The following is a 226,233-nucleotide window of genomic DNA, read 5'->3' on the forward strand; positions in this document are numbered from 1 at the left end:
CCGCCGCACCTTCTTGACGCGCCTGCCATTCGAGACACGAACACTGCAGTTCTACTTTCCTGAAGAGTTTCGATGTCGGCAGGCGTACGAAAGTCTTGGAGGCCCAAACCCGTGGGCCACAGGCGATGCGCTATGAGGTTTTCAGTTTCCGACCTGCTGCGGTGACCAGCGACATCGCGGATGCGGGCACGGACTTGGATGCGGGCCGTCCGGATTCGGATTGGCACGTTGGTTTCGCCGGTGAAGATAGCCCGCCCTACTAGATATGGTTGGCGTCGGACAGCGATCGGCGCATGTGGCATCGGCTCCGCAAGTATCGGTGCTGCGAGACATGGCGGGGCCGTGCCGCGCCGTGCCGGGTCACGACGCCTGCGTCCCGGATAGTAGTGTACGCGCCGGTGGTACGCGGGGCTGGCGCTGACGTTCGAAGGTCTCCACGACGACCATGCGCCCTCCACAGCATGGGCATGGTGGCCGGATCTCGTCCGGTTCGGTTGGCATATCGGCCGCGGCCGGCGGCGCCACCCCGAGTAGCTGGCGGACGTAGTCGAGATGGACCTTACGAGCTGCACCGGCGAGCAGGCCGTAGGGACGAATGCGGTGGAAGCCCTGTGGGAGAACGTGGAGAAGGAAGCTGCGGATGTGCGGCCCGACCCGCTTGCCAATGCCCGCCGCCACGCTCGCATCGACGACGATGCGGTGTAGCTGCCGCGTGCTGAGCGGCTTGAGATAGTGCTGGCCGGGGAACAGCCAGCCGTCGACGTGCAGCACGCCCTCTTGCTGTCCAACCTTCCACCACTCGCGCAGCAGCGCCGATGGGAGCATGGCGTTGCGATAGCGGCCGCCTTTGCCGCGCTCGACCCTGAGCAGCATGCGCTCGCTGTCCACGTCATGCACCTTAAGAAGTGAAAGTGCTCATGGCAGGACTCCTTCTCATGAACCCCCGATGCTCTGCCCGCCTCCCGCAGCGCTCAAATCAAGCGCGACGCTCGCCCGTTCACCTCAACAGTGCTGCGAGCACCCCTCCCGCGCAGCGGGTTCGTGCTTCCACCACCTTAAGCCATTCCGGGATGGCTCTTAAACCCATAAAGCCGGAGGTTTTTAGCAACATGAACGGGCAACCGGAGTTGGAAGCCGAAAACGCGTTGCGGACGGCCGGGATCAAGTCTTTTGGCCAGCAACAGTCGTTCCCAATAGTTCACAAGACCGGTCGCGACCCAACTATCGTCAAAGCGCGATGGCCGCTGCTGGTGCAGCGTGGAGCCGTTCGATGTCGGTACGTGGAGGCGCCCCAAACAATCGCCTGTATTCGCGGCTGAATTGCGATGTGCTCTCATACCCGACGGCGAACCCTGCCGTGGTCGCCGTGGCACCGCCCACAAGCATCAGGCGTCTGGCCTCCTGCAACCGCAGCTGTTTCTGATATTCCAGCGGCGTCATGCGGGTGATCGCCTTGAAGTGCGCGTGGAGCGAGGAGGGGCTCATGCCAGCCTCAGCTGCGACTTCGTCGATGCGGATCGGCGCATCGAAACGCCGGCGGATAGCAGCGATCGCGCGGCTGACCTGATTGAGGTGACTGCCAGCGGTCGCGACGTGACGAAGCATCGGACCATGCGGGCCGATGAGCAGACGGTAGAGGATCTCGCGCTCGATAAGCGGTGCCAGCGCGCCGATCGTGTCGGGGCGGTCGAGCAGCTTGAGCAGCCGGCATGCCGCGTCGATAAGGTCGGGATCGCCGGGGTAGACGCCGAGCACCGGCAGATCTGTACGGGCCACCCCGCCGCCCTCGCTCGCGATCAGATCGGCCAGCATCGCGGAATCGAGATCGATCTTGCAGCAGAGATAGGGTCGCTCAGCGCTCGCATCGAGCACATGACCGACCAGCGGTAGGTCAACCGAGACCAGGAGGTAACGGGCGGCATCATAGACGACGCTGTGCTCGCCGATAGACACGCGCTTCGACCCTTGGGCGATCAGGCATAGCGAGGCCTCGTAGACGGCAGGCGTGGGGGTGCTCGGCGCGTCGGCCCGGATCAGCGACACATGCGGCATCGCCGTGCTGCAAACGCCTGTGTTCGCGACGTGCCGATCAATGACAGCGGCGAGTTCGGCGATCCGGTCCATGCCGACGATCCTTCCCCACTTTCGCGTCGCGGGCAAGCACCCGGCCTCGATTCTGGAGGATCGTGCAAGCTATTAGGATGATCGCTCTACCGCCCGACACAGGCCATGGCCCATCTGCGTCCCGTCACTGCAACGGAAGGACTGCATCATGGCAGGAAGTATCGACAAGGTTGTCCTCATTACTGGCGCGTCGAGCGGGATCGGCGAGGCAACTGCGCGTGAACTGGCCGAGGCTGGTGCCCGGCTGTTCATCGGCGCGCGTCGCGGCGATCGCCTGAAGGCACTCGCCGATGAGCTGGGCGAAAGCGTCGCCTGGCAACCACTCGACGTCATCAACAGCGCCGTTTTCGACGCGTTCGTGGCGGCCGCCGAAGCGCGCTTCGGGCGTATCGATGTGCTGGTCAACAATGCGGGCGTGATGCCGCTGTCCCCGCTCGCTCAGCTGAAGCGCGACGAGTGGAAGCGGATGGTCGACGTCAACATCCACGGCGTCCTTAACGGCATCGCCGCGGTCCTGCCGCGGTTCGTGGCGCAGCGAAGCGGCCATGTCGTTAACGTCGCCTCGGTCGCCGCGCACATGGTGATGCCGACCGCAACGGTTTATTGCGCCACCAAACATGCCGTGCGCGCCATCACCGAGGGGTTGCGGCAGGAGCATGACGAGGTCCGCTCGACGTTGATCTCTCCGGGCGTGGTCGCCACCGAGTTGGGCCATGACATCACCGATCCTGAGATTGCGGCGGCACTGACCGGATGGCGGAAGAAGGCGCTGACGCCGGACGCGATCGCGCGAGCCGTTCGCTACGCCATTGAGCAGCCGGAGGGAGTCGACATCAACGAGGTGATCGTACGCCCGACCGCAGCGGACATGTGAGTGCGTGGCGTGCCGGTGTCGTACCCCGGCACGCCCAAACGATCGGTTCGTCCACATCAACGCGCGGCAAGTATCAGGTAGCTAGAAGGGCTCGGGAACGGCCGGATGTGGGTCACCGCAATCGTTGTGCGTTGACATGCCGTCGACAGTCGAGGCGACGTGACGCGTCGGTTGCAAGCAAATACCCGCACATGCTGAACGTCAGCATTCGCAACGATGCTCTAAGGCATGTATTCACGCCGCCGAACATCCCTCTTCGATGGCGAGATCTCGCAGGATCGCGTGCAACCGATCGCCGCTGAAGCGGGAGGGGTCGAACTCACTTGCCCTGCTGATGTCGGCAAAGCGCGAAGCGTCAGCATCCGAGAGGCCGACAAAGCCCATCGCCCAGTTCGGAAAGGTTCTTCCTGCGATCGGCTCCCGTGCGAGCAGAGATACCTCGCCGTAGCGTTCATCCTGCTGGATGCGCTCGACCGCGGCTTCTACGCTGTCGAGCGGACCTTCCAAGACCTGAGCAAAGCAACCGGCATTGAACATCAAGGCGCCGGTGATATCATCGCGAGCATTGTTGCTGCGGCTAATCGCTAAAATGGCATGTAGCTCGGCAGCGAGCGTGTCTGGAACTCGATGCGCATCAACGCACTGGCGGACACAGCATTCAGATTCCGAATAACAACTCGTCTGCCCTGCACGCTCTTTCTCTTGAACTCGTGGGTTTGGCGGTTTGAAATACGGAGCAGGAATCGAGCGCGAATCACCGGGTATGCTCCGCCTCGCCGTTGCGCGGCAGCAACCCGATCCGGGCCGGGTGCTTCTGCGTCCATCGACAAGGAGAGCCGTGCCCCGCTAGGACGGTTAATGTCCAAAAGGGGGCGCGACCAAGGTGAACTAAACGGCCGGATGTGGGTCGTAGCCTCGCAGACTTTCTCGCCTAATGTACGACAGCCAGGGCTTTGGCGTGGTGTAGGCGAGCAAGCTGGGGCGTTTCCGTCTCAGTCTGCGAAGCGTCAGCAGGTAAGGGGGGCACAGGACGCCCGTACAGGAAGCCTTGACCAAGCTGGCACCCCAGCTGTCTCAGCTGCACCGCCTGAGTTTCGGTTTCGATACCTTCCGCCACGACAACTTTTCCCAAGCCGCGCCCCAGGCCGAGGATGGCGCGCACGATGGGCAGCGTTCCCCCATCTGATTGGCCGATACCGGCGACGAAAGAGCAATCGATCTTGATCCGGTCAATCGGCAACTTGCGTAGATGGACAAGCGAGGCATACCCCGTCCCGAAATCATCAAGCGCGATACACACGCCGGCGTCATGCAACATGCGCAGGTTGGCGAGGATGCTGTCCGCCGCCCGGTCGAGCATCACGCCCTCCGTCACTTCGACGCACAGGCAGGATGGCGCGATGCCATGATAGGCGAGCCGATTGAGCACGCTCTTGGCAGCCTGCGGCCCGGATAGCTGCGCGGAGGTGAAATTCACGCTTAATACGCCAAGCCGCGCACCATGTTCGCGCAATTGGGCAAGCGCGAGTTCGAAGACATGCTCCTGGACGAGCAGACCGATCCTTTCTGCCACCAGCACATCGGCGAAACGATCCGGCGTCAGCAGACCATGGCGTGGGTGGTTCCACCGCAGCAACGCCTCGTAGCCGCAGACTGTTTCGGTGGCGAGCGACACGATCGGCTGCATGTACAGCTCGAACTCCTCCCGTTTCAGCGCCGCTTCGGCGTCGCCGATCAACTCGACCTCTAAGTCGCGCAAGCTGCGCTGCAGGAGATCGTAGCGGGAGTAGCGCGCCCGGCCGAGCCGCTTTGCAGTGTAGAGTGCGAGATCGGCATTCTGATACAGCAGGTCCAGCGCCTGAGCGTCATCGGGATAGCGCGCCGATCCGACGCTGAGCGATAACGTGCGCTGCTGCTCCGTCTCGCACCAGGCGTCTCCCTGCAGCCTGCTTATCGCGTCGGCGAGTGCGACCTCCGCCAGCGGGGCGCCTTGACACAGGATCGCGAACTCGTCGCCGCCGATGCGCGCGATATCAGTGTCCGGCAGGAACCCCGTGGCGGCCGAAAGAGCCGATGCAACATACCGCAGCAGCACGTCGCCAGCGGCGTGGCCCAACCTGTCGTTGACGTCCTTCAGATAATCCACGTCCATCAAGAACAGGCTGAAGGGCGTGCCGGCGGCGATGAGCGTGTGTCCTCTCTCCTGGAACGCAGCGCGATTGCCAAGCCCTGTGAGGAAGTCGGTGTGCGCCGCCAGACGAAGCGTCTTTGCTTCGGCAAGATCGATTTCGCGTCGCTGGCGCGCCCGTTCAAGTTCCTGCCGGATTAACCGGAACCGATCGGCAATTGCTAGCGACAGCACAAGCGCCTCAAACGCGAGCGCCGCAAACGTTGCCATGTCGACGCCGTCGTTCTGCGGTGCAAGCCCGAGGTTGCGGGCCAGCCGCGCCAGAAAGACGCAAATCACCGGTCCCCAGCCGATCATGTAGAACCAGATCACGCGGCTGCCCCGACGCACCGCGATGCAACATGACGCCGCAACCACTGTGGCCGTGCCCGCGATCGCATAGTTCAGCAGCCGATCGGTGGCGGTCGCCGGCAGCCACATGTCGGCTGCCGCCATGAGGCCCAGCACGGCTCCAGCAGCCGCCAGCAAACGACCCGCCACGGCCAAACCGCCCGGCAGGATACCCTCCTCGACGACCGCAAAGAAGAACATGTTCCCCGCCGCCACCATCAGCCCGACGAGCACGAAGTCGATCCGGACCGCAACTGGTCCGACGAGGCTGGGCAACAGGAAGGTGGCCATGTTTGTCCAGACCAGACCATAGCAGAGCGCGACGGTGACCCACAGCAGGTACCAGCGCTGGAACGCGTACCGCTGGCCTGTGTGGATCACTAGATTGTAGAGCAACGCCGACAGCAAGGTCCCGACAAAGAGCCCCATCAACAGCAACCACCTTGTGTCGCCTGCCGTCATTTCAGAGCTGGAGATCGCGACGATCTTCCGCATAAGAGTCAGATCATCGATGTGCCGGAACCCGAGGTAAAGGCTTTGGACCTCCCGGCCGGGCGGCGCGATGGTGAACTTCAACAAGCCGCCAGGCGCCGCGTGGTCGTCGAGGTGAGAGTAGGCATCGGCGTGACGGATCATGCGGTCGCGACCGGCCACAAGCACCGCGATCCGGTCAAATCGCGTTTGGTCGACGAGGAGGTGCCACTGAGGCGGCAGATCGCGCAGGCGAGATGTGTCGAGACGCAGCCAAAGCCAAGTCTTGCTGCTGGTCGGCGCTCCGGTGCCGCAGCGGTAATGGGCTGCGGCTACCGCTGCGTTCGTCGCGGTGTCGGGGAGCGTGATGGTACAAGCCGTCCGGCGCAGATCGACGCTCCTGGCCGACGCAGCGTGCGGCGTCATGCTCAGAGCAAGCAACAGCAATGTGAGCCAGAGCTCTTTATATCTCGATATCACTATTGCGGCCCCCACCGCGGATCGTCTCGCCTCCCGCTACGGTAGATTTCCTAACAAAGAGGCAACCATCCGCCGGGTCGGCGGCAGCAGGCAGCAGATGTTCTCGCAGCGCTCCCCGGGAGCACCCGCGCCAGTTAGTTGGCCTGCTGCAAACTCCAGTAAGGCTCGACCGAAGGGAGGTATACTACTGGAACCTCACCGACGAACGTCTGGATCCAGTCGGCGCAGTACAGCATGCCGCCATCGACCGACTTCGCCTCGCCGAGCAGGATCAGCCCCTTCTTTGCTCCGCTCGCGACCATGTCCTGGGCGTACTCGACCGCCTCCCATTCATGGCTGTAGCCACACACGACAACGTCGGCCGGCCCGTTGAGCAGCGCGATCGTCGGTAGCTGGCGGGCGTTCCCCCAGCTTGCCGCGACACGGGTGACCGGCAGCGCGGGATCACCGACGACACGCAACGTGCGATCGTCGAGCACGGCGTGAAGCGATTGTGCCAGCGCGAGCAGCGTCGTCCGCGGTAAGGCGTACAGCGGCACGCCAGGCGTCTGCCGATGCGCTTCCCATCCAAGCGTCCGCGCCATGCCTGTGTCGATGCCGTTCTGCCATCGGTCGTGCAGGTCGAGGACGACTAGGCCGTGCGCACGGATGAACTCACGCTTCGCGGCGAACAGGCGGTTGCCGGCGACGTGATTGAGTTGGTCGCCTTCGGACCAGAATGTTGGATCATAGCTGACGATGAGGTTGCAGCCTTTGGTGGTCGCCACCTGCAACGCGTCGATCGACGCCATCGCGACCGTCGCTATGCCGGTCACCACGGTCGTTGGGTCGCCCGCGACGATGCGGTCAACTGCGGACATTACCGCGCCATCCGTCGCCGCGGCGGCAAGGATGCGGTCGGCGAGCTGGAGCGCGGTGACGGGCTCACGCGGCGGCGGTGCGGGTTTGGTCACGCCGACCATCCCTTCGTGTCGATCTCAAGCGTGGGGTGATCGAGGTTCCAATAGGGCTCGACGATCGGCACGTATCGCACCGGCACCTCGGGCACGAAGCCTTTCAGCCAGTCGGCGCAGTAGCGCATCCCCCATTGCTCCGACTTGACGTGGCCGAGGATGATCAGCGCCTTCTTCCCACCCATCGCGACCAAGTCCTGCACATAGGCGATCAGGTCCCAGTCCTGCGCCTCGCCAATCACGAGCACATCGGCATGATCGAGCAAGGTGATGCCGGGGAACGCGCTGCAATAGCCCCAGCTTTCGTAGACGGTCCGGACGGGCAGCGCGGGATCGCCGACGACGCGCATCGTCCGCGCGTGCATCTTCCGGCCGAAATCCGCGGCGAGCGCGCCCAGGGTCGTCGGCGGCAGCGTGAACAGCCGCTGGTCCTCCGGGTGCATGTACGCCGTCCACCCCATCAGCTGCTGCGTGCCGTGATTGATGCCGTCGACGGGCTTGAGCGCATGCCAATTGTCGTGGAAGTGGAACGAGACCATGTTGTGCGCACGCAGGAAGGCGAGCTTCTTCCGGTAAAGCGGATCGTCCTGCAACTGCGTCAGCGTGTCGGGGTGCGACCAATAGGTCGGCTCGTGCGTGACAACCATGTTGAGGCCCTGTCGCGCCGCGGATTTCAGGGCATCGAACGTCGCCATCATGGTGGTGCCGATGCCGCGCACAGCCGTCTCGGGTGCGCCCGCCTTGAAACCGTCCACGCCCTGCGCCTTCCAGGTTGCGCCGATGTGCTGCTGCATCCGTGCGATCACCTCGCCTGCGGTCAACGGCTTTGCCGCCAGCGCCGGCGAGCCCAGACCTGCCCCGACGGCAGCCGCTGCGATCCCGCCAGCGATCACGTCACGGCGCAACGGCGCATTCCGGTCCATCCACCTCTCCTTTGACTACCCGGCATCCTACAACTGCCATTCCCGACTGCAAGGCCACGGGCCGACGCGCCGCGTGCAACGCATCGCGCTGCATGATAGCTGGAGTGCAGGAGAAGGTTCAGCATGCGCATTGTCGCCCTCATGATCGCGTCATTCCTGTCGCTCGGCGTGGCCGCTGCAGAACCGCCGCGCTCCCCGGACTACGCCGCCGTGCAGGCGCGTCTCCAGCGCGGGTGGAACAGCTGGGACACCAATACGGTCACCGGGCAGGTGCTGCTTCCCTACGGCCTGCAGATCCGGCTCGGCTTGAAAAAGGATAGCGCAGAGAACACGAACGCGTTCCTGCCAACGGCGCTGATCGGCCGGAAGGCGGCGGGCGAGGAGACGGTGTTCCCGGGTCCGCACGCTTACGATGGCTCTTACACCGAACTCCGTGTCAAATGGCGCGGGATAGAAGTACGGTTGGAAACCGCGCATGTCGGAGACGATCTCGTCATGCTGGTGACGCCGCTCTCGGCGTCCGCACGGTCGCCGGATACGCTGGGAAACGCCGCGACCCGCGCGAACACGACGTTCCGGTCGGATGCGGAAGCGACCAGCCAGCCGCCGGTCGCGATCCTGTCGGCCGCGATGATCTGGAACCGGCCCGGCAACGTCGCGCGCGAGGGCGCCAACATCGTGGCGCGACTGCCCGGCGCCGTCGTCACGATCCATGCCGCCGGACCGGAGATCGACGAGGTTCAGGTGCCCGTGACCGGCCCGTACTTCGCCTTTCGCCTGGATCGCCCGGCCGCGGTCAGCACCGGCAAGCCGAGGAACCTGGGCGAGATCACCACGCTGGTCGCGACAGCCCGCGCCGCGTTCGCTGCCCGCACCTCGGCGGCCGGCGCGTCCGCCGAGGTGCGCGGCGCGATCGAGACCGTACTCGGCTGGGACACGATCTACGATCCGGCTGGCGGCCGCGTCATGTCACCCGTCAGCCGGATATGGAATCAGAACTGGGGCGGATACGTCCTGTTCGATTGGGACACGTTTTTTGCCGCTACCATGGCCTCGCTCGGAAACCGTGATCTCGCCTACGCCAATGCGCTGGAGGTGCTGAACGAGGTATCCCCTGCCGGTTTCGTACCCAATTTCGCGCGCGGCGGCGGCTGGAAAAGCTGGGACCGATCCGAGCCGCCCGTCGGCGCCATCACCATATTGGGTCTCTATCGCCGCTTCCACGATCGGTGGTTGCTTGAGGACAGTTACGACAGGCTGCTGAAATGGAATTCGTGGTGGCCCGACAACCGGGGCGCCGGCGAATATCTGACCTGGGGTAGCGATGCGACCCGGCCGCCGATCAACCCCGACGATCCCAGCGCCGGCACTCTGCAAGGGGCGAGATACGAGTCCGGGCTCGACAATAGCCCGATGTACGATGGGGTCGGCTTCGACGGCCGCCAAATGCAGCTCGCCGATGTCGGATTGATGAGCCTTTACATCGCAGACTGCGACGCGCTCGCCACCATCGCCGGCGAGCTTGGCCGAACCCGCGATGCTGTCGATCTTCGCGCCCGATCCGATCGCTATCGCCGCAGCCTTGCGACGCTGTGGGATCCCGTCGATCATATCTACCGCAACAAGGACTTGCGGACGGGCAGGTTGAGCGAGCACCTGTCGCCAACCAATTTCTACCCTCTGCTCGCCAACGTCCCGTCGCCGCGCGCGGCGGATCAGATGATCCGCGGGCATCTGCTCAACCCGGCCGAGTTCTGGGGCGATCGCGTCATTCCGTCGATCGCGCGCAGCAACCCGGCGTTCAAAGATCAGGATTACTGGCGAGGTCGCATTTGGGGGCCGATGAATTATCTCGTTTGGAAAGGGCTCGGCAACTACCACACCGATCTGGCGCTCGCTGCCCGCCGGCAGCTGGCCGACCGATCGCTGGCGCTTTTCATGGGGGAGTGGCGCTCAAAGGGGCATGTCCACGAGAACTATAGCGCGGTGTCAGCCGACAGCGACACAGTCGCGACGACGGACTGGTTCTACCACTGGGGTGCGCTCCTCGGCTTCATCGGATCAGGCGTCGAGCAGGGGAACCCGATCGCACCTAAGCAGCCGTCGCATCGATAGGCCGCCACCGTGGCCGATCAGTCGCGTCGAAACTGACTAGCCCGTCACGGCGGCGCTCGCCCGTCCTTCCCGCCTTGTGATGCGCAGATAGCGTGCGATCTTGGTAGGGTTGCTGATCGTATTTCGCGATCGTCGGAGAGTATTACCGCCGGACGTCCGGTGGCGCTTGTCACCTTTGCTACCAGTGAGATCGGCTCCAGCCCTACGGTGCGGCAGGAGCATGCACAGAAATTACGGTGAGGTTGCAGCCTCAGAAGCAGGTGAACAGATGGCCGCTTTCGAGGGCTGACCAAGCCGCACTCAAAGAGGCAAGCTCAAGCAATGGCGAGGATACTGCGTGACCAGAGGCATCCGAGCCTGAGCCGAACCTCTCATGCCTTATTCGCCTCAGCCCGATCAACTAATGCCGCGGTATCACCGAACTGAAGTGTAAACCTTCAACCCGCGATGGTGAAGACAGACCCGGAGTCCACCCGGATGCCGGCGCCGTTGATGAAGCTCGCACGTTCCGAGCACAGGAACGCGACCGCTGCGGCGACTTCCTCGGCCCGGCCACGGCGCTTCAATACCATGCCCGGCCGTTCCTCCTCGAGGAAACTGTCGATCGCCGCATCGAAACTTTCGCCGCGTTCGTCAGCGCGCTTGCGCATCATCTTGTCGGTCATCGGCGTCGCGATGAACGCGGGCGAGACGGTGTTGACCAGCACGTTGTCGCCGCCATAGGCCTTGGATAGTCCCTTCGCGAGGGCCAGGATACCCGCCTTCGACGCGCAATAGGCCAGCTCATCGACATAGGGCTGAACCGCATCTTCGGAGGCGAACAATACGATCCTGCCCCAGCCGCTCGCGCGCATTGCCGGGATCGCTTCACGGCACATCCGCACCGCGCCAAACAAATTGATATCGAGCGTCTGTTGCCAGCCGGCATCGTCGACTTCGAGAAAATCGCCGGTCGCACCCGTCACGCCCGCGGCGTTGACGTAGATATCGGGATTGCCAAGCCGGTCGCGAACCTCTGCCCAGATCGAACGAACGTCGTCGGGCTTGGTGACGTCACCGGCTACCGCGACAACGTCGCCAAGCGGCGCGAGCTCCGCGATCGCCTCGTTCAGCGTCCCGCCGGGCTGATCGGTGATCGCGACGCGCACACCCGCCTCGAGCAACAACCGTGCGGTCTCCTTGCCCATGCCGGAATCCGCCCCGCTGATCAGCGCGATACGGTTCTTGATGCCCAGATCCATGATGAACTCCTCAGTGCCTTGATGCGAGAAAACGGTCGGCAGTGCGCAGCGACAGTGCCATGATCGTCAGCGCGGGGTTGGCCGCGAGCGCGCTGGGAAAGACAGAATTGTCGCAGATCAGCAGGTTCGGGACGTCGAAGCTGCGACCGTCGGGGTCGACCACTGCGGCGTTACCAGCCGTTCCCATACGGCACGTGCCGACCGTATGGGCGGAGCGGTCGACCGCGACGATGTCGCTCGCGCCGGCCGCCGTCCAGATGTCGGTGAGCGTGCGTCGGGCGTGACGGTCGATCGCCTGTTCGTTGGCATGATAGCTGAAGTCGATCCGCGCCTTACGGTGACCGAACCGATCGGTTTCGTCGGCGAGCGTCAGGCGATTTTCGGCATGTGGCAGGCATTCGCCGTTGATCCCGATCCCAGCCAAGCGGTTGTAGCTCCTCAGGAAGGTCTCAAGTCGTTCGCCCCACATGCCAGCCCCTCGTGTGAGCCCGTTGGCGAGATTGACAGGAAGTACGCCGAGACTCTGAATTAGATAACCACCCGCACAGTCCGCGTCGCCGGGCCGCAGCATGTCCTCGCTGATCAGCGAGGAGGGGTAACCCCTGTTCATCCGCATGTCAGCGTCAAACCGGCCCCAAATCTGCGTCGCGACATGCGCCATGAAGTTACGGCCGACCTGCCCGCTTGAGTTGGCGATGCCGAGGTTGAGCAGCAGGCGTGGCGTCTCCACGCCGCCCGCGCACAGGAAAACGGCCGAGCATCGTTGCCGATGCTCCGCGTCGTCCTGCCGATACACGACCGCGCTGATCCGGCCGCTGCGATTGAACTCGAACGACACCACGCGCGCTTCGGCGCGGATCTCGGCGCCATGCGCGTGCGCAAGCGGCAGGTAGGTCGTATCCATGCTGGTCTTTGCAGCGGTGCGACAGCCCTGATGGCAAGTGCCACAATTGACGCAGGCCTGACGCTGCCCCCAATGCGGCTGTTCGCGATCGCGCGAGACCAAGGCTGCCGGCGCGTCGGTGGCGACGATGCCGATCGCCGCACAGCCACGCGCCATAGCGTCGGCTGCGGCATTGCGCGCGACGGGCGGATAGGCATAGCGGCGGGACGTGTCCCAAGGATACTCAGTTGGCCCTGATATGCCGGTAAACTGCTCCACTTCCACGATGTAGCGGATCAGCTCTGCATGATCGATTGGCCAGTCGGCGCCCTTGCCGCTGAGCGTCTTCAGTTTCAGGTCGCGAGGATCCGGTCGTGGGCAGAAAGCGCCCCAGTGCAGTGTCGATCCGCCGACGCCCATGCCGGAGTTGTTCGAGCCGAACGCGGTGGGCGTCGTCCCGCCGCTCAGCCGTTCCTCCATCCAGTAGATGTCGGCCGCAAGCTCGTCGGCAACGTGGTCGTCTGGGCGGAACATTCGGCCCGCCTCCAGCGCAACCACCGACAGGCCCGCCTGCGCAAGCCGTGCGGCAAGGGGAGCGCCGCCCGCGCCGGTACCGATCACCACCGCGTCAACGACATCGGCCGGGGCGTAACGCTTCGCGCTCACGACATCCGCTCCGGTGACGGCTGCCACGTCTCCAGATCGTCGGCGGCGGTACGGGTATAGCCCTGTTTGCGGCGGCCATCGCCGCCGACTGCAAAGCCGTCATAGCCGATTGCCACCATCGTCGCTGGCAGCGACATCCAGACGCGAACGGTTTCGGCGCGAACGTCCTCGAACCACAAGGCCATCTGTTCGGGTGAAAGCTGCGCCGCGTCCTCGCTGCTGCCGATCGCGCCATCGGCAACACGTTCCAGCAAGCGGGTTTGCGCATCCCCTCCCAGCGTGGCGAAACCCCCCGTCGCCAGCGTCGCGAGCCCGCGCTGCCACGCTTCACGATCAGGCGGTAGCGCCGCGAACCGCCAGCCGTCGCCCGCACCGTCAGCGATGCTGGCGAGGATGCGGTCCGCCAAGACGGCAATTTCGCCGGCATCGGGCAGGATCTGCGCGACAGTAGCCGTGGCCGTCGCGCGGTCTTCAGCCGTCCAGAGTGATGTTTCAGGCGGCGGGCGCATACGATCCATAAGCGCGACGCGCGTCCTACGACTGACGCGATCAGAGGCAAGCAATCTTGCGAAGGCCGGGGGTAGTTCGGCCTGAGCGACGCGTGCGACATGGCCTTCGAGCAGCGACGCGAGCACCTCAGGCTGTTCGTACGGAATGAGATGTGCCGCCCCCTGAACAACCTGAACATCGGCAGTGATGTAATGCGGTAGGTTGAGCCGACGCTGGGCATCTTCGCCAAGATCGCCATCGTCCGCGCCAGCGATAATCCGCGCCGGGATCGTGATACGCCCGGCAGCAGCGCTCCAGTCTTCACGACTTCCGCGTTCCAGCCACCCAAGCCAGGCTTCCCGGCTGGAGCGCTGAACGTCTTCGATTGCAGCGGTTCGCAGCGCGTCCGCCAATCGGGTTGCGGTATTCGCGTCGACGAACGTCGCGGCTTCGTCCCACGACGCCTGATTGTCCGCAAACCACCCGATCATTTCAGCGCGGCGATCCTCATCCATCGGTTCGGGCGAGGGGGGAGATGCCGCGACCAGTACGACGCCGAGCACACCTGACAGGCCGATTTCGCCGCGTGCCGCGCGGGCGGCAACGAGCGTGACGATCTTGCCCCCCATGCTGTGTCCGACGAGCACGCAGGAGACCAGCGCGCGCGAGCGAATCTCGTCCGCGAGCCAGTCTGCCATCGCCCCGACATCGAGGTAACCGCGTCGTGCCGCCGCACCGTAGCCAGGCAGATCAAGCGCCACGCAATCGCGCGTCGGCAGATGATCAAGGACAAGCTTCCACTGTTCCGCGCTGGCGCCAAGTGCGTGCAGAAACACCAACGTCGGTCCGGTCATGCAGCCTCGCAAATTCAACTTGATGCCTGACGTTGCAGCTAAGCGTCAGTTCCGGTTGGACGTGCCGATCGCATAAATATCCTTGAAAACATCGCCGAGCGATCACCCCCGTTGCGCCGTTTTTGCCGTCAGAGATCTCTGGCCATCCCGCATGCACGGAAGCGTGTGCCGCCTGTCGCTACACCGGATCGCATCGAAATTCGCGTTTTTATCGGACCTGACGCGGACCTTTAGAGCCATGTTCCCTGTTGTATGCCCGCACGATCCCCAACACCGAGATGGAGTTGAAGCTCATGGCGAAGAAGCCTGACAAACAGACCGCCCCTTCCACTGACGAAGCGCAGCCGCGCTATGCCGTCGAATATCGCGAAATCCAGCCGTACGGAACGTTGAAGAATCTACCGATCGCGCTTGAGGATAACGCCCGTGCGCAAAGCGTGGAGATCCTCAATCAGGTTCTGGTCGATACGATGACCCTGCGCGACATGTACAAGAAGCATCATTGGCAGATGTCTGGTGCGACCTTCTATCAGCTTCACCTGCTGCTCGATAAGCACTTCGAGGAGCAGTCGGCATTGGTCGACATGATTGCTGAACGTATCATGGCGCTTGGCGGCATCAGCATCGCCATGGCGCCTGATGTCGCGGAAATGACCCGCATCCCCCGTCCGCCCAGAGGTCGGGAGGACGTTCCGTCGCAGCTTGCACGCCTGCTTGAAGCCCATGAGATCATCCTGCGTCAGGCCCATGAGGGCGCGGAAGCCGCGGACGAGTCCGGGGATGACGGCACCAACGATCTGCTGGTCAGCAACATCATCCGTACCGGTGAGCCGCAGGTATGGTTCTTGGCCGAACATCTCGCGGCAACCGAACTGGTTCGCCCGGACGCGTAAACAGACGGATGACGCACACGACTTGGTTGTGTGCGTCACTTCCGACGCCCATCGCGCTGGCAGCGCGCTGGGCGGATACGGCTTGTGCCGTCTAGCAAGCCGGGCAGCTCTTCGTTTCGGACTGCAGTTATAACTCCGGACAAACTCAGCCGGCATAGGCTGATCACGATTATGGACGGTTCTGGACGAGTTCGGATTGCGTTGCGGCAGATCAATCATCGAGCCAGATACAACGCGCGGGCTACTGTTCCGAACGCTCAGGCCGCGAAGCTGGTCGACCGGGAGAGCGTATCCCAGGCATCGCGTTCCGTCTTCATCGCATCCAGCTTCTGATCGACTAAGCCCAGTGCATCGGCGCCAAGAAAAAGCCGGGTAGGCGGGCTTTCGGCTTCGAACAAGGCGAGCAGCGCCTGGGCGGCCTTGGCCGGATCGCCCGGCTGGTTGCCGCTCTTGGCTTGGCGCGCCTCTCGCAACGGATCCATCACCGCGTCATAGTCTGCAATGCTGCGCGGCGTACGGTCCATCGAGCGCCCCGCCCAGTCAGTGCGGAACTGGCCGGGCGCAAGCGCCGTCACCCGGATGCCAAAGGCCGCCACCTCCTTGCCGAGGCTTTCGGAGATACCCTCGAGAGCGAACTTGCTACCGCAGTAGAAGCTGATCCCTGGCATGGTGATGAACCCACCCATCGAGGTCACGTTGACAATGTGGCCGGCCCGGCGCTCCCGCATGCCAGGCAGCACCGCCTTTATCATCGCCACGGGTCCGAAAACGTTGGCGGCGAACTGCCGCTGGAGATCGTTGATCGAAGATTCTTCCAGCACGCCCTCATGGCCGTAGCCGGCGTTGTTCACCAGCACGTCGATTGGCCCGATCTCCTGCTCCGCTTTGTCGACTGCCAAAGGGATGGCGGTATAGTTTGTGACATCGAGCACGAGCGGATGCGCACGGCCGGGCGCGAGGGCAGCGAACGCACCGGCGTCGCCGTCCCGCCGCACGGTACCGATTACCTTGTGTCCGGCTTTCAGCGCGCCTTCGGCAAAGGCGCGTCCCAACCCCGAGCTGACGCCAGTGATCAGGAAGGTTTTGGGCAGAGTGATGGTCATGCGATACCTCCGGGGAAAACCACGTACATATATCATGATATAGGAAGCGTATGCCGGGCAGCAAGACAAGGGTTTCGACTTTCGAGAAAGGCGAGCCCGTTCGCCAGCGGATCCTCGATGCGGCGGAACGGCTGCTCCGCAGCGGCGAGGCCGAGTTCTCGATGCGCGACCTTGCCGCCGAAGCAGGGGTCAGCTTCGCTACGCCCTTCAACCAGTTCGGAAGCAAGGCGGGGATCATGCACGCTCTGTCCGCTCGGCGGATCGAGACCATGGCGGAGCGCTATGCTGCCGTGACGCCTCCAGTAGACGCAACAGGTCGCGTTCGGCTGGCGATTGAGGTGGCAGTTGCCGTCATGCTGGACGAGCCCGACGTGAACCGTGCGGTGATGGGGTCGATCGCCACCGCGGGGCCAGCAAGAGCCGATGCCTTGACCCGCTCCACAGCCTTCTGGACGCTGGCGGTGGGCGCCTCCGAAGGTGAGGCCGCGCCGAACCGGCAACGTTGGCGCGATCTGCCTATCCAACTCGCCTTAGCCTTTCGCGGGGCCTTGTCGTTTTGGTCGGCTGGTGAGCTACCCGATGCAGAGCTTGCTCCGGCGGCCCTCGCAACTGCGAACACCCTGATGCTCGGCTTTGCCAAGCAATAGCAGCCTTTTAGGGTCTGCAAGCGCCAGTCGGGCGGTTATCGTGCTCGAAAGGGCAGCACGGCAACGTGTCGGCTACCCAGGTTGACCTTCAGATTGCTTTACGGCTTTCCCTGATCCCAATCGCATGCTCACCTCTGCCTAGGCTGTCTGCAACCAAGTGATCGCGTCCGCCCCGGCCGGCAGATACGCCGGTGCGCTCATGTCAGTCACTGCGCGCCAGACCGCCGCGGCAACGTCCTCGGACGAGGTGTTCGGGCCAGTGTCCTGCTGCCAGCCCGCCATCACCTGCTCAACCAACGGCATATAGGACTTCGGGACGCCGCCGGTTATCACCGCGTCGGCGTTGTCCCCCTAAGCGCGTCGTCGGCGCGCGGCCCGGTAGCACAACCCGGTCGCGCGCGTTGAACGGCGCGAGTTCGAGATCCACACTGTCTGAAAAGGCATTCACGGCCGCCTTGATGGCTGTGTAAACCGACAGCAGCGGCAGCGGCCGGTAGGTCCGAGGAGGTGACGTTGACGACGACGCCGTTGCGCCGCTCGCGCATCTGCGGCAGCACCGCCTGCATCATCGCGATCGTGCCGAGCGTTTTGGTCTCAAGGATGTGCCGCGCCGCCTCGATCGGCGTGCCCTCTAGTGCGTTGGGGAAGCCGACACCGGCATTGTTCACTAGAGCGTCGATCGGACTCGCATACGCCTGCGGCCACGTGCCAGCAGCTCCTGCAAGATTGCTGGGACGCAGACGGAACCGTTGGAACGTCCGAGATCGATGGAGCTTAGTACTTCCGACAGCCCACCAAGTTGGTGGGCGATCATCGACATCTGTCGATCTTTATCAGGTTCTGTTTAGCCGGTTCGCAGCTGGCGGGCGGCCGTTCGTAAAGCTGCGTGGCGCATGATGGTAGGGCCACATAGCGAGGTTTCACTCTGCCACTCCTGACGCTGACCAAGCGGCTTAAAAAGCAAGGGAGCCATTAGATCAGCAGTTTGTTCATCTCAGACGCCGCCGGATGATCGAGCGGTCCTTAGGAAACAGATGCCGATCAAGCTGAAGCCACTCACCGAGCAGGTCATCGTCGTCACCGGAGCCACGAGCGGCAACGGGCTTGCCATAGTGGAGCAGGCAGTGAAGGCCGGATCTGCTGTCGTGGCTGTCGCGCGAAACGCACACGCGCTTGACGCTTTGCAGGCGCGGCTGCGGGCCAACGGCGCCCGGATCGCCACCTGCATTGCCGATGTCAGTGATATGGCCGCAGTCGAGCGGGTAGCCGTCATTGCCATAGACGCGTTCGGCGGGTTCGACAGCTGGGTGAACAACGCAGGAGTCGGCACATACGGCACGCTGGAACAAGTGCCGGTTGAAGATCATCGGCGCGTGTTCGACGTGAACTATTTTGGTACTCTCAACGGCTCGCTGGTCGCGGCACGGCATCTCCGTGGACGAGGCGGTGCGATCGTCAACGTCGGCTCGATCCTTGGTGACCGCGCGATTGTCCAGCAGGGCGCATATTGCGCAACCAAGCATGCTGTGCAGGCGCTGACCGATACGCTGCGTATGGAGCTTGAGCGTGAAGATGCTGGCATTTCCGTCACGCTGGTGAAGCCCGGTGCGATTGATACGCCCTTTCCTGAGCATGCTCGCAACTTCATGGACAAACCGCCCCGACTGCCACCGCCGCTCTACGCGCCCGAAGTGGTTGCTGACGCCGTGCTGTTCGCCTGCGCTCATGCCAAGCGCACGCTCTATGCGGGCGGCGGCGGACTGCTCTCGTCTGCACTCTCCCAAGCAGCTCCGCGCCTGGCCGACCTGGCGATGGAAGTCGTCAGTACGACTGCCCAGCAGAAACCCGGCGACCCAGGTGATCCGAAGCGCCGGGACAATCTTTATGAGGCGCGTACTGACGCGCTACGCGGCAGCCAGCATGTTCATGCCCGCCGGTCCAGTCTCGCCCTGCAGCTTCAGAAGCTGCCGTTTTCCTCTGTTGCACTCGCGGCCATCGGTGCTTCAGCCGTCGCGCTTACGGCGCGCGCTGTCGCGCGACGGCGTTGATATCTACAAACGCCGCATCAGGTGTTTAGCCGCGGCATCTGGTCGATCAACGTTGTATTGAAGTTGCTCAACGACACGGATCGCTGCTCGCGCCTCTTTGTACAGGGAGAAGTGCAACAGCGATCGTGAAGATCGTACATCCCTAAACCGGAAGCGAGGTCGGCAAAACCTTCACGGTCGGCGGGTCCGATGTTGGCTTCTGCCCTGCTAGCACCTGCCTAATGTAAAACGTCTACACTCATGAAAAAATTAGCGCTCTGCGAAATGTCTTTGGTGTACCAGCCGCCGACAAAAACGGGCGATCGGCACTGCGACGGCACGAACGTCCTGCCAACGTCACACATCGGGGAAAACTACATGCGAATGCGCACGATCATCTGGACAAGTGTTGCGCTGTTCATCGCGGGGCCGGCGATGGCGGACGAAGAACCGCGCTTTTGCCCGACACGCCCGAGCATCGGTGGGTCGAGCTGCACCACCGAGCCGGGGCAGGTGCACGTGGAATATTCGTTCCTCGACTGGCAGCGGGACGATCAGGCCGATCAGCGTAACGACCGGATCGTAACGGCGGATCTTCTGACCCGCGTCGGCATCGGCAAGAACACCGAGCTGCAACTGGGTTGGACCGGGTTCGGGCATGACCGTACGCGCGACAAGACGTCCGGCGCCATCGACACGGTCAATGGCACGGGCGACGTTACGTTCGCGGTCCGCCAGCATCTTGCGGGCGAGGAAGGGAAGCCGTTCTCCACGGGGATTCAGGCGTTTGTCACGGCGCCGACCGGTCGCAATCCGGTCGGTGCGGGAACATGGACGACGGGGGTGATCATTCCCGTTCAATACGATCTTACCGAAAAGGTCGCGGTTTCGTTCACCGGGGAGGCGGACGCCGCCGCAAACGAGTCAGGCGATGGGCGGCACCTTGCCTACAGCGGCATCGCGGGCCTGCGTTATAAATTGACCGACAACATCTCAACCTTCGCGGAGCTGTCGCTCGAGCGTGACGATGATCCGGAAAAGCACGAGACGTTTGCACTCGCGGCGATTTCAACAGCCTGGCGACCGATCAAGACGCTGCAGTTCGACGTGTCGGCGGTGGCAGGGCTCAACCGCGCGTCGCCGGACATCCGGCTCGTCACTGGCGGGGCGGTGCTGTTCTAGCACTGCGCGCGCGAGGCAATGCCCTAGCCGGAGCAGGACCGAGGCATCTCAGTGCACGCCACAGAGTGGCTGGGGCTTCGCGCTTGCCACAGGGCCACCGGACGTGACAGCATGTCCTCCAACGACGATCCGACTGAGGACGTTGGGGGAGGATGATGAATGACGGTACGCCGATTTTTGCTTCTGCTCGGCATGATCGGCACGTCGGCAACGGCGGCGCCGGTGGTGAAGATCGCGCAAGGCAGCTTGAACGGTGGCGAAGCCGCCGGTGTCGCGGTGTTCAAGGGCATCCCCTACGCGGCGCCCCCGGTCGGCACCTTACGCTGGCGGGCGCCCGCAGCGGCCCCGACATGGTCGGGGGTGCGGCAAGCCGCGGCATACGGACCGGTTTGCCCCCAGGCGCACGTCACCTGGGCCGGGCACGACCTCGATCGCACCAGCGAGGATTGTCTCACGCTTAACGTGTGGACGCCGCACGCGGCGGTCGGTGCGCGCCTGCCGGTGCTGGTCTGGTTCCACGGCGGCGGGTACACGGCCGGCGCAGGCTCGCAGCGCACCTATGAGGGCAGCACGCTCGCGCGCCGGGGCGTGGTGATCGTGACGGTGAACTACCGCCTTGGCGTGCTCGGCTACCTCGCCCATCCGGCGCTGAGCAAGGAGGCGAAGGACGGCACCTCCGGCAATTACGGCCTGCTCGATCAGATCGCCGCGCTCCACTGGGTTCAGGCGAATATCGCGCGCTTCGGTGGCGACCCCAAGAATGTCACGGTCGCAGGGCAGTCGGCGGGCGGTGGATCGGCCATGTTGGTGTCGATCGCGCCGCGTGCCCGGGGCCTCTTCCAGAAGGCGATTTTTGAGAGCGGCGCGGCGCTCGGTCTGCCTGGCGCGGGCGAGACTGGGCTTGGTCCGGCAGAGGCGACCGGCGCGGCGTTCGCGAGAACGCTGAAGGTGCAGACCCTTGCTCAGCTTCGCGCGCTGCCGGTGGCGACGCTGTTGGGAGCGGTCACGCCGCGTGTGAGCACCGGCCCGATCCTCGACGGCAAGGTGGTGCCGATGGATATCACCGCCGCCTATCGCAGCGGTCGGGACGCGGGCGTGCCGATCCTGCTCGGCTGGAACAGCAACGAGGCGGCGCGTTTCATCGATCATGCGACGCTGGCGGGGTACGCCGCATCCGCCCGGCAGAGCTATGGGCCGCTCGCGCCCGGCTTGCTCCGCCTGTACCCCGCGACGACCGAGGCTGCCGCCACGCGCGCCGCACAGGATCTGATGAGCGACGCCGGCTTCGGCTGGCGAAGCTGGAGTATCGCCGAGGCGCGAAACAGGGCAGGCGCGGCTCCGGTGTTCCTCTACCAGTTCGACGATCCTCCGCCGGGGCCGGACGGATCGCGAACGAACGGCGCGGTTCACTCCGATGAGCTTGGCTTCGTGTGGGGAAACGACGATCCGCACGGGCGCTGGTCGGCCGCCGATCGCGCGCTGTCCGACGATATGCAGGCTTACTGGGTCGATTTCATGCGCAAGGGCGATCCCAACGGCTCCGGCCTGCCGCGATGGGATGCATATCGCGGCAGAGGGACTGCGGTGTGGCTGCGTCGCGACGGCATAACGGTGGCGCGCCCGCTCCGCGTGGAGAAACTGCGTGACGTGGACGCGTTGCTACCGCGGTAAGGACACGCCGCTCCGGAGATCTTCGCGAGCCTGTTCATACGGCGCGGCGGGTGTAGGTTGCAGCCAATCGCCACAGGCATCTGGAGGGGGCGGCATGCCCGCACGACCACCTAACGCGCGTTGCTATCCACTCGGTCAAACCCGCGACCGGACGATCCAGACCCCGGTTCTCGCGGGCGCGCGCGCGTGATCCCCGCCGTATTGGCTGCGTGTCTGAGTGTTGCGCCGGTTTCGGCCCATCCTCCTCCCGCCGGTGCGGCAGGCGCGCCTGAGCCGTCGTCGCTGGCGCCGTTGCCGCTTGCGACCCTGGACGAGACGCTGGATATCGCGGGCGATCCGCTCAATGCAGCGGAGGTCCGGACCCGCCTGACTTTGCCGGTCGCGGTGAACGGCGTCGGTCCGTTTCGCTTCGTGGTGGATAGCGGAGCGGACCGGTCGGTGGTCGGGTTGCGCCTGGCCGCCCGGCTGCGGCTGCGTCCGGAGGGTTGCCTGCGCCTGCACGGCATGGCCGCGACCACACTGGTACCCGCCGTGCACCTCGACAGCCTCGACTGGGGCGGCGGGCAAATCGAGAACGTGTCGACGCCTGCGCTTCCCGACGAGGCGATCGGAGCGGACGGACTGCTCGGCATAGACGCTCTGGCCGGGCGGCGACTGAAGCTGGATTTCGAAGCGCGAGCGATCACCGTGGAGGATCCGCAGCGGCGTGAGACGACACCGGCAGGGGAGCCGGGCGATATCGTCGTGACGGCGCGGCGGCAGCACGGGCAATTGATCCTCACGGCGGCGACGTCCTCCGGCGTCAAGATGCTCGCTGTCATTGACACGGGGGCGGAGGTCACAGTCGGCAACAGCGCGCTGCGCGCACGTGTGCTGGCGCGCAAACAACCGCTTGAGCCGCATCCGGTCGATCTGATCAGTGTGACCGGGGATCGATTGATCGCCGATCTGGTGACCATACCGGATCTCTCCATCGGGGGCCTGCGGATCAGGGATCTGCCGGTGGCGTTTGTCGACGCGCCGCCGTTCGCGCTCTTCGGGCTGTCCGACAAACCCGCCGTGTTGCTCGGCACCGACGTGCTGCAGGCGTTCAGACGCGTCAGCCTGGACTTTCGCCGCCGCAAGGTGCGCTTTTCGTTACGCGCACCGCGATAGCGCCGATCGCAGCACCCGCAATCCGATCCTTGTCGACGGGCGGGGGCGCGGCTAGCGCTGCGTCACCAATCGTTGGGGGGAAGATGTCGGATGCTTACCAAACGCGCGTTTGTCGGGATGCTGATGGCGGGTACGACCCTGCCGCTGATCGAGCCTGTCATGGCCTGCGCCGCCACCGGCACCGGCGCCGAAGACGCCCGGCTGCTGCACTTCCTCGATGCGGCGTTCGATGCGAGTGTCGCGCTCAGCCCGGAGACGCAGACCAGCCTCGGCCTCAAGACGAACTACGACCGGCTCGACGATTACACCGACGCGGCCGCACAGCGCGCGCAGGCGCTTGAGGATGCGCAACTCGCCGACATGCGGCGCAGTTTCGCGCTCGACCGGCTTGGGCCGGATGCGCAGCTCAGCTACCGTCTGTTCGAGGCGCAGGTCGCCACCGACAAGCGCCAGTCCGCGTTCCGCGATTATGCGTTCCCGGTTTCCACCAACGGCAGCCCGGCCGGCAACATCCCGGTGTTCCTCATCAACCAGCACCGCATCGATACGGTGGCGGATGCGCACGCCTATGTCGCCCGGATACGCGATTCGCTGCGGGTGATGCGGGAGGTCGCCGCGACCATCCGGAAACAGGCGGCGAAGGGTATCGTGCCGCCGAAGATGGTCTTCGCTCCCGCGCGCGGGGACGCTCGCCAGGTCATCACCGGCGCTCCGTTCGATCACGGCGCGGACAGCAGTCTGCTCGCCGACTTCAAGACCAAGGTCGGCAAGCTTTCCGCCCCCGATGCAACCAAGACGGCGCTGATCGCGGAGGCGGTGGCGGCGCTGACGGGGCCGTTCCGGCAGGGCTTCGACGTTCTGTTCGCCGCGCTCGACGAGATCGAGCCGCTTGCCAAGGGCAACGACGGCGCATGGAGCCTGCCGGGTGGCGACGCTTATTACCAGGCGCGGCTCGCCTATTATACCACGACCGACATGACGGCGGAGCAGATCCACCAGCTCGGGCTCAATCAGGTGCAATCGATCCATGCCGAGATGACCGCGGTGATGACGCGTGCGGGGTTTGCCGGATCGTTGCAGGATCTGTTCGCGGCGCTGCGTACCGATCCGAAGTTCAAATATCCCAACACCGACGCGGGCCGCCAGCTTTACCTTGGCGATGCGCGCGCGGCGATCGCGCAGACCATGGCGGCCGCGCCGCGCTTCTTCCGTCGCCTGCCCAAGGCTCCTCTGGAAGTGCGCGCGGTCGAGACATGGCGGCAGGAGACCGCGCCGGTGGCCTTTTACGATCAGCCTGCGCCCGATGGATCGCGGCCGGGCATTTTCTACGTCAACCTGGCCGACATGACGCAGGTGCAGAAGACGCAGGTGGAGGGCATCGCCCACCACGAAGGCGCGCCCGGACACCATTTCCAGATCGCCCGCGCGCAGGAACTGACCGGCGTGCCCAAGTTCCGCCGCTTCGGCTATTACGGCGCGTATACCGAAGGATGGGGGCTCTATTCCGAGCGGCTCGCCAAGGAGATGGGCGCTTACCGCGATCCTTATTCGGAACTGGGAATGCTCGCCCTGCAGGTCTGGCGCGCTTGTCGGCTGGTGCTCGACACGGGCATGCACGCCAAACGCTGGAGCCGTGACCAAGCGATCGCCTATTTCACCCAGAACGCGCCGCTGTCGGCGCGTGACGTGGTTAAGGAGGTCGACCGCTACATCAACAATCCCGGTCAGGCGACGAGCTATATGGTCGGGCAGCAGCGGATCTCCGCCTTGCGGCACAAGGCGGAAGCGGCGCTGGGCGCGCGGTTCGACATTCGCGATTTCCACGAGGTGGTGCTGGCGCATGGCGCGTTGCCGCTCGACGTGCTGACGCAACAGGTCGATGCCTGGATCGCCGCCGGCTGACGATCTGGCGTCGGCTGCGAACTGCCTTCGTTTCGATGGAGGTCATGTTGACTGCCGCCGCGCGCGCCGCGATGGTGGCGTTCTGATGAAGAGGTAGCCGATGTTCATGAACCGCCGCGCCGTCCTCGCCGGAGGGGTGGCGTTGATTGCCAGCCGCCTCGCTGCGCAAGCGCCCACGCCCGCTGTCCCCCGTGTCCGCCGGCTGTCTCCCGCGTTGGATCAAATGGTGCTGCCGGGGGCGCAGCCGGAGGTGATCGCCACCGGCATTCGCTGGGCAGAGGGTCCGTTATGGGTCGAGAAGGGCAAGTATCTGCTCTTCGCGGACCCGCCGGCCAATATCGTCCGACGCTGGCAGCGGGGCCGCCCGGTTGCGGTGTTCCTCGATCCTTCGGGTGCGGCCGGTACTGATTCGAAACTGGTTCGCGAGCCAGGTGCCAACGGGCTGGCGCTGGATGCACATGGCAGGTTGCTGATCGCCAACAGCGGCGGGCGGAGCATCGACCGTGTCGATCTGGCGACCGGGAAACGGGTGGCGCTGGTCGATCGTTACGCCGGCAAGCGTTTCAACAGCCCCAACGACATGCATGTCGCGCGCGACGGCTCGATCTATTTCACCGATCCGCCATATGGGCTGGAGGGGGGCGATGCCTCGACGTTGAAGGAACAGGCGGTCAACGGCGTCTACCGTCTGCGGCCGAACGGCGCCATCGAACTGCTCGACGGCAGCCTGCCGCGGCCTAACGGCATCGCGATGTCGCCGGACGAACGCCGGCTGTACGTGTCGGTGTCCGACGAAAAGGCGCCCCGGATCATGGTGTACGACCTTGACGCCCGGGGCATGCCCCGCAACGCGCGTGTTCTGCTCGACGCGCGGACCTTGCTGGCGGGGGGTGGTCCGGGTCTGCCCGACGGGATGAAGGTCGCGCGCGACGGGACGTTGGTCTGTTCGGTGCCTGGCGGCATGATGTTCATGACGCCGGAAGCGGAGCCGCTTGGCCTCATCGAAGATGGCTCGCCGATCGCGAACTGCGCATTCGGCGAGCGGGGTGCCGCGCTGTTCATGACGTCTGGCACCCGCGTGCTGCGGCTGGCGCTCAAACCTGGCTGGCAGGCGGGCTGATCCCCGCGCGCCTGCGCAGCTCAATTGCGGAGGCTGCCCGTTGAAGGCCATCAGTCCGCCGTCTACCGGCAGGCTCACCCCCGTACACCATACTTGCATCGTCGCCCGGCAGGAACGCCATCATCGCCACGATGTCTTTGGAGGCGAGCCGGTGTTCCGAGCGACATCCGTTCCCTGAACTTGGCCATCAACTCCGGCTCTGCCTGCATGCCTGTCCGTCAGGCTCGGGTTCACCGCCTTGACGCGACGCTGCCCTTGGCCGCACTATGTTGGCCACCACGCCTTTCGACGGGTTGTAGGCGAACATGTCCCATCCGCCCGAGCATGGCTCAGGCGAAGATGTCGGCCAGCCTGTCGGCGTCGGGACCATCCTTCCAGTTGCGCAACTCAATGAACAAAGACGCGCCGACGATCGTGAACCACGTCAGCACGACCGTCGTGACGATCGATCGCAGCAGCGCGACGGCCACCGACGGCGGCATCGGCGCACTGATATGGCCACCGCGGGTGAACGCGCCGAAGGTGCCATAGCCCGCCACGCTCGCTAGGCCGACAGCGATCAGGACGAGCATATAGATGACGAAGGCGAGCAGCATGATGCCGAACACCGGCCAGCGCGCGCCCTTCGTCAGCGCTCGGCTGCGGCCGAATGCGCCGAACACCCCCGTCCGTTCCGCCACGACGGCGGGAAGGCACACCGACCACATGACGGCGAGGAGGATCCCGGGCACCAGCAAGAAGATACTGCCGATCCACACGCCCAGCACGAACAGGAGATAGACCGCGAATAACGGCAGGGCGCGCTGTGCACCGACCTGGAGCATCTCGCGCAGATCGGCCGACCGCCCTTGATCGTGCGCGACGGTCGCCTGAACGAGGGCACCGCTGGCGACGAGCCACAATATCGCGACGACGAGCCCATAGAGGCCGAACGCGGCATAGCCGCCCCCGGTCAGGCTCCGGTTCGGCAGCGCCCATCCGCCGACTTGCCCGATCAGCAGTTGCGGCAGCGCGATCAGCACATAGGTGACGCCCAGCGTAGCGAGCGGATTGGCCTTGATGACATTTACGCTGCGGCCGAACACGCTACCGACGGACAATCCGTGGCGTTGTTCGACGAACGACTGACTTGCCATGCTGCTTCATCCCCCCAAGACCGCCCTTTCGCCGATGGTGACGAAGCGACGTGACGCTGTCCAGCGGGATCGCTCCGGAACATGGCGATAGCGGATTGCGCCGCGCGCGGATCCGGCTAAGTTCTCAGGCGGGGCAGCGCGTCGTCGCTGGGAGGGCACCATCGGCGCATCAGCACAGGTTTCGGCGGCGGATCGACTGGCCGGGGCACATGCCGCGCTGCGTGCCGATCCGTCGGTGCAGTTCACGCTGACGCGCGTACCGGCGCCGCCGCAACTGCCCGAATGGCTCCGCACGCTGGAACACTGGATCGCGAACCCGTTTCGGCCGGTCGGGCGCTTGCTGCGCGGGCTGTCCAGCCTGATGCCGGACGCGCCCTATGCCCGCATCCTGTTGTGGACGCTGCTCGCCGCGATCGCGGCGGCGGTGATCTGGATGATCGTCGATCGCATCCGCTCGGGCGAATGGCGGCTGCCCACGTGGCGGCGCGGCAGCAAGGCGACACCGGAAGCGGACGAGGACGACTGGTCGCCGGGTGCGGAGCCGGCCCGGACATGGTTGCGCGAAGCGGACCTGCTCGCCGCAGAAGGGCGCTTTGCCGAAGCGATCCACTATCTCCTGTTTCATTCGATCGACGATATTGCCCGTCGTCGCCCGGCCTTGAAGCGGCCGTCGCTGACCAGCCGAGAGCTGGCCTCCGCGACACTGCTGCCTGCCGCCGTTCGCCCGCTGTTCGCCCGCATCGCCGGGCTGGTCGAACGCAGCCTGTTCGGCGGGCGGCCGGTCGTGGATGAGGACTGGCAGGCTGCGCGGGCCGCTTATGCCGACCTCGCGCTGCCGCAGCGGTGGCGCGTGTGAGTGAGGTCGCGATCACAGCCGCCGGGGCAGGTGACGGCAAGAACGCCGACAGCATCTTCTCGCCGCTGGCGGTGGCGCTGATGCTGGTGATCGGCATTCTGGGTTTTGCCGGATCGTTGCTGCTCGGTGCGTATGCGCCCGACCTGCGATCGGGCCATAATGCGGGGGCACACGCGCTATCCACCGCCGCGACCGGCTACGCGGGCATCGTCGAACTGGCGCGCGCCACCGGGCGCAATCCGCACATCATCCGTGCGGAAGCAGGGTGGGATGACGAAGATCTGGTCGTCGCCACGCCCGAACACGGCACCGTGAACATGAGCAAGTTCCTGAAGGCACGCCGTGGCCGCCCCACGCTGATCGTCCTGCCGAAATGGGACGCGGTGGCGGACGGCCGGACGAGCGGCTGGGTAAACGTCGCCGGCCTGCTGCCGGCGTTCGACCCTGCCGGCGTCCTCGCACCCGGCGTTGTGATGACAGTCACCCGCCACCGCAGCGGCGCGCGGATGCTGCGCGTGGTCGGCCCGGGAACACCGTCGCTGGTGACATCCGCACCACAGCCGTTGCAGACGGTAACGTCGCCCGCGCTGTTACCGGTGCTGACCGACGATGCCGGTCGGATCGTGCTGGGCTGGGTCAATGGTTCCAGCGTCTACGTCCTCGCCGATCCCGATCTGCTGAACAACCACGGCATCCGCCGGCTCGACCGCGCGCGCGCCGCGCTCGACCTGCTCGATTACGTCAACGCGAACGGTGCGCGGGGTATCGACTTCGACGTGACGCTGAACGGCCTCGGCCGGGGTCGCAGCCCGCTGAAGCTTGCGTTCGAACCGCCGTTTCTCGCGATGACGCTGGCGATCGTCGTCGCGCTCGCGCTGGTCGGGTGGCAGGCGCTGGTCCGCTTCGGGCCGGCGCAACCGCCCACGCGCGCGATTGCCTTCGGCAAGGCCGCGCTGATCGACAACAGCGCGATGATCGTCCGCAAGGCCGGCCGGGAAGGCGGGCTGGGCACACGCTACGCTGCGCTGATCCGCGACCGGGCACGCGCGATGTTCGGTGTGCCGGCGCATCTGCCGGACGATGCGGTCGATCGCTATCTGGATCGTCTGCAAGGGGCGACGACGTTCACCGCGCTTGTTGCCGACGCTGGCAGCGCGAAACATCCCGCCGACATGCTCGCAGCGGCACAGGCGCTGCACCAATGGCAACAGGAGAAGACACGGTGACGGTCAACGAGGTTCAGGCGCTGGGGGCGGCGATCCGTGCCGAAATCAGCAAGGCGGTGGTCGGCCACGACGCCACGGTCGACCTGCTGTTGGTTGCGCTGTTCGCGGGCGGGCATATCCTGCTGGAAGGGCCGCCGGGTACCGCCAAGACATTGCTCGCGCACAGCTTCGCGCAGACGGTCGGGCTGAAGTTCGGGCGGATTCAGTTCACGCCCGATCTGATGCCGGGCGATATCATCGGTGCAAACCTGTTCAACTTCCAGACGTCGGCCTTCACGCTGACGCGCGGGCCGATCTTTACCGAACTGCTGCTCGCGGACGAGATCAATCGCACGTCGCCCAAGACGCAGGCGGCGTTGCTGGAGGCGATGCAGGAACGCACCGTCACCATCGACGGCGAAAGCCTTGCGCTCAGCACGCGCTTCACCGTCGTCGCGACCCAGAACCCGATCGAACAGCAGGGCGTCTACCCGTTGCCCGAGGCGCAGCTCGACCGGTTCCTGTTCAAGCAGACGGTATCCTACCCCACTGCCGAGGAAGAACGCCGGATCGTCGCCGGCCACGGCGCGCGGCAGGCGGCGATGTCGCCCGCCGACTGGGGCGTGGAAACTCGTGCGGATGCCGCGACGATCGATGCGGCGGTGGCTACGGTCGCAGGCGTGCGGCTGGTCGATGCGGTGATCGACTATATCGTCGCGTTGATCCGGGGCACGCGCGGTGTCGCCGATCTCGAAAGCGGCGCCTCGCCGCGCGCCGGTGCGATGCTGGCGGGCGCGGCGCGCGCGCGGGCGGCGCTCGACGGGCGCGACTTCGTCATTCCCGATGACGTGAAGACGCTGGCACCGGCGTTGCTGCGCCACCGGCTGATCCTGTCTCCCGCCGCCGAGATCGGCGGGCGCACGGTCGAGGACGTGGTGGCGCAGATCATCGACGCGATCGAGGCGCCGCGTTGATCTATCCGACCCGCATGGCGGTGCTGGCGGCGGTGATCGGTGCGCCGGTCACGTTGCTGGTCGCCGTGCTGTTTCCGGCCGTCTGGTATGCGGGGCTGGGCTGGCCGCTGGCGGTGCTGATCCTGGTGGTTGTCGATGCGCTGCTGGGGCACGCGCGTGCCGGCGCGACGCTCGCGCTGCCGCAGTCGGCGTCGGTGGGTGTGTCGCTGACGGTGCCGGTCGCGGTAACCATCACCGGCCAGTACGTCCGGGGCGTTGCGCAGGTGGCGATGGCCCGCGATCCGCTGGTCGCGGTCGCCAACGATGGGCGGGTCGACGTGATGCTCGACGACGGTCGCGGCACCGCTGCGCTGCTCCTGACCCCGCTGCGTCGTGGCACCGCGCGTTTCGCGGCGATTTGGGTGCGCTGGGCGGGACCGCTTGGGCTGGTCTGGCAGCAGGCGCGGATCGACGATGCGCATACGCTGCCGATCCTGCCCGATGTCGAGGCGGTTCGTCGCGACGGCGCGCAGGTGTTCCAACGCCACGCCGTGCAGGGTCTGCTCGCGCAAAGCGACCGCGGCGACGGCAATGATTTCGATGCCTTGGTCGAGTTCCGCTCGGGTATGGACCGGCGCGCGATCGACTGGAAGCAGACGGCGCGCCACCGCAGGCTCTACGCCAAGGAATATCGCACCGAACGCAACAGCCAGATCGTTTTCGCGATCGATGCCGGGCGGCAGATGTCGGATCCGATCGGCGGCATCCCGCGTGTCGATCGTGCGGTCTCGGCGGCGTTGCTGACAGGCTGGCTGGCGTTGAAGCTGGGGGATCGCGTCGCGCTCTACGCCTTCGATTCACGCCCGCGCGTCGCCAGTGGCTTCATCAGCGGTGCACCGGCTTTTCCGGAGCTCCAGCAACTCGCGGCGGCGGTGGATTACAGCGGTGACGAGACCAATTACACCTTCGCGCTGACCACGCTCGCCGCGCGGCTGACGCGACGGTCGATGATCGTGCTGTTCACCGAATTCACCGATCCGATTTCGGCGGATTTCCTGGTGCGGGCGGTCGCGCGACTGCTCAAGACCCATCTCGTGCTGATCGTGGTGCTGCGCGACGACGAACTCGAAACCATCGTCGATGCGGCGCCTGTTCAGCCCGCCGACGTGACCCGCGCGGTGACCGCCGCGGCGCTGCTGCGTGACCGCAGGCTGGTGCTGCTGCGGCTGCGTCATCTCGGCGTCCACGTCATCGAAAGCGCCTACGATCAGGTCGCCGAGCGGCTGGTCGAAGGTTATGTCGACCTCAAGCGCAGGAGCCGGTTGTGAGCGCTTTCGTCGATGCCGCCGCGCCGCTGCTCAACGCCAGCCGGTTCCGCGCCGCGCATGAGGCGGAATGGACGCGGCTCGAGGCGCTGCTGAAGCGGATCGAAAAAAAACGCTCGGTCCGCGTGCTGTCCGATGACGATCTGCTGGCGCTGCCGTTGCTGTACCGCGCCACGCTGTCGTCGCTGTCGGTCGCGCGCGAGACCTCGCTCGACCGCGCGCTGATCGCCTATCTGGAGCAATTGTGCGCGCGGGCGTACTTCCAGTTGTACGGCGTATCGGATTCGGCATGGCGCGACCTCGGGCGGTTCTTCACGCAAGGGTGGCCGGGGGCGGTCGCGTCACTCTGGCGCGAGACTTTGGTGATGACCTTCCTCACCCTGGTGGGCGCGGTTGCCGCCTATCTGCTGGTCCGTGCAGACACCTCCTGGTATTTCGGCATCATCCCCGAAGGGCTGGCGGGCGGGCGTGATCCCAGCGCATCGGCGGCGGCACTGCGCGCCACGCTCTACCACAGCAGGGACAGTGGCCTCGGCGTGTTCGCCAGTTTCCTGTTCAACCACAATGCGCAGATCGCGATCTTCGCCTTCGCACTGGGGTTCGCGTTCGTCGTGCCGACCGCGCTGCTGATCCTCTACAACGGGCTGATGCTCGGCGCGATGATCGCGGTGTTCGCGGGCAAGGGGCTGGGGCTGAACTTCGTCGCGTGGCTGGCGATCCACGGCACTACCGAGATGTTCGCGATCATCATCGCAGGCGCGGCGGGCATGCGGATCGGTACCGCCATCGCGTTTCCCGGGCGGGAGGAGCGGATGGTGGCAGTGGTCGCCGCCGGGCGCACCGCCGCGATCTCCATGGCGGGCGTGGTGCTGATGCTGGCGGTGGCGGCGATGCTCGAGGGGGTCGGGCGGCAGGTGGTGACCGGCGACGCGTTACGCGCTGGCATCGGCCTCGCCATGCTGGCGGCGTGGCTGGTCTATTATTACGGCATCGGGAGGCGTTATGCGCAGAACCGGCGCGGCTAAGCCGCCTACCACCCTCCGCCGTCGCTTCGTCACGCCCGAAGGCGTCGATCTCCAGCTCGAACTCGGCGGAGCGGGCACCCGCGCGGCGGCGTTCCTGATCGACGTGGTGTTGATGGTGATCCTGCTCGTCGTGGCGTCGCTTGGCCTGTTCGCGATCGGCACCGCGACGCGGGCGGACCTTGCCAAGATCCTCTGGCTGATCGGTGCATTCTGCCTGCGCAACGGCTGGTTCGTCCTGTTCGAGATGGGCGGACGCGGCGCCACGCCCGGCAAGCGGCTGATGGGGCTGCGGGTCATCGCCCGCGATGGTGCGCGGCTGACCGCTGGCGCGGTGCTGGCGCGCAATGCGATGCGCGAGATCGAGGTGTTCCTGCCGCTTTCCTTCCTTGCCGCGCAGGCGGCGACCGGCACGGCGGATGCTTTCCTGAGCATCTTCGCCTTGTTGTGGAGCGGCATCTTCCTGTTCTTTCCGCTGTTCAACCGCGATCGGTTGCGGATCGGCGATCTCGTCGCGGGCACTTGGGTTGTGCAAACCTCCGCACAGCGTCTCGCCGCGGACCTGTCGACGACGCGCGATCAGCCGCGCCGGGTGTTCAGCGATGCGGCGCTCGCGCTTTATGGTGTGTATGAATTGCAGGCGCTGGAGGAGGTGATCCGCAGTGGGGATGCACCGGCGCGGACCACCGTCGCGGCGACGATCCGGACCAAGGCGGGGCTGCCCGACGATGGCGACGACGACGGCTTTCTGGCCGATTATTACACCGCGCTTTGCGCAAGGCTGGAGCGGGGGCTCCTTGTCGGGCGGCGCCGGCTCGACAAATTCGGCGCGTAAAGGGGAGGCGCTGATGTCGTAGTTGCTTGCTACCATTGCCGCTTGTCGCCATCGGCCGGCGATCACAGTGCCCCCTCCCGGTGTGTGCGGGAAGGGGCGTAGCCTTCACCAGACATGCACCCGCTTGTCGGGTGCCAGGTACAGCTTCTGACCCGGCTGAACCTTGAACGCGGGATACCACGCATCGAGGTTGCGCACGGTCTGCGCGCGAAACCGATCGGGCGCGTGGCCGTCGGTGGCGATCCCCGAGCGTAGCGCCGCGTCGCGCTCCTTCGCACGCCAGTTCTGCGCATAGGCGAGGAACAGGCGCTGGTCGCCGGTCATGCCGTCGATCACAGGTGCGGGCTTGCCGCCAAGCGAGGCGTGATAGGCTTCGTATGCTGCGGTCAGCCCGGCGACATCGGCGATATTCTCGCCCAGCGTCTGGCGACCGTTGACGTGCAACCCCGGCAGCGCCTCGTACGCGTCGTACTGCGCGACCAGCGCCGCACCCTGCTGCTTGAAGTGCGCGAAGTCAGCGGGCGTCCACCAGTTGCGCAGCTTGCCGGTTGCGTCGAACAGCGCGCCGGTATTGTCGAAACTGTGGCTGATCTCGTGGCCGATCACCGCGCCGATCGCACCGTAATTGGCGGCGGCATAGCGATGCGGATCGTAGAACGGCGCCTCCAGGATCGCCGCCGGGAAATTGAGCGCGTTCTGGAGCGGCAGGTTCACCGCGTTGACGGTTTGCGGCGTCATCCACCATTCGCCCTTGTCGGGCGCCTTGCCGAGCTTGCCGAGCTGATGGTGATATTCGGCCAACCGCGCGCGCTGGATATTGCCGACCGGATCGTCCGCCTTGATCTCCAGCGCGCTGTAGTCGCGCCACGTCTCGGGATAGCCGACGCCGACGCGCATCGTCGCGATCTTGCGCCGCGCCTCGGCCTTGGTGGCGGGGGCCATCCAGTCGAGTGCTGCGACGCGCGTGTCGAACGCGGCGAGGATGTTCTTCACCATCCCCTGAATATCCGCCTTGGACGAGGCAGGGAAGAACCGCTTCGCATAGATCTGCCCGACCGCGTCGCCGAGATACGCGTTGACTGCGGCGATGCCGCGTTTGTCGCGCGGGCGCTGCGCCGGCGTGCCCGACAGCGTATGGCCGTTAAACTCGAACGACGCCTGATCGAATGCCTTGGGCAGCACGGACGTGACGGCGTTAATATGGTGGAACGTCAGCCAGTCCTGCCATGCCGCCAGCGGCTCGCTTGCTACCAGCTTTGACAGGCCGGCGGTTGCCGCCGGTTGCCAGACGATGAAGGTCTGCTGCCCACCGAGCCCGGCCGCGCCGAAGAACGCCGCCCAGTCCAGCCCCGGCGCCTTCTTCGCGAAATCCGCTCTGGCCCACGGGTTGTTAGCCTTCTCTGGGTCCTGGCTCGATACGTTGTCGAGGTGCGCGGTGGCGATTTTCGTTTCCAGTGCCATCACCCGCTGCGCGCGGTTCGCAGGGTCGCTCATGCCCGCAAGCGTGAAGATCCGTGTCAGATAGGCGACGTAGGCGGTGCGGATCTTCGCCATCTCGGGCTTGGCTGACAGATAATAGTCCCGCTCGGGCATGCCGAGGCCACCCTGTAGCAGGTACGGCACTTCCATATTGGGGTGGGTGAAATCCTGCGTCACGAACAGGCCGAACAGATGCTCGGTGTGGAAGTTGGAGGCGTTGAGCGGATCGACATCGGCGCGCAGATCGCTGCCGAGCATCTTGGCGAGCGCGGTCTTGTCGCTGATCGCCGCGATCGCGGCGAGTTCGGGCTTGATCGGCGCGAGACCACGCTGCTCGATCGCGTTGGTATCGAGGAACGCGTTGTAGAAGTCGGCGATGCGGCGCTGGTCGCTGCCGGCTGCGGCGTTGGCCTTCGCGGCATCGCCGATCACCTGCGCGTTGCGCCGTTCGGCGATGTTGAACACGTCGAGAAACACGCCGGTCGAGGCGCGGTCGGCCGGGATCGTCGTCTTCGCGCGCCAGGCGCCGTTGGCATATTGATCAAAGTCGTCGCCAGGCTTCACCGACGTGTCGATGCCCGCCGTATCGATGCCGGATGCGGTCGCCTTCGCCTGGGTCGTCGTGTCGGTCCCGGCAGGTTTGGAGCAGGCGGTGGTGGCGAGCAGCAGAGCGATGAACAGGGCGGAACGCTTCATGGGGCAACCTCTTGCGATCGGTATTGGCACGCGCGTACACCGTGCTCTCATCCAGTGCCAGATCGTGAGTGCCCCCGGCCGTCTGCGAAGGCGAGGCATGCGTTGGTCTGATCTTCCGACAGGCCAGTTTGTTCGGACAATGGTTGTACCGAACCCGGAATGCATACCGCTTTGGCGTGCCATGACAGGTCCGATCTGCTGTATTGGCACATCACAACGTGGTGGTGCGGAACCACAGACATAGTCGCTGCTTTACAGGTTGATGTTAGCTGCCTCCCCCATCGGCCCTGCTTCCGGTGGTAAAAGCCTCGATCGCGCTGGGATTCGTCTAAGCTATTGGTGGCGACACGGGCGCCTGCCAAATCTGGACGACCCGCGCCTGTTCACCGAATGGATACAGTACCGCAAGCTTCACGACCGTGATCCGCGTATGCCGATCCTCGCGGACAAGGTGGCGGTGAAGGCGTGGGTGGCGGCCCGGCTCGGCGCGGATTGGGTTATCCCGACGCTCTGGCATGGAGCTATGCTGCCGTCCGCTGCGGTGTGGCCGACGCCCTTCGTGGTCAAGGCGCGGCACGGCTGCAACCAGTCTCGTTTCGTGTTCGACGATGCCGCCGCGTGGCTGGCCGTCCGGCGCGATGCCGCGCGGTGGATGAGGAAGCGGTACGGCGGCTGGCTAAGCGAGTGGTTGTACCACGATATCCCGCGCGGGCTGCTGGTTGAGCCGTTCGTGGGTGTCGATGCAACGCTGCCCGTCGACTACAAGTTCTTCGTTTTCGCCGGGCGGGTCGAATACGTGCAGGTCCATCTCGGGCGTGGGGCGCGACACCGCTGGATCGTTTTTGATCGTGAATGGCGGCGGCTGTCCCGGCGGACCGAAGACCCTGATCCTGCACGTCCGAATGCTCTTGTGCGGATGATGGCGGCTGCCGAAACCCTCGGACAGGGCTTCACCTTTGTGCGGGTGGATCTGTACGATGGTGCTAACGGACCGCTGTTCGGGGAGATGACCTTCTATCCGGGATCGGGGCTGGATCGCTGCGATCCGGTTTCGCTCGACACGCGGATGGGCCGTGACTGGCAGTTGGCATTAGAACATCCCGCAGCGAGGGCGGCCGCATAGGGTTTGCCGGCGTGACCCGCTGGTAGAGCTTTCCCTGTATCATCAGGAGGGCGCATTTTCCCGCCAGCCGCCGCCCACCGCCCGGATCAGCCGAACGCTCGCCTGGAGCCGGCGGGTCTCGAGATCCAGCGCGGCGCGGCGTGCACGCAGCGCCGTCGTCTGGGCGGTAAAGACCTCCAGATACGTGACGGCACCCTTGGTGTAGCGGTGGAGCGTCAGCCTTTCGGTGATCGCCGCCTGCCGTACCGCTTCATTCTCGGCCGCAGCCTCGTCGCCAAGGTGGCGGAGCTGCGCCAAATTGTCCTCCACTTGCTGGAACGCGGTCAGCACCGTCGCGCGATAGTCCGCGCTCGCGCTCGCCCATCGGGCGCGGGCGGCGGCGAGTTCTGCACGGCGGCGCCCGCCGTCGAACAGGTTGAGAACCGCGCTCGGTCCGATCGACCAGATCTCGTTGGGGGCGGAGATCAGGCCGGGCAGACCGGTGTTCTGAAAGCCACCGCTCGCACCGAGCCGGATCGCCGGGAAGAACGCGGCCTTGGCCACGCCGATCCCGGCGTTGGCGGCGGCGACGCGGCGTTCGGCGGCAGCGATATCGGGGCGGCGCTCGATCAGCGTGGAGGGCAGGCCGATCGGTACCGCAGGGACCGCGACGTCAGGAGCGTTCGGCGCGATCGAGAAGTTCGACGCGGGCGTCCCGGTCAGACTGGCGATGGCGTGTTCGGTGACGGCACGCGCGGCGGCGACATCAGCAAGTTGCGCGCGGGCCTCCGCGAGTTGCGCGCCAGACCTGCTCGTCTCGATGCCGCTGGCGATGCCGGCCTGAAAACGCCGCGCGATCAGGTGATCGGCCCTGGCGAAGGCAGCGACCGTCTGGGTGAGCAGCTCGGCCTGCCGGTCATATCCGCGAAGCGCCATATAGTCGCTCGCAAGGTCGGCCTGCAGGCTCAGTCGGATCGCCGCGAGATCGTCGCCGCTCGCCTGCACCGAAGCGTTCCCCGCCGCCACACTGTTGCGCACCCGGCCCCACAGGTCGATCTCGTAGCCGAAGCTCGCCTCGACCGTGTCCGCGCTGTAAACGTCCGGCTGGTTGGCGCCGCGTAGCGGGCGGTTATCGGACTGCCGATTGCGGGTGAGGCTGGTGTCCACGCCAAGCGTCGGCAGCAGCCCAGCTCTGGTTTGGCCAAGTGCCGCGCGCGCACCGTCGTAGCGGGCGAGTGCACCGGCAAGGGTCGGATTGTCGCTGGCGATCTTGGCCTCTAGGTGGTCGAGCGTCGCGTCGTCGAACACCGTCCACCAGTCGCCGGGCAAAGCCGCCGTCGTGGCGGCGGGCTGCCACGGGCCGGCTTCCTTGTAGGCCACGACCGGTGTGGTGACCGGCGGGTGATAGGGCGGCGCGAATGAACAGCCGGCGGTGCCCGCCGCCAGCACCAGCGCAAACAGCGTGCGCTTAGCCATGCGTACCACCTTCGACGCGTACCAATTGCCCCTCCGCGATCGAGTCCGGCGGGTTGTCGACGATCTTTTGCGTGGCAGGCAAGCCGGACGTCACCTCCACCGTCTGGCCGAGGTCGCGGCCGATCGTGATCGGGCGCAGGTGAATGTGATGATGCGCGCCGACGGTCGCGATCTGGGTACCCTGCGCACGAAACAGCAGGGTGCTCGACGGGATCTGCACCGTCCCAGACTGCCCGCGTACATCAAAGCTGACCTGGGCATAGCCACCCGGCCGCAAGGCGCCGTCCCGGTTGTCGGCGATCAATTGGACCTGAAACGTGCCGCTCTGCGTGTTGATCGCGCCCGAACTGCCGACCACGTGCGCGGCGAAGGTGCGGCCCGGATAGTCCGGTACGGTGAGTGTTGCGCTCAGGCCCGGCGTGATTGCAGCCGAGTAGCTTTGCGGCACGTTGACATAGATGCGGATGCGTCCGGTATCCGCGACGGCGAACATCGGTGTCTGCACGCTGGCGCCCGGGCCGACGAGATCGCCGATATCGGCGGATCGCACCGTCACGGTGCCGGCGAACGGCGCGCGCACGGTGGAAAACGCCTTCTGCGCGATCAGCCGGCCGAGATCGGCGCGCGCCGCCATCACGGCCGCGTTGCGTACCGCGAGATCCCCGTTCTTCTCGTCCACCTCCTGCTTGGACACGGAATTGTCGGTCAGCAGGTCGTTCCAGCGCGCCGCCGTCGAGCGCGCCAGGCCGGCGTGCGCCTGCGCGCTGACCAGTGCCGCGCGCGCGGAGACGATCTGCTGATCGAGTTCGGGCGTATCGATCTTGCCGAGCGGCGTGCCCGCGCCGACCTGCGCGCCGATGTCCTTGTACCACGCGCTGACATAGCCGCCGACGCGGGCGTAGAGCTTGGCGGCATTCCAGGCCTGCATCGTGCCGGGCAGGGTTAGCGCGTCGCTTGCCGACGATGCCTTGACCGGCACGAGATGCACCGTCGGCACCGCACGCGCGTCCGACCAGCTTTGCGCGCTGTCGGTATCGTGCGCCCGCACCATGGTACCGGCCGCGATCACGCCGGCGGCGACCAGAGCGGCGACGATGCCGGCGGTCTTTAGACCGTGCGGTGCCTTGGCGGGCGCTTCGGCGGGGGTGGCTTCATCCGGCATGAGCGAGGGATTCCGTGGTCGAAGTTGCAGGGGCAGGGGCTGGGGCAGGGGCGGTGCCACGTGCGCGGCGGTGCGCGATCGAAAAGACCACGGGTACGAAGACGAGCGTGGCAAGCGTCGCGCAGATCAGCCCGCCGATCACGGCGCGGCCCAGCGGCGCGTTCTGCTCGCCGCCTTCGCCCAGGCCGAGCGCCATCGGCGCCATGCCGATGATCATCGCGAGCGCCGTCATCAGCACCGGGCGGAAGCGGGTTGCGCCGGCTTCGGCGGCGGCGCGAAAGGCGTCGCCCGTTTCGGCAAGGCGTTCACGCGCGAAGCTGACCACCAGCACCGAGTTCGCGGTGGCGACGCCCATGCACATGATCGCGCCCGTCAAGGCCGGCACCGAAAGCGGCGTATGCGTGGCGAACAGCATCCACACGATCCCGGCGAGCGCCGCCGGTAGTGCCGACACGATGACGGCCGGGTCGATCCAGCTCTGGAAATTGACGACGAGCAGCAGATAGATCAGCACGATCGCGCCGATCAGGCCGAAGATCAGGCCGGAGAACGCGGTGTTCATCGTCTCGACCTGGCCGCGCAGCTTCACGCTCGCGCCTTTGGGCAATGCCGCCTTGTTGGCGTCCAGCACCCGCTGGATATCGCCCGCCACCGCGCCGAGATCGCGACCCTGCGTGGTTGCGTAGACATCGTAGGATGGCTGTACGGCATAATGTGTCACCACCGCCGGCGATGGCTCACGGTGCAGCGTGCCGAGCCCGCCAAGGATCTGGTAGCTGCCGCCAGCCCCGGTGATCGGCAGGTTCTGGAGCGCGGACAGGGAATCTGTACGGTATTGCGGCGTCTGCACCACGATCGGATAGGACACGCCGTTCTTCGGGTTCAGCCAGAACGCCGGCGCGACTTGGAAGCTGCCGGCGAGGTTCACCGCCATGCTGCGCGTCACGTCGTTTTCGGTGATGCCGACCCGGTTCGCCCGCGCGCGGTTCACGTCGAAGTCGAGTTCTGGATAGGCCTCGGTCTGCTGCACCCGTACATCGGCGATGCCGGGTATGTGGCGCAGTTGCGCCGCCAGTGCATGCGCATAGGCCTTGCTGCCTTTTGTATCGCGGCCCGTCACCATCACGTCGATCGGCGCGGGGGCGCCGAAGTTGAGGATCTGGCTGATGATGTCGGCAGGCAGGAACGAGAAGACGGAGCCAGGGAAACTGTCGGGCAGCGCCTTGCGCAGCGCCCGCACGTAGCCGGCGGTCGGCGCGTGCCCCTCGTTCAGCGTGACGAGGATGTCGCCGTCCTGCGGTCCGACGCCGCCGGTGTTCGAATAGGCGCGGTTGATGCCCGACACCGGCATGCCGATGTTGTCGACGATGGAGCCAAGATCCGCGGGCGGGATGACGCTGCGGATGCGATCCTCGACATGGTCGAACATCGCTGCGGTTTCCTCGATACGCGTGCCGATCGGCGCGCGGACGTGCAGGTTGATCTGGCCCGCGTCGATGGTCGGGAAGAAGTTGCGGCCGAGCATCGGGATCAGCGCGAACGAGAGCAGCACCACCAGCAGGAAGGCGGGCACGAACACCCGCCGCCGCGCCAGCGCGAAGTCTAGGATGGCGACGTAATAGCCGCGCACCCGCTCGAAGCGATGCTCGAACCCGCTCTGGAACCGGCGCAGCACGTTGCGGCTGTTCGGGCGGCCGGCCCTGGCGTCATGGCTGACCATCACCTCGGCGGTGTGTTCGCCGGCATGTTCGCGCAGCAGGTAATTGCTCATCGTCGGGACGAGCGTGCGCGACAGCACGAACGAAGCGATCATCGCGAACACGACCGCCATCGCCATCGGCGCGAACAGGAAACCGGCGACGCCGGGCAGGAAGAACATCGGCAGGAAGGCGATACAGATGCACATCAGCGACACGAACGCCGGTCCGACGATCTGCCGCGCGCCGTCGAGGATCGCGGCGCGTACCGGCTTGCCCTGTTCTAGGTGCCAGTTGATGTTCTCGATCGTGACGGTCGCATCGTCGACCAGAATGCCCACCGCGAGCGCGAGGCCGCCCAATGTCATGATGTTGAGCGTCTGTCCCGCCGCCGCGAGCCCTGCCACGGCGGCGAGGATGGCGAGCGGGATCGAGGCGGCGATGATGACCGTCGAGCGCCAGGAGCCGAGGAACAGCAGGATCATCAACGAGGTGAGCGCGGCGGCGATCACGCCTTCCTTGATGACGCCCGATACGGCGGCTTTCACGAACAGCGACTGGTCCGACAGCGGCTGCACCTTCAGCGACGGCGGCAGCGTTTCGCGGATCTTGGGCAGCAGCGCCTTGGCCTGATCGACGATCGCGACGGTCGAGGTCGCACCCGATTTCAGGATCGTCATCAGCACCGCGCGTCCACCGTTGACGCGGACGATGTTGCGCTGCGGCGGCGATCCGTCGCGGACATGCGCCACGTCGCGCATCGTGACGGTCGCGCCGTCGACCGTCTTGATCGGCAGATCGTTGAGTTGGTCGATCACCTCGGGCGAGTTGTTGAGGCGGACGTTGTATTCGTACTGGCCGATCTTGGCGGTGCCGGCGGGCACGATCTGGTTCTGCGCCGCCAGCGCCGCGCCGACGTCGCTCGCGGACAGATGTCGGGCCTGCAAAGCGGCTGGATCAAGGTCGATCTGGATCTGGCGTTCCTTGCCGCCATAGGGCGAAGGGATCGCCGCGCCCTGTACGGAGGCGAGGGCAGGGCGGATGAAGTTCTGTCCCAGATCAAAGATCTTCTGTTCGGAAAGGTCCGTCGCCGACAGCGCGAGCTGCAGGATCGGCACCGTCGAGGCGTTATAGTTCAGGATCTGCGGTGGGGTGATGCCCGGCGGCATCTGCTTCAGCACGGTCTGCGAGGCGGCGGTCACCTGCGCTGACGCTGTGCGGATGTCGACGCCCGGCTGGAAGAAGATCTTCACCACGCCGATGCCGTTCAGAGACTGGCTTTCGATATGGTCGATGTCGTTGACCGAGTTGGTCAGCTGGCGCTCGTAATAATAGACGACACGGCCGGCCATGTCCTCCGGCGGCAGACCACGATAGGTCCATACCACAGCGATCACCGGGATCTTGATGTCCGGGAAGATATCGGTCGGCGTGCGCACCCATGCGATCGAGCCGCCCAGCACGATCAGGATGGCGAGGACGACGAACGTGTACGGCCTGCTGAGCGCAAGTTTGACGAGATGCAGCACGATAAACCCGATCTTCCGCGTGGGATGACGGGGCTCCCTCTATGCGCGTTGCAGCGCCGCGCACCTTAAATGAAATTCACCTTGCGATGAGGATCCGGACGACGAGCCCCGGCGCGGCGTCGCCGAGGTCGAGCGTGAACCCGTGCAGGTGGACAATTGCGGCAACCACGCTGAGGCCAAGGCCGCTGCCCGGAATCGCCGCCGCATCCACGCCGCGATAGAACCGGCGCAGCGCCGCTTCGCGCTCGCCCGCGGGAAGCCCGGGGCCATCGTCGCGCACGGCGATCTCGACCGTCTCCGCTTCTACCGCCAGCGATAGGACGACGTGGCCGCCCGCACGGGTAAACTTGATGGCATTGTCGGTCAGGTTGCTTACCGCCTCGAACAACAATTGCGGGTCGGCTTTGATCGCCACATCCGCGTCGCCTGCCAGCGTCAGGGTGACGCCGGCATCTTCGGCAAGCGGCTCGTACAGATCGCGCACATCGGCGAGCAGTGGCGCGAGCGACACGGATGCGAAGCCGGCACGGCGGCCACGCGCCTCCAGTTCCGAGATCCGCAACAGCGCTGCGAAGCGTTCCAGGACCAGATCGAGATCGCCGATCGCGGAACGGGCGAGCCCCGCCAGCGTCGAGTCGGCCACGCTGTGTTCGACGACCCGTTGCAACTTGCCGCGCACATGCGCGAGTGGGGTGCGCAGATCGTGCGCGACCGCGTCCGTCACGTCCTTCACCTGCGCGACGACGCGTTCGACCTCCTCGATCATCGTGTTGACGGTCCCGGCGAACAGATCGAGCTCGTCGCCGCGTCGCCCGACCGGCATCCGCAGATCAAGCCGCCCGGCAGCGATACGCCGGCTGGTCTCCTGTAGATCGCGCACGCGCCGAAGCGGGGCGAGGCTGAGCAGGAACCCGGCGCCGAGCACCAATGCGACGATGGCAAGCCCGCTGGCGACGAGGATGATGAGGATGCGGTGGCGCAGATCGACGATCGGCCGGATATCGCGCGCGATCAGGATCCGCTCGCCGGTCGGTGCCTCGATCGCCAGCACGCGCAACGGTCCGTGTTCGCCCGCGCGCGCCGCTATGTTGGCTGGATGATCGAAGCGGAACGTGCCGGCGACGCGCAGGTTGCCCGCGATCAGCTCGCCGCTACGCGCTTGCAGACCGAAATAGGTGAGGCCGCTCGCATTATGGCGGATTTCGCTCGCGATTTGCTCGGGCAGCGACTCGGCCGCAACCTCGCGCAACCGTTCTGCTTCGTGCGAGAGGATATGGTCGGTGCGGACGGTCAGCTCGCGCGCTGACAAGGCGTAGATCAGCCCGAGCAGCGCCACCATGCCGAGCGCGAACACCAGGCCGAGTAGAACGGTCAGCCGGAACGTGCTGGTCTTGCGAATCTCACGCAGATGCAACCGTTCAACCGGCATCGAGACGATATCCCTCGCCCTTGACGGTCACGATCGCGGAGGAGTGGCCGGGCCGATCGAGCTTTTTGCGCAGCCGCGCGATATGGACGTTGATGAGGTTCGCGCCGGGATCGAAGTAATAGCCCCAGACCTGTTCGAAGATGATCCGCCGGCTGAGCGTATCCCCGGCGTGGCGTGCGAGCATCTCCAGCAGGCGAAACTCCATGTGCAGCAGCTTCACCGGTTCGCCCGCAACCGTGACCGTACGACGGATCAGGTCGATGGCGATCGCCCCGACGCTCAGCACCGCCGCCTCCGGCGGTTCCTGTCGACGGCGCAGCAGCACCTCGACGCGCATCGCCATCTCCTCGGGTGCGAACGGCTTGACGAGATAATCGTCACCGCCCGCACGCAGGCCGGCAATCCGCGCGTCAACGTCGCTCAGCGCGCTGATCATCAGCACGGGCAGCCTGATCCGCCGCTCGCGCAGCGCCGCCACCACCGCCAGCCCGTCAAGGCCCGGTAACATACGGTCGAGCGTCGCAATGTCGAACGGCTCGCGCGTCGCCCGTTCCAGCGCGACATGGCCGTCCGCCACGTGCACGACGTCATGGCCATGCGCGACAAGCCCGGTCGTTATCTGGAGTGCGGTGTCGGGATCGTCCTCGATGACCAGGATTCGCGCCATGACGGGTCCCTTGATGTTCGGCCGGCCTCTACCCGATGTTCGTCCGCATCGCGAGGGGCGCCAACACCGGCGAGTTCAACCTCCGGGTCCGAGCGCTGCCACACCCGTCCAAACCGCCATCGCAAGCATCAGCACGTTCTCGGTCAACGACAGGAAGCCGAGCGGCACGTTGCTGGATCCACCCACGCACGCACATTTCAACGCGCGCTTGTCGACATAGACCGCCTTGACGACGGAGATGGCTCCGATACCGCCGATCAGCAATGCCACCGGCGCCGACAACCACGCCAGCACGCCCGCGATCATCAGCACCCCCGCAAACGCCTCCGCGAATGGATAGATATAGGCGTAGCGCACCCATCGTCTCGCCAGCAGATCGTAGTTGAGGAACATCGTGGCGAAACTTTCAATGTTCTGGAGCTTGAGCAGCGCCAGCACCACCATGCTGAAGCTGATGAACCACGCGGCGGCACGCGGCGTGAACGCCGTTGCATAGACGCCATAGCTGACGGCGAGTGCCATCAGCGCGGTCACGGCGAACAGCGCGGCGACCGGCGTGTATGTCGTCGCCTTCGGGTCCGCGACGGTCTTGCCGAGGTGGCGACGAAGGTCGTCGTAACCGCCGATCCGAACCCCTGCGATAAATACTTGCGGCGTCGTCTTCACCCCGTTCTCCAGCTTGAACGCGTCGGTTGCCTCGCGTGAGGTCAGCCACCTGTCATCGACGGTGTAACCCTGGCGCCGCAGCAGGTCCTTTGCCTTCAACCCGTACGGGCAGACGTGCTTGTCCATCACCATGCGGTACAAGGTGGCGGTACGAGGTTCGGCGGTTACAGGCATGAGCGGCTTTCGACGTATATGGATGACCTGTAACCAACATAGGGTCTGTACCATGGTACAGAGTCAAGGCCTGCGACGATCAGCCGGAATCGTCTGCGCTGCCCGCCAAAGCACTGACGATGCCGTTTCCAAGCAAAAGCGGACGTGCCATCAAGGCTTACGAAATAACGATCGGGAGAGTGCGCATGAGGTCCAACGTCTTACGCGTGGCGACACTGGCAGGCCTGTTGATTACTTGAACAGCGGCAGCGCAGAGCAATCCCGTCGTACGCACCACCAATGGTGCCGTACGTGGAATGCGTGAGGGCGGTGTGGTTTCGTTCAAGGGAATACCCTTCGCCGCCCCGCCGGTCGGTCCGTTGCGTTGGCGCGCGCCGCAGCCGGTGAAGCCCTGGGGCGCGGTGCGGGATGCGACGGCGTACGCCGCAGACTGCATGCAACTGCCGTTTCCAAGCGATGCGGCGCCGCTCGGAACTGCGCCGGCGGAGGATTGCCTGTACGCCAATGTCTGGCGACCGGCGGGCGCGGCGAAAAACCTGCCGGTGATGGTGTGGATCTACGGCGGCGGTTTCGTCAACGGCGGATCTTCGCCGCCCACGTACAGCGGCGCGGCGCTGGCCCGTGACGGCATCATGGTGATGAGCTTCAACTACCGGCTGGGCCGGTTCGGCAGCTTCGCGCATCCAGGCCTCAAGCCGGCAGATGCCGATTACGGGCTGCTGGACCAACTCGCCGCCTTGCGGTGGGTGAAGAGCAACATCGCGCGCTTCGGTGGCGATCCTGCCAATGTTACGATCGTCGGGGAGAGTGCGGGCGGCATGTCCGTCCACGCGCTGCTGACGTCGCCGGCAGCGACCGGACTGTTCAGCCGCGCTGTGGTACAGTCGGGTGGCACGGGATCGTCGAACGGCCTGTCGCTGGCGACTGCCGAGGCGGCGGGCATTGCCTTCGCCGCGAGCAAGGGCATCGCCGCCGACGACCCGCGGGCTGCCGCGAAGCTACGCGCGCTGCCCGCTGAACAGGTGGTCGACGGCCTCAACCTCGCCGCGATGAACCGAGGCGGCTATAGCGGCCCTGTCCCCGACGGCCGCACCTTTGTGGATAGCCTCACGGCTTACCGCGCGGGGCGCTTCGCGCACGTGCCGGTGATGATCGGCGCGACCAGTGACGACATCGGTGGCGCGGACGGCGCGATGATTACCGGCGCGCGCGATCTTGCCGGGTTGCTCGCAGGGCAAAAGGTGCCGGTCTATTATTACCGCTTCGATTATGTCGCGACCTCGGCACGGACGCCCCGCACCAAAGGCGCGAGCCATGCCACCGACATCCCGTTCTTCTTCGACACCGCCGATATCAAATATGGTTCTGCGACCAGCGAAGCCGACCATAAGGCGGCGCACGTCATGTCCGGGTACCTGGTCAACTTCGTGAAGACCGGCGATCCCAACGGCGGTGGGGCCCCGACGTGGCGGAGATATGATGCGGCCGATCCGGTGATGCTGACGCTCACGCGCAGCGGCAGCGCCAGCGTCGCCGCGGAATAGTGGCGGTCCTTTGAACCGAAGCCGAATCGATGTCGTCGGTATGAAGCTAGCCGCGATGAGCGGCGCTGCCGACACTGCTCAGCTCAAGACGCGAGAGGATTTCGATGTAATCAGATTGACGTTTCGCCAGATTAATCATCCTTCAACCCGTTTCGGGCACGATCCGACCAGATCCGGGTTGCCAAGCTACATTCCTGAAGCTTGGTCTGGACGACCCAATCCTTGAGAGGTGCGTAATGCGTTTGATTTCATCCAAAGCGTCCGTGGCGGCAGCCATCCTGATCGGTTCGGTCGCCCTCGGCGGCTGCGCTACCAAGGGGTATGTGAACGATCAGATCGCAACCGTGAACTCGCGGATCGACGGCATCGACGGACGGCTCCGCACGACGGAAGGTACGGCAGGTCAGGCGCTCAGCCAGGCGCAGGCGGCAGCCGGCCAGGCACAGCAGAACGGCCAGCGGATCGATCAGCTCAGCGGCCGTGTCGACGGGATGGACCAGCAGGTCCAGCAGCTTCAGCAGCGTGCCCAGCGCCGGCCACGCGGCTGATTGCGACAGCACGTCGCTATTGCATTGGCGGGGCAGCTTTGCTGAACACTATCGTCGTGTCGATGAAGCTGCTCCGTCCTGACCGCCACGCCGCCGTTATCGCGGCGGCGTGGCTTGTGCTAGCGCCGTCGCCCGCCATCCCGGCGACGGTGGCGGTGCCGGCTACCCATGCCAAAGCCAAGCCGAAGGCCGCGCCGCCGGCAGCGCGCCGGGCCGCGACCAAACGCAAGGCCGTCGCCAAACCCACCGCGTCCGTCGCTGTGCCGGAGGTGGTGCCATCCGAAGCCGCCGCGCGCGTGCTGGCTTGGGTGGCGGCGGAACACGACAACGGTTCGTTGCCGTATATCGTCATCGACAAGCAGGCCGCCACCATGTTCCTGTACCGTGCGGACGGGGAGCTTGTCGGCACGGCGCCGGTGCTGCTCGGCATTGGCGTAGGCGACGATTCCTCGCCCGGTGTCGGCGCCAAGAGCCTTGCGGAGATCGGTCCTGCCGAACGGACTACGCCGGCCGGCCGGTTCGTCGCCAGGTTCGGCAAGGCATTCGGTGGCACGCGCGTGCTGTGGGTCGATTATGCCGACTCGGTCGCGTTGCATGCGGTGATTACCACCCACAAAAAGGAACGCCGCGTCGAGCGGCTGCTTTCGCCGACGCCCGACGACAACCGCATCAGCTTCGGCTGCATCAACGTCGGCACCAGCTTCTATACCAAACAATTGCGCCCGCTGTTTCAGAAGAAAGGCGGGATGGTCTACATTCTGCCCGACACCAAACCGCTCGACGACGTGTTCCCGCGCCTGCGCCTGCTGCCTTATATCGCCACCGACCCGCGGCCCGCCGCCACTGGTGCATAGTCCTGCGATCGCTTAACGCTGGACGCGACCGGTCAGCGCAGCGCGCCGCCCCTAGACGATCCTCTCGGGGGAAATGATGTGACCTTGGATACTCGCGCATTCTGGCGCCGCGCCCGCGCAACGCAGATGAGCGTGATCGTCGATGCGGACGATTATTTCCGCAACGCACGAGCGGCGATGCTCAAGGCGCAGCGTCGTATCATGCTGATCGGCTGGGACTTCGATGCGCGCATCGAGCTGACGGATCAGGCGCGCGAAGACGGCGAGCCACGTCGCGTCGGCGATTTCATCTACTGGCTGATCGAGCGCAATCCGCAGTTGGAAGTGTATCTGCTGCGCTGGGACGTCGGCGCGCTGAAGACGCTGATGCGGGGCTCGAACATCGCGATGATCCTGCGCTGGATGCGGCATCCCCGCATCCACACCAGGCTGGACGGCTTCCACCCGCCTGCCGCCTCGCATCACCAGAAGATCGTCGTGATCGACGATTGTCTGGCGTTCTGCGGCGGTATCGACATGACCAGCGAACGCTGGGACACGCGCGCGCATCGCGATGACGAGCCCGGCCGGGTCACGCCGCGCGGCAAGCCCTACAAACCATGGCACGATGCAACGACCGCGCTGCAGGGACCGATCGCGGCCACGCTCGGCGAACTCGCGCGCGATCGCTGGTCGCGCGCCGGTGGCGGCGAAATCGCCCCGATCACGACGCAGGCCGATTGCTGGCCGGACCTGCTGACCCCCGACTTCCGCGATGTCGAGGTAGGCATCGCGCGTACCCGGCCCGACATGCCGGACTGTCCGGAAATCCGGGAGATCGAGGGGTTATTCGTCGCGCAGATCGCGGGCGCGCGCACCAGCATCTACGCGGAGAGCCAGTATTTCGCGGCGCGCCGCATCGCCGAGGCGATCGGCGCCCGGCTGGCCGAGCCCGACTGCCCGGAAATCGTCATCATCAACCCGCGAAGCGCGCAGGGCTGGCTTGAGCCGGTGGCGATGGACACCGCCCGCGCGCGGTTATTCGCTGCGCTCAAGCAACGTGACCGGAACGATCGCCTGCGGCTGTACCACCCCTATACGGCGGGTGGGGAGGCGATCTACGTTCATGCGAAGGTGATGATCGTGGACGGGCAGACGCTTCGGATCGGCTCGGCCAACATGAACAACCGTTCGATGGGCCTCGATACCGAATGCGACGTCATGATCGACGCGGGGGACGAGGGCGCGCAGGCGATCTGCGCCATTCGCGACGGCCTGATTTCCGAACATCTCGGCGTGCCGACCGACCGGATAACCACCGAGATCGCCGCACGCGGCTCGATCATCGCGACGATCGAGGCTCTGCGCGGCGATGGGCGATCACTGCGTCCCTATGAGGTGCCGGATCTCAACGTAGTCGAGACGTGGCTCGCCGATAACGAGGTGCTCGATCCCGAAAGTCCGTCCGAAATGTTCGAGGCGACCAGCAAGCGCGGTCTGTTCCGGCGCCTGCGACATCCGTTCGGCTGACCTCAGCGAGCGTTTGCAGCTTACTTGTCGCTGCCGTGGCCTGTTCGGCCACGGCCACGCAGGTGCGGCTACATTAGCAGTGTTGCGGCCGCGCCACCGGTCGCGATCCGCCGAGGCTTACGCGCTCAGCGCGACGGTTCCGTCGCGAACAGGCGCGATCGGCGGCAGCGCACGAAAGCCGGGCTTTGCGAAAATATAGCCTTGGACATAGCGGACGCCGATCGCTTCCAACGCGCGAAGTTCCGCGACCGTCTCGATGCCCTCGGCAATAACGGTAATCTCCAGCTTCTCGCACAGACGCACCACGCTTTCGACGATCATGCGGCGAGGCAGGCTGGAATCGAGCCCGCGCACCAGATCCATATCAAGTTTGATGACGTCCGGCTGGAACCGTGCGAGCAGGTTCAGCCCGGCATGTCCGGCGCCGAAATCATCGAGTGCGGTGCCGAACCCCATTCGCTGATACGTGGCGACGATATTCGTCACGTGCGCGGGATCGACCATTTCCTCGTTTTCGGTGAACTCGAAGATCAGCCGGTCGATCGGCAGGCCGACCTGCGCTGCTGTCTTCAGCGTTAACTGGATGCAGGCGGCCGGCGAATAGACCGCGTTGGGCAGGAAGTTGATCGACAGCTTGGCGTCGGTGTTGAGGATACCCGCAGCGACAGCGCCCTCGATCGCGGCCACCCGGCAACGCTGATCGAAGGCATAGCGGTTCTCCGGCGTGACACGCGCGAGCACGCTCGCCGCGCTCTCGCCGTCAGCCCCGCGCACCAGCGCCTCGTATGCGAACGGCTTGTCGGTGCGGATGTCGACGATCGGCTGGAATGCCATGGCGATGTCGAAGTCGATCGCGGCTCCATCCCGACAGCCAGTACACGGCGTCAACTTCGTCGTCACATCACGCATCGTTCGCTCCTCGCGCCCGACCGATACCGCGCGAGGTATAAACGATCACTTACCAAACATTGGCTAAGTGACTGGGCTGGGCTTTAAAACGTGATGAAAGGGTGTTTGGGGCAGGCTTGATATCTTCTGAGAAAAGCACGCTGCGCGACCTGCAAGGCACCGTGCTGCGGCAAGCCGGCTATACGCCAATGCTATGCGATAGCATGCAATCGATCTCGAATTGCTACGCACGACACGCCTAATCGGATGCCATCACGAACGGCACCGCACTCCCGCGCCGCCGTCTGGGGCACAACGATGACCAGCAGGAACCCGATCGGCACGCCGCCGAACATCACCGCCGACAGCTCGGCGTACGCGCGCCGGTCGCTCATGCCGAACACGCGCGTTTAAGGATCAGCCGATGCAAGATGTGCTCTGTGTCGCGGGCCTCCTCGGCCTCGTGCTGGCGACGCTCGCCTACATCGGACTTTGCGACAACGCCTGAGGAGGCTTTTTCGATGACGCTCGACCTATGGCTCGCCGCGATCGCCGCCGCGGGCCTGCTCATCTATCTGGTGGCGGTGCTCATCCGCCCCGAACGCTTCTGAAGGGGGAGGCGCCATGACCATCCAGGGCTGGATCCTGATTATCGTCTTCGTGGGCGTGCTGCTCGCGCTGACCAAGCCGGTCGGCACGTGGCTGTTTGCACTGTACGAAGGCCGCCGCACGCCGTTCCACACTGTCCTCGGGCCGGTGGAGCGCGGCTTCTATCGTCTGTCGGGCGTGAACCCGGCGGAGGAGCAGGGCTGGCGGCGTTACGCCGTGCACATGCTGTTGTTCAACGCCGCGCTGATGCTGTTCAGCTACGTGGTGTTGCGTGCGCAAGCGTTCCTGCCGTTCAACCCGCAGGGTCTCGCGGCACCGGTCGGGCACCTGTCGTTCAACACCGCGATCAGCTTCACCACCAACACCAACTGGCAGAGCTACGGCGGCGAATCGACCATGTCGAACCTCAGCCAGATGCTCGCGCTGACCATCCACAACTTCCTGTCGGCGGCGACCGGTATCGCGCTCGCCTTTGCGCTGTTCCGCGGCTTCGCGCGGCGTGAGAGCAAGAGCGTCGGCAACTTCTGGGCGGATGTCACTCGCATCACGCTGTATCTGCTGCTGCCGGTCTGCCTGATTTATGCGGGTGTGCTGATCGCCAACGGCGTGCCGCAGACGCTCGCCGGAACGGTCGACGTCTCGACCCTCGAAGGCGTGAAGCAGACGCTCGCGATCGGCCCGGTGGCGAGCCAGGAAGCGATCAAGATGCTCGGCACCAACGGTGGCGGCTTCTTCAACGCCAACTCGGCGCACCCGTTCGAGAACCCCAACGCCTTGACCGATCTGCTGCAGATGCTGTCGATCTTCGTGATCGGCTTCGGGCTGACCTGGACGTTCGGCAAGGCGGTCGGCGATACGCGGCAGGGCTGGGCGATCCTGTCCGCCATGCTCATCATGTTCCTGATCGGCACCGTCGTCAGCTATTCGGCGGAAAGCGCGGGCAACCCCGTGCTGCATCACCTCGGCGTCGCCGGCGCTAACATGGAGGGCAAGGAGGTGCGCTTTGGCATCGCCGCGTCCTCGCTGTTCTCGGTGGTGACGACGGCGGCGTCGTGCGGCGCGGTCAACGCGATGCACGACAGCTTCACCGCGCTGGGCGGTCTCGTGCCGCTGTTCAACATCCAGCTTGGCGAAGTCGTCGTCGGCGGCGTCGGTGCGGGCATCTACGGTTTCCTGCTATTCGCCATCCTCGCCGTATTCGTCGCGGGGCTGATGGTCGGCCGCACGCCCGAATATGTCGGCAAGAAGATCGAAGCCCGAGAAGTGAAACTGGCGGTGCTGGCGATCGCGGTGCTGCCGCTCGTCATCCTCGGCTTCACCGCCATCTCGTCGGTGCTGCAAGCAGGGCTGGCAGGGCCGCTCAACAAGGGGCCGCATGGCTTCTCGGAGATCCTCTACGCCTTCACCAGCGCGGTCGGCAACAACGGTTCCGCCTTTGCGGGCCTCACCGCCAACACGCCGTATTACGACGGTATGCTCGGCGTGGCGATGTGGATCGGGCGGTTCTTCATCATCGTGCCGATGCTGGCGATCGCCGGCAGCCTTGCCGCCAAGAAGCACACGCCGGCGGGTGCTGGATCATTCCCGACGACCGGCGGCCTGTGGGTCGGGCTGCTGGTCGGCACGGTGCTGATCCTGGGCGGGCTCACCTTCCTGCCGAGCCTCGCGCTCGGTCCGATCGCCGATCATCTCGCGATGATCCGCGCACAACTCTTCTAAGCGGGGACGCCCAAGATGGCACGCGCACAATCAAACACGCTGTTCACGGCGGAGCTGATCCTCCCCGCGATCGGTGACTCCTTCCGGAAACTCTCGCCACGCGAGCTGATCCGCAACCCGGTGATGTTCACCACCGCCGTGGTGGCGACGCTGCTGACGGTCCTGCTGGTCGTCGGGCATGACAGCCTCACCACCGGCTTCAAGCTGCAACTCGTCGTGTGGCTGTGGCTGACGGTGCTGTTCGGCACCTTCGCCGAAGCCTTGGCCGAGGGGCGCGGCAAGGCGCAGGCGGCGAGCCTGCGTGACACCAAGGCGGAACTGCGCGCCAAGCGCCTGATTGGCGTCGAGGGCGCGTGGGAAGCGGTGCCCGCCACGCAACTCTCGGTCGGCGACGTGGTGCTGGTCGAGACGAACGACCTGATCCCGTCCGACGGCGAGGTGATCGAGGGCGTCGCCTCGGTCAACGAAGCCGCCATCACCGGCGAAAGTGCGCCGGTGATCCGCGAGGGCGGCGGCGATCGTTCGGCGGTGACCGCGGGTACGCGCGTCATCTCCGACCAGATCAAGGTGCGCGTCACCGTCGAACCCGGCCAGGGCTTCCTGGATCGCATGATCGCGCTGGTCGAGGGTGCCGAACGCCAGAAGACCCCCAACGAGATCGCACTGACGATCCTGCTGGTCGGCCTGACCATCATCTTCCTGATCGCGGTCGGCACGATCCCAGCGTTCGCACGCTACGCTGGCGGGAGCATCCCGATCGCGATTCTCGCGGCGCTGCTCATCACGCTGATCCCGACCACGATCGCGGCGCTGCTGTCGGCGATCGGCATCGCCGGCATGGACCGTCTGGTCCGCTTCAACGTGCTCGCCAAGTCGGGCCGTGCGGTCGAGGCGGCGGGCGATATCGACGTGCTGCTGCTCGACAAGACCGGCACCATCACCATCGGTGACCGTCAGGCGAGCGAGTTCCGTCCGGTCGGCGGCGCATCGCCCACCGATCTCGCCGAAGCGGCGCTGCTCGCCAGCCTGGCCGACGAAACCCCGGAAGGCCGCTCGATCGTCACGCTGGCGCGCGAACAGTTCGGCATCCGTACTGCGGTGCTGCCCAACGGGGCCGAGGTGATCCCCTTCACCGCGCAGACCCGCATCTCGGGCGTGCAGATCGGCGCCAACCTGATCCAGAAGGGCGCGGTCGAATCGATCCTGCGCGCCAATCCGGGTGTCGGCGAAACTGCGACGGCCACCGAACTGCGCCGCATCACCGATGAGATCGCCCGCGCCGGCGGCACGCCGCTGGCGGTTGCGGTCGACGGCAAGCTGGTCGGCGCGATCTTCCTCAAGGATGTGGTCAAGGCCGGCATCCGCGAACGCTTCGGCGAACTGCGCGCGATGGGCATCCGCACGGTGATGATCACCGGCGACAACCCGCTCACCGCCGCCGCCATCGCCGCCGAGGCGGGCGTGGACGACTTCCTCGCGCAGGCCACGCCCGAGGACAAGCTCGCGCTGATCCGCAAGGAACAGGGGGGTGGCCGCCTCGTCGCGATGTGTGGCGACGGTACCAACGACGCGCCCGCGCTCGCGCAGGCCGACGTGGGTGTCGCGATGAACACCGGCACGCAGGCTGCGCGCGAAGCCGGCAACATGGTCGATCTCGACAGCGATCCGACCAAGCTGATCGAGGTCGTGGGCTTGGGCAAGCAATTGCTGATGACCCGCGGTGCGCTCACCACCTTCTCGGTCGCGAACGACGTGGCGAAGTATTTCGCGATCATTCCGGCGATGTTCGTCGCGCTCTATCCCGGCCTGGGCGTGCTCAACGTGATGGGGCTCAGCACCCCGCAATCCGCGATCCTCAGCGCGATCATCTTCAACGCGCTCATCATCCCGCTGCTCGTGCCGCTCGCGCTAAAGGGCGTGACGTACAAGCCGATGGGGGCCGGGCCGCTGCTCGCGCGCAACCTCGCCGTGTACGGACTGGGCGGCCTGATCGCCCCGTTCATCGGCATCAAGCTGATCGACCTCGCCGTCGGTGGCCTCGGCCTCGCTTAAGGAACCTGGACAATGAACAACGATATCACCTCGGCGATCCGCCCGGCCATCGTAATGACCATCCTGTTCGCACTGCTGCTGGGGCTGGCCTATCCGCTCGCGATGGTCGGCTTCGGGCAGGCGATCTTCCCCGCGCAGGCGAACGGCAGCCTCGTCACCGATGGTGGCAAGGTGATCGGCTCGACCGTGGTCGGGCAGGCCTTCACCGCCCCGCGCTATTTCAACACCCGTCCGTCGGCGGCGGGCAAGGGCTATGACGGCCTTGCCTCCTCCGGCTCGAATTACGGCCCGACGTCGCAGGCTCTCGCAGACCGCGTGAAGACCGACGTCGCCGCCGCCAAGCGTTCCGCACCAGGGATTTCCATCCCCGCCGATCTGGTGACGGCCTCCGCCTCGGGACTGGATCCCGATCTCAGCCCCGAGGCGGCTTTTTTCCAGGTTCCCCGCATCGCACGCGTGCGCGGGTTGTCGGAAGATCGTATCAAGACGCTGGTGACCCAACATATCGACCATCCCATCCTCGGCTTCCTGGGTGAACCGCACGTCAACGTGCTGTCGCTCAACCGCGCGCTTGACGGCTTGCGTTGAGCGAACCCGGCCGACCTTCCCCCGACGCCCTGCTGCGCCACGCGGCGCAGGAGGGCAGGGGTACGCTCAAGATTTTCCTCGGCGCCGCCCCCGGCGTCGGCAAGACCTACGAGATGCTCTCCGACGGCGCGGGCCGGTTGCGCGAGGGTGTCGATACGGTGATCGGCGTGGTCGAGACGCACGGCCGCGCCGAGACCGAGGCGATGACGCGCGGCTACGAAACCGTCGCCCGCCGCAGCGTCCCCTATGAGGGACGCACCCTGCACGAGATGGACATCGACGCGATTCTGGAGCGCGCGCCCCGGCTCGTACTGGTCGACGAACTCGCCCACACCAACGCGCCCGGCAGCCGCCATCCCAAACGCTATCAGGATGTCGAGGAACTGCTCGCCGCCGGGATCGACGTGTATTCCACGCTCAACATCCAGCATATCGAGAGCCTGAACGACGTCGTCGCGAGCTTCACCCGCGTGCGGGTGCGCGAGACGGTGCCGGACAGCATCCTCGAAACCGCCGAGATCGAGGTGGTGGACATCCCACCCGACGAACTGATCGAGCGGCTGAAGGCGGGCAAGGTGTATCTGCCGCAGGAGGCGACGCGCGCGCTGTCGCACTTCTTCTCCAAATCCAATCTGTCCGCCTTGCGCGAACTGGCGCTGCGCCGCGCCGCGCAGGCGGTCGATGCGCAGATGCTCGATCACGTCCGCGCGATGGGGCTGGGCGGCACCTGGGCGGGCAGCGAGCGCGTGGTGGTGGCGATCAGCGAGATGCTCGGCGCCGACAACCTCGTCCGCGCCGCCAAGCGCCTCGCCGATGCGCTGCATGCACCGTGGACGGCGGTGTTCATCGAAACCCCGCGCACGCAAGGCTTCGGCAAGGAGCAGCACCGGCGCCTCGCGGTGGCGATCAATCTCGCCACGCAGCTCGGCGGGCAGATCGCGACGGTGCCCGCCACCAACGTCACCGAGGGGCTGAAGACCTTCCTCGCGGAGTTTCGCGGCACCCACCTGATCGTCGGCAAGTCGCACCGCTCGCGCTGGTTCGAACTGCGCCACGGATCGGTGGTCGACCGGCTGGTGCGCGAGACGCCGGCGGTGGCGGTGCACGTCCTGCCGCTCGATACGGAGCCGTCGCCGCGCCCTGGCCGTGTCACGCGTGCGAGTGCGCGATGGGGCAAGCCGTCCGGCTATGTGTGGGCGAGCCTGATGGTAACGGCGGTAACCGGGGCGGGCATCGCGCTTTTCCACATCCTCAACCTCGGCAACGTGGCGCTGTTGTACCTGCTGCCGGTGATGGTCGCCGCCAGCCTGTTCGGCGTGCGTACCGGACTGTTCGCGGGGCTTGCCTCCAGCCTCGCCTATAATTTCTTCTTCCTGCCGCCGACCGGCACGCTGACGATCAGCAACCCGGAAAACGTCGTCTCGGTGTTCGTGCTGCTCGGCGTGGCGGTCGCCACCAGCCAGTTGACGTCGCGGGTGCGCGCGCAGGCCGATCTCGCCGCCTCCAGCGCGCGGGTGAATGCTGCGCTGGCCGGCTTCCTGCGCCAGTTGACGGTGCTGAGCGACCGTGAGGACGTGCAGCGTGCGATCTGTATCGAGATCGCGCGGCTGTTCGGCCGCAGCGTGGTGTTCCTCGCCCCCGCCGGGGGCCATGGGTTGAGCGTCGAGGCGGCGAGCGACCCGACCTACCGGCTCGATACGATGGATCTGGCGGCGGCGGGCTGGTCGTTCGACACGCGCGCGGCGACGGGCAAGGGATCGGACACGCTTGCCGCCTCCGAATGGCTGTTCCAGCCATTGGTGGCGGGCGACCATGCGCTCGGCGTGCTCGGCCTGTCCGATACCGGCGCGGGCGACCCGGTTCGGCCCGACCAGTTGCCGCTGCTCGCCAACCTGGTCGATCAGGCGGCGCTGGTGCTGGAACGCTTCCGGCTGGAAAGCGAGATGCGCGACGTCGACGTGATCCGCACCCGCGACAAATTGCGTGGCGCGCTCCTCTCATCGGTCAGCCACGATCTGCGTACGCCGCTCACCTCGGTGATGGCCGCCGCCGCCGCGCTTGACCACGGCGCCACGCCCGAGCTGATCGCCACCATCAAGAGCGAAGCGGCGCGGCTCAACCGCTTCGTGTCCAACCTGCTCGACATGGCGCGGGTGGAGGCGGGCGCGCTCAACCTCAAGATCGAGGCGATCGACCTGTCCGATGCGGTGACCGGCGCCGCGCACGACGCGCGCGGCGCGCTACAGGGGCACGACCTTCGCTTGCAGGTTCCCCCGGACCTGCCGTTGGTGCGCGCCGACCCGCAGTTGCTGCACCATTGCCTGCTCAATCTGCTCGATAATGCCGGCCGCTATGGTGATCCCGGTACCCCGATCGTGATCGAGGGCACACACCGGTTCGGTACGATCCGCCTCGCCGTGCTGGACGAAGGGCCGGGGCTCCCGCCCGGCCGCGAGCAGGAGGTGTTCGAAACCTTCCGCCGCTTCGAGGGGTCTGACCGGGTGGTCGGCGGCACCGGTCTCGGGCTTGCCATCGTCAAGGCATTCGCTGAGGCAATGAGCATCGCCGTCGAAGCGTCGAACCGCGAGGAAGGGGGCGCTCGCTTCGGGTTGACGTTCCCCTCGAACCTCGTGGTACGGGCCACCGCACCGGAGAGTATTTGACGATGTCCGCCACCATCCTCGTCATCGACGACGAACAGCCGATCCGCCGCCTGCTCCGCAACACGTTGGAACGCGCCGGGTACCGCGTGGTCGAGGCGATGAACGCGGGCGACGCGCTGCAGGTGTTCCGCGCCGAACGCCCGAGCGCGGTGCTGCTCGATCTCGGCCTGCCTGACCGTGACGGGCTGGAACTGGTGCCGCTGTTGCGCAAGGCAGGGGAGGCCGTCATTCTCGTGATTTCGGCGCGCGACGAAACCGACCAGAAGGTCGCCGCGCTCGATCTCGGCGCGGACGATTATGTCACCAAGCCGTTCGATACAGAGGAACTGCTCGCCCGGCTGCGGGTCGCGTTGCGGCACCGCAGCCTGTCGAGCGTAGCGCCGAAGATCGTCCGTCGCGGCGATCTGGAGATCGACTTCGACGAGCGTACCGTGCGGCGTCGCGGCGAGGATCTTCACCTCACCCGCAAGGAACACGACGTGCTGACGGTGCTGGCCCGCAACATCGGTCGGGTGGTGACACACGACCGCATCCTCGCCGCCGCGTGGAGCCGCGAGGAAGATCCACGCATCGAATACCTGCGCATCGTCGTGCGCAACCTGCGCGGCAAGCTGGAGGCGCCGGAGCCGGTCGGCTCCGTCATCGCCAACGAACTCGGCGTAGGATACCGGCTGCTCGCCGACGGCTGACGGTTAGCGATACGCGTCAGTCGCCAGTGCGCCGGGCCGGCCGGTGGTGGCCAAGACCTGATCGACCCTTTGCAGGCTGGCGTGGCCGTCGAAGCGGTAGCGTTCGATCCGTCGGTCGTCGGCGCATTGCAGGATGATCTGGTGTTCATCGTCGCTCCATGCCGCGCCTTGGCAGAGCCGGCCGGTTCGCGCCTGCGCGACCAGCTGCAGCGTGTCACCGGCGACCGCAAGCACCACGATCGTGCCGGCGTCGTGATGCTGCGGATCGGCGGGCGGCAGGTTGGTTCCGTCGAGCAGCGTCACCTCCAGGAACCGTCCCGATCGCGATAGGGCCAGTCCTTCGGCGGCTGGCGGCAGCGCCGGTCCCGGTGTGACGTGGAGCGTTGCGGTATCGACTGCGGCAACGAAGGTCTCGCTGCCACCGGAGGCGATGCGCGACGCTGCGACATAGGCGGTGCGGCCATCCGGACTGAGCGCGATCCCCGAGGCGCCGCTGCCGACCTCGGCTGTGTCGGGCACGACGACCATCCCGCCCCCACCGATGGCGAGGCGGAAAATCCGGCCGCCGCCACCGACCACCAGCGCACTGGCGCTGTCGGGAAGGAAGCGCGCGGAGACCGGCCGCGACCCTGCCGGGAAGCCGACGGACCCCTGCGCAACGAGGTGACCACCAATGATGGCAAACGCCGACACGCTGTTGGCGCGCGCATTCGCGACCAGCACCCGTTTTCCGTCTGGTGCGACCGCGACGCCGCTCGCGCCCGCGCCGGCATGAACGGTTTCGATCAGTCTGGGCCGTGCTGGTATCGTCAGGTCGACCAGCGACACCGCGTCGCCTGCGGACAGCGGCGGGGCGCCGTCAGGATCGAACGCCTGCGACGCGCTGACGATCGCATAATGTCCGTCCGGCGTCAGCTTCACGCTTTCGGGCGGGCCGGTCATGCTGGCCGGCACCGCGATCGTGGCAAGCGTCCGCAGGCCGCTGGAATCGAGCGCGAGGATACGCAGCAGGTCCGGCGTCACCCCGGCGGATGTGTCGCCCGGCCGTACCGGCTTGCCGTCTTCGGCCGAAACCAGGATTTGCCGCGCGGTGACGGGCATGGTCCCGCACGTCGCGATGAGCAGACCGATGCCGACGACGCTCCTGATCCATCTGCGCTGTGCCATCGCCTGCTCCTTTGGTACGCAGCCTTAGCCGGGTTCCAGCGTTGGCGACAATCACAGGTCGTGACGCCGCGCGCGGGCGAGGCGCGGGCGGGAGAAATGGCCGGCTCGGGTGTTGCACATCGCGCGCAACCCGGCGATGAAGCCTGATTGCCGCGGAACGTCGCGCCTTGCATGGCTGCGGCTTGACGCGGTGCTTCGCTGTCGCTTCGGCGCGCGGGGCCGATTGTAATGGAGTATATAAAATGGCCAAACCGGTGAACGATATCGAGGCCGCCGCCGCCGAAATCGTAGAGTTGCGCACGATGTCGAGCGCACCGACCACTGAGGCGCGGACGCTGGAACGTGCGCTGGGCGCGCAGATCCGGCTGCTCAGGCGGCGGCAGGACCTCTCGGTGTCCGATCTCGCCACGGCGGCGAGCATTTCGCTGGGGATGCTTTCCAAGATCGAGAACGGGCAGATCTCGCCTTCGCTGACGACGGTGCAGTCGCTCGCGCATGCGCTGTCGGTGCCGATTTCCTCGCTGTTCGAGAGTGTCGAGGAACGGCAGGATTGTTCGTTCGTGCCGGCCGGGCGCGGGGTCAGCATCGAACGGCGCGGCACTAAGGCGGGTCACAAGTACCAGTTGCTCGGCCATCTTTCGCGCGGCGACGTGGTGGTCGAGCCGTATCTCATCACGCTGAACGAGGAAGCGACGCCGCACACCAGCTTCAGCCACGCCGGTGTCGAGTTGATCCACATGATCAAGGGAGAGATCAAATATCGCCACGGCAGCGAAACCTACCATTTGCGCCCCGGCGACACGATGATGTTCGACTCGGGCGCGCTGCACGGGCCAGAGGCGTTCATGGGGCTGCCGCTGCAATACCTCTCCATCATCGTCTATCCGCGCAACCACGGCTGAACGCCTAGACTCCGTGGTGCGCGGCACCTATATACCGACCGGTATGGAACACGTTGACACCCTTGCGCCCCCGAAAGGGCGACCGCGCGAATTCGATCTTGATACCGCGCTGGCTGCCGCGCTGCGGGTGTTCTGGCAGAACGGCTACGAAAGCGCGTCGATGGCGGAATTGACCGCCGCGATGGGTATAACAAAGCCGAGCCTGTACGCCGCGTTCGGCAACAAGGAACAGCTGTTCCACAAGGCGCTCGATCTCTACGAACGCGACAAGCTGGCCTATACCGAAAAGGCGCTTGCTGCGCCCACCGCACGCGGCGTGGCCGAGCGTTTCCTGCGTGGCGCGCTCGAAATGCAGACGAGTTCGTGCGATCCGAAGGGTTGCATGGCGATCATGAGCGTCATCTCCTGCGGTGCCGAAGCCGAGTCGATCCGTGCGGATGTGATCGCGCGGCGTGCCTCGTCGGAAGTGGCCTTGGTCGAGCGGTTCCAGCGCGCCAAGGACGAGGGTGAGTTTCCCGAAGGGCTTGAGCCCAAGGCGCTGGCTCGGTTTCTTTATGCGATCATGCAGGGCTTATCGGTTCAGGCGAGCACGGGCACCTGCTGCATGGACCTGACCCAGCTTGTCGAAACGAGCCTGTCGGTGTGGCCGACCAAATAGGACGCCCGCTGGCTCTAAAACTAATTTACCTACCGGTACAGAATGCGGTTGACGCGGTACAGGCACTGATTATATACCGCTTGGTATCGAAGCCGGGAGCGACAAACAGCCCGGTGTAGCGGCGGAAGGGAAACGCCCATGAGAAAACCTACCGGCTGATTTTCAGCGGCCGCATGTACGCGTGCCGCTTTAGCGTTCCACATCATCTGCATCAAAAACACGGCGGAGCGTGACTCCACGGTCGCCGATGTTTGCTCAATTCACCCAAGCCGCCGGTCCTCGCGACGCATCAGCGTCGCGTAACGGTGCCACGCGGCTGCTCAAGGGGACTGACCATGGCCTATCTCGATCTCGAACATCCCTTCGCCGCCCCGGCGACCAGCCGCCAGAGCGCCGATGCGCCGGCTGCCCCCGCTTTCTCTGCGCTCGAATGGAGCGTCATCGCGGTCGCCCGCCGCGACAAGATCAGCAGCCTGAGCGAGCCCGGTCCGGTGTCGCGTGCGTTCGGCGGGCTGTTCGGTCTCGGCAGGACGTCGCGTTTGGCCGAACCAAAGCTGGAAACGCTGCGCCGGCTGGCAGTGCACGCATGGCGGCGTGGTTACGCGCTGCCTGCCTCCGAGGTCGCCGCGTTCCTGACGGCCGGCTTCAGCATGGCGCAGGCGGAGCTGCTGGTGGCGAGCGTCACTGGTGGCACGGTCGGGTCGCTGGCGTGGAAGATAGCGGCATGAACATGGAAACCCACATCGAGACCGCCGAAGCGAGACCGATCTCGCGCGGCTGGTCGAGGATGCCGGGTTGGAAGCGCTCGCCACGATCTTGCTGGCGGTGATCGGCTATGCCGGTGCTAAGCTGGTTGCGCCTGCGCCACGGTGGCGAGCCCGCTGGTGTGCGACGTCAACAAATGGCACGATTACGTCGGCCGCTTCTCGCCTAGCCGCTCGGTAAAGAAACGCCCGCGCGCCGATGGCGAAGTGGCCAGCGGCAACCGCGACGGCGATGTTGCGCGGAAAGGCCAGTTGCTGTTTACCACCAACGCGCGCCCGTATGCGTCACAATTCGGCGAAGCCAGAGCCAATGTCGGCAGCGCGGCCAGTGCGCTGACGCTGTCCAAATCCGTTCTCAGCCACACTATCGGGCTAGCGCGCCAGCGCGAAGGCACGATCGACTTCCTGACGGTATTGGATGCGCAGCGGACCTTCGCCGACGCGGATGCGGACCTTGCGACGGCGGACGTCCGCATCGCGGATGCACAGGTCGATCTGTTCCGGTCCTTGGGAGGCGGGTGGTCGGCGCCGTCGGTCGCGACGACCGGCGCGGGCGATCACGCGGGGCGCTAGCCGCGGACGATGCTGAGGTGGAGCCGGTCAGAACCAGAGGCGGGCGAGGCAGTACAGTCCCACCCACAATGCGAGACTGATCGGCAGCGCCGCCACTATGCCGGCGATCGGCCCGCGCCTGACACTGTTGTCGGCTAGCGTGTCCTGCGTCGCTTGCAGCTCGTAAGCGGCGACGATCGGTCCTTCATACATCTGGCATCTCCTTGATCATAATATAGGAGGCCGGTTAAGAAATCGAAAAGCCGGGGGCTGCCCGTAGCGAATTTGTACGTAAGCCGGCGCTAACCGGATGCAACGCTTGCGACGAACAGCCAGCTACGGATCGCGCTGGCGAGATTTGGTGGGTCGGCGGCGGTGATCCGCACGGCATCGATTTCGGCGATCAGCGCGCTGAGCGGTAGTGCATGGTCGCGCGCCGCAGCTTCGAGCGCCTGCCAGAACACCGGTTCGAGGCTGATCGACGTCGGGTGTCCGGCGATCGTCACCGAACGTTTGACCGGGCCGGTGAACCCGGCCTGCGGCGCGACGATCCGCGTCAATGGACTGAACAGCCGTCGGTGCGGTTCGCCCCGCTGAACCCGACGGGCAGCGGCACGCCGAGCAGGTCGCGCAACGCGAGATCCGCGTTGCAATAGCGCCGTTCGCTGTGCAGCGTTGCGAGTCTGCGGAACTGCAGCGGCGGGCCGATCCCATCACCAGTCTTTACCAGTCTATCGACGCGCACCGACGCGCGTTCATGGTCCGCCAGCGGCCGTCCGGGCGTGGTATCGAGCCGCGCGCTCAGCACCAGGCTGGCTGGCGCTCCGCCGATGGTCGCGCGCGCAAACCGGACGGTGCCGAGGACACGCTCTCCATCGAACGGCGCATCGCGGATGATCTCGCCACCGTCCGCTGTGCTGGCCACGCCGACGGGATTGCCCTCGCTCCGTCCGGTCAACACCATCCAGACGTGATAGCCATGCGCGTTCCCATTGCCGCGCCATGCTTCGATGATCGTTGCAGCACCGCCGCCGGGCAGGAAGCCGGGCACGCGATTGCTGCCGGGACGAAGCGCGATCGGCGCAAGGTGGTCGATCTTCGGTGCAGGTGCAGCCGCCACCGCAAGCAGCGCAAGCGGGAGCAGCGCCCGCATCACGGCGTATCGAACAGCGCCGCAAGCTGTTCGATGATCGTCCCGCCAAGCTGTTCGGCATCCATGATCGTGACGGCGCGCGCATAATAGCGCGTCACGTCGTGCCCGATGCCGATCGCCACCAGTTCGACCGGCGAGCGGGCCTCGATCCAGCCGATCACCTGGCGCAGATGCCGTTCGAGGAAGCTGCCCGAATTGACGCTCAAGGTGGAATCATCGACCGGCGCGCCGTCCGAGATCACCATCAGGATCTTGCGTTCCTCACGCCGCGCGATCAGCCGCGAGTGCGCCCACAGCAACGCTTCGCCGTCGATATTTTCCTTGAGCAGCCCCTCGCGCATCATCAGCCCGAGGTTGGGCTTGGCGCGCCGCCACGGCTCGTCCGCCTGTTTGTAGACGATGTGGCGAATGTCGTTGAGGCGGCCGGGCTGGGCAGGGCGGCCGGCAGCGAGCCACGCCTCCCGGCTTTGCCCGCCCTTCCACGCGCGGGTGGTGAAGCCGAGGATCTCGGTCTTGACGCCGCAGCGTTCCAGCGTGCGGGCGAGGATGTCCGCGCTGATCGCCGCGATCGAGATCGGCCGACCGCGCATCGAACCGCTATTGTCGATCAGCAGCGTGACGACCGTGTCGCGGAACTCGGTCTCGCGCTCGATCTTGTAGCTCAGCGACAGCATCGGGTTGACGACGATCCGCGCCAGCCTCGCTGCGTCGAGGATCCCTTCCTCCTGGTCGAAATCCCAACTGCGGCTCTGCTGCGCCATCAGCCGGCGTTGCAGCCGGTTGGCGAGTTTCGTGACCGCGCCCTGCAAGTGGACGAGTTGCTGGTCGAGATAGGCGCGCAGACGGATCAGCTCGTCGGCGTCGCACAGATCGGTTGCCGCGACCACCTCGTCGAACTTGGTGGTCCACGCCTTGTATTCGAACTGCGGCGGGAAATCGGACGTCGGGCGGTTGGGGCGGGTCGGCAGCATGCCGTCCTCGCCGTCGTCGCCGGGTTCGCCCTCGCCATCGTCAAACTGCTGGTCGTCGCGGTCTTCACCTTCGCCGTCCTGCTCTTCGCTGTCGCTGTCGGAGCCGCGCGCCTCGATCTCGCCTTCGCCCTGCTCGCTTTCGGAATCGCCCTCGTCAGTATCGTCGGTCTGTTCCTGCTCATCAGTGCCTTCCTCCTCCGACCCGCCCTCATCGGTTTCCTCGGGCACCAGTTCGCCCTCGACGAGATCGAGATCCTGAAGCAGCCGCGTGGTGAGGCCAGCGAACGCGCGCTGGTCGTCGATCGCCAGTGCCAGCGCGTCGAGGTTGCCGCCGGCGTTGCGCTCGATCCAGTCGCGCACCAACGCAAGGCCGGGCGCGGCCGCAGCGGGGGACTGCTTCCCGCTCAGCCGCTCGCGTACGATCAGCCCGAGCGCGGTCGACAGCGGCACCTCGTCGCGGTTGCGCGCGCGGGTGATTGGATCGGTGCGCAGCTTGGCGTCGAGCGCTGTCGCGAGATTGTCGGAGATGCCGGCAAACCCGCGTGCACCGATCGCCTCGACCCGCGCGTCCTCGACCGCATCGAATACCGCGCGCGCCACGGCTTCGGCCGGCGCACCCCGGTCGTGCAATTTGGCATCGTGATGCCGCAGACGCAGCGCGAAGCCGTCGGCGAACCCGCGTGCCTCCGCTACCTGCGCGGCGGGCAGGTTGCGCGCCGGCATCGGCACCTTGATGTGCTTGCCGGACTGCACGGGCGCATCGGCGGTGAAGCCAAGCTCCACCTCCGGCTCACGCGACAGCGCGCGCGTCGTGCCGCCGAGCACGGTCTTGAAGCGGTCTAGCGGGGTCTCGGTGGCCATCGGCTGTCCGGTTACGCCTTCGCGACCACGCTCTCGGGCAAGTCCTTGCCGAACACGCGCTGATAATATTCCGCCACCAGCGGCCGCTCGGCCTCGTCGCACTTGTTGAGGAACGACAGGCGGAACGCGAAACCGATATCACCGAAGATCAGCGTGTTCTGCGCCCAGGTGATGACGGTGCGCGGGCTCATCACGGTCGAGATATCGCCGTTCATGAAGCCACGCCGGGTGAGGTCCGCAACCTTGACCATCTGCTCGACGGTCTGCTTGCCCTCCGGCTTGTCGTATTCGCCCGACTTGGCCAGCACGATCTGCGCCTCAACCTTGGCGGGCAGATAGTTGAGCGTGACGACGATGTTCCAGCGGTCCATCTGACCCTGGTTGATCTGCTGCGTGCCATGATACAGCCCGCTGGTATCGCCGAGGCCAATCGTGTTGGCGGTGGCGAACAGACGGAACCACGGGGAGGGGCGGATCACGCGGTTCTGGTCGAGCAGGGTCAGCTTGCCCTCGGTCTCCAGCACGCGCTGGATCACGAACATTACGTCCGGGCGCCCGGCGTCATATTCGTCGAACACCAGCGCGGTCGGCGTCTGGAGCGCCCAGGGCAGCAGCCCCTCGCGGAATTCGGTGACCTGCTGGCCGTCCTTCAGCACGATCGCGTCGCGGCCGACCAGATCGATGCGGCTGATATGCGCGTCGAGGTTGATACGGATGCACGGCCAGTTGAGGCGCGCGGCGACCTGCTCGATATGGCTCGATTTGCCGGTGCCGTGATAGCCCTGCACCATCACGCGGCGGTTGTGCGCGAAACCGGCGCAGATCGCCAGCGTGGTATCCTTGTCGAACACATAGGCCGGGTCGAGATCGGGCACGCGTTCATCCGCTTCGCTGAAGGCGGGGACCTCCATGTCCGAATCGATGCCGAACAGGTCACGGACCTTGGCCATGCGGTCGGGCGCGTCGAGGATCGTCGTCTCGCGGCTGTCGGGCTGGGTGTTGGGAATGTCGGTCATGTCGTCTGCGTACCGTGATAAGAGCTGTCGCGAAGCCCCCTAACGCATCGCGCGCGCAAACGGCACTCCGCTTTGTTCACTGCGAACGATATTGCCTTGCGTCAAGCCGTCGTCGCCAAGCGTAGCGGCGGCATCGTGCGTTACGTTCGATACTCCTGCGTCGCATTCGTCATGCAAGATGAGCCAGGAGACGTTGGCGACGAGCCAGCGGATCTTCTTGAACTTGCCGGTCGACGACGTGACGAATCGATCGCCGCAGGCGGAGGCGCGGGGCTGAACCCGACCGCGCCGCCCGGCGGCGGGCGGGCGCGAACCGGGATCACGCGAAGGCGCGTGCGCTCTTGAGGTGCGTGTAAGCCGCGATGACGTCCTGTAGCTTCTTCTCAAAGCTGCGATCGCCGCCGTTGCGGTCCGGATGATATTTGCGGACGAGCTCGGCATAGCGCTGGCGCAGGCCACGCCGATCGACATCGGTCGACAGCTCCAGCACCTTCAGCGCGCGCCGATCAACGTCGGACAGCGGCTTGCCGTCCTGCCGTGACGCGGCCGCCTGGGTACGCTCGCGGAAACGCGCGCCGATCGCGTCGAGCGGATCGGCGAAGTCGGCCCATTTCGGTGGTCGGTCGGCGCCGCCGTTGCCTGTGAAAGCGCGCGTCTCGCGTTCCCAGCCGGCATAAGGCCGCTGCGCGTCGTGGATCTCGTCCACGCTCATACCCGCGAAAAAGTTGTAGCGGGCGTTGAACGCGCGAACATGGTCGAGGCAGAACCAGCGGTACGGGCGCGGCCCCTCAAAGTCGTTCCTAGGCCCTTCCGCCGGTGCGCGGAACTCGCCGGGCAGGTCGCAGCCGGGTTCGTCGCACACGCGCGCGCTCCCTTCCACCCGCCCATGGAAGCGGACGTTCGGTCGGTCTTTCTTTTCGGTCTGGCGTGCCACGCCGGCTCCCTGAAATGCTGAAACGGACTATATAGGCGCGATGAACACGCTCGCCACCGGCTCCGTCGCGGATCAGATCGCCGCCCGTCTCACCACCGCGCTCGCGCCCTCGCTGCTGGAGGTGGTCAACGACAGCCACCACCACGCCGGCCACATGGGCGACGACAAATCGGGGGAATCGCATTTCACCGTCATCATCGAAAGCGCGGCCTTTGTCGGCATCTCGCGCGTTCAACGGCAGCGGCTCGTCAACCAGGCGCTGGCGGAGCTGCTCGCCGAGCGCATCCACGCGCTGGCGATCAAGGCACGCGCGCCGGGAGAATGAGATGAGCTATTCCTTATGGTACTGGCCCGACCTGCAAGGGCGCGGCGAGTTCGTACGCCTCGCGATGGAGGCGGGCGACATCGCTTACGTTGACCGCGCGCGCGCCGCTGGCGCCGAGGCGTTGCTGGCGGATCTTGAGGGGCTCACCGGGCGCGGGGCGTTTGCGCCGCCGTATCTCGAAACAGAGGACGGCGTGGTGTCGCAGGTCGCCAACATTCTCGCGTACCTTGGTGAAAAGCACGCCATCGCGCCGTCCGGCCGCGCCGATCGCCAGTGGCTGAACGCCGTGCAACTCACCATCGCGGATCTCGTCGCGGAGGTGCACAACGTTCACCATCCCGTCGCGTTGATGGCGTACTACGACGATCAGAGGCCCGAGGCCGCCCGCGCCGCCGCGCAATTCCGCGAGGAACGCCTGCCCAAATTCCTCGGCTATTTCGAGAAAGCGCTGGCCGCCAATCCGGGCGACTGGCTGATGGGGGAGACGTGGAGCTACGGCGACACCTCGTTGTACCAGGTCGTCGCGGGGCTGCGGTATATGTTCCCCAGGCGGATGGCGGCGATTGAAGGCGATTACCCGGCGCTGATCGCGCTGTACGACCGTGTTGCCGCACTTGATGGTATCGCAGCGTATCTCGCCAGCGATCGTCGCATCGGGTTCAACACGGACGGCATCTTTCGCCATTATCCCGAACTCGACGCCGTATGAGCGAACGCAAACAGCGCCCGGCCGCACGCATCCTGCTGCTGGACGGGGAGGGTAAAATCCTGCTGTTCCGCTTCACGCCGCATGATCGGCCGCCGTTCTGGTGCACGCCGGGCGGCGCGGTCGATCCGGGCGAAAGCTACGAAGCGGCGGCGCGGCGCGAACTGTTCGAGGAGACCGGCATCGTCGCGGAACCCGGACCGGAGGTCGCGCGCCGGATCGCCGACTTCATCACGCTGGACGGTGTAGCCGTCACCGGCGACGAACGCTATTTCCTGATCCGCGCCGACACGGTCGAGGTCGATACCAGCGGCCACACCCCGCTCGAACAGCGGGTGATGCAGGAATGGCGTTGGTTCGCCCGCGACGAGATCGCCGGCTTTCCCGAACCGATCTTCCCGGTCGACCTGCTCGACATGCTCGCTACGCTGGAAACGCCATGACAGACGACCTCATCCTCCAGACTTTGCTGCCCGTCACGCACGATCTCGGCGGCTTCAAGGTGCACCGTACCTTGCCGGCGAAACCGCGGACGATGGTGGGGCCATTCATCTTCTTCGACCAGATGGGACCGGCTCATCTCCAAGCGGGTAACGGTATCGACGTGCGCCCGCACCCGCACATCAATCTCGCCACCGTCACCTATCTGTTCGGTGGCGCGATCGGGCATCGCGATTCGATCGGCAGCGACGTGCGGATCGAACCGGGCGCGGTCAATTTGATGACGGCGGGTCACGGCATCGTCCATTCCGAACGCTCGCCCGAGGACGAACGCGGGCGCGGCCCGGAATTGTCCGGTATCCAGACCTGGCTCGCGATGCCCGAGAAGGACGAGGAAATGGACCCGGCGTTCGAGCATCAGTCCGCCGCCGACCTGCCGATGCTGCGCGACGGCGGCGTAGAGGCGCGCGTCATCATGGGCGACCTTTGGGGGCTGAGCGCGCCGACCACCAGCTACGCGCAGACGATCTATGCCGACATCGTGCTCGCCCCCGGCGGCAGCGCTCCGATCGACGCATCCGCCGATGAACGTGCGCTCTACGTCGCCTTGGGCGAGGCGACGCTGGACGGCATGACGCTGGAGCCGATGACGCTGTACGTGCTGCGCCCCGGCACTACGCCGACGCTGCGTTCTGGTGCGGGCGGGCGGGTGATGCTGGCCGGCGGCGAGGCGTTCGCGACACCGCGGCATGTATTCTGGAATTTCGTCTCCTCCAGCCGCGAGCGGATCAACGAGGCCAAGCGCGCATGGAAGGCCGGCGCGTTCCCCAAGGTGCCGGGCGACGACAAGGAGTGGATTCCGCTTCCGGAGGTACCGCTCACGGTCAGCTACCCGTGATCCGCGTTTCGCTCGCCACGGGCGTCGCTCTCGACGTCGCGGTGGCGGGTGATCGGGCGCATCCGGCGATCATCCTGCTGCACGGTTTCCCCGAATCGCACCGGGCGTGGCGGCACCAGATCCCGGAACTGGCGAAAACGCATTTCGTGATCGCGCCCGATCAGCGCGGCTATGCGCGCTCGTCCAAGCCGGCGCCGCTGGAGGCGTATGCACCGGACAGGATCATGGCCGACGTGTTCGCGCTCGCCGACCATTTCGAACGGGACACGTTCACGCTCGTCGGGCATGATTGGGGCGGGGCGATCGCTTGGGGTGCGGCGATGAGCCGGCCCGATCGGGTGATGCGCCTTGCGATCCTCAACGCACCGCACCCGGCGCTGTTCGCGAAAACGCTGGCCGATCCGGCGCAGGCAAAAGCGAGCGGCTATATCGGCGTCATCCGACGTACCCGGCTTGACCGGTCGCGCGCGCTGGCGCGGGTGTTCGGCAGCCGTGTCGTGCAGTGGCTGGCGGCGCTGGCGGTGGGGCGGGAGCGAGCCGCGCATCTTGAGGAATGGAGTCAGCCGGGCGCGATGACCGGCATGCTGAACTGGTACCGCGCAGCGGCGGAGCAGCACGAAAACGCCCGACCGGAGCGGCCGGGGAACAGCTCGGGAGGTCTCGACGATCGTGTCGTCACGCAGCCGACGCTGGTGATCTGGGGGATGCGTGACCGTTATCTGCTGCCGGTCCAGCTTGACGGGCTTGCGTCGCTCGTGCCTGACCTGACGTTGGTGAAGCTCGACGCCGGGCATTTCATCCCTTGGGCGGCGGCCGATGCGGTCAACGCCGCGCTGCGCGGCTGGCTTGATCGCAGCTGACGTGCCCGGCGGCGCGGGTCACTTCCGCCCGATCTCCCGCGTGAGCATCGCCTCCAGCCGCGTCGGGTCGATCGCGCGGATGACCTCCGCCGGTTGCTCGCCAAGCCCCGGCTGATCGCCCGCGCGCCACGACAGCATGTCGCCATAACCCGCCGAAAACACCGTATTATAATCGATGAACAGCGTCTCGCGCTGCGTGACGATCGACGGGTCGAGCCACACCGCTGCGGCGATCTCATCCCACAGCGGCCAGTCGGTGGGCAGTGTGGTGATGAACTTCGCGACCTCGGGCGTGGCGCTTGCAGCGAGCCGCGCCTGCAAGGTAGCGGAAAGCTGCGTCGCGGCGGAAGGATCGACCGGCACCGCTACGATCCTCCGCCACGGCGCGCGCGAGACGATGCTCGCCGCTTCCGGATCAAACCGGGCGTTGAACTCGCGGCGTGGCGTGTTGGTGTAGTCGCGCGCGAACTCGGCCGCGACCGTACCGCGCAGCATCTGCTGCGGGTTTAGGCTGCCAGCCATGTAGACCAATTCCTTTGCCAGCCCTGCAAAAGCCGGGTCGAGCCGCTGCGCCAGCGCGAGATTAGTCAAAGGCCCGGTGGCGAGGATCGTCACTTCGCCCGGATATTTATGCACTATGCGGATCAGGAAATTGGCGGCGATCTCATCCGCCGGCTTCGTGGTCGGGTTGCCGCCGGGCAGATCGACCGGGCTGCTCGGGCCGGGTACGTCGCGTGCTGCCTGCCCGGCGGCCGGCTTGGTCCAAGCGCCGCGCCACGAGAGCTTGCCGTACAGCGCCTCCCACCGGTCGGTCTGCGCTTCGGTGTTGAGGATCGGGTAGGTTGCGCCCTGAACCACCGGCACGTCGCTGCGATGCGCAAGCTCCAGTCCCTTCAGCGCCATCGCCGTCGCACGGTTCGCCCACACGTTGCCGGATACGGTGGTGAGGCCCAGCACCTCCACATCCGGATCGCCCAGAAGCATCAGGTGCATCAGCTGAAAGCCTTCATCGTCGATGATGACCTTCCGCTTTGGTGCCGCGTTGGCCACGCTGATGCTGAGCAGGACCGCGAGGATCAGCGCGGCGAGCCGCATCACCGCGCCGCCATGAAGGCATCGATCTCGGCGAGATGGGCCGCCACCGCCTCGGGGGCGAGAAACGACCCGGTAAAGCTGTTGCGCGCCAGCGTCGCCAGCGCCGCCCGGTCGAGCACGCCTGCGACTGCGCGGTAATTGTCGCCGACATAGCCGCCGAAATAGGCGGGATCGTCCGAATTGACGGTGGCTTTCAGGCCGAGGTCCAGCATCCGGCCGATCGGATGCGCGGCGATGTCGTCGACCACGCACAACTTGAGGTTGGAGAGTGGGCAGACCGTCAGCGTCATCCCCTCCGCCGCCAGCCGGCTGACCAGTGCGTCGTCCTCGAGCGCACGGTTGCCGTGGTCGATGCGGTCGACGTGCAATACATCGAGCGCCTCCCAGACGTAGGCGGCAGGGCCTTCCTCGCCAGCATGGGCGACGAGCTTCAGCCCCTTTTCGCGCGCGGCGGCGAACACACGGGCGAACTTCTCGGGCGGGTGGCCTACCTCCGACGAATCCAGCCCGACGGCGGCGATCCGGTCGAGCCACGGCTCCGCCGCAGCAAGCGTCGCGATGGCGGCATCTTCGCTAAGGTGGCGCAGGAAACTCATGATGAGGCTACTGGAGATGCCGTGCTGCGTCTCCGCCTCGGCCATGCCTGAAAGCAGCCCCTCGATCACCGTCCCGAACGCGACACCGCGATCGGTATGCGTCTGCGGATCGAACATGATCTCGGCATGCCGCACGCCGTCGGCGGCAGCACGATTGAAATAGGCGGCAGCAAGATCGTGGAAGTCTGCCTGCGTGCGCAAGACGTCCGCACCCGCATAATAGATGTCTAGGAAGTCCTGGAGGTTGCCGAACGCATAGGCTGCGCGAACATCCTCCACGCTGGCATAGGGGATCGCCACACCGTTGCGCTGCGCGAGCGCGAACATCAGTTCGGGTTCAAGGCTTCCTTCGATGTGGAGGTGCAGTTCGGCCTTCGGCAGGCCGGTGATGAAGCTGTCGAGATCGGTCATGCGGTAGCTTATCCGCGCGGCTCCACGTCATCAAATGCAATGATGGTGTTGCGGTTTGCGCAGAACGCGCTTGATCGCGCGAATGTTCAGCCGAGGCGGTTCGGTGTCCAGGTGACCAGTACCGACACCGCCATGATGCCGAGGTCAAACGCGGCTTGAACCTGGTGAGGAGCGAAATCGCGCGGATCATTCAACCGGATACGCAGATCCGCCGATGGATGCCGCGCGGCGAGTGTCGCGACCAGTACCAGCGCCAGAACCATAGCCGCCCGTCGATTGCGCATGATTGATCTCCCCGCGTTCATCATACGGGAGGCCGGCGATGGCGGCAAGCGCTGCTCAGGCGGCAAAGCGCTGTAGCGCAGGTGAGCCGCGCGTGCGGTCGCGCCCGGCCGCTTTCGCCTCGTAAAGAGCGGCGTCGGCGGAACGGTACAGCGCCTTCCAGTCGACTTCGCGCATCAGCGGGCCGGTGCAGGTGCCGATGCTGGCCGTAACCTGAATGTCGAATGGCATACGCGCGTTGCGGAGCCGGTCGAGGATTTGGTCGGCCAGCGCACCGGCGTTGGCGCCGGTGACCACCGCAAACTCCTCACCGCCAAGACGCGCGACCAGCGCATCCGCAGGCAGCGACTGGCGTAGTGTCCGTGCAAAGATGCGCAGCACCTCGTCGCCGCCATCATGGCCGATCGTCTCGTTTACGCGCTTGAAGTGGTCGAGATCGATGACCAGCAGCGTGAAATCGCCCTCGCACCCGATCGCGCTGCGCAGGAACGCACGACGGTTGAGCAATCCGGTAAGCGGATCGGTATCGGCCAGCAATCGCGCCGCAATCTCCTGCTCGCGTGCCTCATCCCGCTCGCGCGCGAGCAACAGCACGCGGTGGCCGATCGCGAGGCTCGACAGCAGAGCCTCCAACGTCATCGACAGCACCGAAGAATTGTCGAGCCAGAAACTGTACGGGCCGCCAAACATGCCCCACAGGACCCGCACCACCGCAAGCACGAGCGGTACTGCCCAGGCAAGCGTGAAGAACGGCAGAAACGCGCTGTGCTGCCGCCACGCATTGAAGAGGATCGGTACGACCGAACCCAGCAACAGCAGAAACCCGAGTGCGTAGGCGGTGTCGAGCACGTGCACTTCGATTGGGGCAATCGCCACGATACCAAGCGTCGGCACGCCGACCGCGACACTGGAGATAATGCTGAGCCGCCGTAGCCGCGCGGTCATCACGCCTTGCTCGAAGAAATCGCCCAGAAAGGCGAGGGCGGAAATCCCGGTCAGCGCCAGCAGCGCATAGTTGATCTTCATGCGTGCGGTGTTGGCGAGATCAGGCGTCAACCAGGCCAGCGCGCCGGAGGAACTGATCACATAGGCGATCAGCGAGAGCATCATCACGCAATAAAACCGCAAATAGCGGTGGCGTAACGCATAGGCGAGGCCAAGGTTGAACAGCAGCAGCGCCGTGCACGCGCCAGCGATAGCCGCGTACAGCGCCGCGAGATAAATGTCTGACCGACCGACTTCTCCGCCTGTCGCCACCGTAGGCGCGAGGAGTAGCCCGCGGATGTTCGATACCCCCTCGATGTGCCAGAGCAGCCGCACCAACGGCGCTTGGCGCCGCGGTAACCAACGCTGCGAAATCGCGCCGAGCCGGAGATCGCGCGAAACAGCACGGTCGTCGGAACGGATCGAGACGATCGTGCCATCCGCAAACAGTGCATGTACCGTCGACGCGCGCTGCCAGACCGTGGACGAACGCACCGCAAGGCGGTCGACGCCGGCGGTGACATCGAGCGGCTGGCTCATCAGCCAGAAATCACCGTCACCGAAGCGGACTTGGGGCGTTTTGCAATCGAAGCCGTGCGGATGGCGGAACAGCTTGGCGGCAGTCGTTCCCGGCGCATCGCGTAGTACGCACGTCTTGAGCGGCAGCCCGACCGGGCCAACTTTCGCGACGGCAGACGCAGGCAGCAGGCACACGCCGCAGATGATCGCGAGAAAGGTCGCGAGGCGGCAAACAAGGCTGCGAAGGAGTTCGTGCCGCGACATCGGACGTGTTGCTAAATCGATATGAACAATAATCGGTAAATGCGGATGGCGCAGCGGCATCAGGGCAGTAGGCACGCCTGACACCGCAGCGGCAGAGGCTATCTGAGACCCGCGCAGGTGCCTTTTCCGACCAGTCGGGAGCCGGCTTCGGCGGGCTCCGCTGCAGCCACGACCTTCTTCGGCATCTCAGAAAAGATTTGGTCGCGTGCCGCTGGAGCGGGTCGTTTCCGAAAGGCGCCGCCCCGCCACCGCTGGACGGGAGTGGCCGGCGGGTTGTGGATCACCTCAACCCGCCGGCATTCTCCTTACTTGGCCGGCGTTTCGGCCTTGTCGAGCTTGGTCTTCTTGGGCTTCTTTGGTGCCGCCGGCGTAATTTCGAAGGCGAGGGCATTGTCCTTCATCTTCACCGTCACTTCGCCGCCGTGCACCAGCTTGCCGAACAACAGTTCCTCGGCGAGCGGCTGCTTGATCTTCTCCTGGATCAAACGACCCATCGGACGTGCGCCGTACAGCTTGTCATAGCCCTTGGTGGTGAGCCATGCCTTCGATTCATCGTCCAGGTTGATGTGGACGTTGCGATCAGCAAGCTGAAGCTCGAGCTGGAGGATGAACTTGTCCACCACCCGCGCGACCACTTCGGTCGGCAAGTAGCCGAACGGCACGATCGCATCGAGCCGGTTGCGGAACTCCGGCGTGAACATCTTCTGCACCGCCTGCTCGTCCTCGCCCTCGCGGGTGAGCGTACCGAAGCCGAGCGTCTCCCGCGCCATGTCGGACGCGCCGGCATTGGTCGTCATGATGAGGATGACGTTGCGGAAATCGACCGTCTTGCCGTGCTGATCGGTGAGGCGGCCATTGTCCATCACCTGCAACAGGATGTTGAACAGGTCCGGGTGCGCCTTTTCGATCTCGTCGAGCAACAGCACGCAATGTGGCTGCTGGTCGATCGCATCGGTGAGCAGACCGCCCTGATCGAACCCGACATAGCCCGGAGGCGCACCGATCAGCCGGCTGACCGAGTGCCGCTCCATATATTCCGACATATCGAAGCGCTGGAGCGGGATGCCCATGATCGTGGCAAGTTGCTTGGCGACCTCGGTCTTGCCGACGCCGGTCGGGCCGGTGAACAGATAGTTGCCGATCGGCTTCTCCGGATCGCGCAAGCCCGCACGGCTGAGCTTGATCGCCGAGGCAAGCTTCTCGATCGCGGCGTTCTGGCCGAACACCACGCGCTTGAGATCGGTCTCGAGCGATTCGAGCGCCTTGGTATCGTCGGTCGAAACCGATTTTGGCGGGATGCGCGCCATCGTCGCGATCACCGCTTCGATCTCGCGCGTGGTGATGGTCTTCTTGCGCTTGGGCGCCGGCACAAGCATCTGCATCGCGCCGACCTCGTCGATCACGTCGATCGCCTTGTCAGGCAGCTTGCGGTCGTTGATGTAACGCGCCGACAGTTCGACCGCCGCCTTGATCGCGTCGGGCGTGTATTTCACCGAATGGTGCGTCTCGAACGCGGAGCGCAGGCCCGACAGGATCTTGATCGTGTCCTCGATGGTCGGTTCGTTGACGTCGATCTTCTGGAACCGGCGCAGCAGCGCTCGATCCTTTTCGAAGTGGTTGCGGAACTCCTTGTAGGTGGTCGAACCGATGCAGCGGATCGTGCCACCCGACAGTGCGGGCTTGAGCAGGTTTGAGGCGTCCATCGCCCCGCCGCTGGTCGCGCCGGCGCCGATCACGGTGTGGATTTCATCGATGAACAGCACGGCATGCGGCAGCTTTTCGAGCTCGTTGACGACCGCCTTCAGCCGCTCCTCGAAATCACCGCGATAGCGGGTGCCGGCGAGCAGCGCGCCCATGTCGAGCGAATAGATCACCGCCGGCAGCAGCACCTCCGGCACGTCGCCCTCGACGATTTTCCGCGCGAGACCTTCGGCGATCGCGGTCTTGCCGACGCCGGGGTCACCCACATACAGCGGGTTGTTCTTGGACCGGCGGCACAGGATCTGCACGGTGCGATCGACCTCGGGGCCGCGCCCGATCAGCGGATCGACCTTGCCGTTCTTGGCCTTCTCGTTAAGATCGACGGTGAACTGTTTCAGCGCGCTCTCCGCCTTGCCCTTGGACTCCGCCTTGGGCTTTTCTTCCTCTGCGCCCTTCACGTCGCGCTGCTCCGGGGTGGCGCCACCCTTGCCGACGCCATGCGAGATGAAGCTGACGGCATCGAGACGGCTCATGTCCTGCTGCTGGAGGAAATAGACGGCGTAGCTTTCGCGTTCCGAGAACAAGGCGACGAGCACGTTGGCGCCGGTCACCTCGTCACGACCGGACGACTGGACGTGCAGGATGGCGCGCTGCACCACGCGCTGGAAGCCGCTGGTCGGCGACGGATCGGTCGCGACATCGACCTTCAGCGCTTCGAGTTCGGTATCGAGGTAATGCGCGACCGTGGTCTTCAACTCAGGCAGATCGACCCCGCACGACGCCATCACCTTCGAGGCATGCTCGTCATCGACCAGCGCAAGCAGCAGATGCTCAAGCGTGGCATATTCGTGGCGCCGCGACGACGCGGCTTCGAGCGCCTTGTGGAGGGTGGTTTCCAGCGCTGAGGCGAAAGAGGGCATCAGGTTACTCCATGCGGGCCGCAAGCGAACGCGCGGCCCTTTCCGACTATGTTGGATGGCGGGGGGGTCGCATCAAGCACTTGAAATGCGCCTGCCCGCTTACTGTTGCGTTCGCCGCCCAGGGTGGCGGGTGCGGTCACGCCTTGAACAGGCCGTCCGCGAGATTGCGGTGCTTGGTGGCACGGTCGATCTGTTGCCGGCTGCGCGCCGCCTCCGCCTCAAGCAGCGCGATCCGCGCGGTCAATTCGTCCAGTGAGAGGCGTTCGAGATCCTGCCGCGCCAGTAGCGCCAGCGGATCTTGCGGGTTTTTCGCGAGAATCTCGTCGAAGTCCATGTCCTGATCGTTGACCCGTGGGGCGACGATGTCAATAAGGCCGAATACGGGTCGAAGCCGGCAAAAAACAGGGCGGCGCATACATGGAAATACCGAAGACGATGCGGGCGATCGATCCCGAGGCGCCCGGCGGACCGGAGGTGCTGCAAGTCGTGGAACGCCCGGTGCCCGAACTTCGCGACGGCGAGGTGCTGGTCCGCGTGGCAGCGGCTGGCGTCAATCGGCCAGACGTGCTGCAACGCCAAGGCGGCTATCCGCCGCCGCCCGGTGCATCCTCAATTCCGGGGCTCGAGATCGCAGGCGAGATCGTCGCGGTCGGCGAGGGGGTCGGCGCGGAGATGATCGGCCAGCCGGTCTGCGCGCTGCTCGCCGGTGGCGGTTATGCCGAATATGCGAGCGTGCCCGCCGGGCAGTGTCTGCCGGTGCCTGACGGTCTGTCGATGGCGGAGGCCGCGGCGCTGCCCGAGACGCTGTTCACGGTGTGGACCAACCTGTTCGAGCGCGCCTATGCGATCGAGGGCGATACCGTGCTGGTCCACGGCGGCACCAGCGGCATCGGCACGATGGCGATCAGCCTCGCCCGGATCTTCGGGCTGACCATCATCGTCACCGCCGGATCGGACGCGAAGTGCGCGGCGGCGCTCGGCCTCGGCGCCGACCATGCGATCAATTACGCGAACGAGGATTTCGTCGAGCGCGTCCACGCCATCACCGGCGGGGCGGGCGTGGCGGCGGTGCTCGACATGGTCGGCGGGGATTACCTGCCGCGCAACCTCAAGTGCCTGGCGGACGATGGCCGCCACGTCTCGATCGCGGTCCAGCGCGGCGCGAAGGCGGAGATCCCGATCTTCGAGATCATGCGCCGCCGCCTCACGCTGACCGGATCGACGCTGCGCTCGCGAGACGGCGCGTTCAAGGCGCTGGTCGCGGACGAGCTCCACCGCACCGTCTGGCCGCATGTCGAGGCGGGGCGGTTGCGCCCGGTGATGGACCGCAGCTTTCCACTCGCGCAGGCGCCCGACGCGCACCGCCGCATGGAGGAGGGAAGCCACATCGGCAAGATCGTGCTGACGCTGGAGGATTGAGGGCATGGCCGACGATACCATCGTGATGCGCGATCGGTATCGGCGATGGGGCATCGTCGGCGTGATTCTGCTTTACATGCTGGTCGTGCTGGCGTTGACCGATCGCAGCCTGCCGTTAGGCCGCCGCGCGCTGATCCTGCCGGGAGCAAGCATCGCCACCGCAGCCGCGCCGGCCGGCTATGCCGACGCGCTTGACCAGTACGGCGTGCATCTGTCCAAGCGCGGCGGTGCGGGTCCCGCGCAATCCGCTCCGCTCGCGCCGCCCGATCGGTTGCATTTCGGCTATTCGGTGATGGAGACGAGCATCCTCGGCGCACCCTACTGGGTCGGCAGGGACGATGGCGATGTCGTCTATTACGAAACGCTGCGCGAATTCGTCTACGCGCCCGTGAGCGACGATTACATGCGCAAGGTGCATCTGCCGGGGCCGGTGCCGCTGGCGTCGCAGCACTTCGCATGGTGGGGCCATGTTTGGGGCTGGGTATTGCCGATCGCGCTTGGCGGCTGGGGGTGGTTCGAAATGGGCGCGGCGCGGCGGAAGCGTGACATCGAGGGGGTGATATGATGACCGACCTGATCCTGCACGAATATGCCAATTCGGGGAACTGCTACAAGATCCGCCTCACCGCCGCGCATGTCGGCGCGACGCTCAAGCGGCGTGAGTATGATATCCTGAAGGGCGAAACGCGCACGCCCGGCTTCCTCGCCGGCGTCAACGCCAATGGCCGCATTCCCGTCCTCCAGATCGGCGACACGTTCCTGCCGGAGAGCAACGCCGCCTGCGTCTGGCTCGCGCATGGTTCGGCGTTGATCCCGCAGGATCGCTTCGACCATGCCGACATGCTGCGCTGGATGTTCTGGGAACAGTATAACCACGAACCCAACGTCGCCACGCTGCGCTTCTGGCGCGCTATGGTGGGCGAGGCCAACCTCACCGCCCAGCAGCGTGAGCAGATCCCCGCGCGCGAAACCGCCGCCGCCGCCGCGCTCGCGTTGATGGAGGAGCATTTGGCCGCGCGCGACTGGTTCGCCGCCGGCCGCTTTACGCTCGCCGATATCGCGCTCTATGCCTACACGCACGTCGCGGGCGAGGGCGGGATGGACCTTGCGCGTTATCCGGCGATCACGGCGTGGCTGGCGCGGGTGGCGGCGCAGCCGGGGCATATCGCCATCACCGCGTAACGCAGATGTCATGCCAGCGGACACAAGCTGTAACATTGCACGGGCATAGCCCGGACCAGCCCAGACTGGACCCGGGAGAGACCGTATGGACGCCGTCACCAGAATCGCGATGACCCTGCTGCCCGGCGACGGCGCCGTCACGGACCTTGCCGATTTCGCCAATTCCACGCCATCGATCCCTGAACACACGCGGGCCGAGCGGCAGCGCTTCCGCACGATCTGGATCAGCGATATCCACCTCGGCACGCGCGGCTGCAATGCCGAGATGCTGATCGACTTCCTCGATCACGTCGATAGCGACACGCTATATCTGGTCGGCGACATCATCGACGGCTGGCGGCTGAAGAAGAAGTTCTACTGGCCGGACGCGCACAATGACGTGGTGTGGCGCCTGCTCAAGCGCGCCAAGCGCGGCACCGAGGTGGTCTACATCCCCGGCAACCATGACGAGGTGATGCGCCAATTTTCGGGTCTCAGTTTCGGCGGCATCTCGATCCGGCGGAAAGCGATCCACACCACCGCCGATTGCCGCCGCCTGCTGGTGCTGCACGGCGATGAGTTCGACGCGATCACGCTCGCGCACAGATGGCTGGCGCATGTCGGCGACGTCGCCTATGAAACGCTGATGGCCCTGAACCGGGTGGTGAATGCCTATCGCCGCCGGTTCAACATGCCATATTGGTCGCTGTCCAAACATGCGAAGGCGAAGGTGAAGAACGCGGTCGAATTCATCTCGAACTACGAGCAGGTAATCGCCGAGGCGGCCGGTGCGCGCGGCGTCGACGGCGTGGTGTGCGGCCATATCCACACCGCCGAGATGCGCGACATCAACGGCGTACAATATTATAACGACGGCGACTGGGTGGAGGGCTGCACCGCGCTGGTCGAGCATTTCGACGGCCGCATGGAAGTGCTGCACTGGGCCGACGAGATCGCCGCCCGGACTGCCCGCGAGGCGGAAGCGGCGGCACCCGCGAAGATCGAGATGATGGCGGCCTGACGCAGGTGCGGATCGCGATCGCTACTGATGCGTGGAGCCCGCAGGTCAACGGGGTCGTGCGCACGCTGCAATCGGTCCGCGCCGAGCTGGAACGCCAGGGGCATGAGGTGCTCGTGGTCTCGCCCGATCAATTCTACTCATTGCCGTGCCCGACCTACCCGGAAATCCGCCTCGCGCTCGCCAGCACGTCGGGCGTCGGCAAGATGCTGGCCGACTTCAACCCGCACGCCATCCACCTCGCCACCGAAGGGCCGGTGTGTCTTGCCGCGCGGCGCTGGTGCCTGTCCCAAAAGTTCCCGTTCACCACCGCCTATCACACGCAATTCCCAGATTACGTTTCGGCACGCACCGGCGTGAACCCGGAATGGGTCTGGCGCTACATCCGCTGGTTCCACGCGCCCGCGCAGGCGATCCTCGCCTCGACACCCTCGATCGAGGCGACGCTCAAGAGCCACGATCTCAACAACGTCCGCGAATGGGGGCGCGGTGTCGACCTGTCGCTGTTCTCGCCTGCGACCGCGGCCGATCAGACCATCCGCGCGCTGCCCGGTCCGATCCTGCTCTACGTCGGCCGTGTCGCGGTGGAGAAGAACGTGGAGGCGTTTCTCACCGCCGAGCATCCCGGCACCAAGGTCGTCGTCGGCGACGGTCCGGCGCGGGGCACGCTGGAAGCACGCTTTCCGGAGGCGCATTTCCTCGGCGCCCGCTTCGGCGCGGACCTTGCTGCGGCTTATGCGGCGGCGGACGTGTTCGTCTTCCCCAGCCGCACCGACACATTCGGGCTGGTGATGATCGAGGCGATGGCGTGCGGCACCCCGGTAGCGGCGTACCCCGTCACCGGGCCGCTCGACGTGCTGAGGCCAGGCGTCGGCGTGATGGACGACGACCTGGACGCCGCGATCGCGCAGGCGCTGACGCTCGATCGCGCGGCTTGCGCGGCGTATGGAGGCAGCTTCACCTGGGAGGCAAGCGCGCGCCAATTCTTGAAGGCGCTGGCGCCCGTGGGGCTCGACGACGCAGCCATCGCCGCGTAAGCGCGAGCGATTTTTCGGCCGGCGCTTGCTCCGGCGCGCCAATAGGATTAAGCCATCCTCATTATTGCGGCCGCTCCGAAAGGGGCGGCCCTTTCCGTTTTAAGGAGTGACCCGTGGCCCAGCCGCTCATGCCGCACGCGACCGCGTCCTGGCTCGTCGACAACACCGCGCTTTCGTTCGAGCAGATCGCCGAATTTTGCGGCCTGCACATCCTGGAAATCCAGGCGATCGCCGACGATACCGCCGCGACCAAGCTGACCGGCCGCGATCCGGTGCGCGCGCATGAAGTGACGCAGGACGAGATCGACAAGGGGCAGGCCGATCCCGAGTATCGCCTCGTCATGCTGAAGGGGCCGGAGCAGGTCCGCCGCACCAAGGGGCCGCGCTACACGCCGGTGTCGAAGCGGTCGGACAAGCCCGATGGCATCGCCTGGATCATCCGTAACCACCCGGAAATCTCGGACGGCGCGATCAGCCTGCTGATCGGTACCACCCGCACCACCATCGCCGCGATCCGTGACCGCAGCCACTGGAATATCGCTAACATCACGCCGAAGGACCCGGTGACGCTCGGCCTCACCACGCAGCGCGAGCTGGATGCGGCGGTGGCTAAGGCAGCGAAGGCGGCCGGGATCGAAGCGCCGGTCGACACGCGTCTGGAGGGCGATCGCGAGGCGCTTATCACCGAACTACGCGCTCAGCGCGAGCAGGCCGCGCGCGTTGAGAGCGGCGAGGGCGCCAGCACCACGCCGGCTGAACCGACTGCCGAGACGCTGTTCCGTCGATAAACCACTAGAAATCCGTCGCTGACACCTCCCCCGGCCTGCGCCGGAGGAAGGTGTCAGGACGGCGGCCACGCTTCCGACTGTCGGAGCGCAAAACGACCACTCGACGCACCGCCAGAGCGCTACAGCGATTTTGTACCGCTCGGTCTGGTAAGCCGCCGCCCGTGTGCCTACATCGGGTGCATGACAGCTTATTCCCTTCTCGATCTCGTCCCCGTCGTCGCCGGCGGCACGGTGGCGCAGAGCCTCGCCAACGCCGCCGATCTCGCTCAGGCGGCCGAGCGGCTCGGTTTCACCCGCTACTGGACCGCCGAGCATCACGGCATGCCCGGCATCGCCAGCGCGGCGACGTCGGTCGTGCTCGGCCACGTTGCCGCCGCTACCAAGACGATCCGTATTGGCGCAGGCGGCATCATGCTGCCGAACCACGCGCCGCTTGCCATTGCCGAGCAGTTCGGAACGCTCGATGCGCTGTTCCCCGGGCGTATCGACCTTGGTCTGGGCCGCGCGCCGGGTTCTGACCAGCGCGTCGCCCGTGCGATGCGCCGCACGCTCACCAGCGACGCCAACGCCTTCCCGCGCGACGTGCTCGAACTACAAAGCTATTTTGCGGACGACGGCCAGACCGGCATCACTGCGACACCGGGTGCTGGCGCGGACGTTTCGCTATGGATCCTCGGTTCCAGTACGTTCGGCGCGCAACTCGCCGCCATGCTTGGACTTCCCTACGCGTTCGCTTCGCATTTTGCGCCCGACGCGTTGATGGAGGCAATCGCGATCTATCGCCGTGATTTCAAACCATCCGCCGTGCTCGCCAAACCGCATCTGGTGGCCGGATTCAACGTGATCGCCGCCGACACCGATGCCGAGGCCGAGTATCTCGCCTCCTCGCAGCAGCAGGCGTTCATCGCGTTGCGCACGGGCACACCGGGCCTGTTGCCACGCCCGGTCGAGGGCTATCGCGCTGGTCTCGGCGCGCAGGGCAACGCGATGCTCGACCATGTGCTGCAATGCTCGGCAATCGGCAACGAAGCGACTGTTGCGCGTGGCATCGCGGCGTTTATCGCCCGGACCGGCGTCGACGAGATCATGCTCACCAGCATGATGCACGACCACGGAGCCCGCAAACATAGCCTCGAGATCGCTGCAAGCGCGATGCAGTCGCTCACGCCGGAACGCGTCGCCGCCTGATCCGAGGCTGTCGAAGCGCAAGCCTTTGTGCCAAGCGAAGCGAGGGGGCGGCACCCTGCACTAAGGACTTGCCGCCTCGCCGCCGTTTGGGATGAGTGGCGTTACAGTCAGCCGATCTGGATGCGTATGCCTTCGGCTTCCACCACCGGCGTCAGGGCGGCATAATTCGGCACCGTTACGCAGTCCGTCTGCAGCGGGGTGCCGTGTGTCGCGGTCAACACCAGCACGTGAGCGCCAGCGGCTTGGCCAGCGGCGATCCCTGCGGGTGCGTCCTCCAGCACCAGACATGCCGCTGGATTGACGCCGAGCCGCTCCGCCGCAAGCAGATATCCGTCCGGCGCTGGCTTGCCGTGGGTGATATCCTCCGCCGTTATGAATATGGCGGGCGGCGTCAGTCCGGCGGCGGCGAGCCGGCGTTCGGCAAGCTCACGCGGTGCGGAGGTGACGATCGCCCAGCGGTTCGCCGGCAACGCGGTGGTGAACGCCACCGCACCGGGCAGCGCGACGATGCCGTCGACATCCTCCTTTTCGATCGCGGTCAACCGCGCTGCCTCGCCTTCGGGATCGGCGACGCCCAGCCGCCGCATCGTGTCGACCGCACGGACACCATGCATGATCGCCAGCACGTCCGTCGGGTCTAGTCCGATGTCCCGTGCCCAGCGGCTCCAGCATCGTTCGGCGGAGGCGACGCTGCTCAATAATGTCCCGTCCATGTCGAACAATAGCCCCGCGAACGCGCGGCCGTAGATAACACTCACACCATTCCCCTAGTTCGCTGCCGGCAACCGCAGCCGCACCAGCAGCCCGCCGAGGTCATCGCTTTCCTCCAGCGCGACGGTGCCGCCGTAAATTTCCGCCACATCGCGGACGATCGCCATGCCGAGACCCGTCCCGGGCTTGCCGCTGTCGAGCCGCACGCCGCGATCGAAGATGCGCGCGCGCTGTTCCTCGGGGATGCCCATGCCGTCGTCCTCGATCAGGAATTCGACGAAGCCGGCCTGCGCCTTCACCGTCACGAACACGCTGCCGCCGCCGTACTTCGCGGCGTTCTCGACCAGATTGCCGAGCATCTCGTCGAGGTCCTGCCGTTCGACATGAACCTGCAAATCCTTCGGCCCGTCGGTGTCGATCCGCACATGGCGGTACAGCCGCGCCACTGCACGTTCGACCGATTCGAGGCTGGGCCACACATCCGCGCGGCTGTGCGCAGAGCCGCGCCGGCCAACCGCCCGTGCGCGTGCGAGGTGATGGTCGACCTGCCGCCGCATCGTCCGCGCCTCACGCACTACCGTCTCGCCGAGGTCGTCGGCCTGCGCGGTGGCGGCGTTCATGATGACGGTGAGCGGGGTCTTCAACGCGTGCGCGAGGTTGCCGGCATGACGGCGCGCTTCCTCGGCCTGTTTCTCGTTATGCTCGATCAGCGCGTTCAGCTCCTCGACCATCGGCGCGACCTCGATCGGCATCGCGCGCTCGATCTGACGCGCTTTGCCCGCGCGCATCCGGGCGATCTCCTCGCGTACTTTCCGAAGCGGCCACAGCCCGTAGAAGGTCTGGAGCGCCGCCATAACGATCAACCCGAAGCCGAGCAGTGCGAAGCTCTTGAGCAACGTCGAGCGCAACACCTTGATCTGCGCGTTCAGCCCGGCGCGGCTTTGCGCGACCTGGAAGCGCCATTTTACCGGCGATCCGGGTATCTGCACATCGCGTTCGACAATGCGAAGCTTTTCGTCTGGAAATTGGGCGCTGTCATAGACGTGAACGCTAAGATCTTCGTGCGTACCGCCATAAGCCAGACGTCGGTCCCACAAGGAACGCGAACCGAACGGCTCGTGCCCTTTTGCGCTGACCTGCCAGTACAGACCCGAATAGGGTTCGAGAAAACGCTGGTCGGCGGCCGCCCGATTGAAGATCACCTCGCCATCGGCGATCTCCGACGACACGATCTGCGCGTTGAGCACATATTCGAGCTGATCGTCGAAGTTTTTGGTGACGGCACCGGTCAGCACCCGGTCGAGCGCATAGCCGCCGCCGCACAGCAGCAGCAGGATCCACGCCGCCGCCACGCCGATCATGCGCCGGCTCAGCGAGCCGGTGGTGCGCACGCGCGGGTTGGGCGGCGAGATATCCTGCGGGGCGGCGTTATCGCTCATGCGGCCGGCGCCGCACACGGCAAACGCCGAGGCTGATAAAAGAGAGGACGCCCGACCATGACCCCGGCGTCGCCTTACGCTTTTGGCTCTTCGAGGCTGTAGCCGAGGCCCCGTATCGTGGTGATGACATCCTGTCCGAGTTTCTTGCGGATGCGCGTCACGAAAACTTCGATCGTGTTGGAATCGCGATCGAAGTCCTGATCGTAGATATGCTCGATCAACTCGGTGCGGCTCACCACCTTGCCCTTGTGGTGGAGCAGGTAGCTGAGCAGCTTGTATTCCTGCGCGGTCAGCTTCACCGGTTCACCCGCCAGCGTCACCTTGCCGCTGCGCGTATCGAGTCGCACGTCGCCCGCAATCAGTTCGGACGAGGCGTTGCCCGATGCGCGGCGTATCAGCGCGCGCAACCGTGCGATCAGCTCTTCCGACTGGAACGGCTTGGCGACGTAATCGTCGGCACCCGCGTCCAGCCCGGCCACCTTGTCCGACCAGCTGTCGCGCGCGGTCAGCACCAGCACGGGCATCACCTTGCCCTCCTTGCGCCAGCGGTCGAGCACGGTCAGTCCGTCGATCTCGGGCAGGCCGAGGTCGAGCACCACCGCGTCGTAATTCTCGGTCTGGCCGAGAAACAGCCCTTCCTCGCCGTCTGTGGCGAGGTCGATCGCATAGCCTGCGCCCTCGAGCGTATTCTTGAGCTGCTGGCCGAGATTGGGTTCGTCCTCGACGATCAGAACGCGCATTGCTGTCCCCTTTGGAATGTCAGCGGGTTGAGGCTCAATGGCCGGTGCGGCCGATGATCTGGCCGGAGCGGCCATCCACATCGACCCAGATGACGACGCCATCGCGCAGGAACTTCAGCGTGTAAACGCCGCTTTCCCCTTCGAAATCGAAACCGAGATACTGGCTGCCCCGCATCGTCGGTAGCACGCGCGCCTCAATTTCGCGCAACGGTAGGATGCGGCCCTGCTGGCGCTGCCGCCACGCCTGCTGCTGGTCACGCTGCTGCGCCGGCGCGGCAGACGCGAGCGGCGCTGCAAGCAGCAGCGGTAGTAGCAAGGCGGACAGCATCTTCATGGCGTGTCGCATAGGGGGCTCGCGTTGAACAGCCTGTGAATAGCCGGCGGCGCACGCGAACAGCAAAGCTGCTCGCGAGACGCCGCCAGGCCGGCCGGCGGGTCGGCGTCAGCCGAACCCGTCCGACGACGCGGGATTTACTCCCGCGTCGGCCTTGGTGAGGTGATGCCCAAGCCACAAGCCCCCCCCCCAACCGTTCGTGCCGAGCGAAGTCGAGGCACCTGCGCTCCAGGCGGTCCCTCGACTTCGCTCGGGACGAACGGAGGGACCAGCCACGCCGTGGCAAAGCCGCGTCGTCGGTCGGCGCTGTAGCGCCGCCGGCCGGGCGTGCGCTAAACCCTCGCTTTAGCTGCGCTAAAGCGTTAGGGGCGCACGCCTATGCCCGCACCCATCCTCGCATATGAAAATCTCGGCGTAATCCAAGGCTCCGGCTGGTTGTTCCGGGGGCTCGACATCAACGTCGGTCCGCGTGACCGGCTGGCGCTGATCGGCCGCAACGGCGCCGGCAAGACCACACTCCTCAAACTGCTCGCCGGCGTGATCGACAGCGACGAGGGGCGGCGCACGATCGTGCCCGGCACCCGCGTTGTCCTGCTCGAACAGGAACCGGACCTGCGCACCTTCCCAATGCTTGGCGATTACGTGATGGGCGGCGACAACCCGCCCTTGCAGTACGAAGCGGATGCGATCGCCGATCAGCTCGGTATCGACCTCACGCGCGAATCCGCCTCCGCCTCGGGCGGCGAGCGCCGCCGCGCCGCGATCGTGCGCGCGCTCGCGCTCGACCCGGACGTGCTGCTGCTCGACGAGCCGACCAACCACCTCGACATCGCCGCGATCGACTGGCTGGAGGAATGGCTCAACCGCTTCCGGGGCGCGTTCGTGGTCATCAGCCACGATCGTACCTTCCTCACCCGCCTGACCAAGCAGACGCTGTGGCTCGACCGCGGGGCGATGCGGCGTGCCGAGATCGGCTTCGGCGGGTTCGAGGCGTGGACCGAACAGGTCTATGCCGATGAGGAACGCAACGCCCAGCGGCTCGACGCCCGCCTTAAGCTTGAGGAGCACTGGCTGCTGCGCGGCGTCACCGGTCGCCGCAAGCGCAACCAGGGCCGCCTCACCAAGCTGATCGAGATGCGCGCCGAACGCGCCGCGATGGTCGGCCCGCAAGGCTCCGCCAACCTGACGATCGGCACCGATGATGCGCGCAGCAAGGTGGTGATCGACGCCAAGCACATCTCCAAGAGCTTCGGGACGCGCACCATCATCGACGACCTGACCCTGCGCATTACCCGCAAAGACCGGATCGGCATCGTCGGCGCGAACGGGGCGGGCAAGTCGACGCTCATCAAGCTGCTTACCGGCACGCTGGAGCCGGACAGCGGCACCATCAAGTTCGCGCAGACGATCGAGGCGATCGTGATCGATCAGCAGCGCATCAAGATGGAACCGCAGAAGACGGTACGCGATGTGCTGGCCGATGGCGGCGACTGGGTGGAAGTGCAGAGGGTGCGCAAGCACGTCATCGGCTATCTCAAGGACTTCCTGTTCGACGGCCATATGATCGACGCCAAGATCGGCACGCTGTCGGGTGGTGAACGCTCGCGGCTATTGCTGGCGCGCGAGTTCGCGCGGCCGTCCAACCTGCTGGTGCTGGACGAGCCGACCAACGATCTCGACCTCGAAACGCTCGATCTGTTGCAGGACGTGATCGGCGATTTCGACGGCACCGTGCTGATCGTCAGCCACGATCGCGACTTCCTCGACCGTACCGTCACGGTGACTCTCGGGCTGGACGGCTCCGGCACGGTCGACGTGGTGGCGGGCGGTTATGAGGATTGGGAACGCCAGCGCCGCGAGAAGGCGCGCGGCGGCAAGCGCGAGAACCCCCGGAAAGTCCAGCCTACCGCACCGCCGCCGCCTACGCCGAAGGTCAAGCTCACCTACAAGGACCAGCGCGACTACGAACTGCTGCCCAAGCGGATCGAGGAACTCGACACGGCGATTGCCCGCGACGAGGCGCTGCTGGCGGACCCGGCGCTGTACTCGAAGGACTTCGCGAAATTCGAGATGCTGACTAAGGCGGTCGCCAAGGCCCGCGCGGACAAGGATGCAGCGGAAATGCGCTGGTTGGAACTGGCGGAGATGGTCGGAGGGTGAACAGCCGATAAGGCTGGCCGCGCCATGCCGCTCCAACGTTGGCAGAGGCTGCGCTATTTACGGTCGGCGGGCGTGATCGCGGCGCCTTGGACTTTCCACAGCCGGTGATCGGGCGTCGTCACGAAGATCGGCATGTGCATGCTGTACGAAGCGAAGACGTGTATTTCGGTAGGGACAGGATCAAGCAGGTCGTTGACCACGAAGCCGACCGGCTTTGCGCCGGCGGGTAACTTGGGCGCGGTCATGTTGATGCACCCGACGCTATAGGGGCGCGAGGCGAGAACCTGTCCGTCGGGTCCGATGATGACGCGAAAGTTGCCGCCGAGGGGATAGGTGCCCGCGTCCTGCTGCGCCGACAGAAGGTAGACCGCGATCGGCCCGCCTGAACGAGACGGCAGGACGACCGTGTTGAACGGTGATGGCGTACAGGGCTTGTACGCGCGCTCCTTTGCCCGTTGTGCAGCGATATCGCGCGCTTTCGCCAGCGTGAGCTGCCGAGGTGTGAGCGCGACCGGCTGGTCCAGCAGCGTCTTCTGCTCGACCTTGCCGTTTCGGACGTCGGCGACGAAGAATGCCTGCGCGTGCGCCGTGTCGCCGTGATAATAGGTGACGTGCAATGTCTGCGCGTCGATCGGTTCGACGATATAGCCGCCGCTACCCGTCAGCTGCTGCTTCGGGGCGGTCGCTCGCAGCGCGTCGGTGCTCACCCATGCGGCACGGTCGAACGCATAAAGAATTTGGCCGACACTGGAGGATTGTGCGATCCGCTGTTCGTCGGACGGTGCGGCGGGGGATGGTTCGACGGTCGGCGCAGGAGCAGGAGGACTGGCGAGAGCCTGAGCGGCGATCGCAGCCAGCATGATCGTCATCAGCACGCTAATCTCTCCTTAGCCGAACGCGTAACCCCGAAATCCCTGCCTCTAGAACACCGCTGCCACCAACTGCCGGAACGCATCCGCGCGGTGGCTGATCGCCGCCTTCTCCTCCGCCGGCAGCTCAGCGAACGTCTCCTCGCGCCCGAACGGCACAAACACCGGGTCGTAGCCGAACCCGATGCGCCCGCGCGGTGGCCAGGTCAGATGCCCCTCGGCGCGCCCCTCGAACCATTGGACGTGACCGTCGGGCCACGCCAGCGCCAGCGTGCAGACGAAATGCGCATCGCGTGAGGCGTCCGGCCCCTTGGCGGCCAGCGCATCCTCAACCTTTTGCATCGCCAGCGCCCAGTCGCGACCGGTCGGGGTTTCCGCCCAGTTGGCGGTGTAGACGCCGGGGTCGCCACCCAGCGCATCGACGCACAGCCCGCTGTCGTCGGCAAGCGCGGGCAGGCCAGACAGATCGGCGGCGGCGAGCGCCTTCAGTTCGGCATTGGCGACGAAGGTGGTGCCGGTCTCCTCCGGCTCGGGCAGGTCGAGTTCCTTCGCCGACACCGCGTCGATGCCATACGGCGCGAGCAGCGCGCGGATCTCGCGCACCTTGCCCTCGTTATGGCTGGCGATGACGAGCTTGCCGGGGGCGAGCTTGCGGATCGCCTGTGGCGGCACCTCCTCCGTCACTTCGCCACGGCCTTCGCCTGCGCCGCGAAGATGTCCGCGCAGCCCATGCGTGCCAGCCGCAACAGGCGGAGCAGCGCCTCTTCGTCATAGGTCGCGCCCTCGGCGGTGGCCTGCACCTCGGCGATGTTGCCACCTTCGAGCAGCACGAAATTGGCGTCCGCGTCGGCGTTCGAATCCTCGTCGTAATCGAGATCGAGCACCGGCGTGCCGTTGTAGATCCCGCACGAAATCGCCGCGACCTTCTGGGTCAGCGGATCGGCGGTGAGTTTCCCTTGCGCCAGCAACCCGTCGATCGCGAGGCGCAGCGCCACCCACGCCCCCGAGATCGAGGCGGTACGCGTGCCGCCATCGGCCTGGATCACGTCGCAATCGAGCACGATCTGCCGTTCGCCGAGCAGCTTGAGATCGGTGACGGCGCGCAAGGATCGCCCGATCAGCCGCTGAATCTCTTGCGTGCGCCCGGACTGCTTGCCCTTCGCCGCTTCGCGGCTGCCGCGGGTGTGCGTGGCGCGCGGCAACATGCCGTATTCCGCCGTCACCCAGCCTTCGCCGCGCCCGCGCAGGAACGGCGGCACCTTCTCCTCGACCGAAGCCGTCACCAGCACCTTGGTCTCGCCGAAGCCGATCAGCACCGATCCCTCGGCGTGTTTGGTGAAGCGCGGCTCGATCGTGATCGCGCGCATCTGGTCTGGGGTGCGGCCGGATGGGCGCATGAATGTTCTCCGTCAAAAAGCTCGGGCAAGCCGTATCGCTGCGCCGGGAGCGTGTCACCCCTTCTTACGCCACGCTTCGTCCGGATGACTTTGCCGGTTGAGCCCCGCACGATCCTGCCCCACATAGCCGTCATGCCCGCAGCCCCGCTTACCGACCTGAACGATCGCGCCCGCGACGTCTTCCGCGTGGTGGTGGAAAGCTATCTCAGCACCGGCGCGCCGATCGGCTCGCGCACCATCGCGCACCTGTCCGGTCTCAACCTGTCGCCCGCCTCGATCCGCAATGTGATGCAGGATCTGGAGGAGGCCGGCCTGCTCGCCGCGCCGCACACCAGCGCCGGTCGGATGCCGACCGAGACGGGCTTGCGCCTGTTCGTCGATGGCATGATGCACGCGATGGAACCCTCTGCCGAGGAACGCGCCGCGATCGAATCGCGCATCCAGCAGGCCGGCCCGGTCGAGGAGGCGCTCGCCGCCACCACCGCCGCGCTGTCCGGCCTGTCGGCATGCGCGGGGCTGGTGCTGGTGCCCAAGCGCGAGCTGGTGCTGCGCCAGATGAGTTTTGTGCCGCTGTCGGCTGAAAAGGCTCTCGCAGTGCTGGTCGGCGCGGACGGATCGGTGGAGAACCGCGTCGTCGAACTGCCGCCGGGCGTGTCGATCCCGGCGCTGATCGAGGCGGGCAATTACATGACCGCGATGCTCGGCGGCCTTACCCTCGGCGAGGCTCGCCAGCGCATCGAGCGCGAGATGGCGGAGGAACGCGCGCTGGTCGACGGTGCCGCGCGTGCGCTGATCGAACAGGGGCTGGCGGTGTGGAGCGAAGATGGCGACCGCCGCCCTGTGCTGATCGTGCGCGGGCAGGGGCGGCTGATCGATGCCGCCGCCGCTGCCGATCTCGAACGGATCAGCGATCTGCTCGATGATCTGGAGGGCAAGCAGGAGATCGCGCGGTTGCTCGACAGCGCGAGCGCGGGCGATGCGACGCGCATCTTCATCGGTGCGGAGAACAAGCTGTTCTCGCTGTCCGGCTCGTCGGTGATCGCCAAGCCATTTCGGGGATTGGATGGCCGCATGGTCGGGGTCGTGGGCGTGATCGGCCCGACTCGGTTGAACTATGCGCGCGTTGTCCCCATGGTTGATTTCACTGCCGCGACACTCGCGCGGCTCATGGGTTAAAGTAACCGGGACTGTATGATGATCGAAGAAAACGCCACCGAAGCCGCTGATCTGCGCGAGGAAACCGCCGAGGCGTCGCCCGAACTCGCCGAGCATGACCGCACCAACGCGCTCGAAGCCGAACTCGCCGAGGCGAAAAAGGCGGCGCTCTACGCCCATGCCGAGGCGCAGAACGTCCGCCGCCGCGCCGAGAAGGAAGCCGCCGACGCGCGTGCCTATGCCGCCACGTCGTTTGCGCGCGATCTGCTGTCGGTTGCCGACAATCTCGAACGTGGATTGGCGACGATCCCCGCCGAACTGCGCGCCGACGACAAGTTCAAGGCGCTGGTGACCGGCCTGGAGGCGACCGGCCGCGAGCTGGAATCGGTGTTCCAGCGCCACGGCATCAAGAAGATCGTCGCGATGGGCGAGAAGCTCGACCCGAACTTCCACCAGGCGATGCTCGAGATGCCGAGCGACAAGGAGCCGGGCACCGTCGTGCAGGAAATGCAGGCGGGTTACGTCATCAAGGACCGTCTGCTCCGCCCGGCGCTGGTCGCGGTGGCGAAGGCGGGTTAACCTCTATCCAGATCGGCGACCAGTGAACCCCAATACAAATCTGGTCGCCGAGCGGCCGTGCTTCGTCACCCATCTCGAATGTTCGATGACGGGCGAGCGCTACGAGGCGGACCAGCTTCACGGCCTGTCCCGCGCGGGCAAGCCGCTGCTGGTGCGCTATGACCTCGACGCGATCCGCGCCGCCGCGCCGCGCGCGATGGTGGAGGCGCGAGCGACCGATCTGTGGCGCTGGCGCGAACTGCTGCCGGTGCGCCACACGCGCGATATCGTCAGCCTGGGCGAGATTGAAACCCCGCTGATCCCGCTCACCAAAGCGGGCGGGCCGAACGTGCTGGTCAAGGACGAGGGGCGGCTGCCGACCGGATCGTTCAAGGCGCGCGGCCTAGTCATGGCGGTGTCGATGGCGAAGGCGCTCGGCGTGACGAAGATTGCGATGCCGACCAACGGCAACGCCGGTGCTGCGCTCGCCGCCTACGCCACGCGCTGCGGGATCGAGACGATCGTGCTGTGCCCCGACGATACGCCCGAGATCAACGTGCGCGAAATCGCGATGCAGGGCGCGCGCGTCTACCGCGTCAACGGCCTGATCGACGATTGCGGCGCGATCGTCGCGCGTGGCGCGGCGGAGGGGCGGTGGTTCGACTTCTCGACCCTCAAGGAGCCGTATCGCATCGAAGGCAAGAAGACGATGGGCCTCGAACTCGCCGCGCAACTGCGCTGGGAGCTGCCAGATGCGATCTTCTACCCGACCGGCGGCGGCACCGGTCTGATCGGCATGTGGAAGGCGTTCGCTGAGCTGGAAGCGCTCGGCTGGATCGGCCCCAAGCGCCCCAAGATGTTCGCGATCCAGGCGAGCGGCTGCGCACCGATCGTCCGCGCGTTCGAGGCGGGCGTGGAACATGCCGAGCGTTGGGAGGATGCCTCCACCGTGGCGGCCGGCATCCGCGTACCGCGCGCGGTCGGCGATTTCCTCATCTTGCGTGCGGTGCGCGAAAGCGGCGGCCAGGCGATGGCGGTCGGCGACCCCGCGATCCTCCGCGCGGTCGATGACGCGGCGCGGAAAGATGGCCTGCTGCTCTGCCCCGAAGGCGGTGCCACGCTCGCCGCCTATCGCGAGGCGCTGCGATTGGGGCTGATCGACGAGGAGGAAAGCGCGGTACTGTTCAACTGCGCGACCGGCCTCAAATATCCTATGCCGGATGCGAGCAAGACGCTCGACCGGCACCAGCCGATCGATCTCGCCACGCTATAGCCTGCGGTGGCGGTGCGTAGCCTCGCGCTTGGTAGGTGTTGCCGGCGCGTAGGCCGCGTGTTTTGCCGCGTAGCCTGCCGTAGCCTGGCAATTTGCGCCGCTACCAGTCGCCGCGCGCCGCCATCCACAGGCTCACCGCCGCCGCCGCCGCAGTATCGGCACGCAGGATGCGCGGGCCAAGCGTTACCCCCACCGCACCCGGCAACGCGCGGATCGCGTCGCGCTCGGCATCGTCGAAACCACCCTCCGGCCCGATCAGGATCGCCGCCGCCGCCGGCCCCTCGCGCATCGCCGCCAGCGCGGGCACGCCGCCCGCCTCGTCCGCGAAATACAGCGTCCGCCCCGCCGGCCAGTCGCGCAGCAGCGCCGCCAGCTTCACCGGCTCGGCCAGTTCCGGCACGGCGGTGCGCCCGCATTGCTCCGCCGCCTCGATCATATGCGCCTGCAACCGCTCCAGATTCAGCCGGTCTACCACCGTGCGCCGGGTGAGCGTGGGCACCAGCCGCGCGACGCCAAGTTCGCACGCCTTTTCCACCAGCCAGTCGACGCGCCCCTTTTTCAGCGGGGCGGCGCATAGCCACAGATCGGGCACATGTTCGCGCGCGCGCAACTGCTCGGTCACGTCGAGGATCAGGTCACGCTTGCCGACGGTGTTGGCCACCCCCAGCCACTCGCCCGACACGCCGTCGAACAGCTTGACCGGATCACCCACCTTGGTGCGCATCACCGAGACGAGATAATGCGCTTGCGGCCCCTCGATCCGCACCTGTCCCGGCCCAAGCGGCGCGGCGACGAACAGCCGCGGCGTCGATTGCGGCGGCCACGCGGGCGTGGCGACCATCAGCGCTTCTTGCCCTGATGGCGGATGTTCGCCGGTCGCCCGCGCTTCTTGATGACGCGGGTTTGGCGCGGCTCGGGCGCGGGGCGGCCGCCGCCCTCGACCATCTCGAAACGCAACGCGCCCGACACTGGGTTCGATTCCGCCAGCCGGAGTTGTAGCCGCATACCACTGGCATATTCGGTGCCGGTCTCCTCGCCGACCAGCCGCCGCCCCGCCTCGTCATAGCGGAAATATTCGCGGCCGATATCGCGCACCGGCATCAGCCCATCGCCGCCGATTCCCTCCACGGTCGCGAAGAAGCCGAAGCTTGCCACCCCGGTGATGCGCACGTCGACCACCTCGCCGATGCGGGTGGCGAGGAACGCGGCGACATAGCGGTCGATCGTGTCGCGCTCGGCCTCCATCGCGCGGCGTTCCAGCGTCGAGATCGACTGTCCGATCTTCTCCATCGCCGCCGCTTCGCCCGCAGTCAGCCCGCCATCGCCGAGCTTGTACGCATCGACCAGTGACCGGTGCACGAGCAGATCGGCATAGCGGCGGATCGGCGAGGTAAAGTGCGCATAACTGCCGAGCGCCAACCCGAAATGCCCGTGATTGTCGGGTGCATAATAGGCCTGCGTCTGCGTACGCAGCACCTGCTCCATGATCTGCGGGCGGAAATCGACCTCGCCGATCTTCTCGAGGATATGGTTGAACGTGCCCGGCCGGATCACCTGCCCGAGCGCGAACTCGACGCCGAAGGTCTTGAGGTAATCTTTCAGCGCGACCAGCTTCTCGCGGCTGGGCGGCTCATGGACGCGGTACATGACCGGTGCCTTTTTCGTCTCCAGCGCCTTGGCGGCGGCGACGTTGGCGGCGATCATGTAATCCTCGATCAGCATATGCGCGTCGAGGCGCTCGCGTGGCGCCACCGAGAGGATGCGGCCCTTCTCGTCGAGCATCACGCGCCGTTCGGGCAGGTCGAGATCGAGCGGCGCCCGCGCCGCCCGCGCCTTCGACAGCGCCTTCCAGCAGCCCCACAGCGGCGTCAGGATCGGCAGCAACGCATCATCTTCGCGCGCCGCGTCGATGCTCGCCTGTGCATCCTCATAGGCGATATTGGCGACCACCCGGATCACCGCGCGCGTGAAACGCCAGCTCGACAGCGTGCCGTTCGCGGCGATGCGCAGGTCGCAGACCAACGCCGCGCGATCGACACCCTCCTTCAGCGAACAGATGTCGGCGGACAGTTCCTCCGGCAGCATCGGCACGACGCGATCGGGGAAATACACGCTGTTGCCTCGGCGGCGCGCTTCCTTGTCGATCGCGTTGCCCGGCCGCACGTAGAAGCTGACGTCGGCGATCGCGACGATCGCCTGCCAGCCGCCGGGGTTGGCGGGATCGTCATCCGGCGCGGCCCACACTGCATCGTCATGGTCGCGTGCGTCGGCGGGGTCGATCGCGACGATCGGCAGGTGGCGGAGGTCTTCGCGGCCCCCGTCACCGATGGCGCCCAGCGGCTGCGCGGCGACGCGGTGCGCCTCCTCGATCGCCTCGGGCGCGAACGCAGTGGGGATGCCGAGCTTGTGGATCGCGATCATCGAGAAACTGCGCGGCGCAAACGGATCGCCGAGCACCTCGGTCACGCGCGCGGTGATGCGTGGCGGGCGCCCGGCCTTCTCCGCCAGCACGAGATCGCCGGGCTTGGCCCCGCCCGCGTCCGAGACCTGGAACTCGCGCCGCTCCTTCTTCTCGACGCCTTGCAACCAGAGCTTGCCATTCTCCTCATGCAGCACGCCGAGGATCAGTTCCTCACCGCGCGCCAAGCTTTTCATCGGGTGTGCGATCCAGCCGTTGCCGGCTTCCTCGGTCCGCGCCAGCACGCGGTCGCCGACCGCGAGCGCACCGTTCTTGCGTTCGCGCACGCGCAGCCGGGGGGCGGGCGTCTCCGCATCCCACTTCTCCGGCACCGCCCACACGTTGCCGCCGTCATCGACATCGGCGATGCGCAACACCGTCACCTTGGGCAAGCCACCGAGTTTGTGGAAGGCGCGACCCGGTGCGCTGTCGATCAGCCCTTCGTCGGCCATGTCCTTGAGCAGCGCTTTCAGCGCGATCTTGTCCTGCGCCGACAGGCCGAAGGCGCGCGCGATCTCGCGCTTGCCGGCGGGCGTGGGCGAGGTGGTGATGAAGTCGAGGATCTGCTCGCGCGTGGGCAGGCCGGGGGTAGGGCGTTTGGGCATCCAGCGGAGATAGGGTGCTTAGGCGCCCGCGTCACCTTTTCCGTCCGACCCATCCGAGTGCGCGAGATGCAGCGCCACCAGCCGCGCCAGCAACGTCGCGGGGAACAGGTGGCCGAACACCGACTCCAGATTGGCGAGGCTGCGCGCCAGCGGGTGCACCGGCACGATATCGCCATAGCCGCTGGTGGTGATCGTGGTGAGGCTGAAATACGTCAGCGCGGCGGTGCGCTCGCCCGGTCCCGCCGCGAAGACGTGTCCGTCCGCCATGACGATGCCGCCCGGCGCATGCGCGTCGATCAACGCATAGGCGATCGCGAACAGCGACGCGACGTTGAGGTACACCAGCACCGCGCCGCGCAGCCGGTGCGCCGTCACCCGGCCGGGGCCGAACGCGTGCCGCGCGATCAGCGCCGTCACCATCGCGTTGAACACGAATGCGGTCAGCGCGATGACGGCGTGCATCGGCGTCGCGCCGATCCCCATCGCGTGCTCGCCGACGATCGGCCCGACCGCGAGCAGCGCGAGTGCCGCCAGCAATATGCCTTGCGTCATCCGGTTGTGCGCCAGCACCGCGACCGAGACGGCTGCGAAGACCAGATGCCCGGCGTCCAGCACGACATGCAGGGCTGGGTGCTGGCCCGACAACGGGATTGCGATGAACAAGGTCACCACTTGCACGATGAGCAGCGCGGTCATCGCACGATCAGCATGGGGACGCGGAGCGGTGGCGTCTGGTGAGATTGGCGCGAGAGCGGGCAAGCGGGGTTCCTCGGGCAGTGGCGCGCTGGCGCTATCCGCCAGGCGTGGCGAACCGCAGATGAACGATGTGGCGCGCGCACAACAGAAAGGGCGCCCGAATTGCTCCGAACGCCCTTTCTGTCGTAGGCCCGACGTGGGCAAAGCTCGCGTCGTCGCTCGTCGCTACGCGAGCCTGGCCGAGCGAACGCGTCCGCTTTGCGGATCGGCGCGGATCGCTCCGCGCCTCACGTTCACCTCAGGCGCTGTAGTACATATCGAACTCGACCGGGCTCGGCTGCATTTCCCAGCGATACACCTCTGCCCACTTCAGCTCCATGTACGCGTCGATCTGGTCCTGCGTGAACACGCCGCCCTTGAGAAGGAACTCATGGTCGGCAGCGAGGCTCTCGAGTGCTTCGCGCAGCGAGCCGCACACGGTCGGCACCAGCGACAGTTCGGCCGGTGGCAAATCGTACAGGTTCTTGTCCATCGCCTCACCGGGATGGATCTTGTTCTGGATGCCGTCGAGACCCGCCATCAGCAGCGCCGAGGTGCCGAGATAGGCGTTGGCGAGCGGATCGGGGAAGCGGAACTCGACACGCTTCGACTTGGTGCCGGCACCGTAGGGAATGCGGCACGATGCCGAGCGGTTGCGCGCCGAATAGGCGAGCAGCACCGGTGCCTCGAAGCCCGGCACCAGTCGCTTGTAGCTGTTGGTGGTCGGGTTGGTGAAGGCGTTGATCGCCTTGGCATGCTTGATGACGCCGCCGATGAAGTACAGGCAGGTGTCCGACAGCCCGGCATAGCCGTTGCCGGCGAAGGTGTTCTCGCCCTTGTTCCAGATCGACATATGGACATGCATGCCGCTGCCATTGTCCATCTTGATCGGCTTGGGCATGAACGTCGCGGTCTTGCCATAGGCCTGCGCCACCATCTTCACGACATACTTGTAGATCTGGATGCGGTCGCACGTCTCGACCAGCTTGCCGAAGGTGAGGCCCAGCTCATGCTGACCACCGGCGACCTCGTGATGGTGCTTGTCCATCGGCAGGCCCATTTCGATCAGCGTCGAAACCATTTCCGCACGGATGTCGGTGGTGACGTCCACCGGGCCGACCGGGAAATAGCCGCCCTTGGCGCGCGGGCGGTGGCCGAGGTTGCCGCTCTCGTAGCTGGTGCCGGTGTTGGTCGGCAGTTCGGTGTCGTCGACCTTGTAGAAGCTGCCGGCATAGGTCGTGTCGAACTGCACGCTGTCGAACATGAAGAACTCGGGCTCAGGGCCGACATAGATCGTGTCGCCGAGGCCGGTTTCCTTGACATACGCCTCGGCGCGCTTCGCGGTCGAACGCGGATCGCGCGTGTAGAGCGAACCATCCGACGGCTCGACGATGTCGCACACCACGATCAGCATCGGCGTCGCCGAGAACGGATCGACGTAAACCGCGTCGAGATCCGGCTTCAGGATCATGTCCGATTCGTTGATCTCCTTCCAGCCCTCGATCGAGGAGCCGTCGAACATGAGGCCGTCGGTCAGCTCGTTCTCGCCGATGACGCTCGCGCACATCGTCAGGTGGTGCCAGGCACCTTTAGGGTCGGTGAAACGGACATCGACCCACTCGATCTCCTGGTCCTTGATCATCTTCAGGACGTCGTTTGCGGAATTCGCCATATGCCCCAACCTTTCTGGTTCGCTTAAAGATCCGGCTGGTGCCGGAGAATCAATGTTGCTCCCGGAGGAGCGTTGCCTGTCACACTATGCTGCGATGCGTCAAACGCAGATCGTCAGATCGCGTCCTCGTTGCGCTCGCCGGTGCGGATGCGCAGCACCGTCTCTACGGGTATGACGAAGATCTTGCCGTCGCCGATGCGACCGGTCTGCGCGGCGGCGGCGATCGCCTCGACCACGCGGTCGGCGATGCCGTCCTCGACCACGACCTCCAGCTTCACCTTGGGCAGAAAATCGACGACGTATTCGGCGCCACGGTACAGTTCGGTATGGCCTTTCTGCCGGCCGAAGCCCTTCGCCTCGGTCACGGTGATGCCCGATACGCCGACTTCGTGCAGCGCCTCCTTAACCTCGTCCAGCTTGAACGGCTTGATGATCGCTTCGATCTTCTTCACGCAAACGCCCCCGGTCTCTCGTACGCACGACACTCGCGCCGTGCCTTACAACAAACGTGCCACTCGGCGCCGCGCCGGGGAAGGCCGAAAATACGCCAGCGATGACATTACCAAATGCCTAACGCGCACGCAGCCGGTGCGCCGCTGCCGCATTTTACGGCAGCGGGCGAGGGGCCATCAGTACGGCGGGCGATCGAACCCGCCGGGGCTGCCGGTGAAGATCTCGCAACCATCCTCTGTAATGCCGATCGAATGTTCGAACTGCGCGGACAGCGAGCGGTCGCGCGTCACCGCCGTCCAGCCGTCGTCGAGCAGCTTCACGTCCGGGCGACCGATGTTGATCATCGGTTCGATCGTGAAGATCATCCCTGGCTTCAGCTCGGGCCCCGTACCCGGCCGCCCGACATGCACCACCTCCGGCGCATCGTGGAACATGCGTCCGACACCATGCCCGCAGAAATCGCGTACCACGCCGTAGCGATGGCTCTCGGCATGGCGCTGGATGACATGGCCGACATCGCCCAAGAAGTTGCCGGGCTTGGCCTGTTCAATCCCGAGCATCAGGCATTCGTAGGTCACGTCAACCAGTCGCTTCGCCTTGATCGGCACATCGCCGATCAGATACATCCGGCTGCTGTCGCCATGCCAGCCGTCGAGCAGCGGCGTCACGTCCACGTTGACGATATCGCCCGATTTCAGGGTCTTCTCGCTGGGGATGCCGTGGCAGACCACGTGGTTGATCGAGATGCAGCTCGAATGCGTATAGCCGCGATAGCCGAGCGTTGCCGGCACCGCGCCATGATCGAGCGTGAAGGTGCGGACCAGATCGTCGATCTCGGCGGTGGTGACGCCCGGCACCATGTGCGGCACGATCATGTCGAGCATGGCGGCGGCGAGTTGCCCGGCGCGGCGCATGCCCACGAAAGCCTCGGGGCCATGCAGCTTGATGGCGCCGGTGCGGCCGGTGTCGGTTTCGGGCGTAACGGTGATATAGTCGGTCATCGGAACGATATAGCAATGCATCGCAGGCTTTGCGAGATCGCAGCGGGCGGCTATGCCGGTCGCCATGAACGAGCGTATCTGGACGGCCGCACTGGCGGTGATCGGCGATGAAATCCTGTCCGGCCGCACGCAGGACAAGAACATTGCGCAACTGGCGAGTTGGCTGAACGTGCAGGGCATCCGCCTCGCCGAAGTGCGCGTCGTGCCCGACAAGACCGACGCGATCGTCGAGGCGGTCAATGCGCTACGCGCCCGCAACGATTACCTGTTCACCACCGGCGGCATCGGCCCGACACACGACGACATCACCGTCGATGCGATCGCAGCGGCTTTGGGTGTGGACGTGGTGTATCATCCGGATGCGGTGGCGACGCTGGACGCATACTACGAAACGCGCGGCGGCCTGACCGACACGCGCAAGCGGATGGCACGCGTGCCGCAAGGGGCGGGGCTGATCGAGAACCGCATGTCGGGCGCGCCCGGCATCCATATCGAGAATATCTATGTGATGGCGGGGGTGCCGCACATCACCGCCGGCATGCTCGACGCGCTGACCGGCACGCTGGAGGGTGGCCGCCCCGTCATCTCCGGCACGATCGGAGCGTGGGTCGCGGAAAGCGAAATCGCCGACCTGCTGGCGAAGACCGAACGCGCATTCGCGGGCGTGTCGATCGGCAGCTACCCGTTCTTCCGCGACGGCCGCACCGGCGCGAACTTCGTGGCGCGCGCGACCGATCAGGCGGTGGTGGATGCGTGTCTGGCCGAGTTGACGGCGCAACTGGAGACGCTGGGCGTGGCGGTGGTAGCCGGCGGAATTTAGCGGTCGTACGCTGCGGGCGGCACGTCCGCGTTCGTCCAACTCCGGACACAATCGAGCGGCATTGCCGTTCCACGTTGCAGCCACGATCGTGTCGATGCATCGTGTGGCATCTGGGTATGTCAGGATGTGCAGGCATGATGCGCGGTTTGATGCTGGCGGTGGTTTGCCTGTTGATCGGCGCTGCGCCAGCAGAGGTGCCACTCGGCAAATTTCAGACCTGGTTCGGGTCGAGCCGAATAGCCACCGACTTTGTTTCAGACGGGGTGAAGGTGCATGTAGAGGCTTTGCCGTGTCCTGCCCAACCGATCGGGGAGAGTACCTGTGGCTTCGAGGGGTTCAATAACCAAGCTGCGATAACCGTGACTAATCCGCGCTCGGCATCGTTGACGGTGACTACGGACCCGCAAGGTTCCTACGCCCGCATCGCAGTGGTGCGGTTCAGCCGCAACGATGCTCGTCCGGGCGTCATCATAGAAAGCCAGTCCGGCGGCTCAGGTGGTAACCTGACGGCACAAGTGCTGATCCCCGAGGAGGATGGCTACCGTGCTGTCGACGTGGGTCAACAACACGGATCGGTTCTTGAGGGGGAGTTGGCGGATTTCCCAACGGACGTGTCCGGGGATGGCATCATCGACCTTAAACTCGAGGATGGAGCGTTCGACTCGGCTTTCGGCTGCAACGCCTGTACACCTCGTCCACCTAGATTGTTTGCGGTAAAAGATGGCGAAGTCGTCGACGAAAGTCGCGATCTTGCGCTGCGTCCGGTGTTTGCCAAGGAGATGGCGAGGCTCGCGCCGATATGCCTTTCGAAGGTTTCAGATAGAAACGGTGCCTGCGCCGCTTATGTGGCGGATGCCGCGCGAGCCGGGCGCTTCAACGAAGCCTGGACTGCGATGCTGAAGCACTACCAGCGCGATCAGCAGTGGGGGCAGCCCTGTAGTGTTCCGGTTGCCGCACAAGTAAATGGCCGCTGCCCACGGGGCGGCCGTGAAACCTTCCCCGATGCTCTCCGTGCCTTTCTCATCAGGACGGGTTACCTCCCTCAGCCGACATCAGCTTCGGACCGTGCGTCTTCGAAAAGCTGAAACGCGGCTGATTCCCGAAATCCGCCACCGGCGTGCGTGCTGCTACAACAACTTATCGAGCGTGATCGGCAAATCACGCACCCGCTTGCCAGTCGCATTGTAGATCGCGTTCGCTATCGCCGCCGCCGTGCCGGTGATGCCGATCTCACCGATGCCGTGCGCCCCCATCGGCGTATGCGGGTCGGCGATGTCGGTCCAGATCACGTCGATCTCCGGCACGTCCATCTGCACCGGCACATGATATTCGGCAAGACTGGGGTTCATCACCCGTCCGTTGCGTTCGTCGAACTGGGTTTCCTCCATCAGCGCGAGGCCGAGCCCCATGATGATGCCGCCACGAAACTGGCTGCGCGCGGTCTTGGGGTTGAGGATGCGCCCGCAGTCGAACGATCCGAGGATGCGGGTAACGCGTGGCTCGCCCGTTACGGTGTTGACGCGCACTTCGCAGAACACAGCGCTGTGCGAGTGCATCGACCAGTGCTGCGTCTCCAGCGGCATCGGTGGCTCGGCGATGACCGAGATCGTGTCGCGGGCGGCACGTGCCAGGATCGAGGCGTAGCTTTCGTGGCGTTCCGGCTCGTCCGCCTTGCACAGTCCGCCGTCACGGCTGGCGATCTCGTCCGGCTTCAGCCCGGCAAGCGGTGAGTCATTGCCTGCCGCCTTGAGCAGTTCGGCCACCAGCGCATTGTACGCGGCGATCACCGATGCGCCGATCGCGGCGGTCTGCTGCGATCCGCCCGCCAGCACCACGCCGGGCAGCGTCGAATCGCCGTAGTTGAAGGTGATGTCCGCCATGCCCAGCCCGAGCCGCTCCGCCGCGACCTGCGTCTGCGCGGTGGCGGTGCCCATGCCCATTTCATGCGCGGCGATATCGATGGTGGCGTGGCCGTCGCGGTTCAGCGTGATCCGCGCGGCACCACCCGGCATCCGGTAATAGGGGTAGGTTCCGGTCGCGCAGCCCATGCCGACCAGCCATTCGCCGTCGCGCGTCGCGCCCGGCGTGGCGTTACGTCGGCTCCAGCCGAACCGTTCCATGCCGTCGCGCCACATCTTCTCGACGTGGCGGGCTGAGAAGGGCAGGCCGGTCGTCGGATCCTTCTCCGGCTCATTGCGCAGGCGCAACGCGATTGGGTCGATCCCCGTCGCCTCGGCGAGTTCGTCCATCGCCACCTCCAGTGCGAACGTACCGACCGCCTCGCCCGGCGCGCGCATGAAGGTGTTGCTGAGCATGTCGATCTCCACCGTGTCGACGTGCAGCAGCACGGACTCGGCGGCATAGACGCTGCGGGCAGGCAGGATGAACGGCTCCGGCATGGCGTTGGCGGCGGTCTTTGCGGTTACGCCACTATGGATCAGCGCGGTCAGCTTGCCGTCCGCGTCTGCGCCGAGCGCCACCCGTTGCTCGGTGAGCGATCGCCCGCCAACGATACGGTATACGCCCTCGCGCGACAGCACGAGCCGCACCGGTCGGCCGGCGAACTTCGCCGCCGCCGCCGCGATCGCCTGATGCTGCCACAGGCACTTGCCGCCAAATCCGCCGCCGACGAACGGGGAGGTGACGACGACCTGCTCCTCGGCGATGCCGAACATCTGCGCGATCGACCATGCGGTATGCGCGACCAGTTGCGAGGCGTCGTGGATGCGGAGGGTCTCGCCCTCCCACGCGCAGGTGACGCCGTGCAGCTCGATTGCATTGTGGTTGTGGCGCGGCGTGCGGTAGGTCGCATCGACCTTCACCGCCGCTTCGGCCAGTGCCGCCTCGGCATCACCGACCGCATTGTGGAGCGGCTCGCCCATGAACTGCGCGACCTGCGTACCGCGTGCGACCGCCTCGGCGAAGTCGGTCTGTGCGGGTTCCTCGGCATAAGCCGCCTGGATCAGCGCCTTGGCATGGTCCGCCTGTTCCTGCGTTTCGGCGAGGACGAGTGCGATCGGCTGGCCGTTCCAGTGGATGTGGTCATCCTGCATCACTGGCAGCGTGTCGCCACCGGCGGCTTTCTGGCTCGACATGAACGCAGGCGGGGGCTGGAGACGCGGGGCGTTGCGGTACGTCATGACCGCGATCACGCCGGCTGCGGCTTCCGCCGCTGCGGTATCGATCGCAACGATACGACCCTTGGCGATCGTGCTGTAGGCGAGCGCCGCATAGGCGAGCCCCTCCAGCGGGACCTCCGCCGCGAACCGCGCCGCACCCGCCACCTTGAGCGGCCCGTCGATGCGCGAAACGGGTTTGCCGACATGGCCGTGTTGATGCGCGATCAGCGGATCGGGCTTGCCGCCTGGCATCCAGCTATCGGGAGCAAGCGCGACCGCTTTGGCCATGCCCTTCTGCACGAGCCCTTGCGCAACCGCTTTGGTGTCGTCGAGGATGCTCATGCGCGGTCTCCTGCCAGTCCGGTCAGCGTCGCTATCGTCACGCGGCGTGCAAGCTCGATCTTGAAACCATTGTCCTTTAGCGGGCGTGCCCCGGCGAGTTCCGCGTCGATAGCCGCCGCGAAGCTCGCCGCGGTCGCAGGCTTGCCCCGCAACTCTGCTTCCGCCGCGAAGGCTCGCCACGGTTTGTGCGCTACCCCGCCAAGGGCGAGTCGCACGTTCTTGACCAGCCCGTCCTCCACCGCGATCGCCGCCGCCACCGAAACGAGCGCGAAGGCGTAACTCGCCCGGTCGCGCACCTTGCGGTAGGTTGAATGTGCCTCGAACGGCAGGGGTGGTAATTCGATCGCGGTGACAAGCTCGCTGGGCGCGAGCACCGTCTCCACATCCGGCCGGTCACCTGGCAGCCGGTGGAACTCGGCCAACGGCACGCTGCGTTCGCCCGCGTCGCTGCGTAGATGCACCACCGCGTCGAGGGCCGTCAGCGCCACCGCCATATCCGACGGATGCGTCGCCACGCACGCCTCCGACGCGCCGAGGATGGCATGGATGCGGTTGAATCCTTCTCGCGCGTCGCAGCCTTGCCCCGGCACCCGCTTGTTACAGCGCGATCCCTCGGTATCGTAGAAATAGGTGCAGCGCGTGCGCTGGAGCAGATTGCCCGCGACCGTCGCCATATTGCGGATCTGCGCGCTCGCTCCGGCAACGATCGCACGCGTTAATACCGGGTAGCGATCCCGCACCAGCCGATGCTCTGCCACCGCCGTGTTACGCGCGGCGGCGCCGATCCTCAGCCCGCCGCCTTCCGTCTCGACGATCGCGTGGTCGAGCGCAGTCACGTCGACCAAGACCTCCGGGCGTTCGATCGTCTCGCGCATCAGATCGACGAGGTTGGTGCCGCCGCCAAGGCACTTGGCGGACGGCGCGGCGATGGCGCGGACAGCCTCGGCGACGTCACCGGCACGCTCGAAGCGGAACGGGGTCATGCCGCAACCTCCGCGAAGGCATGCTCGATGGCATCGACGATGCCGTTGTGCGCGCCGCAGCGGCAAAGGTTGCCGCTCATCCGTTCGCGCAATTCGTCGCGGCTGAGCGCGATCGTCTCCGCGCCGAGATCCCTGGTGACATGACTGGGCACGCCGCGCCGCACCTCCTCCACCATCGCGATTGCCGAGCAGATCTGCCCCGGCGTGCAATAGCCGCACTGAAAGCCGTCATGCTCGACGAACGCCTGTTGCAGCGGATGCAGCGCGCCCGGCGTGCCGATCCCCTCGATCGTTGTCACCGATCGCCCCTCGAACTGCACCGCCAGGGCAAGACACGAAAGGATGCGCTCACCATCGACCAGCACCGTGCACGCGCCGCAAGCACCCTGGTTGCAGCCCTTCTTGGTACCCGGCAGGTGCAAATCCTCCCGCAACAAATCGAGCAGCGAGACGCGCGGATCGGCTGGTGCCGCCACCTCGCGGCCATTAACGGTGATGGACACGGACGCCTCCCAACGTGCGAACGCACCGAAGCGGAGCGATCGTTACGGCTGCAACGTCCAGCGCTGGATTTGGTGCCGAGGCGCATTGACGGCAGCGCACGAGCCGGGCAAACGGGCGGTATTGCGGGTGTAGCTCAATGGCAGAGCAGAAGCTTCCCAAGCTTACGACGAGGGTTCGATTCCCTTCACCCGCTCCATAACAAACAGCCGTTCCTCCAGAGCCGACTTCCCGCTGGCAAGATCGATAATCGCGGTCAACCGTCCCTCGACCTCCAGCAGCACACCGCGCCCCTCCAGATTGGGTGTCAGGACGATGCAGTCGATCAGTTCGCGCAGCGCGGGGATCGCCTCTAGCCGGGCCTCGGGATCGGCGAGCGCCTGGTTCAGCGTTCGACCTGCGCGCGATAATCGGCGGCGACCGTGGGATGCAGCGCGACGACCGGAAACGCCTCGATCTTGGCGAGGGCAAGTTCGGCGGCGTCCTGCTCGGCCCGGGCTTCGGCGAGAGCCTCGCGGATGTCGGCGAACTCCTGACCGCCAGCGGGCAATGGCCGCGACCAGGCGCTTCACCTGCGCCTGTACGGTCGTCAGGCGCTTCTGGAGGCGCGCTTCGTCCCGGCGGCTGTCGGCGGCGCGGCGGGCATATTTGGCGTGGTACTCGCGGACGAAGACCTCGACCAGCGCGGAGGCCAGCATCCGCTGGCGCAGGGCAGCCAGCATCCAACGTTCGTAATGCTCAGTCGTGATCTGCCGGTTGTTCGTGCAACTGCCGTCTGACTCGTGCTTGGTGCAACCCCACCGCTCGGTCCCAATGACGATCCAGCCTTCGCCGCACAGCCCGCAGACGCCGAGACCCGACAGCATCCGACGCGGACGTACGGTTCGGTGCAGCTTGACGCCGTGATAGGACCGTCGCCGCGCCTGAACCGCCTCCCAGGTCTCGTCGTCGACGATGCGCAGGTGGGGGGACCGACTGACGACCCCGTCCTCGACGATGTTGACGCGGATGCGGACTGCGCGGGAGACTGGCTCGGGCACCTTGCTGGTGCGATTATGCACCAGTCGACCTATGTAGAGCTCGTTGCGCAGGATGCCATTGCCGGCCGGCCATCGCCATTGATTGTCGAAGCCCGCGAATTCGATTCACGCGGCGCCTTAGTGCCGTCGGCGTTGAGCATGGCGGCGATTGTCCGTGCAGCCAGGGCGCGGGCGAACTCGCGGAAGATGCGGCGGACGACCTCGGCCTGCTCCTCGTCGATCTCGCGCAGGCCCCGGATCGGACGGCCACGGGCGTCCATCTGGTTGGCGTCCGATAGCCATAGGAGCGGCCGGCCGGCGAGCGGCCGCTGGATTCGGAGCCGCGCTGGGCTCCCTTGCATCAGACATTTATTCATCTGTCCGCCAGCGTGTTAATGCGAGCGTTCGCGTTCCGACGGATGCACCTTTCGCAGGTGTCATTCGGGAGATTTCGTCTCACGTTGACGACTCAGCGGCATACGCGCGGCCGCAGCGGCATGGACTGCGCCTTCTGCCGCGAAAAAAGACGTTAGCTTTTCATCGCCAGCAACCGATCAAGCCCAGTCCTCCCCTTCGCGACCTTCTCGAGATGCGCGTAGCGCAGGCCGCCATAATAGGGGATCGAGACCGTCCGGTATTCATCCTGCTGCTTGACGATCAGCCGGATCGGCTGGTGCGTGGTCGCCGCATGCGTCACGGCGCGGCGGAGCCCGTCATTGTCGTAGTCTCGGCCGTTCACCGCGACGATTGTGGCGCCTGAGGTCAGCCCGGCCGCGAAGGCAGGTCCGTTCCATTGCACCGACGAGACCGCGCCGTCGCGACCGATGGCGAGGCCGAGAGAGTAGCTGAGGTTCACGCCCTTGGACGCCGTCTCGCCTTCCTTGACGTAGCCGTTCGGCTCCGCCGTATACGTAAGGCGGTAGCCGCCGCGCTCGATCCAGTCGAGTGGGGCCTTGGGCTGGACCGCGTAGAGCCGCTCACGGAGGAACGCGGCCCAGTTAAACGGCAGCACCAGGTTCAGCGCCGCCACAACATCATCAAAGTTGTAGGTCTTCACGCCCCAGTCGCGGTCGCGGCCGCCGAAGAACGCCCGAGCGAAATCGTCCAGCGAGCGGCGGCCGTTGGTCTTCTCGCGGATCAGTTGGTCAGCATCCAGCCAAGTCAGCTGACCCTCGGAGTAATAGTCCTCCGCGCGCTGCCAGCTGCGCCAGCCTTCCGCGCGACGCTGCGACATGGTGGGGTCGTTGGTGGTGTCCTCGGTCGAGCGCCAGCTCTTGCCCGGCTGGTTCTGATAGGACGCCGCGACCTCGGCGAGGGCGTCGAGCGTCTCCTTCTCCGACGCCAAGCCAGATCGTGCTTGGAGAACGTAGCCCCAATACTGCGTCTGCCCCTCATAGACCCAAAGTAGCGAGTCGCCCATCGGCTGCCGGTAGTCCGGCGTCCACAGGTCCGCGGGCCGCCGATACTTACCGTCCCAGCTGTGCGTGTACTCATGTGGCAGCAGGTTGCGTGCGTCGGGCGTCGCGTCCCAGTTGGTGAAATAGTCCGCGTCCGTCCCGTCCTCGGACGAGCGATGATGCTCCAGCCCTTCGCCACCCAGCGTGTCTGACAGGGTCAGCAGGAAATCATAATGGTCGTAGTGCCGGGCGCCGAACACGCGTTCGGCCTGGTCGACGAGCCGGCGATGTGCCGCGATCTGCTCCGGCTTGGCATCAAGATCGCGTGGCTCGTCGGCTGCCACATCGAGGTTGAAGTCCGCCGCCAAGGCCCAGCTCTTCATGTACAGACCAGCGATCGCAGGCGAGTCCACCAGCGTCTCGTAATCCGTCGTCGAATACGTCACCCGGTCGCCCGACAGGCCGGGCGCGAGTGCGGTCGCCGACTTCCAGCCGGCCGGATAGACGACGCTCACCGCGTAGGGCAGCCGCCGCACGTAATAGCCGGCCGGGTAGAGTGAAACCTTGTCCCATTGGAGGCTCAGCATCTCGGGCGTCGCCTGAATCCGGCCTTGGTTCGCGCGTGTCGGTGACAGGTACTGAAACTTGGCCGTGATCGCGTGAGCCCCCGCCGGCACGTCGATGTGGAAAGCGAAAACATCGACCTGGTCGCGCCTCCAGGGCGCAGCTTGGCCATCAACGCTGATCGTTAGTCCGGCGAGCTTGTCGATCGGCCCGGTCGGGCTGTGATCACCGGGTATCCATTTCGGGTAGAGCAGCGTGACCTGTCCGGTCTGCGTGACCGGGATAGTCTCCGTCACCTGCACGATCCCATGCGCGACGTCGCTCGCGTCAACCTGCAACTGGATCACGCCGGGGAACGCCACGTCCCGCGCGGCCGGGATCTGCTCGCCGATTGGAGGCTGCGCCTGCGGCAGGCTGTTCGTTAATGGTTGCAGCTGAGCAAGCGCGACGGCTGGGATCAGCGGGGTCACTAAAACGAACGATGCGAGATAACGAGTCAACCTGCAGCCCCTTAGAAGAGATTTTGCCCTGTTAGCGCCTCGACGAGCGAGGTCCAGCATGGCAGCAAAAGCATTCCCACTTAGTCGGGATCATCGTGGATAATCTCTGTCAAATCTTAGCTGCAGCCAGCGTTGCACTAACGAAGGCAGTTGCGGCCTCACTCACAAATACGTCACTTAGACTGTCTGCGTCGATCTCACCGACGACCCAATGGCCGTCGTTCAGCCTCACTACTTCGCCATCAGGAATCAGACATTCGTTCAGCAGCCGGCGAAGCTAAAGCATAGCAAGCGGCACGGGACCGCTCGGCAGTGGAAACATGGTGTCGAGTCGAGCCACAGTCTCGGGCGACAGCGCGAGGTCGGCAGCAGTGCGATTCTCCCGTACATGCTGGACAGTACTGGCTTTGGGGATTGCGATCATGCCTTCGCGCGCCAGCAGCCAGGCGAGCGCGACCTGCGCCGGCATAACGCCAAGCTCGCCCGCCAGTGCGCGCAGCCCTTTATCCGCGACGAGCCGGCCCTGTTCGACCGGGCTATACGCCATCACCGGCATCCCCCACGCTGCCAGCCAGGGTAGCAGATCGTGCTCGGGGCCGCGGCGAGTCAGGTTGTAGAGGATTTGGTCGGTCGCGCATGCCTGCCCGCCCGCCGCTACGAGTTCTTCCATGTCGTCGGTGTCGAGATTGCTGACGCCCCACCGCAGGATCTTGCCGGCGTTCACCAGCCGCTCCATCACCTCCACCGTCTCGCCAAGCGGAACCGTACCGCGCCAGTGAAGGAGATACAGGTCGAGCCGATCGGTACCGAGCCGTTCCAGGCTCGCCTCGCACGCACGCGGCAGTCTGCTGCGGGAGGCGTTCTGTGGATAGGCCTTGCTGACCAGGAAGACGTCGTCGCGACGGCCAGCGACTGCCTCGCCGACCAGCCGTTCGGACTCGCCGTCCGCATACATCTCTGCGGTGTCGATCAGCGTCATTCCGAGGTCGATGCCGGCACGTAGCGCCGCGATCTCGTCGCGTCGGCGCTGCGGGTTCTCGGCCATCATCCAGGTGCCCTGACCGAGGGCGGGCAAATTGGTGCCATCAGGCAAGCGAACGGTTTTCATCGAAGGCTAACGCGCGATGTGCGGATCCGGTGCCTCGCCAGGCATTATGCCCCAACCCCGGCCCCTGTCGGCGGCACGGGAGAACGATCATGGGCTCGACGCTGACCGCCACCTTCGAGGCGCCCCTGTGAGCGGGCCCGACAGCATTGACGTCAACGTCACCACTGCGGAGGGGATCGACGCGCTTCCCGCGCTAAAACAGCACGGGTTCGAGATCGTCCATCACCGCGAGGAGCGTGGCCGCTTCGACGCGCGGCGACAACGGGAGGAGGTGCCCGCCCTCGCGGGCAAGGTTGCAGGACTAGATGGGATGGTGCGCTTCGGCTGACATCGAGCCCACCCGGTGACCGCAACTCGTTGTTGCGACCCATTTCCGGTCGTTCGCGACCATTTTCCCGATGTGCCTTTCGGCCGTCCGTTTATGTCGATGCTCTTGCCGCCGATTGGCTTAGCGCGCATCGTGTCGCCACCCGCTCGGGAAGGACCGCATGAACCCGACAATCACCGCATTTGCGCAATCACCCGATCGCGGCCGAGGACTGGCGCGGGACATGGCTGTGCGGTGGGCGTTTGAAGAAGTGGGCCAGCCCTATCACGTACGTCTCCTCTCTTTTGCAGCGATGAAGGAGCCGGTACACCGTGCGCTGCAGCCGTTCGGGCAAATCCCGACGTACGAGGACGACTCGCTTGCGTTGTTTGAGTCGGCTGCCATCGTGTTCCATATCGCCGAACGCCATCGGGCACTCATGCCTCAGGATGCGGAAGCCAGAGCACGGGCGATCGCATGGATGTTCGCTGCCAAGAGCACGGTGGAGCCAACGATCGTCGAACGCAGCATGGCGTTGCTGCTCGAGGCAGATCGGCCTTGGCATACTGAGCGCATCGCAATGCTAGATGAGCGAGTGAGGACAAGGCTAAGCGATCTCTCCCGCTGGTTTTCTAACCATAACTGGCTGGAGGATGAGTTCAGCGCAGCCGACATCGTGATGGTGACGGTTCTGCGCCGGCTAGTCGGATCGGAACTACTGGAGGATCAGCCGGCCGTCGCTTCCTATGTCGCAAGAGGTGAGGCGCGGCCTGCTTTCGGGCGGGCGTTCAAGGCCCAGCACGCGGTATTTACTGCGGCCTCCGCGTAGTCGACCCAATATCAGACGTTCAGAGCTTTCGCCCTGCCGCCCGCAAGCCGCCGTACGTTCATCGGTGTTGCCCACGCAACGTATCGGGGCGCGGTGGGTTTGAAAGCAGATTGTAATTTCCTCGGTTTGGAAGGCGATGTCGTGCCCAGCGTGTCAACACTCGAACAGTTGATGGTTACCTGCCTCCAAGACCTTCGAAAGGGTGAAGGCCTTACCCTCGATCGCTTTCCGGCGATCGCCGATGCGGTCACCGACACTGTGACGGGCGGTTTGTTGCGGCAGCGGTTGAACGACGCACGCAAGCGTGCCGATGGCCTCGACGCGCTCGGCAAGCGCCTTGGGGTGAAACCTTGTGGTGACGAGAACCTGTGGATGATGGGCATGCTCGACGATGCCGAAGGCGACATGAAGACTGAAGAAGCTGGCCCGCTTCTTGACCTCGCTCTTATAGGTGCCGTGCGCAAGATGGTGAACGCGTCGCTCGTCTCCTACGAGACGGCGGTTGCAGTGGCCGCGCGGTTGAATGACGAAAGAGCGCGAGATCTGTTCGCCGATGCTCGCGATCGCGAGGCGGAAGCGGAGACGGGGCTGCGCGCCTCGCTATTCCGCATCGCCGCGGGGAGCTAACTGAACGCCGGCGGCAGAAAGCGTGGGTTCCCCAGGGCGCGGTCTAGGGCGCAGGCGGCGCGGAACAGCAGCGCCTCGTTTTTCATCGAGGCGAATTGTACGCCGATCGGCAAGCGGTCGTGAAGCCCTGCGGGCATGACAACTGCCGCGGCTCCGGTGACGCAAAACGGTATGGTGATTGACGGTTTCTCAAAAGGTAGCGCGCCGCCCAATTCAGCCAGTGGCTGAGCGACGCTGTCCTGCGCAGGCGTCAGCAACACGTCGATGTCCTCACACGCCTGTTCCACTATCCTGGTCAGCGCGCGAGCGTGCCGAAGCGCCGCGATATAGCGGAACGCCGGGATCACGTCTGCTGCGGCGAGGCCTCGTCGCAGCATCGGGCCGATGCCGTCCGCTCCATGAGCCCAGGCCTCGGCATGCGTCTCACGGAGTTCTGCCATGGCAATTGTCCAGCCCGTCGAGGCGAAGTCGCGGAGCGGTGGCAGATCGATTGTGACGATTTCGGCCCCGCTCTCCCGCAACGCCGCCACGGCGGTGTCGAAGACTGCGCCGACGCCGTCGTCAACTTTGATGTCCTCGCTCCAGCGCGGCACCACGCCGATGCGCAAGCCGCGCGCGGGAGCGGTGAGTGGGCCAGCGTCTGCCCGTTCGCCACGCATAGCGGCAGCCATGATCAGCGCGTCCTCTGGATTCTTGGCCATCGGCCCTATCGTGTCAAGCGACGGCGCGAACGGGAACATCCCGGTTGTTGGGATGGTGCGGTAGCGAGGCTTGTAGCCAGTCACTCCGCACAGCGCCGCCGGATCGCGCAACGACCCGCCGGTGTCCGATCCCGTCGCGGCAAGAACCAGGCCGGCCGCGATTGCGACCGCGCTACCACTGCTCGACCCCGCGGTCGACCGTCCTAAGTCCCACGGGTTGCGCGGGACGGGCCATGACAAGTCGAAATCGGGACCGCCGAACGCTGCTTCGTAGCAGCCGACCTTCCCGAGCATCACGGCCCCCGATCGAGCGAGAGCAGCAACGACCGCAGCATCGCGCGCCGGCACCCGGTTGCGGAATAGACCGCAATTGGCGGTTGTCGCCACGCCCGCGGTATCAATGTTGTCTTTATGAGCGATCGGAACACCGTCGAGCGGCCCCAACCTTGATCCACTCATCAAACGCTGCTCGGACAATCGAGCCCAAATTCGAGCCTGGTCTATGGTTCGCTCGACAAAAGCATGTAAAATGCCATCCGTCCGATCGATGCGATCAACGAGATGAGCCACATACTCGACAGGTGACAAGGCGCGCGCGTCATACGCTTGCGAAAGTTCGGCAACGGTCTGAGGCAATTGGTCAGCACTCACCGCCGCGGCGCCGCAGGCTCGTCGTCGCTCCACGGTCGTCGCAGCGGCACATCGGAGGCAAGCGCCTGCAGGGCGCTTCTCGATTCGCTCGTTCGCAGGACCTCTGGCTTGGTGTTAACGACTGCAGCTTTTAAGTCGTCCACGAGAGCGGTGAGCCGCGCCGAAACTTGGCCTGACATTGAAAGAATTTCCTGGTCGGAGACAGTCAGATCAGAACGCTCGACGCGACTCCCCGTTTCCTAATTTTCACTTCATGCGATGAGCGTGCCCGCCGCTCGAGTTCTGCCGCGGCACCAAGCCAATCCGCGCAGCCAGATTGCGGCCCGAGCGGAAGATCGCGGGGTCAGGAACAGTGGCGACGATGGCGCTAGCGAGCAGCGGACCCACGCCGGGTATCACCATCAGGCGGCGGCCAAGCTCGGTCTCGCGTGCGCTCGCCAGGATGCGACGATCGTTTTCGAGGATCTGCTCCTTCACGATGCGCAGCTGGACTGCCAGCATCTCCAGGCAGAACCGCGCATCGGCCGGTACTCGCTTATTGGCAGGATCAGCGATCACGTCGAGGACCTGCTCGATGCCGTTCTGCCAATCGGCGCCACGATCCCAAACTCGGCCAGGTGCGCCCGCATCGCGTTCGACAGCTGCGTACGCTGGCGGTTGAGGATCAGGCGAACACGGTGCAGCATCATCGCGCTCTGCTGCTCAGGCGACTTGATCCCGACGAAGCACATGGTCGGCCGGGTCACTGCCTCGCAGATCGCCTCGGCATCAGCCGCGTCGTTCTTGCCTCGCTTGACGTACGGCTTCACGTACTGCGCCGGCATCAGCCTAACATCATGTCCGAGCACCTGTCCTTACTCCTGGCGCTGATCGAGCGCGAACCCGGCCTGACGCTGCGCGCGCCGCGGGATGCAGGCAGAGCATCGGGGTTCCGCCAGAGGAGCCTACCCGTCTTGATCCTTGTCGCCTTAGCCGTTCTTCATGAGCGTTTGTGGCCAGGCCCTTTGCGCGCCCGGGCGTCAGTCGCGGCATAGGCCTGCACCCTGACGCCGGGGCGTATGGTGAGCGGCTACCCCCGTCGCGCGCTCTGCTTGGCCTGAAGCGCCTGCGCGGTTTTGAGGTGCTTTTGCAGTACGGGCAGCGTGCGCTGCGCAATCGCGCGGACCTCAGCCGGATCTCCACTCTTCAGTTCGCCGCGGAAGTCGGAAATATCGTCCGTATGGTCCTGGATCATGTAGCGGACGAATTCGTGATCGAACGCCGCGCCATGTAGTCGGCCGAGCTTGTATCGCTCGGCATCGGCGGCAGGTGCGAGGGCCGTTGTGGACGGAAGGCGATAACGTTTTACCATCGGCAAAATCTCGCGACGGCCCTTGGCATGATCGGTCGCGAGCATCGCGCCATATTGCCGGACGCCCGGATTGGCCGCTCGGCTTGCGGCCAGTTTGCCCAGCGCCGTCTCGGAATTGTCGCCCATCATCGCCTTGTTCAGGAAATCCTGCGGGTTGGCGAGCGCCGGCGACGCAATCGCCAGCAGAGGAGCGACCATCAACAGTATTTTGCGCATTTTACCGTCTCCTATAGTTACGCTTCGAAACCGCTCGTTTGAAGAAAGTCGTGTCCCGAGGAACGGCTAGGGCCGCCCTAACAAAGCTCTAGCGCGTTCGTCGTGTTGGCAGCATCCGCGCCATAATGACGTCCCGGTCGACGAACTGATGCTTGAGTGCGCCGCCGACGTGGAGGACGATCAACAAATACGCGAACCACGCGAGGATGCCGTGTGCTTCTCCGACAGTGTGCCAGATCGCACCCGCCGTTCCCTGTGCTGTGTGTACAAAGCTCAGCAATGGCCACGGTAATAATCCGTACAGTGTCAACGGCCCATGCGCGCGCGGGCCCGAGGTCATGACCCAGCCAGTCAACGGCATCGCGATCATAAAAAGATAGAATCCCCATTGCGTCACATGCGCAAGCCCTCGCTCCCATGCTGGCAAGCCTGCGGGATAAGGCGGCGCCGGATGCGCCAAACGCCAGCCTAGCCGAACGAGGCTCAGCAACAGGATCAGGATCCCGGTGGATTTGTGAAAATCCATAACCACGCCAGACTGCTCGCGGGTGATGAAGCCACGCGACCAAGCAAGCGCGATGTTAATCACCAGCAGCGCAGCGATCAGCCAATGCAGCACGACCGCCACCGTCGCATAGCGCGTGATGACTTGTTTGCCGTCGCCGGTACGGAGGTCGCGAGCCGGCTCTGAACGCGTCTCAACCACTGGTTTTCCCCTTTGCTGGCGCGGCAACGCGCCCTTCCGCTAGATTTTTGGGATCATGATCGCGACTGGAGGGCGCGTCATCGGCTTTGGCGACGTCGCGCACCAACCAGCGATAGAGGCTCGGCAACAGCAGCAAGGTCAGGATCGTCGAGGTGACGATTCCACCGATTACCACAGTCGCCAGTGGCCGCTGAACTTCGGCGCCAGCCCCACTCGCAATCGCCATCGGGACGAAACCAATCGACGCGACGAGAGCGGTCGACAGCACCGGACGCAGCCGGTCGCGCGCGCCTTGCCGCACCGCCTCATCAACTGGCAGCGGATCGCCATCGCGCCCGTCACGCAGCGAGTTGATATGATCGATCAGCACCAGCCCATTGAGCATCGCAATCCCGGAGAGTGCGATGAATCCGATCGCCGCCGTTATCGAGAACGGCATCCCCCGCAGCCACAAGGCCAGGACGCCGCCGGTCACCGCGAACGGGATGCCGGTGTACACGATCGTCGCTTCTTTCGCGCTGCCAAGGGCGGTGAAGACGAGCAGGAAGATCAACACAAGTGCCGTCGGCACGACGATCGACAGCCGCTTCTGCGCCGCTTCGAGCTGGTGAAATTGGCCGCCGAACTCGATTCGGTAGCCGGGGGGCATCTTGACCTGACTGTTCACCGCCTCGCGCGCCTTCTGCACATAGCCGGCAAGGTCGCCGGTCTTGAGCGTAACCATCAGCGCCGCACGACGCTTGCCGCCGTCGTGCAGGATCGGTTCGACCTCAGGCATTTCTCGCAGGCGGGCGACGCGTGACAGCGGGACCATGCCATAGTCACCGACGCGCAACGGCAATGCAAGAATTGCGGCGGGATTGGCGCGCAGACTCTCGGGCATGCGCACCACAATCATATGACGCGCTTCGCCCTCCGGGATGAAGCCGACCTCAGCGCCGGCCACCGCGTCGGTAATCGCCGCATTGACTTCCGCCGTGCCCAGCCCAAGCCGCAGCATCGCGCCTTGATCGAGCTCGACGACGATGCTCTTCGGACGACCCGCAGTCTCGAACTCGACACTGGCGGTTCCGGGCTGCTTTTCAAGAACGACCTTTGCCTGTTTTGCGGCACGTTCCAATACTTCGTAATCCTGGCCGAACACCTTGACGGACACGTCGGCGCGGACGCCTTCCAGCATCTCGTTGAAGCGCATCTCGATGGGCTGGGCGAACTCGAAGGTCTGGCCGGGATAGACCTGCCGGCCGATCTTCTCGATCCCTGCGACCAACTCGTCCTTGGTCCTAGGTTTGCCGTCGCCGTGCGGCCAATCTTTTTCGGGGGCGTAGAAGATGTAGAGATCGTTCTCGTTGGGCGGCATCGGGTCAGTCGCGACCTCGCTCGTGCCGATACGCGAAAAGGTGTGCGTCACTTGCGGGAACTGCCGGCGGATCTGGCGCTCAGTCTCCTGCTCGATTGCAAGGCTGCGTTCGAGCGACATGCCCACCGGGCGGTAAACCATCGCGGTGATCGAGCCCTCGTCGAGCTTCGGTGTGAACTGCGAGCCAAGGGTTTTGAAGACCCCGAAGGTGACCGCAAGCAGGATGATCGCGCCGATCACCAGCAACACCGGGTGCGCCAGCGCGCGCTCTAGCGTCGGCGCGTAACCGCGCTCCGCAAAGCCTATCAGCCCCTTGTGCCGGCTGTCGTCCTGCTCTCGTGCCGGCTCACGCAGCAGCCACGCTGCAAGCGCGGGCACGACGGTGAAGGTCCACATTAGCCCGGCGAAGATCGCCAGCATCACCGCCTGCGCCATAGGCTGGAAAAGTTTGCCTTCAACGCCGCCGAGGCTGAGCACGGGGACATAGACGAGCGCAATAATGGCGATGCCGAACATTGTCGGGCGCGCGACCATCCGCGCCGCGTCGGCGACGGTCGCGCGGCATTCCTCGTCGGTCAGCACCTCGCCCGTGTCGCGCCGCCGCTCGGCGAGCAGCCGCAAACTGTTCTCAACCACCACGATCGACCCGTCGACGATCAGCCCGAAATCCAGCGCGCCCAGGCTCATCAGATTGCCCGACACCCCGATCAGGTGCATCCCCGTGACCGTCACTAGGAACGCCAGCGGGATCACGATCGTCACGATCAGCGCGGCGCGCCAATTGCCCATTACCAGCAGCAGTACAAGCGCAACGAGCAGCGCGCCTTCGCCTAGGTTGTGTTCGACAGTCGAAATGGTGCGGTTGACCAGGTCGGCGCGGCTATATTGCTCGTGAATCACCATGCCCTTGGGCAGCGCCGATCGGATATCCGGCAAGGCATCATGCACGCGGAGCGCGACTTCACGGCTGTTTTGCCCGACCAGCATCATCACCGTGCCGAGCACCGTCTCGGCGCCATTCTGCGTCGCCGCGCCTTGGCGTGGTGCCGATCCGATCGCGACATTGGCCAGGTCGCGGACTTGGATCGGCAGCATCGCGCCGCCGAACTTTACCGGGATCGCGGCTATCTGCGCCGCATTCATGACCCGTGCGTTGGTTAGTACGGTAAAACGCTCGGCCCCGCGCGCGATGATCCCGCCGCCGGCATTCTGGACGTTTTTGCCGACCGCTGCGCTCAGTTCGGCCGCGGTGACGCCGTGCAGCATCAGCCGCACCGGATCGGGCTCGACGACGAATTGCTGCTCGAGCCCGCCATTAGTGTTGACGTCTGCAACCCCAGTGACAGCACGCATCATCGGGCGAACGGTATATTCCTGCGCCTCGTAGAGTTCCATCAGCTGCTGTTGCGCGGTCATGCCGCGCGGCGACTGCTTCCACTCAAGCGTGTAATAATAGATTTCGCCAAGGCCCGTGGTGATCGGCGCAAGCTGGGGCGAGGCACCCGGTGGCAATTGCTCGCGTACCGCGTTCAGCCGCTCGGTGACGAGCTGGCGTGCGCGCATCTGGTCGGTGCCGTCCTTGTACAGCAGGGTGACCTGGCTGAGTCCAGTCTTGGTCAGCGAGCGGGTCTCCTCGAGCCCCGGCTGCCCTGCCATCGCCCGCTCGATCGGCAACGTCGCCAACCGCTCGATTTCCTCGGGTGCCAATGACGGCACCATCGTATTGACCTGTACCTGAACGCCCGTGATGTCAGGGATGGCATCGATCTGTAGACTGAGGAAAGACCAAAGGCCAACCGCCGCGATCAGCGCGGTCACTGCGGCGATCGCCAAACGGCGCCGCGTGACGAAATCGAGCAACCCAGGCATCATTGGGTGAACGCGTCCCCGCCGTTGAGCGCGCGCAGCTGAAGCAGTGCGTCGAGCGCCTCGCGCCGCGTGTCGAGCACCGCGTTAGTCGCCTCGATATAGGATTGCTGCATCTGCGTGTAGGTCGTCAGCGGGATTGCGCCAAGCCGATAGTTACGGTCGGCATCTTCGGCGGCGTCGGCGAAGTTCTTGGCGGTCGCCCCGCTCCATTGTGCAAGCGCCTGACGCTTTGCTTCATATTGTGCCGCCTGGTCGAACACGTCGCGCTCGACCCGGCGTTCGGCGTTGATCAGTGTTGCATTCGCCTGCGCCTGTCGCCCCTGCTCGACGGCAACATCCCCAGCCTGTCGATTCCATAACGGAAGGGTTGTCGAGAGGCGCACGCCGTAATTGGTCTCGCGAATGTCCGAGCGGGCCCGGTCATAATAGGGTCCCACACCGACGATCGGAATCCGTCCTTTGCGCGCCAGATCGACACGCAAGCCTTGTTGTTCGAACTGCGCACGCAGCGCCTTCAACTCGAAATTGTTGACAGCCGCTTTGGCCGCGAGCGCGGTACCCGAGGGAAGATCGGGCAGCGTCATGTCAGGGCGAACGATCCTCAAGCGCGCGGCGAACGGCGCGCCGCGAAGCTGATTGAGTTCGTACAGCGCGGAGTTTGCCTCGGCATCAGCCATGGCGGCGCTTCGCTCCGCGCTGATTGCGCCGGCCTGCAACGCTGCCGCCTCAAGCCGTGGCGCCGGCCCTGCGGGATCGCGCGATACTATGACTCGCGCCAGATTGCGCATGCGGGACGCAACCGATCGCGCGGCGGCCGCTTTCTCGTTCGCAGCGAACAGCCCGTAGCCCAGTGACCGCGCTCGAGCGATCAACGTCGCATCGAACTGTTGAAGCCCCATCTTGGCAAGATCGACCTGACGTTCAGCGATCGCGCGGCGCAGTGCGATGCGACCGCCAAACTCAATCGGCTGGACCACGGACACCGCATAGGTCTGACCGTCGCCGAGCAGCGCGCCGGTGTTGCGCTCGTTTGCGCTGCGCTGACCAAATTCGACCACCGCTTCGGGATCCGCCCAGCGCCCCGCCGCGGTGCGTTCGACGCCGGCGGTCTCGATCTGCCGCTGGTAGAATTGCCGCTCGGGGTTGTTCGCGACAACGTCCTCGGCCAGCCGATCGAGCGACATCGCCGTCCCCGTCACCGCTTGCGGCTGGGATACCTGGGCATGCGCCACCACCGGCACGGTCGCGCCGGCCAACATTGCCAGAACGACACTTCGCATTGCTTAAGTCTCCAGGAGGTCTTGAAAGCGGCGATAGCGGGTCGGTCGTGCCTGGGTCGACTAAATCCGCGTTCAGAGTCTGAACCGCAATGCAATCGAGGGAATTCGCCAGAGACGCCGAACAGGAAAGGTGCCGCACATCCTCCTCCTTGTTGCCTGAGCCGTCCTCATCGGCGCATAAGATCGAGGCTTGGGCGCGGATCAGCCGACCGCTGTGTGGAACACATGCCCGACGCCTGCCGTCACGGCCATGGCGATGGATCCCAACAGCACGACCCGAAGAACACCTGGAAGAACCGGCGCCCCGCCCGCGCGCGCACCTGCAGCACCGAGCACAGCCAGCATGACCACCGCGACAACTGCAATCATCCATACTACGCCAGCGACCGGCATCAACAGCGCGGTCACGAGCGGCGGGAGCCCACCGGCGAGGAACGACCCTGCCGAGGCTATCGCCGCCTGAAGCGGATTGGCGGTCGAGGTGTCGGTGATGCCGAGTTCGTCGCGCGTATGCGCCTCTAGTGCATCATGCACAGTCAGCGCGGCCACCACCTCGATGGCGAGCGGCTTGGGCAGGCCGCGCTTGATGTAGATCGCGGCAAGCTCGCGTCTCTCATGCTCGGGGTCGGCGAGCAGCTCGTGGCGTTCGCGCTCAATATCGGCTTTCTCCGAATCGGCCTGTGAGCTCACCGAGACATATTCCCCGGCTGCCATCGACATCGCGCCGGCGACGATCCCAGCCACACCGGTAAGGATGATCTGGGACGATCCCGCCGCAGCCGCCGCGACGCCGACCATCAAGCTTGAAGTCGACAGCAATCCGTCATTGGCGCCGAGCACCGCTGCCCTTAGCCAGCCGATCCGCGTGACGAAATGCGTCTCGCCATCGGCCTTGGCCGCACTGTCCCCTGCGCCACCGTCACGTGATTTCATCGGATCATTCCTGATACTGGTCGCGGTTGGCGTCGACCACGCGGGCGATCCCGGGCGAGGTCTGTGTCGTAGTGGGCGAAAGTGGCGAGTGTGTCGCAGATAATCTTCAGATGGGATGTGCGGCTCTAAGCCCTTGTCATCCCGCCATTACCGCTCCCGTCGTCGCGCTCGACCTTGATGGTCTAAGCTAACGGGCGGAACGCACCGCCGTCGACTAAATCCGGGTTCAGACTCTGAACCGCAACTCAGTTGATGCCGTGCATCGATTACGCCGTCCAAGGCAGCGTGGTGTCGCTTCTATAGCCCATGCCAAAGTCTGAACGCGAATTTAAGCAGCGTGGCGTCGGGTGTCGGCTACTTTAGGCATAGGCGTTTCGGCATCGCCCGAGCTGTCTTACCTGGCGATAGTCCACGAGCGAGAACAATGGCCCATACCGAACTGTCTCTGGCGACCGCGTTGAAGCCTCTCTTAATACTGCTGGCCTTGGCAAACACCACCGCTTGCGCCGCCGATCACATCACGCGCGATTACCGCTCGCAACCTGTCTTCGACGCCGCCAAATTCTTTGATGGTCACACCACCGGGCGCGGCACCCTCAAAGTCATCTTTCACCGTGCCGAACGGACACTGGTCGACGGCAATGGCCATGTAGCGCCTGATCGCAGCATCATTCTCGACCAGACCGTACGCCGCGGCCGTCGCGCGCCAACGCACCGGCGCTGGCAGCTACATCCCAACGGCCGAGACGGCTATACCGGCACGCTAACAGACGCAGCCGGACCGGTGACCGGAAGGGTGCTAGGCAATCGCCTCCATCTTACATTTGTTATGAAGGGCGGGATACACGCTGAGCAATGGCTCTATCTCGATCCTAGCGGCAGGATCGCCAACAACGTCATGACCTTTCGCAAGCTCGGTGTGACGGTCGGCCGGCTTGATGAGACGATCACGCATGAGTCGCGCTGATCCTACCGCCGCAGGGCCGCTTCCATGGTGCCACAAGAAACCGAATGGTCGATCATGGTGAGCTGGTTCGGTTACCGTAATCTCGATTTTTCCGCGCGCCTGATCGCCCACAGCGAGCATCCCCGCATCGTCGGCGCGATGGCACGAAGTTGCACGAGCTTGGATCTTTACGCATGAGGTGTCACAAAGGAGTCCTTCCCGCGGAAGTAACCGTAGCTGGTATGCTGGTGGGCTTACTTAGTGACCCGCTACACCACAGCTCACCTTGTAATAATTCACGAAGTTTCGCAATTTCCAATCTTCCAACGCTAAGTCTTCTTGTTAGACGCGTGTTGTGGTCTGCGAGCGATCGAACCGACGTTTTAATGTGTTCCAATCCTCCAGCACAAGTGCGCTACCGTCCGCACTCCTTGGGCGGTGCCCGCGAGCATGTAAGCCTGCGTAGGATGTCGTTATTTCTGGCCGTCGGCTATCTTGCGCTATTGATGTCGCTAATTGGCTCGGCCCTTCTATCATGGGCGGTATGGCTGTTCGACGCTGCATCGCCCGGCCCGGCGGGTAAGGGTAGCTGCCCGTCGGTGACGATCTCAAGCCGCTGCATGGGACAGAGCCGCAGCTTGCAGCCAACCTCGCGAGTTTCATGCAGCAGGATTATGCCGGACCGGTCCAGTACCTGTTTGGCGTCCAGCGTGGCGACGACCCGGCAATTGCCGTGGTCGAGACTCTGCGCCGCCAGTGGCACAGCCGCGATATCGCGCTAGTGCTCGATGCGCGCGCCCACGGAACCAACGCCAAGGTGTGTAACCTCATTAATCTTCAAGAGCACGTCCAGCACGATGTGGTGGTGATCAGCGACAGCGATATGGTGGTGGACCCGGATTATATCGGACACCTTATCGCGGTACTTGATCAGCCCGGCATTGGCGCGGTCTCGTGCCTGTATCGTGGCCGGGCGGATGCGGGCATCTGGTCGACGCTGGTGGCGATGGGGATCGATCTTCATTTCTTGCCATCGACGCTGATCGGTCTCGGCATTGGCCTTGCCCAGCCGTGCATGGGCTCGACCATCGCGATGCGGACCACCACCCTGGCTCAGATCGGCGGCTTTCACGCGGTGTGCGACATTCTGGCCGACGATTATGCGATCGGCGAGGCGGTGCGGGCGCTGGGCCTTGAGGTCGCCGTGTCGCGCCGCTTGATCACGCACGCCTGCGCGGAGCCGAGCTTGGCAGCACTGGTCCGCCATGAGCTGCGCTGGAGCGCGACTATCGCCGGGATCGACCCCGGCGGCTTCGCCGGAAGCGTCGTCCTCCACCCGCTGCCGTTTGCGCTGATCTCGCTGGCGATCCTCGGCGGCCATCCATGGACCTGGGGGCCGGTAATGCTGGCGATCGGCGTTCGTGGCGCAATGTTAGCCCGGCTCGGCGGCCGCCCCGTGGCGCATCTTCTATTTATTCCCCTTCGCGACACGCTGTCCTTCGGGCTTTTTCTGGCGACGTTTTTCGTCCGCTCAGTTGATTGGCGTGGGCATCGGCTTACTATCCACGGTGGGCGGATCGTCGCCAATTCAGAGGTACATCACCAGGACGCGTGATAAGGAAGCGGCGCTCCGCTTCGTACAGAAGCGCTGTAGCGCCATAGCTCCCCGGAGGCGGTACCATCGACGGGCTGCGTTCCTACCGCGCTGCTATGAACGTGCTAGATTCTGCCGAGAATCAGGAGATCCGCCGCTGGGCGAACCGTGAATTGGTATTTATTTGACGAAGTGCGGCGCAAGTGGCGAAGCGTCCCTCGTGACGCACATCCTCCTCATAGAAGACGACGCTGGCACTGCGAACGAGATCATGCTTGAACTCGCCGACAACGGCTATGTGGTCACGCATCGCACGCTCGCCGCCGAAGGGCTGGCAACCGCGCAAACCGAGCATGTCGATTTGCTGATCGTTGATCGCCAGCTACCCGACGGCGAAGGGCTTGACCTGATCGCGCAGCTACGCTCGGAAGGTCGTCGCACACCTGCGCTGGTGCTAAGTGCGCTGGGTAGCCTCGATGATCGTGTCCGGGGGCTGCGCGTCGGTGGAGACGACTACCTCCCCAAGCCGTTTGCATTGATCGAGCTGCTTGCCCGTGTCGGTGCGCTGCTGCGCAGACCAAACGAGACACGTGACACGCGCCTGATCGTCGGGCCGCTCGATCTCGACTTGCTCGCGACGACTGCAACCCGCGCCGGTCGCGCGCTTGAGTTGCTGCCGCGCGAGCTTAAGCTGCTCGACTATCTCGTGCGCCGACCGGGCGAGATCGTGACACGCTCGATGCTCCTTCAGGACGTGTGGGGCTATACTTTCGAACCCAACAGCAACGTGGTCGACGTCCACATGGGTCGTCTGCGCCGCAAGGTCGATGCTGACGGCGAGGTTCAGCTGATCCGCAACGTACGTGGCCGTGGCTATGTTTTCGACGTTCCGGACTGATCCGCGCGCCCGTTCGACGCTGCGCTGGGGCGGGGCGATCGCCGCGCTTCTCGTAGCGCAGTCGCTGCTGCTCGCGGCGCTGTTCTGGGCGCTCGCGACGCAAGCTAATGTGCGCGAGGCGGAGGCGGGTTTCCGTGCCGATTGCCGCGGCTATGCCGCTATGGCGCCCGCGGAACGGCTGGAGGAGATCGGCGAGGCGCTGACTAGGGACATCCATCGCGATCGCTTCCTGGCGTTGTTCAGGGCTAATGGCGGGTTGCTCATTGGCAACGTTGCTCGCGTACCGCGCGCCGCCCCGACCCAGGGATCGGCAGTGCTACCGGTAGAGCCGACACAACTGCCGGGTAAGACCAGCGACACGGCACGCCTCGTCGTCTGCGCGTTGCCGGATGGTACGCGCTTGCTGACCGGAATTGATCTCGACGACATCGATCATGCCGATCAGGTCGTCGAACGCGCGTTGTTGCTCGGGCTTGTGCCCGGAGTGCTGATCGCGATCGGCTTCGGCCTTAGCGCGGGCCGGCGTGCGGCACGTCAGGTGGACGCGGTACGACAATTGACCGCCCGCATCGCCGAAGGCAATCTGCGCGATCGTTTGCCAGTGCCGGCACGACCGGACAGCTTTGGTCTGCTGTGCGCGCACATCAACACCATGCTCGATCGCATCGAGCGGCTGGTTGGCGAAGTCCGCGGGGTCGGTGACGATATAGCGCATCAGCTTCGCACGCCGCTGACCCGGCTTCGCGCGCGGATTGAGCGGGCGATGGGCGACGCGGCCGATCGTTCCGCCTTCGGCCAGGCGGCGGCGGATTCGCTGACTGAGATCGACAAGCTGCTAGGTATGACGGCGGCGTTGTTGCGCATTCGCGAACTGGGCGACCATGCCCGACGCAGCCGGTTCACCTCCGTCGATCTCGCCCGTTTGATCGAGGACGCCTGCGAACTGCACCGCCCTGGCGCCGAGGATGAGGGCGCCGCGCTACGCTGCCGGATCGAGGCGCCCGCAACGATGGATGGCGACGCTGACCTGCTGATGGAGGCAATCTCGAACCTCATCGATAACGCGATCAAGTTCGGGCCGGTCGGCGGCGAGGTCGGCGTGGTGCTGTCGATCGAGCATGGGGCTCCAACGATCACCGTCTCAGATCAGGGCGCGGGAGTACCCTCAGCTGAGCGACCGCTGGTCACACAACGTTTCTATCGCGGCCGGCATGACCACGATGGGGTCGGCCTTGGGCTAAGCCTCGTCAATGCTATTGCCGAGTTGCATGGCATGGAGCTGCGCTTTGCCGATGCTGCTAGTGCTGTGTCGCTGGCCTGCCGCACCTCCGTTGTGTCTCGCGGCATGCCGCTCGACCCGCATCTTCGATGACAGAGACTAGCTCGACGCACGCTATCGCCCAGCCTGTGGCGGAACAATCGCTGCGGGCGATGTCGGCGCAGTCCGACGTCGCGCGTGCCACGCTCGGCACCCTGCTCCGCATACACCTGACATATCTGTGACGTCACCAACGACGCTTGTCGCCCGCGCAGCCTAGCCGCTGCACTGAGCTGATCCAGCGCCGCAAACTGGTCGATCGAGATCCTCGTATCGCACTTCTAACAGACAAGCTGGGGGTCAAGCAGACAGGCGCCGTGCGCAGCGGGGATGAAGACTGGAGCGCGGTGCGGCGCGCGGCGGCGGCATGGATGCGGCGTCCTTATGGTCGGTGGCTGGACGAATGGGGCTACGTGATGTGCCCCGCGGGCTGCTGATCGAACCGTTCATCGGCACCGCGCACAAGCTGCCGATCGATTACAAGCTCTACGTTTTCAACGGCCGCGTCGAGGCGACCCAGGTCCATGTCGAGCGCGAGCAGGGGCAGCGATAGACGATGTACGACCGAAGCTGGCACAGGCTGTCGACCGACGACGATCGCGCTGGTGTCAAAACGCCCGCGACCTTGGCGGACATGATCGCGGGCGCGGAGATCCTAGGGTCGACCTCCGACTTTGTGCATGTCGACCTCTACGATATCGATGGAGCTCAAAGGTTTGGCGAGCTGACCTTTTATCTTGGGTCAGGCCTCGCTCCTTTTGATCCACCACAATTAGACGATTCGCTAGGTCGATGCTGGCTGATGCCGTCAAATCGTCTCACGTAAGCAGCGATCAATGACCAGGCACAATGTCGCCTGGGACGTAGCAGCCTGCAGATGATAGGAAAGGAACTATTGTCGCATACAATCCGCAAGCTGACGCGTTTGTTCTCGCGGCACCCGATCCGGACCCGGACTGTAGCTACCTGCCGCTCTTGCTCATCCCGGCCCTTCTACTCATCATTTGGTTTGGCAGCATTCCACAAATCAAGCGGTATATGAATGACATAAAGACCGGGCCGTTCGAGGATCGCGCAAAGGCTGATCGCCGAAAGGTTGATGCACATGAGTTGGCTGCTGAATTAAAAAGGGAATGCCTGCAAATCGGCGGGAGCGGTCCGACTGCTTTTCTTCCCGATAGCCGCAGGTCGGCTTTTGAGCGACCCGTGCGGCGCAAAAGCTTTGGAATGCCCTTGTCTGGTGGATTGCGGAAGGACGGCTTTGCCAACAGAAAAGTCGATTGCGGACGTTCGGTGTCAGCGTAGGTTATCGCAATGAGCGACCAACCGATGCTGACCACAATCAATGGATCTATGCTGGCGGAAGCGTTCTCTGCGGACCATCGCCAAGAGGCACTATCCGCCGGTAATGGTGTTGCTCGACTCCTTGCTCGGCGTCAGTGGACAGAGCGCTTTACGGTCCAAGTCGATGGACAAAGTGTACTCATCCCGGCGCGGCTGCACTTCGCCTCCGACCGGCTTGGGATTGCTGACAGCGATACAGCGTGGCGTTTTGCTCGCGCGTTGCAGACCCGGAGCAATGACGGGTTCGAGCGTCAACGCGCCGCCCGCGATGTAATGGCCGATTTGCAGCCTTGGGCCGTTCCGTTCATCGTGGCCCTCATCGGCGAGTACATCGTCGAAATTCTGGACGACATTTATAGTGCGCTTACACTCCTCGATGCTCAGACGGTTGCTGCTTTCATTGTCCAGAATGAAGCATACTGGAACACGACTAAACGCCGGGTAATGAGCTATTGGGACGTATATTATCGATGGCGGCGCGGTAGCCGAACGCGTCACTCTTACCGCCGCGACGAGTATGTTGGCTTCAAGCTAATTGACCGACTCGAGGCGGCGGCTATCGGGTAAGCCAATCCCCGCCCAGGACGGCGAGAAATGGGCGCTTTCAGTCTGTCAGCTTTTTGGCTCAGAGCTGAGCGCGAAGCCACTTACGTTTACGGCCTGTTCCCTTCACCCGCTCCATCCTTTTCACTCCTTGCTCGCCTTAGTCGCGGCGGCCTTGCGCGAACGGTCCGATCATCGTGCCGACGAATCCGCCCGCGCTGGCGGTGCTGAGGTTGGTGGCGTCTACGCCGGTGGCGACCGGCACCCACCGTGCGCCTTGTGCATAAGCGAAATCGTAATGACCGCCATGTGCGGCGATACGCATGCGTACTGCGCCCGCGGGCAACGGGTGCTCAGCGATGGTTACGCCGTCGCGCGGGTCCTGCTTGCCGGCTCGGCGTGCCACCCGGATCATGTCTCGGCCATCATGTCGCGTGAGTGCGATTGTCAGAAAGAAGTCGTCATTCTGCAGCGCGGCGAGACCGGCCATCTCGCCCTCATGTGGCGTGAAACGCAGTGCCGTCGTGATGGTGGCGTCAGCATTTTGCTGGCGTCGGGCGACGAACGCGGGCCGCCCGAAATCGCCGAGCCCGTCGCGTCCCGGCGTCAGCGTAAGCGCACCGCCTGCGGGCTGAACCGGCGCACCACGCATCGCCATCCATTCGAGCCCGAGACGCGGGGTGCTGAAATCGTCACGCGCGGTGAAACTGCCGGTTAGCGGTGGCGCGCTCACGTCCGTGGCCGGCAGCGGTGCCGGCAGGGTCGTCGGTACCGCCTTGCCGCGCGGCAGGATCACCGGCCACCCGCCTTGCCAGGAAACCGGCAGCAGGAAGGTCTCGCGTCCGGTATTGTAGAAATCCGCCGCATAGGGCCGCGTACCGAGGAATACCGACCACCAGCGTCCGTCCGGCAGTTGCACCAGATCGGCATGGCCGGTCGCGCTGATCGGCGCGGAGCGAGCGGCGGGCAGATCGCGTTGCGTCAGGATCGGGTTGATCGCGGGCGGGGCGGGGCGGTACGGCCCATCTACCGTATCGGCGCGGAACACCACCTCGCTGTGATTGACGCTGGTGCCGCCCTCCGCCGCCATTAGATAGTATTTGCCGTCAACCTTGTAGAGGTGCGGCCCCTCGATCCAGACCGGTTTGGCGGCGGGATCGACACCGCCATCGACGATCATCTTCGCGTTGCCGAGCATCTTCATCGTGACCGGATCGAACTGCTCGATCCAGATCGCGCGATGGCCCTCGTAGCGGGGGGTGCCTGCAGGCGCGCGGTTGTTGACCAGCCAGGCGCGGCCGTCCTCGTCGAAGAACAGCGCCGGGTCGATCCCCTCCACGCTTTTCAACCACACCGGGTCGGACCACGGCCCGGCCGGGTTGGTCGCGGTGATGACGAAGTTGCCACCGCAATCGACACAGGTGTTGACGATGTAGAAGCGACCGTTGTGATGGCTGATCGCCGACGCGAACACGCCGCGCGACATACCGAGCTTGCCGAAATCGAGTTGCGCCGACTTGCCCGGACCGGCGCGGGCGATCGCGTTGCCGATCTGCCGCCAGTGGATCAGATCGCGGCTATGAAAGACCGGGATCCCGGGGAACCACGAGAAGGTCGAGGTCACCAGGTAGTAATCGCTACCGACGCGTACGATGCTTGGGTCGGAATAGAAACCGGAGAGGATCGGGTTGTGAAACTGCCCAGCCGGAGGCGCTGCGCCATCCTCATTGCGATATTCGACCCAATCGAACCTGGCGCCGCCTGGCTGCGCAACGGGGGCTGCGGCGGTCAGCGTTGCAAGGGCGGCGGCGACTAATGCCACGGCCACCGGAATGTTAGCTTTCATCGCTCCCGCCTCTCCTGCATCCCGCCGTGTGTTTGGGCGTCGATGCAGGACGTGGTAACGCTATCACCCGAAGCTGTCGAGGAGGGTTACTGTTTGTCCGGGACGGGTTCGTCGTCACCGGTGATCGCCTGATCGAGCGGGAAACCGTCGCCACCCGCATCATCGCTTGAAAAGTCCTCACCGCTATTGCCGCCGCCGGCACCGGCGCCGCTACCGTGTACCGCGCCGGTCGCATAGTCGAACGAGGCGCGCTTCCCGTTGTCGGGCAGGATCGTGTCGGCGCTGCGATCGTCTGGCTTCGATATGCCTTCGCTGGTGCTCTCGTTCATGGCACGGACGCCTGCGTGGCGCTGGCTGTCATATTCCTGGCCAGAATAGCCGGGGCCGTTACCCAGCGCGCTATCCTGAACGTCGATGTCATGATCGGCAATCGCAGCGCCTTTGGGTGGGTTAGGGATCGTGTCTTTCGGCATTCTTCATCTCCTTATGCATGTTCAACGCAGGATCGCGCCTGCCGGTCGCACTCTGAGGCATCGAGATGCATGTTTTCCCAGCGCTGTACGCAGCTTGATTTCAATCAGGCAGATTATCCGAGGCGTTCCCGGAACTGCCGGCCCCGCCAAACGCTCCGCTGCCAAGATCTCGCCGGTCGTTTCCGGCTAATCTTGAGGAGACTATAGATGCTGAAATCCCTGACCGCGCTTGCTCTTGTCGCAACGCCCGCCATCGTCATGGCCGCACCGATGTCGGACTCGGCCTATGTCATGAAAGCTGGCGCAAGCGACCTGTTCGAGATCCAGTCCGCACAGCTGATGATGGATTCGCAGAACCCCCAGATCCATGACTTCGCAACGACGATGGTTCAGGACCACACGCAGAGCACGGCCGACGTCAAGGCGGCTGCCGCTGAAGCGCAGATTATGGTTGCACCGCCCAAGCTGATGCCGAAGCAGGTACGTGACATCGCCGCCTTGCAGAAGGCGAGTGGCCCGGCACGCGATGCACTCTATATCAAGCAGCAGAAAATGGCCCACCAGGAGGCGCTTGCGCTGCATCAGGGCTACGCCAGCAACGGCAAGTCCGCACCGCTCAAGGCCGTAGCTGCCAAGATCGTTCCGGTCATCCAGCACCATATCGAGATGCTCGGCACGATGAGCTCCGGCGCCATGTAATGCGGACGTTGCCGCGCATGCGGCGACGGCACTGACGATAGGCGGGGCGCTCTCGACCGGAGCGTCCCGCCTTTTGCTGTTCGGATAGCGCACCTTCGTTTCGCGCAAGACGTCTTCAGGATGGAGCGGACGAGACCATCAGGCGTTGTCGCGGCACAGCATCATAAGGACGCCTCATGCCTTCCGTGACCGAGAATGCGCTGACCTTGTGGAGTTGGCCGCTCGCTACCGCCCGGTGGAACAGCGACATGGTGGAAATGATGATGGGCGCGCAGCGTGTTATCGCCGCGCGGCTGCCGACCATCGTCGCGGCGATGCAGAACCCGATCGCCGCCGACCATGTCGAATTGAACCGCATGGTGAGCGAGAAGGTCGGCGCGTTCAACGCTTCGGGCGAGTCGGTCACTGCCGCCGGTGGTGCGGTACACCGCGCGGCCGATGCGAATGCGCGCGCGCTCGGCCAAATGGCGAGCGGCAGGATCCTGTGGGCGCAGGACTGGATGCGCCTGGCTGAGCGCAATCTCGCCGCGATGGCTGCGCTGGCAGCGCTGCCTACGGCTACGCTGGCTCCGTTGCGGAGCGGGGTAAAGGCGAACGACAGAAGGCTGCGGCGCTGATCGTTCTATGGCGCGCAAGCAGGCCCTGAAGGTTTACCGCACGCCAATCGGCTTTCACGACGCCTATGTCGCGGCGCCAAGTCAGAAGGCGGCGCTAGAGGCGTGGGGCAGCACAGCCAATCTGTTCGCACGCGGTATTGCCGAGCAGGTCGACGATCCCGGCCTGATCGAAGAGCCGCTGGCACAGCCGGGCGTCGTCATCCGCCGCTCGCGCGGGACGACTGCCGAACAGATTGCAGCACTTCCCCCCGATCCGCCGAGAACCAAAGTACCGAAGACCGCCGCGCCGAAAGGATCGCCGCGCCCGTCCGCGCCGCCGCGCCCGAAACCGTCGCGCGCATGTCTTGAGGCGGCCGAACAGGCGCTGACCGACGCCGAAAGCCAGAAGCACGATGCGCTAGAGGAGATCGCCCGGCGCGAAAGCGATCTCGCACGAGATCGCGCCCGTGTCGAACGAGAAGCGCAACGCGAGCGGGACCGCCTGCAAACGCATATCGACGCGGAGCGCGAGAGCTATGAGGCGGCGCTTCGCGCGTGGCGGGGCTGAGGCGTCCACCTCAGCCCCGCACAGGTCAGCCCAACTTCACCGTCTCGAACGTGCGCGCCTTGGGCGTCGGCAGCTTCTTCTTGTACTCCGCAACCAGTTCTTCCTTGCGCGCCTCAAGCTCCTCGCCGAGTGCGTCGAGATCAAGATCGGTGCGGCGCGCCTGCGCGAATAGGCCCTTGAGGAACGCCTCTTCCTCGTGGACGTGATGCTTGATCTGCTCGGCGAGCACCGTCACCTTGGCGTCGTAATAGGCGTGGCTGGGCTTGCCGTTCTCGATCTCGGCGATCAGCACCTTGGCGCCGTCATGCTCGACATAGCTTTCGTCAAGCAGGTCGCCCTCCACCTTGCCCTTGCAGGCCGGGTAGAAAATCTCTTCCTCGATCTGCGTGTGCACGGTCAATTCTAGGCAGATCTGTTCGGCCAGCTTGCGCTTGGCGGCGGCGCCTTTTGCGCTTTCGTATTCGGAGAACAAATCCTCGACCTTGCGATGATCGGCCTTGAGCAGCGTGATTGCGTTCTGAGCCACGTGTCGTCTCCTGTAGCATGCGTCGCCTGCGTCAACGTGCAAACGCGGCGCGACGTTCCTGACGGACCGTCTGCGTCACTCGCGGGTTACACTGTCGAATCCATTTCGCGCGGAGCATCCCATTGGCGAACACCGTGCAACACGACAGGCCAGTGACGGACATGACGCGCTGTAGCTGGTGCGGCGACGATCCCGCGATGATCGCCCATCATAATGCCGTTCAGGCCGGACTGTCGGCGGCGCTAACGGCGCACGGCTTCAAGTTCGTCGGGCGGGTGATCGTCCACGCCTGGATGCAGGCGGTCGGCGTGGTCAACGATCACGCGCCGGATTGCTTGCGTCTTCCCGCGGTCCGAACACGAATATGAGCTATTTCGAAAGCGTCATCGCGCTGCTCGCGGTTGCCGTGCTGCTGCTGCAAGCCACGCGGCGGATGCAATTGCCCTATCCCGGTATCCTCGCCGCGACCGGCTGTGCGGTGGCGGCGCTGCCGTCCGCGCCGAACATCCCGATCGACCCGCACACCGCACTCGCCCTGTTCATCGCGCCGATATTGATCGATTCCGCCTATGACTTTCCGCTCCGCGCGGCCTGGCGGCTGATGGTGCCGCTGATCGTCTTCGCGGTCGGCGCGGTGGTGTTGACCACGGCGGTGGTGGTGGCGATCGGCTCGGCCGGGTTCGGGTTGCCGCTGGTGGTCGCCGTCACGCTCGGCGCCATCGTTTCGCCGCCCGATGCCGCCGCGACGACGGCGGTGCTGGTCAACCTGCCGGTAGCGCGTCGGGTGGACGCGCTGCTCAAGGGCGAAAGCCTGTTCAACGATGCGACGACCCTGCTGCTGTTCAGCGGCGCGCTCGCCATCCAGGCGCATGGCGGCATCGATGGTGCCACCGCGCTGCGGCTTGGTCTGGCGGTGCCGGGCGGGATCGCGTTCGGCGTTGGTTACGGCCTGCTCGTCTCGCGCGTGCGGCCGCTTGCCGATAACTCGGTAGGCGGAACGCTGCTCCAGTTTGTGCATGCCTTCGCCACCTGGCTGATTGCGGAGCGGCTCCACCTGTCGCCGGTTCTTGCCACCGTCGCCAGCGCGATGACGATTGCGACCCATGCCAGTGTCCGCGATTCACCGCGTATGCGCGTCCATTCCTTCGCGGTGTGGACCACGGTGGTGTTCCTGCTGAACGTGCTCGCCTTTCTGCTGATGGGCATGCAGGCGCGCAGCATCGTCGGCGCGATGTCGGCGCCCCAACTGTCCCGCGCGCTGGGTTTCGCCGGGGCGGTTGTGGTGGCGGTGATCGCGACGCGGCTGGCCCTGGCCTTCCTGTACCGCGTGGTTGCAGTGTGGCGCTGCAAGCATACCGGTGGGCCGGAGCCGGTATCGCGGAGCGAGACATTCCTGATCGGCTGGGCAGGGATGCGCGGGCTGGTCACGCTCGCCACCGCCTTCGCGCTGCCGGGCAATTTCCCCGAACGTAATCTCGTCGTGCTGACGGCCTTTGCCGTGGTGCTGGCGACATTGGTGCTGCAAGGCGGGACGCTGGCGCTGCTGATCCGCTGGCTGAAGCTGGAGCGGCACGAGGATGCAAACCGGGAGCGCGATGCCGCGCAGCTGTCGCTCGTCGAGGCCGCGCTGGCTCGGTTGGAAGGGGAGGAGGGCGATACCGCCGAGGAAATCCGCACGATCTACCGCGAACACCGGAATCGCCTGAACGATCGCGCGCACGAGGCGCCGCTCGCGCACCGCCGCGGGCTGGCGCTGGCGGCGGTGCTGGCGCAGCGCAAGCGGCTCGACGAATTGCGCGACGCGGACGCGATCGGCCCCGACCAGTATCTCGAGCTACAGGAGGATCTCGACTGGCGGCAACTCGGCGTCACCGCGGACGAGGATCGCCGCCTGAACGAGAGTTAGCGTTCGTTGTCCGACTGCGCCTGCAACATCGTCAGGATCGCCGAGAAGTCGCGTGCGCCGTGCCCGTCCGCCGCGAATGCCTCGTAGAGTTGCGTGGCGCGCGCGCCCATCGGGGTAGCCGCGCCGACCGATGCCGCCGCTTCCGCAGCCAGCCGTAGATCCTTGAGCATCAGCGCGGTCGCGAACCCGCCTTGATAGCCCCGGTCGGCAGGCGTCTCCGGGCCGACGCCAGGCCACGGTGCGTAGGTGGTCAGCGACCAGCTTTGCCCGGAACTGACGCTGGCGATCTCGAAGAACTTCTGCGGATCAAGCCCTAGCTTGGCGGCAAGCAGGAATGCCTCGCATGTAGCGATCATCTCCGCGCCGAGCATCATGTTGTTGCAGATCTTGGCCGCCTGACCCGACCCGCTCGCGCCGGCATGCACGACCGTCTTGCCCATCTGCGATAGATATGGCTGCGCGACTGCGAAGCCCGCGTCCGTACCGCCCACCATGAACGTCAGCGTGCCCGCCGCCGCCGCTGCGATACCGCCCGACACCGGCGCGTCGAGCATGGCGAAGCCGGCGGCGGCGCCAGCCGCGGCGACCCGTTTGGCGGTGGCAACGTCGATGGTCGAACAGTCGATCAAGGTGGCTTGGGGCGGGGCGGCGGTGAATATGCTGTCGCTGTACACCGCCTCGACATGCTGCCCGGCCGGGAGCATCGTCAGAACGACCTCGGCAGCCTCGCAGGCGGCCGAAGCATTATTGGCGGCGACGCAGCCCGAAGCGACCGCACGCTCGAGCGCGTCCGGCGCAACGTCGAAGGCGTGTACGTCATGGCCGTGCCGCGCGAGGTTCGCGGCCATCCCGCCGCCCATGTTGCCGAGCCCGATGAACGCGATCCGTGCCATGTTTCTCTCCAGATTGTATTTGTGTCACGATTAGGCGCGCTTTGTGCGCGATGCCACACCGTTACGACGCATAGCCGGTCCGCTACTCCGCCGAGGCTACACGTAACCGTGTCCGGTGCGTCGATCGCGCTTGCGTGATTGTATAGCGTCCGCAGGAGCGTCTGGCGTCACTCGGCAGCTCGTCACCAGGTGCCTGTCGGCTGGCGTTCCGGCGGGCAAACCGCTCACGCGGGATGAACCCCCCCGGCGACGCCGCCGATCAGGCTGGCGGACGGCGCCCGCCGCCCGCTCGACCCTTACTCCGCCGCCACGCCGGCGCGGGCGAACATGTCGCCTTCGTCGCCGATCTCCTCGTTCGCAGCCGGGCCGGCCTTCGCCTTGCGGCGCTTGTCGAACGAGTCCCACACCTCGTTCCAGTTGCCGCGCGTCGCTGCCTTGGAATATTCGGTCGCGCGCTGCTCGAAGAAGTTGGCGTGTTCGACACCGTTGAGCATCGGCGCCAGCCACGGCAGCGGATGTTCGTCGATCATGTAGATCGGCTTCATGCCGAGCTGCCCCAGCCGCCAGTCCGCGATGTAGCGGATATACTTCTTGATCTCCTTGGCGGTCATGCCGTTGACCGGACCCATTTCGAAGGCGAGATCGATGAAATTGTCCTCGAGATGAACCGTGGTCTGGCACATGTCGCGGATGTCGGACTTGACCGACTTGGTGAGGCAGTCGCGTTCGCGCACGAAGGTGTGGAACAGCTTGATGATGCCTTCGCAGTGCAGGCTCTCGTCGCGGATCGACCAGGTTACGATCTGCCCCATGCCCTTCATCTTGTTGAAGCGCGGGAAGTTCATCAGCATCGCGAAGCTGGCGAACAATTGAAGCCCCTCGGTGAAGCCGCCGAACATCGCCAGCGTCTTGGCGATGTCCTCGTCGGTATCGACACCGAAGTTCTGCAGGTAATCGTGCTTGTCCTTCATCTCGCTATATTCGAGGAAGGCGCCATACTCGCTCTCGGGCATACCGATCGTGTCGAGCAGATGGCTGTACGCGGCGATATGCACCGTCTCCATGTTGGAGAAGGCGGCAAGCATCATCTTGATCTCGGTCGGCTTGAAAATGCGGCCGTATTTCTCATGGTAGCAATCCTGCACCTCGACATCGGCCTGCGTGAAGAAGCGGAAGATCTGCGTGAGCAGGTTGCGCTCATGATCCGACAGTTTCTGCGCCCAGTCACGGCAATCCTCACCGAGCGGCACTTCCTCCGGCATCCAGTGGATCTGCTGCTGACGCTTCCAGAAATCGAACGCCCAGGGGTATTCGAACGGCTTGTACTGCTTGCGCGCTTCAGTGAGGGACATGGGGTTACTCCGGGGTACTGGCGAATGGGGCCGAGGGAAATGCGGTGAAGTGACCGACTAACGGCCGATCGGGATGTGCGGCGATGCGACGGCGATATGGTTGCGTGGTCACGGTTCCGTACTCCACCGCCACATCGCGGTCGCCGACATGGCAAGCACGAAACCCAGCGCCACCGCCATGATGCCGACCATGCGGAAGGCATACACCTTTCCCGCGCCGGACGTGCGCAGCAGCGCGAGCAGCAGGCCGGCGCCGATCAGCGCGAACAGCGCCGCGACGACGTACATGATGACGACCTGGTACGTCACCGCCGCACCACCCGCGTGACATAGACGGTGCGGGTGCGGTGCGAGCCGACGCCGAGAAACACGATGCCGATGAAATAGCCGAAATCGTACCAGCCGCCCTGGTTGGGCACGGCATAGACCGCCACGCCTTGCACGAACAGCGACAGCACCCACGCGACCGGAAAGATGAAGCCGTGCCACACCCCGAGCAGGAAACCGGGCGTGTCCGGCGTATGCTGCACCACGCTCGCGACACGGTGGGCGCACGCGGCGAGCGGCAAAGCGAGCGCGACGATCGGCAACAGGCGCTTCATCGCATCATCTCCCGTGCATCGTTTCGCGTGCGTATGCGTTCACTCGCCGCAACCACAAAGCAGGAGCAATTCCCATGGCCGACGCAAGCGCAATCAAAGAGCATATGGAAGTCATCGGCGCCGACGGCGTGCATGTCGGCACGGTCGACCATGTCGAGGGTGACCGCATCAAGCTGACCAAGAAGGACAGCGGTGCGCAGGTCAAGGAAGGCAGCAGCGCGCATGAGGGGCATCACCACTTCATCTCGCTTGGCTTGGTCGCCGACGTCGAGGGCGACAAGGTTCGCCTGTCCGCCAATGGCGATGTCGCGGTGAGCTTCGAAGAAGAAGCCTAAGTCCGCGCCTGTCGGACGCGACAGCATTTTGCCCCCGGTCCGCGATACGCGGGCCGGGGGTTTTGCTGTGTACGTCGGATCGGTCGTCATCACTATCTTCCTCCGGGCACCCGCCCGCCGTGGTGCATCCCTGATCGGCTTGGGCCCATCAGGGACTCCCAACCTTACTGGCAGGCCAGACACTCGTCGTAATCGGTCGACTCGCCCAGCTCGAACTTGGGCGCATCAATCGTGTTGTCCGCTTCGACACCGCCCGCGAACCCGGCGCGCTGCACCGACTTGGAGCGCAGATAGTAGAGCGACTTGATGCCGAGCTCCCACGCGCGGAAGTGCAGCATCAGCAGATCCCACTTCTCGACATCGGCCGGGATGAACAGGTTGAGCGAGGTCGACTGGTCGATATACGGCGTACGATCCGCCTGAAGCTCGATCAGCCAGCGCTGGTCGATCTCGAAGCTGGTCTTGTAGCAGTCCTTTTCCTCAGATGAGAGGAAATCGAGGTGCTGCACCGAACCGCCGCGTTCGAGGATCGTGTTCCAGATCGCATCCGAGTTCTTCGATTTATCGATCAGCAGTTTCTTAAGATACGGATTCTTGATCGAGAAGCTGCCCGACAGCGTCTTGTGCGTGTAGATATTGGCCGGGATCGGCTCGATGCACGCACTGGTGCCGCCGCAGATGATCGAGATCGACGCGGTCGGCGCGATCGCCATCTTGCACGAGAACCGCTCCATCACGCCGCGATCGGCGGCGTCGGGGCAGGGGCCGCGCTCGACCGCGAGGTGCATCGACGCTTCGTCGACCTGCGCCTTGATGTGCTTGAACATGCGCAGGTTCCACGACTTCGCCATCGCACCCTCGAACGCGAGTCCGCGCGCCTGCAGGAACGAGTGGAAGCCCATTACGCCCAAGCCCACCGACCGCTCGCGCATCGCCGAATAAGCGGCACGCTCCATGCCCGGCTCGGCACGCTCGATAAAGTCCTGCAGAACGTTGTCGAGAAAACGCATCACGTCCTCGATAAAGCCCTTGGCGTCCTTCCACTGGTCCCACGTCTCGAGGTTGAGTGACGACAGGCAGCACACCGCCGTGCGTTCGTTGCCGAGGTGATCCTTGCCGGTCGGCAGCGTGATCTCGCTGCACAGGTTCGAGGTCGATACCTTGAGGCCAAGCTCACGGTGGTGCTTGGGCATGTTCTTGTTCACCTGATCGGCAAACACGATGTACGGCTCACCGGTGGCGAGGCGGGTTTCGACCAGCTTCTGGAATAGCGCGCGTGCATCGACCGTGCCACGCACCGAACCGTCCTTGGGGCTGAGCAGATCCCATTCCGCGCCGGCGCGGACCGCTTCCATGAAGGCATCGGGGATCAACACGCCGTGGTGGAGGTTCAGCGCCTTGCGGTTGAAATCGCCTGAGGGTTTGCGGATTTCGAGGAACTCCTCGATCTCTGGATGCGAGATGTCGAGATAGCACGCCGCCGAACCGCGCCGCAGCGAGCCCTGCGAAATCGCGAGCGTGAGGCTGTCCATCACGCGGACGAACGGGATGATGCCGCTGGTCTTGCCGTTGAGGCCGACCGGCTCACCGATACCGCGCACGTTGCCCCAATAGGTTCCGATGCCGCCGCCGCGCGAGGCGAGCCAGACGTTCTCGTTCCAGGTGTCGACGATGCCGTTGAGGCTGTCCGGCACAGAATTAAGGAAGCACGAGATCGGCAGGCCACGGCCCGTGCCGCCGTTCGACAGCACTGGCGTCGCCGGCATGAACCACAATTGCGAGATATAGTCGTACAGCCGCTGGGCATGGCCAGCATCGTCGGCATAGGCCGAGGCGACGCGCACGAACAGATCCTGGAACCGCTCGCCCGGCAGCAAATAGCGGTCGGTCAGCGTCTCCTTGCCGAAATCAGTGAGCAGCGCGTCACGCGAATGGTCGACCTCGACCGGGTAAAGCTGCGGCTTCACCGCCTTTGAATCGCCGCGTTCGGCCAGCTTGCGATCGGCGCCGTTGCTGTCGGGCCGGGTCGCTTCGATCGTGTCGGTCGCCATCGTTGCGCTCACTTCCTGGGTGTCCCTGAAATCCATCGGTCTCGCCCCTGTTCAAACTGTTGTAACGGAACCGTGTTCGCGGTCCGTTCCGAATCGGGGCCGTGCCCCATGCTATCATTCCGGGCGTTTCCCGGTGAGAACAAAATGAGGCCGCTTCCGCCCGGAAAGTGCCATCGGGCGTACCCCTGATATAGGGGCACACGCTGTGTTCTACCAGTTCTAGGGTGGTGCCCTCAACCTTACCCCTACAGATTGTGCCGGATCGCGTCAGACCGCAAGACGGTAAATGACAGACACGGGACTCCGTTCGTCGCGATTTTAGTGCGTGCGCTGGCCACGTCCGACCCCATTCGAAGCGCGACGCGTGGACTTCCGCCACGTCTACGAAACGCAAGAGAACGGATCGGGAAATCCACAGAAATCTTTTGCAGGTGATGCCGCCACCAGATGTCGTGGCAGGCGCCCGCAACCGCGCGTCATCGGCCGAACGGCGAAACCCTGTGACGTTAGCCGGTCTTGCGAACCGGGTGCGCGATCATCGGCGCGGCAAGCCGCTCCATGTTGAACGCCTGCTCGAATTCGAGACCGGCGCGCCCATCCGCAGCCCAGCGCAGCTTGGCGGCGAACATCTCGTTTTCGAGCAGTTCGATCATCACGTCCATGCCGACCGCCTGGCCGTCGACCTCGATGCCGTCGATCATCGCGCCGGTGGGGGACATGTTGCGGATGCGGATTTCGCCGATCGCCTCGCCGACGCGGATGCGCGCGGTGCGAATCATGGCATGGCGGGGCGGGCGGCTCTTGCGATGGCCGGAGGCGAGCGCCTTGCCACCTTGCGCGGCGAGTTGCAGTCGTACTTCCTCGGGCTGCGCCGCCTTGCCGTAGACCCAGCCCTGAATGTGGCTGCACCCCAGGGTGCGGATCAGGTCGATCTCGTCATGCGTCTCGACGCCCTCGGCGGTCGTCTCCATGCCGAGTGCGTCGGCAAGCGTCACGATCGCGCGAATGATCGCGGCGTTGCGGTTACCCGCCATCGCGGCGCCCCGCACGAAACTCTGGTCGATCTTGATCTTGTCGAACGGTGCTTTCTTCAGATAGCCGAGCGACGAGTATCCGGTGCCGAAATCGTCCAGCGCCAGCCGTACGCCGATCGCCTTCAGCGTGCGGAACATCTGTTCCGATGACGTGGTCTCGTCAAGGAACACGCCCTCGGTGATCTCGAGTTCAAGCCGGCCGGGCGCGATCCCCGACTTGGCGAGCGCGGAGGTGACAATGGTGGGCAGCGCGGGGTTGGCGAACTGGATCGGCGAGACGTTGACGGCCACGCGCACGTCAGCCGGCCACGTGGCTGCCTCCATGCAGGCGGTGCGCAACACCCACTCGCCGATCGCTTCGATCAACCCGCAATCCTCCGCCACCGGCACGAACTCGGCCGGCGAGATCAGCCCGCGCGTCGGATGCTCCCAGCGCAGCAGCGCCTCATAGCCGACGATCCGCTCGCTCGCCGTGCTGACCACCGGCTGATAGGCGACGTGGAACTGGTCAGCGGCGAGTGCATTGCGCAGATCGTCCTCGATCTGCTTGCGGCTGCGCGCACCGTCGAGCATGGCGGTCTTGAAAAAGCGGTGGATGCCGCGTCCATCGCCCTTTGCGCCGTAAAGTGCGAGATCCGCGTTGCGGACCAGCGTCTCGGCGTCGCCGCCGTTCTCCGGTGCGAGCGCGATGCCGATCGAACAGCCGATCGAGATCGAGGAGCCGTCGATCGAATAGGGCTGTGACAAGGCATCGATCACGGTGCGCGCAATGCTGCTCAGCGTATCCTGATTGGTTTCACCGGGCAGGATCACCTTGAACTCGTCGCCGCCCAATCGACCGACCAGCCCGCTGTCGCCGATGGCGCGCACCAGCCGCTGTGCAACCTGCTTCAGCAACGCATCTCCGGTCTGGTGGCCGAGCGTGTCGTTCACCGCCTTGAACCGGTCGAGATCTAGCAGGAACAACGCCGTGCCGCGCGCGCCGCTCGCTTGCGCCAGCGTCTGGTCGAGCCACTGCCGCATGCGCTGCCGGTTGGCGAGCCCGGTCAGGCTGTCGAACAGCGCCAGCCGCGCGATTTCGGCATCGGCGCGGCGGCGTTCGGTCAGATCGCTGCCGTTGCCGATGAAACCGAGGAAGATGCCGTCGACATCGGTGATCGGCCGTCCCGACATCGACCACCAGCGATCGAGCTTGCCCGCCACTGCCGGGCGAACCGAATAGTTGGAAAAGGCCGTGCGCGAGGCAAGGTGGAAGGCGATGGTCCGCTCGGTCTCCGCCGTGTTGGTGTCGACGCGGAACAGCGCGGTCATGGCGGCGCCGATCGCCGGCGCGCCGGGGGTGTCGAGTTCGGCGGCGACCTTGGCCGACAGGTAGGTAACGTTGCCGTCGCTGTCCGTCTGCCAGAACCAGCCGGTGCCCTGTTCCTCGAACTCCCGCACCAGCCGCGCCGCGACCCGGTCCGCCGTGTCGGCAAGGGCGAGCGGCTTGTGGACGCGCCGTGTGGTCAGGAACAGCACCGCGGCGACCGCTGCGACCAGCAACAGCGCGGCGACGGCCGCCAGCCACGCCTGACTCGCCATCGCCGCCGCGCTTGCAACGGCGACGCACAGGCATAGTGCTGCCGTACGAATGGGGCTGAGTGGCTGGAGCATCTGCGTGACCCTAGCCGCATGATCCTTGCCAATTGCTTGCGACACGCCGCTGAAACGATCGCGCCGGTGGATTTCTATGGTGAGCGACGCGTTTACCACGAGCGCCAGCCCGACTGCGCCGCGCCACCAGCGCGCGACGGGGCGCCGTGCAGGTCTTTCCCAATGCCGGCCAACTGGTCTAGTGCGGGTAGCTATTCTCCCTTCCCAGCGAGCAGCCATGACCACCATCATCCGCGAAGCCGACCTGATCGAGAGCGTCGCCGACGCGCTTCAGTTCATCTCTTTCTACCATCCGATGGATTACATCCGCGCGCTGGGTGATGCGTATGAGGCCGAACAAGGTCCGGCGGCGAAGGATGCGATCGCGCAGATCCTCACCAATTCGCGGATGTGCGCGGAGGGGCATCGCCCGATCTGCCAGGATACCGGCATCGTCAACGTGTTCGTCAAATGGGGTATGGACTGCCGCTTCGACGACACCTCGCGCTCGTTACAGGAGATCGTCGACGAGGGTGTGCGGCTGGCGTATCTCAACCCGGAGAACAAGCTGCGCGCCTCGGTGCTGGCCGATCCCGCCTTCACGCGTCGCAACACCAAGGACAATACGCCGAGCGTCCTGCACGTCGATATGGTGCCTGGTGACCGTGTTTCGGTCGATGTCGCGGCCAAGGGCGGTGGCAGCGAGAACAAGTCCAAGTTCAAGATGATGAACCCGAGCGACTCGATCGTCGACTGGGTGCTGGAGATGCTGCCGCAGATGGGCGCGGGCTGGTGCCCGCCCGGCATGCTAGGCATCGGCATCGGCGGCACGGCGGAACATTGCGTGCTGCTGGCGAAGAAGGCGCTGATGGAGCCGATCGACATGGGGCCGCTGAAGGCACGCGGGCCGCGCAACGATATCGAGGCGCTCAGGATTGAGATCTTCGACAAGGTCAACGCGCTCGGCATCGGCGCGCAGGGGCTGGGCGGCCTTTCGACCATTCTCGACGTCAAGATCCTCGACGCGCCGTGCCATGCGGCGGGCAAGCCGGTCGCGATGATCCCCAACTGCGCCGCGACCCGTCACGCGCACTTTACGCTGGACGGTTCCGGCCCGGCGTTCCTGGAAACGCCCAAGCTCGACGAGTGGCCGAAGGTCGACTGGAAGCCCGACGCCGCCGCCATCCGCGTCAACCTCGACACGCTCACGCCCGAGGAGGTGAAGGGTTGGAAGCAGGGCGACCGCCTGCTGCTCAACGGCAAGATGCTGACCGGCCGCGACGCCGCGCACAAGCGTATCAAGGATATGCTCGATGCCGGCGAACCGCTGCCGGTCGAGTTCAAGGGGCGGGTGATCTATTATGTCGGCCCGGTCGATCCGGTCGGCGAGGAAGTGGTCGGTCCGGCCGGCCCCACCACCGCAACGCGCATGGACAAGTTCATGCGCATGATGCTCGATCAGGGTCTGCTCGCCTGCGTCGGCAAGGCGGAGCGGGGTGCCGACGCCACCAAGGCGATCGCCGAGCATGAGAGTGCCTATCTGATGGCGGTTGGCGGGGCGGCGTATCTCGTCGCGCGCGCGATCAAGGTCTCGAAGGTGGTGGGCTTCGCCGATCTCGGCATGGAGGCGATCTACGAGTTCGAGGTGCAGGACTTCCCCGTCACGGTCGCGGTGGATTCGAGCGGTGCCAACGTCCACCAGCTCGCGCCGCTCGTCTGGAAGGAAAAGATCGCGCGCGAACGCCTGCTCGTGTGATCGTGAAAGGGGGTGATGGTGGTCGTTCCCTGCTCACAAAGCTCAAAGATCTAGGCGCGTGATCTACCGACGTTGCACGAAGACGAATAAAGTTTTGCGGCACCGGGCTGGAGCAATCGCCATCATTACCTGCCAAAATCGCGCGATGATAATCGAGCCGAAATGGTAAGATGGCGAACCATTCGCTGTGAACGCGTGATTGTAAAATCGTTCGGGGCCAAAAAACCTTCCAACGTCGTTCACTGTATTAAGTTGGTACGCGGTCTGGAATACATCGATCGACTGGCGGGTGTCTCTTGGTTCGGCAAGCGGGACGAGCTTTTCGTGCAGTCTGTTGGGCACCATTCGTACGCCGATCCCGACGTAGCCCCATTTGTTCGGCGTCCATGCGCAAAACCAGCCGCCCGGGCGGAGCACCCGATAGATTTCATCAACAACTTGCGCCGGATTGGCGACATGTTCCAGGACTGCAAAGGAGGTAATAATGTCGACACTGTTGTCGGGGAGCGGGATACGCCCCGTTGCATCAATGACATGTGCCTCGTCGACGAATGGGTTGGTAAGCACTGCGTCGTCGGGATCCACGGCGATGACTGTCTTGCAGCGGCCGCGGAAATCGAGAAGCGTCCGGAGGTGCCCGCTGACAGCTTCGATCTGGTGTCCCCGACCAGCCCCGAAGTCCATCACGACATGATGACTTTCCAGCAAATCCGCGACGATTGAATAGAACAGGAACTTGCCTTCGTCGCGAACGACACGGGAGAACCGACGCTCTGGATAGAGCTTCTGCAGGACGGTTTTCGGTTTGGAGGGCCGGATGAACTGCGGTGCGTCGGATGATCCCAGGCGAACCTGATCTTGCAGATCGGACATTGCTTATCCAGTACTGACGCCGTTCACAGGAACTTGGGGGAACAGATACTTGCATACCAAAGGAACGCAGGTGCTGCGGACGAACTCTGCGGCAGACCCAAAGTTTATGGCAGGTCTCTGCGGGCATTGTTTTCGTGACGCCAGCGGTCGCCGCCGTTTCAGAGGCTTTTCTTTGTTGTGCGCTGACATCCTATATCGATCGGCGGAGGCGTGATCGCCTCCATCTGGCTGCCCGCCACGCTCGCCGCCGGCGCGATGCAGGCGTGGCGGACGGCGGTGCAGCGCCGCGCCGCGCGCGAGCTGTCGATCAATGCGGCCGGGCTGGTGCGCTATCTCTAAGGCCTGCCGTTCGCGGTGGTGATGCTGCTTGTCTACCGCGCATTTGTCGCGCCCGGTGCGTGGCCCGGACTGGGCGGGCAGTTCTGGCTGTTTTGCCTGCTCGGCGCGATCGGGCAGATCGTCGCCACCAATCTGCTGCTGATGGCGTTCGACGAGGGCAATTTCGTCGTTGGGACCGCCTATTCCAAAACCGAGGCAGTGCAGGCGGCGATCTTCTCGGCGGTGCTGCTGCACGATCATCTCAGCCTGCTGACCTGGGGCGGCGTTACGCTTGGCGTGGTCGGGGTGATGGTGCTGGCGAGCGCCGGGCGGCGGATGGCGCCACTCGCCTTCGTGCGCGCGCTCGGGGAGCGTGCGGCCCGCTACGGCATAGCATCGGGTACGGTTTTCGCGCTGGCGGTCATCGCGATCCGCCGCACCACGTTCGAGGTTGCCACGCCCGACCATATCCTCGCCGCGCTGGTGACATTGGTTGCGACCGTGACGATCCAGACGATGCTACAAGGTGGCTACGTTCTGCTACGCGAACGCGGTGAACTGGTTCGCGTCGCCAGAAGCTGGCGCGTGTCGGGGCAGGTCGGGCTGTTGTCGTCGGTTGGATCGGCATGCTGGTTTACCGGCTTTGCAAGTGCGCCGGTCGCGCTGGTAAGGATCGTCGGGCAGGTCGAGGTCGCCTTCACGATGGCATTCGCACACTTCTACCTCGGCGAGCGAATGGCGCGCAGCGAAGTGGCGGGGCTGCTGATCGTCGCAACCGGCGTGGTGCTGGCGCTGGCGGGCGCGCGTTAGTCTTCGTCGTCGCGGAGGCGACGCTCGGTCCAACTGGCGATGCAGGTCGGCAGCGCGGAATAGAGCGCGGCGACATAGAAGGCGAGGTCGATGATCGTCTGCCGCAGCAAGTCCACATCCCAGTTTCCCACGATCGACAGCGCGACGATCGTCCACAATCCGGCGACCGCGACGACCGAGATTACCGATAGCGCGATGAGGAATGCGCGGGCGCGGTTGGCGCGTTCGCGTTCGTCGATCGGCTCTGTGCCGCCCCAGGGTTTGAGCGGGCCGAAGATCGGCATAAAATTGGCGATGCTGAACGCCGCGACCAGCACCGCGTAGCCCGGCCAGCGCAGCGCCGGCCAGAAGATCGCGACGATCAGCGCTCCGGTGGCGGCGACGATCGCCACGGTCGACCACATCCGCAGCGGTCGCCGGCGGGGCGGCGCGACGATCCCGGGGATGCCTGTCCAGCGCACGCTGTCATCGAGATACTGGGCGATCGTCTTGCGGGTCATGCGCGGTCTCCCGCCCGGCGCAGCGCAACGGCGACGGGTTCGAAGGGGGTTAGCGAAAACAGATCGTGGACGGAGACTCCGAACCGTGCGGCGATCCGCATCGCGAGTTCGAGGCTCGGCTTGTAGTCGCCGCGTTCGAGATAGCCGATCGTCTGCGCGTTGACGTCGACCGCCTCAGCCAGCGCCTTGCGTGTCATACCGCCTTCCGCGCGGAACAAAGCAATGCGGTTATACAAGTGGATGTCCTGCCAGCGTTACGAATCGTTGTGTATACACAACATAAATACATGTCCAGCGGTTCACGCTTGCGTGGCTCTGTTCCACCGGCCAAGGCCACGCGATGCGACTGGTTCGTCTCTTTTCGGCGGCAATCCTGTGGATCGTCGTCGTGCTGTGCCTGGCGTTCACGATCGTGCCGCGCTTCCTCGACGCGCGCTATTATCGTGGGCCGGTGAGCGGGCATTTCGACGGCAGCCGCTTCGCCAACCCGGATGGTGACGACACGTTCGCACCAACCGCTGCCGGCCCCGGCGGCAAAACCGGGCCGGCGCCCGGCTTCGGCATGATGGCGCGCTTCCTCACCGACAGCGATGGGCGCCCGGCATGGCCCGATCATGTCACCGTTCACCAGATCGCGCCGCCCGCTCGGGTGATGGGCCAAGCGATGGTGGCGACCTGGGTCGGCCATGCGACGGTGCTGGTGCAGACGCGGGGGCTCAATATCCTCACCGATCCGGTGTGGTCGAACCGCGCGGGGCCGCTTGGTTTCGGGCCGGCGCGCGTGGCGGCGCCCGGCATCGCGTTCGACCGATTGCCCAAGATCGACCTCGTGCTCGTCAGCCACGATCATTACGACCATATGGATCTGCCCACGCTCAAGCGTCTGTGGACGCGCGACAAGCCGCTGATCGTCACCAGCCTCGGCAACGACAGCGTGATCGGTCAGGTCGGCGTGCCCGCAACGGCGCGCGACTGGGGCGGGCGTGTGGAGGTTCGGCCGGGCATCGACGTAATCGTCACACGCGGCCACCATTGGGGCAGCCGCTGGTTCGCCGATCGCAACCGCGCCTTATGGTCGAGCTTCGTGGTGACGCTGCCGGGCGGCAACCTGTTCTTCGCAGGCGATACCGGCGCGGGCGATCTGCGCTGGGCGGACGAGGCGGCGGCTTACGGGCCGGTGCGGCTCGCGCTGATCCCGATCGGCGCATTCCGCTTCACCGCCGGGCAGATGGCGTCCGGCAGTCACATCGGTCCGATCGATGCTGTCGAGGCGTATCGCCGGCTAGGCGCATCGACCGGCATCGGCGTGCATTGGGGGACGTTCCGGCTGTCTTACGAAGCCTATGATACGCCGCCGCGCCTGCTGGCGGCGGTGGAGGCGTGCCGGGGCGTTCACGGGTTCGAGACGATCAGGCTGGGACAGCCGACGCGGATCGCACCCTATGCGCGGCCGGCGGTCACACCCGTTACGCCGGCGGCGGAGGCGTCTTGCCTCGCCTCATCAGCGGTACCCGATCTGCGCTAAGGCAACGCTCGCGGGAACAGCCCCGAACGTGAATGTGGCGCGGCGCCGGGCGCCGGGCGCCACGCCACATTGTTCAGTGTCTTTGCGCCGGTCGCTCGCGTTGCGAAGCTGGTGCTCCGCTTAGTCAGCGCCGGACACGATCACCCTTACCGGTAACGCCAGCCGCCATGCCACCGCGTGCGGTTGTGCCAATAGCGATGCCCATCCCAATAGCCCCGGCCATTGTAATAGCGATCCACCACCAGCGGACCCCGTTCGACGATCACCGGACCGCGGTTGACGCGGCAGTGGCCATAGGCGCCACGGTGCGCACCCGGCCCGCAGCCTTCGCGCGCGCTGGCGGCGGTGGTCGCGGTTAGGGCGACGCCAAGGGCGAGCGCGGCAGTTACAAGTTTACGCATACAGACCTCCATTAAGATCGAGGCCAAGAAAACGCAGGCGAAACGGTCTCGTTCCCGCAGAACCTTCGCGATTGCGCAATTAGCCGACTTTCGCGCCCGTTTCGTCGCCGCGACAGGCGCCAGTGCGTTTGCCGTCGATGGTGATCGTCATCTTCCGCAGTCCCGCCGCACCCGCTGCCTCGAAGGTGGAATGCAGGTCGAAATGGTAGCTGTCGGGTGTGTAGCTGCCAGCCATCCGCGCGACTTCATCGTGCCGACAGCCTCGTTGCACACCATCGCCGCATCGATCTTGCCACCGCGCAAAGTAAAATGTTCGTAAGTGCAGTGATGGCTTCGGGAGCGGTGAAGAAGCCGTGGTTCGTCTTCACATCCTCCAGGGTGACGCAGCGTTCGAACGGGTGTGGCTTCGTCATCCGTTCGATCACTTGCTTTGCACCTCGGCAACACTGGCATTGGGGGCCTTCACGGTCGGCTGCGACGATCCGCACGCGGCGAGCGGCACGATCAAAGCGGTAGCCGGCAGCAGACGCATCGCCGATTTGCCTGAAATTGGCCGTTGTCCGGTTTGTTTCACGTAGCCGTTCCCGCTTTGTTGCGACGGCACGCTGTACGACCCATATTAGCCCGCATGGCCATTCAGATTCGCACGACGCTTGACGAGCCCGAGACCGGGCAGACCTTCGTTCCGCATCGCCCGGCGCGCCCGCCCAAGGCTGGGGGCGGGCGGCCGTTCAAGCTGGTTTCCGAATATACCGCCGCTGGCGATCAGCCCGCCGCCATCGCCGAACTCGTCGCGCAGACGCAGGAGGGCGAGCGCGATCAGGTGCTGCTCGGCGTGACCGGATCGGGCAAGACCTTCACCATGGCCAAGGTGATCGAGGCGGTGCAGCGCCCGGCGCTGATCCTAGCGCCCAACAAGATCCTCGCCGCGCAATTGTACGGCGAGATGAAGTCGTTCTTCCCGGACAATGCGGTCGAATATTTCGTCAGCTATTACGACTACTATCAGCCCGAGGCGTATGTCGCCCGGTCGGACACGTATATCGAGAAGGAAAGCTCGACCAACGAGGCGATCGACCGGATGCGCCATTCCGCGACGCGCTCGCTGCTGGAGCGCGACGACGTCATCATCGTCGCGTCGGTCTCGTGCTTGTACGGTATCGGTTCGGTCGAGACCTATTCGGCGATGATCTTCGACCTCAAGAAAGGGCAGGTGGTCGATCAGCGCGAGATCGTGCGCAAGCTCGTCGCGTTGCAATACAAGCGCAACGACGCCGCCTTCGCGCGTGGCAACTTCCGGGTAAAGGGCGACAATCTCGAAATCTTCCCGTCGCATTACGAGGATACCGCCTGGCGCATCTCGTTCTTCGGTGACGATATCGAGGAGATCACCGAGTTCGACCCGCTCACCGGCAAGAAGGTGGCGAACCTCAACTCGATCCGCATCTACGCCAATTCGCACTATGTGACGCCGGGGCCTACGCTCAAGCAGGCGACCGAGGCGATCAAGCACGAACTGGCCGAACGGCTCAAGGAACTGATCCCTGAGGGCAAGCTGCTCGAAGCGCAGCGGCTGGAGCAGCGCACCAATTTCGATCTCGAGATGATCGCTGCAACCGGATCGTGCGCCGGCATCGAAAACTATTCGCGCTTCCTCACCGGGCGGATGCCGGGCGAGCCGCCGCCCACCTTGTTTGAATATCTGCCCGACAATTCGCTGCTGTTCGTCGACGAGAGCCACCAGACGATCGGCCAGATCAACGGCATGTCGCGCGGCGATCACCGTCGCAAGCTGACGCTCGCCGAATACGGCTTCCGCCTGCCGTCCGCGATCGACAACCGGCCGTTGCGCTTCAACGAATGGGAGGCAATGCGCCCGCAAACCACCTATGTCTCGGCGACGCCGGGCACGTGGGAGATGGAGCAGACCGGCGGCGTGTTTGTCGAACAGGTGATCCGCCCGACCGGGCTGATCGACCCGCCGGTCGAGATCAAGCCGGTCGAGGAGCAGGTGCAGGACTGCATCGTCGAATGCCGCAAGACGGCGGATCAGGGCTATCGCACGCTGGTCACCACGCTGACCAAGCGCATGGCGGAGGACCTTACCGAGTTCATGCACGAGGCGGGTCTCAAGGTCCGCTATATGCACTCCGACGTCGAGACGCTGGAGCGTATCGAGTTGATCCGCGACCTGCGGCTCGGCGTGTATGACGTGCTGGTCGGCATCAACCTGCTGCGCGAGGGGCTGGATATTCCGGAATGCGGGCTGGTGTGCATCATGGATGCGGACAAGGAAGGCTTCCTGCGGTCGGAAACCTCGTTGATCCAGACGATCGGCCGCGCCGCGCGCAACGTCGATGGTCGGGTGATCCTCTATGCCGATCGTATTACCGGCAGCATGGAGCGCGCGCTCAACGAGACGGATCGTCGCCGCGAGAAGCAGCGCGCCTATAACGAGGAACACGGCATCACGCCGTTCACGATCCGCCGCAACATCGGCGACATCATTCAGGACGTGTCGCAGCGCGATCAGGTCACCGTCGAGATCGACGAGGACCGTCCGCACATGGTCGGCCACAATCTGCGCGCGTATATCGAGGAACTGGAAAAGAAGATGCGCACCGCCGCCGCCGACCTCGAGTTCGAGGAAGCCGGCCGATTGCGCGACGAGATTCGTTCACTGGAGGCGGAGGAACTCGGACTGCCCGGCGCGGAACGCCCGGTCGCGCCGATCATGGGTCGCAGCAACGAGGGCAAGCCTGGTACGCGCAAAACACGCTACGGCAAGAGCCAGAAGATGCGCGGCGGTCTGCCGGGGGCAAGCCGGCGGTCGCGATAGGCTGGATCAGTCGCCGCGTGGTTTCCACGTGGCGACCCGCCACAGGTAGAGCACCGCCACCACCACCATGATCGCTACGCTGGCCGGGCCGAACCACGCCTCCAGCGTGCGGAAACGCGCGCCGAGGTACCAGCCCGCCCACGCCAGCAGCGTGTTCCAGATCGCCGCACCCGCCGTCGTCCACACCACGAACTTCCAGCGCGGCATGTGGGCCATGCCGGCGGGCAGCGACACGATCGTGCGAAACGCGGGCATGAAGCGGAACACGAACACCACCCATTCGCCGTGGCGCTGGAAGAAATCATGGATGCGTTCCACGTCGCGCCACTCGATCGTCAGCCAGCGGCCGAAGCGCTTCACCACCGGACGCAGCGGCGTGACGCCGAAGTGCCGGCCGAGCGCGTACCAGGCGTAATTCCCCGCCGTCGTGCCGAGCGTACCGGCGATAATCAATGGTACCATCGCCATCTTGCCGTGCGCCGCCGCGATGCCGCCCAGGCCCATGATGACCTCCGACGGAATCGGCGGAAAAATGTTCTCCAGCGCCATCATCAGGAAGATGCCGAGATAGCCGCTGCGGGCGATAAGCTGGACGATCAGGTCGGTCATGGCGGTGCAACGCCGCCTTACGCCGGGCGGGCGCATCACGCCACGCGATTTGGTTTGCGCAGCGAAGCGGCTATGCTGCGCGCGAATGACCGACCCGAACCTCCCGCGACCCGGCCCGCTCGCCGGTGTCACCGTGCTCGATTTCTCGCGCGTGCTCGCCGGGCCGTCCGCGTCGATGGCGTTGGCCGATCTGGGCGCGGCGATTATCAAGATCGAGCCGCCTGGCCATGGCGACGATACCCGCACCTTTCCGCCGATGCGCGACGGGGTGAGCCATTATTTCCTCGCCTATAATCGCGGCAAGCGCAGCATCGTCATCGACCTCAAGACGCCGGAGGGCATCGCGCTTGCCAAGGCGCTGGCGGCGAAGTGCGACATCCTGATCGAGAATTACCGGCCCGGCGTGATGGACCGGCTCGGGCTTGGGTATGAGGCGCTGCGGGCGATCAACCCGGGGCTGATCTATTGTGCGATCTCGGGCTTCGGGATGACCGGGCCGCTCGCCGACAAGCCGTCGTTCGATATCGTCACGCAGGCGCTGTCGGGGGCGCTCAGCATCAACGGCGAGCCGGGTGCGCTGCCGGTGCGGCTCGGGCTGCCGCTGGGCGATCTGGTCGGGGGGATCAACGGACCGATCGCGATCCTGGCGGCTTTGCACGAGCGCAATGCTACGGGCGAGGGGCGGCTGATCGACATCAGCCTGCTCGACGGGCTGATCGGGATGCTCGGCTATCTTGCGCAACTCGCCTTTTACACCGGCGAGAACCCGGCGCCGCAGGGGTCGCAGCACCCCAATCTCGTGCCGTACGGCGCGTTTCCCGCGCGCGACGGGTCGATCATCATCGCCTGCCTGACCAACGCCTTCTGGGTGCGGATCTGCGCGGCGATCGCGCGGCCGGAACTGGGCGCCGACGCGCGCTACGACAGCGCGGAGAAGCGCCGCGACGCACGTGGCGAGGTCAACGCGCTGATCGCCGCCTTCACCGAACGCCACGATCTCGCCGAGCTGCTGGCGATCTTCACCGCGCATCAGGTGCCGCATGCGCCGATCCTCGGCGTGGCGGAGGCGCTGGCCCAGCCGCAGGCGGTCGCGCGCGAGATGGTGGTGGAGGTCGATCACGCGACGCTCGGGCGGGTGCCGATCGTCAACAGCCCGTTCCGCTTCCCCGGCACGCCCGCACCGCAGCCGAGTGCGCCGCCCGATCTCGGCGAGCATACCGATGCGATCCTGCGCGAAATGCTCGGGCTGGGCGATGCGGAGATCACCGCCTTGCGCGACGGCGGGATCGTCGCCTGAGGCTTACGCCGCGCGTTTGCGCAGCATCGCCATGCGCAGGCAGCGGCACACCACCTCGTCTCGCTGGTTGAGCAGTTCGTGCGTGAAGGTGACGACGCCGGCTTCTGGCCGCGACTTGCTTTCGCGCAGGTCGGTCACCTCGCTGGTGGCGTGCATCGTGTCGCCGATGAACACCGGCTTGGGCATCACCAGTTTGTCGTAGCCGAGATTGGCGACCAGCGTGCCCAGCGTCGTGTCAGCCACACTTAGCCCCACCAGAAGCGCGAAGGTGAAGGTGCCGTTGACGAGGATCTGGCCGAACTCGGACGCCTTGGCCGCCTCCGCATCGATATGCAGCGGCTGCGGATTGTGCGTCATCACCGAGAACAGCAGATTGTCTGTTTCGGTGACGGTGCGGCGGATCTCATGCGCGATGCGGTCGCCGATCCGCCATTCGTCGAAATACCTGCCGGCCATCAGTCGTCCTCCGCCACGATGCGGGCGAGCAGCGCGTCGACCTGCACCTGCGCGCCCGCCTGCGCGTTGAGTTCGGCGACGATGCCGTCGAACGGCGCGGTGAGCGAATGCTCCATCTTCATCGCCTCCAGCGTCAGCAGGCGCTGGCCCTTGGTGACACGCTCGCCCGCCGCCACCTCGACCGCGATGATGCGGCCCGGCATGGGGGAGAGGATCGCACCAGAGCCGGCCGCGCCCGCGCCTGTGCCGTCGGTGCGCGCGATGGCGGCTAGGAACGACAGGCCATCGTCGTTGACCGCCACGCCGCTGGCGACGGGTTCGCCGATCACCGGCTTATGGTGCCACCCCTCCGGCAACATTACGCGGCGCAGGTGGCCATCGACCAGCACCGAGACATCGCGACTGGCCGGGGCGTTGGCCCGAAAGCCGATCGCGCCACGCCAGGGTGAAGGTTGTGGATGTGAGAGAAGGTTGCCGTCCCACGCCGTCAGCATCGTCGGTTCGCCATAATATTCCTGCGCGACGATCGCGGCGGCGGCCTGAAGCGCCATATCCTCGGTCGGCTCGGCGGGGGGGAGCAGGGCGTCGCCCTTGCGCGCAATGAAGCCCGTATCAACGTCGCCCGAACGAAAATCCGGATCGTCGAGCGCGCGCCACAGGAACGGCGCGTTGGTCTTGATCGGGTAGATGTCCGTCTCGGCACAGGCGCGCGCCAGCATCTCGCATGCTTCGTCGCGCGAGGCGGCGTGAGCGACAAGCTTGGCGATCATCGGATCGTAGAACGGCGAAACCTCGGCGCCTTCGTACACGCCGGTTTCGAGGCGGATATCCTGATGCTCGCGGAAGATCTCGAGATGCCCCACGCTCGGCAGGAACCCCTTCGCCGGGTCTTCCGCATAGAGCCGCGCTTCCAAAGCCCAGCCGGTGATGCTCAACTCATCCTGCCGCTTCGGCAACGGCTCGCCGGATGCCACGCGCAACTGCCATTCGACGAGATCGACGCCGGTGATTTCCTCCGTCACCGGATGTTCGACCTGCAACCGCGTGTTCATTTCCATGAACCAGATGCGGTCGGCGCGCAGGCCCTCGGAGGCGTCGGCGATGAACTCGATCGTGCCGGCGCCGACGTAATCGACTGCCGTCGCCGCCTTGACCGCTGCCGCGCACAGCTCGGCGCGGGTGGCGTCGTCCATGCCGGGGGCGGGGGCTTCCTCGATCACCTTCTGGTGGCGGCGTTGCAGCGAGCAGTCGCGCTCGAACAGGTGGACGATGTTGCCGTGGCTGTCGCCGAACACCTGCACCTCGATATGGCGCGGGCGCTGGATATATTTCTCGATCAGAACGTGCGCGTTGCCGAACGACGATGCCGCCTCGCGCTGGCACGAGGCGAGCGCGTCGGCAAAATCTTGCGGAGTTTCGACCAGCCGCATGCCCTTGCCGCCGCCGCCCGCCACCGCCTTGATGAGCACCGGGTAGCCGATCTTCGCGGCCTCAGCGGCGAGGAAGTCCGGCTCCTGCCGCTCGCCCATATAGCCGGGCGTGACGGGGACGCCCGCCGCCGCCATCAGTGTCTTGGCGGCGTCCTTGAGGCCCATCGCGGTGATGCTGGCGGGCTTCGGGCCGACCCAGACCAGCCCGGCGTCGATCACGCTTTGCGCGAACGCGGCGTTTTCGGAGAGGAAGCCGTAGCCGGGGTGGATCGCCTCTGCGCCGGTCGCCAGTGCGGCGGCGATGATCTTGTCGCCGACCAGATAGCTTTCGCGCGCCGGGGAGGGGCCGATATGCACCGCTTCGTCCGCCTGCCGGACGTGCAGCGCGTTCGCATCGGCGTCCGAATAGATCGCGACGGTGCGGATGCCGAGCGCGCGCGCGGTGCGGATGATGCGGCAGGCGATCTCGCCGCGATTGGCGATGAGGAGGGACTGGATCATGGGCATCACATCCTGAACACGCCGAAGGCGGGCCGCTCGGGGATCGGCGCCTCCAGCGTCGCGGCGAGCGCGAGGCCGAGCACGTCACGGGTCTGCACCGGATCGATCACGCCGTCGTCCCACAGCCGGGCGGTGGCGTAATAGGGGTTGCCCTCATCCTCGTACTTCTGGCGGACCGGGGCCTTGAACGCCTCGGCCTGTTCCGGCGTCCAGCTCGCGGCATCGCGGTGGACGGTGGCGAGCACCGACGCGGCCTGTTCGCCGCCCATCACCGAGATGCGCGCGTTCGGCCAGGTGAACAGGAAGCGCGGATCGTAGGCGCGCCCGCACATGCCGTAATTGCCCGCGCCGAAGCTGCCGCCGATCAGCACGGTCAGCTTGGGCACGGTCGCGGTCGCCACCGCCGTCACCAGCTTGGCGCCGTGCTTGGCGATGCCTTCGGCCTCATATTTGCCACCGACCATGAAGCCGGAGATGTTCTGGAGGAACAGCAAGGGCACGCGCCGCTGGCACGCCAGTTCGATGAAGTGCGCACCCTTCTGCGCGCTTTCCGAGAACAGCACGCCGTTGTTGGCGAGGATCGCGACCGGCATCCCCCAGATATGCGCGAAACCGCACACCAGCGACGATCCGTACAGCGCCTTGAACTCGTGGAACTCGGAAGCATCGACCAGCCGGGCGATCACCTCATGCACGTCATAGGGTGCGCGCACGTCCTCGGGCACGACCGCGTAGAGATCCTCCGCCGGATATTTCGGCAGACGCGGCGCTTTCACCGGCAGGCCATGCGCGTGCACCGGGCCGAGGTGCGAGACGATATCGCGCACGATGGTCAGCGCGTGTTCGTCATTCTCGGCGAGGTGATCGGCCACGCCCGATTTGCGGGTGTGGAGTTCGCCACCGCCAAGATCTTCGGCCGAGATCACCTCGCCCGTCGCCGCCTGTACGAGCGGTGGGCCGGCGAGGAAGATCGTGCCTTGTCCGCGCACGATCACCGTCTCGTCGCTCATCGCGGGCACATAGGCGCCGCCGGCGGTGCACGATCCCATCACGCATGCGATCTGGGCGATGCCTTTCGCGCTCATGTTGGCCTGGTTGAAGAAGATGCGGCCGAAATGCTCGCGGTCGGGGAATACCTCGGCGTGGTGCGGCAGGTTGGCGCCGCCCGAATCGACCAGATAGATGCATGGCAGCCGGTTCGCCTCGGCGATCGCCTGCGCGCGCAGATGCTTCTTCACGGTGAGCGGGTAATAGGTGCCGCCCTTCACCGTGGCGTCGTTGCACACAATCATGCACTGGCGCCCGGAGACGCGGCCGATGCCGGCGATCACGCCCGCGCCGGGCACCTCGTCGCCGTACAGGCCATTCGCGGCAAGCTGGCCGATTTCCAGGAACGGCGAACCGGGATCGAGCAGGCGTTCGACCCGGTCGCGCGGGAGCAGTTTGCCGCGCGCGGCGTGACGATCGCGCGACGCCGCGCTGCCGCCAAGCGCGGCGGTGGCGACGCGTTCGCGTAATTCCGTGGCGAGCGCGCGGTTGTGCGCCGCCCGCGCGCGCGACGCATCGCTATCAGGGTCGAGCGCGGTGGGTAGTACGGGTGCGCTCATACGGTACCGGGCATTGCAGCCATCATCCTCTCCGTCGTGCCGTCATGCGGCCGTATCATCTGTTACGACCGTGGCAGAAAACGCGCGAGGCCGCAAAGGGTCAGCGCGCCGCCACCTTGCGTTCGATCGCATCCCAGATCAGCCCGGCGACATCGGTGCCGTCGAATGTCTCGATCGCTACGATGCCGGTCGGCGAGGTGACGTTAATCTCGGTCAGCCACTTGCCGCCGATCACGTCGATGCCGACGAACAGCAGTCCGCGCCGCTTCAGTTCCGGGCCGAGTTCGGCGCAGATCGCCACCTCTTCCGGCGTCAGCACGGTCTGCACCGCCGACCCGCCAACCGCGAGGTTGGAGCGGATCTCGCCCTCGCCGGGCAAGCGGTTGATCGCGCCCGCAACCTCGCCGTCGATCAGGACGATACGCTTGTCGCCCTTCGCCACGTCCGGAAGGAACGCCTGCACCATATGCGGCTCGCGCCAGGTCTGGTTGAACACCTCGATCAGCGCGGACAGGTTGGCGCCGTCGCTGCCGATCTTGAAGATCGCCTTGCCGCCGTTGCCGTGCAGCGGTTTCAGCACGATCTCGCCGTGCTGCGCGAGGAAGGCGCGCGCTTCGTCGAGGCTGCGGGTGATGAGCGTCGGCGGCATGAAGTGCGCGTAATCGAGCACGAACACCTTTTCCGGCGCGTTGCGGACATTGGCGGGATCGTTGACGACCAGCGTCTTGTCGGCGATCCGTTCGAGCAGGTGGGTAGCGGTGATGTAGCCAAGGTCGAACGGCGGGTCCTGCCGCATCAGCACCACGTCGGCGTCGTCGCCGAGATCGAGCTTCACCGGATCGCCGAAGCGGAAGTGGTCGCCGCTCACGCGCTGCACGGTGACCGGGTGCGCGAGCGCCCACACCCGGCCATCGGCGTAGTTGAGCGCGTCCGCCGTATAGTGGAACAGCCGGTGCCCGCGCGCCTGCGCGGAGAGCATCAGCGCGAAGCTCGAATCGCCCGCGATGTTGATCTGGTCGATCGGGTCCATCTGGACGGCGACGGTCAGGCTCATTCGATACTCTCCCTGTTCGGTCGCTGCCATCTAGGTGCGATCGTCACCCGATCCAAGCATTCTCGATGTGGCGCAGCGTCGTGCCGCGCGCGATGAGGATGACGTCGACGCGGATGTCGTCGCCGGGGCCGGCATAGTCCGCCATCAGCACCTCGGCGGCAGCCGCCACGCGGGCGAGGCGACGCTGGTCGATCGCCATGTCGAGTTCGGCGCTGGTGCGGCGCAATTTCACCTCGACGAATGCGATTAGACCCGGGCGGCGTGCGATCAGGTCGACCTCGCCCGCCTTGGTGCGGACGCGGCGGGCCACGATCTGCCAGCCTTTCAGCCGCAGCCACCACGCCGCGATGCGCTCGCCGCGCCGTCCGGCTGCCTCGGCGGCAAGGCGTTTGGGCGAGGGTGGAGGCTTGAGGCGGGCCGGCGGGCGGCTCACCCCTTCATTTCCAGCGCGCGGGCGTAAAGTGCCTTGCGGTCCAGCCCGAGCTTCTTCGCGACCTCACCCGCCGCCTTGGACGCGGGCAGCCGCTCCAGCGCCTCCGCCAGCGCCGCATCGGCATCCTCCGCGCTTGCCGCTTCCGGCTCCCCCGGAGGCGCGACGACGATGACGATCTCGCCCCGGGGCGGCGCATCGGCGTAGCGCGCGGCGAGCGCGGACAGCGAATCGGTGACCGCTTCCTCGAACTTCTTGGTGATTTCGCGCGCCACCGCCGCGTCGCGGTTCCCGAGACCCTCCGCCAGCGCCGCCAGCGTGATCGCGAGGCGTGGCCCCGATTCGTACAGCACCAACGTCGCGCGGATCGCCGCCACTTCCGCGATGGCGGCGGCGCGGGCGACCGCCTTGGGCGGCAGGAAGCCGAGAAAGAAGAACCGGTCGGTCGGCAATCCCGCCAGCGTCAGCGCGGCGATCGCGGCGCACGGGCCGGGGATCGTCACCACCGCATGCCCCGCCGCGCGGGCATCGCGCACCAGTTTGTAGCCGGGGTCCGAGATCAGCGGCGTGCCAGCGTCCGAAACCAACGCGACCGCCTCCATCCCCATCCGCGCCACCAGACCCGGCCGCACCCCTTCGGCATTGTGATCGTGATACGGCGTCATCGGCCGCTTCACGCCGATGTGGCGGAGCAACCCGGCGGTCACGCGTGAGTCCTCGACAGCTATTACGGCTGCGTTGGCGAGGATGTGCGCGGCACGCGGCGACAGATCACCGAGATTGCCGATCGGGGTGGCTACGATATAGAGGCCGGGTTCGAGTTCAGCGTTCATCGGAGGGGTTCATGACAGACGGGGCAAGGGTACGGCAACCGGGCAAGCGGTTGATCCACGCGATCGTCTCGTGGGGCGTCGTCGGGGGCGCGATGCTGCTGGCCGGCTGCGACACGGTGGTGCCACGCGGTCCGACCACTCCGAGCCGCCGTCCGCCGCCGCCGCGCCAGCAGCCGGTGCGGATCGAACCCGGCATCCCGGTCGACACCGAGCGGCACCGTGTCGCGCTGCTGGTGCCGCTGTCCGGCCCGAACGCAGGCGTTGGCCAGAGCCTCGCCAACGCGACGCAGATGGCGCTGCTCGATTCAAACAACCAGCGTATCCGCATCACCACCTATGATACCAACCTCGGCGCCGCCGCCGCCGCGCAGCGCGCGATCTCCGAGGGCAACCGGTTGATCCTCGGGCCGTTGCTCGGCGAAGATGTGCGCGCGGTCACGCCGCTCGCGCATCGTTCCGGCGTGCCGGTGGTCGCCTTCTCGAACGATTCGTCGGCGGCGGGGCAGGGTGCGTATCTGATGGGCTATGCGCCGGCGCAGTCGATCGCGCGCGTGGTCGAGTACGCCAAGGGGCAGGGCATCACCAGCTTCGCCGGACTGGTGCCGAACGGCACCTATGGCGAGCGTGCATCCACCGCGTTCCTGCGCTCGGTGGAAAGCGCCGGTGGGCAGGTCACCTCGCTCCAGACCTATCAGCGTGTGCCCGGCTCGATCACCGCCGCGATCACCAAGATGGCGAAGGACTCGCCGTATCAGGCGGTGCTGATCGCCGACAACGCCAACACCGCGTCCACCGCCGTGCCGGTGCTGCGCCGAATGGGGGCGGGGGGCGCGCATGTGCTCGGCACCGAACTCTGGAACACGGACAATTCGATCGCGAGCAAGGCCGCGCTCGACGGTGCGTGGTATGCCGCCGTATCGAACGGCCTGTACCGGCAATATGTCGCCAAATACCGCGCCCGGTTCGGGAACGCGCCCTACCGCCTGTCGAGCCTGGGCTATGACGCGGTGCTGCTGACGATCCGCATTGCGCAGGACTGGCGGATCGGCACGCCGTTCCCCGAGCGGCGGCTGACCGACGCGGGCGGATTCTCTGGCATCGATGGCGCATTCCGCTTCGGTCGCGACGGCGTGGCCGAGCGCGCGCTTGAGGTGGAGGAGATCCGCGGGGGCAGCGTCGTCACCGTATCGCCCGCACCGCGCGGCTTCGAGTGATGGCGGACGGCGGCATCTTCATCGGCGCGGACGCGGGCGGCGCCAATCCGCAGACACTTGAGCTGAAGCGCGCCAATCGCCACGGCCTGATCGCCGGCGCGACCGGTACCGGCAAGACCGTGACGATCCAGGGCATCATCGAAGGCTTCTCGGCCGCCGGAGTGCCGTGCTTCGTGGCGGACGTGAAGGGCGACCTCTCCGGCCTCGCCATGGCCGGGTCGTCGCAGGCCAAGACCCACGACGCCTTCGCGGCGCGCGCCAAGGCGATCGGCGACGACACCTGGACCTATGGCGACAACCCGGTGCAATTCTGGGATCTGTACGGCGAGCAGGGCCACCCGATCCGCACCACCATCTCCGAGATGGGGCCGTTGCTGCTCGCCCGGCTGATGGACCTGAACGCGGTGCAGGAGGGGGTGCTGACCATCGCCTTCCACGTCGCCGACAAGGAAGGGCTGCTGCTGCTCGATCTCGACGATCTCCAGTCGATGCTGAGCTATTGCGCCACCCGTGCCGATGAGCTGACCACCGCCTACGGCAACGTCTCCAAGCAATCGATCGGCGCGATCCAGCGCGCCCTGCTGCAATTGCGCTCACAGGGAGCGGAGAACTTCTTCGGCGAGCCGGCCCTGGCGATGGCCGATTTCATCGCACTCGACGACAAGGGGCGGGGCGTCGTAAACATCCTCGCCGCCGACAAATTGATGCAGAGCCCGAAGCTCTACGCCACCTTCCTGTTATGGCTGATGAGTGAGCTGTTCGAGCATCTTCCCGAAGTCGGCGATCCCGACAAGCCGGTGCTGTGCTTCTTCTTCGACGAAGCGCATCTGCTGTTCGACAACGCGCCGAAAGCCTTGCTGGAGAAGATCGAGCAGGTCGTCCGCCTGATCCGATCCAAGGGCGTTGGCGTCTATTTCATCACACAGAACCCAATCGACGTGCCCGACACGGTCGCGGGGCAGCTCGGCAACCGCGTGCAACACGCGCTGCGCGCGTTCACCCCGCGCGATCAGGCGGCGGTCAAAGCGGCGGCGACCACGTTCCGCGCCAATCCGGGCGTCGATGTCGAAAGCGCGATCACCGAACTGAAGGTGGGCGAGGCGCTCGTCTCGCTGCTGCTGCCGGACGGTGCGCCCGCACCGGTGCAACGCACGCTCATCAAGCCGCCCGCCTCGCGCGTCGGGCCGATCACGCCGGCCGAGCGGAAAGTGTTGATCGAGACGGATGCGATCGGCGCGAAATACGACACGCTGGTCAACCGCGAATCGTGTGAGGAAATCCTCGCCGCCAAATCGCAGGAGGCCAGCGCCGCCGCCGCCGAAGCCAGTGCCAAGGATGCCGCCGACAAGGCCGCCGCCGCACAGGCCAAGGACGACGCGCGCGCCGCCAAGGACGCCGAACGCGCGAAGATCGCCGCCGATCGCGCCACCGCAGCGCAGGCGAAGGCCGCCGCCAACAGCCCGTGGGCGAAGATCGCCACCACTGCCGCCCGCACCGCAACATCTACGATCACGCGGCAGGTCGCCAATCAGGTCGCCAAGGAGGTGTTCGGCACCGGCTCCCGGCGTGGGTCGAGCGCGGGCGGTGATATCCTCGGCGGGATTGTGCGCGGCGTGTTGGGCGGGATCTTCAAGGGGCGATAGCGCTCCAGCGTCGGCGGACAGAGGCGGCCAACGCGAGCGCCGCTACGCCGCCCGACTCCGCGTGTCGGCAGCATCCGCCGACGTGATCGTCCCGGCCCGTCCGAAGATCGCGGCCGTGCCCCGGCTCGCGTTCTTCGCTTGGTAGAGCGCCAGGTCCGCATTGTGCAGCAGCGCGCTGGCATCGATCACGTCGCTGTCGAGAAACGCCGCGCCGATCGTGCCCGACACGGGAATAACGGCATCACCATGCGCGATCGGTAGCCGCAGATCGGCGAGCAGGCGGCGCAGTAGCGACGGCAGGTCCGCCAGCATGGCTTCGTCGGTCACGATCATCACGAACTCGTCGCCGCCCAACCGCGCGGCAAAGCAGTCCGCGAGATACGGCGCGGTAAGCTGTTCGGCGACGGCCTTCAGCAACACATCACCGGCACGATGGCCGGCGCGATCGTTGACCGTCTTGAAGTGGTCGAGATCGATCAACAACAGCGCCAGCGGCAGATCGGTTCGACGCGCGGCGAACATCTGGCGCGCGAGCATGTCGTTGAAGCGTGCGCGGTTCGCCAACTGCGTAAGGTCGTCGGTGTCCGCGCTGCGGCGGAGTGCTTGCTCGATGCGGTGCCGTTCGGTGATATCCTGGAACACGCCGACCAGCGCGTGGGGCACGCCGTCGCGCAATTCGACCTCGCCAAGCGTGCGGACGCGACGATCTTGGCCCTGCGCGTTGACGAAATCGGTTTCAAGATCGAGCGGTTCGCCGGTGGCGATCGTATGGGCAAGCGCTGCCGCGACTTCAGCCCGTGCACGCGGCGGATAGAAGCGCAACGCCGCGTCTAGCGGCGGGGGGCTGCCGGTGGGCAGGCCGTGAATTCGATAGACCTGCTCCGACCATTCCATGCCCTCGTCGGCGAGCGTCAGCGTCCACGACCCGATATTGGTCATGCGCTCTGCCTGCCGGAATTGCCGGTGCGTGACGTCCAACTGCCGCAGCAATGTACGGTGTTCGCTTTCGGTCTTCAGCGCGACCGCCAGCGCGGCACGCGTGTTGAGCAGAGACTCCACCAGTTTAGCGAGCCGGCGCAACATGTCGGCGTCGCCCGGCGACAGCGTGCGTGGCACGGTGTCGATGATACACAGCGTCCCCATGGCGAAGCTCGCACCGTCATCGCGCCCGCTGCCGACTCGCAGCGGCATGCCGGCGTAGAAGCGCATGTGCGGCGGCCCCTTGACCAACGGATTGTCGGCAAAGCGTGGGTCTTCGGTCGCGTCCGGCACGACCATGAGATCGTCGCGCAGGATGGCATACGAACAGAACGCCTGCCCGCGCGGCGTCTCGCAGGCGTGAAGGCCGCTTTTCGCCTTGAACCACTGGCGATGCTCATCGATCAGCGACACAAGGGCGATCTTGCAACCGAAGCTGCGTCGCGCGATTTCGACAATGGTATCGAACTCATGCTCGGGCGGCGTATCGAGAATGTCCAGATCGGCGAGGGTCGAGAGGCGTGCCGCCTCGATCTCGTAAGGCAATCCGATCTTTTCCACAGCGCGCCCGACCATCACATCGGTCTAGCGAATTTAGGTTAAGAGAATGCTGCCGCCCGGCTCCGTAGCATGTCGCCGGGCGGCAGCAGCTTTCAAAAGTCGATCGCGATCGTGCCGAACACCTGGCGTGGCGCGACCGGGAACGCGTTGTAGGTGTTGGTCGCCGAGCCGATGCTGATCGTCGACGCGCCCTTCTGGTCGGTGATGTTGGTGACGTTGAGGCTTAGGTTGAGTTTGCGCGCAACCATGCCGTCACCCAGTGGCACCGCCACCCCGATCCGCCCGGCCAGCGTGAAATAACCCGGCACCGACAGATCGTTGGTAAAGGTCGCATAGCGCTTGCCGAGGTAATCGCCGATCAACTGCACGTCGAACGCACCGTAATTGGCCGACACGACCGTCTTGTTGAGCCACATCGGCGAACCCGGCACCTGCTTGCCTGCGGTCGGCACCACCACCGCCGGTACGCCGGTCGAGTAGTTCTGCTGATATTTCGAATCGTTGTACGATGCCGCATCGTAGATCGAGAAGTGCGGCCCGAACCGCAGCGTGGCGGCGAAATCGATGCCGTCGGTCTTCACGCTGCCGACGTTCTGGATGATCGCCGCCCCACTGATGATCGAGGTGATGACTGTCGTCGGGCTGAGCGCGAGCAGGCGGTTGCTGAAATCGACGTGATAATAGCTGACCTGCCCCTCGAATGCGGTGAGCGGGCCGGCGCCGGTGATCGGGTAGTGCACCCGCGCGCCGCCCTCGTAGGTCCAGCTCGTCTCGGGCTTCACGTTGGCCTTGAACGCTTCGAACACCGGCTGGCTGCCGAGCGCGAACGGCGATAGGCCGGTGGCGGCGCTGGTCGGGAACTGGCGGATGTTCTGCTGCGCGTTGGCGAACAGCTGGGCGTTGCCATCGACATCCCAGGTCGCGCCGATCTCGGGCAGGAACGCCTTGTCCGTGTTGAGCTTGCCGACCGGCAGCGCGGTCGAGTTCGAGAACGAGCCCGGGATCGGCTGCACCGGCACCGCCTGCGTCGCCTTCTGGAACGTGCTTTTGAAGCCGGCGAGGATCGTCACGCTCGGCAGGATGCGCCACGTGTCCTGCAGGTGGGTCTGGATCTCGTCGACGCGGATCTCGCTGCCATATTGGGTGATGAGCGGTGCTGCCTCATCACGCGGGCGGGTGTAGGGCGAGGACGGGTTGTTGACGTCGAGCGCGTACCAGCGGCGGTAGGCCGATGAACTCTGATGCTCGTACCAGCCGCCAAGCTCGATCTCGTGGTTGCCGAACGTGCCGCGCAACGTTGAGATGCCGCCCTCGCGGTCGATCCGGTATTCGGTGGTGCGCGAGGCGAGGCCGGAGCCGCCGAAGATCGTGGTCAGTCGTGCGATGTTCGCCGTCGAGGTCGGGCTGCTGCCGGCAACGCCGGGGTAATAGAAGGAGAACAGCCCCGGCAGACCGGCGACGTCGATCGGCCCCGCCACTACGCCGACGCCATCGTTATGATGGTAATAGCCTTGGTTCGACCATTCGATGTTGCTCGACACGTGCCAGTCGTATTTCACGTAACCGAGGTAATCGGTGCGCTGTGCGTCGCTGTAATAGTTGCGGTAATTGTCCGCCGCCGCCTTGTACGCGCCGGAGGCGAGATAGGTCTGCATGCCGGCGAAGTTCGGATAGAAGAACGGCCGCGCATAGGGCACCTTGCCCGGCGTCTCGCCCTTGCTGATGTTGATGACGGTGGCGTCCTCGTTCGGCTCGGTCTTGTCCGAATAGGCACCGTAGATGGTCAGCTTGCCGGTGGCATCGTCATGCACGAACTTGCCATTGGCCTGATAGCCGCCCTGATGGCCGTTGAAGTCCCACGCGCGCGAATCCTGCCGCACGCCGGACAGATAGAAGCCGTTGCCGCCGCCGAGATCGCCCGAATCGACGCGCACGAAGGTGCGGTAGGTGTTGTAGCTGCCGAACGTCTGCGCGATCGTGCCGCCGCGCTCGACCTTGGGGTCACTGGAGAAGGTGTCGATCGTGCCGCCGAGGTTGCTGGTCGAGGCGGTGCCGAGATCGCCCGCGCCGCTGGCGAGCGTGACGCGGCCGACATTCTCCGAGATAATCGCGCGCTGCGGCGACAGGCCGTTGTAATTGCCGTAGGTCTGGTCGCCCAAGGGGATGCCGTCGAGCGTGTAGCCGAGCTGCTGCGCGTTGAAGCCGTGGATGAACAGTGAGATGTTCTGTTCGTTGTTGCCCCACGGATCGGCGGTGAGGAAGGTGACGCCGGGCAGCGTCTGGATCGCCTTGAGCGGGTTGATGCCGGGCAGCTCCTTCTGGATCTGCGTGCCGTCGAGCTCCACCACCGAGCGGGTGCGGCGGCCGGTGACGACGATCTGGCCTTCGCCGCCGTCGGGTGTGGCCGCACCCTCGGCGGGCGCGACATCCGCCGCCGCCGGTGCCGCCGGAACGTCCTCGGCATAAGCGGCAACCGGCAGGAGTGCGGTCGCCAGCGCGAGAATCGATACGGCGTAGCTGTTCATTCGTCGGCCCCTTACGGCATTGCAATCGAGCCGGCGGGTAGGAGCGACGAAAGACGGTACGGCGTCAGCATGGTTTCAGTTCTGTGAAATTGTGCATCTGCGAACAGGTGTCACGTCTTTGCATCAGTCTCGCCCGATGCCATCGCCCCCATCGTGACGTAATCGGTCTTGCCCGTGCCCAGCACCGGCAGCGCCTCGACCACGCGAATGTCGCGCGGGATCGCCAGTTCCGCCACGCCGTTGGCGCGGCCCCAGCCTTGCAGATCGGCGGCCTTGGCATCCTTCTGCGTGGTGAACAGCACCAGTTGTTCGCCCTTCTTGGCGTCCGGCCGCGTCACCACCGCATGCGTGGCGTCGGGCCACAGCTTGCCGGCATAGCCCTCCACCGCCGGCAACGAGATCATCTCGCCGCCGATCTTGGCGAAGCGCTTGGCGCGGCCCTTGATGCTGACGAAACCGGCATCGTCGATCTCGACGATATCGCCGGTGTCGTGCCAGCCGCCCTCGGGCGGTTGCAGCACGCCGGGCTGTTCGCTCTTGAGATAGCCCGCCATTATGTTGGGCCCGCGGATCGACAGCTTGCCGCCACCATCGATGCCCGGCACCGGATCGAGCTTGCTCTGGATGTTGGGGAGCAGCCGGCCGACGCTGCCGGTCTTGAAATGCATCGGCGTGTTGACCGCGATCACCGGCGCTGCCTCGGTCGCGCCATAGCCTTCGAGGATGCGCAGGCCGAACTTCTCCATCCACGCCTTGCGCGTCTCGTCCTTCACCCGCTCCGCGCCCGCGACGACGTAGCGCATGGCGTAGAAATCGTAATTGTGCGCCATCCGCGCGTAGCCTGCCAGAAACGTATCGGTGCCGAACAGGATCGTCGCATTGGCGTCATAGGCGAGCGCCGGCACGATCCGGTAATGCAGCGGGTTGGGGTACAGCACCGTCTTCACGCCCGACAGGATCGGCAGCAGCATGCCCCCGGTCAGGCCGAAGCTGTGGAACACCGGCAGCGCGTTGAGCACGATGTCCGACCCGTTGAAGTCGATCCGCGCGCCGATCTGCGCGCAATTGGCGAGCAGGTTGCGATGCGTCAGCACCACGCCCTTGGGCAGCCCTTCGGAGCCGCTGGTGAACAGCACGACGGCAGGGTCGGTCGGCGCGATGCGCCGCCGCCGGTGGTTGCGTTCGGCGAAGTGCGAGGCGATCAGCGCGCGCAGCTTGGCACCCGTGCCGATCCCGGCGGACACGTCCTCCAGATACCGCACCGTCAGCCCCGCCGCGACCAGCCCTTCGATCACCGCGCCAAGCTTCGCCTGTTCGACGAACGCCCGCGCCGTCACCAGCGTACGCACCTCGGCCGCCGCACACGCCGCCTTCAGGTTGGCGAGCCCGGCGGTATAGTTGAGCATCGCCGGCACCCGCCCGGTCGCCTGCAATCCGAAGAACGTCACCACCGCCGCCGAAACGTTCGGCAGCAGCACGCCGATATTCTCGCCCGGCGTCGTCCCCGGCTCCAGCGCGCGGCCAAGCGCGAGGCTGCCCGTCACCAGCCGCGCATAGCTGAGCGGATGGCGCTTCACGTCCTCTACGACCGGCTTCTTCGCACCACCCAGATGCCGCGCATCGAGCAGCGCCGCGAACAGCGTCCGGTCAATATGCGAGGTCGCGAAGATCATCCCGCTCATCACGTCGTAAAGGTGCCGCCCCGTCGCGGCGCGACGCTGGCGTGCGGTCATTTCGCCCTCGATATGGAAGCGACGCGGCGGCAGCACGATCAGGTTGATCTTGGGGAACAGCCGCAGCCGCACCTTGCCGCGCAGGTACGAGAACGGCGTGAACTGCGCACCGTCGATCCGCACCGGCACGATCGGCGCATCCGCCTTGTCCGCCACCATGCCCGGGCCGTCGAACACCTTCATCAGCGCGCCCGTCACGGTGATCCGCCCTTCCGGGAAGATGACGAGCGTATTGCCCTCCTTCACGCTGCGCACCATCGCCTTGGCCGACATCGGGTTGGTCGGATCGACCGGAAACGCGCGGAACAGCTTCAGCGCAGGCGCCATCCACCAGCGCTTGGTCACCTCGGTATGCACCGCGAACACCGGCTTGCCCGGCAGGAACACCGCGAGCAGCAGCCCGTCCAGCCACGAGACGTGATTGACCACCACCACCGCGCGCTCGCCCGGCTGCGGCATGTTCTCGGCGCCCTGCACGTCGACCCGGTAAAGCAGTTTCAGGAGCCCCCGCACCACCGCCTTGATGACCGTCTCCGGCAGCAGCCAGCACGAGATCAACGCCACCGCCAAGGTCGCGAAGCCGAGCGTGCCGATCACGCCGGGAACGCTCGTCCCGCGCATCTGAAGCACCGTCACCACCGCCACCACGCCGACGGTGACGACCGCGTTGAGGATGTTGTTGGCGGCGATGATCCGCGAGCGTTCCTCAGGCGGGCTCGCGGTCTGGAGGATCGCGTAGAGCGGCACGATGAACATGCCGCCCGCAAACGAAATGCCGGCAAGGTCGAGCAGCACGTGCCACGCGCCCGCGCTCTGCACGAAGGTCGCCATGCCTGGGTTGGGCGCATGGATCACATAGGCCGAGGTCGACAGCCACAGGTCGACCATGAAGCCCGCCATCAGCAGCGCCGATACCGGCACGTACCGCGCCGAAACCTCGCCCGCCAGCAGCCGGTTTACGAACAGCGAGCCTGCCGCGACCGCGATCGAGAAGGTCAGCAGGAACAACGTCACCACCGGTGCCGCGCCGCCGAGCGTCCCCGTCACCAGCGCCGGGAACTGCGATACGAGGATCGCGCCTATCGCGAAGAACCAGCTGACGCCGAGGATGCACAGCCACACGCCCTCGCCGTCGTGCGCGGTCTTGAGGATGCGCCACGTGCTGCGGAACGGATTGCGATCGACGTGCACGTCGCCGCGCACGGGCGGGGCAGGCGGGATCAGCAGACTGGCGCCGAGGCCGCATGCCGCCAGCCCGGTCGCGATCACGCCCGCTTCCCACGGCGGCACCACGCCGGCCAGCAACTGCCCGCCGAGGATGGCGAGGAACGTGCCCGCTTCGATCACGCCGGTCGCGCCCATGATCTCGCCCGCTTTCAGTTGCTGCGGCATGATCGAGTACTTAACCGGGCCGAAGATCGTCGAATGACAGCCCATCATGAACAGTGCCACGAACAGCAGCGGCAGCGACTGGAACCAGAAGCCGGCGAGGCCGATCGCCATGAAGCCGATCTCGGCAGTCTTCACCAGCCGGATCAGCTTTGCCTTGTCCCAGGCATCAGCAATCTGCCCACCCAGCGCCGAGAACAGGAAATAGGGGAGGATGAACACGCCGGTCGCGATTGTCGCCAGCATTTCCGATTTGGCTGGTTGACCGGCGTAGATCGTGAAGTTGGCGAGGAACAGCATCGCGAACTTCAGCACGTTGTCGTTGAACGCGCCGAGGAACTGGACGACGAACAGCGGTCCGAACCGGCGCTTGGCGAGCAGCGAGAAATCGGGTGCTGACATCATCTTCTCCATGAACGGGCGCGTGTACGTTGCCGACCCACTACCGCCTTCATGATGTCGCACACAAATGAGCGGTGTTCAATATAGAAAATAGACAGCATTCAATTTTTTGCGTAACCTGCACTGCATGGGCCGCAGATCCGATCACAGCCGTGCAGAACTTGCCGAACTGATCCTGTCCGAGGCGCATGTGCTGATGGCCGAGGTCGGTTTTCAGGCGTTCTCCGCGCGCGAGGTGGCGAAACGGATCGGCTATTCGATCGGTACGATCTACAATGTCTTCGGCAGTCTCGATCGGCTGGTGCTGGCAGTCAACAGTCGCACCTTCGTCGCCTGGGCCGCGCTGATCCGCGCGCGGCTGGATGCGGCCGGGGCGGACCGCGTCGCCGCTCTGGTGGAGGGGTATTTCGATTTCGCCGAGGCTAACCCGCATCTGTGGATGGCGATCTACGATCATCGCCTGCCGCCCGATGCGCCGTTCCCGGAGGATTACTTCCGCCAGCGCGCGGAATTGACCGGACTGGTCGAAGCGGAGATTGCGGCAATCCTGCCGGCCGGGCAACGCGGCGACGCGGCCGCACTGGCGCGCTCGTTGGTGGCGATGGTGCACGGGCATTGCGTGTTCGCGCTTAACGGCACTTTTGCGCTGCTCGGCGAAGCGGATGCGCGTGGCGCGGCGCTGGCCCGTGCCCGCGAGGTGCTGGCGGCTTGGGGTAAGGAATAAGGCCGCTACCGTGTGCGCCGAGGGCCATGGCAAGTATCGGAACGGCAGCAGGGTGCACTGCGCTAAGGCGCACAAGCTTTCGTCATCGGCCTCCGGGCTGCCATTGCCAAGCGTGGCATTGCCCGATGCGAACGCGCAAACAAAGACGGCGGCGGATTGCTCCGCCGCCGCTTGATCCGCCGCTGACAGCAGGCGTTACTTCTTCAGCTTGATCGCAACGAACAGCGCCGGCAACCGCGCACGCTGGATATAGAGCGCGACCTGCTCGCGACCTTCGCGCTTGGCCTGTGCCACCACCGCCGCCAGTGCGGCCGGCGTCGACGTCGGCGTGCCGTTAGCGGAGATGATGACGTCGCCACGCTTCAGCTTCTGGCCAGCGTCGCTCGACGGATCGGTTGATGCGATCACCACGCCCTGCACCGACGAATCGATGCCGAGGCTGCGGCCGATCTGCGGCGTCAGGGTCTGCACCGTCACGCCGAGCGCGTTCGCGGACGCCGATTGCGTGCCCTGCTGGCCGTTGTCGTCACCACCCAGCGCGTCGTCATCGTCACCGTCCGACACCTTGGCGGCGAGCACGTCCTCGGATGGACGGGTGCCGATCATCGCGGTGATCGTCATCGGCTTGCCCTGACGGATGATGCCGATCGGCGTGCGCGTACCGGGCGTGATGTTGGCGACCAGATAGCTGAGCGACTGATCGGGCGTGACGTCCTTGCCGTCCACGCTCGTCACCACGTCACCAACCTTGAGCCCGGCCTTGGCCGCCGCTTCGTTCGGCTCGATCGACCGGATGATCTCGCCATGGTTCTTCTGGAGGCCCAGCGCCGAGGCAATATCGTCGTCGAGCGGCTGTGGGCCGACGCCGAGATAGCCGCGCGCGATCTTGGTGCCCTTCATCAGCTTGTCGATGACGGGCTTTGCATCCTCCGCCGGAATCGCGAAACCGATGCCGATATTGCCACCCGACTGGCCGGCGTAGATCTGCGAGTTGATGCCGATCACCGCACCCGTCATGTCGAACATCGGGCCACCGGAGTTGCCCTGGTTGATCGCCGCGTCGGTCTGGATGAAGCGGTCATACGCGCCGCCACCCGTGACGCGGTGCAGCGCCGACACAATGCCTGCGGTCACGGTCGAGCCGATACCGAACGGATTGCCGATCGCGATTACCCAATCGCCGACGCGCGCGCGGCTGGAGTCGCCGAACTTGACGAAGGGCAGGTTGGTCGCGTCGATCTTGAGCAGCGCGAGATCCGACGTCGGATCGCGACCGATTAGCTTTGCCTTATACTCCTTGCGGTCAATCATGATCGCGGTGATCGAATCGACCGTCGCGCCCTTCGCGCCAGGCGCAACGACGTGATTGTTGGTGACGATATAGCCGTCCGGCGAAATGATGAAGCCCGAACCCAGCGACGTGGCTTCGCGCGTCTGCGGCGTGCCGCCACCGCCGCCCTGGCCACCGCCCATCTGCCCGAACAGGTCGCCGAACGGCGTGCCCGCGAACGGGTTAGCGGGCTGTTCGACCTTGATATGCTGGCTGGTCGAGATGTTGACGACCGCCGGCTGAAGCTTCGCGACCATGTCCGCGAAGCTCATCGGCGCACCGGCGCGCGGAGCAGTGGCGGCAATCGCGCCCGGCTCGTTCTGCGCGGTCTGCGCAGGCGGCTCTAGCGCGACGGCGGCAGCGGTGCCGCTGAGAAGGATGGCAGCAGTGATGGCATATGCGTATCGCACGTGGATTGATTCCTTCCGGGTGCCTTGGTTGGGCAACGCGCCGACCTTAACGAAAGTTGCTGAACGGTGATTGAATATGAACGGGCTGAAAGGAGGTTTTCCAGAGATAAACCTCAGCGGTGCCCCTGGAACTCCTTGAGGTAGGCGTTGTCGGGTGACAGCACCATCGACGTCTGGCCCTTGGCGGTATCGCCGAAGGTGTAACGATACGACTGCATCGCGCGGTAGAAGTCGTAGAAGTCGGGATCCTTGTTGAAGCTTTCGGCGTAGATCTGCGCGGCGCGCGCATCCGCTTCGGCGCTGATGATCTGGGCGGTCTGCTGGCCCTTCGCCTGAATGGTCAGCGCCTCCTGTTCGCGCGCGGTCTTCATCCGATCGAGCGCGCTTTGCAGCGGGGCACCGTCCGGCAGGTCGGCATGTTTGATGCGGACATCGACGATCTGCACGCCGTATTGCGCGGCAAGACGTTGCAACCCGACCTGGATATTCTCCATCACCTGCCCGCGTTCCGGGCTCAGCATCGCCGCGAACGGACGCTTGCCGAGTTCGTTGCGCAAAGCGGAGCTGAACAACGGCTGGAGTTGGTCGATCACGCGCTGTTCGGTCACGGAACTGCTGCCGGTCGACACCACCGCCTTCAGCGGATCGACAATGCGGAAGCGCGCATACGCATCGACCTCAAGCCGCAACTGGTCGGTCGAGAGCACCGGCTGGTTTTCAAGATCGACGTCGAGCACGCGCTTGTCGACCCACACGATGCGGTCGATGAACGGGATGCGCGCGATCAGGCCGGCGCCCGAGCGGCCGAACACTTCGTTCGGCTGCCAGCGGTTGATCGCACCGCCGACCGGCTGCTCGAACCGGAGGATCACCGCCTGCTTGGTTTCCGGCACGATCGCGAATGTGCTGGCGAGCAGGATCAGCACGAGCAGGACAACGATGCTGATCGCGATCGGATTGCGAAGCGACGGGGTCACTGGGCGTCTCCCTGCACGGGGGCGGGGGTTTGCGCGGGCTGCGTCTGCGCATCTGGCGCGCGGCGCACGGCACCAGGCAGCGGCAGGTACGGCACGACGCCGGGCGCCTCGACGATCGTCTTGTCGCTGTGCGCCATCACCTGTTCCATCGTCTCGTAATACATGCGCTTGCGGGTCACTTCCGGTGCGAGCTTATATTGTGCGTAGATCACATCGAACGAGGCGGCCTCGCCCTGCGCGCGCGCAAGGATCTGCTGCGCATAGCCGCGCGCCTTGTTGATGTTGCCCTGCGCCTCCTGCTGCGCGGCGGACACCTTCTTGAATGCGTCGCTCACCTGCTCGGGCGGTTGCGCGCCCTTGATCGCGACACCCTGGATGTGGATGCCGGCATTGTAGCTGTCGAGAATCGACTGCATGTTCTGCTGGACCTTCACCTCCATCGCGCCACGACCGGAGCCGATCGCGTCGTCAAGCGTGGAGGTCGCCAGCACCGCACGCATTGCGCTTTCGGCGGTGGCGCGCAGCGTGGATTTCGGATCGGCGATCTGGAAGACGTAATCCTGCGGGTTGCTGATGTCCCAGCGCACCGAATAATTGACGTCGACCACGTTCTGGTCGCCGGTCAGCATCAGGTTCTCGCCACCGTTCTCCGGGAAGGTGTCGGTCTTGATCTCGCGCACGTCGACCTTCATCACCGAATTGAACGGTGCCGGCAGCGTCAGGCGGATACCGGGTTCGAGCGTGCCGGCATAGCGACCGAAGAACGTTACCACCGCGCGCTGTTGCGGGCCGATCGCGTGGATCGAGGTAAAGGCGATCCACATCACCACGATGATCGCCACGCCGATCAGCCACAGCGTGCCGGCATTCGGCGTACCGGGGATGCGCGGCCGGCCGCTTCCGTCCGAACCGCCGCCACCGCCGCCACGCGCGCGCTTGATGAACTCGTCGAGCGCGCTCGGACCGGGGATGCGCCGGCCGCCATTGCCACCGGGCTGCGGTGCCCACGGGTTGCGGGGGCCATCACCGCCAGAACCGGAGCCGCCGCCCGAACCGGAGCCGCTGCCCCAAGGGTTCTTCTCTTCGGCGTGGAGGGATGTGGGACGCTGGAACCAGCCCGTCAGGATCGTCATATCTTCACTCTATAGGTATGCCTGCCGGTGAAAAATAGTGCCAAGCGGCCGGAACGACCCTATCTGCGCAACGATGACCGATCCAGCCCAGTTAGAAGCCGCCCTGTCGCCCGTCGCCGGCACCCGCGCCACCGCTCGGATCGAGGGTTCGCGCGCCAGCATCATCCTCGACGTCAGCGGGCTCGACGCGAGCGAACATGATCCTCTCGAAGCACGCGTCCGCGCCGCCGCGTTGACGGTGCCAGGTATCGAGACGGTGCGCGTCGCGCTCACCAGCCAGCGCACCCGGCGGCTGTCGATCGCGGTGGCGAGTGGCAAGGGCGGGGTGGGCAAGTCCACCGTGTCGGCCAATCTCGCGATCGGGCTGAAGGCGCGCGGACGGCGGGTCGGGCTGGTCGATGCCGATATCTACGGTCCCTCCCAGCCGCGGCTGATGCGGGTCGAGGGCAGCAAGCCGACCGCGCGCGACAAGGTGCTGCAACCGGTTTCGACCCCGTATGGCGTACCGCTGCTGTCGATGGGTCAACTCGTCGCCGCCGATCAGGCGATCGCGTGGCGCGGGCCGATGGCGGCGGGTGCGCTCGGGCAACTGGTCGATGCCAATTGGGGTGATGCCGATACGTTGGTCCTCGATCTGCCGCCCGGCACCGGCGACGTGCAGCTCACCATGATACAGAAGCACCGCCCGGCCGGCGCGGTGATCGTCTCTACGCCCCAGGATCTCGCGTTGATCGATGCGCGCCGTGCGATCGATCTGTTCCAGAAGGCCGGCATCCCGATCATCGGCCTGATCGAGAACATGGCCGGTTATGCCTGCCCGCATTGCGGCGAGGTATCCGATCCGTTCGGGCAGGGCGGTGCCGAGGCGGCGGCGCGGGAACTCGGCATCGCGTTTCTCGGTCGCATCCCGCTCGACATCGCGATCCGCACCGGCTCCGATGCAGGGCTGCCGCCCGCGGCCGGGAACGGTCCGGAAGGCGCGGCGTTCGCCCCGATAGCCGATGCTGTGGCACGCTGGATCGAGACGGAGGGACGCTAATGCCGATCACCGATGATGCCGGGATCAAGGCGCTGCTCGAAGAAACGCGCACCATCGCACTGGTCGGCGCGTCCGACCGGCCGAGCCGCCCGTCCTGGGGCGTGATGAAGCGGTTGCAGGATCACGGCTACCGTGTGATTCCCGTCAATCCGCAGATCACCGGCGAGCATGTCCACGGCGAGTTCGTGTTCCGCGATCTCGATCAGCTCGGCGATCCGATCGACATTGTCGACATCTTCCGCAATTCGGCGGCGGCTGGCGACGTGGTGGACGATGCGATCCGCATCGGCGCGAAGGCGGTGTGGATGCAGATCGGCGTCGTCAACGAAGCCGCCGCTGCGCGTGCCGAGGCGGCTGGGCTGAAAGTTGTGATGGATCGCTGCCCCGCGATCGACATTCCCCGGCTCGGTGTCGCGCGCATCGGGTGAGGAAACAGCACCCTGATCTACCTATAGCCTAGGCGTGACGGTGAAGTGGAACCGTCGTCACGCTTATGGATGAGCGTTGGTTCGTTCCCTCTGCCGCCGTGTTCGATCATCGTGGCGATAGCATCCTCAAAACAGGGCGTAGCCGCGCGCTGATGCATCATAGCAACGCGTTGCCGACGGCTTGACCTCGCGTCGGGCGCCGGTATCCTCACATCCTTGACCGATGATCGCCGGGGTTACGATGGTAACTGCGCTCCTGCTTGTGCTGCTCGACGCACCCGCCATGGCGGCGGAGACACGATACCGTGCGATGACCAGCGCCACGCCTGCATGTTCGCACCCCGATGGCGACGACGTGGTGGTCTGCGGCCGGCGAAGCGCCGATCGCTATCGCGCGCCGCTGGTGGTGCATGATGCGGGCGATCCGATGTACGAAGGCGTGCCCGCCGAACGCGAACGGCTGTTCGCCAGAACCGACAATTGCCAGGAAAAGTCTCTTTTCCTCGTCGGTTGCGGTTCGGCTGGCGTAAAGGCGACGGTCGGCGCGGGCGGCGTTCACGTCGCAGGTGAGCGGGCGCTGGCGCCCTAGCGTCTACTCGAGAATGTGCATCCACAGCGGCTGGCCGGTCAGGCTCTGCGAACCCCGCAGCCGCTCCAGTGCCTGCGCAACCGCACGTTCAGGCGCTTCATGCGTGACGATCGCGACCAGCACGCTGCCATCGACGTTCGCCCCGCGCTGGATAAGGCTTTCGATCGACACGCCCGCATCGCGCATCGCTGCGGCGATTTCCGCCAGGACGCCCACCTTGTCCGCTACCGCGAACCGCACGTAGGAGCGCCCGTGCCGCTCGCCCGGGTCGGCCGGCGCTTGTGCGGCCAGTGCCGAGGATGGCATCGCGAAGGCCGGGCCGAACTCACCGCGCGCGATGTCGATCAGGTCGGCGACCACGGCGCTCGCGGTGGGGCCGTCGCCCGCGCCCGCGCCCTGGAACAGCAGCCGGCCGACGTAATTGCCCTCCGCCACCACCGCGTTGGTCGCGCCGGTGACATGCGCGAGCGGGTGGCTGACCGGGACGAGATGCGGGTGCACGCGCTGGAACAGGCCACCCGCGGAATGGTCCGCTACCCCCAGCAAGCGCACGCGGTAGCCGAGCGCCGCCGCCTCGGCGATATCGGCGGCGAGGACGTGGCGGATGCCGCTTGCCTGCACGTCCGCAAACGCCGGTTGCGTGCCGAACGCAATGCTGGCGAGGATCGACAGCTTGTGCGCGGCATCGATGCCGTCGATGTCGAACGTCGGATCGGCTTCGGCATAACCGAGCGCCTGCGCCTCGGCGAGCACGTCGGCGAAGTCGCGACCTTCCGCCTCCATCTTCGACAGGATGAAGTTGCAGGTGCCGTTGAGGATGCCGTAAACCCGGCCGATCTCGTTGGCGGCGGCACCTTCGCGCAAGCCTTTGATGACCGGTATGCCACCTGCGACCGCCGCTTCGAACTTCAGCGCGACGCCAGCCTGCTCGGCGGCTCCGGCCAGCTCCAGCCCGTGATGCGCGATCATCGCCTTGTTTGCCGTCACGAAGCCCTTGCCCGCCGCCAGCGTGCGCCGTGCAAGCGTGAGGGCGGGACCGTCCGAACCGCCGACCAGCTCGACCACCACATCAACCTCGCGCGCGGCGAGTTCCGTCGTATCGTCGACCCATTCGAACCGGGAAATATCGGCACCGCGATCTTTGCCGCGATCCCGCGCAGAGACCGCGACGATCTCGATCGGCCGCCCCGCGCGCCGGGCGATCAACGCACCGTTTTCGTCGAGCAGGCGGATGACGCCGCCGCCGACGGTGCCGAGGCCAGCGAGCGCGATACGGAGCGGTTGGGTCATGCGTCTCTTTCTTCGGAGTCTCGGCGCCTTTAGCCAGCGTCCGGATCGCGGAACAAGCCGGTTATTTCTTGACCAAGCCGATCTCGACCAGCCGCTCGTGCAGGTAATCGTGCGAGGTGATCGGCTGAGGGTAGCGGTTGGGCCGGTCCGCCGTGATGCAGCCCGGCAGCGTCTCGATCAGAAAATCGGGGTTGGGATGCAGGAAGAACGGCATCGAGTAGCGCGATACACCGCGCCGCTCGGGCGGCGGATTGACGACACGGTGGCTGGTCGAGGGCAGCACATGGTTGGTCAGCCGTTGCAGCATGTCGCCGACGTTGACGACCAGCGCGCCCTCCGGCGGCTTGATCGGCAGCCATTGCCCGTCCCGGTCGAGCAGTTCGAGGCCGGCCTCCTCCGCGCCGAGCAGCAAGGTGATGAGGTTGATATCCTCATGCGCACCAGCCCGCACGCCCTCGGCGTCGGCCGGGATCGGCGGATAGTGCAGTAGCCGCAGGATCGAATTGCCGTCCTGCACCGCCGGATCGAACCAGTCCGGCGCAAGATTGAGATGCCGCGCGATCGCCGACAGCAGACGGTCGCCGGCACGATCGAACGCCGCGTAAAGGTTCAGGAACGTGTCCTTGAATCCCGCCGGCTGCTCTGGCCAGATGTTGGGTGGCATCCGGTCGGACAAGGCATGACCCGTGGGCAGTTCGCGGCCGACGTGCCAGAACTCCTTCAGGTCGACCACCGACGCGCCCTTGGCGATTTCGGTCTTGAACGGCGTATAGCCGCGCTGCCCGCCGCCTGCGGGGGTGAAGTAGCGGCGCTTTTCCGCATCCGGCAGCGCGAAGAATGCCGCCGTCTCGGCCCAGCCCTGCGCGATCAAGTCGGCAGGGATGCCGTGGTCGGCGATCACCGCGAACCCGAACCGCTCGAACGATCCGCCTAACGCGGCGGCGAAGCCGGCCGGGTCCGAGTCCGCGGCGGCGAGCGAGAGCGTGGGGATGGAGGAGAGCGCGGTGTCGGGCATCATGCGGCTTTCATGGTAATTTACCGCAACATAGTCGGGGTGGGCGGCGGCTCACAAGGTTTGTCGCGAGATGGGCACCCTTGGCATCGCGCCGCGTGCAATTACGACAGGTGCGCTTGCACGTGACCAGCAGGTCGATGTCGGGCATTGCCACGCAATGTCGATCGAATCGCCGCCTCGCGCGCCAAACACCGCGCCGATCCCCTTCTACGAATTCGTCGCGCTCGTCGCCGCCTTGATGTCGCTCGGCGCGCTCGGCATCGATTCGATGCTGCCCGCGCTGCCCGATATCGGCCGCAGGCTTGGCGCGGACAGCGTTGCGGAGCGTTCGCTTGTCGTCACCGTCTTCGTGGTCGGCTTCGGTCTTGGCCAGATCGTGCAGGGGCCGCTGACCGATCGTCACGGCAGGCGACCGATCCTGATCGGCGGGTTGGCCGGCTACATCGTCTGTTGCCTGCTCGCCGGCCTCGCGGGCAGCTTCACGCTGTTGCTGATCGCGCGCTTCATTGGCGGAGTGTCGATCGCGGCGGGGCGGGTCGTCACCATCGCGCTGGTGCGCGATTGCTTTACCGGCCGCGCGATGGCGCAGGTCTCCAGCCTCGCGTTCATGGTGTTCATGGCAGCGCCGATCCTCGCCCCCAGCGTTGGGCAGTTGGTGCTGCTCGCCGGATCGTGGCGGCTGATCTTCGAGGTGATTGCCGGCCTCGCGTTAATCGTGCTGTCGTGGTTCGCATGGCGCATGCCCGAGACGCTGGCGCCCGCGAACCGGCTGCCGCTGTCGATCGCCCAACTGGTGCGGGGCTACCGCCTGACGCTGACCGACCGCGCATCGTTCGGTTACATGATCGCCGGGCTGATCGTGCAGGGGGCGCTGTTCGGCTATATCGGACTGATCGAGCCGATCATGGAGAAGGTGTTTCACGCCCAGCATCTGCTCGGCCCGGTGTTTGCCGCCTCGGCCGGCGCGATGGCGGTGGCGAACCTGCTCAACTCACGCATCGTCATGCGGATCGGCATGCGGCGCATCTCGCAGGCGGCCTTGGTCGTGATGACGCTGGCGGCGGCGGGCGGCCTGATCGCGGATAAGATGGGATCGGAAAGCCTCATCCTGTTCGTCGCGCTACAGGCGCTGGCGATGGCGGGCTATGGCCTCGCCGGATCCAACATGTCAGCGATGGCGATGGAGAATATGGGCGCGATCGCGGGTACCGCCGCGAGCCTGCAAGGTGCGCTGGTCGTTACCGGAGGCGCGGTGATCGGATCGTTCGTCGCGAGCTTTTTCGACGGCACGACGACCGCGCTGCACGCCGGCTTCTTCGTCGCAGGATTGCTAGCTCTGGGCATCGCGGCGATCGTCGAACGCGGGCGACTGTTCCGGCCGAGTTGAGCCCACGCCGCCCATTTTCATGCAAGCCGCCGGAACTGACGCGCGGTTTTGATGTTCGCACCTTATCCCCGCACCTTCGCGGGCAGGAGAGCGACGATGGCGATCAGCGGTGGTTACAGGGTGCCGGGCGAAGGACCGGGTGACGATGGTTATGACGAGGAAGGCTATGACGAGAGCCAGCGCGCGGAAATCTTGGAGGCGACCAGTGGCGGCCCGACGGATGGTGCGATCCTGACCGATCTCGAGCCCGACATCGCCGATGACGATGAGGATGACGAGGACGATCTCAAGATGAAAAGCGATGAGGTCGGCGAGGAAGATGACGACGCCGATCAGGATGAGGACGACCAGGACGAAGACTCGCTTCAGGAGGATTTCGATGCGGACGACCTGGAAGACGATGATGACCTGGACGACAAGGATGATGCCGCGCTGAAGCCCTGATCGTTCCCTCTTGTCTGCGCGCTGGCGCGGTTGATCGGGTCAACCACGCCGGCTAGCGCGTCGACACCGGCTGGAACGGAAGCGGCACCGCGCCGTTTGGCAAGATCATCCTACGAAAGGCCGCCACATTGCGCGTTACCGCCGCCCTGCCGCTGTTGCTTCTTGCCGGTGCCTGTTCCTGTTCGCCTCAGACTGATCCGGGCGTGAATAACAGTGTCGACATCGATGCCGCGGCCGAGCGTGCGCAGAGCAGCATCAACGCCTATCATCCGGACGATCCCGCGAACGATACCGATCCGCTGCCGTCGCCCACGCCGACATCCAGCCGCAACGTTCCCGAAGGCTTCGATGAGCCGCTTGCGCCGCCGCCTCCGGGGGCGCCGGGTGGACTGCCCGATGATCGTACGCCGGTCTCCGAAGCGCCGTTCACACCGGAGAGCGCGCAGGGTGCAGGCCAGGTCGTTCAGCGCTATCATGCGTTGATCGGCGAAGGGAAGTACAAGCAGGCTTGGTTGCTATGGCATGACGGAGGCGCCGCTTCGCGGCAGAGTGCGGCAGATTTCGCGGACACGTTCGCCGCGTATAGCGAGTACCACGCCAATATCGGCGCGCCGGGGCGGATCAATTCTGGTGCGGGCCAGCGGTATGTCACGGTGCCAGTGCAGATCTACGCGCGGCTCAAGCAGGACCATAGGCCGGTTTATCAAATCGGTACCGTAACGTTACGGCGTGCAGGCGACGTGGACGGCGCATCGGCAACGCAAAAATCCTGGCGGATTCAGCAGATCATGCTGAAGCCGGTCCGCCGAAGGTAACCAAGGATCGTCGGCCCTCACTCGGCGCGTTTGCGAGCCTCATCCGCGCTGACGCCTTCGATTTGATCGGTCTCAACTGAGTGAGAGAGTTCCGACCGTTGTTGTTCTGCCTCGCGCGCGGCGGCGCGAAGCGATCGCGCGGTATGCAACGCCGCCTCGGGTGTGAGGGATAAGACGTAACCGTCAGGCCCGTCGATCATCACTTCGCCTCGTTCGGCGGTCGCGTTTGCCGGTAGTTGCTCGGGATGCTTGGTCATGTACGTTACCTCTGACAATGTCTAACGTGCGCGGCAGTGTCGACGTTCCGGCGGGGCGGGGGAATTCAGGATCGATGATTACGCGATTGTTTCTGCAGGCGCATCGCACGCCCGTTCTGGCCCCGGCGGATGTGGCGGCTCTCGAGGCAAGCGTGTCGCGTACGGTGGAGTTCGCAGCGCGGCGTGTCATCGTCCGGCCGCAAGAGCCGCTGAGCCAATGCACCTTGCTGCTCGAAGGGTTTATCGAACGCTATAAAGACACCGCAGAGGGCCGGCGGCAGATTCTCGCGCTGCATGTGCCGGGCGATTTCGTGGATCTGCACAGTTATCCGCTAAAGCAGCTCGAACACAGCGTTGCTGCCTTGACGCCGGTGCGCGTCGCACTGTTCCCGCATGCCGAAATTCGCGCGATCACCCAGCACTCCGCGGCCATCGCCGAGTTGCTCTGGCGATCGACGCTGATCGACGCGGCGATCAATCGGGAGTGGATCGTCTCGGTAGGTGCGCGGGCCGCTGCGGTACGGATCGCGCATCTGTTCTGTGAAATGTATCTGCGCCTCGACCGCGTCAACCTGACGGACGGGCTGCGCTTCCCGCTGCCGCTCACACAGATTGATATCGCAGACGCATCCGGCCTGACCGCCGTTCACGCCAACCGCATGCTTCGCCAATTGCGCGAGCGCAAACTGATCGAGTTTCGACAAGGCAATGTCGAGATCCTCGACTGGCCCGCGCTCAAGCGTTTCGCGGAGTTCGACCCGAGCTACCTGTATCTCGATTGACTGCGGCAGATGTAAGCTTAGGCTGGAAGATAGCCGCGATGGGGGTTGCGCCGCATCGGTCGCTTTGACCGACAGGATCGAATGCGCGTCATGGGATGCGCACGACTTGCCATCGCGGTTGGTGACGGCACAAATTTTACATCGATCGAGGGCTGTGTTTAGAACGACGACATGCCCAAAATCCGTGCCGACCAACTCCTTGTGGACCGGGGACTCGCCGAAAGCCGTGCCCGCGCGCAGGCTCTCATCATGGCCGGGCTGGTGTTCCTCGGCACGCGCAAGATCGAAAAGCCGGGGCAGGCGGTGGCGGATGACGCGCTTCTCGACGTACGCGGGCGCGATCATCCATGGGTATCGCGTGGCGGCATAAAGCTGGCGCACGCGCTGGAGCAGTTCGCGCTCGACGTGACCGGCGTCGTGGCGATCGACGTCGGCTCGTCGACCGGCGGGTTCACCGACGTGCTGCTGACAAACGGCGCGGCGCGCGTTTATGCGGTCGACAGCGGCACCAACCAGCTCGCGTGGCGGCTGCGCGAGGACGAACGGGTAGTGGTGCACGAAAAGACCAGCGCGCGCATCCTAACCGCTGCGCACATCCCCGAAGCGGTCGACCTGATCGTCTGCGACGCAAGCTTCATCGGTCTTGCTAAGGTGCTCGACGTGCCGCTTGGTTTCGCACGCACCGGCGCGCGGCTGGTTGCGCTCATCAAGCCGCAGTTCGAGGCGGGGCGCGGCGAGGTCGGCAAGGGCGGTGTGGTGCGCGATCCCGCCATTCACGCGCGGGTTTGCACAGAGGTGGCGGAATGGCTCTCCAGCAAAGGCTGGCACGTCGATGGCGTGGTGGAAAGCCCGATCACCGGGCCTGAGGGGAATGTCGAGTTTCTCATAACGGGGCATTTGCCGGCCTGAAGCGGTCCGCAACGCGGAACTATGACGCGCTGCGGCAATTGTGTTTCGAGGCCGCAATGATAAACGAACCCCTCACCCAGCAGGGGCGAAAGGACCGACGATTTGAGCGAGATCGCGTCGAAGCAGCAGTTAAGGCTGGCGTTTCTGCGCTGGGCGATCGTCACGGTGCCGCTGATATTGTTGCTCGGTTTCGTGTCCGCGAGGATCGCACCGGCGGGCGACGACAATCGATGGTTCGCGATGTTGGCGAAACCCTCGGTAAACCCGCCGGGTTGGGTGTTTCCATGGGTTTGGACAACGCTTTACATCCTGATGGGCGTCGCGCTTGCCGTGGTGATCCATGCGCGCGGGTCGCGGCTGCGCGGTGCGGCGATCCTGGTCTTCGTCGTGCAGTTGGCGCTCAACCTGATCTGGTCGCCGATCTTCTTCGGTATGCATCGCATTGGTATGGCGACGCTGATCATAGCGGCGATGCTGGTGGCGGCGATCGCGACTACAGTGCTGTTCGGGCGCATCCGCACGCTGGCAGCCTGGCTGATGGTGCCGTATCTGGTGTGGATCAGCTTCGCAGGCGTGCTGTGCTGGCAGATCGGACGGCTCAATCCTGATGCGCAGGGCATTGCGCCATCGGCTGGCAGTACCCAAGTGATAGACCTGTAATCCTTCTTCACGAAAGTTCCGCATCATGCAGGCCGACAACAAGATCTTCGACGATTTCGTGAAATTCATGAACAGCGCGGCAGGTACGCTCGCCGGCGTCGGCCGCGAGGCGGAGGCCAGCGTCAAAGCGCGTGCCAAGGAGTTCATGGGCGGGCTCGACTTCGTCAGTCGTGATGAATTCGAAGCGGTCAAGGCAATGGCGGCGGCTGCCCGCGATGAGGCTGACGAACTCCGCGCGCGTATCGCCACGCTCGAAGCCAAGGCGGCTGGCGCATCGGCGGTCTCCTGATCTCGCGCGACGAAGACACTATGGTGAACGACTTGTGGGCATTGACTTGTCCACAAGTCGTCGTGTTGCCGTGCTTGAGCATCATCGGCGCACAGCGTAAAGGCTGACGATATGCTCGACGAAGCCGACTACGAACGCGACGACGCCGCCCCCATCGACATGCTCGAGAGCTATTTCGCGGCCCATGGCTGGGAGTATGAGCGGCAGGACGATGAAGTCATCGCCAAGGTCAAGGGCAGCTGGACGCAATACGAATTGCGGGCGTTGTGGCGCGAGGAAGACAGCGTAATCCAGTTCCTCGCCTTCCCCGACATACGCGTTACCGACGACCGTCGCGCCGCTTTGTACGAGACGGTCGGCCTCATCAACGAACAGCTTTGGGTGGGTCATTTCGAACTCTGGTCGGCAAGTGGCATCCTGCTCTACCGCCATGCCGCGATGATCGATGGGGAGGGCGGTACGCTGTCGCTCGCTGCGGCCGAACTGCTGGTCGAATCCGCGATCGACGAGTGCGAGCGTTTCTATCCGGTTTTCCAGTTCGTACTGTGGGGCGGCAAGAACCCGAAGGATGCGCTGGCGGCGGCGATGACCGAAACACAGGGTGAAGCTTGAAGTGATCGGCGCATGAGCCTGTCCGCCACCGGATTGCCGGGCCGCATTTTGCTGGTCGGGGCTGGCAACATGGGTGGCGCGATGCTGGAGCGCTGGGTCGCGGCCGGGATCGCGCCGGACGCCATAACGGTATTAGATCCCGGAACGCCCCGCCTTCCCGCAGACGTGCGGCACGTCGTCGCGCTGCCGGAGGACTATACCCCCGACACCTTGGTGCTCGCGATCAAGCCACAACAGCTCGACGCATTCGTCGCGTCCACGCCGGGATTGGCGCCGCGCCTGCTGGTATCGATCCTTGCCGGGGTCGAGGAAACATCACTGGCCACGCGCTTCCCGGGTGTGGGGGTGATCGTGCGAGCGATGCCCAACCTGCCCGTGTCGATCGGCAAAGGCGTGGTTGCGCTGCATGGCGGCGCGGAGGACAGCGAGGCAGTGCGCGCGGTGGAGACGCTGATGCAGCCGCTTGGGCTCGTCGAGTGGATCGGCGAAGAAGCATTGTTTGATGCGGTAACCGCGCTGTCTGGTTGTGGCCCTGCCTTCGTGTTTCGCTTCGCAGAGGCGTTGGCGGAAGCAGGGGTGGCGCTGGGGCTGCCGGCGGATCAGGCTGACCGGCTCGCACGCGCAACGCTGGAAGGAGCCGGCATCATGGCTGCCGCGGCACGCGAGACGCCCGCGACCTTGGCAGACCGGGTGGCAAGCCCCGGAGGCTCCACCCGAGAAGGGCTGAATGTGCTCGACGCGGGAGACGTGCTCAAGGTGCTGATGCGCGCTACGCTGGCAGCCTCAGCGAAACGCAATGCAGAGATGGCGGCGGCGGCACGCTGATCGCCTTTGCCCGGGGGCGATGCTCTGGGTGGTTCACGGCGTGAGCGTGCGGGGAAATCCTAGAAGGTCGAAGGAGCTTCTCCCGCTAGGTGACAAGGTTGCCGCATGTCGCACGCGCAGCTGCTCGCTTCGGCAATCCTGTCACGCTGCGCCAGCTTAAATCCGGTCCAGCAAGCCCCTCTCGGTCAGATACCCGCTTACCAGCCGGGCCGGGGTCACGTCGAACGCCGGGTTCGCCGCCGCCGAGGCGGTGACTCGGATGGTGCCGCCTTCGCCTGCCACGTGCGTCACCTCATCGCCATGGCGCTCCTCGATCGGGATGTCGCGGCCCGTGGCGGTCTCGGCGTCGTAGGTGGTATAGGGCAGCGCGACGTAAAACGGCACGTCGTTATCATGGGCTGCCAGCGCTTTCAGATAGGTACCGATCTTGTTGCACACGTCGCCGTTGGCGGTGACACGATCCGTACCGACGATCACCGCATCGACCTGCCCCTGCATCATCAGATGACCTCCGGCGTTATCGGCGATCACGGTGTGGGGTACGCCATGACCGGCAAGCTCGAACGCGGTCAGCAAAGCGCCTTGGTTACGCGGGCGCGTCTCGTCCACCCAGACGTGCACCGGAATGCCGGCATCGTGCGCGAGGTAGATCGGCGCGGTGGCGGTGCCGTAGTCGACGGTTGCCAGCCAGCCGGCGTTGCAGTGCGTAAGGATGTTGAGCGGGCGATCGGGATGTTTCGCGTGCAAATCGCGCAATAGCGCAAGGCCATGCTCGCCGATCGCTTTGTTGAGCGCAACATCCTCATCGCAGATCGCGTCGGCTCGGGTGAATGCAGCCTCGGCACGGTCGGCGGGGACAAGCGCGCTGACCGCTCCCGCAACCTGCTCCAGCGCCCAACGTAGGTTGACGGCGGTGGGGCGCGCCTCGGCCAGCAGCCTGAAGGCCGCGTCCAGTCCGGCGTCGGAGGGATCGTCGGCGAGCGCCATCGCGAGCCCGTAAGCTGCGGTTGCACCGATCAACGGCGCGCCGCGCGTCCACATCTCGCGGATCGCGATCTCGGCGGCCTGCGCGGATCGCAGTTCCACCCACACGACCTCCCACGGCAGCCGCCGCTGGTCGAGGATGCGCACGCCTTTGCCGTCTTGCGTGCGGGTGATAGAGCGTTGATGGCTGTTTTGGAGGATCATGTCTGGCTCTCAACTCCGCGCGGCACGATGGTCGGGATTAGATGGCGGGCGTGGTGATGGTGCTGAAGTCGGCGATGTCGCCGCTGCCATGCACGCGGTCGATCAGCAGCGCCTGCATTCCAGCGGCACGCGCGGCGGCGATCTCTTCGGATGTGTCGGACAGGAACAGCACCGCACCGATTGGTTCGCCGATTGCCTCGGCGATCTTGGCATAGGAATTCGCTACCCGTTTCGGACCGGTTGTGGTGTCGAAATAGCCGGAGAACACGGGCGTCAGGTCCCCCGCGTCACTATGTGCGAAGAGCAGTTTCTGCGCGGCCACCGAGCCGGAGGAGAAAACGTAAAGCCGTGTCCCTTGCGCGTGCCAGCGCCGCAGCGCGATGGCCGCATCGGCATAGACGTGGCCGGTAAACGCACCGCTTGCATACCCATCGGCCCAGATCATGCCTTGCAAGGCTTTGAGCGGTGTCGCCTTGCGATCCTCATCGATCCAGCGCAGCAACGTCGCGACGGGATCGCCCGGCTCGACGGCTGCGACATCTGCGAGGATCGGCGCGGTTTCGGCCGGATGTGCAGCGACATAGGCCGGTAGACGCTCCCGTGCGTAAGGGAACAGGATATCCGCAACGAACGACAGGCTGGTCGTCGTGCCCTCGATATCGGTGAGGATCGCCTTCACGCCGAGGCGCGCTCATGCCGGGGGAAACGGTCGGCGATGGCATCGCCGGTAAAGCGCGCGATCCAGCCGTCGGGATTGCGGAACAGCCGTATCGCGGTGAAGCGCGGGTGCCCGCCCATGTCGAACCAGTGCGGCATTCCGGCCGGGACGGAAATCAGGTCGCCCTGGGTGCACAGCATATTGAACACCTTGCCCTGCGCATGCAGCGTGAACAGCCCTTCGCCATCGACGAAGAAGCGCACCTCATCTTCGCCGTGGGTGTGTTCCGACAGGAACTTGCCGCGAAGCGCCGCGCGCTCTGGATGATCGGGCGCCATCGCCACGGTATCGACGGACTGGTAGCCGCCTTCCGACTGCAATCGCGCGATTTCGGGCGCGTATGCGTCGAGGATGGCGGTGTCACCGATCTCGCGCGTCGGCCAACGTTCAAAGCGAACGCCGATCGCTGCCAGTTCCGTAGCGATCTGCGAACCGTCCGTACTGACGAGCAATGCCGTGGTGCCGTCGCGTTCGTCGAACACCTGCAATCGACTCATGCCGCTGTTCTCCCCAAGGCGAAACTCCGTGTCGCAAGTTCGGTGGCGACCATGAACTCGATCGCCTCGATCACGCGCTCCGCCTCCGCCATGTCGCGGCCCCAGCCGTACAGGCCGTGACTGCGGATCAGATAGGCGGGCGGAGCGCCGGGCACCAGCAGGGCAGGGGTAACGGCCGTATCGATCACCGCCATATCCTGACTGTTGTCAACGATCGGGAGCGTGACGGACGCGTCGTGCGTGGCATTGCCGGGCAGCGCCTTCAGCATCTCGTGCCCGTCAAAGGTAAAGCCGTCGCCAGCCACCGCGCGGCTCAACCCGACGCTGAGCGGAGAGTGGCTGTGCAGCACCGCCCCGACGTCCGGGAACAGCCGGTAGACGGCCAGGTGCAGCGCGGTTTCGGCCGAAGGCCGCTTCCCGTCGAGCGATACGCCTTCGGCGGACACGCGCATCACGTCGTCCACGTTCAAGCGCCCCTTGTGGCGCCCCGACACGGTCACCGCGAACGTGCCGTCGTCTAGACGCGCCGAATAATTGCCGGAGGTGGCGGGCGCCCAGCCCTTGCCGTCAAGCCATCGCCCCGCCGCCACGATCGCCGCCCGCGCCTCTTGGAAGGAGATGGCGGTCATGCGGCATCACTCGGCTGGAAAGATGGAGCGGGTAAACAGAATCGTTCGTTACCCCGCATTGCGCAGCTTCCCTAATTCAACGGGCGCGCCGTTGGCAAGATCAAGCATCTGCTCGATCTTGCCCTGCACGAGCAGGTCTACGCCCCGGCCGGTCGGATTGGGCGTGACGATGATTTTGCCAATGAGCGCGCGGAGGCGCGGCACTGCATCGTCCTGCGCTTCTGGCTGGCTAAGCGCGAGTTCCAGCCCCTCGATCTGGCGGCGGTAGTCTTCGGCAAGGGCAGGGTGCAGCGCGACGACAGGAAGCGCCTCGATCGTGGCAAGCGCCTGCTCGACCTCGTCGCGCTCGGCGCGTGCCTGCGCTAGCGCGTCACGGATCTCGGCGAACGCTCCTTCAGCGATCGCCGCGACGAACCTGTCGATCTTCCGTTTCACACGGGTCAATCGTCGATCGAGATCCGCACGGCTCGTGGCGCCTTCAGCAGCGCGCAGAGCGAATTGGCGGTGACGCTCGCGCACGTAGGCGGTGACGAGATCTGGATCGAGCAGCTGCGCCTTCAGCTGCGCCAAGGCGCGAGTTTCGTATTGCGCTTGCGAAATCGTGCGGGTGTTGGAACAGCCCGCGCCGTCGTGATTACGGCCGCATCCCCACTGCACCGCACGTAGCTTGATCCAACCGCCACCACACAGCGCGCAGCTGCCAAGGCCGGAAAGCAGGTAGCGCGCACGACGATACTGCTCCGGCCGGCGTTGCGCTCCTTCTGCTAGAACCCCTTGAACGGCAGCGAATACGTCGGCGTCGACGATGCGCAGCTGCTCGGCCGGCTGGATCGTCCAGCTTTCGGGCGGGTTTGGTCGGATGATCGCTCGACGTGTGATCGGGTGCTGCACCTTCGACGTGCGCCCGACCACCATTTCGCCATTGTAAAGTCGATTGCGCAGGATTCCATTACCGCGCTTCGCGTCGCCGTGAATGACACTGGCACGCCATCCGTCGCCGCGTGGGCCGGGTATGTCCTCTTTATTCAACCGTTCTGCTATAGCCTTGGCGCTGGCGCCGGCTTGTGTCTCAGCGAAGATGCGGCGGACGATCGCCGCCTGATCCTCGTCGATCTTGCGCAACCCTCGGATCACCTGTCCGCGATCGTCGATCCGGTTATCGTGCGTGTAGCCGTAGGCAATTCCGGCCGGGGCGCGGCCCTCGCGCACGATCTCGCGCTGTCCGCGCCGGATGTGATGCGCGATATCCTTCCGCGCCTGCGCGTCGACGAAGCCAGTGATAAGGCCGCGAATGTCGTCGACCTCGCCGACCGATAGCGTGAACAGTCGAGCGCCTGCGAACTCAAGCCTGCGCCTGATGATGATGGCGTCGGCTTGATCGCGCGCGATGCGGCTGGTCGAGTCGGCGAGTACCTGATCGATGCCGCCCGCCTCCACGCGCGCGAGCATGGCGGCGATACCGGGTCGCTGGCTTTCGGTGATGCCGGCGCCGCCACTCGTCTCGTAATCCATAAAGACGTCGACGACGGTCCAGCCCTCGCGCTCGGCGCGGGTACGGCAATCCGATACCTGGGCGTCGATCGAGCGGGCGTTCTGCCGATCGGAGCTATATCGGGCGTAGATCAGGGTGCGCATGGGTCTCGCTGTCGCGGCCGCGCTGACGGGCGATCGCGGCCTCATAGTCGCGGTTCGCGTCGGCGCGTGCAAGCGCCTTGACGAACTCGATCAGTTCCTCAGACGGCGGGGTGCGCGTCGGGGTAGGCTGAGCCTTGATACGATCGTGCTTCACAGCGGATCGTACCCAAGGTCGATACGGTGTATCATGTAGTCGGCCCATTCCATTCGGCCGGCTTCGCGATCCTCGTCGCGGTAGCGCTGGATTAGCGTGGCTTGATAGCTCGACGCCTTCTTGCCAGCATCTCGGCGCTCAGGCGTGCCGCGCGTGCCATTGCGCGTGATGCGGGCGACGATCGCCAGCGGCGTCAGAACGCGGCCGCGCGCGGTCGCCCGGTTGTTCCACTCGTTCTTGTGCGCGGGGCAGCAAAAAAGCTGGTTAGCGACCTTCGGTTCAAAGCCTTTACGGCACTCAGGGCATTCGCGAATGGGCCAGCCCCCCGCGTTCTGTCCGGGAAGGCGGTTGTGGCCCATCTGAGAGCCGCCGTGTAACACGGGGGCTGTCACGCGCGCCTCTGTGCGCGCTGCTGACTGCGCTCAAACCGCGCGTAGTCCTGCGCGATCCATATGTGAGAGAGGCTTTGCGGGGCGATTGGCTGAAGGTGCCACCACAGCGCCTCGGCGATCGCCGCATCTGCGCGGGCATCCGGGTGGCTAGGGTCTGCGGCGAGCGCAGCCTGCTTCCACTTGCGAAGCGCCTGCATTTCGACACGCAGCTCGTCGAGCGAGGCGCCGAGATCCTCGGAACAATCAAGCTCGGCCGGCAGCGCCTGAAAATCGAGCACACGGTTCCATAGCGTCACCAGTGCGCCAGCGATGCGCGCCCGCGTCTTCACCTGTTCTTCGGTGAGCCGGCCATGTTCGAGCGACACCGGATCTTGCGCCTGACGATCGAAAAGGATGCGCTCGGCGAGGCGGTGACAGCCTTCCCAATCGTCGCGACGGGCAGGGTACGGTCGCACATCGCTGGCGAAGGTACGCATTGTCAGTTCGCCGCCTGCGAGCGCGACCAAACATGCTCCGCGTTTGCCCGATAAAGACGCTTGAAGAATTGAGACCTGTAGCCAAGCCGTTCAAGCTCACGCGCAAGCGCTGCGTCGGAGTCCTTCCATTCGAGGATCTTTCGAGCCTCTTCGATGACGAACTGCGCCGGAAGGTTTACAAAGCGAAGTCGCGGATGATCGACCGGGCGTCCGTTGATAAGCGCGAGCAGCAGCGCGGCAATCTGCTCGGCCTTCTCGTTGGAGCATTCGCCGTTGTAATCGACAACGCAAACGTCGCGATTATCGGCATCTACGATTGTGCCGGGATAGGCTGGATCGGCGCGTAGCGGCAACGTGATCCCTAGCGCGGCGAGGGTTTCCGCTACGCTCATTGCAGCGTGCTTCCTGTGCTGCGGTTCGGGAACGTGACGCGACGGGCAAACGGGATAAAGCTCGGTCGTTCCGGAACCTGAATGTCCTCGTGATCGCTGGCAGACAGGTGCGTGGAGAACGCCCAGCAATCGGCCTGCTGTACCTGCTCGTCGGTCCAGCCCGCGACATCAGCCGGCATGACGTTCGTACCGGCCACGAGCATCATACGTGCGAACGTGGCGCGATTGTCTCGCTTCCACGTGTGGAGAGGGCGCATCACGCCATCCGCAATCACGTAGTCAGCTGGTCGGCTTTCTGTCGGCGGGGTGGTGCTGAGTGCCTGCGCCATGATCGCCGCGGCTTCGGCGATGTTGAAAAAGCCGCTCATAGCGGCAGCGCGCCGGACGCGATCGCGATGCCGACCGTGACGCAAAAGCCCAACAGACCGGCGAACGCAAAGATCTCGTGCTTGATTGTCTCGTCGTGGTCGCTGGGGTGCGGATCACGGACGGGAGGGGCAAAAACGTTGTCGTTTGAGTGTATGCGCATTGAAGCCTCCGCTTGTTGCGGAGTGCGGCATACTACGGCATATATGCCGCGTCAATCCAAGTGCGGCAAATATGCCTTAGAAGCTTAGAACGTCGTCCCACGGGATGATCGGGTGGACGTGTTTCACGCGTTCAGCCGGTAGCTCGAACTCAACAGCTGGGTTGAACTGTCGGAGCACGATGAAGCCGGGCCGGTATCGAACAAGCTGCTTGATTAGGACTGCCGTCACCGCTTCTCCGTCATCGATAGGGGATCGCAGTTGCACCACAACATCTTCGCCTAGGCGTGCCGCTCTCTTGCCATTGACCAGCTGGCGCCGGCCGGAGTCGAACCTTGGCTCCATCGAGTGCCCCTGAACGGTCACAACGTAATACTCGTCTTTGCCCGCGATCGCGATCGGACGTGCCATATGATCTGTAGGTTCTCCCAAATTGACTTCGACCTGCTCGATTGCGATCGGGTCGCCACTGAGAGAGGTAAGCTCTAAATCTGCCGCTAAAGCCGTGCCGAACACCGGCAAGTTTTTCGGAAGTCGGCGATCGGTGATAGCGGACAGGCCGGGGTTCGCCGGGCTGTCGTTGTCGACCGATGCGCCATCTTCGCTGCCAAGCAACCACTCGGCCGTGGTTCCTAAGGTGGCGGCAAGGCGCTCTAGCCTTTCGGCGCTCGGCATTGCATTTCGCGTCCGAATATAACGGATAGCATCTGGCTTGCCGGTCGCATCGATCGAAGCTTCACGCTCCGTGAGGTTGCGCTCTAGCAGCTTCGCCGCAAGCCGGTCGCGAAGGATATCAAGTTTCGGTTTCACGCGGCGTTTATGCCGCAAAGCGACAGGTTCGTCGTGCGGCAGATATGCCGTTGACGGTGCGGCATGTATGCCGTAATCGTGCGGCATGAGCACAAGCTATGAAACCGCGCTGCTAGAACTGGCAGACGCTTACCAAGCCGAGGTAGATACCCTCGGAGGTAAGTCGCTGGCGCGCGTTGCGACGATCGTCGTCAATCGCGGTTCCTTCTTTGAGCGTCTTCGTGACGGTGGCGGCTGCTCCGCACGCAACCTTGACCGCTTTGCGGACTGGTTTCGCGACGCCGCAAACTGGCCGTGCCCCATACCGAGCAACGCGCGTGCTGCGCTCGCCAGCGTCGGGCGTCCGGTGATTTGTTCGTCTGTCGAAAAGCTCGTTCATGTCGCTACCGATACGGTATCGGAGGCGCGAGATCATGGCTGATGATCGCCAATTTGCGCGAGAAGTCGCGGCGCGTCAGATCGCGATGTTCAACAAGTTCGTTGGACCCGGTCTGCACAAGACGAACAAGGCGCTGGCTGAAGCGTCGAAGATCCCGGACGCTACGCTTCGCGGTTACGCCAACGGCGTTGCGATGCCGATCTCCGCTCTACTCGCGCTTACGCCGCACCTGCCACGTGCGGCGATCAACATGCTGACAGAGCCGGGTGGTCTTCAGCTTATCGACGTTGAGCGCAAGTCGACCAACTGGAACGCCTGCGGTGCGGCCGCATCGGTGCTGACCTTCGAGATCTTCGAGGCAACCGCTGACGGCATAATTGATCACCGCGAAGAGGCGCGCCTCTTCGATCACGCGCGCAATCTTACCGCACAACTCAACCACATAGCAGAGGTACGCTGATGAACTCGAAACTGTGTCTGCCGGGCGCGCCCGCCAACGAAGGCGCGCATCGCCTTGCGTGGTTGCTTACCGATCACAAGGCCGACGCTCGCAAACAGCTGAACGAGCGCGGCGTGAATGATCTCGCGCTTGATCGGATCGTTCGGGGTGAGATCCTGCCGGGCATGGATATCGGCCGCGCGATTTTCTTCGTGTCAAATCACGCGATCGCGGCTTGGCATTGGAACACGCCTGCGGCCGGCAGCTGGTTTGATCGTCCGACCGACTGGCCGGAGTTCGGGTCGCCGGCCGCTTTTGAGCGCCGTGCAGCCTGATTGTGGTGGGGGCGGGGTGTTCTTCTCAGATCATGCGCGGGGTTTCCCCCCTTGCTTCGCGCATGCCGACAGGGCGGCGGAGCATTATGCTTCCCCCCGGCGACTTCGCCGCCCTGTCGGATTGGCGCGGCGGGCGTTGGGCGTGATGCAAGTCGATCGGCAAGACGTTGAACTCGGCCTTACGCTGTCATGTAGCGCGGCCGAGTTGCAGGCTTGGGCGCGCGCGTCGCGTCCCGGCGATCGCATCCGGTATGCGGTTGGAGCTGTTCCGCCGCGCGACGAACCAGTTTGGCCCATCGTCACGCGGATGCGCGAGCTTGGCCTCGTGCGCCTGCACAATCCGCGCAGCGACGACAAACGCAGCTATGATTTCATTGCCGTTCGGATCTCGGGGCCGATCGCCGTGACCAACGCGTCACCGGACGATCGGCTCTTCGCCGAGATCGAGCGGCTTGCGGAAGCGGGCGAGGCGATGCCGACAGATCCCGCTCTTGCGAAGCGCTGCGGGTTCGAGAGCGCGAACACGGTGAGCTACCGGCTTCGCAAGCTCCGGCTGGCTGGTCGGTTGGTGGTCGTTGCCCGTGGAGTCGGTGAGCCGCGCATCGCGACGATCGTCGCTACTGGCAAAACCACGGGTGGGGCGGCGTGATGGCTGAACGTAAACGCCACCCTGATCCGCAAGGCGAGATCAACGCAATTTGGGCGCGCTGCAAGGGCCGCCCCATGCCGGACGCTGAAAGGGAGCGGCTGCGGCAACTAGATCTGCTCATCAGCCAGCGGAAGACCCGTTTACATCGACAGATCAAAGCCGCCGAAGCCAAGGTCGCGCGGCTGAAGGGGCAGCTGCATGCCTGACCTACTCGACTTGGCTCAACAGATCGAGGCCGAGCACCTCGCGCGCGCAATCAAAGCCGCCTGCGCCCCGGTTGCTGAGGGCGAGCCGGGCGACTGCTCGGCCTGCGGTGATCACTCGCTGCGCCTCGTGCGCGGCCGGTGCGCCTTCTGCCGCGACGGCAGGCGCCGTCCACCTCCCGTTCTGTTTGGCCGTGCGCCCGAAGTAAACGAAGAGGATGTTTGAATGGACGATGCACCTGAACTGCTCGCAAGCGACGATAACCGAACACGCATCATGGAACTCGTCAATGCGATCCAGTTGCTTACGTTCGAGCATTTCCCTGATCCGGTAGAAAACCTTTCCTTTGGTATGGCGGCAGGGATGATCTTCGCCGGGTCGCAATACGGTAACTCCGTCGCGGCCGGCATGGAGAGCGGGCAGCGTAACCGAACGCGCGCAGTCCTCAAGATGATGGAGCGCAACTTCAAGAGCGGCATCGATCTCGCACTGAAGCGCGCGACGCGCGTTATGAGAGAAACGGGCCGGCAGCAATGAGCTTGTGTCCGGTCCCAAGGTGCGGAGGCAAGCGAGCAGCGTGGCAGTCATTCTGCCACGCATGCTGGTGCCGCCTGCCTGTTGATTTTCGAGCGACGATCGCCGCCGCGAAAGCTCGACGAGCGCCGCACCTGATAGCGCGGGCTGAGATCGCGGCGAACGCTTGGCTGGTTGCGCATCCCGTCGCGTCGGAAGTTGAGAGGCTGCTCGGCGAGCAGGAAACGCCTCGGCATCCACCGCCCTGAGTTCGGTACGCGATCGGCAGCGGCGCGCGCTGCTCCGCTGGCGGGTCGGAGACGACAAAACCCGCCACCATTTTCCGGGGGATCGTTCAAGTGTCTGTTGCCACGATGCTGTCGCCTATGGGGCAGGCAGCACTCCAATACGCGCGTCGAGGCTGGGCGGTGTTTCCGTGCCGCGAGCGGGACGGCGAGCCGTACATCGATCGTGCGACGGGCAAAGAGAAGCAGTCGCGGGCGAAGCAGCCCTACATAGGCAATGGGTTGAAGGACGCTACCACAGACGAACAACGTATCGTCGCATGGTGGAAGCGTTACCCTGAGGCGATGATCGGCATCCCGCAGGGGGTGAACGGCATGTTTGTCATCGACTTCGACCCTCGGCCGGTCGAGGTCTTCAACGAAGAAACCGGCGAAGTCGTCCTGGATGATGACGGCAACCCGATGATGCGTCTCTGTACGCTCGAAGAGTTGAAGGCCGATCTTGAGACACAGATGGGGTGCGAGTTTCCGCGCTCGGTGACCGGCATGACGCCCTCGAACGGCGTTCACGTCTATTTCCGCCAGCCCGAGGGCGATCCGATCCGTAATCGTGGCAACCTGCCTGAGCACATCGATGTGCGCGGGAAGGGCGGTTACACGATCGTTGCGCCGAGCAGCTGCATCGAAGCCGAGAATAGCTCAACAGGTGAATACCGGTGGCTGCGCGATCGGGGCGATTGGCGGGACGATCGCGCCTTCGCCGAAGCGCCAGCCGCGCTAATCGAGATTCTGCGTTCGCGCGGCAAGCCGGCCGTGTCATACGAACGGCCGGCGCCAGCGGGATCGGCATCCGGCGACCATGTTCCCGGCGTCAGGAAAATGGTGGAACCCGGCGACGACGTGCGCAAGTACGCGCTGGCGGCGCTCGACGGTGAGTGCAAGGCGATCCGCTCCGCGCCGAGCGGCCGGCGCAATCCGCAGCTGAACGAAAGCGCGTTCAAGATCGCCTCGCTGGTCGCGGCCGGCGCGATCGACGCGACGATCGCACGCGTCTCGCTTGAAAGCGCTGCCCGCGACAATCCCGGCCGCGATGATGACGGGCAGCTGCTCGCCACGATCAACAGCGGCTGGACAGCCGGAGAAGCAAGTCCTCGCGATCTCGGAGAGATCGCGGCCGCTGCTCGTACCCGCCGCGATCGCCAGTCCCAGCGCCGGGACGGCGCATCCTCCCGCGACTCTGCCCCCCGCCCCGGATTGACTGAGGATGGCAAGCCAAGCTCCCATGCGGGAGGGGTAGGCTCCAATGAGGGCGAAAAGGGGCGCGGGGGGCGTTCTGCGGCGCAGCTGACGCAGGAATGCGCGCAGCTGCCCCAAACGGACCTCGGCAACCTCGAACGATTCCTGAAGCGGTTCGGCCGGGATTTCCTCTACGTCGAGGCGTGGGGCTGGCTGGCGTGGGACGGCAAACGCTGGAACCGCGACATGGCGCTCGCGCTGCTCGGCCGCGCCGTGCAGCAAACGACGCGACTCATTCAGGAAGAGGCGGCGCTGATCAAAGCGAGCGGCGTGCCGTTCCCGCCCGATGGCGGCTTCCCCGTCGACGACAGCGAGCGCGACGATGACGACGACATGTATGCGAACAGCAAAAGCGGACAAGCCGAGCGCAAGCGCAAAACCGTGTCGTGGTTGATACAGCGCCAAGTTGCCCGGCAAAGCGACAATACCGGCGAACGGCTCGACTTCATCGCGCAGGTAAAGAGCAACGGCGATATCGTGCTGTTCTCCGATCGCATTGGCGCATGGGGCCGCACGTCTGAGAGCGCCGGGCACATCAACTGCATCGCGGGGCTGGCGCAGGCCCGGCTCGCTGCCCGCACTGAAGATTTTGACGTTGATCCGATGATGCTGAACGTCGCGAACGGCACGATCGTGTTCGCGCGAGGCGATGATGGCGCAACCGTCGAGTTACGCCACCATCGCCGCCGTGATCGCATGACTAAGATCGGGGCTGTCGAATATCATCCTGACGCGGCCTGTCCGAAGTTCGACGCCTTCCTCGAAGAGGTCCAGCCGGACCCGGAGATGCGGCAATTCCTAGACGTGTGGTCCGGCTATGGCTCCCTCGGTTTAGCCGATGCTCAAAAGATGGCGGTGTTCTACGGCCAAGGCTCCAACGGCAAAGGCGTTTGGGTCAATACGATCGCGTATATCCTTGGCGACTATGCTTGGGCCGCTGCGATTGAGTCATTCATCGATCAGGGCAAGTATCGGAAAGGCTCGGACGCGTCGCCGGATCTGGCAGCGATGGCCGGCCGACGCTTCGTCTACGCGAACGAACCTGAGGAAGGCTCGAAGTTCTCGGACGGTCTCATCAAGTCGATGACGAGCGACGAGCCGATGAGTGTGCGCGAACTGCTCAAGCCACCTTTCCAGCTTATGATCGGTTTCAACAATACCGTCTCGGCGAACCATCGGCCGAAGATTGGCACCGACCACGGCATACAACGTCGTGTTGAAATCGTGCCTTGGGACGTGATCGTGCCGGACAGCCGGGCTGATCCTTTGCTCAAGTCGAAGCTAAAGGCGGAAGCAAGCGGCATTCTCAATCGGATGGTGCGGGGCGCGCTGGCGTACCTTACGACGGGCCTGCCGAGGCCGCAGGCCGTGGTCGAGGCAACCCAAGCCTATCAGGCCGAGAACGACATCCTCGGCCAGTTCATCGAACAGTGCGTGCATCGCATTGCGGGCGAGGCGGTCGGTTCGTCCGCGCTCCACGAGGTCTTCGCGGCTTGGCAGCAATGGGCGCAGCAGCTGCCGGCGTCGGGCAAGCCGTGGTCGCCTAAGTACCTCTCCGCGCAGATGGAGAAGAAGGGCTTCAAAAAGCGCAAGTCGTCCTCGATCTATTGGGATGACATCGCCCTTCAATTCGATCGCCACGACTTCGTTGACGAAGGGGGCCGCGCGGTCACCCGCGATCTGCCCTCGCCGCGCTACGGCTCTGGTCCGCAAGGCCGAAAACCTCCCGTTCCCCCCGGTGAGGCTGACGATGTGGTCTTCTAACCATCCTCCCTCACTCCCGTTCGCGGGAGGATCGCAAAGCAACGGGAAGCGCGGTTTTCTGCGGGTTAGGGAGGGTGCGGGAGCATGGGAGCCAAATCAGGACCGTTCCACCTAGCACATGTGCGCGCAGGCGCGGGCGCGAGATAACCCGCACACTCACTCCCAACGTCCCAAAAGGTATCTAAATGACTGATAATACTAATCTCTATCCTCCCATTGATGCTCCCAAACTTGGGAGCGTTGAAGATCCACGCTTGTTGCATAAGCGCGGCTTGTTCCTTTCGTTCGAGGATCTGCAAGAGCGGCTGGTCGAGGCAATGCGGATCTGCTGGCGCCATCCTGATCGGGAGCGCGGTTGGCAGTTCGTGCGGTCGGCTTGGCCGGAGGCAATGCAAGAGCCTGAGGATTATAACGCGCGCGTGGCGATCGAGGATTATGAGCCGATCCGCACGGCCGCACTCACCCGCGCTGACGTGGGCGCGATGGAAGAGGCGTTCGGCTGGCTCGATCATGTGAAGCCTGCGGATCGCAAGCTGATCGGCGTGGCAGTCACGGCGCTGGCGCGGGGTGATACGCGGGTGCCTTGGGGTGAACTGACCGGGCCGGATGGGTCACTGAGTGGTTCGGCTGACTATGCTCGCATCCGGTACGGTCGCGCAATGTCACGGCTCTGTGATCGCCTTAACCGTGGCGCAGTCGTGCGGCGCGCATGAGGAATGGCGGAAATCCGCACCCGTGGTTGTCAAGCGTCCGTGGGCCGTGGGGTTGAAATATCGTTGTTCGTTTACGGACCTTTTTCGGGCTATCTCTGTGTACGTTGGGGCGTAGCGTGATTGCGCTGCTCTTCCGCATCCTCCCTTTGAGCCTTGACGAGGGCGACGCGGCTTCGGTCACGTCGCCCTCGTCGCTTTGTGGTGACATACGATGCCACGGATGCCCGCTGTCTTTCGCCCACGTTCGCAGGGCGACCGGCAGGCCGTCCAGCGCGAGCAGGATCGGGCGCGCGGGAGTGCAGCCGAGCGCGGCTATGACAGCCGATGGCGCAAGGCGTCACGTTCGCACCTCACCCGCTCGCCGCTGTGTCGGTATTGCGAGGTCGATGCTTGGGGCGAGGGCAGGGCGGTGACTGCCGCTACGCTGGTCGATCACCTGTTCCCGCATCGCAGCGACACGGTGCTGTTCTGGTCAACCGAGTGGTGGGTGAGCAGCTGCAAGGCTTGCCACGATGGGCCGAAGCAAGCCGTCGAGCGGGCGGGCGGTCGCGGCCTCGATCGGCTCGCGGATCTGCTCGGTCTGCCGCCTCGATCATGAAGGGGTGGGGGGGGGGGTGTCAAAAGTTCAAAACCGGGTCGCCGGAGACCGGTGGTCAATGACGTGTTTTTCGGCGCAGAATTTCCCGGAATGTTTTTTATTGGAGGTCAGATATGCGCGGACGGAAGCCTGCCGCACCCGGCCTTCAAGAGGCGAAGGGCAATCCGGGCCGGCGCAAGTCGGCCGTTCAGAAAAGGCTCGACGAAGCGGAGCGGGTTGCGGCTTTGCTCGCGCACGCGCCGGCCGGCAGTGATCCGCTCGCGCCCCCGGCCATCATTGAGGAAGGTTCGGCCGCAGCCGTCGCCGTCTGGCGTGATCTCGCGCCGCGCCTGCGCACCACGCACCGGCTAGAGCCGATGCATCGCCCGATGTTCGCGCTCTTTTGCGTGTACTTCGCTGAGTGGGTGGTCGCGAATGAGGACGTGAACCGCAACGGCCACACGCAACGCGTGAAGACCGTCGCGGGCGGCATGATGGAACGCACGCGGCCGATCGTCGCGATCCGGGACAAAGCGTTCGATCAGGTGATCAAGCTGTCCGAGCGGTTCGGTCTGACGCCATCGGACGAATATTCGCTGTTCCGCGATCAGGCCGTGGCCGCGTCGCAGAACCCCGGCCTGTTCGATCTGCCGTCCGCTGCGCGTGCCGAGCAGTCGCCCGAGACGCCCGAGGCTCCTACCTCGCTGGTCGGCATCCTCGGCCAGATGGATACGAAGCCACCGCTTCGCCCGAACTGATATGGCCTATCAGACGGGCGGCTTTGATGCCGATCTGCCCGCCTGGCTAACCCGCCACGCGGATGAGCCGATCTATGAGTGGGCGCGCCTCGCGTGGGATCGTGCGTCGGCGGTGCCGGGCGTATGGTTCGACCATGCCAAGGCAGACGGCGTTGTGGATCTGTGGCCGAAGGTCTTTCGGCTCACGGAAGACCGCTTCGCAGGCAAGCCGTTCCGGCTCGTGCCTTGGCAGGAAATCATCGTCCGCCTGTTAGTCGGGTGGAAGGTTCCGATCGAACTGCTCGATGCCGACACGGGCCAGCCGATCGAAGAACATGTGCGCCTGTTCCGGCGCCTGATGCTGTGGGTGCCGCGTAAGAACGGCAAGTCCGAGTTTCTCTCCGCGCTGTCGCTGCTGTTCTGGGCGCTCGACGCGGTTGTAGGCGGGCAGGGGTTCGTGTTCGCCCGCGACGAGAAGCAGGCCTTTACGATCTTCAACAAGATGAAGGCTATGATCGCGCAGGCGCCGGAGCTTGCGCGCGAGTGTCAGCCGCACAAGAAATCGATCTACCTAAAGCCGAGCGCCTCGCTGTTCGAGGTGGTGACCGGCTCCGAAGAGGGCAAGCACGGCAAGTCGCCGACCGTGATCGCGGGCGACGAAATGCACGAGTGGCGCAGCCGCACGGTGGAAAGCACCCTGCGGCAGGGCACGGGCGCCCGACTGCAACCGATCGAACTGTACGCATCGACGGCCGGCCTGAAGACGAACCCGACCGGCGTCGAGCTATGGGACGAAAGCCTCGCGATCCTCGAAGGGCGAGTGTCCGACGCGACGACGCTTGTTGTTGTGTTTGCAGCGCCGGAAGATGCCGCATGGGATGATGAGGCGGTTTGGGCGGTCGCAAACCCGTCGCTCGGGCTATCGCCAACCGTCCCGTTCCTGCGGCGCGAGGCGGCGATCGCGAAGGACAACCCGCGCGCGCAGGCGCACTTCAAGTGCTATCATCTCAATCAGTGGATCGATGTCGTCGTTCGCTGGCTGAACATGAAGTATTTCGATGCCTGCGCGGCCGATAAGAACGGCTGGCGCACGGTCTGGCAGCGGATGAAGGGCCGGCGCTGCTATGCAGCTGTCGACGTATCCTCAACCGTCGACGTGACGGCGCTCGTGTTGCTCTTCGAGCCGGAGGGCGACGAGACAGCTTGGACGGTTGTTCCGTGCTTTTGGGTGCCAGAAGAGACGCTGGCCGAGCGCGTGCGCAATGATCGCGTGCCCTATGACAAGTGGTTCGCCGCCGAGGCGATCGAGACGACGCCGGGTAACTTCGTCGATCAAAACTACGTGCGGCGCCGGCTGCTCGACGCGTTCGAGCAGTTCGAGGTGTTGGGCGTCGGTTACGATCCGTGGAACGCGATGAAGCTGGTCGCGGATCTTCAGGCAGATGGGATCGACCCGGAGATGATGATGGCTGTCCGGCAGGGCATCCAGTCGCTCGGCGAGCCAACCAAGGCGTTCGAGCGCATGATCTATGCTGGCAAGCTCGATCACGGCGGTCACCCGGTCCTGCGCTGGATGGCAAAGAACGCCGTCGTGCGCTTCGACGAAAACCTGAACTATGCGCCCGCTAAGAAGCGGTCGGCTGAGAAGATCGATGGCATCGTTGCTGCGGTCATGTGTCTGGCGGTTGCGACCGCTGCGGATGAGGAAACCGAGTCCGTCTATGAGGGGCGCGGGTTGCTCGAAATCGATCTTGAAGAGGCCTGATTATGGGGTGGTGGCAGAATATCGGCGCCGCCATGTTCGGGCCGTCGACATCGTTTGGCGACATCGGCAGTCCGGCAACGGATCGTCAGGGCGGCTGGCTGCGGTGGATTGGTGGGACCACCGACAGCGGTGTGGACGTGAACCACTATTCCGCGATCACCCTCCCGGCCGTTTATGCCTGCATCAACCGTGTCGCCAATCCGATCGCGCACTTCCCGCTGTCGATCCGCCAGAAGACGGCCAACGGCAGCGTCGAGGTGACCGAGCACCCGATGTCGCAGCGGCTTGGCGTCCGTCCGAACGACTTCATGTCGTCGCGGACGCTGCGCAAGACGAGCATGGGCCACGCGCTACTCTGGGGTAACGCCTATCAGGAGATCGAGCGCAACGGCAACGGCGAGGCGATCGCCCTGTGGCCGCTGATGCCGAACGAAACCAAGCCGGCTCGCGAAGGCAACGGCTTGGTGTACCGCACGACAGTCGGCGGGCAGGCGTTCAAGCTCGATCAGGGCGACGTGCTGCACGTGATGGATCAGAGCCGCGACGGCTATGTCGGGCTTAGCCAAGTCGCCTTGTTCCGGCAGGCGATCGGCATGGGCCTCGCAATGGAGAAGTTCGGGGCGAAGTTCTTCGGGAACGACGCCAAATCGGGCGGCTTCCTGATGCATCCGGGCAAGCTGAGCAGCAACGCGCAAGGCAATCTGCGCGGTGCGCGAAACGGGGACGGGCAGAACAAGGCGGCAGCGGACAACCCGGCCGCGCCGCTGGAACGGCAAGGTGGCCTCGACAACGCGCACCGCGTCAAGGTGCTCGAAGAGGGGATGAAGTTCATCCAAACCATGATCCCGCCCGAGGATGCGCAGTTCCTCGGCAGTCGCGAGTTCCAGATCGCCGAAGTCGCGCGGATCTTCGATGTCCCGCTCGTGCTGTTGCAGAGCCACGAGAAATCAACGTCCTGGGGTACAGGCGTCGAGCAGCTGATGATCGGCTTCGTTCAACAGACGATCGGCCCTTGGGTCGACGCTTGGGAACAGGAGATGAACTGGAAGCTATTCACCGAAGCCGAGCGGGCGAAGGGTCTATACGTCAAGTTTAACATGAACGCGTTGCTGCGCGGCGACATGGCTGCTCGCGCCGCCTTCTACAAAGGCATGTTCGAGCTTGGCATGACGGTAAACCAAGTTCTCGGCCTTGAAGATCTGGCTGGCATCGGCGCCGATGGCGATGTCAGCTTCGTGTCGAACAACGTCCAGCCGATCGGCCGGGCTATCAACCCGCCTGCGCCGCCTCCGCGCGTCGCGGCGCAGCCGGAGCTACCGGAATGAAGTATCCCTACATTCTCGCCGCGTTCGCCTCGGAGATCTGGGCGATGGAGGAAACCAAGCTGCTCGCGATCGTCGATCTGCTCGCCATGCAGGCCGAGGGGATCAAGTTCAGCGCTGAAGAGATCGAGGCGAAGATCTCGCCGCAAACGGCCGCAGCTGTAGCGCGTCGCGAAGGCTCTGTGGCTGTCGTTCCGCTGCGCGGCGTGATCTCGCCCCGTGCAAGCATGGTCGCGAACAGTTCCACAGGCGGCGGTGCGACGGCGGAAGGCTTCGCCAGCCTGATTGATCAGATGGCGGACGATGACACGGTAAAGGCGATCGTCGTCGACGCGGACACGCCGGGCGGCAACGTCCTGAACGTCGACGAAGCCGCTGCCTCGGTCGCGGCCGCGAAGGAACGCAAGCCGGTTATTGTGCAGGTGACCGGCAATCTCGCCAGCGCCGGCTACTGGATCGGCTCGTCGGCCAGCGAGATCGTCATGTCGCCGAGCTCAGCCGCTGGCGCGATCGGCGTGCGCACCGCCTATGACGACGTGACAGAGGCGCTGGCGAAGCAGGGCGTGTCGCGCGAGATCATCGCTGCCGGCAAGTTCAAGGGTGAAGGGCTGATCGGGCCGCTCTCCGACGATACACGCGCTTACATGCAGGGCCGGATCGACGACTATTACGGCATGTTCGTCGACCGTGTTGCAGCCGGCCGCGATGTCGCCGCCTCAAAGGTGCGTGACGGCTTCGGCCAAGGTCGCATGCTCGGCGCCAAGGCGTCGGTTGCGGAAGGCCTCGCCGATCGGGTCGGCACCATGAAAGAGACGCTGGCGCGCTTCGGTGTCGGCGCCGCGCCGCAGGGACGTGGCACGCCCGAACGCGATCGCCGCAAGCGGGCGCTCGCGCTGATCTAATCCCGCCCTCGCGGCGATCCTTATTCCCTGTCCGTGCGCCGGCACGGGCAGCGGCTCAACGTGTCCGGCACTTATCCACCACAAGGCCTGCGGGCCGGGAGAAACTCATGCAGAAGACGATCCTTCTGGCCGCAGTGTCGCGCGCGGCCCTCGGTCCCATGTCCGCCACGGAGCGGAAGCGCGGGCGCTATATGCGCGATGGCAACGGGCATCCTGCCCGGCCGGTGACAGTGCAGGCGCTCCGCGACCGTCGCGCGACCGCGATCGCGTCGATGCAGGCGCTGATCGCCACGGCCGAGGGCGAAGATCGCGACCTGTCGGCGGAAGAGCAGGGCCAGTTCGACACGTTGCAGGCTGAGAGCACGTCGCTCGGCCTGCGCATCGATCGCGCGGCAGGCCTTGCGGAAACCGCCGCAGGCCTTGCGGCAAGCACTGGATCGGTTGCACGCGGCAACCTTGCGGTGCGCGGGCCGGAGGCAAACAAGGAGTTCGAGAGCCTCGGCCAGTTTATGTCGGCCGTGCGCTTCAACCCGAACGATCAGCGGCTGAATTGGGTCGAGGGCGCCGAGACGGATGGCGGCGAGATCAGCGCCGAAATGCGCATGGATAACGCACCTTCGGGCGGCTTCATGGTGCCGAATGAGTTTCGCTCGACGATCATGAGCGTGCAGCCGCAGGATGCGCTTGTGCGTCCGCGCGCGACCGTGATCGAGCCGGGTACGGCACCCGATGCCGGCGTCAGCATGCCGGCGCTCGATCAGGGCGGGTCGACGAACAACATGTTCGGCGGAATGCAGTTCAGCTGGATCGGCGAAGGCGATCTGAAGCCGGAAACCGACGCCAAGCTGCGCGAAATCGCCCTGACGCCGCACGAGATTGCCGGCTTCGTCACGGTCACCGACAAGCTGCTGCGCAATTGGCCGGCCGCTGGTTCTTTCCTCGAAAACCTGATGCGCGGCGGTGTCGCAGCGGCTGAGGATTACTCATTCCTTCGCGGCGACGGCAGAAACAAGCCGATGGGCGCGATGTATTCGAGCGCCGCGAAGTACATCAATCGCAAGCTCGCCGGCCAGATCACCTATGAGGATCTCGTCGGGATGGTCGGCGTCCTGCTGATGCGCGGCAACACGTCGCCGGTTTGGTCGATGTCGCAGGGTGTGCTCCCGCAGCTGCTTCTCCTGAAGGATGGCGCCGGCCGGCCGATCTGGCAGGATAACGCGCGCGACGGCTTCGCCGGCACGCTACTCGGCTATCCGGTGCGCTGGAACAACCGGGCGCCCGTGCCCGGCCAGAAGGGCGATGTCTTCCTCGCTGATTGGTCGCAGTACCTGATCAAGGATGGCTCCGGGCCATTCGTCGCGGCGTCGGAGCACGTCCTGTTCACCCGCAACAAGACGGTGATCAAGATCTTCTGGAACGTCGACGGCATGCCGTGGCTCTCGTCGCCGATCAAGGAAGAGAACGGCTACGAAGTGTCGCCGTTCGTCGGCCTCGACGTGCCGGCCTGATCGTAGCGGGCGGCGTCGAAAGCGCCGCCCCGCCTTTCTCTACTCACATTCGGGAAGCTAACCGATGCGCGATATCGTCAATTTGATCACCCCGGTTGTGGCAATCGCCCCGACCGTCATTACCGACAACACGGCACTCGTCGGCAACATCATCGACACCAACGGGTATGAAGGGGTCGCCTTCCTCTTCAACCTCGGCGTGCTGGCCGCTACGTCCGCGACCTTCGCGGTAACCGCCGAGCATGGCGATGCTGCCGATCTGTCGGATGCCGTCGCCGTCCCGAACTCGAACCTGCCGGGCACGCTGGCGCTGGCGAGCTTCGATCAGTCGGCCAAGAACAAGACGCGCAAGCTCGGCTACACTGGCGCCAAGCGCTACGTTCGTATCCGGGTCACGCCGGCCGGCAATAACGCGGCCGCGCCAATCTCCGCGATGGCGTTGCTCGCGTATCCGCGCTTCCGGCCTACGGCGAACCCGCCCGCCTGATCGCCGCCACCAGCACGAACGACCTGATGTGGCGGGGCTTCGGTCTCGCCACCAACTGAGGATGTCCCGTCATGAAGTCTTACCTCGTCACGGCCGAAATGGTCGATGCCACTACCGAAGTTCGTTACCTGCCGGGCGACACGTTCATCCCGGCGTCCGAGAAGCAGCGTGTGCGCCTGACGGACGCCGGTTGCCTCGGCGAAGAGCCGGTGGACATCATCGCGCTCTACGCGGACGTGTCCCTTGACGCGCTGAGCCGCGCCCAGCTCGAAACGCTGATGTTCGAGATCGCTCGCCAGCAGATCACGGAAGCGAGCGACGAGCAGCTGCGCGACAGCATCACGCGCGTTCGCGAGCGCCCGACTGCCGAAGAACTGTTCTCGAACTCCGTTGCCGACGTGTCGGATGCGCTGGCGCAGCAGGATGATGCTCTGCGGCAGAGCGCCGAAGGTGCGGCGCCGGTCACGGGGAATGCGGACAATGCGACGGCGGGCACTCCGCCCGCGCCTGACCTCGCCAAGCCGGTCGAAGATGGCCTTGACGGTCAAACGGTCGAGCAGCTGAAGGTGATTGCGGCCGATGAGACGGTCGACCTGACCGGCAAGACGCTGAAGGGCGACATCATCGCGGCGATCCGCGAGACTCGTATCTCCAAGGCGGGCGCCTGATCGATGCGTGTCGTTGTCATCACGCCGCCAGAGCCGGTGATCACGCGCGAACAGGCGAAAGCACACCTGAACGTCGACCATGATGACGACGACACACTGATCGATATCTACGTTGCCGCAGCGACCGGGCAGATCGACGGGCCGGACGGCTGGCTCGGTCGCTCGCTGGGGCGGCAGACGCTGGAAGCCCGTTTCGATACGATCGCAACAGATTGGTGTGATCTTCCGCTCCCATGCGCCCCGGTCGCTGAGTTGGTCTCGATCAGTTGGACCGGGGCCGATCATCAGCCGCGCGTTGCGGATCTCACAACCATCGATTTGATCGGCAACTCTATTTGCGTCAGCGGCCTTGCACCTTGGAACGATGTGAGGGTTGGTCGCGAGGTGCTGAAGGTGCGCTATGTCGCCGGCTATGAGACGTTGCCGGCCGCGATCGTCGCCGCGATCCTGCTCATGGTCGGCGACCTCTACCGCTTTCGGGAAACTGCCAGCGATCAGGGCGTCACGCCGATCGCGATCCCGATGTCGACGACGGTGACGAACCTGCTCACCCCGTTTCGCCTCTACGGCTGAAGGAACTGACATGAGCATCGCCGCTGGACGCCTGCGAGAGCGCGTGACGATCCAAGAGCCGAACGTCGTCGACAACGGCCGGGGCGGTCGCAAGACGCCCGAGGGCGAAAGCAAGTGGCGCGACGTGTCGACGAACGTCCGCGCCGAGATCATCCCCCTGCGCGGTGATGAGGCGCTGAGTTTGGGCGTGCAGCGCGCAACGCAGCTGTACCGCGTGACGATCCGCAAGCGGCGCGGGATCACACCCGCGAACCGGCTGCTGTGGGGAGAGATCGCGCTCGATATCCGGGCGGCACCGCCTTCGACCGACGGGATCTCGATCGTCATGACATGCGAAAGCGGGAAGGCTGGCTAATGGCGACCCCTAAAGTACGCGGGCTGGCGCGGTTCCGCAGGCTGTTGCGCCGGGTGCCGGACGCGGTTCGCGGCGAACTACTCGTCGAACTGCGCGTAACCGGGCGACAAATCGCCCAGGCGATGCGGGCAAAGGCGCCGAGCAAGTCCGGCGCGCTTCGCGCCGGGATCGATGAGAAGGTGCTGCCGACCTCGCTGCGGTTGCAGATTGGGTTGCTTGGCACCCGGCGCGGCCGGGCGAGCCTCTTCTATGGCCGCATACAGGATCTCGGCCGGCGCGAGCAGGTAGTGACGGTGCAGCGTCGTCGCCGCGTCGCTGGTCGGCTTCGTACCGCGCACGGCCGCAAGCGGTCTGAGGATATCGCGAGCACGTACCTGATGAGGGTCCGCGCAATGGCGCCGAAGCGCTTCATCACCGGGCGGTTCCCGGATCTACGGGCCACCCTGAACAGAAACCTGCGCGGGATCTTGACCCGCACCCTTGGACAGATTGCCGGAGGTAGTGATGAGTAAAGCGAAGTCCTTCGTCGAAAAGGCCACCTTCGATGCGCTGAGTGAGGCGATCACGGGTGCGACCGTCTGGCAGGATGCGCCGGAGAACGCGCCGGGCGATGTCGTGATCATCGGCGACATGAAGAGCTTCGGCTTGGGCGCGAAGGGCAATACGGACGATCGCCGCGTCTCGATCAGCATCGTGACGATCGTGGAGGCCGAAGAACGCGCCCCGCTGCTCGCGCTGCAAGAGCAGATCGAAACTGCGCTCGATGGCGCTGAGATCGAGGTCAACGGCTGGACGCTCGCCTTCGGGTTCGAGGATGATGATGCCGTGTTGAGCGAGGATGGCGCCACGTACACCGGCATCACCAGTTTCGGCGTGCAGGTGTTTGCACCCTAAGTATTCCGCAAGTTTAACCACCCCGCCGCGCCTCGCCAGCGCGGCTTTTTCGTATGGGAGAAGCAACGATGGCGAAGAAGCTCGCGAATAATTATCGACTGTTCTTGCAGTCATCCACGGTTGGAACGTTCAACCAGCCGGCCGGGCAGGGCAATCTCACCCGCGACGGCGGGAAGAACTTCTCGTCGAACGCGACGAAGGATCAGGAAGGCGTTGACACACAGCAGCCGGGCCTGCGCACGATCACGCTGAAGCAGGATCTTGTGCCGGATCTGCCCGACGCGAACGGCTACACGCGCATGGAGACGCTTCATCAGTCCGACGCGACCGAAGTGTATCAGATCCGCAAGAAGCCGTTCAGCACCGCTGACGTGGTGTTCGAGTGCCTGATGTACACCAGCCTCGACAATGCATCGTTCAACCAAGGCGAGAGCGTGAAGGTCGGGGTTAGCCTCGTCCCGGCCGCGCAGCCAACCGTCGACGCCCTCGGTTAAGGAGTAACCAAGTTGATCAAGATCAATGGTCACGATCTGAAGACGAGCAAGCCTTCGGATCTCGACGCCAGCCTGATCGAGGCGACCGGCTGCTCTTCGGCGGAAGTCGAGAAGCTACTTGGCAGCGGCCCGGATCGGGCAGCACGCGCCTTGCGTCCGTTCCTCGCGGACGACGTTCTGCCGGGCGGTGATCTGGCGGCAGCGATCGCGGCCGACAGCGGCGCGCTCGATCAGATCCGCACGCTCTATGCGCCCGCTCCCGCGAGCGAGCCAAAGAAGGGTGACGCGTAATGGCGGACGTTGCAGATGCGCCGGCTGGACCGGTGGTCGGCGATCGCGGCGAACTGGCCTTGCTGCTCGATGGAGCGCAGCTGGGCCTCCGGCCGACGTTCGAGGCGATTGATGCGATCGAAGCCTCGACCGGGCAGGGACTGATCGATCTCGCGCGCATGGCGCTCGCCGGCAAGATGTCGCTGAGCGTCACGTCCCAGATCGCGGCCGAGTGCATTCGTGCATGGGGCCGTGAGACGGGCGACAAGGGCGCTGCGGGCGCCAATGCGCGCCGCATCGCCAATCTGATCCTCGACAGCGAAGGCGGCTTCCACGCCGCGTTGCAGACGGTTGCGGCGATGCTCTCGCTTGCCACGACCGGCGGTTACAACTCGTCGGGGGAAATGAAGCCGTCGACGACGATGACGACGACGACGACGGAGAAAGCCCCCGTCGACGGCTGATGGGTGTCGCGGCCGCTGCGCTGGGGTGGCGGCCGCGCGAGTTCTGGGCGAGCACCCCTTCGGAGTTCTGGGCGGCAATCCGCGCCTATGAGCGGATGCATTGCGTGCCGGAGGGCACGTAGGAACGCGGCGATCGCCGCTACATGTAAGAGGACGCGGCATGGCCGATCAAACCGAACGCCTGTTGCTTCAGGTGGACGCGGCGACGGAATTGCTGCGCCGTCACCTTGCCGAAGGCGAGCAGCCGCTAGACCGGTTCGAGGCGCGTGCCCGCAAGATGGGCGAGAACGTCGACCGCGCGATCGGCGACATGGGGAAGCGCTTCAGCACTTTCGGTGCTCTTGCCGAAAGCGCGGCCGATCGCGCGCAGAAGTCGTTCGAGTCGAGCTTCAGCCAAGCGCAGCGGCTCGCGGCCACGGCCGTTAAGGGTCCGACGATCGAAGGCCGGGTGAACCTCGGCGCCGACGATATCCGCGCCGGGGCAGCTGCCGCGCAGGAACAGGCCCGCGCCTTCGCCCTGATCGGCGAAGCGGCCGAGCGCACTGCGATCGAGACGCGTGACACCAGCGAGGCAACGCGCCTGTTCATTGCCGCCACCTCGGCGTCGCGGATCGAGGCTGAGCAAAAGGCTGCGGCGCTGCTCGCTGAGGCTGGCGCGCTCGAACGCGTCGAGATCGAGTTGCTACAGAGTGCCGAAGCAACCGAACTGTTCGTCAATAAGCACAAGCGCATTGCCGAGGCTGCGGCCGAAGAGCAGCGCCTCGCCGCCAGTTCGGCCGAGGCGGCGCGCGAACAGCGCAGCCTAGCGTCCTCGGCAGACGCCCTTCGCGCCTCAATCGACCCGATGTACGCGGCGCAACAGCGCTTCGACGCGGAACTCACGCGGGCCGATGCGCTGCTTGCGGCCGGCTCGATCTCGACGCGTGAGTACGAAGCGGCGGTGCGTCTCGCCACGGCCGCGTTGCAGACGCATGCGGCGCAGGTGACCGGCGTTGCCGATCGGCAGCGTGCGCTTGCGGCGACTGCGGCGGAGGCGGCTCGCAATGAGCGTGCGCTCGCCTCCGCTGCGGATCTGCTCCGTTCCGAGCTTGATCCAATGTACGCGGCGCAGAAGCGGTTTGACGACGAATTGAACCGCGCCGACGCATTGCTGCGCGCCGGCACGATCCACCAGCGCGAGTATGATGCGGCAGTGTCGCAGGCGCGTGCCAATCTCTACGCGCACGCGCAGGCCGTCGCCGGCAGCACTGGCGCCACCACACGGCTGACGAGCAGCCAAGGCGCCTTGCGTGCCGCTATGACGGGTGTGTCCTATCAGGTGCAGGACACGTTCACCCAGATCAGCATGGGTGCGAACATCCTGAATGTGGTTGCCATTCAAGGCGGGCAGCTGGCCGGGCAGTTTGCCAACATCGAAGGGAAGGCCGGCAACTTCGCGCGCTTCATGATCGGGCCGTATGGTCTAGCCATAACCGCCGCGTTGCTGATCACCGGGCCGCTGGTAAGCAAGATCTTCGACCTCGGCAGCGAACTCGACAAGGCGGTCGACAAGCAGAAGAAAGATGCCGAGGCGACCGACATCGCGCGCCGCGCCAAACTGCTCTTCTCGACCAGCTTGGACGGTGTGACGGCCGCTTTGCGCGATCAGGATGAGGCGCTGCGGAAAACCGCCGAGAACGAGCGTAGCGCGGCCGAGCGCGCCAACATTGCCGCCAAGTCGAAGCGTGATGAAGCGTTGGCGATCCGGCAGGCGACAGCCGCTCGTTTGGCCGATGCTGTATCGCAGGCGCAAGCCTTCCAACGTGCTGCATTGGCGGAACAGCAGCACGGGAAGGGCGACGGCGCGACGTTCGCGGCTCAGATCGCGGACGCCAGAGTAAACGGGCTGCAAGACCAACTGGCGAAAGCCAACGAACAGGTCACCAAGGCTGAGCGTGAGTTAAACGTCAGTCGCGTTGATCTCGCGGCTGAGCAGGCCGCAACCGCCATCGATCCCGTCAAAGCCGTTACCAAGCTCTATGACGATCGGATCAAGGCGCTGAAGGATCAGCAGCGCGAAGAGGCGCGGCTCGGCGCCGTTGTCGGCGCGCAGTCAAAGCAGCGCCTGCAAGAGTTGGAAGCGCAGAAGAAGGCGGCGATCGACGCCGCGCAGGCGAAGGTTGCCGCAGCCAAGCGGACGGCGAGCGGTTCGGGCAATAACCAGCTGGGGCGTGAAATCAGCGTCTCTGAAGCGCGCGCGATCGTTGCCAGCATTGGCGGCACTGTCACCAGCGGCTTGCGCACGCATGCCGATCAGGAGCGGATCTACGCCGACAAGCTGGCTGGCCGGCATGCTGGCCCGGTCGCGGTTCCCGGCACGAGTGATCACGAACGCGGGCAGGCGGTCGACATCGCATATGGTCCTGGCATCACGATCGCCAAGATCCGGGAGGCGTTCGCAAAGCAGGGCGTGGCGCTCCGGCAGATCCTAGACGAGCCGGCGCAGCATGTTTTCCACGTCGCCTTCGGCAAGAAAGGCGCGTCACAGGAGAGCGTCGACAAGAAAGAAGAGGCGGCACGGGTCAAAAAGATCAACGATGATCTCGCGTACAATCAGGAAGAGAAGATCGCGCAAAAGCGACTGACTGAGGCGACCCGGCATTCCGCGCTGACGGAGGAACAGCGTGATCAGGCGATCCGCGACGATATCAACGATCAGGCCGATGCCGAGAACCGCCGCATTGCCGGCGAACTGGACGAAGGCAAGATCAGCAAGGCGCAGGCCGATCACCTGAAGGCCTTGAATGAAGGCACCCGAACGCAGCAGCTGGCGAACGCCAAAGCCGATGCTGGATTTCGCAAACTGAGCGAAACCTTCGAGGCGCAACAGGACGACTTGCAATCACGTCTCGCCATGCTTCGCATAAGCGAAGATATGGCGGTCACCGAAGCCGATCGCCGTAAAGTCTCGCGCGAAATCCTCGATATCGAGCAGGAGTTGCGGCGCAAAGCGCTCGAACGCGAACGCGACACGTCGCAAGATCCGGCGGTTGTGCAGCGGGCGAAAACCTCGCTGGCGAAGCTGCCGGCGCTGGACAAGGCCGAAGACCAGCAACTCGACAAGCGTAACGCCGGGCCGCTCGATCAGTACAAAGATCGCTTGAAGCAGAACGTCGGCGACATCAACGAGTCGCTCCAGCGCGTCGCGGCTAACGGGCTGGGGCGGTTCGAGGATGCGGCGTCGTCGGCGATCGGCAGCGCCGTGACGAACTTCCTGCACCTGAAGGGCGTCGTCGGCGAAGTGGCGTCGAGCGTGATCTCCGATCTCGCGCGGATCGCGGCCGAGAAGCTGATCCTTAGCGCTTTCGGCGGTAGCTTCCTCGGCCTCAAGATCGGTAACGTGCCGGGCCACGCGACAGGCGTGGTGCCGGGCTTCGCGGACGGGATCATTCGCGGACCCGGTACGGGCACGTCGGATAGCATCCTCGGCCACATGGAAGGCAAGGGGCTGATCCGCGTCTCGAACGGGGAGTCGATCCTCACGGCTGCGGCGACACAGGCCAATGCGCCTTGGCTCCGCGCCATGAACCGGGGGCTGAAGCTGCCGGCGTTCGCCACGGGCGTTGTCCCGAACCTGCGATCGCCGCAGCTGCCGGACCTGTCCGCAGGCAATCGCGGGCAGCGTCTCGCGGTCGACCTACATGCGAAGGTCGATGCGTCCGAGGATCTGAACGTGAAGATCCAGAGCGTTGCGGCGCGAACGGTCGGCGCCGCAGCGGAGCCGATTATGTTGGGTGCGAAGACGAAGACGATCCGGGCGCTCAATCGCCCGGTGCTGCCGGGAGGGTGGGGCTGATGCTGATTACCATGCCGGCAGCGCCGGTTCCGGCCAAGGTTGAGTGGAGCTTCGATCAGCCGGTGCAGGTCAACCGGAGTGAGTTCACCGGTAAACGTCGGGCGACGATCCTCTCCGCAGCCCCGCGTTGGTATGCTGCGGTCACACTTCCGGCGATCATCGGTGAAGACGGGGTGCTCGATTGGCGCGCGTTCGTCGTCGACTGTGACGGAGTGGCAAACAGCTTCCGCGTGATCGCGTGCGAACGCGATCAGATGGGGGGCAATCCGAACGTGGTGGTTTCGGGGGCCAACCAAGGCGGTCACGCGCTCGCAACCGCCGGCTGGGGCGATCCGGGACCGAAACTAAAGCGTGGTCAGTTCGTGACAATCGGCGACCAGCTGGTGATGCTCATGGCGCCTGTGATCGCTGATGCGAACGGGCGAGCTACCTTGAACTTCAAGGCATACCTGCGCCTGTCGCCTGCGGACGGCGCACAGATCGAGGTGAGGCGGCCTTACGCCGTCATGTCGATGAGCGATCCAAAGAACGGCTGGATCGTCGACGTTGGGCAAAACTACGCCGTTACCTTCCCATGTGAGGAAAGCTTCTAGTGGACAGCAGGCCAGATGCCGCAGCGAACGCCGCGCTTGCGGCCGACGTGCGGCGCCCGGTGACGTTCTGCTTCCTCGATCTCGCGAGCGGGCCGATCTACGTCACGAACGCGCCGTACAGCTTCACGTTCGCCGGCACAGGTGACGAGGATCTCGACGGCAAAACCTTCGCCGCGGTTGATCCGCGCTTCGTCTCGGTCGGCCCGGTCAAGGCGCAGGAAGGCGGTTCCGATACGCTCGTGCTGACGCTTTCCGGCCTTGCCGGCGTCGACGACGAGATGATGACCGAACTTGGCGATCGCACGAACTATTCGGGCCGCGACTGCCGGCTCTGGCGGGCGATGCTCAATCCGCAGGATCTGACCCGGATCGGCGCGATATGGTCCTACTTTACCGGCTACATGTCGGTGCCGAAGATTGTCGGCGATCGGACGAGTCAAACCGTGCAGCTGAGCGTCGAAACCTACCTCGCGTTTTTCGGGCAAGCCTCGAACCGCACGTATCTCGACCAACAGAGTTACGATCCCGGCGATCGCTCGGCCGAACTGGCGATCGCGATCGCCAACGGCGCTAACAAACGCACCTGAAAGACGCCCATGTATCGCAAGCCCGATTGGGATGCGCGGCTTGCCGCGTATCTCGAACCCCTCCGCACGCGTACCTTCGAGTGGGGCGCGCATGATTGCTGCACCTTCGCGGCCGGGGCGGTCGAGGCAATGACCGGCGTCGATCCGATGCCGGAGTTCCGGGGCCGCTACTCGACCGCGATCGGCTCGGCTCGCGCGCTCACCCGGTTCGGCAAGGGTTCGTTGGAAAAGACGCTCGACGCCAAGTTCGAGGGCGTGTCGGCCGCGCTCGCGCATCGCGGCGACATTTTGATGTCGGGCGGGGCGCTCGGGATCTGTTGGGGTGCAGCGCTGATCGCTGTGGGTGTTGAAGGTCAACGGGAAGGTCTGGTGATGATCGAGCGTCGTCGCTGGACCGATGCGCGCGCGTGGCGCGTGCAGTTCGGGTTCTGAGCGATGGCAAAGGTTCTAAAGATTGCCGGCCTCGTTGTCGGCGCGGCCGTGCTTGCCGTCGCGACCGCTGGCGCCGGTATCGGGCTGGCGGCGGGTTTCTCGCTGACGACCTCGATCTCGGCCGGCATCGGCGCGATCGGCGGGCTTGTCGGGATCAGCGCCGGCACCTTGCTGGTAGGCGCGGCCGCGCTGTCGACGATCGGCAGCGCGCTTTCCAAGCCGCACGTGCCGGCGTCGCAGACAGATCGGCTGCTCGCGACGATCGATCCTCGTGCCTTCCGTAAGTCGGTGCTCGGCCAAACCGCGATGGCGACCGATATCCGGTATGAGGAATGGTCGGGCAACGATCAGGAATATTGCGATTGGATCGTTGCACTCGCGAGCCACGGCATCGACGGCGTTGAAGAGATCTGGCTCGATCAGGACATGGCGTGGTCGCAAACGACCGGCGTCACGTCCAAGTTCAACGGCTACTTTTCCGTACCGAATATCGTGCTTGAAGGCACGCCCGCAAACGCGTTCACCTTCGCCAGTGGCAAATGGAACCAAGCCGCGCGTCTAACCGGCTGCGCGTATCTGCGGATGCGCTTCAAGGTCACAGGCAACGGCAAAAAGGCGACAAGCCCATTTTCTAGCTCGATTCCGTCGCGGATCACGATCATCGGGCGCGGCGCGAAGCTGTACGATCCCCGCCGTGACTCGACGGTGCCGGGCGGTTCGGGGCCGATGCGTTGGGATGATCAGTCGACCTGGCGCTACACGGCCGACGACGGCGCCGTAATCGGTGAGAACCTCGCGCTTCAGATCCTCCGCGTCGTGCTCGGCTGGCGCATCCGCAACCCAGTCACGGGCGAGATGCGTCTGGCGGTCGGCTCTGGCGTGCCCGGCCGGCGTCTCGATATGGTTGCGTTCCAAGTCGCGGCAAACCTCTGCGACGAGCTTGTGAACCGCTCCGCAGGGGGCACTGAGCCGCGCTATCATGGGGCAGGCGTGATCTCCGAGGGTGATGACCCTAAGCAGATCCTCGATATGCTCTGTGCGGCTTGCTGCGGGCGTTTTCGGGATACTGGCGGCAAGCTCGCCCTTGTGATCGCGCACAATGACCTTGCTGTCGCTGCAACCGACGACGGCTTGAATGAGGATGACCAGATCGGGGCGTTTACTTGGGACCCCGACCCCGCTCTTGAAGCGACGCCGAACGTCGTGCGCGGCCGCTACGTCGACGCGACTTCGGCCTCCCTCTACCAGCTTATCGACTATCCTGAGGTACGCATTGCCAGCCCGGACGGGCAGGACCGGATCATGACGCTCGATCTGGCCGTGGTGGAAAGCCCCAGCCAAGCGCAGCGGGTGGTAAAGCAGGCCCTCGAACGCCGGCAATACCAGCGCAGTTTCTCGTCGACGTTCGACATTCGTGCGTGGAAGTACACGGTCGGCGACGTTCTGCCGTTCACGTTCGCCCCGCTCGGCTTCAAGCGCGCGCTTTTTCGTGTCGCGTCGCAAGAGCTGGGGCAGGGCGGCACGTGCGATATGACGCTCTCTGTCGAGCATCCCGTGATCTATGCATGGGATGCGAGCGACGCGCCGCCCGTGCTTGCGGCCGATCCGATCGTCTATGACAAGGGCAACAATCCGCTGATCCTCGCGATCGGCGAGGCGGCAAATACGGCGCTTTGGAGCGGCGTTGTCGACGATGACGGGAAGAAGCCTGAGGACAATGCAACCTACGGTGCGCCTTACGATAGCCCGGTCGCTGGAAAGCCGGCCTTTGAGGTTCTGAAGGATATTCAGGACAACATCACTTCGCTTTCAAACTTGCTCGGCAAGAACTCCGATCTCACCCGCCTGATCAACGAAGTCGGCTACATCAAGGGACAGTCGGCAGCGACCTTTGCTGAGCATCTAGAGACGAACATCAACGACGGGCTAAGTTCCGTTCGCGGTTTCCTCGATCTAATCGCGTCTAAAAGCCCGGACGGCACGTCAGCGATCCTCAACAGCGAATTGACGTTCGCCGGCCCGGACGGGACGGGGGCGAAAAGCCTGAAGGAATTGTACGCGAAGTCTGACAAGGCCGACCTAGACGCGCAGTTTCTGCTCGACACGCTCATTGCGCCGGACGGAACCGGCCTTGCGAAGGGCATGTTGCAGGTTAAGGACGGCACGACGATCGCCGGCATCAACCTCACCGCCGGCGGCGAAATCGCGATGCTCGATTTCCTCGCAAATATTGTGCGGTTCACAGATCCGAACAACGGCGGTCCTCCGATCACGCCGTTCTTGTATCAGGACGGCGTTCTTTATCTCGACAATGTTTTCGCCAAGAAACTTACAGTTGAGGGCGTAGCGAACACGTTTGACATCCAAATGGATGAGAACGGCTTCTCGATGAAGATCCCCGGTGGGCCAATCTTCAAGAGCGGAAAGATACGGCAGGCGATTACGGGTGAGCAGACGTTCAACATAGTTTTCCCAAAACCCTTCCCGACCGTCTGCCTTCTTGCGTTCCCAATCGGCTTCATCAACGCCGCAAACAACCTCAAGGATCTCTTCCCACAACAGCAGGGCGAGCCAACACAAGCGGGCTTCTCCATCTATACTCAGGCGACTAGCGGCAACGCGCAAAGCCTAGACGGTATTACTTGGTTAGCTATCGGCTTCTAAGGAAAAGACATGGCAGATCCTACGAACGCAGAGCTTGCTCTGCGGCAAACGGAAACGATCGCGCAATATGAAGCGCTGATGGACGACTACTACGACTTCGCTTTTGGCACGGTCGGTGGTGGCCCGAACGGGGATGGCAGCTATCCATTCCACGACCTGAAGACAGGTGAAGTCGTTTTCCGGAAATGCGCGGCGCAACTAGAGTTCGAGTCGACGATCATGCCGATCGTCAAGCTCGTCGGTAGCAGCAACTTGGTGCTGACGGCGGCCCATAGCGGCAAGAAGATCCTGCCTTTTAATGGCACGCAAGCTGTCAACCTCACGATGGGACCGGATATTCGGCCGGGCTTCAATTGCTTGGTTGAACAGTATCAGGCCGGCAAGATCCACTTTCTAGGTGGGGCGACGGCGGTGCTGCACACCTATCCCGACAAGTACGAGTACAGCGCCGGTCGCTATGCGCACATTAGCGTCACGTGTGACGAAGCGCCGTCGGGCATCAACCAAGTTTGTCTAGCAGGCGGATTGAGCAACATCCCATGACGATCGCGATTACCAGCCTCGGCTTGCTCAATCAGCCGTTTCAATTCCCGCCGCGCTGGTACTCGCAACGTTACACGCCCTACGTCAACGAAGGCGATCCGATCTCGATCGGGATCTGGTGCCTAAACCCAATTCCCGGCGCGCAGGTGCAGGTTTGGTTCACGGGCGGCAACAGCCTTGCTGGTGACGGCAATTACGTCGAAGGCTGGCATACCGTTCTGGCCCGCGCCTGCGCGGCCGTGGGCTGCACGTACACGCCAAACGGCGGATCACCCTATCCGCATGGTACTTTATGCGGCCTGATCGTCTGTGGCCCGGCCTACAATGGCGAGACGATCGTTGCTACGGCAGTCACCCGCAAGAACCGCCGCACCGACGCCAGCCCGATCTATGGCGGGCCGGGTTATCGTGAGATGCAGCTGCTGATCGCCGGGCAGGCTGGCGTGAACGGTCTGACCGACGCACAGGCCGGCAGCGTCAACAGCACGGTTGGCGACATTCCCGACCGGTTCGAGCCGGACGGCACGAAGAACAACGTCGCTCGCAACGTTATCCGGCTTTACGATACCTCGAAACGTCCGGCCGGATCGCCGACGCTGCAACTGGCGGCGTTTGCCGGCGACGGTGTGTCGGCGATCGGCGACTTCCTTGAGGATGGCGACGAGATCGTCGTCAAGGTTCTTACCGCTAATTTTCTGCCCGGCACTCAGATCAAACTCTACGCCGCCAACGATGCGCAGCAACAGACCTCGCCGGGCATCCGCGAGGCAATCCCGCCCGCTGCCGTTGCTGCGCACTGCACGTACACGAAGATTGAATACAGCGAGGCGACCAAGGATCAATGGTTTCGCGGCGTCACCGTCAACTATGAACCCGAGTATTCCGACACAAACCCGGTGAGCTTCAAGTTGACCGTGAAGCGGCCTGTTACGGTTGACGGTACACCGCAACAGCAATTCGATCTGATCGCGCTAGTCGTGCGCGAAGGCACTGCCAATGACATGGCGACGACGAACAACAAAGGTGATTACGATCCAAAGGGGCGTTACGTGCGCGGTGATTACGTGCGCAACCTAAACAATGGCGCGCAGTACATCTGGATCTCCGAAGGGACCGGCAGCACGGCGCCACCCAATGATGACACGATACAGAATGCCGTCTGGCGACTGTATGACCCGGTGCAGGTGTTGCGCGGTTACGTAACGAAATACTTCCGCGACGCAGCACCGCGCTTTTGGGAGGCGCGGGCGATCCGCAATGCTGACGGCACGCTGACGTACACCATCCATAGCCCGATCAAGGATGCAGGCGGCGCGAGCGTGGTAGTGAGCGAGGCTGGCACGGCGCAGATCACCGGCTTCGTGCCCGCACTGGCGGCAGCGGCAGCGGCGCATCCAACCTTCACTTACGACCCTGCAACTGGCCGGCTGGCGTCGACCGCTACCGTGATCGCGGACGCGGATCTGACGTTCACGATCCCGCCCGTCGCGTCGGGCAAGCATATCGTCGTGCTGTCCGCAAGTTCGACGGCTTCGCCGATCACGATCGGTGAGGCGTGTGTGTTCATGACGCAACCGGCGCTTCCGGCCGATCCGGCCAACGTCTACGGCGTGAACGTCTGCGGCGGTGAGTTCTCCGGCAATGGCGACCGCTACGGCACTGACTATCGCTACCCGGCCGATCCCAGCGATCCGAACCCGGCTGTGCGGTACGAAGAGTTCGACTATCAATGGAGCAAGGGGGCGCGTGCTCTTCGCCTGCCGGTGAAGTGGGAGCGCATTCAGCGCGTGTTGTTCAGTGACCTGTCCGGTACGGAGTGGCCGGGCGCGGTCGGCGTGTTCCCGTCCAATACGGCAATGGACATGCTGAGGATCGACGATTGTATCGCCAACTGGCTCGCGCGCGGGCCGGATGCGATCGTGATCTTCGATCTGCACAACTACATGGCCTATCACGGCGATAAGGTCGGGTATGATCAACCGGTACCGATGCCGGCGCTGAACGACGTGTGGATCAAGATCGCGACCCGCTACGGATCAAATCCGCGCGTGTGGTTCGACACGATGAACGAACCAAGCGGCAACGGGCAGCAAGCCAATCGCTGCCGCGAGAACTTCCAATGGCTGATTAATGTCATTCGCGGCCGAACGGACGCGCTCAACAAGATCCTGATCGAAGGACAGCTTTATTCATCGTCTCGTTATTGGGTGAATAAAGGGCAGGCGGCGGAATACTCCGACTTTCACGATCCGGTGAACAACTTCGCCTTCTCGCCGCACTGCTACCTCGACTCTGACGCGAGCGGCACGGCAACGGAGTGCGCGCTCGACGCGGGTAACCGCCTGTACGACATGGTGCAGGATGCGCGCGCGAATGGGTATCGCTTTTGGGTAGGCGAGATCGGCTTCTCGGCGGCGTCAAGCTGCGCCGCGACCGCGCCGGCAACGCTCAAATATATCCGCGACAACAAAGACGTGATCATCGGCTTCTCGGCGTGGGCGAGCGGCCGGCGCTGGGGGGGTGAGCAGAAATACGCCTACGCGATCGATCCGCAGGACTACCTCAACCCCGTCGACAGCGGGCCAATGAAGATCCTCGCGCCTTACCTGAACAACTGACCACCGCTCAACTTCGGAGCCTCACATGACATTGACGGACGTTATACGGCTGGGAGGCTTGGCCTCCTGGGTGTTCTGCCTCGCCTGCCTTACTTCGGCCGTTGTTCGGATCGCCCAACGCCGGCCGCGATACCTCGATCCGATCTGGGGTCTTGTATTTCTGCTCGCGATCAATCGGATCAGCTTCGCCCTGCGGATCTCTCCCGATTGGAGCCGGGCAACGGCGATGATCCTCGCCATCGCGATGGGGCTGATATCGCTATCCTATCAGCGCAGTGATGCGGGTGTCGCGCGATGAGCGGCAATCATAGCCTTGGGGGGCTTCAGGTCGGCTGGGGCGCCGTGTTCGGGTTGCTCAACCTTCTCTTGGGCGGCGGTGTCGTCACCGCTTGGATCAAGCTGCGGCCGAAGATGCGCGAGGTAAACGCAAGCGCCGAGGAAAAGCTGAGAGATGATCTGATTGCCCGCGTGACGAAGCTTGAAGGCGATGCGACCGTTCGAGAACGGGAGCGTGACACCGAACGCGCCCGACATGAGGCCGAACTAGGGATGATGCGGCACCGCCTCAACAATGCCGACCAAGGCATCGAGGCACTGCTGCTGATCCTCGATGACGACGATCTGCCGGAGCGCCTGAAGGTCAAAGTGCAGCGCATCCGTGATCTGCGCGCCCGGCAAAAGGATGCCGAAGAAAGGGAACGCGACACGATCCGCGCCGCAGGGCTGCTCGCGAAGGTCGCTGTGCCGCTCGTCTGATCAAATCGATCGCCATTCAACGGAGAACATCATGACGGACGTTGACCGCCACTGGCGCTACATCATCGCAACGCTGCTGATCTTGGGGTACGTCGGCCTCGCTGCGATATCATTCTTTCATCAGGTGCCGCCTAACAACACCCGGTTCGTCGACGGGTTCTTTACCGGCCTCGGCCCGATTGTCGGTGCCGCAGTGACGGCGGTGTTCAGCATCGGCCGCAATAATACCACGCAGTCGGATGCCAATCTCGCGACGGCGCTCGATAAGCTACCGCCGGTCACCACTGGCACCGGTCCAGCCGTACCGACCGCGTAAGGCGCAGCCGTTCGGCACCTAAGGATGGATCAGTTCCGAACGGCTGCGAGTGGTCGGCCCCCAAGGCGTTCTGACGCGCCTCCAAACCATCATCATCATGCGAGGTAATCATGCCGAAAACAATCGATCAGATGATCGATGATCTTGTCGTGCGCGAAGGTGCGTTCGTCGATCATCCCGCCGATCGCGGCGGCCCGACATGCTGGGGGATCACCAAATCTAAGGCATGCGAGCACGGCTACACGGGCGACATGCGTAGTCTGCCGAAGGGAACGGCGCGCGCAATCTACTGGCAGGATTTTGTCATCGCGCCGGGCCTGAACCTGCTTGCGTTGCGCTCCCCTCGCATAGCGGCCGAGGCTCTCGATACCGGGGTCAACATGGGCGCGCCGTGGGGCGTGATGATGTTGCAGCGTGCGCTCAACGCGTTGAACCAAGGCGGGGCCGATTGGCCGGACTTGGTAAA

225 protein-coding genes, 1 tRNA gene and 4 pseudogenes (1 of these 230 only partly in view) are annotated in these 226,233 nt (G+C 65.1%); 124 read left to right on the forward strand and 106 right to left on the reverse strand.

Going from position 1 to position 226,233, the window contains the following annotated elements; translation table 11 throughout:
* Positions 1-360 precede the first annotated feature (360 nt).
* Together L8F97_RS10135 and L8F97_RS10140 are read right to left on the reverse strand one after the other, a co-directional pair.
* Positions 361-912 (reverse strand): annotated as a pseudogene (locus tag L8F97_RS10135) (transposase); the annotation flags it as partial.
* A 315-nt stretch (positions 913-1,227) separates the two neighbouring features.
* Positions 1,228-2,124 carry an AraC family transcriptional regulator gene (locus L8F97_RS10140; protein WP_242149103.1) on the reverse strand — a complete coding sequence of 299 codons (897 nt, stop codon included), beginning with the start codon at positions 2,122-2,124 and terminating at the stop codon, positions 1,228-1,230.
* 148 nt (positions 2,125-2,272) lie between these two features.
* Here L8F97_RS10140 and L8F97_RS10145 point away from each other — a divergent pair, with 148 nt between their 5' ends.
* The gene (locus tag L8F97_RS10145) at positions 2,273-2,998 is read left to right on the forward strand and encodes an SDR family oxidoreductase (protein ID WP_242149104.1); all 726 of its coding nucleotides are present in this window, start codon (positions 2,273-2,275) and stop codon (positions 2,996-2,998) included.
* Positions 2,999-3,232: 234 nt separating this feature from the next.
* Here L8F97_RS10145 and L8F97_RS10150 read toward each other — a convergent pair whose 3' ends face one another.
* The 4 genes from L8F97_RS10150 to L8F97_RS10165 form a co-directional block, all read right to left on the reverse strand.
* Positions 3,233-3,763, reverse strand: coding sequence for a BLUF domain-containing protein (locus tag L8F97_RS10150; protein ID WP_313931976.1), 531 nt, complete (start codon positions 3,761-3,763; stop codon positions 3,233-3,235).
* A gap of 166 nt (positions 3,764-3,929) precedes the next feature.
* Positions 3,930-6,434, reverse strand: a complete 2,505-nt coding sequence (locus L8F97_RS10155) for a putative bifunctional diguanylate cyclase/phosphodiesterase (protein ID WP_242149105.1) — start codon at positions 6,432-6,434, stop codon at positions 3,930-3,932.
* Between the two features lie 167 nt (positions 6,435-6,601).
* Entirely contained in the window at positions 6,602-7,420 is an 819-nt protein-coding gene (locus tag L8F97_RS10160) for a Nif3-like dinuclear metal center hexameric protein (protein WP_242149107.1), read from the reverse strand.
* A complete protein-coding gene (locus tag L8F97_RS10165; RefSeq protein ID WP_242149109.1) occupies positions 7,417-8,343 on the reverse strand; it encodes a Nif3-like dinuclear metal center hexameric protein in 927 nt (308 codons plus the stop codon). The genes L8F97_RS10160 and L8F97_RS10165 overlap by 4 nt, the downstream gene beginning before the upstream one ends.
* Before the next feature lie 123 nt (positions 8,344-8,466).
* Here L8F97_RS10165 and L8F97_RS10170 point away from each other — a divergent pair, with 123 nt between their 5' ends.
* Entirely contained in the window at positions 8,467-10,458 is a 1,992-nt protein-coding gene (locus L8F97_RS10170) for an MGH1-like glycoside hydrolase domain-containing protein (RefSeq protein WP_242149111.1), read from the forward strand.
* A 437-nt stretch (positions 10,459-10,895) separates the two neighbouring features.
* Here the strand turns inward: L8F97_RS10170 and L8F97_RS10175 are convergent, their stop codons facing one another.
* Genes L8F97_RS10175 through L8F97_RS10185 form a run of 3 tightly spaced genes read right to left on the reverse strand, consistent with a single transcriptional unit; the run spans position 10,896 to position 14,591 of the window.
* Entirely contained in the window at positions 10,896-11,699 is an 804-nt protein-coding gene (locus L8F97_RS10175) for an SDR family NAD(P)-dependent oxidoreductase (RefSeq protein WP_242149112.1), read from the reverse strand.
* Between the two features lie 10 nt (positions 11,700-11,709).
* Positions 11,710-13,275: a GMC family oxidoreductase gene (locus L8F97_RS22840; protein WP_242149114.1), complete on the reverse strand. Its 1,566-nt coding sequence runs from the start codon at positions 13,273-13,275 to the stop codon at positions 11,710-11,712.
* Complete coding sequence (locus L8F97_RS10185) at positions 13,245-14,591, reverse strand: alpha/beta hydrolase (protein ID WP_242149116.1); 1,347 nt, start codon at positions 14,589-14,591, stop codon at positions 13,245-13,247. Before L8F97_RS10185 ends, L8F97_RS22840 begins: the two co-directional genes overlap by 31 nt.
* Positions 14,592-14,884: 293 nt before the next feature.
* Between L8F97_RS10185 and L8F97_RS10190 the strand changes: the two genes are divergently transcribed.
* Entirely contained in the window at positions 14,885-15,484 is a 600-nt protein-coding gene (locus L8F97_RS10190) for a Dps family protein (protein ID WP_242150109.1), read from the forward strand.
* 257 nt (positions 15,485-15,741) lie between these two features.
* Here L8F97_RS10190 and L8F97_RS10195 read toward each other — a convergent pair whose 3' ends face one another.
* A complete protein-coding gene (locus L8F97_RS10195; RefSeq protein ID WP_242149118.1) occupies positions 15,742-16,587 on the reverse strand; it encodes an oxidoreductase in 846 nt (281 codons plus the stop codon).
* Positions 16,588-16,637: 50 nt separating this feature from the next.
* Between L8F97_RS10195 and L8F97_RS10200 the strand changes: the two genes are divergently transcribed.
* On the forward strand, positions 16,638-17,234 hold the full coding sequence (locus tag L8F97_RS10200; RefSeq protein WP_242149123.1) for a TetR/AcrR family transcriptional regulator: 597 nt from the start codon (positions 16,638-16,640) through the stop codon (positions 17,232-17,234).
* 138 nt (positions 17,235-17,372) lie between these two features.
* Here the strand turns inward: L8F97_RS10200 and L8F97_RS10205 are convergent, their stop codons facing one another.
* On the reverse strand, positions 17,373-17,537 hold the full coding sequence (locus tag L8F97_RS10205) for a hypothetical protein (protein WP_242149128.1): 165 nt from the start codon (positions 17,535-17,537) through the stop codon (positions 17,373-17,375).
* A 26-nt stretch (positions 17,538-17,563) separates the two neighbouring features.
* Positions 17,564-17,902: an SDR family NAD(P)-dependent oxidoreductase gene (locus tag L8F97_RS10210; protein ID WP_242149130.1), complete on the reverse strand. Its 339-nt coding sequence runs from the start codon at positions 17,900-17,902 to the stop codon at positions 17,564-17,566.
* A gap of 366 nt (positions 17,903-18,268) precedes the next feature.
* Between L8F97_RS10210 and L8F97_RS10215 the strand changes: the two genes are divergently transcribed.
* The 6 genes from L8F97_RS10215 to L8F97_RS10240 all read left to right on the forward strand — a co-directional run bounded on the left by L8F97_RS10215 (position 18,269) and on the right by L8F97_RS10240 (position 26,291).
* Positions 18,269-19,282 (forward strand): SDR family oxidoreductase, encoded by a 1,014-nt coding sequence (locus tag L8F97_RS10215; RefSeq protein WP_242149132.1) that lies wholly within the window; start codon positions 18,269-18,271, stop codon positions 19,280-19,282.
* Between the two features lie 357 nt (positions 19,283-19,639).
* Positions 19,640-20,443, forward strand: a complete 804-nt coding sequence (locus L8F97_RS10220) for a transporter (RefSeq protein ID WP_242149133.1) — start codon at positions 19,640-19,642, stop codon at positions 20,441-20,443.
* A gap of 159 nt (positions 20,444-20,602) precedes the next feature.
* The gene (locus L8F97_RS10225; RefSeq protein ID WP_242149135.1) at positions 20,603-22,114 is read left to right on the forward strand and encodes a carboxylesterase/lipase family protein; all 1,512 of its coding nucleotides are present in this window, start codon (positions 20,603-20,605) and stop codon (positions 22,112-22,114) included.
* A gap of 186 nt (positions 22,115-22,300) precedes the next feature.
* A complete protein-coding gene (locus tag L8F97_RS10230) occupies positions 22,301-23,269 on the forward strand; it encodes an aspartyl protease family protein (protein ID WP_242149136.1) in 969 nt (322 codons plus the stop codon).
* A gap of 90 nt (positions 23,270-23,359) precedes the next feature.
* Entirely contained in the window at positions 23,360-25,171 is a 1,812-nt protein-coding gene (locus L8F97_RS10235; protein ID WP_242149138.1) for a DUF885 domain-containing protein, read from the forward strand.
* Positions 25,172-25,277: 106 nt separating this feature from the next.
* Positions 25,278-26,291 (forward strand): SMP-30/gluconolactonase/LRE family protein, encoded by a 1,014-nt coding sequence (locus tag L8F97_RS10240; RefSeq protein WP_242149139.1) that lies wholly within the window; start codon positions 25,278-25,280, stop codon positions 26,289-26,291.
* A 329-nt stretch (positions 26,292-26,620) separates the two neighbouring features.
* Here the strand turns inward: L8F97_RS10240 and L8F97_RS10245 are convergent, their stop codons facing one another.
* Positions 26,621-27,427, reverse strand: a complete 807-nt coding sequence (locus L8F97_RS10245; protein WP_242149141.1) for a hypothetical protein — start codon at positions 27,425-27,427, stop codon at positions 26,621-26,623.
* 235 nt (positions 27,428-27,662) lie between these two features.
* Between L8F97_RS10245 and L8F97_RS10250 the strand changes: the two genes are divergently transcribed.
* Genes L8F97_RS10250 through L8F97_RS10275 form a run of 6 tightly spaced genes read left to right on the forward strand, consistent with a single transcriptional unit; the run spans position 27,663 to position 33,623 of the window.
* Positions 27,663-28,283, forward strand: a complete 621-nt coding sequence (locus L8F97_RS10250) for a DUF4129 domain-containing protein (RefSeq protein ID WP_242149143.1) — start codon at positions 27,663-27,665, stop codon at positions 28,281-28,283.
* Positions 28,280-29,509, forward strand: a complete 1,230-nt coding sequence (locus tag L8F97_RS10255) for a hypothetical protein (protein WP_242149145.1) — start codon at positions 28,280-28,282, stop codon at positions 29,507-29,509. Before L8F97_RS10250 ends, L8F97_RS10255 begins: the two co-directional genes overlap by 4 nt.
* On the forward strand, positions 29,506-30,462 hold the full coding sequence (locus L8F97_RS10260; RefSeq protein WP_242150113.1) for an AAA family ATPase: 957 nt from the start codon (positions 29,506-29,508) through the stop codon (positions 30,460-30,462). The genes L8F97_RS10255 and L8F97_RS10260 overlap by 4 nt, the downstream gene beginning before the upstream one ends.
* Positions 30,459-31,769 carry a DUF58 domain-containing protein gene (locus L8F97_RS10265; RefSeq protein ID WP_242149147.1) on the forward strand — a complete coding sequence of 437 codons (1,311 nt, stop codon included), beginning with the start codon at positions 30,459-30,461 and terminating at the stop codon, positions 31,767-31,769. The genes L8F97_RS10260 and L8F97_RS10265 overlap by 4 nt, the downstream gene beginning before the upstream one ends.
* Positions 31,766-32,791, forward strand: coding sequence for a stage II sporulation protein M (locus tag L8F97_RS10270; protein ID WP_242149149.1), 1,026 nt, complete (start codon positions 31,766-31,768; stop codon positions 32,789-32,791). The genes L8F97_RS10265 and L8F97_RS10270 overlap by 4 nt, the downstream gene beginning before the upstream one ends.
* Positions 32,769-33,623, forward strand: a complete 855-nt coding sequence (locus L8F97_RS10275) for an RDD family protein (RefSeq protein ID WP_242149151.1) — start codon at positions 32,769-32,771, stop codon at positions 33,621-33,623. Before L8F97_RS10270 ends, L8F97_RS10275 begins: the two co-directional genes overlap by 23 nt.
* 105 nt (positions 33,624-33,728) lie before the next feature.
* Here L8F97_RS10275 and L8F97_RS10280 read toward each other — a convergent pair whose 3' ends face one another.
* Entirely contained in the window at positions 33,729-35,798 is a 2,070-nt protein-coding gene (locus L8F97_RS10280) for a M13 family metallopeptidase (RefSeq protein ID WP_242149153.1), read from the reverse strand.
* A 262-nt stretch (positions 35,799-36,060) separates the two neighbouring features.
* Here L8F97_RS10280 and L8F97_RS10285 point away from each other — a divergent pair, with 262 nt between their 5' ends.
* Complete coding sequence (locus L8F97_RS10285; protein WP_277924895.1) at positions 36,061-36,921, forward strand: ATP-grasp fold amidoligase family protein; 861 nt, start codon at positions 36,061-36,063, stop codon at positions 36,919-36,921.
* A gap of 42 nt (positions 36,922-36,963) precedes the next feature.
* Here L8F97_RS10285 and L8F97_RS10290 read toward each other — a convergent pair whose 3' ends face one another.
* From L8F97_RS10290 to L8F97_RS10315, 6 genes are all read right to left on the reverse strand, one after another.
* Entirely contained in the window at positions 36,964-38,376 is a 1,413-nt protein-coding gene (locus tag L8F97_RS10290) for an efflux transporter outer membrane subunit (protein ID WP_242149156.1), read from the reverse strand.
* On the reverse strand, positions 38,369-39,538 hold the full coding sequence (locus L8F97_RS10295; RefSeq protein WP_242149158.1) for an efflux RND transporter periplasmic adaptor subunit: 1,170 nt from the start codon (positions 39,536-39,538) through the stop codon (positions 38,369-38,371). The genes L8F97_RS10290 and L8F97_RS10295 overlap by 8 nt, the downstream gene beginning before the upstream one ends.
* Complete coding sequence (locus L8F97_RS10300) at positions 39,528-42,764, reverse strand: efflux RND transporter permease subunit (RefSeq protein ID WP_242149159.1); 3,237 nt, start codon at positions 42,762-42,764, stop codon at positions 39,528-39,530. The genes L8F97_RS10295 and L8F97_RS10300 overlap by 11 nt, the downstream gene beginning before the upstream one ends.
* 76 nt (positions 42,765-42,840) lie before the next feature.
* Positions 42,841-44,193 carry a sensor histidine kinase gene (locus L8F97_RS10305; RefSeq protein ID WP_242149161.1) on the reverse strand — a complete coding sequence of 451 codons (1,353 nt, stop codon included), beginning with the start codon at positions 44,191-44,193 and terminating at the stop codon, positions 42,841-42,843.
* Positions 44,183-44,860, reverse strand: a complete 678-nt coding sequence (locus tag L8F97_RS10310; RefSeq protein WP_242149163.1) for a response regulator transcription factor — start codon at positions 44,858-44,860, stop codon at positions 44,183-44,185. Before L8F97_RS10310 ends, L8F97_RS10305 begins: the two co-directional genes overlap by 11 nt.
* Positions 44,861-44,935: 75 nt before the next feature.
* Positions 44,936-45,700: a glutaredoxin gene (locus L8F97_RS10315; protein ID WP_242149165.1), complete on the reverse strand. Its 765-nt coding sequence runs from the start codon at positions 45,698-45,700 to the stop codon at positions 44,936-44,938.
* A 245-nt stretch (positions 45,701-45,945) separates the two neighbouring features.
* On the opposite strand from L8F97_RS10315, the pseudogene L8F97_RS10320 reads away from it, so the two are divergent.
* The 4 genes and pseudogenes from L8F97_RS10320 to L8F97_RS10335 all read left to right on the forward strand — a co-directional run.
* A pseudogene (locus L8F97_RS10320) lies at positions 45,946-47,244 on the forward strand (carboxylesterase/lipase family protein); the annotation flags it as partial.
* A gap of 236 nt (positions 47,245-47,480) precedes the next feature.
* On the forward strand, positions 47,481-47,792 hold the full coding sequence (locus L8F97_RS10325; protein ID WP_242149169.1) for a hypothetical protein: 312 nt from the start codon (positions 47,481-47,483) through the stop codon (positions 47,790-47,792).
* A 38-nt stretch (positions 47,793-47,830) separates the two neighbouring features.
* The gene (locus L8F97_RS10330; RefSeq protein WP_242149171.1) at positions 47,831-48,646 is read left to right on the forward strand and encodes a L,D-transpeptidase; all 816 of its coding nucleotides are present in this window, start codon (positions 47,831-47,833) and stop codon (positions 48,644-48,646) included.
* Between the two features lie 126 nt (positions 48,647-48,772).
* Positions 48,773-50,155, forward strand: coding sequence for a phospholipase D-like domain-containing protein (locus tag L8F97_RS10335; protein WP_242150116.1), 1,383 nt, complete (start codon positions 48,773-48,775; stop codon positions 50,153-50,155).
* A 117-nt stretch (positions 50,156-50,272) separates the two neighbouring features.
* On the opposite strand, the gene L8F97_RS10340 is transcribed toward L8F97_RS10335, so the two are convergent.
* Together L8F97_RS10340 and L8F97_RS10345 are read right to left on the reverse strand one after the other, a co-directional pair.
* Positions 50,273-50,989, reverse strand: a complete 717-nt coding sequence (locus L8F97_RS10340) for an EAL domain-containing protein (protein WP_242150119.1) — start codon at positions 50,987-50,989, stop codon at positions 50,273-50,275.
* 266 nt (positions 50,990-51,255) lie between these two features.
* Positions 51,256-51,438 carry a hypothetical protein gene (locus L8F97_RS10345; RefSeq protein WP_242149173.1) on the reverse strand — a complete coding sequence of 61 codons (183 nt, stop codon included), beginning with the start codon at positions 51,436-51,438 and terminating at the stop codon, positions 51,256-51,258.
* Positions 51,439-51,564: 126 nt separating this feature from the next.
* On the opposite strand from L8F97_RS10345, the gene kdpF reads away from it, so the two are divergent.
* Genes kdpF through L8F97_RS10375 form a run of 6 tightly spaced genes read left to right on the forward strand, consistent with a single transcriptional unit; the run spans position 51,565 to position 59,363 of the window.
* Entirely contained in the window at positions 51,565-51,654 is a 90-nt protein-coding gene (gene kdpF / locus L8F97_RS10350) for a K(+)-transporting ATPase subunit F (protein WP_242149174.1), read from the forward strand.
* Positions 51,655-51,667: 13 nt separating this feature from the next.
* Entirely contained in the window at positions 51,668-53,371 is a 1,704-nt protein-coding gene (gene kdpA, locus L8F97_RS10355; protein WP_242149176.1) for a potassium-transporting ATPase subunit KdpA, read from the forward strand.
* A gap of 15 nt (positions 53,372-53,386) precedes the next feature.
* Positions 53,387-55,423, forward strand: coding sequence for a potassium-transporting ATPase subunit KdpB (gene kdpB / locus L8F97_RS10360; RefSeq protein ID WP_242149178.1), 2,037 nt, complete (start codon positions 53,387-53,389; stop codon positions 55,421-55,423).
* Positions 55,424-55,435: 12 nt separating this feature from the next.
* Positions 55,436-56,011: a potassium-transporting ATPase subunit KdpC gene (kdpC, locus tag L8F97_RS10365; protein WP_242149180.1), complete on the forward strand. Its 576-nt coding sequence runs from the start codon at positions 55,436-55,438 to the stop codon at positions 56,009-56,011.
* A complete protein-coding gene (locus tag L8F97_RS10370; protein WP_242149182.1) occupies positions 56,008-58,674 on the forward strand; it encodes a sensor histidine kinase in 2,667 nt (888 codons plus the stop codon). Before kdpC ends, L8F97_RS10370 begins: the two co-directional genes overlap by 4 nt.
* A gap of 2 nt (positions 58,675-58,676) precedes the next feature.
* Positions 58,677-59,363, forward strand: coding sequence for a response regulator transcription factor (locus L8F97_RS10375; protein WP_242150121.1), 687 nt, complete (start codon positions 58,677-58,679; stop codon positions 59,361-59,363).
* Positions 59,364-59,366: 3 nt separating this feature from the next.
* Here L8F97_RS10375 and L8F97_RS10380 read toward each other — a convergent pair whose 3' ends face one another.
* A complete protein-coding gene (locus tag L8F97_RS10380) occupies positions 59,367-60,530 on the reverse strand; it encodes a YncE family protein (RefSeq protein ID WP_242149184.1) in 1,164 nt (387 codons plus the stop codon).
* A 242-nt stretch (positions 60,531-60,772) separates the two neighbouring features.
* Here L8F97_RS10380 and L8F97_RS10385 point away from each other — a divergent pair, with 242 nt between their 5' ends.
* From L8F97_RS10385 to L8F97_RS10400, 4 genes are all read left to right on the forward strand, one after another.
* Positions 60,773-61,432 carry a helix-turn-helix domain-containing protein gene (locus L8F97_RS10385; RefSeq protein WP_242149185.1) on the forward strand — a complete coding sequence of 220 codons (660 nt, stop codon included), beginning with the start codon at positions 60,773-60,775 and terminating at the stop codon, positions 61,430-61,432.
* Between the two features lie 43 nt (positions 61,433-61,475).
* Positions 61,476-62,090 (forward strand): TetR/AcrR family transcriptional regulator, encoded by a 615-nt coding sequence (locus tag L8F97_RS10390; protein ID WP_242149187.1) that lies wholly within the window; start codon positions 61,476-61,478, stop codon positions 62,088-62,090.
* Positions 62,091-62,425: 335 nt separating this feature from the next.
* Complete coding sequence (locus L8F97_RS10395) at positions 62,426-62,818, forward strand: hypothetical protein (RefSeq protein WP_242149195.1); 393 nt, start codon at positions 62,426-62,428, stop codon at positions 62,816-62,818.
* Positions 62,819-62,974: 156 nt separating this feature from the next.
* The gene (locus L8F97_RS10400; protein ID WP_242149197.1) at positions 62,975-63,427 is read left to right on the forward strand and encodes a hypothetical protein; all 453 of its coding nucleotides are present in this window, start codon (positions 62,975-62,977) and stop codon (positions 63,425-63,427) included.
* 27 nt (positions 63,428-63,454) lie between these two features.
* Here the strand turns inward: L8F97_RS10400 and L8F97_RS10405 are convergent, their stop codons facing one another.
* The 6 genes from L8F97_RS10405 to L8F97_RS10430 form a co-directional block, all read right to left on the reverse strand.
* Entirely contained in the window at positions 63,455-63,619 is a 165-nt protein-coding gene (locus tag L8F97_RS10405; protein WP_242149198.1) for a hypothetical protein, read from the reverse strand.
* An 89-nt stretch (positions 63,620-63,708) separates the two neighbouring features.
* Positions 63,709-63,966 (reverse strand): ribbon-helix-helix domain-containing protein, encoded by a 258-nt coding sequence (locus L8F97_RS10410; protein WP_242149200.1) that lies wholly within the window; start codon positions 63,964-63,966, stop codon positions 63,709-63,711.
* Positions 63,963-64,559, reverse strand: a complete 597-nt coding sequence (locus L8F97_RS10415; RefSeq protein ID WP_242149201.1) for a hypothetical protein — start codon at positions 64,557-64,559, stop codon at positions 63,963-63,965. The genes L8F97_RS10410 and L8F97_RS10415 overlap by 4 nt, the downstream gene beginning before the upstream one ends.
* Entirely contained in the window at positions 64,559-66,391 is a 1,833-nt protein-coding gene (cobT, locus tag L8F97_RS10420) for a cobaltochelatase subunit CobT (protein ID WP_242149203.1), read from the reverse strand. The genes L8F97_RS10415 and cobT overlap by 1 nt, the downstream gene beginning before the upstream one ends.
* A gap of 11 nt (positions 66,392-66,402) precedes the next feature.
* Entirely contained in the window at positions 66,403-67,407 is a 1,005-nt protein-coding gene (cobS, locus tag L8F97_RS10425; RefSeq protein WP_242149205.1) for a cobaltochelatase subunit CobS, read from the reverse strand.
* A 319-nt stretch (positions 67,408-67,726) separates the two neighbouring features.
* A complete protein-coding gene (locus tag L8F97_RS10430) occupies positions 67,727-68,341 on the reverse strand; it encodes a J domain-containing protein (protein ID WP_242149207.1) in 615 nt (204 codons plus the stop codon).
* 40 nt (positions 68,342-68,381) lie between these two features.
* Between L8F97_RS10430 and L8F97_RS10435 the strand changes: the two genes are divergently transcribed.
* Genes L8F97_RS10435 through L8F97_RS10455 form a run of 5 tightly spaced genes read left to right on the forward strand, consistent with a single transcriptional unit; the run spans position 68,382 to position 71,571 of the window.
* Positions 68,382-68,666, forward strand: a complete 285-nt coding sequence (locus L8F97_RS10435; RefSeq protein WP_242149208.1) for a BolA family protein — start codon at positions 68,382-68,384, stop codon at positions 68,664-68,666.
* A 1-nt stretch (position 68,667) separates the two neighbouring features.
* A complete protein-coding gene (locus L8F97_RS10440; protein ID WP_242149210.1) occupies positions 68,668-69,375 on the forward strand; it encodes a glutathione S-transferase in 708 nt (235 codons plus the stop codon).
* The gene (locus tag L8F97_RS10445; protein ID WP_242149211.1) at positions 69,372-69,815 is read left to right on the forward strand and encodes an NUDIX hydrolase; all 444 of its coding nucleotides are present in this window, start codon (positions 69,372-69,374) and stop codon (positions 69,813-69,815) included. The genes L8F97_RS10440 and L8F97_RS10445 overlap by 4 nt, the downstream gene beginning before the upstream one ends.
* Positions 69,812-70,711 (forward strand): pirin family protein, encoded by a 900-nt coding sequence (locus L8F97_RS10450; protein WP_242149213.1) that lies wholly within the window; start codon positions 69,812-69,814, stop codon positions 70,709-70,711. The genes L8F97_RS10445 and L8F97_RS10450 overlap by 4 nt, the downstream gene beginning before the upstream one ends.
* A complete protein-coding gene (locus tag L8F97_RS10455) occupies positions 70,708-71,571 on the forward strand; it encodes an alpha/beta fold hydrolase (RefSeq protein ID WP_242149215.1) in 864 nt (287 codons plus the stop codon). Before L8F97_RS10450 ends, L8F97_RS10455 begins: the two co-directional genes overlap by 4 nt.
* Positions 71,572-71,589: 18 nt before the next feature.
* Here the strand turns inward: L8F97_RS10455 and L8F97_RS10460 are convergent, their stop codons facing one another.
* From L8F97_RS10460 to L8F97_RS10485, 6 genes are all read right to left on the reverse strand, one after another.
* On the reverse strand, positions 71,590-72,666 hold the full coding sequence (locus L8F97_RS10460) for a nucleoside hydrolase (protein WP_242150124.1): 1,077 nt from the start codon (positions 72,664-72,666) through the stop codon (positions 71,590-71,592).
* The gene (locus tag L8F97_RS10465; protein WP_242149218.1) at positions 72,666-73,673 is read right to left on the reverse strand and encodes an adenosine deaminase; all 1,008 of its coding nucleotides are present in this window, start codon (positions 73,671-73,673) and stop codon (positions 72,666-72,668) included. The genes L8F97_RS10460 and L8F97_RS10465 overlap by 1 nt, the downstream gene beginning before the upstream one ends.
* An 86-nt stretch (positions 73,674-73,759) precedes the next feature.
* Positions 73,760-73,957, reverse strand: a complete 198-nt coding sequence (locus tag L8F97_RS10470) for a hypothetical protein (protein WP_242149222.1) — start codon at positions 73,955-73,957, stop codon at positions 73,760-73,762.
* Between the two features lie 55 nt (positions 73,958-74,012).
* Positions 74,013-75,722: a diguanylate cyclase gene (locus L8F97_RS10475; RefSeq protein WP_242149225.1), complete on the reverse strand. Its 1,710-nt coding sequence runs from the start codon at positions 75,720-75,722 to the stop codon at positions 74,013-74,015.
* A 305-nt stretch (positions 75,723-76,027) separates the two neighbouring features.
* Positions 76,028-78,343 carry an ATP-dependent Clp protease ATP-binding subunit ClpA gene (clpA, locus tag L8F97_RS10480; protein WP_242149228.1) on the reverse strand — a complete coding sequence of 772 codons (2,316 nt, stop codon included), beginning with the start codon at positions 78,341-78,343 and terminating at the stop codon, positions 76,028-76,030.
* Positions 78,344-78,479: 136 nt separating this feature from the next.
* Complete coding sequence (locus tag L8F97_RS10485) at positions 78,480-78,677, reverse strand: DUF1192 domain-containing protein (protein WP_242149230.1); 198 nt, start codon at positions 78,675-78,677, stop codon at positions 78,480-78,482.
* A gap of 83 nt (positions 78,678-78,760) precedes the next feature.
* On the opposite strand from L8F97_RS10485, the gene L8F97_RS10490 reads away from it, so the two are divergent.
* The 7 genes from L8F97_RS10490 (at position 78,761) to L8F97_RS10520 (ending at position 84,954) form a co-directional block, all read left to right on the forward strand.
* The gene (locus tag L8F97_RS10490) at positions 78,761-79,762 is read left to right on the forward strand and encodes an NAD(P)H-quinone oxidoreductase (protein ID WP_242149233.1); all 1,002 of its coding nucleotides are present in this window, start codon (positions 78,761-78,763) and stop codon (positions 79,760-79,762) included.
* Positions 79,763-79,766: 4 nt separating this feature from the next.
* A complete protein-coding gene (locus tag L8F97_RS10495) occupies positions 79,767-80,327 on the forward strand; it encodes a hypothetical protein (protein WP_242149237.1) in 561 nt (186 codons plus the stop codon).
* Entirely contained in the window at positions 80,324-80,944 is a 621-nt protein-coding gene (locus L8F97_RS10500; RefSeq protein ID WP_242149240.1) for a glutathione S-transferase family protein, read from the forward strand. Before L8F97_RS10495 ends, L8F97_RS10500 begins: the two co-directional genes overlap by 4 nt.
* Before the next feature lie 85 nt (positions 80,945-81,029).
* On the forward strand, positions 81,030-81,944 hold the full coding sequence (locus tag L8F97_RS10505; RefSeq protein WP_242149243.1) for a UDP-2,3-diacylglucosamine diphosphatase: 915 nt from the start codon (positions 81,030-81,032) through the stop codon (positions 81,942-81,944).
* Positions 81,945-81,949: 5 nt separating this feature from the next.
* A complete protein-coding gene (locus L8F97_RS10510) occupies positions 81,950-82,978 on the forward strand; it encodes a glycosyltransferase family 4 protein (protein ID WP_242149246.1) in 1,029 nt (342 codons plus the stop codon).
* Between the two features lie 113 nt (positions 82,979-83,091).
* Complete coding sequence (locus L8F97_RS10515; protein ID WP_242149248.1) at positions 83,092-83,766, forward strand: DUF1013 domain-containing protein; 675 nt, start codon at positions 83,092-83,094, stop codon at positions 83,764-83,766.
* Positions 83,767-83,946: 180 nt separating this feature from the next.
* Positions 83,947-84,954, forward strand: coding sequence for an LLM class flavin-dependent oxidoreductase (locus L8F97_RS10520; protein ID WP_242149251.1), 1,008 nt, complete (start codon positions 83,947-83,949; stop codon positions 84,952-84,954).
* A 107-nt stretch (positions 84,955-85,061) separates the two neighbouring features.
* On the opposite strand, the gene L8F97_RS10525 is transcribed toward L8F97_RS10520, so the two are convergent.
* The 4 genes from L8F97_RS10525 to L8F97_RS10540 all read right to left on the reverse strand — a co-directional run bounded on the left by L8F97_RS10525 (position 85,062) and on the right by L8F97_RS10540 (position 88,178).
* Complete coding sequence (locus L8F97_RS10525) at positions 85,062-85,712, reverse strand: HAD-IA family hydrolase (protein ID WP_242149254.1); 651 nt, start codon at positions 85,710-85,712, stop codon at positions 85,062-85,064.
* A gap of 9 nt (positions 85,713-85,721) precedes the next feature.
* Positions 85,722-87,104, reverse strand: a complete 1,383-nt coding sequence (locus L8F97_RS10530) for an ATP-binding protein (RefSeq protein ID WP_242149256.1) — start codon at positions 87,102-87,104, stop codon at positions 85,722-85,724.
* 74 nt (positions 87,105-87,178) lie between these two features.
* Positions 87,179-87,844, reverse strand: a complete 666-nt coding sequence (locus L8F97_RS10535) for a response regulator transcription factor (RefSeq protein WP_242149259.1) — start codon at positions 87,842-87,844, stop codon at positions 87,179-87,181.
* 34 nt (positions 87,845-87,878) lie between these two features.
* Positions 87,879-88,178 (reverse strand): hypothetical protein, encoded by a 300-nt coding sequence (locus L8F97_RS10540; RefSeq protein WP_242149261.1) that lies wholly within the window; start codon positions 88,176-88,178, stop codon positions 87,879-87,881.
* 378 nt (positions 88,179-88,556) lie between these two features.
* Between L8F97_RS10540 and L8F97_RS10545 the strand changes: the two genes are divergently transcribed.
* Positions 88,557-90,338, forward strand: coding sequence for an ABC-F family ATP-binding cassette domain-containing protein (locus tag L8F97_RS10545; RefSeq protein ID WP_242149263.1), 1,782 nt, complete (start codon positions 88,557-88,559; stop codon positions 90,336-90,338).
* A gap of 53 nt (positions 90,339-90,391) precedes the next feature.
* On the opposite strand, the gene L8F97_RS10550 is transcribed toward L8F97_RS10545, so the two are convergent.
* Genes L8F97_RS10550 through rph form a run of 3 tightly spaced genes read right to left on the reverse strand, consistent with a single transcriptional unit; the run spans position 90,392 to position 92,604 of the window.
* Positions 90,392-91,213 carry a hypothetical protein gene (locus tag L8F97_RS10550; RefSeq protein ID WP_242149266.1) on the reverse strand — a complete coding sequence of 274 codons (822 nt, stop codon included), beginning with the start codon at positions 91,211-91,213 and terminating at the stop codon, positions 90,392-90,394.
* 45 nt (positions 91,214-91,258) lie between these two features.
* On the reverse strand, positions 91,259-91,891 hold the full coding sequence (gene rdgB / locus L8F97_RS10555) for an RdgB/HAM1 family non-canonical purine NTP pyrophosphatase (RefSeq protein WP_242149270.1): 633 nt from the start codon (positions 91,889-91,891) through the stop codon (positions 91,259-91,261).
* On the reverse strand, positions 91,888-92,604 hold the full coding sequence (gene rph, locus L8F97_RS10560) for a ribonuclease PH (protein WP_242149273.1): 717 nt from the start codon (positions 92,602-92,604) through the stop codon (positions 91,888-91,890). The genes rdgB and rph overlap by 4 nt, the downstream gene beginning before the upstream one ends.
* 132 nt (positions 92,605-92,736) lie before the next feature.
* Here rph and hrcA point away from each other — a divergent pair, with 132 nt between their 5' ends.
* From hrcA to L8F97_RS10575, 3 genes are read left to right on the forward strand one after another with little or no spacing between them, the layout of a single operon-like run.
* Complete coding sequence (hrcA, locus tag L8F97_RS10565; RefSeq protein WP_242150127.1) at positions 92,737-93,780, forward strand: heat-inducible transcriptional repressor HrcA; 1,044 nt, start codon at positions 92,737-92,739, stop codon at positions 93,778-93,780.
* Positions 93,781-93,795: 15 nt separating this feature from the next.
* A complete protein-coding gene (gene grpE, locus L8F97_RS10570) occupies positions 93,796-94,338 on the forward strand; it encodes a nucleotide exchange factor GrpE (protein WP_409929033.1) in 543 nt (180 codons plus the stop codon).
* A 22-nt stretch (positions 94,339-94,360) separates the two neighbouring features.
* Positions 94,361-95,590, forward strand: a complete 1,230-nt coding sequence (locus L8F97_RS10575) for a threonine synthase (protein WP_313931949.1) — start codon at positions 94,361-94,363, stop codon at positions 95,588-95,590.
* A gap of 100 nt (positions 95,591-95,690) precedes the next feature.
* On the opposite strand, the gene L8F97_RS10580 is transcribed toward L8F97_RS10575, so the two are convergent.
* From L8F97_RS10580 to map, 6 genes are all read right to left on the reverse strand, one after another.
* Positions 95,691-96,431 carry a 16S rRNA (uracil(1498)-N(3))-methyltransferase gene (locus L8F97_RS10580; RefSeq protein ID WP_242149277.1) on the reverse strand — a complete coding sequence of 247 codons (741 nt, stop codon included), beginning with the start codon at positions 96,429-96,431 and terminating at the stop codon, positions 95,691-95,693.
* Positions 96,431-98,653, reverse strand: coding sequence for a ribonuclease R family protein (locus tag L8F97_RS10585; protein WP_242149280.1), 2,223 nt, complete (start codon positions 98,651-98,653; stop codon positions 96,431-96,433). The genes L8F97_RS10580 and L8F97_RS10585 overlap by 1 nt, the downstream gene beginning before the upstream one ends.
* Positions 98,654-98,671: 18 nt before the next feature.
* Positions 98,672-99,349: a potassium channel family protein gene (locus L8F97_RS10590; protein WP_242149281.1), complete on the reverse strand. Its 678-nt coding sequence runs from the start codon at positions 99,347-99,349 to the stop codon at positions 98,672-98,674.
* Positions 99,350-99,647: 298 nt separating this feature from the next.
* Positions 99,648-101,060, reverse strand: coding sequence for a type I glutamate--ammonia ligase (gene glnA / locus L8F97_RS10595; RefSeq protein WP_242149284.1), 1,413 nt, complete (start codon positions 101,058-101,060; stop codon positions 99,648-99,650).
* A gap of 113 nt (positions 101,061-101,173) precedes the next feature.
* Positions 101,174-101,512, reverse strand: coding sequence for a P-II family nitrogen regulator (locus L8F97_RS10600; protein ID WP_242149287.1), 339 nt, complete (start codon positions 101,510-101,512; stop codon positions 101,174-101,176).
* A 177-nt stretch (positions 101,513-101,689) separates the two neighbouring features.
* On the reverse strand, positions 101,690-102,514 hold the full coding sequence (map, locus tag L8F97_RS10605; RefSeq protein WP_242150134.1) for a type I methionyl aminopeptidase: 825 nt from the start codon (positions 102,512-102,514) through the stop codon (positions 101,690-101,692).
* 64 nt (positions 102,515-102,578) lie between these two features.
* On the opposite strand from map, the gene L8F97_RS10610 reads away from it, so the two are divergent.
* Positions 102,579-103,334: a competence/damage-inducible protein A gene (locus L8F97_RS10610; RefSeq protein WP_242149289.1), complete on the forward strand. Its 756-nt coding sequence runs from the start codon at positions 102,579-102,581 to the stop codon at positions 103,332-103,334.
* A gap of 134 nt (positions 103,335-103,468) precedes the next feature.
* Positions 103,469-104,419, forward strand: a complete 951-nt coding sequence (locus tag L8F97_RS10615; protein WP_242149291.1) for a hypothetical protein — start codon at positions 103,469-103,471, stop codon at positions 104,417-104,419.
* A gap of 42 nt (positions 104,420-104,461) precedes the next feature.
* Here L8F97_RS10615 and L8F97_RS10620 read toward each other — a convergent pair whose 3' ends face one another.
* The 3 genes from L8F97_RS10620 to L8F97_RS10630 are packed head-to-tail and all read right to left on the reverse strand — an operon-like array spanning position 104,462 to position 108,281.
* Positions 104,462-106,795, reverse strand: a complete 2,334-nt coding sequence (locus L8F97_RS10620; RefSeq protein WP_242149293.1) for a xanthine dehydrogenase family protein molybdopterin-binding subunit — start codon at positions 106,793-106,795, stop codon at positions 104,462-104,464.
* Positions 106,792-107,778, reverse strand: a complete 987-nt coding sequence (locus L8F97_RS10625) for an FAD binding domain-containing protein (RefSeq protein ID WP_242149296.1) — start codon at positions 107,776-107,778, stop codon at positions 106,792-106,794. Before L8F97_RS10625 ends, L8F97_RS10620 begins: the two co-directional genes overlap by 4 nt.
* On the reverse strand, positions 107,775-108,281 hold the full coding sequence (locus L8F97_RS10630) for a 2Fe-2S iron-sulfur cluster-binding protein (protein ID WP_242149299.1): 507 nt from the start codon (positions 108,279-108,281) through the stop codon (positions 107,775-107,777). Before L8F97_RS10630 ends, L8F97_RS10625 begins: the two co-directional genes overlap by 4 nt.
* Before the next feature lie 123 nt (positions 108,282-108,404).
* Here L8F97_RS10630 and L8F97_RS10635 point away from each other — a divergent pair.
* Positions 108,405-108,478: transfer RNA gene (locus tag L8F97_RS10635), tRNA-Gly, on the forward strand.
* Here the strand turns inward: L8F97_RS10635 and L8F97_RS10640 are convergent.
* The 4 genes from L8F97_RS10640 to L8F97_RS10655 form a co-directional block, all read right to left on the reverse strand.
* Positions 108,444-109,340, reverse strand: coding sequence for a recombinase zinc beta ribbon domain-containing protein (locus L8F97_RS10640; RefSeq protein WP_242149301.1), 897 nt, complete (start codon positions 109,338-109,340; stop codon positions 108,444-108,446). The genes L8F97_RS10635 and L8F97_RS10640 overlap by 35 nt on opposite strands.
* A gap of 8 nt (positions 109,341-109,348) precedes the next feature.
* On the reverse strand, positions 109,349-109,579 hold the full coding sequence (locus L8F97_RS10645) for a recombinase family protein (protein WP_242149304.1): 231 nt from the start codon (positions 109,577-109,579) through the stop codon (positions 109,349-109,351).
* Positions 109,580-109,827: 248 nt separating this feature from the next.
* Positions 109,828-111,819, reverse strand: a complete 1,992-nt coding sequence (locus L8F97_RS10650; RefSeq protein WP_409929034.1) for a M61 family metallopeptidase — start codon at positions 111,817-111,819, stop codon at positions 109,828-109,830.
* 217 nt (positions 111,820-112,036) lie between these two features.
* Positions 112,037-112,867 (reverse strand): aldo/keto reductase, encoded by an 831-nt coding sequence (locus tag L8F97_RS10655; protein WP_242149313.1) that lies wholly within the window; start codon positions 112,865-112,867, stop codon positions 112,037-112,039.
* A 127-nt stretch (positions 112,868-112,994) separates the two neighbouring features.
* Here L8F97_RS10655 and L8F97_RS10660 point away from each other — a divergent pair, with 127 nt between their 5' ends.
* The 3 genes from L8F97_RS10660 to L8F97_RS10670 all read left to right on the forward strand — a co-directional run bounded on the left by L8F97_RS10660 (position 112,995) and on the right by L8F97_RS10670 (position 114,630).
* Positions 112,995-113,195 (forward strand): helix-hairpin-helix domain-containing protein, encoded by a 201-nt coding sequence (locus tag L8F97_RS10660; RefSeq protein ID WP_242149315.1) that lies wholly within the window; start codon positions 112,995-112,997, stop codon positions 113,193-113,195.
* 160 nt (positions 113,196-113,355) lie between these two features.
* On the forward strand, positions 113,356-114,003 hold the full coding sequence (locus tag L8F97_RS10665) for a glutathione S-transferase family protein (protein ID WP_242149317.1): 648 nt from the start codon (positions 113,356-113,358) through the stop codon (positions 114,001-114,003).
* Positions 114,004-114,096: 93 nt separating this feature from the next.
* On the forward strand, positions 114,097-114,630 hold the full coding sequence (locus L8F97_RS10670; RefSeq protein WP_242149320.1) for a DUF892 family protein: 534 nt from the start codon (positions 114,097-114,099) through the stop codon (positions 114,628-114,630).
* On the opposite strand, the gene L8F97_RS10675 is transcribed toward L8F97_RS10670, so the two are convergent.
* The 8 genes and pseudogenes from L8F97_RS10675 to L8F97_RS10705 all read right to left on the reverse strand — a co-directional run bounded on the left by L8F97_RS10675 (position 114,627) and on the right by L8F97_RS10705 (position 123,697).
* Entirely contained in the window at positions 114,627-115,982 is a 1,356-nt protein-coding gene (locus tag L8F97_RS10675; RefSeq protein WP_242149323.1) for an amidase, read from the reverse strand. The genes L8F97_RS10670 and L8F97_RS10675 overlap by 4 nt on opposite strands.
* Before the next feature lie 267 nt (positions 115,983-116,249).
* A pseudogene (locus L8F97_RS22965) lies at positions 116,250-116,510 on the reverse strand (transposase); the annotation flags it as partial.
* A 61-nt stretch (positions 116,511-116,571) separates the two neighbouring features.
* Positions 116,572-116,827, reverse strand: a pseudogene (locus tag L8F97_RS22970) (transposase); the annotation flags it as partial.
* A 224-nt stretch (positions 116,828-117,051) separates the two neighbouring features.
* Positions 117,052-117,549, reverse strand: a complete 498-nt coding sequence (locus tag L8F97_RS10685) for a DUF4142 domain-containing protein (protein ID WP_242149326.1) — start codon at positions 117,547-117,549, stop codon at positions 117,052-117,054.
* A gap of 88 nt (positions 117,550-117,637) precedes the next feature.
* Complete coding sequence (locus L8F97_RS10690; RefSeq protein ID WP_242149329.1) at positions 117,638-118,255, reverse strand: cytochrome b; 618 nt, start codon at positions 118,253-118,255, stop codon at positions 117,638-117,640.
* A complete protein-coding gene (locus L8F97_RS10695) occupies positions 118,248-121,487 on the reverse strand; it encodes an efflux RND transporter permease subunit (RefSeq protein ID WP_409929035.1) in 3,240 nt (1,079 codons plus the stop codon). Before L8F97_RS10695 ends, L8F97_RS10690 begins: the two co-directional genes overlap by 8 nt.
* A complete protein-coding gene (locus tag L8F97_RS10700; RefSeq protein WP_242149332.1) occupies positions 121,484-122,764 on the reverse strand; it encodes a TolC family protein in 1,281 nt (426 codons plus the stop codon). The genes L8F97_RS10695 and L8F97_RS10700 overlap by 4 nt, the downstream gene beginning before the upstream one ends.
* A 201-nt stretch (positions 122,765-122,965) precedes the next feature.
* A complete protein-coding gene (locus L8F97_RS10705; RefSeq protein ID WP_242149335.1) occupies positions 122,966-123,697 on the reverse strand; it encodes a VIT family protein in 732 nt (243 codons plus the stop codon).
* 424 nt (positions 123,698-124,121) lie between these two features.
* Between L8F97_RS10705 and L8F97_RS10710 the strand changes: the two genes are divergently transcribed.
* The 8 genes from L8F97_RS10710 (at position 124,122) to L8F97_RS10740 (ending at position 130,364) form a co-directional block, all read left to right on the forward strand.
* Positions 124,122-124,664 carry a DUF3833 family protein gene (locus L8F97_RS10710; RefSeq protein ID WP_242149338.1) on the forward strand — a complete coding sequence of 181 codons (543 nt, stop codon included), beginning with the start codon at positions 124,122-124,124 and terminating at the stop codon, positions 124,662-124,664.
* A gap of 24 nt (positions 124,665-124,688) precedes the next feature.
* A complete protein-coding gene (locus L8F97_RS10715; RefSeq protein ID WP_242149340.1) occupies positions 124,689-124,841 on the forward strand; it encodes a hypothetical protein in 153 nt (50 codons plus the stop codon).
* Positions 124,842-125,304: 463 nt separating this feature from the next.
* Positions 125,305-126,258, forward strand: a complete 954-nt coding sequence (hpnI, locus tag L8F97_RS10720; RefSeq protein ID WP_242149342.1) for a bacteriohopanetetrol glucosamine biosynthesis glycosyltransferase HpnI — start codon at positions 125,305-125,307, stop codon at positions 126,256-126,258.
* Between the two features lie 199 nt (positions 126,259-126,457).
* Positions 126,458-127,135, forward strand: coding sequence for a response regulator transcription factor (locus L8F97_RS10725; RefSeq protein WP_242149345.1), 678 nt, complete (start codon positions 126,458-126,460; stop codon positions 127,133-127,135).
* A complete protein-coding gene (locus tag L8F97_RS10730) occupies positions 127,113-128,507 on the forward strand; it encodes a sensor histidine kinase (RefSeq protein ID WP_242149347.1) in 1,395 nt (464 codons plus the stop codon). The genes L8F97_RS10725 and L8F97_RS10730 overlap by 23 nt, the downstream gene beginning before the upstream one ends.
* A 313-nt stretch (positions 128,508-128,820) precedes the next feature.
* A complete protein-coding gene (locus tag L8F97_RS10735; protein ID WP_242149350.1) occupies positions 128,821-129,006 on the forward strand; it encodes a hypothetical protein in 186 nt (61 codons plus the stop codon).
* A gap of 3 nt (positions 129,007-129,009) precedes the next feature.
* A complete protein-coding gene (locus L8F97_RS22975) occupies positions 129,010-129,279 on the forward strand; it encodes an ATP-grasp fold amidoligase family protein (protein ID WP_409929036.1) in 270 nt (89 codons plus the stop codon).
* Between the two features lie 488 nt (positions 129,280-129,767).
* Positions 129,768-130,364: a hypothetical protein gene (locus L8F97_RS10740; protein WP_242149352.1), complete on the forward strand. Its 597-nt coding sequence runs from the start codon at positions 129,768-129,770 to the stop codon at positions 130,362-130,364.
* A gap of 136 nt (positions 130,365-130,500) precedes the next feature.
* Here the strand turns inward: L8F97_RS10740 and L8F97_RS10745 are convergent, their stop codons facing one another.
* Positions 130,501-132,186 (reverse strand): glycoside hydrolase family 43 protein, encoded by a 1,686-nt coding sequence (locus tag L8F97_RS10745; RefSeq protein ID WP_242149354.1) that lies wholly within the window; start codon positions 132,184-132,186, stop codon positions 130,501-130,503.
* 86 nt (positions 132,187-132,272) lie between these two features.
* The gene (locus tag L8F97_RS10750) at positions 132,273-132,659 is read right to left on the reverse strand and encodes a hypothetical protein (protein WP_242149357.1); all 387 of its coding nucleotides are present in this window, start codon (positions 132,657-132,659) and stop codon (positions 132,273-132,275) included.
* 207 nt (positions 132,660-132,866) lie between these two features.
* Between L8F97_RS10750 and L8F97_RS10755 the strand changes: the two genes are divergently transcribed.
* The 3 genes from L8F97_RS10755 (at position 132,867) to L8F97_RS10765 (ending at position 134,522) form a co-directional block, all read left to right on the forward strand.
* Positions 132,867-133,358, forward strand: coding sequence for a DUF4142 domain-containing protein (locus L8F97_RS10755; RefSeq protein WP_242149360.1), 492 nt, complete (start codon positions 132,867-132,869; stop codon positions 133,356-133,358).
* A 176-nt stretch (positions 133,359-133,534) separates the two neighbouring features.
* Positions 133,535-133,975, forward strand: a complete 441-nt coding sequence (locus L8F97_RS10760; RefSeq protein ID WP_242149363.1) for a hypothetical protein — start codon at positions 133,535-133,537, stop codon at positions 133,973-133,975.
* 7 nt (positions 133,976-133,982) lie between these two features.
* Positions 133,983-134,522, forward strand: a complete 540-nt coding sequence (locus tag L8F97_RS10765) for a hypothetical protein (RefSeq protein ID WP_242149365.1) — start codon at positions 133,983-133,985, stop codon at positions 134,520-134,522.
* A gap of 25 nt (positions 134,523-134,547) precedes the next feature.
* Here L8F97_RS10765 and L8F97_RS10770 read toward each other — a convergent pair whose 3' ends face one another.
* Positions 134,548-135,048 carry a hemerythrin domain-containing protein gene (locus L8F97_RS10770; RefSeq protein WP_242149368.1) on the reverse strand — a complete coding sequence of 167 codons (501 nt, stop codon included), beginning with the start codon at positions 135,046-135,048 and terminating at the stop codon, positions 134,548-134,550.
* A 122-nt stretch (positions 135,049-135,170) separates the two neighbouring features.
* On the opposite strand from L8F97_RS10770, the gene L8F97_RS10775 reads away from it, so the two are divergent.
* Entirely contained in the window at positions 135,171-135,416 is a 246-nt protein-coding gene (locus tag L8F97_RS10775) for a DNA-3-methyladenine glycosylase I (protein ID WP_409929037.1), read from the forward strand.
* Positions 135,413-136,954 carry a cation:proton antiporter gene (locus L8F97_RS10780; protein ID WP_242149372.1) on the forward strand — a complete coding sequence of 514 codons (1,542 nt, stop codon included), beginning with the start codon at positions 135,413-135,415 and terminating at the stop codon, positions 136,952-136,954. The genes L8F97_RS10775 and L8F97_RS10780 overlap by 4 nt, the downstream gene beginning before the upstream one ends.
* On the opposite strand, the gene mmsB is transcribed toward L8F97_RS10780, so the two are convergent.
* The 4 genes from mmsB to L8F97_RS10800 all read right to left on the reverse strand — a co-directional run bounded on the left by mmsB (position 136,951) and on the right by L8F97_RS10800 (position 139,801).
* Positions 136,951-137,847: a 3-hydroxyisobutyrate dehydrogenase gene (mmsB, locus tag L8F97_RS10785; protein ID WP_242149375.1), complete on the reverse strand. Its 897-nt coding sequence runs from the start codon at positions 137,845-137,847 to the stop codon at positions 136,951-136,953. The two genes, L8F97_RS10780 and mmsB, sit on opposite strands and share 4 nt — an antisense overlap.
* Before the next feature lie 296 nt (positions 137,848-138,143).
* The gene (locus L8F97_RS10790) at positions 138,144-139,199 is read right to left on the reverse strand and encodes a ribonucleotide-diphosphate reductase subunit beta (RefSeq protein ID WP_242149377.1); all 1,056 of its coding nucleotides are present in this window, start codon (positions 139,197-139,199) and stop codon (positions 138,144-138,146) included.
* 108 nt (positions 139,200-139,307) lie between these two features.
* A complete protein-coding gene (locus L8F97_RS10795) occupies positions 139,308-139,508 on the reverse strand; it encodes a hypothetical protein (protein ID WP_242149380.1) in 201 nt (66 codons plus the stop codon).
* Positions 139,505-139,801 carry a hypothetical protein gene (locus tag L8F97_RS10800; protein WP_242149383.1) on the reverse strand — a complete coding sequence of 99 codons (297 nt, stop codon included), beginning with the start codon at positions 139,799-139,801 and terminating at the stop codon, positions 139,505-139,507. Before L8F97_RS10800 ends, L8F97_RS10795 begins: the two co-directional genes overlap by 4 nt.
* A 74-nt stretch (positions 139,802-139,875) precedes the next feature.
* On the opposite strand from L8F97_RS10800, the gene L8F97_RS10805 reads away from it, so the two are divergent.
* Positions 139,876-140,136, forward strand: coding sequence for a DUF2171 domain-containing protein (locus L8F97_RS10805; RefSeq protein WP_242149384.1), 261 nt, complete (start codon positions 139,876-139,878; stop codon positions 140,134-140,136).
* Between the two features lie 164 nt (positions 140,137-140,300).
* Here the strand turns inward: L8F97_RS10805 and L8F97_RS10810 are convergent, their stop codons facing one another.
* Together L8F97_RS10810 and L8F97_RS10815 are read right to left on the reverse strand one after the other, a co-directional pair.
* Positions 140,301-142,223 carry a ribonucleoside-diphosphate reductase subunit alpha gene (locus tag L8F97_RS10810; RefSeq protein ID WP_242149387.1) on the reverse strand — a complete coding sequence of 641 codons (1,923 nt, stop codon included), beginning with the start codon at positions 142,221-142,223 and terminating at the stop codon, positions 140,301-140,303.
* A 470-nt stretch (positions 142,224-142,693) separates the two neighbouring features.
* Positions 142,694-144,874, reverse strand: a complete 2,181-nt coding sequence (locus L8F97_RS10815) for a putative bifunctional diguanylate cyclase/phosphodiesterase (RefSeq protein ID WP_242149390.1) — start codon at positions 144,872-144,874, stop codon at positions 142,694-142,696.
* 217 nt (positions 144,875-145,091) lie between these two features.
* Here L8F97_RS10815 and L8F97_RS10820 point away from each other — a divergent pair, with 217 nt between their 5' ends.
* Positions 145,092-146,609 carry a fumarate hydratase gene (locus tag L8F97_RS10820; RefSeq protein WP_242149393.1) on the forward strand — a complete coding sequence of 506 codons (1,518 nt, stop codon included), beginning with the start codon at positions 145,092-145,094 and terminating at the stop codon, positions 146,607-146,609.
* Between the two features lie 63 nt (positions 146,610-146,672).
* Here the strand turns inward: L8F97_RS10820 and L8F97_RS10825 are convergent, their stop codons facing one another.
* Positions 146,673-147,482 (reverse strand): class I SAM-dependent methyltransferase, encoded by an 810-nt coding sequence (locus L8F97_RS10825; protein ID WP_242149395.1) that lies wholly within the window; start codon positions 147,480-147,482, stop codon positions 146,673-146,675.
* Between the two features lie 210 nt (positions 147,483-147,692).
* On the opposite strand from L8F97_RS10825, the gene L8F97_RS22615 reads away from it, so the two are divergent.
* Together L8F97_RS22615 and L8F97_RS10830 are read left to right on the forward strand one after the other, a co-directional pair.
* Positions 147,693-147,821 carry a hypothetical protein gene (locus tag L8F97_RS22615; RefSeq protein ID WP_277924901.1) on the forward strand — a complete coding sequence of 43 codons (129 nt, stop codon included), beginning with the start codon at positions 147,693-147,695 and terminating at the stop codon, positions 147,819-147,821.
* Positions 147,822-147,824: 3 nt separating this feature from the next.
* Positions 147,825-148,610 carry an EamA family transporter gene (locus tag L8F97_RS10830; RefSeq protein ID WP_242150140.1) on the forward strand — a complete coding sequence of 262 codons (786 nt, stop codon included), beginning with the start codon at positions 147,825-147,827 and terminating at the stop codon, positions 148,608-148,610.
* Here L8F97_RS10830 and L8F97_RS10835 read toward each other — a convergent pair.
* The gene (locus L8F97_RS10835) at positions 148,607-149,110 is read right to left on the reverse strand and encodes a hypothetical protein (RefSeq protein WP_242149398.1); all 504 of its coding nucleotides are present in this window, start codon (positions 149,108-149,110) and stop codon (positions 148,607-148,609) included. The two genes, L8F97_RS10830 and L8F97_RS10835, sit on opposite strands and share 4 nt — an antisense overlap.
* Positions 149,107-149,346, reverse strand: a complete 240-nt coding sequence (locus L8F97_RS10840; RefSeq protein ID WP_242149400.1) for a helix-turn-helix transcriptional regulator — start codon at positions 149,344-149,346, stop codon at positions 149,107-149,109. Before L8F97_RS10840 ends, L8F97_RS10835 begins: the two co-directional genes overlap by 4 nt.
* 104 nt (positions 149,347-149,450) lie before the next feature.
* On the opposite strand from L8F97_RS10840, the gene L8F97_RS10845 reads away from it, so the two are divergent.
* On the forward strand, positions 149,451-150,635 hold the full coding sequence (locus tag L8F97_RS10845) for an MBL fold metallo-hydrolase (protein WP_242149403.1): 1,185 nt from the start codon (positions 149,451-149,453) through the stop codon (positions 150,633-150,635).
* A 146-nt stretch (positions 150,636-150,781) separates the two neighbouring features.
* On the opposite strand, the gene L8F97_RS10850 is transcribed toward L8F97_RS10845, so the two are convergent.
* Positions 150,782-151,036, reverse strand: a complete 255-nt coding sequence (locus L8F97_RS10850; protein WP_242149405.1) for a GCG_CRPN prefix-to-repeats domain-containing protein — start codon at positions 151,034-151,036, stop codon at positions 150,782-150,784.
* 79 nt (positions 151,037-151,115) lie between these two features.
* Positions 151,116-151,271, reverse strand: a complete 156-nt coding sequence (locus L8F97_RS10855) for a DUF3617 domain-containing protein (RefSeq protein WP_242149409.1) — start codon at positions 151,269-151,271, stop codon at positions 151,116-151,118.
* A 393-nt stretch (positions 151,272-151,664) separates the two neighbouring features.
* Between L8F97_RS10855 and uvrB the strand changes: the two genes are divergently transcribed.
* A complete protein-coding gene (gene uvrB, locus L8F97_RS10860) occupies positions 151,665-153,875 on the forward strand; it encodes an excinuclease ABC subunit UvrB (RefSeq protein ID WP_242149411.1) in 2,211 nt (736 codons plus the stop codon).
* Positions 153,876-153,881: 6 nt separating this feature from the next.
* Here the strand turns inward: uvrB and L8F97_RS10865 are convergent, their stop codons facing one another.
* A complete protein-coding gene (locus tag L8F97_RS10865) occupies positions 153,882-154,484 on the reverse strand; it encodes a DedA family protein (RefSeq protein ID WP_242149414.1) in 603 nt (200 codons plus the stop codon).
* 85 nt (positions 154,485-154,569) lie between these two features.
* Between L8F97_RS10865 and L8F97_RS10870 the strand changes: the two genes are divergently transcribed.
* Entirely contained in the window at positions 154,570-155,781 is a 1,212-nt protein-coding gene (locus L8F97_RS10870) for a CaiB/BaiF CoA transferase family protein (protein WP_242149417.1), read from the forward strand.
* A gap of 3 nt (positions 155,782-155,784) precedes the next feature.
* Here the strand turns inward: L8F97_RS10870 and L8F97_RS10875 are convergent, their stop codons facing one another.
* From L8F97_RS10875 to rsmI, 6 genes are all read right to left on the reverse strand, one after another.
* Positions 155,785-156,237, reverse strand: coding sequence for a MaoC family dehydratase (locus L8F97_RS10875; protein WP_242149420.1), 453 nt, complete (start codon positions 156,235-156,237; stop codon positions 155,785-155,787).
* Positions 156,237-158,168 carry an acetyl/propionyl/methylcrotonyl-CoA carboxylase subunit alpha gene (locus L8F97_RS10880; protein ID WP_242149423.1) on the reverse strand — a complete coding sequence of 644 codons (1,932 nt, stop codon included), beginning with the start codon at positions 158,166-158,168 and terminating at the stop codon, positions 156,237-156,239. The genes L8F97_RS10875 and L8F97_RS10880 overlap by 1 nt, the downstream gene beginning before the upstream one ends.
* Positions 158,169-158,173: 5 nt before the next feature.
* The gene (locus L8F97_RS10885) at positions 158,174-159,775 is read right to left on the reverse strand and encodes a carboxyl transferase domain-containing protein (protein ID WP_242149426.1); all 1,602 of its coding nucleotides are present in this window, start codon (positions 159,773-159,775) and stop codon (positions 158,174-158,176) included.
* Between the two features lie 100 nt (positions 159,776-159,875).
* Positions 159,876-160,829: a glutathione synthase gene (gene gshB / locus L8F97_RS10890; RefSeq protein WP_242149449.1), complete on the reverse strand. Its 954-nt coding sequence runs from the start codon at positions 160,827-160,829 to the stop codon at positions 159,876-159,878.
* Between the two features lie 43 nt (positions 160,830-160,872).
* The gene (locus L8F97_RS10895) at positions 160,873-161,262 is read right to left on the reverse strand and encodes a YraN family protein (protein WP_242149452.1); all 390 of its coding nucleotides are present in this window, start codon (positions 161,260-161,262) and stop codon (positions 160,873-160,875) included.
* Positions 161,259-162,092, reverse strand: coding sequence for a 16S rRNA (cytidine(1402)-2'-O)-methyltransferase (gene rsmI, locus L8F97_RS10900; RefSeq protein WP_242149455.1), 834 nt, complete (start codon positions 162,090-162,092; stop codon positions 161,259-161,261). The genes L8F97_RS10895 and rsmI overlap by 4 nt, the downstream gene beginning before the upstream one ends.
* Positions 162,093-162,103: 11 nt before the next feature.
* Here rsmI and L8F97_RS10905 point away from each other — a divergent pair, with 11 nt between their 5' ends.
* Both L8F97_RS10905 and L8F97_RS10910 read left to right on the forward strand, forming a co-directional pair.
* Positions 162,104-163,306 carry a penicillin-binding protein activator gene (locus tag L8F97_RS10905; RefSeq protein ID WP_242149457.1) on the forward strand — a complete coding sequence of 401 codons (1,203 nt, stop codon included), beginning with the start codon at positions 162,104-162,106 and terminating at the stop codon, positions 163,304-163,306.
* Entirely contained in the window at positions 163,306-164,949 is a 1,644-nt protein-coding gene (locus L8F97_RS10910) for a helicase HerA-like domain-containing protein (protein ID WP_242149459.1), read from the forward strand. Before L8F97_RS10905 ends, L8F97_RS10910 begins: the two co-directional genes overlap by 1 nt.
* Before the next feature lie 42 nt (positions 164,950-164,991).
* Here L8F97_RS10910 and L8F97_RS10915 read toward each other — a convergent pair whose 3' ends face one another.
* From L8F97_RS10915 to L8F97_RS10925, 3 genes are all read right to left on the reverse strand, one after another.
* Positions 164,992-166,503, reverse strand: a complete 1,512-nt coding sequence (locus L8F97_RS10915; RefSeq protein ID WP_242149463.1) for a diguanylate cyclase domain-containing protein — start codon at positions 166,501-166,503, stop codon at positions 164,992-164,994.
* Between the two features lie 77 nt (positions 166,504-166,580).
* Positions 166,581-169,013, reverse strand: a complete 2,433-nt coding sequence (locus L8F97_RS10920) for a TonB-dependent receptor (protein ID WP_242149466.1) — start codon at positions 169,011-169,013, stop codon at positions 166,581-166,583.
* Between the two features lie 110 nt (positions 169,014-169,123).
* Positions 169,124-172,537 carry an acyl-[ACP]--phospholipid O-acyltransferase gene (locus tag L8F97_RS10925; RefSeq protein WP_242149469.1) on the reverse strand — a complete coding sequence of 1,138 codons (3,414 nt, stop codon included), beginning with the start codon at positions 172,535-172,537 and terminating at the stop codon, positions 169,124-169,126.
* A 127-nt stretch (positions 172,538-172,664) separates the two neighbouring features.
* On the opposite strand from L8F97_RS10925, the gene L8F97_RS10930 reads away from it, so the two are divergent.
* On the forward strand, positions 172,665-173,261 hold the full coding sequence (locus L8F97_RS10930) for a TetR/AcrR family transcriptional regulator (protein ID WP_242149472.1): 597 nt from the start codon (positions 172,665-172,667) through the stop codon (positions 173,259-173,261).
* A gap of 195 nt (positions 173,262-173,456) precedes the next feature.
* Here the strand turns inward: L8F97_RS10930 and L8F97_RS10935 are convergent, their stop codons facing one another.
* The 3 genes from L8F97_RS10935 to hflK form a co-directional block, all read right to left on the reverse strand.
* Positions 173,457-175,001, reverse strand: coding sequence for a Do family serine endopeptidase (locus L8F97_RS10935; protein ID WP_242149475.1), 1,545 nt, complete (start codon positions 174,999-175,001; stop codon positions 173,457-173,459).
* A 113-nt stretch (positions 175,002-175,114) separates the two neighbouring features.
* Positions 175,115-175,978, reverse strand: a complete 864-nt coding sequence (gene hflC, locus L8F97_RS10940; protein ID WP_242149477.1) for a protease modulator HflC — start codon at positions 175,976-175,978, stop codon at positions 175,115-175,117.
* Positions 175,975-177,111 (reverse strand): protease modulator HflK, encoded by a 1,137-nt coding sequence (gene hflK, locus L8F97_RS10945; RefSeq protein WP_242149480.1) that lies wholly within the window; start codon positions 177,109-177,111, stop codon positions 175,975-175,977. The genes hflC and hflK overlap by 4 nt, the downstream gene beginning before the upstream one ends.
* Before the next feature lie 73 nt (positions 177,112-177,184).
* Here hflK and L8F97_RS10950 point away from each other — a divergent pair, with 73 nt between their 5' ends.
* The 3 genes from L8F97_RS10950 to L8F97_RS10960 all read left to right on the forward strand — a co-directional run bounded on the left by L8F97_RS10950 (position 177,185) and on the right by L8F97_RS10960 (position 179,167).
* Complete coding sequence (locus L8F97_RS10950) at positions 177,185-178,150, forward strand: Mrp/NBP35 family ATP-binding protein (protein WP_242149483.1); 966 nt, start codon at positions 177,185-177,187, stop codon at positions 178,148-178,150.
* Positions 178,150-178,578 (forward strand): CoA-binding protein, encoded by a 429-nt coding sequence (locus tag L8F97_RS10955; protein ID WP_242149486.1) that lies wholly within the window; start codon positions 178,150-178,152, stop codon positions 178,576-178,578. The genes L8F97_RS10950 and L8F97_RS10955 overlap by 1 nt, the downstream gene beginning before the upstream one ends.
* A gap of 241 nt (positions 178,579-178,819) precedes the next feature.
* Positions 178,820-179,167, forward strand: coding sequence for a hypothetical protein (locus L8F97_RS10960; RefSeq protein WP_242149489.1), 348 nt, complete (start codon positions 178,820-178,822; stop codon positions 179,165-179,167).
* A 3-nt stretch (positions 179,168-179,170) separates the two neighbouring features.
* Here the strand turns inward: L8F97_RS10960 and L8F97_RS10965 are convergent, their stop codons facing one another.
* Positions 179,171-180,457 carry a homoserine dehydrogenase gene (locus L8F97_RS10965; RefSeq protein ID WP_242149491.1) on the reverse strand — a complete coding sequence of 429 codons (1,287 nt, stop codon included), beginning with the start codon at positions 180,455-180,457 and terminating at the stop codon, positions 179,171-179,173.
* A 61-nt stretch (positions 180,458-180,518) separates the two neighbouring features.
* Positions 180,519-181,472, reverse strand: coding sequence for an isopenicillin N synthase family dioxygenase (locus tag L8F97_RS10970; RefSeq protein WP_242150143.1), 954 nt, complete (start codon positions 181,470-181,472; stop codon positions 180,519-180,521).
* 70 nt (positions 181,473-181,542) lie between these two features.
* On the opposite strand from L8F97_RS10970, the gene L8F97_RS10975 reads away from it, so the two are divergent.
* The 3 genes from L8F97_RS10975 to L8F97_RS10985 all read left to right on the forward strand — a co-directional run bounded on the left by L8F97_RS10975 (position 181,543) and on the right by L8F97_RS10985 (position 184,118).
* Entirely contained in the window at positions 181,543-182,859 is a 1,317-nt protein-coding gene (locus L8F97_RS10975) for a multidrug effflux MFS transporter (RefSeq protein ID WP_313931952.1), read from the forward strand.
* A 96-nt stretch (positions 182,860-182,955) separates the two neighbouring features.
* A complete protein-coding gene (locus L8F97_RS10980; protein WP_242149494.1) occupies positions 182,956-183,303 on the forward strand; it encodes a DNA primase in 348 nt (115 codons plus the stop codon).
* A 203-nt stretch (positions 183,304-183,506) separates the two neighbouring features.
* Positions 183,507-184,118 carry a hypothetical protein gene (locus L8F97_RS10985; protein ID WP_242149496.1) on the forward strand — a complete coding sequence of 204 codons (612 nt, stop codon included), beginning with the start codon at positions 183,507-183,509 and terminating at the stop codon, positions 184,116-184,118.
* Between the two features lie 17 nt (positions 184,119-184,135).
* On the opposite strand, the gene L8F97_RS10990 is transcribed toward L8F97_RS10985, so the two are convergent.
* Positions 184,136-184,318, reverse strand: a complete 183-nt coding sequence (locus L8F97_RS10990; RefSeq protein WP_242149499.1) for a hypothetical protein — start codon at positions 184,316-184,318, stop codon at positions 184,136-184,138.
* A 131-nt stretch (positions 184,319-184,449) separates the two neighbouring features.
* Between L8F97_RS10990 and L8F97_RS10995 the strand changes: the two genes are divergently transcribed.
* The 6 genes from L8F97_RS10995 (at position 184,450) to proC (ending at position 188,452) form a co-directional block, all read left to right on the forward strand.
* Positions 184,450-185,157 carry a Crp/Fnr family transcriptional regulator gene (locus L8F97_RS10995; RefSeq protein ID WP_242149502.1) on the forward strand — a complete coding sequence of 236 codons (708 nt, stop codon included), beginning with the start codon at positions 184,450-184,452 and terminating at the stop codon, positions 185,155-185,157.
* A 171-nt stretch (positions 185,158-185,328) separates the two neighbouring features.
* Positions 185,329-186,066 (forward strand): TlyA family RNA methyltransferase, encoded by a 738-nt coding sequence (locus tag L8F97_RS11000; protein WP_242149505.1) that lies wholly within the window; start codon positions 185,329-185,331, stop codon positions 186,064-186,066.
* A 102-nt stretch (positions 186,067-186,168) separates the two neighbouring features.
* Positions 186,169-186,726 carry a TspO/MBR family protein gene (locus L8F97_RS11005; protein ID WP_242149509.1) on the forward strand — a complete coding sequence of 186 codons (558 nt, stop codon included), beginning with the start codon at positions 186,169-186,171 and terminating at the stop codon, positions 186,724-186,726.
* A gap of 25 nt (positions 186,727-186,751) precedes the next feature.
* Positions 186,752-187,015: an accessory factor UbiK family protein gene (locus tag L8F97_RS11010; RefSeq protein ID WP_242149512.1), complete on the forward strand. Its 264-nt coding sequence runs from the start codon at positions 186,752-186,754 to the stop codon at positions 187,013-187,015.
* A gap of 111 nt (positions 187,016-187,126) precedes the next feature.
* The gene (locus L8F97_RS11015) at positions 187,127-187,627 is read left to right on the forward strand and encodes a YbjN domain-containing protein (protein ID WP_242149515.1); all 501 of its coding nucleotides are present in this window, start codon (positions 187,127-187,129) and stop codon (positions 187,625-187,627) included.
* Between the two features lie 12 nt (positions 187,628-187,639).
* Positions 187,640-188,452 (forward strand): pyrroline-5-carboxylate reductase, encoded by an 813-nt coding sequence (proC, locus tag L8F97_RS11020; protein ID WP_242149518.1) that lies wholly within the window; start codon positions 187,640-187,642, stop codon positions 188,450-188,452.
* 156 nt (positions 188,453-188,608) lie between these two features.
* On the opposite strand, the gene mtnA is transcribed toward proC, so the two are convergent.
* From mtnA to L8F97_RS11080, 12 genes are all read right to left on the reverse strand, one after another.
* Positions 188,609-189,640 (reverse strand): S-methyl-5-thioribose-1-phosphate isomerase, encoded by a 1,032-nt coding sequence (gene mtnA / locus L8F97_RS11025; protein ID WP_242149520.1) that lies wholly within the window; start codon positions 189,638-189,640, stop codon positions 188,609-188,611.
* A gap of 37 nt (positions 189,641-189,677) precedes the next feature.
* Positions 189,678-190,319 carry an acireductone synthase gene (gene mtnC / locus L8F97_RS11030; protein ID WP_242149523.1) on the reverse strand — a complete coding sequence of 214 codons (642 nt, stop codon included), beginning with the start codon at positions 190,317-190,319 and terminating at the stop codon, positions 189,678-189,680.
* Positions 190,316-190,855, reverse strand: coding sequence for a 1,2-dihydroxy-3-keto-5-methylthiopentene dioxygenase (locus tag L8F97_RS11035; protein WP_242149526.1), 540 nt, complete (start codon positions 190,853-190,855; stop codon positions 190,316-190,318). Before L8F97_RS11035 ends, mtnC begins: the two co-directional genes overlap by 4 nt.
* Positions 190,852-191,484, reverse strand: coding sequence for a methylthioribulose 1-phosphate dehydratase (locus L8F97_RS11040; RefSeq protein ID WP_242149529.1), 633 nt, complete (start codon positions 191,482-191,484; stop codon positions 190,852-190,854). The genes L8F97_RS11035 and L8F97_RS11040 overlap by 4 nt, the downstream gene beginning before the upstream one ends.
* 48 nt (positions 191,485-191,532) lie before the next feature.
* Positions 191,533-193,119, reverse strand: coding sequence for a recombinase family protein (locus L8F97_RS11045; protein WP_242149532.1), 1,587 nt, complete (start codon positions 193,117-193,119; stop codon positions 191,533-191,535).
* The gene (locus L8F97_RS11050) at positions 193,091-193,273 is read right to left on the reverse strand and encodes a hypothetical protein (RefSeq protein ID WP_242149534.1); all 183 of its coding nucleotides are present in this window, start codon (positions 193,271-193,273) and stop codon (positions 193,091-193,093) included. Before L8F97_RS11050 ends, L8F97_RS11045 begins: the two co-directional genes overlap by 29 nt.
* The gene (locus L8F97_RS11055; protein ID WP_242149537.1) at positions 193,270-193,632 is read right to left on the reverse strand and encodes a hypothetical protein; all 363 of its coding nucleotides are present in this window, start codon (positions 193,630-193,632) and stop codon (positions 193,270-193,272) included. Before L8F97_RS11055 ends, L8F97_RS11050 begins: the two co-directional genes overlap by 4 nt.
* Before the next feature lie 29 nt (positions 193,633-193,661).
* Complete coding sequence (locus L8F97_RS11060; protein ID WP_242149538.1) at positions 193,662-194,171, reverse strand: hypothetical protein; 510 nt, start codon at positions 194,169-194,171, stop codon at positions 193,662-193,664.
* Positions 194,144-194,533 carry a hypothetical protein gene (locus L8F97_RS11065; RefSeq protein ID WP_242149541.1) on the reverse strand — a complete coding sequence of 130 codons (390 nt, stop codon included), beginning with the start codon at positions 194,531-194,533 and terminating at the stop codon, positions 194,144-194,146. Before L8F97_RS11065 ends, L8F97_RS11060 begins: the two co-directional genes overlap by 28 nt.
* Positions 194,530-194,901, reverse strand: coding sequence for a hypothetical protein (locus L8F97_RS11070; protein WP_242149544.1), 372 nt, complete (start codon positions 194,899-194,901; stop codon positions 194,530-194,532). The genes L8F97_RS11065 and L8F97_RS11070 overlap by 4 nt, the downstream gene beginning before the upstream one ends.
* Positions 194,898-195,062, reverse strand: a complete 165-nt coding sequence (locus L8F97_RS11075; RefSeq protein ID WP_242149546.1) for a hypothetical protein — start codon at positions 195,060-195,062, stop codon at positions 194,898-194,900. The genes L8F97_RS11070 and L8F97_RS11075 overlap by 4 nt, the downstream gene beginning before the upstream one ends.
* A gap of 76 nt (positions 195,063-195,138) precedes the next feature.
* Complete coding sequence (locus L8F97_RS11080) at positions 195,139-195,957, reverse strand: S24 family peptidase (RefSeq protein WP_242149549.1); 819 nt, start codon at positions 195,955-195,957, stop codon at positions 195,139-195,141.
* Between L8F97_RS11080 and L8F97_RS11085 the strand changes: the two genes are divergently transcribed.
* The 7 genes from L8F97_RS11085 to L8F97_RS11115 all read left to right on the forward strand — a co-directional run bounded on the left by L8F97_RS11085 (position 195,956) and on the right by L8F97_RS11115 (position 198,413).
* Entirely contained in the window at positions 195,956-196,291 is a 336-nt protein-coding gene (locus L8F97_RS11085) for a hypothetical protein (RefSeq protein ID WP_242149552.1), read from the forward strand. The two genes, L8F97_RS11080 and L8F97_RS11085, sit on opposite strands and share 2 nt — an antisense overlap.
* On the forward strand, positions 196,284-196,709 hold the full coding sequence (locus L8F97_RS11090; RefSeq protein WP_242149555.1) for a hypothetical protein: 426 nt from the start codon (positions 196,284-196,286) through the stop codon (positions 196,707-196,709). Before L8F97_RS11085 ends, L8F97_RS11090 begins: the two co-directional genes overlap by 8 nt.
* Positions 196,709-197,023, forward strand: a complete 315-nt coding sequence (locus L8F97_RS11095) for a hypothetical protein (protein WP_242149557.1) — start codon at positions 196,709-196,711, stop codon at positions 197,021-197,023. Before L8F97_RS11090 ends, L8F97_RS11095 begins: the two co-directional genes overlap by 1 nt.
* Positions 197,024-197,165: 142 nt before the next feature.
* Positions 197,166-197,672, forward strand: coding sequence for a hypothetical protein (locus L8F97_RS11100; RefSeq protein WP_242149560.1), 507 nt, complete (start codon positions 197,166-197,168; stop codon positions 197,670-197,672).
* The gene (locus L8F97_RS11105; protein ID WP_242149563.1) at positions 197,672-197,878 is read left to right on the forward strand and encodes a hypothetical protein; all 207 of its coding nucleotides are present in this window, start codon (positions 197,672-197,674) and stop codon (positions 197,876-197,878) included. Before L8F97_RS11100 ends, L8F97_RS11105 begins: the two co-directional genes overlap by 1 nt.
* Positions 197,871-198,101: a conjugal transfer protein TraR gene (locus L8F97_RS11110; RefSeq protein ID WP_242149566.1), complete on the forward strand. Its 231-nt coding sequence runs from the start codon at positions 197,871-197,873 to the stop codon at positions 198,099-198,101. Before L8F97_RS11105 ends, L8F97_RS11110 begins: the two co-directional genes overlap by 8 nt.
* The gene (locus L8F97_RS11115) at positions 198,102-198,413 is read left to right on the forward strand and encodes a hypothetical protein (RefSeq protein WP_242149570.1); all 312 of its coding nucleotides are present in this window, start codon (positions 198,102-198,104) and stop codon (positions 198,411-198,413) included.
* Between the two features lie 47 nt (positions 198,414-198,460).
* Here L8F97_RS11115 and L8F97_RS11120 read toward each other — a convergent pair whose 3' ends face one another.
* A complete protein-coding gene (locus L8F97_RS11120; protein ID WP_242149574.1) occupies positions 198,461-198,646 on the reverse strand; it encodes a hypothetical protein in 186 nt (61 codons plus the stop codon).
* Between the two features lie 129 nt (positions 198,647-198,775).
* Here L8F97_RS11120 and L8F97_RS11125 point away from each other — a divergent pair, with 129 nt between their 5' ends.
* The 29 genes from L8F97_RS11125 to L8F97_RS11265 form a co-directional block, all read left to right on the forward strand.
* Positions 198,776-201,694 (forward strand): phage/plasmid primase, P4 family, encoded by a 2,919-nt coding sequence (locus L8F97_RS11125; RefSeq protein WP_242150149.1) that lies wholly within the window; start codon positions 198,776-198,778, stop codon positions 201,692-201,694.
* A gap of 254 nt (positions 201,695-201,948) precedes the next feature.
* Positions 201,949-202,407: a hypothetical protein gene (locus L8F97_RS11130; RefSeq protein ID WP_242149578.1), complete on the forward strand. Its 459-nt coding sequence runs from the start codon at positions 201,949-201,951 to the stop codon at positions 202,405-202,407.
* 220 nt (positions 202,408-202,627) lie between these two features.
* Positions 202,628-203,005: a hypothetical protein gene (locus L8F97_RS11135; RefSeq protein WP_242149580.1), complete on the forward strand. Its 378-nt coding sequence runs from the start codon at positions 202,628-202,630 to the stop codon at positions 203,003-203,005.
* Positions 203,006-203,118: 113 nt separating this feature from the next.
* On the forward strand, positions 203,119-203,742 hold the full coding sequence (locus L8F97_RS11140) for a P27 family phage terminase small subunit (RefSeq protein ID WP_242149583.1): 624 nt from the start codon (positions 203,119-203,121) through the stop codon (positions 203,740-203,742).
* A gap of 1 nt (position 203,743) precedes the next feature.
* Complete coding sequence (locus tag L8F97_RS11145; protein WP_242149586.1) at positions 203,744-205,486, forward strand: terminase large subunit; 1,743 nt, start codon at positions 203,744-203,746, stop codon at positions 205,484-205,486.
* 2 nt (positions 205,487-205,488) lie between these two features.
* The gene (locus L8F97_RS11150; RefSeq protein ID WP_242149589.1) at positions 205,489-206,811 is read left to right on the forward strand and encodes a phage portal protein; all 1,323 of its coding nucleotides are present in this window, start codon (positions 205,489-205,491) and stop codon (positions 206,809-206,811) included.
* The gene (locus L8F97_RS11155) at positions 206,808-207,710 is read left to right on the forward strand and encodes a S49 family peptidase (RefSeq protein WP_242149591.1); all 903 of its coding nucleotides are present in this window, start codon (positions 206,808-206,810) and stop codon (positions 207,708-207,710) included. Before L8F97_RS11150 ends, L8F97_RS11155 begins: the two co-directional genes overlap by 4 nt.
* A 107-nt stretch (positions 207,711-207,817) precedes the next feature.
* Positions 207,818-209,218: a phage major capsid protein gene (locus tag L8F97_RS11160; protein WP_242149593.1), complete on the forward strand. Its 1,401-nt coding sequence runs from the start codon at positions 207,818-207,820 to the stop codon at positions 209,216-209,218.
* A gap of 64 nt (positions 209,219-209,282) precedes the next feature.
* Complete coding sequence (locus tag L8F97_RS11165; RefSeq protein ID WP_242149596.1) at positions 209,283-209,705, forward strand: hypothetical protein; 423 nt, start codon at positions 209,283-209,285, stop codon at positions 209,703-209,705.
* 71 nt (positions 209,706-209,776) lie between these two features.
* Complete coding sequence (locus tag L8F97_RS11170; RefSeq protein ID WP_242149599.1) at positions 209,777-210,373, forward strand: hypothetical protein; 597 nt, start codon at positions 209,777-209,779, stop codon at positions 210,371-210,373.
* Between the two features lie 3 nt (positions 210,374-210,376).
* Entirely contained in the window at positions 210,377-210,946 is a 570-nt protein-coding gene (locus L8F97_RS11175; RefSeq protein ID WP_242149602.1) for a head-tail connector protein, read from the forward strand.
* Positions 210,947-210,956: 10 nt separating this feature from the next.
* Entirely contained in the window at positions 210,957-211,301 is a 345-nt protein-coding gene (locus tag L8F97_RS11180) for a phage head closure protein (RefSeq protein ID WP_242149604.1), read from the forward strand.
* The gene (locus L8F97_RS11185; protein WP_242149607.1) at positions 211,301-211,813 is read left to right on the forward strand and encodes a hypothetical protein; all 513 of its coding nucleotides are present in this window, start codon (positions 211,301-211,303) and stop codon (positions 211,811-211,813) included. The genes L8F97_RS11180 and L8F97_RS11185 overlap by 1 nt, the downstream gene beginning before the upstream one ends.
* A complete protein-coding gene (locus L8F97_RS11190) occupies positions 211,806-212,195 on the forward strand; it encodes a hypothetical protein (RefSeq protein ID WP_242149610.1) in 390 nt (129 codons plus the stop codon). Before L8F97_RS11185 ends, L8F97_RS11190 begins: the two co-directional genes overlap by 8 nt.
* A 68-nt stretch (positions 212,196-212,263) precedes the next feature.
* Entirely contained in the window at positions 212,264-212,689 is a 426-nt protein-coding gene (locus L8F97_RS11195; protein WP_242149613.1) for a hypothetical protein, read from the forward strand.
* 12 nt (positions 212,690-212,701) lie between these two features.
* Positions 212,702-212,980 (forward strand): hypothetical protein, encoded by a 279-nt coding sequence (locus tag L8F97_RS11200; protein WP_242149615.1) that lies wholly within the window; start codon positions 212,702-212,704, stop codon positions 212,978-212,980.
* Positions 212,980-213,423 carry a GTA-gp10 family protein gene (locus L8F97_RS11205; protein WP_242149618.1) on the forward strand — a complete coding sequence of 148 codons (444 nt, stop codon included), beginning with the start codon at positions 212,980-212,982 and terminating at the stop codon, positions 213,421-213,423. Before L8F97_RS11200 ends, L8F97_RS11205 begins: the two co-directional genes overlap by 1 nt.
* Positions 213,423-213,545 carry a phage tail assembly chaperone gene (locus tag L8F97_RS11210; protein ID WP_242149621.1) on the forward strand — a complete coding sequence of 41 codons (123 nt, stop codon included), beginning with the start codon at positions 213,423-213,425 and terminating at the stop codon, positions 213,543-213,545. Before L8F97_RS11205 ends, L8F97_RS11210 begins: the two co-directional genes overlap by 1 nt.
* A gap of 38 nt (positions 213,546-213,583) precedes the next feature.
* Positions 213,584-217,258 carry a D-alanyl-D-alanine carboxypeptidase family protein gene (locus L8F97_RS11215; RefSeq protein ID WP_242149624.1) on the forward strand — a complete coding sequence of 1,225 codons (3,675 nt, stop codon included), beginning with the start codon at positions 213,584-213,586 and terminating at the stop codon, positions 217,256-217,258.
* Entirely contained in the window at positions 217,258-217,851 is a 594-nt protein-coding gene (locus L8F97_RS11220) for a hypothetical protein (RefSeq protein ID WP_242149626.1), read from the forward strand. The genes L8F97_RS11215 and L8F97_RS11220 overlap by 1 nt, the downstream gene beginning before the upstream one ends.
* The gene (locus L8F97_RS11225; RefSeq protein ID WP_242149629.1) at positions 217,851-218,438 is read left to right on the forward strand and encodes a hypothetical protein; all 588 of its coding nucleotides are present in this window, start codon (positions 217,851-217,853) and stop codon (positions 218,436-218,438) included. Before L8F97_RS11220 ends, L8F97_RS11225 begins: the two co-directional genes overlap by 1 nt.
* A 9-nt stretch (positions 218,439-218,447) precedes the next feature.
* Positions 218,448-218,870 (forward strand): DUF6950 family protein, encoded by a 423-nt coding sequence (locus tag L8F97_RS11230; RefSeq protein ID WP_242149632.1) that lies wholly within the window; start codon positions 218,448-218,450, stop codon positions 218,868-218,870.
* A gap of 168 nt (positions 218,871-219,038) precedes the next feature.
* The gene (locus L8F97_RS11235) at positions 219,039-221,534 is read left to right on the forward strand and encodes a phage tail protein (protein WP_242149635.1); all 2,496 of its coding nucleotides are present in this window, start codon (positions 219,039-219,041) and stop codon (positions 221,532-221,534) included.
* 9 nt (positions 221,535-221,543) lie between these two features.
* Positions 221,544-222,077 carry a hypothetical protein gene (locus L8F97_RS11240; protein WP_242149638.1) on the forward strand — a complete coding sequence of 178 codons (534 nt, stop codon included), beginning with the start codon at positions 221,544-221,546 and terminating at the stop codon, positions 222,075-222,077.
* On the forward strand, positions 222,074-224,695 hold the full coding sequence (locus L8F97_RS11245) for a cellulase family glycosylhydrolase (RefSeq protein ID WP_242149640.1): 2,622 nt from the start codon (positions 222,074-222,076) through the stop codon (positions 224,693-224,695). The genes L8F97_RS11240 and L8F97_RS11245 overlap by 4 nt, the downstream gene beginning before the upstream one ends.
* A gap of 25 nt (positions 224,696-224,720) precedes the next feature.
* The gene (locus L8F97_RS11250; RefSeq protein WP_242149643.1) at positions 224,721-224,993 is read left to right on the forward strand and encodes a hypothetical protein; all 273 of its coding nucleotides are present in this window, start codon (positions 224,721-224,723) and stop codon (positions 224,991-224,993) included.
* Positions 224,994-225,037: 44 nt separating this feature from the next.
* Positions 225,038-225,451 carry a hypothetical protein gene (locus L8F97_RS11255; protein ID WP_242149646.1) on the forward strand — a complete coding sequence of 138 codons (414 nt, stop codon included), beginning with the start codon at positions 225,038-225,040 and terminating at the stop codon, positions 225,449-225,451.
* Between the two features lie 31 nt (positions 225,452-225,482).
* Positions 225,483-225,767, forward strand: a complete 285-nt coding sequence (locus L8F97_RS11260; RefSeq protein WP_242149649.1) for a hypothetical protein — start codon at positions 225,483-225,485, stop codon at positions 225,765-225,767.
* A 110-nt stretch (positions 225,768-225,877) separates the two neighbouring features.
* On the forward strand, positions 225,878-226,233 hold the 5' portion of the coding sequence (locus L8F97_RS11265; RefSeq protein WP_242149652.1) for a glycoside hydrolase family 108 protein. 205 nt of this gene lie beyond the right edge of the window; the window shows 356 of its 561 coding nt (coding positions 1-356); its start codon is at positions 225,878-225,880; its stop codon lies beyond the right edge, outside the window.

Origin of the sequence: Sphingomonas sp. BAUL-RG-20F-R05-02 (genome assembly GCF_022662305.1) — a bacterium.
Taxonomy (GTDB): Bacteria; Pseudomonadota; Alphaproteobacteria; order Sphingomonadales; family Sphingomonadaceae; genus Sphingomonas.

Coding starts and splice junctions, on each gene's coding strand:
- L8F97_RS10140 (WP_242149103.1), bottom strand. CDS start 2,124: ATGGACCGGATCGCCGAACTCGCCGCTGTCATTGATCGGCACGTCGCG.
- L8F97_RS10145 (WP_242149104.1), top strand. CDS start 2,273: ATGGCAGGAAGTATCGACAAGGTTGTCCTCATTACTGGCGCGTCGAGC.
- L8F97_RS10165 (WP_242149109.1), bottom strand. CDS start 8,343: ATGGACCGGAATGCGCCGTTGCGCCGTGACGTGATCGCTGGCGGGATC.
- L8F97_RS10170 (WP_242149111.1), top strand. CDS start 8,467: ATGCGCATTGTCGCCCTCATGATCGCGTCATTCCTGTCGCTCGGCGTG.
- L8F97_RS10175 (WP_242149112.1), bottom strand. CDS start 11,699: ATGGATCTGGGCATCAAGAACCGTATCGCGCTGATCAGCGGGGCGGAT.
- L8F97_RS10185 (WP_242149116.1), bottom strand. CDS start 14,591: ATGACCGGACCGACGTTGGTGTTTCTGCACGCACTTGGCGCCAGCGCG.
- L8F97_RS10190 (WP_242150109.1), top strand. CDS start 14,885: ATGGCGAAGAAGCCTGACAAACAGACCGCCCCTTCCACTGACGAAGCG.
- L8F97_RS10195 (WP_242149118.1), bottom strand. CDS start 16,587: ATGACCATCACTCTGCCCAAAACCTTCCTGATCACTGGCGTCAGCTCG.
- L8F97_RS10200 (WP_242149123.1), top strand. CDS start 16,638: ATGCCGGGCAGCAAGACAAGGGTTTCGACTTTCGAGAAAGGCGAGCCC.
- L8F97_RS10205 (WP_242149128.1), bottom strand. CDS start 17,537: ATGCCGTTGGTTGAGCAGGTGATGGCGGGCTGGCAGCAGGACACTGGC.
- L8F97_RS10215 (WP_242149132.1), top strand. CDS start 18,269: ATGCCGATCAAGCTGAAGCCACTCACCGAGCAGGTCATCGTCGTCACC.
- L8F97_RS10220 (WP_242149133.1), top strand. CDS start 19,640: ATGCGAATGCGCACGATCATCTGGACAAGTGTTGCGCTGTTCATCGCG.
- L8F97_RS10225 (WP_242149135.1), top strand. CDS start 20,603: ATGACGGTACGCCGATTTTTGCTTCTGCTCGGCATGATCGGCACGTCG.
- L8F97_RS10235 (WP_242149138.1), top strand. CDS start 23,360: ATGCTTACCAAACGCGCGTTTGTCGGGATGCTGATGGCGGGTACGACC.
- L8F97_RS10240 (WP_242149139.1), top strand. CDS start 25,278: ATGAACCGCCGCGCCGTCCTCGCCGGAGGGGTGGCGTTGATTGCCAGC.
- L8F97_RS10245 (WP_242149141.1), bottom strand. CDS start 27,427: ATGGCAAGTCAGTCGTTCGTCGAACAACGCCACGGATTGTCCGTCGGT.
- L8F97_RS10275 (WP_242149151.1), top strand. CDS start 32,769: ATGCGCAGAACCGGCGCGGCTAAGCCGCCTACCACCCTCCGCCGTCGC.
- L8F97_RS10280 (WP_242149153.1), bottom strand. CDS start 35,798: ATGAAGCGTTCCGCCCTGTTCATCGCTCTGCTGCTCGCCACCACCGCC.
- L8F97_RS10285 (WP_277924895.1), top strand. CDS start 36,061: ATGTTAGCTGCCTCCCCCATCGGCCCTGCTTCCGGTGGTAAAAGCCTC.
- L8F97_RS10290 (WP_242149156.1), bottom strand. CDS start 38,376: ATGGCTAAGCGCACGCTGTTTGCGCTGGTGCTGGCGGCGGGCACCGCC.
- L8F97_RS10295 (WP_242149158.1), bottom strand. CDS start 39,538: ATGCCGGATGAAGCCACCCCCGCCGAAGCGCCCGCCAAGGCACCGCAC.
- L8F97_RS10305 (WP_242149161.1), bottom strand. CDS start 44,193: ATGCCGGTTGAACGGTTGCATCTGCGTGAGATTCGCAAGACCAGCACG.
- L8F97_RS10310 (WP_242149163.1), bottom strand. CDS start 44,860: ATGGCGCGAATCCTGGTCATCGAGGACGATCCCGACACCGCACTCCAG.
- L8F97_RS10315 (WP_242149165.1), bottom strand. CDS start 45,700: ATGCCTGTAACCGCCGAACCTCGTACCGCCACCTTGTACCGCATGGTG.
- L8F97_RS10325 (WP_242149169.1), top strand. CDS start 47,481: ATGCGTTTGATTTCATCCAAAGCGTCCGTGGCGGCAGCCATCCTGATC.
- L8F97_RS10335 (WP_242150116.1), top strand. CDS start 48,773: ATGAGCGTGATCGTCGATGCGGACGATTATTTCCGCAACGCACGAGCG.
- L8F97_RS10340 (WP_242150119.1), bottom strand. CDS start 50,989: ATGGCATTCCAGCCGATCGTCGACATCCGCACCGACAAGCCGTTCGCA.
- L8F97_RS10345 (WP_242149173.1), bottom strand. CDS start 51,438: ATGAGCGACCGGCGCGCGTACGCCGAGCTGTCGGCGGTGATGTTCGGC.
- kdpF (WP_242149174.1), top strand. CDS start 51,565: ATGACGCTCGACCTATGGCTCGCCGCGATCGCCGCCGCGGGCCTGCTC.
- kdpA (WP_242149176.1), top strand. CDS start 51,668: ATGACCATCCAGGGCTGGATCCTGATTATCGTCTTCGTGGGCGTGCTG.
- kdpB (WP_242149178.1), top strand. CDS start 53,387: ATGGCACGCGCACAATCAAACACGCTGTTCACGGCGGAGCTGATCCTC.
- kdpC (WP_242149180.1), top strand. CDS start 55,436: ATGAACAACGATATCACCTCGGCGATCCGCCCGGCCATCGTAATGACC.
- L8F97_RS10375 (WP_242150121.1), top strand. CDS start 58,677: ATGTCCGCCACCATCCTCGTCATCGACGACGAACAGCCGATCCGCCGC.
- L8F97_RS10380 (WP_242149184.1), bottom strand. CDS start 60,530: ATGGCACAGCGCAGATGGATCAGGAGCGTCGTCGGCATCGGTCTGCTC.
- L8F97_RS10385 (WP_242149185.1), top strand. CDS start 60,773: ATGGCCAAACCGGTGAACGATATCGAGGCCGCCGCCGCCGAAATCGTA.
- L8F97_RS10390 (WP_242149187.1), top strand. CDS start 61,476: ATGGAACACGTTGACACCCTTGCGCCCCCGAAAGGGCGACCGCGCGAA.
- L8F97_RS10395 (WP_242149195.1), top strand. CDS start 62,426: ATGGCCTATCTCGATCTCGAACATCCCTTCGCCGCCCCGGCGACCAGC.
- L8F97_RS10405 (WP_242149198.1), bottom strand. CDS start 63,619: ATGTATGAAGGACCGATCGTCGCCGCTTACGAGCTGCAAGCGACGCAG.
- L8F97_RS10415 (WP_242149201.1), bottom strand. CDS start 64,559: ATGCGGGCGCTGCTCCCGCTTGCGCTGCTTGCGGTGGCGGCTGCACCT.
- cobT (WP_242149203.1), bottom strand. CDS start 66,391: ATGGCCACCGAGACCCCGCTAGACCGCTTCAAGACCGTGCTCGGCGGC.
- cobS (WP_242149205.1), bottom strand. CDS start 67,407: ATGACCGACATTCCCAACACCCAGCCCGACAGCCGCGAGACGACGATC.
- L8F97_RS10435 (WP_242149208.1), top strand. CDS start 68,382: ATGAACACGCTCGCCACCGGCTCCGTCGCGGATCAGATCGCCGCCCGT.
- L8F97_RS10440 (WP_242149210.1), top strand. CDS start 68,668: ATGAGCTATTCCTTATGGTACTGGCCCGACCTGCAAGGGCGCGGCGAG.
- L8F97_RS10445 (WP_242149211.1), top strand. CDS start 69,372: ATGAGCGAACGCAAACAGCGCCCGGCCGCACGCATCCTGCTGCTGGAC.
- L8F97_RS10450 (WP_242149213.1), top strand. CDS start 69,812: ATGACAGACGACCTCATCCTCCAGACTTTGCTGCCCGTCACGCACGAT.
- L8F97_RS10460 (WP_242150124.1), bottom strand. CDS start 72,666: ATGCGGCTCGCCGCGCTGATCCTCGCGGTCCTGCTCAGCATCAGCGTG.
- L8F97_RS10465 (WP_242149218.1), bottom strand. CDS start 73,673: ATGACCGATCTCGACAGCTTCATCACCGGCCTGCCGAAGGCCGAACTG.
- L8F97_RS10470 (WP_242149222.1), bottom strand. CDS start 73,957: ATGCGCAATCGACGGGCGGCTATGGTTCTGGCGCTGGTACTGGTCGCG.
- L8F97_RS10475 (WP_242149225.1), bottom strand. CDS start 75,722: ATGTCGCGGCACGAACTCCTTCGCAGCCTTGTTTGCCGCCTCGCGACC.
- clpA (WP_242149228.1), bottom strand. CDS start 78,343: ATGCCCTCTTTCGCCTCAGCGCTGGAAACCACCCTCCACAAGGCGCTC.
- L8F97_RS10485 (WP_242149230.1), bottom strand. CDS start 78,677: ATGGACTTCGACGAGATTCTCGCGAAAAACCCGCAAGATCCGCTGGCG.
- L8F97_RS10490 (WP_242149233.1), top strand. CDS start 78,761: ATGGAAATACCGAAGACGATGCGGGCGATCGATCCCGAGGCGCCCGGC.
- L8F97_RS10495 (WP_242149237.1), top strand. CDS start 79,767: ATGGCCGACGATACCATCGTGATGCGCGATCGGTATCGGCGATGGGGC.
- L8F97_RS10500 (WP_242149240.1), top strand. CDS start 80,324: ATGATGACCGACCTGATCCTGCACGAATATGCCAATTCGGGGAACTGC.
- L8F97_RS10505 (WP_242149243.1), top strand. CDS start 81,030: ATGGACGCCGTCACCAGAATCGCGATGACCCTGCTGCCCGGCGACGGC.
- L8F97_RS10520 (WP_242149251.1), top strand. CDS start 83,947: ATGACAGCTTATTCCCTTCTCGATCTCGTCCCCGTCGTCGCCGGCGGC.
- L8F97_RS10530 (WP_242149256.1), bottom strand. CDS start 87,104: ATGAGCGATAACGCCGCCCCGCAGGATATCTCGCCGCCCAACCCGCGC.
- L8F97_RS10535 (WP_242149259.1), bottom strand. CDS start 87,844: ATGCGCGTTCTGATCGTCGAGGACGAACCCAATCTCGGCCAGCAGCTC.
- L8F97_RS10540 (WP_242149261.1), bottom strand. CDS start 88,178: ATGAAGATGCTGTCCGCCTTGCTACTACCGCTGCTGCTTGCAGCGCCG.
- L8F97_RS10545 (WP_242149263.1), top strand. CDS start 88,557: ATGCCCGCACCCATCCTCGCATATGAAAATCTCGGCGTAATCCAAGGC.
- rph (WP_242149273.1), bottom strand. CDS start 92,604: ATGCGCCCATCCGGCCGCACCCCAGACCAGATGCGCGCGATCACGATC.
- hrcA (WP_242150127.1), top strand. CDS start 92,737: ATGCCCGCAGCCCCGCTTACCGACCTGAACGATCGCGCCCGCGACGTC.
- grpE (WP_409929033.1), top strand. CDS start 93,796: ATGATGATCGAAGAAAACGCCACCGAAGCCGCTGATCTGCGCGAGGAA.
- L8F97_RS10580 (WP_242149277.1), bottom strand. CDS start 96,431: ATGGTCGCCACGCCCGCGTGGCCGCCGCAATCGACGCCGCGGCTGTTC.
- L8F97_RS10585 (WP_242149280.1), bottom strand. CDS start 98,653: ATGCCCAAACGCCCTACCCCCGGCCTGCCCACGCGCGAGCAGATCCTC.
- L8F97_RS10590 (WP_242149281.1), bottom strand. CDS start 99,349: ATGACCGCGCTGCTCATCGTGCAAGTGGTGACCTTGTTCATCGCAATC.
- glnA (WP_242149284.1), bottom strand. CDS start 101,060: ATGGCGAATTCCGCAAACGACGTCCTGAAGATGATCAAGGACCAGGAG.
- map (WP_242150134.1), bottom strand. CDS start 102,514: ATGACCGACTATATCACCGTTACGCCCGAAACCGACACCGGCCGCACC.
- L8F97_RS10610 (WP_242149289.1), top strand. CDS start 102,579: ATGAACGAGCGTATCTGGACGGCCGCACTGGCGGTGATCGGCGATGAA.
- L8F97_RS10615 (WP_242149291.1), top strand. CDS start 103,469: ATGATGCGCGGTTTGATGCTGGCGGTGGTTTGCCTGTTGATCGGCGCT.
- L8F97_RS10620 (WP_242149293.1), bottom strand. CDS start 106,795: ATGAGCATCCTCGACGACACCAAAGCGGTTGCGCAAGGGCTCGTGCAG.
- L8F97_RS10625 (WP_242149296.1), bottom strand. CDS start 107,778: ATGACCCCGTTCCGCTTCGAGCGTGCCGGTGACGTCGCCGAGGCTGTC.
- L8F97_RS10645 (WP_242149304.1), bottom strand. CDS start 109,579: ATGGACGCCCGTGGCCGTCCGATCCGGGGCCTGCGCGAGATCGACGAG.
- L8F97_RS10650 (WP_409929034.1), bottom strand. CDS start 111,819: ATGCTGGACCTCGCTCGTCGAGGCGCTAACAGGGCAAAATCTCTTCTA.
- L8F97_RS10655 (WP_242149313.1), bottom strand. CDS start 112,867: ATGAAAACCGTTCGCTTGCCTGATGGCACCAATTTGCCCGCCCTCGGT.
- L8F97_RS10665 (WP_242149317.1), top strand. CDS start 113,356: ATGAACCCGACAATCACCGCATTTGCGCAATCACCCGATCGCGGCCGA.
- L8F97_RS10685 (WP_242149326.1), bottom strand. CDS start 117,549: ATGCGCAAAATACTGTTGATGGTCGCTCCTCTGCTGGCGATTGCGTCG.
- L8F97_RS10695 (WP_409929035.1), bottom strand. CDS start 121,487: ATGATGCCTGGGTTGCTCGATTTCGTCACGCGGCGCCGTTTGGCGATC.
- L8F97_RS10700 (WP_242149332.1), bottom strand. CDS start 122,764: ATGCGAAGTGTCGTTCTGGCAATGTTGGCCGGCGCGACCGTGCCGGTG.
- L8F97_RS10705 (WP_242149335.1), bottom strand. CDS start 123,697: ATGAAATCACGTGACGGTGGCGCAGGGGACAGTGCGGCCAAGGCCGAT.
- L8F97_RS10710 (WP_242149338.1), top strand. CDS start 124,122: ATGGCCCATACCGAACTGTCTCTGGCGACCGCGTTGAAGCCTCTCTTA.
- L8F97_RS10715 (WP_242149340.1), top strand. CDS start 124,689: ATGGTGCCACAAGAAACCGAATGGTCGATCATGGTGAGCTGGTTCGGT.
- hpnI (WP_242149342.1), top strand. CDS start 125,305: ATGCAGCAGGATTATGCCGGACCGGTCCAGTACCTGTTTGGCGTCCAG.
- L8F97_RS10730 (WP_242149347.1), top strand. CDS start 127,113: ATGTTTTCGACGTTCCGGACTGATCCGCGCGCCCGTTCGACGCTGCGC.
- L8F97_RS10735 (WP_242149350.1), top strand. CDS start 128,821: ATGGATGCGGCGTCCTTATGGTCGGTGGCTGGACGAATGGGGCTACGT.
- L8F97_RS22975 (WP_409929036.1), top strand. CDS start 129,010: ATGTACGACCGAAGCTGGCACAGGCTGTCGACCGACGACGATCGCGCT.
- L8F97_RS10740 (WP_242149352.1), top strand. CDS start 129,768: ATGAGCGACCAACCGATGCTGACCACAATCAATGGATCTATGCTGGCG.
- L8F97_RS10745 (WP_242149354.1), bottom strand. CDS start 132,186: ATGAAAGCTAACATTCCGGTGGCCGTGGCATTAGTCGCCGCCGCCCTT.
- L8F97_RS10750 (WP_242149357.1), bottom strand. CDS start 132,659: ATGCCGAAAGACACGATCCCTAACCCACCCAAAGGCGCTGCGATTGCC.
- L8F97_RS10755 (WP_242149360.1), top strand. CDS start 132,867: ATGCTGAAATCCCTGACCGCGCTTGCTCTTGTCGCAACGCCCGCCATC.
- L8F97_RS10760 (WP_242149363.1), top strand. CDS start 133,535: ATGCCTTCCGTGACCGAGAATGCGCTGACCTTGTGGAGTTGGCCGCTC.
- L8F97_RS10765 (WP_242149365.1), top strand. CDS start 133,983: ATGGCGCGCAAGCAGGCCCTGAAGGTTTACCGCACGCCAATCGGCTTT.
- L8F97_RS10780 (WP_242149372.1), top strand. CDS start 135,413: ATGAGCTATTTCGAAAGCGTCATCGCGCTGCTCGCGGTTGCCGTGCTG.
- mmsB (WP_242149375.1), bottom strand. CDS start 137,847: ATGGCACGGATCGCGTTCATCGGGCTCGGCAACATGGGCGGCGGGATG.
- L8F97_RS10790 (WP_242149377.1), bottom strand. CDS start 139,199: ATGTCCCTCACTGAAGCGCGCAAGCAGTACAAGCCGTTCGAATACCCC.
- L8F97_RS10800 (WP_242149383.1), bottom strand. CDS start 139,801: ATGAAGCGCCTGTTGCCGATCGTCGCGCTCGCTTTGCCGCTCGCCGCG.
- L8F97_RS10805 (WP_242149384.1), top strand. CDS start 139,876: ATGGCCGACGCAAGCGCAATCAAAGAGCATATGGAAGTCATCGGCGCC.
- L8F97_RS10810 (WP_242149387.1), bottom strand. CDS start 142,223: ATGGATTTCAGGGACACCCAGGAAGTGAGCGCAACGATGGCGACCGAC.
- L8F97_RS10815 (WP_242149390.1), bottom strand. CDS start 144,874: ATGCTCCAGCCACTCAGCCCCATTCGTACGGCAGCACTATGCCTGTGC.
- L8F97_RS10820 (WP_242149393.1), top strand. CDS start 145,092: ATGACCACCATCATCCGCGAAGCCGACCTGATCGAGAGCGTCGCCGAC.
- L8F97_RS10825 (WP_242149395.1), bottom strand. CDS start 147,482: ATGTCCGATCTGCAAGATCAGGTTCGCCTGGGATCATCCGACGCACCG.
- L8F97_RS10835 (WP_242149398.1), bottom strand. CDS start 149,110: ATGACCCGCAAGACGATCGCCCAGTATCTCGATGACAGCGTGCGCTGG.
- L8F97_RS10845 (WP_242149403.1), top strand. CDS start 149,451: ATGCGACTGGTTCGTCTCTTTTCGGCGGCAATCCTGTGGATCGTCGTC.
- L8F97_RS10850 (WP_242149405.1), bottom strand. CDS start 151,036: ATGCGTAAACTTGTAACTGCCGCGCTCGCCCTTGGCGTCGCCCTAACC.
- L8F97_RS10855 (WP_242149409.1), bottom strand. CDS start 151,271: ATGGCTGGCAGCTACACACCCGACAGCTACCATTTCGACCTGCATTCC.
- uvrB (WP_242149411.1), top strand. CDS start 151,665: ATGGCCATTCAGATTCGCACGACGCTTGACGAGCCCGAGACCGGGCAG.
- L8F97_RS10865 (WP_242149414.1), bottom strand. CDS start 154,484: ATGACCGACCTGATCGTCCAGCTTATCGCCCGCAGCGGCTATCTCGGC.
- L8F97_RS10870 (WP_242149417.1), top strand. CDS start 154,570: ATGACCGACCCGAACCTCCCGCGACCCGGCCCGCTCGCCGGTGTCACC.
- L8F97_RS10875 (WP_242149420.1), bottom strand. CDS start 156,237: ATGGCCGGCAGGTATTTCGACGAATGGCGGATCGGCGACCGCATCGCG.
- L8F97_RS10880 (WP_242149423.1), bottom strand. CDS start 158,168: ATGATCCAGTCCCTCCTCATCGCCAATCGCGGCGAGATCGCCTGCCGC.
- L8F97_RS10885 (WP_242149426.1), bottom strand. CDS start 159,775: ATGAGCGCACCCGTACTACCCACCGCGCTCGACCCTGATAGCGATGCG.
- gshB (WP_242149449.1), bottom strand. CDS start 160,829: ATGAGCCTGACCGTCGCCGTCCAGATGGACCCGATCGACCAGATCAAC.
- rsmI (WP_242149455.1), bottom strand. CDS start 162,092: ATGAACGCTGAACTCGAACCCGGCCTCTATATCGTAGCCACCCCGATC.
- L8F97_RS10905 (WP_242149457.1), top strand. CDS start 162,104: ATGACAGACGGGGCAAGGGTACGGCAACCGGGCAAGCGGTTGATCCAC.
- L8F97_RS10910 (WP_242149459.1), top strand. CDS start 163,306: ATGGCGGACGGCGGCATCTTCATCGGCGCGGACGCGGGCGGCGCCAAT.
- L8F97_RS10915 (WP_242149463.1), bottom strand. CDS start 166,503: ATGGTCGGGCGCGCTGTGGAAAAGATCGGATTGCCTTACGAGATCGAG.
- L8F97_RS10920 (WP_242149466.1), bottom strand. CDS start 169,013: ATGAACAGCTACGCCGTATCGATTCTCGCGCTGGCGACCGCACTCCTG.
- L8F97_RS10925 (WP_242149469.1), bottom strand. CDS start 172,537: ATGTCAGCACCCGATTTCTCGCTGCTCGCCAAGCGCCGGTTCGGACCG.
- L8F97_RS10930 (WP_242149472.1), top strand. CDS start 172,665: ATGGGCCGCAGATCCGATCACAGCCGTGCAGAACTTGCCGAACTGATC.
- hflK (WP_242149480.1), bottom strand. CDS start 177,111: ATGACGATCCTGACGGGCTGGTTCCAGCGTCCCACATCCCTCCACGCC.
- L8F97_RS10950 (WP_242149483.1), top strand. CDS start 177,185: ATGACCGATCCAGCCCAGTTAGAAGCCGCCCTGTCGCCCGTCGCCGGC.
- L8F97_RS10955 (WP_242149486.1), top strand. CDS start 178,150: ATGCCGATCACCGATGATGCCGGGATCAAGGCGCTGCTCGAAGAAACG.
- L8F97_RS10960 (WP_242149489.1), top strand. CDS start 178,820: ATGGTAACTGCGCTCCTGCTTGTGCTGCTCGACGCACCCGCCATGGCG.
- L8F97_RS10965 (WP_242149491.1), bottom strand. CDS start 180,457: ATGACCCAACCGCTCCGTATCGCGCTCGCTGGCCTCGGCACCGTCGGC.
- L8F97_RS10970 (WP_242150143.1), bottom strand. CDS start 181,472: ATGCCCGACACCGCGCTCTCCTCCATCCCCACGCTCTCGCTCGCCGCC.
- L8F97_RS10975 (WP_313931952.1), top strand. CDS start 181,543: ATGGGCACCCTTGGCATCGCGCCGCGTGCAATTACGACAGGTGCGCTT.
- L8F97_RS10980 (WP_242149494.1), top strand. CDS start 182,956: ATGGCGATCAGCGGTGGTTACAGGGTGCCGGGCGAAGGACCGGGTGAC.
- L8F97_RS10990 (WP_242149499.1), bottom strand. CDS start 184,318: ATGATCGACGGGCCTGACGGTTACGTCTTATCCCTCACACCCGAGGCG.
- L8F97_RS10995 (WP_242149502.1), top strand. CDS start 184,450: ATGATTACGCGATTGTTTCTGCAGGCGCATCGCACGCCCGTTCTGGCC.
- L8F97_RS11000 (WP_242149505.1), top strand. CDS start 185,329: ATGCCCAAAATCCGTGCCGACCAACTCCTTGTGGACCGGGGACTCGCC.
- L8F97_RS11010 (WP_242149512.1), top strand. CDS start 186,752: ATGCAGGCCGACAACAAGATCTTCGACGATTTCGTGAAATTCATGAAC.
- L8F97_RS11015 (WP_242149515.1), top strand. CDS start 187,127: ATGCTCGACGAAGCCGACTACGAACGCGACGACGCCGCCCCCATCGAC.
- proC (WP_242149518.1), top strand. CDS start 187,640: ATGAGCCTGTCCGCCACCGGATTGCCGGGCCGCATTTTGCTGGTCGGG.
- mtnA (WP_242149520.1), bottom strand. CDS start 189,640: ATGATCCTCCAAAACAGCCATCAACGCTCTATCACCCGCACGCAAGAC.
- L8F97_RS11035 (WP_242149526.1), bottom strand. CDS start 190,855: ATGAGTCGATTGCAGGTGTTCGACGAACGCGACGGCACCACGGCATTG.
- L8F97_RS11040 (WP_242149529.1), bottom strand. CDS start 191,484: ATGACCGCCATCTCCTTCCAAGAGGCGCGGGCGGCGATCGTGGCGGCG.
- L8F97_RS11045 (WP_242149532.1), bottom strand. CDS start 193,119: ATGCGCACCCTGATCTACGCCCGATATAGCTCCGATCGGCAGAACGCC.
- L8F97_RS11055 (WP_242149537.1), bottom strand. CDS start 193,632: ATGGGCCACAACCGCCTTCCCGGACAGAACGCGGGGGGCTGGCCCATT.
- L8F97_RS11065 (WP_242149541.1), bottom strand. CDS start 194,533: ATGAGCGTAGCGGAAACCCTCGCCGCGCTAGGGATCACGTTGCCGCTA.
- L8F97_RS11070 (WP_242149544.1), bottom strand. CDS start 194,901: ATGAGCGGCTTTTTCAACATCGCCGAAGCCGCGGCGATCATGGCGCAG.
- L8F97_RS11075 (WP_242149546.1), bottom strand. CDS start 195,062: ATGCGCATACACTCAAACGACAACGTTTTTGCCCCTCCCGTCCGTGAT.
- L8F97_RS11085 (WP_242149552.1), top strand. CDS start 195,956: ATGAGCACAAGCTATGAAACCGCGCTGCTAGAACTGGCAGACGCTTAC.
- L8F97_RS11080 (WP_242149549.1), bottom strand. CDS start 195,957: ATGCCGCACGATTACGGCATACATGCCGCACCGTCAACGGCATATCTG.
- L8F97_RS11090 (WP_242149555.1), top strand. CDS start 196,284: ATGGCTGATGATCGCCAATTTGCGCGAGAAGTCGCGGCGCGTCAGATC.
- L8F97_RS11095 (WP_242149557.1), top strand. CDS start 196,709: ATGAACTCGAAACTGTGTCTGCCGGGCGCGCCCGCCAACGAAGGCGCG.
- L8F97_RS11105 (WP_242149563.1), top strand. CDS start 197,672: ATGGCTGAACGTAAACGCCACCCTGATCCGCAAGGCGAGATCAACGCA.
- L8F97_RS11110 (WP_242149566.1), top strand. CDS start 197,871: ATGCCTGACCTACTCGACTTGGCTCAACAGATCGAGGCCGAGCACCTC.
- L8F97_RS11115 (WP_242149570.1), top strand. CDS start 198,102: ATGGACGATGCACCTGAACTGCTCGCAAGCGACGATAACCGAACACGC.
- L8F97_RS11120 (WP_242149574.1), bottom strand. CDS start 198,646: ATGCCGAGGCGTTTCCTGCTCGCCGAGCAGCCTCTCAACTTCCGACGC.
- L8F97_RS11125 (WP_242150149.1), top strand. CDS start 198,776: ATGGGGCAGGCAGCACTCCAATACGCGCGTCGAGGCTGGGCGGTGTTT.
- L8F97_RS11135 (WP_242149580.1), top strand. CDS start 202,628: ATGCCCGCTGTCTTTCGCCCACGTTCGCAGGGCGACCGGCAGGCCGTC.
- L8F97_RS11140 (WP_242149583.1), top strand. CDS start 203,119: ATGCGCGGACGGAAGCCTGCCGCACCCGGCCTTCAAGAGGCGAAGGGC.
- L8F97_RS11145 (WP_242149586.1), top strand. CDS start 203,744: ATGGCCTATCAGACGGGCGGCTTTGATGCCGATCTGCCCGCCTGGCTA.
- L8F97_RS11150 (WP_242149589.1), top strand. CDS start 205,489: ATGGGGTGGTGGCAGAATATCGGCGCCGCCATGTTCGGGCCGTCGACA.
- L8F97_RS11155 (WP_242149591.1), top strand. CDS start 206,808: ATGAAGTATCCCTACATTCTCGCCGCGTTCGCCTCGGAGATCTGGGCG.
- L8F97_RS11160 (WP_242149593.1), top strand. CDS start 207,818: ATGCAGAAGACGATCCTTCTGGCCGCAGTGTCGCGCGCGGCCCTCGGT.
- L8F97_RS11165 (WP_242149596.1), top strand. CDS start 209,283: ATGCGCGATATCGTCAATTTGATCACCCCGGTTGTGGCAATCGCCCCG.
- L8F97_RS11170 (WP_242149599.1), top strand. CDS start 209,777: ATGAAGTCTTACCTCGTCACGGCCGAAATGGTCGATGCCACTACCGAA.
- L8F97_RS11175 (WP_242149602.1), top strand. CDS start 210,377: ATGCGTGTCGTTGTCATCACGCCGCCAGAGCCGGTGATCACGCGCGAA.
- L8F97_RS11180 (WP_242149604.1), top strand. CDS start 210,957: ATGAGCATCGCCGCTGGACGCCTGCGAGAGCGCGTGACGATCCAAGAG.
- L8F97_RS11185 (WP_242149607.1), top strand. CDS start 211,301: ATGGCGACCCCTAAAGTACGCGGGCTGGCGCGGTTCCGCAGGCTGTTG.
- L8F97_RS11190 (WP_242149610.1), top strand. CDS start 211,806: ATGAGTAAAGCGAAGTCCTTCGTCGAAAAGGCCACCTTCGATGCGCTG.
- L8F97_RS11195 (WP_242149613.1), top strand. CDS start 212,264: ATGGCGAAGAAGCTCGCGAATAATTATCGACTGTTCTTGCAGTCATCC.
- L8F97_RS11205 (WP_242149618.1), top strand. CDS start 212,980: ATGGCGGACGTTGCAGATGCGCCGGCTGGACCGGTGGTCGGCGATCGC.
- L8F97_RS11210 (WP_242149621.1), top strand. CDS start 213,423: ATGGGTGTCGCGGCCGCTGCGCTGGGGTGGCGGCCGCGCGAGTTCTGG.
- L8F97_RS11215 (WP_242149624.1), top strand. CDS start 213,584: ATGGCCGATCAAACCGAACGCCTGTTGCTTCAGGTGGACGCGGCGACG.
- L8F97_RS11220 (WP_242149626.1), top strand. CDS start 217,258: ATGCTGATTACCATGCCGGCAGCGCCGGTTCCGGCCAAGGTTGAGTGG.
- L8F97_RS11230 (WP_242149632.1), top strand. CDS start 218,448: ATGTATCGCAAGCCCGATTGGGATGCGCGGCTTGCCGCGTATCTCGAA.
- L8F97_RS11240 (WP_242149638.1), top strand. CDS start 221,544: ATGGCAGATCCTACGAACGCAGAGCTTGCTCTGCGGCAAACGGAAACG.
- L8F97_RS11245 (WP_242149640.1), top strand. CDS start 222,074: ATGACGATCGCGATTACCAGCCTCGGCTTGCTCAATCAGCCGTTTCAA.
- L8F97_RS11250 (WP_242149643.1), top strand. CDS start 224,721: ATGACATTGACGGACGTTATACGGCTGGGAGGCTTGGCCTCCTGGGTG.
- L8F97_RS11260 (WP_242149649.1), top strand. CDS start 225,483: ATGACGGACGTTGACCGCCACTGGCGCTACATCATCGCAACGCTGCTG.